At 66.1% G+C, this 224078-nt stretch carries 215 protein-coding genes, 3 tRNA genes and 1 other RNA gene (2 of these 219 cut by a window edge); 103 read left to right on the forward strand and 116 right to left on the reverse strand.

Going from position 1 to position 224078, the window contains the following annotated elements; translation table 11 throughout:
- Positions 1 to 467: the 3' portion of a DUF2244 domain-containing protein gene (locus LX70_RS03840; RefSeq protein WP_342747667.1), read on the forward strand. The gene continues 40 nt to the left of window position 1, outside the view; 467 of the gene's 507 nt are visible here — the last part of the coding sequence; its start codon lies beyond the left edge, outside the window; the stop codon is at positions 465 to 467.
- Here LX70_RS03840 and LX70_RS03845 read toward each other — a convergent pair.
- Positions 464 to 1159: a helix-turn-helix transcriptional regulator gene (locus LX70_RS03845; protein WP_105513174.1), complete on the reverse strand. Its 696-nt coding sequence runs from the start codon at positions 1157 to 1159 to the stop codon at positions 464 to 466. The genes LX70_RS03840 and LX70_RS03845 overlap by 4 nt on opposite strands.
- Positions 1160 to 1223: 64 nt before the next feature.
- On the opposite strand from LX70_RS03845, the gene LX70_RS03850 reads away from it, so the two are divergent.
- Positions 1224 to 1811, forward strand: a complete 588-nt coding sequence (locus LX70_RS03850; RefSeq protein ID WP_105513175.1) for a glutathione S-transferase family protein — start codon at positions 1224 to 1226, stop codon at positions 1809 to 1811.
- 612 nt (positions 1812 to 2423) lie between these two features.
- Complete coding sequence (locus LX70_RS03855; protein ID WP_105513176.1) at positions 2424 to 2813, forward strand: phospholipid-binding protein; 390 nt, start codon at positions 2424 to 2426, stop codon at positions 2811 to 2813.
- Between the two features lie 7 nt (positions 2814 to 2820).
- Here LX70_RS03855 and LX70_RS03860 read toward each other — a convergent pair whose 3' ends face one another.
- Positions 2821 to 3279 (reverse strand): GatB/YqeY domain-containing protein, encoded by a 459-nt coding sequence (locus tag LX70_RS03860; RefSeq protein WP_105513592.1) that lies wholly within the window; start codon positions 3277 to 3279, stop codon positions 2821 to 2823.
- A 182-nt stretch (positions 3280 to 3461) separates the two neighbouring features.
- Here LX70_RS03860 and carA point away from each other — a divergent pair, with 182 nt between their 5' ends.
- Together carA and LX70_RS03870 are read left to right on the forward strand one after the other, a co-directional pair.
- Positions 3462 to 4625, forward strand: coding sequence for a glutamine-hydrolyzing carbamoyl-phosphate synthase small subunit (carA, locus tag LX70_RS03865; protein WP_105513177.1), 1164 nt, complete (start codon positions 3462 to 3464; stop codon positions 4623 to 4625).
- 77 nt (positions 4626 to 4702) lie between these two features.
- Positions 4703 to 6901, forward strand: a complete 2199-nt coding sequence (locus LX70_RS03870) for a glycosyltransferase (protein WP_245884926.1) — start codon at positions 4703 to 4705, stop codon at positions 6899 to 6901.
- On the opposite strand, the gene LX70_RS03875 is transcribed toward LX70_RS03870, so the two are convergent.
- Complete coding sequence (locus LX70_RS03875; RefSeq protein WP_245884927.1) at positions 6854 to 7477, reverse strand: GntR family transcriptional regulator; 624 nt, start codon at positions 7475 to 7477, stop codon at positions 6854 to 6856. The genes LX70_RS03870 and LX70_RS03875 overlap by 48 nt on opposite strands.
- Positions 7478 to 7576: 99 nt before the next feature.
- Between LX70_RS03875 and LX70_RS03880 the strand changes: the two genes are divergently transcribed.
- The 3 genes from LX70_RS03880 (at position 7577) to LX70_RS03885 (ending at position 9949) form a co-directional block, all read left to right on the forward strand.
- Entirely contained in the window at positions 7577 to 8233 is a 657-nt protein-coding gene (locus LX70_RS03880) for a pyrimidine 5'-nucleotidase (RefSeq protein WP_105513179.1), read from the forward strand.
- 179 nt (positions 8234 to 8412) lie between these two features.
- Positions 8413 to 8589, forward strand: a complete 177-nt coding sequence (locus tag LX70_RS20645; protein ID WP_170076107.1) for a hypothetical protein — start codon at positions 8413 to 8415, stop codon at positions 8587 to 8589.
- 160 nt (positions 8590 to 8749) lie between these two features.
- Complete coding sequence (locus LX70_RS03885) at positions 8750 to 9949, forward strand: UbiH/UbiF family hydroxylase (protein ID WP_105513180.1); 1200 nt, start codon at positions 8750 to 8752, stop codon at positions 9947 to 9949.
- Between the two features lie 32 nt (positions 9950 to 9981).
- On the opposite strand, the gene LX70_RS03890 is transcribed toward LX70_RS03885, so the two are convergent.
- From LX70_RS03890 to LX70_RS03900, 3 genes are all read right to left on the reverse strand, one after another.
- A complete protein-coding gene (locus LX70_RS03890; RefSeq protein ID WP_105513181.1) occupies positions 9982 to 11112 on the reverse strand; it encodes an aminotransferase class V-fold PLP-dependent enzyme in 1131 nt (376 codons plus the stop codon).
- A gap of 142 nt (positions 11113 to 11254) precedes the next feature.
- Positions 11255 to 11713 (reverse strand): Lrp/AsnC family transcriptional regulator, encoded by a 459-nt coding sequence (locus LX70_RS03895; RefSeq protein ID WP_105513182.1) that lies wholly within the window; start codon positions 11711 to 11713, stop codon positions 11255 to 11257.
- Positions 11710 to 12168: an Lrp/AsnC family transcriptional regulator gene (locus LX70_RS03900; RefSeq protein WP_105513183.1), complete on the reverse strand. Its 459-nt coding sequence runs from the start codon at positions 12166 to 12168 to the stop codon at positions 11710 to 11712. The genes LX70_RS03895 and LX70_RS03900 overlap by 4 nt, the downstream gene beginning before the upstream one ends.
- Positions 12169 to 12190: 22 nt before the next feature.
- Between LX70_RS03900 and ilvC the strand changes: the two genes are divergently transcribed.
- Together ilvC and LX70_RS03910 are read left to right on the forward strand one after the other, a co-directional pair.
- The gene (gene ilvC / locus LX70_RS03905) at positions 12191 to 13318 is read left to right on the forward strand and encodes a ketol-acid reductoisomerase (protein ID WP_342747668.1); all 1128 of its coding nucleotides are present in this window, start codon (positions 12191 to 12193) and stop codon (positions 13316 to 13318) included.
- 112 nt (positions 13319 to 13430) lie between these two features.
- Positions 13431 to 13802 carry a hypothetical protein gene (locus LX70_RS03910; RefSeq protein ID WP_146111539.1) on the forward strand — a complete coding sequence of 124 codons (372 nt, stop codon included), beginning with the start codon at positions 13431 to 13433 and terminating at the stop codon, positions 13800 to 13802.
- A gap of 119 nt (positions 13803 to 13921) precedes the next feature.
- On the opposite strand, the gene LX70_RS20650 is transcribed toward LX70_RS03910, so the two are convergent.
- Positions 13922 to 14740, reverse strand: a complete 819-nt coding sequence (locus LX70_RS20650; protein WP_170076108.1) for a cytochrome c — start codon at positions 14738 to 14740, stop codon at positions 13922 to 13924.
- A 231-nt stretch (positions 14741 to 14971) separates the two neighbouring features.
- Here LX70_RS20650 and LX70_RS20655 point away from each other — a divergent pair, with 231 nt between their 5' ends.
- Positions 14972 to 15496 (forward strand): helix-turn-helix transcriptional regulator, encoded by a 525-nt coding sequence (locus LX70_RS20655; RefSeq protein ID WP_170076109.1) that lies wholly within the window; start codon positions 14972 to 14974, stop codon positions 15494 to 15496.
- Between the two features lie 36 nt (positions 15497 to 15532).
- On the opposite strand, the gene glmM is transcribed toward LX70_RS20655, so the two are convergent.
- From glmM to LX70_RS03955, 8 genes are all read right to left on the reverse strand, one after another.
- A complete protein-coding gene (gene glmM / locus LX70_RS03920; protein ID WP_105513187.1) occupies positions 15533 to 16879 on the reverse strand; it encodes a phosphoglucosamine mutase in 1347 nt (448 codons plus the stop codon).
- Positions 16876 to 17898: a dihydropteroate synthase gene (folP, locus tag LX70_RS03925; RefSeq protein ID WP_105513188.1), complete on the reverse strand. Its 1023-nt coding sequence runs from the start codon at positions 17896 to 17898 to the stop codon at positions 16876 to 16878. The genes glmM and folP overlap by 4 nt, the downstream gene beginning before the upstream one ends.
- 44 nt (positions 17899 to 17942) lie before the next feature.
- Positions 17943 to 18845 (reverse strand): dihydroneopterin aldolase, encoded by a 903-nt coding sequence (locus tag LX70_RS03930; RefSeq protein WP_105513594.1) that lies wholly within the window; start codon positions 18843 to 18845, stop codon positions 17943 to 17945.
- A 93-nt stretch (positions 18846 to 18938) separates the two neighbouring features.
- The gene (locus LX70_RS03935) at positions 18939 to 19625 is read right to left on the reverse strand and encodes a cell wall hydrolase (RefSeq protein WP_105513189.1); all 687 of its coding nucleotides are present in this window, start codon (positions 19623 to 19625) and stop codon (positions 18939 to 18941) included.
- Positions 19626 to 19819: 194 nt separating this feature from the next.
- A complete protein-coding gene (locus LX70_RS03940) occupies positions 19820 to 22357 on the reverse strand; it encodes a putative PEP-binding protein (protein ID WP_105513190.1) in 2538 nt (845 codons plus the stop codon).
- A 139-nt stretch (positions 22358 to 22496) separates the two neighbouring features.
- Complete coding sequence (gene glyS, locus LX70_RS03945) at positions 22497 to 24875, reverse strand: glycine--tRNA ligase subunit beta (protein ID WP_105513191.1); 2379 nt, start codon at positions 24873 to 24875, stop codon at positions 22497 to 22499.
- The gene (locus tag LX70_RS03950) at positions 24876 to 25349 is read right to left on the reverse strand and encodes a DUF6446 family protein (protein ID WP_105513192.1); all 474 of its coding nucleotides are present in this window, start codon (positions 25347 to 25349) and stop codon (positions 24876 to 24878) included. It abuts the gene before it with no gap.
- The gene (locus LX70_RS03955) at positions 25346 to 26269 is read right to left on the reverse strand and encodes a glycine--tRNA ligase subunit alpha (RefSeq protein ID WP_105513193.1); all 924 of its coding nucleotides are present in this window, start codon (positions 26267 to 26269) and stop codon (positions 25346 to 25348) included. Before LX70_RS03955 ends, LX70_RS03950 begins: the two co-directional genes overlap by 4 nt.
- 154 nt (positions 26270 to 26423) lie before the next feature.
- On the opposite strand from LX70_RS03955, the gene LX70_RS03960 reads away from it, so the two are divergent.
- On the forward strand, positions 26424 to 28193 hold the full coding sequence (locus tag LX70_RS03960) for a serine protease (protein WP_105513194.1): 1770 nt from the start codon (positions 26424 to 26426) through the stop codon (positions 28191 to 28193).
- A 25-nt stretch (positions 28194 to 28218) separates the two neighbouring features.
- Here LX70_RS03960 and LX70_RS03965 read toward each other — a convergent pair whose 3' ends face one another.
- From LX70_RS03965 to LX70_RS03975, 3 genes are read right to left on the reverse strand one after another with little or no spacing between them, the layout of a single operon-like run.
- Positions 28219 to 29667 carry a TrkH family potassium uptake protein gene (locus tag LX70_RS03965; RefSeq protein WP_105513195.1) on the reverse strand — a complete coding sequence of 483 codons (1449 nt, stop codon included), beginning with the start codon at positions 29665 to 29667 and terminating at the stop codon, positions 28219 to 28221.
- A gap of 60 nt (positions 29668 to 29727) precedes the next feature.
- Positions 29728 to 31176, reverse strand: a complete 1449-nt coding sequence (locus tag LX70_RS03970) for a TrkH family potassium uptake protein (protein ID WP_105513196.1) — start codon at positions 31174 to 31176, stop codon at positions 29728 to 29730.
- Between the two features lie 60 nt (positions 31177 to 31236).
- Positions 31237 to 32160, reverse strand: a complete 924-nt coding sequence (locus tag LX70_RS03975) for a hypothetical protein (protein ID WP_105513197.1) — start codon at positions 32158 to 32160, stop codon at positions 31237 to 31239.
- Positions 32161 to 32223: 63 nt separating this feature from the next.
- On the opposite strand from LX70_RS03975, the gene LX70_RS03980 reads away from it, so the two are divergent.
- The 6 genes from LX70_RS03980 to ppk2 all read left to right on the forward strand — a co-directional run bounded on the left by LX70_RS03980 (position 32224) and on the right by ppk2 (position 38329).
- Entirely contained in the window at positions 32224 to 32736 is a 513-nt protein-coding gene (locus LX70_RS03980) for a MarR family winged helix-turn-helix transcriptional regulator (RefSeq protein WP_211301657.1), read from the forward strand.
- Between the two features lie 163 nt (positions 32737 to 32899).
- Positions 32900 to 33295, forward strand: coding sequence for a DUF6524 family protein (locus LX70_RS03985; RefSeq protein WP_105513199.1), 396 nt, complete (start codon positions 32900 to 32902; stop codon positions 33293 to 33295).
- A 73-nt stretch (positions 33296 to 33368) separates the two neighbouring features.
- Positions 33369 to 33734, forward strand: a complete 366-nt coding sequence (gene secG, locus LX70_RS03990) for a preprotein translocase subunit SecG (protein ID WP_105513200.1) — start codon at positions 33369 to 33371, stop codon at positions 33732 to 33734.
- 163 nt (positions 33735 to 33897) lie between these two features.
- Positions 33898 to 35541, forward strand: coding sequence for a CTP synthase (locus LX70_RS03995; protein WP_105513201.1), 1644 nt, complete (start codon positions 33898 to 33900; stop codon positions 35539 to 35541).
- Positions 35542 to 36909: 1368 nt separating this feature from the next.
- Positions 36910 to 37332, forward strand: coding sequence for a CBS domain-containing protein (locus LX70_RS04005; RefSeq protein WP_105513203.1), 423 nt, complete (start codon positions 36910 to 36912; stop codon positions 37330 to 37332).
- 76 nt (positions 37333 to 37408) lie between these two features.
- Positions 37409 to 38329 (forward strand): polyphosphate kinase 2, encoded by a 921-nt coding sequence (ppk2, locus tag LX70_RS04010; RefSeq protein ID WP_105513204.1) that lies wholly within the window; start codon positions 37409 to 37411, stop codon positions 38327 to 38329.
- Here the strand turns inward: ppk2 and LX70_RS04015 are convergent.
- Positions 38278 to 39579 (reverse strand): glycosyltransferase family 87 protein, encoded by a 1302-nt coding sequence (locus tag LX70_RS04015; RefSeq protein ID WP_211301658.1) that lies wholly within the window; start codon positions 39577 to 39579, stop codon positions 38278 to 38280. The genes ppk2 and LX70_RS04015 overlap by 52 nt on opposite strands.
- 226 nt (positions 39580 to 39805) lie before the next feature.
- Between LX70_RS04015 and LX70_RS04020 the strand changes: the two genes are divergently transcribed.
- The 10 genes from LX70_RS04020 to LX70_RS04065 all read left to right on the forward strand — a co-directional run bounded on the left by LX70_RS04020 (position 39806) and on the right by LX70_RS04065 (position 49450).
- Positions 39806 to 40249: a tellurite resistance TerB family protein gene (locus LX70_RS04020; protein WP_105513206.1), complete on the forward strand. Its 444-nt coding sequence runs from the start codon at positions 39806 to 39808 to the stop codon at positions 40247 to 40249.
- Complete coding sequence (locus LX70_RS04025) at positions 40246 to 41013, forward strand: phosphate/phosphite/phosphonate ABC transporter substrate-binding protein (protein ID WP_105513207.1); 768 nt, start codon at positions 40246 to 40248, stop codon at positions 41011 to 41013. Before LX70_RS04020 ends, LX70_RS04025 begins: the two co-directional genes overlap by 4 nt.
- A 95-nt stretch (positions 41014 to 41108) precedes the next feature.
- Positions 41109 to 41900 (forward strand): ABC transporter ATP-binding protein, encoded by a 792-nt coding sequence (locus LX70_RS04030; protein ID WP_425430569.1) that lies wholly within the window; start codon positions 41109 to 41111, stop codon positions 41898 to 41900.
- A 43-nt stretch (positions 41901 to 41943) separates the two neighbouring features.
- Positions 41944 to 42666: a transporter substrate-binding domain-containing protein gene (locus tag LX70_RS04035; protein WP_105513208.1), complete on the forward strand. Its 723-nt coding sequence runs from the start codon at positions 41944 to 41946 to the stop codon at positions 42664 to 42666.
- A gap of 54 nt (positions 42667 to 42720) precedes the next feature.
- Positions 42721 to 43602, forward strand: coding sequence for an ABC transporter permease (locus LX70_RS04040; protein ID WP_105513209.1), 882 nt, complete (start codon positions 42721 to 42723; stop codon positions 43600 to 43602).
- Positions 43599 to 44438, forward strand: coding sequence for an ABC transporter permease (locus LX70_RS04045; RefSeq protein WP_105513210.1), 840 nt, complete (start codon positions 43599 to 43601; stop codon positions 44436 to 44438). Before LX70_RS04040 ends, LX70_RS04045 begins: the two co-directional genes overlap by 4 nt.
- 186 nt (positions 44439 to 44624) lie before the next feature.
- On the forward strand, positions 44625 to 45959 hold the full coding sequence (locus LX70_RS04050; protein WP_105513211.1) for a glutamine synthetase family protein: 1335 nt from the start codon (positions 44625 to 44627) through the stop codon (positions 45957 to 45959).
- Positions 45960 to 46032: 73 nt separating this feature from the next.
- Positions 46033 to 46713 carry a type 1 glutamine amidotransferase gene (locus LX70_RS04055; protein ID WP_105513596.1) on the forward strand — a complete coding sequence of 227 codons (681 nt, stop codon included), beginning with the start codon at positions 46033 to 46035 and terminating at the stop codon, positions 46711 to 46713.
- A 55-nt stretch (positions 46714 to 46768) separates the two neighbouring features.
- Positions 46769 to 48127: a glutamine synthetase family protein gene (locus LX70_RS04060; protein WP_105513212.1), complete on the forward strand. Its 1359-nt coding sequence runs from the start codon at positions 46769 to 46771 to the stop codon at positions 48125 to 48127.
- Positions 48128 to 48247: 120 nt separating this feature from the next.
- Positions 48248 to 49450, forward strand: coding sequence for a DegT/DnrJ/EryC1/StrS family aminotransferase (locus tag LX70_RS04065; protein ID WP_105513213.1), 1203 nt, complete (start codon positions 48248 to 48250; stop codon positions 49448 to 49450).
- Positions 49451 to 49511: 61 nt separating this feature from the next.
- On the opposite strand, the gene phaR is transcribed toward LX70_RS04065, so the two are convergent.
- On the reverse strand, positions 49512 to 50093 hold the full coding sequence (gene phaR, locus LX70_RS04070; protein ID WP_105513214.1) for a polyhydroxyalkanoate synthesis repressor PhaR: 582 nt from the start codon (positions 50091 to 50093) through the stop codon (positions 49512 to 49514).
- Positions 50094 to 50479: 386 nt separating this feature from the next.
- On the opposite strand from phaR, the gene LX70_RS04075 reads away from it, so the two are divergent.
- On the forward strand, positions 50480 to 51286 hold the full coding sequence (locus LX70_RS04075) for a class I SAM-dependent methyltransferase (protein WP_105513215.1): 807 nt from the start codon (positions 50480 to 50482) through the stop codon (positions 51284 to 51286).
- Positions 51287 to 51520: 234 nt separating this feature from the next.
- Here LX70_RS04075 and LX70_RS04080 read toward each other — a convergent pair whose 3' ends face one another.
- The 5 genes from LX70_RS04080 to LX70_RS04100 all read right to left on the reverse strand — a co-directional run bounded on the left by LX70_RS04080 (position 51521) and on the right by LX70_RS04100 (position 57986).
- Positions 51521 to 52480, reverse strand: a complete 960-nt coding sequence (locus LX70_RS04080) for a sensor histidine kinase (protein WP_245884928.1) — start codon at positions 52478 to 52480, stop codon at positions 51521 to 51523.
- The gene (locus LX70_RS04085; RefSeq protein ID WP_105513216.1) at positions 52477 to 53154 is read right to left on the reverse strand and encodes a response regulator transcription factor; all 678 of its coding nucleotides are present in this window, start codon (positions 53152 to 53154) and stop codon (positions 52477 to 52479) included. Before LX70_RS04085 ends, LX70_RS04080 begins: the two co-directional genes overlap by 4 nt.
- Positions 53151 to 54599 carry a DUF4153 domain-containing protein gene (locus tag LX70_RS04090; RefSeq protein ID WP_105513217.1) on the reverse strand — a complete coding sequence of 483 codons (1449 nt, stop codon included), beginning with the start codon at positions 54597 to 54599 and terminating at the stop codon, positions 53151 to 53153. The genes LX70_RS04085 and LX70_RS04090 overlap by 4 nt, the downstream gene beginning before the upstream one ends.
- 1008 nt (positions 54600 to 55607) lie before the next feature.
- Positions 55608 to 56057: a Phasin gene (locus LX70_RS04095; protein ID WP_105513218.1), complete on the reverse strand. Its 450-nt coding sequence runs from the start codon at positions 56055 to 56057 to the stop codon at positions 55608 to 55610.
- A gap of 135 nt (positions 56058 to 56192) precedes the next feature.
- Positions 56193 to 57986 carry a PHA/PHB synthase family protein gene (locus LX70_RS04100; RefSeq protein ID WP_105513219.1) on the reverse strand — a complete coding sequence of 598 codons (1794 nt, stop codon included), beginning with the start codon at positions 57984 to 57986 and terminating at the stop codon, positions 56193 to 56195.
- A gap of 98 nt (positions 57987 to 58084) precedes the next feature.
- Between LX70_RS04100 and phaZ the strand changes: the two genes are divergently transcribed.
- Positions 58085 to 59365 (forward strand): polyhydroxyalkanoate depolymerase, encoded by a 1281-nt coding sequence (gene phaZ / locus LX70_RS04105; RefSeq protein ID WP_105513220.1) that lies wholly within the window; start codon positions 58085 to 58087, stop codon positions 59363 to 59365.
- A 4-nt stretch (positions 59366 to 59369) separates the two neighbouring features.
- Here the strand turns inward: phaZ and LX70_RS04110 are convergent, their stop codons facing one another.
- Together LX70_RS04110 and LX70_RS04115 are read right to left on the reverse strand one after the other, a co-directional pair.
- Positions 59370 to 60350 carry an alpha/beta hydrolase gene (locus LX70_RS04110; RefSeq protein ID WP_146111541.1) on the reverse strand — a complete coding sequence of 327 codons (981 nt, stop codon included), beginning with the start codon at positions 60348 to 60350 and terminating at the stop codon, positions 59370 to 59372.
- Entirely contained in the window at positions 60343 to 61098 is a 756-nt protein-coding gene (locus LX70_RS04115) for an alpha/beta hydrolase (RefSeq protein WP_105513222.1), read from the reverse strand. The genes LX70_RS04110 and LX70_RS04115 overlap by 8 nt, the downstream gene beginning before the upstream one ends.
- 159 nt (positions 61099 to 61257) lie before the next feature.
- On the opposite strand from LX70_RS04115, the gene thrS reads away from it, so the two are divergent.
- The gene (gene thrS / locus LX70_RS04120) at positions 61258 to 63204 is read left to right on the forward strand and encodes a threonine--tRNA ligase (RefSeq protein ID WP_105513223.1); all 1947 of its coding nucleotides are present in this window, start codon (positions 61258 to 61260) and stop codon (positions 63202 to 63204) included.
- A gap of 15 nt (positions 63205 to 63219) precedes the next feature.
- Here thrS and LX70_RS04125 read toward each other — a convergent pair whose 3' ends face one another.
- Both LX70_RS04125 and LX70_RS04130 read right to left on the reverse strand, forming a co-directional pair.
- A complete protein-coding gene (locus LX70_RS04125) occupies positions 63220 to 63858 on the reverse strand; it encodes an NrsF family protein (RefSeq protein WP_105513224.1) in 639 nt (212 codons plus the stop codon).
- On the reverse strand, positions 63855 to 64400 hold the full coding sequence (locus LX70_RS04130) for a sigma-70 family RNA polymerase sigma factor (protein WP_105513225.1): 546 nt from the start codon (positions 64398 to 64400) through the stop codon (positions 63855 to 63857). The genes LX70_RS04125 and LX70_RS04130 overlap by 4 nt, the downstream gene beginning before the upstream one ends.
- A 167-nt stretch (positions 64401 to 64567) precedes the next feature.
- On the opposite strand from LX70_RS04130, the gene LX70_RS04135 reads away from it, so the two are divergent.
- The 5 genes from LX70_RS04135 to LX70_RS04155 all read left to right on the forward strand — a co-directional run bounded on the left by LX70_RS04135 (position 64568) and on the right by LX70_RS04155 (position 67441).
- Positions 64568 to 64864 carry a BufA1 family periplasmic bufferin-type metallophore gene (locus tag LX70_RS04135; RefSeq protein WP_105513226.1) on the forward strand — a complete coding sequence of 99 codons (297 nt, stop codon included), beginning with the start codon at positions 64568 to 64570 and terminating at the stop codon, positions 64862 to 64864.
- Between the two features lie 69 nt (positions 64865 to 64933).
- On the forward strand, positions 64934 to 65788 hold the full coding sequence (bufB, locus tag LX70_RS04140; protein ID WP_105513227.1) for an MNIO family bufferin maturase: 855 nt from the start codon (positions 64934 to 64936) through the stop codon (positions 65786 to 65788).
- Positions 65785 to 66531, forward strand: a complete 747-nt coding sequence (locus LX70_RS04145) for an HvfC/BufC N-terminal domain-containing protein (RefSeq protein WP_105513228.1) — start codon at positions 65785 to 65787, stop codon at positions 66529 to 66531. The genes bufB and LX70_RS04145 overlap by 4 nt, the downstream gene beginning before the upstream one ends.
- Positions 66525 to 67088, forward strand: coding sequence for a DoxX family membrane protein (locus LX70_RS04150; RefSeq protein ID WP_105513229.1), 564 nt, complete (start codon positions 66525 to 66527; stop codon positions 67086 to 67088). Before LX70_RS04145 ends, LX70_RS04150 begins: the two co-directional genes overlap by 7 nt.
- 146 nt (positions 67089 to 67234) lie before the next feature.
- Positions 67235 to 67441: a cold-shock protein gene (locus LX70_RS04155; RefSeq protein ID WP_105513230.1), complete on the forward strand. Its 207-nt coding sequence runs from the start codon at positions 67235 to 67237 to the stop codon at positions 67439 to 67441.
- 46 nt (positions 67442 to 67487) lie between these two features.
- Here the strand turns inward: LX70_RS04155 and LX70_RS04160 are convergent, their stop codons facing one another.
- Positions 67488 to 67826 (reverse strand): ArsC/Spx/MgsR family protein, encoded by a 339-nt coding sequence (locus tag LX70_RS04160; RefSeq protein ID WP_105513231.1) that lies wholly within the window; start codon positions 67824 to 67826, stop codon positions 67488 to 67490.
- Between the two features lie 298 nt (positions 67827 to 68124).
- Here LX70_RS04160 and LX70_RS04165 point away from each other — a divergent pair, with 298 nt between their 5' ends.
- Together LX70_RS04165 and LX70_RS04170 are read left to right on the forward strand one after the other, a co-directional pair.
- Positions 68125 to 68421, forward strand: a complete 297-nt coding sequence (locus LX70_RS04165; protein ID WP_105513232.1) for a hypothetical protein — start codon at positions 68125 to 68127, stop codon at positions 68419 to 68421.
- A 337-nt stretch (positions 68422 to 68758) separates the two neighbouring features.
- On the forward strand, positions 68759 to 69013 hold the full coding sequence (locus LX70_RS04170; protein ID WP_105513233.1) for a hypothetical protein: 255 nt from the start codon (positions 68759 to 68761) through the stop codon (positions 69011 to 69013).
- A gap of 441 nt (positions 69014 to 69454) precedes the next feature.
- Here LX70_RS04170 and LX70_RS20360 read toward each other — a convergent pair whose 3' ends face one another.
- Both LX70_RS20360 and thyX read right to left on the reverse strand, forming a co-directional pair.
- Complete coding sequence (locus LX70_RS20360) at positions 69455 to 70894, reverse strand: hypothetical protein (protein ID WP_146111542.1); 1440 nt, start codon at positions 70892 to 70894, stop codon at positions 69455 to 69457.
- A 1-nt stretch (position 70895) separates the two neighbouring features.
- Positions 70896 to 71801, reverse strand: coding sequence for an FAD-dependent thymidylate synthase (gene thyX / locus LX70_RS04180; protein WP_105513234.1), 906 nt, complete (start codon positions 71799 to 71801; stop codon positions 70896 to 70898).
- Positions 71802 to 71957: 156 nt separating this feature from the next.
- Between thyX and LX70_RS04185 the strand changes: the two genes are divergently transcribed.
- The 4 genes from LX70_RS04185 (at position 71958) to LX70_RS04205 (ending at position 75234) form a co-directional block, all read left to right on the forward strand.
- Positions 71958 to 72386, forward strand: a complete 429-nt coding sequence (locus LX70_RS04185; protein ID WP_105513598.1) for a VOC family protein — start codon at positions 71958 to 71960, stop codon at positions 72384 to 72386.
- A complete protein-coding gene (locus LX70_RS04190) occupies positions 72386 to 73108 on the forward strand; it encodes a DUF1287 domain-containing protein (RefSeq protein ID WP_105513235.1) in 723 nt (240 codons plus the stop codon). Before LX70_RS04185 ends, LX70_RS04190 begins: the two co-directional genes overlap by 1 nt.
- A gap of 58 nt (positions 73109 to 73166) precedes the next feature.
- On the forward strand, positions 73167 to 73877 hold the full coding sequence (locus LX70_RS04195) for a DUF1194 domain-containing protein (RefSeq protein WP_245884931.1): 711 nt from the start codon (positions 73167 to 73169) through the stop codon (positions 73875 to 73877).
- 661 nt (positions 73878 to 74538) lie between these two features.
- Entirely contained in the window at positions 74539 to 75234 is a 696-nt protein-coding gene (locus LX70_RS04205; protein WP_170076111.1) for a glutathione S-transferase family protein, read from the forward strand.
- On the opposite strand, the gene LX70_RS04210 is transcribed toward LX70_RS04205, so the two are convergent.
- From LX70_RS04210 to cuyA, 3 genes are all read right to left on the reverse strand, one after another.
- Entirely contained in the window at positions 75231 to 75755 is a 525-nt protein-coding gene (locus LX70_RS04210) for a GFA family protein (protein ID WP_105513237.1), read from the reverse strand. The two genes, LX70_RS04205 and LX70_RS04210, sit on opposite strands and share 4 nt — an antisense overlap.
- A gap of 197 nt (positions 75756 to 75952) precedes the next feature.
- Positions 75953 to 76951: a hypothetical protein gene (locus tag LX70_RS04215; protein ID WP_105513238.1), complete on the reverse strand. Its 999-nt coding sequence runs from the start codon at positions 76949 to 76951 to the stop codon at positions 75953 to 75955.
- A 30-nt stretch (positions 76952 to 76981) separates the two neighbouring features.
- Positions 76982 to 78013: a D-cysteate sulfo-lyase gene (gene cuyA / locus LX70_RS04220; RefSeq protein WP_105513239.1), complete on the reverse strand. Its 1032-nt coding sequence runs from the start codon at positions 78011 to 78013 to the stop codon at positions 76982 to 76984.
- Between the two features lie 190 nt (positions 78014 to 78203).
- Between cuyA and LX70_RS04225 the strand changes: the two genes are divergently transcribed.
- Positions 78204 to 79589 (forward strand): trypsin-like peptidase domain-containing protein, encoded by a 1386-nt coding sequence (locus tag LX70_RS04225; protein ID WP_105513240.1) that lies wholly within the window; start codon positions 78204 to 78206, stop codon positions 79587 to 79589.
- Positions 79590 to 79759: 170 nt separating this feature from the next.
- A complete protein-coding gene (locus LX70_RS04230) occupies positions 79760 to 81046 on the forward strand; it encodes an O-acetylhomoserine aminocarboxypropyltransferase/cysteine synthase family protein (protein WP_105513241.1) in 1287 nt (428 codons plus the stop codon).
- A gap of 103 nt (positions 81047 to 81149) precedes the next feature.
- On the opposite strand, the gene LX70_RS04235 is transcribed toward LX70_RS04230, so the two are convergent.
- Complete coding sequence (locus LX70_RS04235) at positions 81150 to 81845, reverse strand: SIMPL domain-containing protein (protein ID WP_170076112.1); 696 nt, start codon at positions 81843 to 81845, stop codon at positions 81150 to 81152.
- A gap of 159 nt (positions 81846 to 82004) precedes the next feature.
- Here LX70_RS04235 and LX70_RS04240 point away from each other — a divergent pair, with 159 nt between their 5' ends.
- Entirely contained in the window at positions 82005 to 84860 is a 2856-nt protein-coding gene (locus LX70_RS04240; RefSeq protein WP_105513243.1) for a hypothetical protein, read from the forward strand.
- A gap of 272 nt (positions 84861 to 85132) precedes the next feature.
- Entirely contained in the window at positions 85133 to 87007 is a 1875-nt protein-coding gene (locus LX70_RS04245) for a cation:proton antiporter domain-containing protein (protein ID WP_105513244.1), read from the forward strand.
- A gap of 147 nt (positions 87008 to 87154) precedes the next feature.
- On the opposite strand, the gene LX70_RS04250 is transcribed toward LX70_RS04245, so the two are convergent.
- From LX70_RS04250 to LX70_RS04270, 5 genes are all read right to left on the reverse strand, one after another.
- Positions 87155 to 87664, reverse strand: coding sequence for a CarD family transcriptional regulator (locus LX70_RS04250; protein ID WP_105513245.1), 510 nt, complete (start codon positions 87662 to 87664; stop codon positions 87155 to 87157).
- 328 nt (positions 87665 to 87992) lie between these two features.
- On the reverse strand, positions 87993 to 88331 hold the full coding sequence (gene fdxA, locus LX70_RS04255; RefSeq protein ID WP_105513246.1) for a ferredoxin FdxA: 339 nt from the start codon (positions 88329 to 88331) through the stop codon (positions 87993 to 87995).
- Positions 88332 to 88446: 115 nt separating this feature from the next.
- On the reverse strand, positions 88447 to 88755 hold the full coding sequence (locus LX70_RS04260) for an RNA-binding S4 domain-containing protein (protein ID WP_105513247.1): 309 nt from the start codon (positions 88753 to 88755) through the stop codon (positions 88447 to 88449).
- A gap of 7 nt (positions 88756 to 88762) precedes the next feature.
- The gene (locus LX70_RS04265; protein ID WP_105513248.1) at positions 88763 to 91513 is read right to left on the reverse strand and encodes a helicase-related protein; all 2751 of its coding nucleotides are present in this window, start codon (positions 91511 to 91513) and stop codon (positions 88763 to 88765) included.
- A gap of 9 nt (positions 91514 to 91522) precedes the next feature.
- On the reverse strand, positions 91523 to 91990 hold the full coding sequence (locus tag LX70_RS04270; RefSeq protein ID WP_105513600.1) for a tetratricopeptide repeat protein: 468 nt from the start codon (positions 91988 to 91990) through the stop codon (positions 91523 to 91525).
- Between the two features lie 164 nt (positions 91991 to 92154).
- Between LX70_RS04270 and LX70_RS04275 the strand changes: the two genes are divergently transcribed.
- Both LX70_RS04275 and LX70_RS04280 read left to right on the forward strand, forming a co-directional pair.
- Positions 92155 to 92442 (forward strand): SCP2 sterol-binding domain-containing protein, encoded by a 288-nt coding sequence (locus LX70_RS04275; protein WP_105513249.1) that lies wholly within the window; start codon positions 92155 to 92157, stop codon positions 92440 to 92442.
- Positions 92442 to 93377: an alpha/beta hydrolase gene (locus LX70_RS04280; protein ID WP_105513250.1), complete on the forward strand. Its 936-nt coding sequence runs from the start codon at positions 92442 to 92444 to the stop codon at positions 93375 to 93377. The genes LX70_RS04275 and LX70_RS04280 overlap by 1 nt, the downstream gene beginning before the upstream one ends.
- Before the next feature lie 7 nt (positions 93378 to 93384).
- Here the strand turns inward: LX70_RS04280 and LX70_RS04285 are convergent, their stop codons facing one another.
- The 4 genes from LX70_RS04285 to LX70_RS04300 are packed head-to-tail and all read right to left on the reverse strand — an operon-like array spanning position 93385 to position 97340.
- Positions 93385 to 94110, reverse strand: coding sequence for an Ntn hydrolase family protein (locus LX70_RS04285; protein ID WP_105513251.1), 726 nt, complete (start codon positions 94108 to 94110; stop codon positions 93385 to 93387).
- Between the two features lie 39 nt (positions 94111 to 94149).
- Entirely contained in the window at positions 94150 to 94962 is an 813-nt protein-coding gene (locus tag LX70_RS04290; protein ID WP_105513252.1) for a transglutaminase family protein, read from the reverse strand.
- Complete coding sequence (locus LX70_RS04295) at positions 94959 to 95912, reverse strand: alpha-E domain-containing protein (RefSeq protein WP_105513253.1); 954 nt, start codon at positions 95910 to 95912, stop codon at positions 94959 to 94961. Before LX70_RS04295 ends, LX70_RS04290 begins: the two co-directional genes overlap by 4 nt.
- A gap of 6 nt (positions 95913 to 95918) precedes the next feature.
- Entirely contained in the window at positions 95919 to 97340 is a 1422-nt protein-coding gene (locus LX70_RS04300; protein ID WP_105513254.1) for a circularly permuted type 2 ATP-grasp protein, read from the reverse strand.
- 247 nt (positions 97341 to 97587) lie between these two features.
- Here LX70_RS04300 and LX70_RS04305 point away from each other — a divergent pair, with 247 nt between their 5' ends.
- The 3 genes from LX70_RS04305 (at position 97588) to LX70_RS04315 (ending at position 103809) form a co-directional block, all read left to right on the forward strand.
- Positions 97588 to 99417 carry a M3 family oligoendopeptidase gene (locus LX70_RS04305; protein WP_105513255.1) on the forward strand — a complete coding sequence of 610 codons (1830 nt, stop codon included), beginning with the start codon at positions 97588 to 97590 and terminating at the stop codon, positions 99415 to 99417.
- A gap of 284 nt (positions 99418 to 99701) precedes the next feature.
- Positions 99702 to 102608 (forward strand): Hint domain-containing protein, encoded by a 2907-nt coding sequence (locus LX70_RS04310; RefSeq protein ID WP_105513256.1) that lies wholly within the window; start codon positions 99702 to 99704, stop codon positions 102606 to 102608.
- 22 nt (positions 102609 to 102630) lie between these two features.
- Entirely contained in the window at positions 102631 to 103809 is a 1179-nt protein-coding gene (locus tag LX70_RS04315) for a dipeptidase (protein WP_105513257.1), read from the forward strand.
- Between the two features lie 12 nt (positions 103810 to 103821).
- Here LX70_RS04315 and LX70_RS04320 read toward each other — a convergent pair whose 3' ends face one another.
- The 3 genes from LX70_RS04320 to LX70_RS04330 all read right to left on the reverse strand — a co-directional run bounded on the left by LX70_RS04320 (position 103822) and on the right by LX70_RS04330 (position 107022).
- A complete protein-coding gene (locus LX70_RS04320) occupies positions 103822 to 104805 on the reverse strand; it encodes a Gfo/Idh/MocA family protein (RefSeq protein ID WP_105513258.1) in 984 nt (327 codons plus the stop codon).
- Between the two features lie 110 nt (positions 104806 to 104915).
- Entirely contained in the window at positions 104916 to 105812 is an 897-nt protein-coding gene (gene rpoH / locus LX70_RS04325) for an RNA polymerase sigma factor RpoH (protein WP_105513259.1), read from the reverse strand.
- A gap of 172 nt (positions 105813 to 105984) precedes the next feature.
- Positions 105985 to 107022: an RluA family pseudouridine synthase gene (locus LX70_RS04330; protein ID WP_105513260.1), complete on the reverse strand. Its 1038-nt coding sequence runs from the start codon at positions 107020 to 107022 to the stop codon at positions 105985 to 105987.
- Here LX70_RS04330 and LX70_RS04335 point away from each other — a divergent pair.
- The 6 genes from LX70_RS04335 to LX70_RS04360 all read left to right on the forward strand — a co-directional run bounded on the left by LX70_RS04335 (position 107012) and on the right by LX70_RS04360 (position 111947).
- Complete coding sequence (locus tag LX70_RS04335; protein ID WP_245884932.1) at positions 107012 to 107353, forward strand: DUF6476 family protein; 342 nt, start codon at positions 107012 to 107014, stop codon at positions 107351 to 107353. The genes LX70_RS04330 and LX70_RS04335 overlap by 11 nt on opposite strands.
- Positions 107354 to 107418: 65 nt before the next feature.
- Positions 107419 to 107492: transfer RNA gene (locus LX70_RS04340), tRNA-Cys, on the forward strand.
- A gap of 418 nt (positions 107493 to 107910) precedes the next feature.
- On the forward strand, positions 107911 to 109632 hold the full coding sequence (locus LX70_RS04345; RefSeq protein WP_170076113.1) for a VWA domain-containing protein: 1722 nt from the start codon (positions 107911 to 107913) through the stop codon (positions 109630 to 109632).
- Positions 109632 to 110186 (forward strand): TadE/TadG family type IV pilus assembly protein, encoded by a 555-nt coding sequence (locus LX70_RS04350; RefSeq protein WP_105513262.1) that lies wholly within the window; start codon positions 109632 to 109634, stop codon positions 110184 to 110186. Before LX70_RS04345 ends, LX70_RS04350 begins: the two co-directional genes overlap by 1 nt.
- Before the next feature lie 2 nt (positions 110187 to 110188).
- On the forward strand, positions 110189 to 110851 hold the full coding sequence (locus LX70_RS04355; protein ID WP_105513263.1) for a TadE/TadG family type IV pilus assembly protein: 663 nt from the start codon (positions 110189 to 110191) through the stop codon (positions 110849 to 110851).
- A gap of 184 nt (positions 110852 to 111035) precedes the next feature.
- The gene (locus LX70_RS04360; protein ID WP_105513264.1) at positions 111036 to 111947 is read left to right on the forward strand and encodes a pirin family protein; all 912 of its coding nucleotides are present in this window, start codon (positions 111036 to 111038) and stop codon (positions 111945 to 111947) included.
- Positions 111948 to 112178: 231 nt separating this feature from the next.
- Here LX70_RS04360 and LX70_RS04365 read toward each other — a convergent pair whose 3' ends face one another.
- On the reverse strand, positions 112179 to 112766 hold the full coding sequence (locus LX70_RS04365) for a TetR/AcrR family transcriptional regulator (RefSeq protein WP_105513265.1): 588 nt from the start codon (positions 112764 to 112766) through the stop codon (positions 112179 to 112181).
- A 109-nt stretch (positions 112767 to 112875) separates the two neighbouring features.
- Here LX70_RS04365 and LX70_RS04370 point away from each other — a divergent pair, with 109 nt between their 5' ends.
- The 5 genes from LX70_RS04370 to LX70_RS04390 all read left to right on the forward strand — a co-directional run bounded on the left by LX70_RS04370 (position 112876) and on the right by LX70_RS04390 (position 117600).
- Positions 112876 to 113127 carry a hypothetical protein gene (locus tag LX70_RS04370; protein ID WP_105513266.1) on the forward strand — a complete coding sequence of 84 codons (252 nt, stop codon included), beginning with the start codon at positions 112876 to 112878 and terminating at the stop codon, positions 113125 to 113127.
- 103 nt (positions 113128 to 113230) lie between these two features.
- Entirely contained in the window at positions 113231 to 114517 is a 1287-nt protein-coding gene (locus LX70_RS04375) for a homoserine dehydrogenase (protein WP_105513602.1), read from the forward strand.
- Between the two features lie 84 nt (positions 114518 to 114601).
- Positions 114602 to 115567, forward strand: coding sequence for a class II fructose-bisphosphatase (gene glpX, locus LX70_RS04380; protein WP_105513267.1), 966 nt, complete (start codon positions 114602 to 114604; stop codon positions 115565 to 115567).
- Between the two features lie 134 nt (positions 115568 to 115701).
- Positions 115702 to 117444, forward strand: coding sequence for a single-stranded-DNA-specific exonuclease RecJ (gene recJ / locus LX70_RS04385; protein WP_105513268.1), 1743 nt, complete (start codon positions 115702 to 115704; stop codon positions 117442 to 117444).
- Positions 117445 to 117525: 81 nt separating this feature from the next.
- A tRNA-Glu gene (locus LX70_RS04390) sits at positions 117526 to 117600 on the forward strand.
- A 155-nt stretch (positions 117601 to 117755) separates the two neighbouring features.
- Here LX70_RS04390 and rpmG read toward each other — a convergent pair.
- The 7 genes from rpmG to gatC form a co-directional block, all read right to left on the reverse strand.
- Entirely contained in the window at positions 117756 to 117923 is a 168-nt protein-coding gene (gene rpmG, locus LX70_RS04395; protein ID WP_017928995.1) for a 50S ribosomal protein L33, read from the reverse strand.
- Positions 117924 to 118056: 133 nt separating this feature from the next.
- Positions 118057 to 118755, reverse strand: coding sequence for a DUF533 domain-containing protein (locus tag LX70_RS04400; RefSeq protein WP_105513269.1), 699 nt, complete (start codon positions 118753 to 118755; stop codon positions 118057 to 118059).
- Between the two features lie 104 nt (positions 118756 to 118859).
- An RNA gene (gene rnpB, locus LX70_RS04405) (RNase P RNA component class A) lies at positions 118860 to 119268 on the reverse strand.
- Positions 119269 to 119552: 284 nt separating this feature from the next.
- Entirely contained in the window at positions 119553 to 120173 is a 621-nt protein-coding gene (locus LX70_RS04410; protein WP_245884934.1) for an N-acetylmuramoyl-L-alanine amidase, read from the reverse strand.
- A gap of 64 nt (positions 120174 to 120237) precedes the next feature.
- Entirely contained in the window at positions 120238 to 121041 is an 804-nt protein-coding gene (locus tag LX70_RS04415) for a hypothetical protein (RefSeq protein ID WP_105513271.1), read from the reverse strand.
- A gap of 32 nt (positions 121042 to 121073) precedes the next feature.
- A complete protein-coding gene (gene gatA, locus LX70_RS04420; protein WP_105513272.1) occupies positions 121074 to 122561 on the reverse strand; it encodes an Asp-tRNA(Asn)/Glu-tRNA(Gln) amidotransferase subunit GatA in 1488 nt (495 codons plus the stop codon).
- Positions 122558 to 122845 (reverse strand): Asp-tRNA(Asn)/Glu-tRNA(Gln) amidotransferase subunit GatC, encoded by a 288-nt coding sequence (gatC, locus tag LX70_RS04425; protein ID WP_105513273.1) that lies wholly within the window; start codon positions 122843 to 122845, stop codon positions 122558 to 122560. Before gatC ends, gatA begins: the two co-directional genes overlap by 4 nt.
- A gap of 84 nt (positions 122846 to 122929) precedes the next feature.
- Here gatC and LX70_RS04430 point away from each other — a divergent pair, with 84 nt between their 5' ends.
- Entirely contained in the window at positions 122930 to 123622 is a 693-nt protein-coding gene (locus LX70_RS04430) for a metal-dependent hydrolase (protein WP_105513274.1), read from the forward strand.
- 18 nt (positions 123623 to 123640) lie between these two features.
- Here LX70_RS04430 and LX70_RS04435 read toward each other — a convergent pair whose 3' ends face one another.
- Positions 123641 to 123862 (reverse strand): hypothetical protein, encoded by a 222-nt coding sequence (locus LX70_RS04435; RefSeq protein WP_105513275.1) that lies wholly within the window; start codon positions 123860 to 123862, stop codon positions 123641 to 123643.
- Between the two features lie 379 nt (positions 123863 to 124241).
- Complete coding sequence (locus LX70_RS04440; protein WP_105513603.1) at positions 124242 to 124694, reverse strand: nucleoside deaminase; 453 nt, start codon at positions 124692 to 124694, stop codon at positions 124242 to 124244.
- 101 nt (positions 124695 to 124795) lie between these two features.
- Here LX70_RS04440 and LX70_RS04445 point away from each other — a divergent pair, with 101 nt between their 5' ends.
- From LX70_RS04445 to dtd, 9 genes are all read left to right on the forward strand, one after another.
- Positions 124796 to 126487, forward strand: a complete 1692-nt coding sequence (locus tag LX70_RS04445; RefSeq protein WP_105513276.1) for a pseudouridine synthase — start codon at positions 124796 to 124798, stop codon at positions 126485 to 126487.
- Between the two features lie 196 nt (positions 126488 to 126683).
- The gene (locus LX70_RS04450) at positions 126684 to 127589 is read left to right on the forward strand and encodes a 5-bromo-4-chloroindolyl phosphate hydrolysis family protein (protein ID WP_105513277.1); all 906 of its coding nucleotides are present in this window, start codon (positions 126684 to 126686) and stop codon (positions 127587 to 127589) included.
- Entirely contained in the window at positions 127582 to 128772 is a 1191-nt protein-coding gene (locus tag LX70_RS04455) for a toxic anion resistance protein (protein WP_105513278.1), read from the forward strand. The genes LX70_RS04450 and LX70_RS04455 overlap by 8 nt, the downstream gene beginning before the upstream one ends.
- A gap of 9 nt (positions 128773 to 128781) precedes the next feature.
- Positions 128782 to 129705 (forward strand): DUF2927 domain-containing protein, encoded by a 924-nt coding sequence (locus LX70_RS04460; protein WP_105513279.1) that lies wholly within the window; start codon positions 128782 to 128784, stop codon positions 129703 to 129705.
- On the forward strand, positions 129705 to 130346 hold the full coding sequence (locus LX70_RS04465) for a DUF4241 domain-containing protein (RefSeq protein WP_105513280.1): 642 nt from the start codon (positions 129705 to 129707) through the stop codon (positions 130344 to 130346). Before LX70_RS04460 ends, LX70_RS04465 begins: the two co-directional genes overlap by 1 nt.
- A 35-nt stretch (positions 130347 to 130381) precedes the next feature.
- The gene (locus LX70_RS04470) at positions 130382 to 131506 is read left to right on the forward strand and encodes an SPFH domain-containing protein (protein ID WP_105513281.1); all 1125 of its coding nucleotides are present in this window, start codon (positions 130382 to 130384) and stop codon (positions 131504 to 131506) included.
- Positions 131507 to 131524: 18 nt separating this feature from the next.
- Entirely contained in the window at positions 131525 to 132652 is a 1128-nt protein-coding gene (locus LX70_RS04475; protein WP_105513282.1) for a TFIIB-type zinc finger domain-containing protein, read from the forward strand.
- A gap of 121 nt (positions 132653 to 132773) precedes the next feature.
- Positions 132774 to 133694, forward strand: a complete 921-nt coding sequence (locus LX70_RS04480; protein WP_105513283.1) for a carbohydrate kinase family protein — start codon at positions 132774 to 132776, stop codon at positions 133692 to 133694.
- Complete coding sequence (gene dtd, locus LX70_RS04485) at positions 133691 to 134134, forward strand: D-aminoacyl-tRNA deacylase (RefSeq protein ID WP_105513284.1); 444 nt, start codon at positions 133691 to 133693, stop codon at positions 134132 to 134134. Before LX70_RS04480 ends, dtd begins: the two co-directional genes overlap by 4 nt.
- 65 nt (positions 134135 to 134199) lie before the next feature.
- Here the strand turns inward: dtd and LX70_RS04490 are convergent, their stop codons facing one another.
- Together LX70_RS04490 and LX70_RS04495 are read right to left on the reverse strand one after the other, a co-directional pair.
- Complete coding sequence (locus LX70_RS04490) at positions 134200 to 135114, reverse strand: DMT family transporter (protein ID WP_105513604.1); 915 nt, start codon at positions 135112 to 135114, stop codon at positions 134200 to 134202.
- A 20-nt stretch (positions 135115 to 135134) separates the two neighbouring features.
- A complete protein-coding gene (locus LX70_RS04495) occupies positions 135135 to 135932 on the reverse strand; it encodes a crotonase/enoyl-CoA hydratase family protein (RefSeq protein ID WP_105513285.1) in 798 nt (265 codons plus the stop codon).
- A 168-nt stretch (positions 135933 to 136100) separates the two neighbouring features.
- Here LX70_RS04495 and LX70_RS04500 point away from each other — a divergent pair, with 168 nt between their 5' ends.
- Together LX70_RS04500 and gatB are read left to right on the forward strand one after the other, a co-directional pair.
- Positions 136101 to 136631 (forward strand): hypothetical protein, encoded by a 531-nt coding sequence (locus tag LX70_RS04500; protein ID WP_105513286.1) that lies wholly within the window; start codon positions 136101 to 136103, stop codon positions 136629 to 136631.
- 77 nt (positions 136632 to 136708) lie between these two features.
- Entirely contained in the window at positions 136709 to 138226 is a 1518-nt protein-coding gene (gatB, locus tag LX70_RS04505; protein WP_105513287.1) for an Asp-tRNA(Asn)/Glu-tRNA(Gln) amidotransferase subunit GatB, read from the forward strand.
- Between the two features lie 62 nt (positions 138227 to 138288).
- Here the strand turns inward: gatB and LX70_RS04510 are convergent, their stop codons facing one another.
- Positions 138289 to 138963, reverse strand: a complete 675-nt coding sequence (locus LX70_RS04510; RefSeq protein WP_146111543.1) for a carbohydrate binding domain-containing protein — start codon at positions 138961 to 138963, stop codon at positions 138289 to 138291.
- A 218-nt stretch (positions 138964 to 139181) separates the two neighbouring features.
- Between LX70_RS04510 and LX70_RS04515 the strand changes: the two genes are divergently transcribed.
- Together LX70_RS04515 and LX70_RS20660 are read left to right on the forward strand one after the other, a co-directional pair.
- Positions 139182 to 139601 carry a DUF4177 domain-containing protein gene (locus LX70_RS04515; protein ID WP_105513605.1) on the forward strand — a complete coding sequence of 140 codons (420 nt, stop codon included), beginning with the start codon at positions 139182 to 139184 and terminating at the stop codon, positions 139599 to 139601.
- Between the two features lie 343 nt (positions 139602 to 139944).
- Positions 139945 to 140286 carry a hypothetical protein gene (locus tag LX70_RS20660; RefSeq protein WP_170076114.1) on the forward strand — a complete coding sequence of 114 codons (342 nt, stop codon included), beginning with the start codon at positions 139945 to 139947 and terminating at the stop codon, positions 140284 to 140286.
- A gap of 95 nt (positions 140287 to 140381) precedes the next feature.
- Here LX70_RS20660 and LX70_RS04520 read toward each other — a convergent pair whose 3' ends face one another.
- Positions 140382 to 140639, reverse strand: coding sequence for a BolA family protein (locus tag LX70_RS04520; protein WP_105513289.1), 258 nt, complete (start codon positions 140637 to 140639; stop codon positions 140382 to 140384).
- 82 nt (positions 140640 to 140721) lie between these two features.
- Here LX70_RS04520 and LX70_RS04525 point away from each other — a divergent pair, with 82 nt between their 5' ends.
- Positions 140722 to 141351: a J domain-containing protein gene (locus LX70_RS04525; RefSeq protein WP_105513606.1), complete on the forward strand. Its 630-nt coding sequence runs from the start codon at positions 140722 to 140724 to the stop codon at positions 141349 to 141351.
- 335 nt (positions 141352 to 141686) lie between these two features.
- Here LX70_RS04525 and LX70_RS04530 read toward each other — a convergent pair whose 3' ends face one another.
- From LX70_RS04530 to LX70_RS04540, 3 genes are all read right to left on the reverse strand, one after another.
- Complete coding sequence (locus LX70_RS04530; protein WP_105513290.1) at positions 141687 to 142958, reverse strand: cytochrome-c peroxidase; 1272 nt, start codon at positions 142956 to 142958, stop codon at positions 141687 to 141689.
- 284 nt (positions 142959 to 143242) lie between these two features.
- Entirely contained in the window at positions 143243 to 143710 is a 468-nt protein-coding gene (gene msrB, locus LX70_RS04535; protein ID WP_105513291.1) for a peptide-methionine (R)-S-oxide reductase MsrB, read from the reverse strand.
- Between the two features lie 49 nt (positions 143711 to 143759).
- A complete protein-coding gene (locus LX70_RS04540; protein WP_146111544.1) occupies positions 143760 to 144215 on the reverse strand; it encodes a hypothetical protein in 456 nt (151 codons plus the stop codon).
- A gap of 184 nt (positions 144216 to 144399) precedes the next feature.
- On the opposite strand from LX70_RS04540, the gene cobS reads away from it, so the two are divergent.
- From cobS to LX70_RS04565, 5 genes are all read left to right on the forward strand, one after another.
- Positions 144400 to 145374 carry a cobaltochelatase subunit CobS gene (gene cobS / locus LX70_RS04545; RefSeq protein WP_425430570.1) on the forward strand — a complete coding sequence of 325 codons (975 nt, stop codon included), beginning with the start codon at positions 144400 to 144402 and terminating at the stop codon, positions 145372 to 145374.
- 75 nt (positions 145375 to 145449) lie between these two features.
- Positions 145450 to 145938: an REP-associated tyrosine transposase gene (locus LX70_RS04550; RefSeq protein ID WP_105513294.1), complete on the forward strand. Its 489-nt coding sequence runs from the start codon at positions 145450 to 145452 to the stop codon at positions 145936 to 145938.
- A 130-nt stretch (positions 145939 to 146068) separates the two neighbouring features.
- Positions 146069 to 147940, forward strand: a complete 1872-nt coding sequence (gene cobT / locus LX70_RS04555; RefSeq protein ID WP_105513295.1) for a cobaltochelatase subunit CobT — start codon at positions 146069 to 146071, stop codon at positions 147938 to 147940.
- A gap of 89 nt (positions 147941 to 148029) precedes the next feature.
- The gene (locus LX70_RS04560) at positions 148030 to 149838 is read left to right on the forward strand and encodes an aminopeptidase P family protein (protein WP_105513296.1); all 1809 of its coding nucleotides are present in this window, start codon (positions 148030 to 148032) and stop codon (positions 149836 to 149838) included.
- Positions 149839 to 149897: 59 nt separating this feature from the next.
- Positions 149898 to 150239 (forward strand): DUF427 domain-containing protein, encoded by a 342-nt coding sequence (locus LX70_RS04565; protein ID WP_105513297.1) that lies wholly within the window; start codon positions 149898 to 149900, stop codon positions 150237 to 150239.
- An 18-nt stretch (positions 150240 to 150257) separates the two neighbouring features.
- Here LX70_RS04565 and LX70_RS04570 read toward each other — a convergent pair whose 3' ends face one another.
- Positions 150258 to 152033, reverse strand: a complete 1776-nt coding sequence (locus LX70_RS04570; RefSeq protein WP_105513298.1) for a chloride channel protein — start codon at positions 152031 to 152033, stop codon at positions 150258 to 150260.
- 164 nt (positions 152034 to 152197) lie between these two features.
- On the opposite strand from LX70_RS04570, the gene LX70_RS04575 reads away from it, so the two are divergent.
- From LX70_RS04575 to LX70_RS04585, 3 genes are read left to right on the forward strand one after another with little or no spacing between them, the layout of a single operon-like run.
- Entirely contained in the window at positions 152198 to 152758 is a 561-nt protein-coding gene (locus tag LX70_RS04575) for a hypothetical protein (RefSeq protein WP_146111545.1), read from the forward strand.
- Between the two features lie 3 nt (positions 152759 to 152761).
- Entirely contained in the window at positions 152762 to 154138 is a 1377-nt protein-coding gene (locus tag LX70_RS04580; RefSeq protein WP_105513300.1) for an FAD-binding oxidoreductase, read from the forward strand.
- The gene (locus LX70_RS04585) at positions 154135 to 154524 is read left to right on the forward strand and encodes an SgcJ/EcaC family oxidoreductase (protein ID WP_105513301.1); all 390 of its coding nucleotides are present in this window, start codon (positions 154135 to 154137) and stop codon (positions 154522 to 154524) included. The genes LX70_RS04580 and LX70_RS04585 overlap by 4 nt, the downstream gene beginning before the upstream one ends.
- Before the next feature lie 58 nt (positions 154525 to 154582).
- Here the strand turns inward: LX70_RS04585 and recN are convergent, their stop codons facing one another.
- From recN to LX70_RS04620, 7 genes are all read right to left on the reverse strand, one after another.
- Entirely contained in the window at positions 154583 to 156226 is a 1644-nt protein-coding gene (gene recN, locus LX70_RS04590; protein ID WP_105513302.1) for a DNA repair protein RecN, read from the reverse strand.
- 39 nt (positions 156227 to 156265) lie between these two features.
- Positions 156266 to 157108, reverse strand: coding sequence for an outer membrane protein assembly factor BamD (locus LX70_RS04595; protein WP_105513303.1), 843 nt, complete (start codon positions 157106 to 157108; stop codon positions 156266 to 156268).
- A 136-nt stretch (positions 157109 to 157244) separates the two neighbouring features.
- Positions 157245 to 158165: a UDP-3-O-acyl-N-acetylglucosamine deacetylase gene (gene lpxC / locus LX70_RS04600; RefSeq protein WP_105513304.1), complete on the reverse strand. Its 921-nt coding sequence runs from the start codon at positions 158163 to 158165 to the stop codon at positions 157245 to 157247.
- 215 nt (positions 158166 to 158380) lie between these two features.
- Positions 158381 to 160024 carry a cell division protein FtsZ gene (gene ftsZ / locus LX70_RS04605; protein ID WP_105513305.1) on the reverse strand — a complete coding sequence of 548 codons (1644 nt, stop codon included), beginning with the start codon at positions 160022 to 160024 and terminating at the stop codon, positions 158381 to 158383.
- 170 nt (positions 160025 to 160194) lie between these two features.
- Entirely contained in the window at positions 160195 to 161526 is a 1332-nt protein-coding gene (ftsA, locus tag LX70_RS04610) for a cell division protein FtsA (RefSeq protein WP_105513306.1), read from the reverse strand.
- On the reverse strand, positions 161523 to 162437 hold the full coding sequence (locus tag LX70_RS04615) for a cell division protein FtsQ/DivIB (RefSeq protein ID WP_105513307.1): 915 nt from the start codon (positions 162435 to 162437) through the stop codon (positions 161523 to 161525). The genes ftsA and LX70_RS04615 overlap by 4 nt, the downstream gene beginning before the upstream one ends.
- Positions 162425 to 163348: a D-alanine--D-alanine ligase gene (locus tag LX70_RS04620; protein ID WP_211301659.1), complete on the reverse strand. Its 924-nt coding sequence runs from the start codon at positions 163346 to 163348 to the stop codon at positions 162425 to 162427. Before LX70_RS04620 ends, LX70_RS04615 begins: the two co-directional genes overlap by 13 nt.
- 148 nt (positions 163349 to 163496) lie before the next feature.
- On the opposite strand from LX70_RS04620, the gene LX70_RS04625 reads away from it, so the two are divergent.
- Positions 163497 to 164168 carry a MarC family protein gene (locus LX70_RS04625; protein WP_105513607.1) on the forward strand — a complete coding sequence of 224 codons (672 nt, stop codon included), beginning with the start codon at positions 163497 to 163499 and terminating at the stop codon, positions 164166 to 164168.
- Here the strand turns inward: LX70_RS04625 and murB are convergent, their stop codons facing one another.
- The 9 genes from murB to LX70_RS04670 form a co-directional block, all read right to left on the reverse strand.
- The gene (murB, locus tag LX70_RS04630) at positions 164169 to 165089 is read right to left on the reverse strand and encodes a UDP-N-acetylmuramate dehydrogenase (RefSeq protein ID WP_105513309.1); all 921 of its coding nucleotides are present in this window, start codon (positions 165087 to 165089) and stop codon (positions 164169 to 164171) included.
- 218 nt (positions 165090 to 165307) lie between these two features.
- On the reverse strand, positions 165308 to 166348 hold the full coding sequence (locus LX70_RS04635) for a hypothetical protein (protein ID WP_105513310.1): 1041 nt from the start codon (positions 166346 to 166348) through the stop codon (positions 165308 to 165310).
- Positions 166349 to 166621: 273 nt separating this feature from the next.
- A complete protein-coding gene (locus LX70_RS04640) occupies positions 166622 to 166870 on the reverse strand; it encodes a DUF2484 family protein (RefSeq protein WP_105513311.1) in 249 nt (82 codons plus the stop codon).
- Complete coding sequence (locus LX70_RS04645; protein ID WP_105513312.1) at positions 166867 to 167136, reverse strand: DUF2484 family protein; 270 nt, start codon at positions 167134 to 167136, stop codon at positions 166867 to 166869. The genes LX70_RS04640 and LX70_RS04645 overlap by 4 nt, the downstream gene beginning before the upstream one ends.
- Positions 167133 to 168326 carry an APC family permease gene (locus LX70_RS04650; protein ID WP_105513313.1) on the reverse strand — a complete coding sequence of 398 codons (1194 nt, stop codon included), beginning with the start codon at positions 168324 to 168326 and terminating at the stop codon, positions 167133 to 167135. The genes LX70_RS04645 and LX70_RS04650 overlap by 4 nt, the downstream gene beginning before the upstream one ends.
- 4 nt (positions 168327 to 168330) lie before the next feature.
- Positions 168331 to 169746, reverse strand: coding sequence for a UDP-N-acetylmuramate--L-alanine ligase (gene murC / locus LX70_RS04655; RefSeq protein ID WP_105513314.1), 1416 nt, complete (start codon positions 169744 to 169746; stop codon positions 168331 to 168333).
- Entirely contained in the window at positions 169747 to 170841 is a 1095-nt protein-coding gene (locus LX70_RS04660) for a UDP-N-acetylglucosamine--N-acetylmuramyl-(pentapeptide) pyrophosphoryl-undecaprenol N-acetylglucosamine transferase (RefSeq protein WP_105513315.1), read from the reverse strand. It abuts the gene before it with no gap.
- The gene (locus tag LX70_RS04665) at positions 170842 to 172008 is read right to left on the reverse strand and encodes a peptidoglycan glycosyltransferase FtsW (RefSeq protein WP_105513316.1); all 1167 of its coding nucleotides are present in this window, start codon (positions 172006 to 172008) and stop codon (positions 170842 to 170844) included.
- A gap of 107 nt (positions 172009 to 172115) precedes the next feature.
- Positions 172116 to 172991 carry a helix-turn-helix domain-containing protein gene (locus LX70_RS04670; RefSeq protein ID WP_105513317.1) on the reverse strand — a complete coding sequence of 292 codons (876 nt, stop codon included), beginning with the start codon at positions 172989 to 172991 and terminating at the stop codon, positions 172116 to 172118.
- A 134-nt stretch (positions 172992 to 173125) separates the two neighbouring features.
- On the opposite strand from LX70_RS04670, the gene LX70_RS04675 reads away from it, so the two are divergent.
- Positions 173126 to 173953 carry an N-acyl homoserine lactonase family protein gene (locus tag LX70_RS04675; RefSeq protein ID WP_105513318.1) on the forward strand — a complete coding sequence of 276 codons (828 nt, stop codon included), beginning with the start codon at positions 173126 to 173128 and terminating at the stop codon, positions 173951 to 173953.
- Positions 173954 to 173995: 42 nt separating this feature from the next.
- Here LX70_RS04675 and LX70_RS04680 read toward each other — a convergent pair whose 3' ends face one another.
- The 4 genes from LX70_RS04680 to murD form a co-directional block, all read right to left on the reverse strand.
- Complete coding sequence (locus tag LX70_RS04680; RefSeq protein WP_105513319.1) at positions 173996 to 174394, reverse strand: carboxymuconolactone decarboxylase family protein; 399 nt, start codon at positions 174392 to 174394, stop codon at positions 173996 to 173998.
- The gene (locus tag LX70_RS04685) at positions 174333 to 174758 is read right to left on the reverse strand and encodes a MerR family transcriptional regulator (protein WP_105513320.1); all 426 of its coding nucleotides are present in this window, start codon (positions 174756 to 174758) and stop codon (positions 174333 to 174335) included. The genes LX70_RS04680 and LX70_RS04685 overlap by 62 nt, the downstream gene beginning before the upstream one ends.
- 97 nt (positions 174759 to 174855) lie before the next feature.
- Positions 174856 to 175644 (reverse strand): alpha/beta hydrolase, encoded by a 789-nt coding sequence (locus LX70_RS04690; protein ID WP_105513321.1) that lies wholly within the window; start codon positions 175642 to 175644, stop codon positions 174856 to 174858.
- Positions 175645 to 175729: 85 nt separating this feature from the next.
- Positions 175730 to 177127, reverse strand: a complete 1398-nt coding sequence (gene murD, locus LX70_RS04695) for a UDP-N-acetylmuramoyl-L-alanine--D-glutamate ligase (RefSeq protein WP_105513608.1) — start codon at positions 177125 to 177127, stop codon at positions 175730 to 175732.
- A 170-nt stretch (positions 177128 to 177297) separates the two neighbouring features.
- Here murD and LX70_RS04700 point away from each other — a divergent pair, with 170 nt between their 5' ends.
- Positions 177298 to 177726: an FKBP-type peptidyl-prolyl cis-trans isomerase gene (locus tag LX70_RS04700; RefSeq protein WP_105513322.1), complete on the forward strand. Its 429-nt coding sequence runs from the start codon at positions 177298 to 177300 to the stop codon at positions 177724 to 177726.
- Position 177727: 1 nt separating this feature from the next.
- Here LX70_RS04700 and LX70_RS04705 read toward each other — a convergent pair whose 3' ends face one another.
- From LX70_RS04705 to LX70_RS04750, 10 genes are all read right to left on the reverse strand, one after another.
- On the reverse strand, positions 177728 to 178399 hold the full coding sequence (locus LX70_RS04705) for an SDR family NAD(P)-dependent oxidoreductase (protein ID WP_105513323.1): 672 nt from the start codon (positions 178397 to 178399) through the stop codon (positions 177728 to 177730).
- Positions 178396 to 179058, reverse strand: a complete 663-nt coding sequence (locus LX70_RS04710; protein WP_170076117.1) for a DUF2161 domain-containing phosphodiesterase — start codon at positions 179056 to 179058, stop codon at positions 178396 to 178398. The genes LX70_RS04705 and LX70_RS04710 overlap by 4 nt, the downstream gene beginning before the upstream one ends.
- Complete coding sequence (mraY, locus tag LX70_RS04715) at positions 179058 to 180140, reverse strand: phospho-N-acetylmuramoyl-pentapeptide-transferase (protein WP_105513325.1); 1083 nt, start codon at positions 180138 to 180140, stop codon at positions 179058 to 179060. Before mraY ends, LX70_RS04710 begins: the two co-directional genes overlap by 1 nt.
- Positions 180141 to 181589 carry a UDP-N-acetylmuramoyl-tripeptide--D-alanyl-D-alanine ligase gene (locus LX70_RS04720; RefSeq protein WP_105513326.1) on the reverse strand — a complete coding sequence of 483 codons (1449 nt, stop codon included), beginning with the start codon at positions 181587 to 181589 and terminating at the stop codon, positions 180141 to 180143.
- Complete coding sequence (locus tag LX70_RS04725) at positions 181589 to 183070, reverse strand: UDP-N-acetylmuramoyl-L-alanyl-D-glutamate--2,6-diaminopimelate ligase (RefSeq protein ID WP_105513327.1); 1482 nt, start codon at positions 183068 to 183070, stop codon at positions 181589 to 181591. Before LX70_RS04725 ends, LX70_RS04720 begins: the two co-directional genes overlap by 1 nt.
- A 29-nt stretch (positions 183071 to 183099) precedes the next feature.
- A complete protein-coding gene (locus tag LX70_RS04730) occupies positions 183100 to 184881 on the reverse strand; it encodes a peptidoglycan D,D-transpeptidase FtsI family protein (RefSeq protein WP_105513328.1) in 1782 nt (593 codons plus the stop codon).
- On the reverse strand, positions 184878 to 185237 hold the full coding sequence (gene ftsL, locus LX70_RS04735) for a cell division protein FtsL (RefSeq protein ID WP_105513329.1): 360 nt from the start codon (positions 185235 to 185237) through the stop codon (positions 184878 to 184880). Before ftsL ends, LX70_RS04730 begins: the two co-directional genes overlap by 4 nt.
- Positions 185237 to 186232 (reverse strand): 16S rRNA (cytosine(1402)-N(4))-methyltransferase RsmH, encoded by a 996-nt coding sequence (rsmH, locus tag LX70_RS04740; protein WP_105513330.1) that lies wholly within the window; start codon positions 186230 to 186232, stop codon positions 185237 to 185239. The genes ftsL and rsmH overlap by 1 nt, the downstream gene beginning before the upstream one ends.
- A gap of 3 nt (positions 186233 to 186235) precedes the next feature.
- Positions 186236 to 186739 carry a division/cell wall cluster transcriptional repressor MraZ gene (gene mraZ / locus LX70_RS04745; RefSeq protein ID WP_105513331.1) on the reverse strand — a complete coding sequence of 168 codons (504 nt, stop codon included), beginning with the start codon at positions 186737 to 186739 and terminating at the stop codon, positions 186236 to 186238.
- 665 nt (positions 186740 to 187404) lie between these two features.
- Entirely contained in the window at positions 187405 to 188478 is a 1074-nt protein-coding gene (locus LX70_RS04750; RefSeq protein ID WP_105513332.1) for an Mrp/NBP35 family ATP-binding protein, read from the reverse strand.
- A 245-nt stretch (positions 188479 to 188723) separates the two neighbouring features.
- Here LX70_RS04750 and LX70_RS04755 point away from each other — a divergent pair, with 245 nt between their 5' ends.
- Both LX70_RS04755 and LX70_RS04760 read left to right on the forward strand, forming a co-directional pair.
- On the forward strand, positions 188724 to 188939 hold the full coding sequence (locus LX70_RS04755; protein WP_105513333.1) for a DUF1127 domain-containing protein: 216 nt from the start codon (positions 188724 to 188726) through the stop codon (positions 188937 to 188939).
- A gap of 899 nt (positions 188940 to 189838) precedes the next feature.
- On the forward strand, positions 189839 to 190426 hold the full coding sequence (locus tag LX70_RS04760; protein WP_105513334.1) for a YdeI/OmpD-associated family protein: 588 nt from the start codon (positions 189839 to 189841) through the stop codon (positions 190424 to 190426).
- Between the two features lie 92 nt (positions 190427 to 190518).
- On the opposite strand, the gene LX70_RS04765 is transcribed toward LX70_RS04760, so the two are convergent.
- Positions 190519 to 193239, reverse strand: a complete 2721-nt coding sequence (locus LX70_RS04765; protein WP_105513335.1) for an ATP-dependent helicase — start codon at positions 193237 to 193239, stop codon at positions 190519 to 190521.
- Positions 193240 to 193343: 104 nt separating this feature from the next.
- Between LX70_RS04765 and LX70_RS04770 the strand changes: the two genes are divergently transcribed.
- From LX70_RS04770 to LX70_RS04785, 4 genes are all read left to right on the forward strand, one after another.
- On the forward strand, positions 193344 to 194477 hold the full coding sequence (locus LX70_RS04770; RefSeq protein ID WP_105513336.1) for an alpha-hydroxy acid oxidase: 1134 nt from the start codon (positions 193344 to 193346) through the stop codon (positions 194475 to 194477).
- A 164-nt stretch (positions 194478 to 194641) separates the two neighbouring features.
- Positions 194642 to 198082, forward strand: coding sequence for a pyruvate carboxylase (locus LX70_RS04775; protein WP_105513337.1), 3441 nt, complete (start codon positions 194642 to 194644; stop codon positions 198080 to 198082).
- Positions 198083 to 198085: 3 nt separating this feature from the next.
- Positions 198086 to 198589: a DUF2314 domain-containing protein gene (locus tag LX70_RS04780; protein WP_105513338.1), complete on the forward strand. Its 504-nt coding sequence runs from the start codon at positions 198086 to 198088 to the stop codon at positions 198587 to 198589.
- A 321-nt stretch (positions 198590 to 198910) separates the two neighbouring features.
- On the forward strand, positions 198911 to 199225 hold the full coding sequence (locus LX70_RS04785) for a hypothetical protein (RefSeq protein WP_105513339.1): 315 nt from the start codon (positions 198911 to 198913) through the stop codon (positions 199223 to 199225).
- Between the two features lie 8 nt (positions 199226 to 199233).
- On the opposite strand, the gene LX70_RS04790 is transcribed toward LX70_RS04785, so the two are convergent.
- Positions 199234 to 199839 (reverse strand): Hint domain-containing protein, encoded by a 606-nt coding sequence (locus tag LX70_RS04790; protein ID WP_105513340.1) that lies wholly within the window; start codon positions 199837 to 199839, stop codon positions 199234 to 199236.
- A gap of 408 nt (positions 199840 to 200247) precedes the next feature.
- On the opposite strand from LX70_RS04790, the gene LX70_RS04795 reads away from it, so the two are divergent.
- The 4 genes from LX70_RS04795 to LX70_RS04810 all read left to right on the forward strand — a co-directional run bounded on the left by LX70_RS04795 (position 200248) and on the right by LX70_RS04810 (position 202449).
- Positions 200248 to 200322, forward strand: a tRNA-Gly gene (locus LX70_RS04795).
- Positions 200323 to 200518: 196 nt separating this feature from the next.
- Positions 200519 to 201538, forward strand: a complete 1020-nt coding sequence (locus LX70_RS04800) for a ribose-phosphate pyrophosphokinase (RefSeq protein ID WP_105513341.1) — start codon at positions 200519 to 200521, stop codon at positions 201536 to 201538.
- 48 nt (positions 201539 to 201586) lie between these two features.
- A complete protein-coding gene (locus LX70_RS04805; RefSeq protein ID WP_105513342.1) occupies positions 201587 to 201961 on the forward strand; it encodes a GFA family protein in 375 nt (124 codons plus the stop codon).
- A gap of 101 nt (positions 201962 to 202062) precedes the next feature.
- Complete coding sequence (locus LX70_RS04810; protein ID WP_105513343.1) at positions 202063 to 202449, forward strand: DUF302 domain-containing protein; 387 nt, start codon at positions 202063 to 202065, stop codon at positions 202447 to 202449.
- Between the two features lie 4 nt (positions 202450 to 202453).
- On the opposite strand, the gene LX70_RS04815 is transcribed toward LX70_RS04810, so the two are convergent.
- The 10 genes from LX70_RS04815 to LX70_RS04860 all read right to left on the reverse strand — a co-directional run bounded on the left by LX70_RS04815 (position 202454) and on the right by LX70_RS04860 (position 211168).
- Positions 202454 to 203821, reverse strand: a complete 1368-nt coding sequence (locus LX70_RS04815) for an arylsulfotransferase family protein (protein ID WP_105513344.1) — start codon at positions 203819 to 203821, stop codon at positions 202454 to 202456.
- Positions 203822 to 203907: 86 nt separating this feature from the next.
- Entirely contained in the window at positions 203908 to 204321 is a 414-nt protein-coding gene (locus LX70_RS04820) for a c-type cytochrome (protein ID WP_105513345.1), read from the reverse strand.
- 13 nt (positions 204322 to 204334) lie between these two features.
- On the reverse strand, positions 204335 to 205018 hold the full coding sequence (locus tag LX70_RS04825; RefSeq protein ID WP_105513346.1) for an ABC transporter ATP-binding protein: 684 nt from the start codon (positions 205016 to 205018) through the stop codon (positions 204335 to 204337).
- Positions 205011 to 206297 (reverse strand): ABC transporter permease, encoded by a 1287-nt coding sequence (locus LX70_RS04830; protein WP_105513347.1) that lies wholly within the window; start codon positions 206295 to 206297, stop codon positions 205011 to 205013. The genes LX70_RS04825 and LX70_RS04830 overlap by 8 nt, the downstream gene beginning before the upstream one ends.
- 71 nt (positions 206298 to 206368) lie before the next feature.
- Complete coding sequence (locus LX70_RS04835; RefSeq protein ID WP_105513348.1) at positions 206369 to 207553, reverse strand: PQQ-dependent sugar dehydrogenase; 1185 nt, start codon at positions 207551 to 207553, stop codon at positions 206369 to 206371.
- An 85-nt stretch (positions 207554 to 207638) separates the two neighbouring features.
- Complete coding sequence (locus LX70_RS04840; RefSeq protein ID WP_105513349.1) at positions 207639 to 208130, reverse strand: DUF2937 family protein; 492 nt, start codon at positions 208128 to 208130, stop codon at positions 207639 to 207641.
- Between the two features lie 142 nt (positions 208131 to 208272).
- On the reverse strand, positions 208273 to 209613 hold the full coding sequence (proS, locus tag LX70_RS04845; protein ID WP_105513350.1) for a proline--tRNA ligase: 1341 nt from the start codon (positions 209611 to 209613) through the stop codon (positions 208273 to 208275).
- Positions 209614 to 209694: 81 nt separating this feature from the next.
- Positions 209695 to 210231 (reverse strand): helix-turn-helix transcriptional regulator, encoded by a 537-nt coding sequence (locus LX70_RS04850; protein ID WP_105513351.1) that lies wholly within the window; start codon positions 210229 to 210231, stop codon positions 209695 to 209697.
- 39 nt (positions 210232 to 210270) lie between these two features.
- Positions 210271 to 210903 carry a cytochrome b/b6 domain-containing protein gene (locus tag LX70_RS04855; RefSeq protein ID WP_105513352.1) on the reverse strand — a complete coding sequence of 211 codons (633 nt, stop codon included), beginning with the start codon at positions 210901 to 210903 and terminating at the stop codon, positions 210271 to 210273.
- 1 nt (position 210904) lies between these two features.
- A complete protein-coding gene (locus tag LX70_RS04860) occupies positions 210905 to 211168 on the reverse strand; it encodes a PepSY domain-containing protein (protein ID WP_105513353.1) in 264 nt (87 codons plus the stop codon).
- Between the two features lie 215 nt (positions 211169 to 211383).
- On the opposite strand from LX70_RS04860, the gene LX70_RS04865 reads away from it, so the two are divergent.
- From LX70_RS04865 to LX70_RS04880, 4 genes are read left to right on the forward strand one after another with little or no spacing between them, the layout of a single operon-like run.
- Entirely contained in the window at positions 211384 to 212451 is a 1068-nt protein-coding gene (locus tag LX70_RS04865; RefSeq protein WP_105513354.1) for an AI-2E family transporter, read from the forward strand.
- 1 nt (position 212452) lies between these two features.
- Positions 212453 to 213130: a P-loop NTPase family protein gene (locus tag LX70_RS04870; protein ID WP_105513609.1), complete on the forward strand. Its 678-nt coding sequence runs from the start codon at positions 212453 to 212455 to the stop codon at positions 213128 to 213130.
- A gap of 44 nt (positions 213131 to 213174) precedes the next feature.
- Positions 213175 to 215337 (forward strand): RNA degradosome polyphosphate kinase, encoded by a 2163-nt coding sequence (locus tag LX70_RS04875; RefSeq protein WP_105513355.1) that lies wholly within the window; start codon positions 213175 to 213177, stop codon positions 215335 to 215337.
- A gap of 49 nt (positions 215338 to 215386) precedes the next feature.
- Positions 215387 to 216934: a Ppx/GppA family phosphatase gene (locus LX70_RS04880; protein ID WP_105513356.1), complete on the forward strand. Its 1548-nt coding sequence runs from the start codon at positions 215387 to 215389 to the stop codon at positions 216932 to 216934.
- 7 nt (positions 216935 to 216941) lie between these two features.
- Here the strand turns inward: LX70_RS04880 and LX70_RS04885 are convergent, their stop codons facing one another.
- The 5 genes from LX70_RS04885 to LX70_RS04905 are packed head-to-tail and all read right to left on the reverse strand — an operon-like array spanning position 216942 to position 220172.
- On the reverse strand, positions 216942 to 217289 hold the full coding sequence (locus LX70_RS04885; protein WP_105513357.1) for a hypothetical protein: 348 nt from the start codon (positions 217287 to 217289) through the stop codon (positions 216942 to 216944).
- A gap of 42 nt (positions 217290 to 217331) precedes the next feature.
- Positions 217332 to 218357, reverse strand: a complete 1026-nt coding sequence (locus LX70_RS04890) for an endonuclease/exonuclease/phosphatase family protein (RefSeq protein WP_105513358.1) — start codon at positions 218355 to 218357, stop codon at positions 217332 to 217334.
- Between the two features lie 3 nt (positions 218358 to 218360).
- Entirely contained in the window at positions 218361 to 219044 is a 684-nt protein-coding gene (locus LX70_RS04895) for a molecular chaperone DjiA (protein ID WP_105513359.1), read from the reverse strand.
- A gap of 40 nt (positions 219045 to 219084) precedes the next feature.
- Positions 219085 to 219573, reverse strand: coding sequence for a GNAT family N-acetyltransferase (locus tag LX70_RS04900; RefSeq protein WP_245884936.1), 489 nt, complete (start codon positions 219571 to 219573; stop codon positions 219085 to 219087).
- Positions 219570 to 220172, reverse strand: a complete 603-nt coding sequence (locus LX70_RS04905; protein WP_105513611.1) for a VOC family protein — start codon at positions 220170 to 220172, stop codon at positions 219570 to 219572. Before LX70_RS04905 ends, LX70_RS04900 begins: the two co-directional genes overlap by 4 nt.
- A 121-nt stretch (positions 220173 to 220293) precedes the next feature.
- Here LX70_RS04905 and nhaA point away from each other — a divergent pair, with 121 nt between their 5' ends.
- Positions 220294 to 221499, forward strand: a complete 1206-nt coding sequence (nhaA, locus tag LX70_RS04910) for a Na+/H+ antiporter NhaA (RefSeq protein WP_105513360.1) — start codon at positions 220294 to 220296, stop codon at positions 221497 to 221499.
- A 66-nt stretch (positions 221500 to 221565) separates the two neighbouring features.
- Here nhaA and LX70_RS04915 read toward each other — a convergent pair whose 3' ends face one another.
- From LX70_RS04915 to scpA, 3 genes are all read right to left on the reverse strand, one after another.
- Positions 221566 to 222612: a cytochrome-c peroxidase gene (locus LX70_RS04915; protein ID WP_245884937.1), complete on the reverse strand. Its 1047-nt coding sequence runs from the start codon at positions 222610 to 222612 to the stop codon at positions 221566 to 221568.
- A gap of 122 nt (positions 222613 to 222734) precedes the next feature.
- Complete coding sequence (locus LX70_RS04920) at positions 222735 to 223667, reverse strand: ketopantoate reductase family protein (protein ID WP_105513362.1); 933 nt, start codon at positions 223665 to 223667, stop codon at positions 222735 to 222737.
- 26 nt (positions 223668 to 223693) lie between these two features.
- Positions 223694 to 224078, reverse strand: partial view of a methylmalonyl-CoA mutase gene (scpA, locus tag LX70_RS04925; RefSeq protein ID WP_105513363.1) — the 3' portion only. Its footprint extends 1748 nt past the window's final position; 385 of the gene's 2133 nt are visible here — the last part of the coding sequence; its start codon lies beyond the right edge, outside the window; it ends in the stop codon at positions 223694 to 223696.

Consider the following 224078-nt stretch of genomic DNA (forward strand, 5'->3'; position numbering starts at 1 on the left):
CGGGGACGGAAGGGGAGGCCAGGCTGACGCTCTGGCCCTATCGCTCGCTTCCGGTGAAGGGCTTCGTCACCTTCATCGCAATCACCGCGACGATGCTTCTGGTGCCGCTTCTGGCGCTTCTGGGGACAGTGCTTCTTTGGGGGATCCTGCCCTTCATCCTGATCGCCGTGGGCGGCGTCTGGTGGGCCTTTCACCGCAACTATCGCGACGGCACGCTGACCGAGGTTCTGACCCTGTCCCCCGCCCGCGTCGACCTGCTGCGCCGCGCGCCGGACGGGGCAGAGAAGCACTGGCAGGCCAATCCCTACTGGGTGGCGGTGACACTTTATCCGGCCAAGGGGCCGGTGCCGAATTACCTGACCCTGAAGGGCGACGGGCGCGAGGTGGAGCTTGGCGCCTTCCTGACGCCCGAGGAACGCGCCCGACTGGCGAGTGAGTTGCAGGAACGGCTGGCGCGGCTGCGTTAACCCCGCCCTCGGCGCGACCTCGTCGCCCGGAACTCCCTAACCAACGCAACCCGGCGCGGACGAAAGCTTTCGCCCGTCAGGTCCACCCGGTCGATCTTGTTGACATGGAAGATGCGGAAATCCATCCGCAAACGGCAATGGGCCAGCAGCATCAGCGCATTGTCCGAATAAGACAGGCCCAGCGGCCAGACCACCCGCTCGCTACGGGCGCCCGAAAGGTCGGTATAGCCGATCCGCAGCGCCTCTTCCGCCCAGCAGGCGTCGCGGATCACTGACAGGTCGATCCGCGGCGGCACCCGTTCGACGGGGGCAGAGAAGCTGTGCATGATCGCGTGCAGCGCCTGGCGCGACTGCCGTTCCGGCAGGGTCGCGATGATCCGGGCGAGTGCGGCGCGCCCGGCGCCGACCAGATCCTCCTCCCCGATCCGGCCCAGCGCCTGCACGGCAAGGTGCAGCGCCTCGATCTCAAGCCGCGAGAAGCTTTGCGGCGGCAGCGCCGGGTCCTCGACCAGCCGGTAACCGACCCCGGCCTCGCCGTCGATCAGCGCCCCGCCCGCGCGCAGCGTGGCGATGTCGCGGTAAAGCTGGCGCGGTGAAACGCCGGTTTCCCCGGCCAGCCGCGACGCGGTCACCGGCGCGGGCAGCCGCCGCATCGCATCCATCAGCCGCATCAGCCTGTCGGTTCGCGCCATCCTGTCACTTTCTGTCAGCAGCCCCGGTCTAAACCCATAGCATCCAGACATCAGGAGACAAGACATGCTGACCTTCTATCACGCGCCCAACAGCCGCTCGACCAGCATCAGGCAACTGATCCTTGAGCTTGGGGTCGCCGACAAGGTGAAGACCGTCGAGGTCACGATCCCGCGCCAGGACGGCAGCGGCGCGCGGGACCCGAAGAACCCCCACCCCGAGGGCAAGGTCCCCTATCTGACCGATGGCGAGGACTATGTCCGCGAGCGTGCGGCGATCATCCTCTACCTGACCGACCGCTTCCCCGAGGCGGGGCTGGGCCGCCCGGTGGGCGACGCGCAGCGCGGGCGCTATCTGTCCTGGCTGATCTGGTATCAGGGCGTGTTGGAGCCGGTGACGATCCTGAACTGGGCCAAGCTCGACCACCCGGCGGTGAAGGCGTCGCTGCGCGACTACGACACCGCGCTGCAACGGCTGGACGAGGTGCTGGGCCGCCAACCCTATCTCTTGGGTGACGACTTCAGCGCGGTGGACCTACTCTGCGCTGGCCCCTTCGCCTGGTTCGGTGACCAGATGCCCGCCACGCCCGCGATCCGCGACTGGGTCGCGCGCTGCATGGACCGTCCGGCGGTACGTGAGACGGCGGAGAGGTAGGCGCTAAGGGGCGATGGAGGACCGGAAGGCCGCGGGCTTCGCCGTCCCGGACCTTATCCGGGACCTCTTCCTCGGCTGATGGAGGTCCCGGATCAAGTCCGGGACGCTGCCGCCTCCCCTTCTGCCCGCGCCGCCCCCTGCGAGAAACAGCGGCGCCCGCACCGCCGCGCCACCCTCAGGCCCGGCGATTGCTGACCGCAAAGGAGGAGGAGAACGGAAAGCACCATGCTTTCCCGTCCCGGACCTGATCCGGGACCTCTTCCTCCGGCGGCGGAGGTCCCGGATCAAGTCCGGGACGCTGCCGCCTCCCACCTGCCTCGTCTGCGACCCCGCGAGAAACAGCGGCGCCCCGCGCCGCCGCGCATCGCCGGGCCACCCCCAAGGCCCGGCGATTGGCCAACGCCCCGCGAAACACCGATGGCGGAGGCACCCGGCTGGCATAAAGCGCAATGCAGCAAGGTCGGATCGCCGCGCCGTGGCCCGGCGCCGCGCGACGGGGACGGAGCACACCCCTGGCGCGCTGCCTTCAGGCTCTATCGCCCTACGGGGGTGTCAAATTGACTCACTCTTTCCGAACGTGCAGACTTGCGACTGACGCCAACGGGAGTCCCCATGCGCCACCTTGCTATCATCTCTGCCTTTTGCCTCCTCGCCCTGCCCGCGCAGGCCTTCGATCTGTCTTTCGAATGGGGACCGCTCAAGCTCTGCACCTCGGGCAAGCCCAACACCGTGGCTAGCCCCGCGTTCCGCCTGAAGAATGTGCCCGATGGAACGAAGTTCATCCGCTTCAAGCTGGTGGACAGGAACGTGCGGAGCTACAACCACGGCGGTGGCACTGTGGCCTGGAAGGGCGGCGCGCAAGTGCCCGCCGGGGCTTTCAAATACAAAAGCCCCTGCCCGCCAAACGGCGCGCATAGCTATGAATGGACTGCCACAGCCATGAGCAAGAACAACGGCGGCAAACTGGGCGAGGCGAAAGCCCGCCGCAATTATCCGGAATAGACCGCCCTCAGGCGAGCTTGTCCTTGACCATCGGCCCGACCGCGCCGAAATCCATCTGCCCGGTATATTTCGCCTTGAGCGCGGCCATCACCTTGCCCATGTCGCGGATCGACGTGGCGCCGACCCCGGCAATCGCCTTGGCCACCGCCGCATCGACCTCCTCGCCGGAAAGCTGACGCGGCAGAAAGCCCTCGATCACCTTGATCTCGGCCAGTTCCTTTTCCGCCAGTTCCAGCCGCCCGCCCTCTTCATAGGCGCGCGCGCTTTCCTGACGCTGCTTGACCATGCGGCCGAGGATGGCCAGCACCTCGGCATCGCCGACCGTGCCTTCCTCGCCATCGCCGCGCAGGGCGATTTCCTTGTCCTTGATCGCGGCATTGATCAGCCGCAGGGTCGACAGCCGGTCCTGCTCGCGCGATTTCATCGCGTCCTTGAGCGCCGCGGCGACCTTTTCCTTTACCGTCATCGGATCGATCATCCCCATCATTTCCGAAGCCCCCACCTTATCGTGAACGCGCGCCAAGGACAACTGGGGTGTTTTCGTCTAACCTATTGATTTCGTTGCGTAAGGCAAATCGTGACCAGCCCCTTGACCGCGCCCCCGCGCGCCCGTAGGTTCCGCGGGATTTGAGCATCGGGAGTCGCGCCATGCCCGCCAGCCACCAGCCTTCGGAAAAGCCCACAGCCTGCCTCGCGCTGGCCGATGGAACGCTGTTTTACGGCAAGGGCTTTGGCGCCACCGGCGAAACGGTGGCGGAGCTGTGCTTCAACACCGCGATGACCGGCTATCAGGAAATCATGACCGACCCTTCCTATGCCGGGCAGGTCGTGACCTTCACCTTCCCCCATATCGGCAATACCGGCGTGACCCCGGAAGACGACGAAACCGCCGATCCGGTCGCCGCTGGAATGGTGGTGAAATGGGACCCGACAGAGCCGTCGAACTGGCGCGCGGCCGAGGATCTGGTGGCCTGGCTGGCCCGGCGCGGCCGGATCGGCATCGGCGGCGTCGATACCCGCCGCCTGACCCGCGCCATCCGCCAGCAGGGCGCGCCGCATGTGGCGCTCGCCCATGACCCGGAGGGGAATTTCGACATCGCGGCGCTGGTCGCCAAGGCCCGCGCCTGGTCCGGGCTTGTCGGCCTCGATCTGGCGAAAGAGGTGACCTGCGCGCAAAGCTACCACTGGGACGAAACCCGCTGGGCCTGGCCGGATGGCTATGGCAAGCGGCAGGGCGACGGCTTCAAGGTCGTGGCGCTGGATTACGGCGCGAAACGCAACATCCTGCGCTGCCTCGCCTCGGTCGGCTGCGATGTCACCGTCCTGCGCGCCACCGCGACGGCGGAAGAGGTGCTGGCCCATAACCCCGAAGGCGTGTTCCTGTCGAACGGCCCCGGCGACCCGGCGGCGACGGGCGATTATGCGGTGCCGATGATCAAGGGCGTTCTGGAAAAGGACCTGCCGGTCTTCGGCATCTGCCTGGGCCATCAGATGCTGGCGCTGGCGCTTGGCGCGAAGACGATCAAGATGAACCACGGCCATCACGGCGCCAACCATCCGGTGAAGGATCTTGAGACCGGGAAGGTGGAAATCACCTCGATGAACCATGGCTTCACCGTCGACAGCCAGACCCTGCCGGACGGCGTGAAGGAAACCCATGTCAGCCTCTTCGACGGTTCGAACTGTGGTATCCGGCTGACCGACCGGCCGGTCTTCTCGGTCCAGTACCACCCGGAGGCGAGCCCCGGCCCGCAGGACAGCTACTACCTTTTCGAACGCTTCGCCGAGGCGATGCGCGCGCGCCGCGGCTGAGCGACGGCCTCGCGGGCGTTAAGGACCTGTTAACCCAGATTTCCGAGGCTCGGGGGACCTGAGCCTGAGCCCCGGAAATGTCGCCGCCCCATCTGCGCCTGATCGAGACTGCCGCCGCCCCCGCCATGGGGGCCTTTCGGCCGTCCGGGCGTCCGTTGCCCGCCTATCGCCCCGGCCCGCTCAGCCCCGCCACGCGGCGCCGTCCGCTGGGGCAGATCCTTCTCGATATGGGGGCGGTCACGCCCTACAACCTGCTGCGCGCGCTGGCGCTGCGCGACCGGCAGGACATCCGGCTGGGCGACATCCTTCTGTCGCGCGGCTGGGTGCGTGAGGCCGACCTGACCGCCGCACTTTGCCTGCAATGGCAGGTGCAGGCGGTCGATCCGTTGAAAACGCCGCCCGACCCGCGCCTGGCAGACCGGCTTGGCACCGCCTTCTGCCTGCGCCATGGCGTGATCCCCTGGCGTCGCAGCGGCGGGGCGATGGTGATCCTGACCTCGCGCCCCGACGACTTCGACCGCCTGCGCGGCGAGCTGCCCAAGGGCATCGGCCCGGTGATGATGGCGCTGGCCGCGCCAAGCGACATCGAGCGGGTGCTGATCGCCCAGCACGCGACACCCCTTGCCCGGCGCGCGGAAACCCGCGTCGCGGCCGACGAAAGCTGCCGTGGCCAGAATCACCCCCGCGCGCGGCTCATCGGGGCGGCGGTGCTTGGCGCGCTGCTGGTGGGTATCGCCACCCTGCCCCGCGCGACCGTCGCGCTGCTGACGCTTTGGGCGATCCTGGCGCTGATCGCGAGCATGACGGTCAAGGCGGCCGCCGGACTGGCCGCGATGCGCGCGGCCCGCACCGCGCCACCGCCGCTGCCGCGCCAACTGCCCGTGGTCTCGGTCATGGTGCCGCTCTTTCGCGAAGGCGACATCGTCCCCCGGCTGGTCGAACGGCTGGGCCGGATCGACTATCCCAAGGAACTGCTGGACATCCTTCTGGTGGTCGAGGACGACGATCACGCCACCCATGCGGCCCTTGCCCGGCACAAGCTGCCGCGCTGGATGCGGATGGTCAGGGTGCCGGACGGGCCGGTCAGGACCAAGCCCCGCGCATTGAACTTCGCGCTCGATTTCTGCCGCGGTTCGATCATCGGGGTCTGGGACGCCGAGGATGAACCCGACCCCGGCCAGATCATCGAGGTCGTGCGCCGCTTTGCCGCCGCGCCCGAGGATGTCGCCTGCCTGCAAGGGCAGCTCGATTTCTACAACGCGCGGCACAACTGGCTGACGCGCTGCTTCACCATCGACTATGCCGCCTGGTTCCGCGTCGTGCTGCCGGGTCTTGCGCGGCTGGGCCTGGTGGTGCCGCTGGGCGGGACGACGCTGTTCTTCCGCCGCGCGATCATCGAGAAGCTGGGCGGCTGGGACGCGCATAACGTGACGGAGGATGCCGATCTGGGCCTGCGCCTTGCGCGCCACGGCTACCGCACCGAACTGATCCAGACCGTGACCCGGGAAGAGCCGAACGCCCGCGTCCTGTCATGGCTGAAGCAACGCTCGCGCTGGCAAAAGGGCTATGCCGTCACCTGGGCCACCCATATGCGTGACCCCGCAAAGCTGTGGCGCGATCTGGGGCCGAAACGGTTCTGGGGGGTGCAGGTCCTGTTCCTCGGCTCGCTGACGCAGGCGGTGCTGGCACCGGTCCTGCTGTCCTACTGGCTGGCCGCCTTTGGCCTGCCGCATCCGCTGGCGGGGCTGATCCCGGCCGGGCTGATGGCGGCGGTGGGGATGCTGTTCGTGGCCTCCGAGGCGGTCGACCTGACCATCGGGGTCTGGGCGCTGCGTGGCAAATGCCACCGGCACCTGATCCCCTGGCTGCCGCTCATGCACCTTTACGGGCCGCTGGCGTCGCTGTCGTCCTACAAGGCGCTTTGGGAATGGGTCGGCGCGCCCTTCTACTGGGACAAGACCAGCCACGGCCATGTCGCAGAGGCGGAAGAGCCGGATCCGGCGCCCTCGGTCCTGCTTCTGACCGACCCGGTCTGGCTGCCGCCCGAGGCGGCGGCGCCGGTCCTGTCGCTGCACGGATTGCGCCGGGCGCCCGCCGCGCGGTTCCGCTTTTCCGCCCTGCCCGCCGATGCCATGCCCGATCCGGCCCCCCGGCCCGCGCCGGTCCTGAAACTGGTCCGCAAACCGGAGCGCGAACCCTACGTCCCCGGATCGACCATCGCAAAGGCGTCAAACCGCCCCGGCATCGAGTTTCAGACGAGTTTCGAAGGCTTTTGAGATATGGGCGCGAAGCGCTTCCTGCGCGCGCCCCGCATCCCCGGCGGCGATGGCCTCGACAATCGCCGCATGTTCGGCCAGCGCCGTCTCCCCCCGCCCCTCGGCGGCCAGCGAGGTCGTCGCCAGCAAGGCCATGGAGCGGTGGACGAGGTCAAGCTGCTGCACCAGGAAACGGTTGTGCGAGGCCAGGTGGATCTGCTTGTGAAACCGACGGTTGGCACGGCTGAGCGCGGCGGGGTCGTCCAGATGCGCGCGGTCGGCCGCCACCATGTCCGACAGGACCTTGACCTCCTCCGCCGTCGCATGTTTCGCCGCCAGCCGCGCCGCCAGCGCCTCAAGCTCTGCCCGCACGACGTAAAGCTCGGCCAGCTGGTTGTGGTCAAGCGAGGCCACGATGAGCGAGCGCCCGTCACGCGCCAGCATCGACTGCGTCTCAAGCCGCTGCAACGCCTCGCGCACGGGGGTGCGCGACACGCCGAACCGCTCGGCAAGTTCGGCCTCCACCAGACGGTCGCCGGGGCGGTAGACCCCGCCGTCGATCGCCTCAAGGATCAGCGTATAGGCGTCCTTCTGCATCCGCACCCTTTCCATGGTCCGGCGCGACCCTAGTCGCGCATCGCCCCCCAAGGCAAGCGGCCGTTGCACCGCGCGGGTCCACGCCCTACTGTCGCGACCATGACACGCGCGCCCGACACACCCGGCTTCGGCCATGTGAAGACCTGGGTCTTCGACCTCGACAACACGCTTTACCCGCCCTCCGCCCGGCTCTTCGATCAGATCGAAAAGCGCATGACGGCCTATGTCATGGCGGCGCTGAACGTGCCGCGGGACAAGGCCGACCGCCTGCGCGCGGATTACTGGCGGCTTTACGGCACCACGCTGGCGGGGCTGATGCACGAACATGACCTTGACCCGCATCCCTATCTGATCGACGTCCACGACATCTCTTTCGACGCGCTGGTGCCGGACCCGGCGCTCCACGACGCCATCGCGGCCCTGCCGGGGCGGCGGATCGTCTATACCAACGGCTCGGCCCCCTATGCCGAAAAGGTGCTGGCGGCGCGCGGGCTCAGGGGCGCCATCGACGCGGTCTATGGCGTGGAACATGCGGGCTTTCGCCCCAAGCCCGAACGCGTGGCGTTCGAGACCGTCTTCGCGCGCGAAGGGCTGGCCCCGGAAACGGCGGCGATGTTCGAGGATGACACCCGCAACCTTACCGCACCCCATGCGATGGGGATGCGCACCGTCCATGTCGCCCCCGCACCCGCGCCCGCCCCCCATATCGACCACCATACCGACGACCTGACCGCCTTCCTGCGCGCGCTTCGTTAGAGCGTCTCGCGTTCCTTCGCAGTCACGCGACACGCTCCAACCCTTTGATTTCGCGTGTTCGGGAAGCAGGAAAACCGGTTCCCACTTTTCCTGCAACACGCTCTAAGCCGCGTCAATTCGCCCGGTGGCTGCGGCGGCGCGGCGCGCCTACATCCGGCGCAGCGAACAGGAGAACCCCAATGACGACAAAAACCGGCTTCGGCCGCCTTGGCCCCGTGCTCATCCTCACCCTGATCCTGCTGGCCCTTCTGGTGCTGGCGATAAAGACCTGGGGCCTTGTGGCGCTTGGCCTGACCGCCATCGCGACCGTGCCGGTGGTGTTCCTGATCCTCTTCCTCATCACCATCGGCAAGTAAAGCGCTTCGGGTTTGCGTTGAGAACGTAAGCATCGGAATTCGAACGAAATAGGTTCGAATTCTGAATCCGTGCCAACCCGAAACGCCATAGGACAGCTTGCCGCTTGGACGGCGGGCGCGAAGACCGCTAATCTCTGCCCCGAACCAGACGGAGCGGGTGATGGCTGAGCGTACCGATATTCTGATCTCCGGCGGCGGCGTCGCCGGGCTGACCGCTGCCGCCGCCTTCGGCGCGGCCGGGTTTTCGGTGATCTGCGTCGATCCCGCCCCCCCGGTGACCGAGGCCGGGGCCGAGGGCGCGGACATGCGCACCACCGCCTTCCTGCACCCCTCGCGCCGTGTGCTGGACGACGCGGGTCTCTGGTCACGGCTCGAACCCCACGCCGCCGCGTTGCGCATCATGCGGATCGTCGACGCCGGGGGCGAGGTGGCGGAGCCGCGCGTGGTGAAGGATTTCGACGCCTCCGAGATCGGTGACGAACCTTTCGGCTGGAACTTCCCCAACTGGCTTTTGCGGCGCGAGATGGTGGCGCGGCTGGCCGATCTGCCCAACGTCTCCTTCCGCCCCGGCACCGCGACCAGCGCGGTCCTGACGCGCGAAAGCGAGGCGCGGGTGACACTGTCGGACGGAACCCAGGTCGCCGCGCGGCTGCTGATCGCGGCGGACGGACGCAATAGCCCGGTGCGCGAGGCGCTGGGGATCGGGGTGAAGACCCTGCGCTACGGACAAAAGGCGCTGGCTTTCGCCGTCACCCACCCGATCCCGCATGACAATGTCTCGACCGAGATCCACCGCACGGGTGGCCCCTTCACCTTCGTGCCGCTCCCTGACCGCGACGGCAAACCCTGCTCTGCCATCGTCTGGATGGAGCGGGGGCCGGAAGCGCTGCGGCTGGCCGACCTGCCGGTCGCGGCCTTCGAGGCGGAGATGTTCACCCGCTCTGCCGGGCTATACGGGCCGCTGACCCTGGTCACGCGGCGGTCGGTCTGGCCGATGATCGCCCAGATCGCAGAGCGCTTCGATGGCGAGCGGACCGCCCTTCTGGCCGAGGCCGCGCATGTCGTCCCGCCGATCGGGGCGCAGGGGCTGAACATGTCGCTGGCCGATCTGGCCTGCCTGCTTGATCTGGCCAAGGCCGCGCCCGACCGGCTGGGCGACCGCGCGATGCTGAGCGCCTATCACCGCCGCCGCTGGCCCGAGGTGAAGGCGCGGGTGACGGGCATCGACCTTCTGAACCGGACCTCGATGCTGTCGGCGCAACCCCTGCGCGACCTCCGCGCCAGCGCCCTGAACGCGCTTTATTCGTTCAAGCCGATCCGCGCGACGCTGATGAAAGCGGGCTTGGGCCTTGGCCGGTAGGATGGGCGGAAGGATGGGCAATATTGCCCATCCTACGCCAGCGCGGCGTCCAGCGCGCGGCTGACCCGTGCGACGGTGCCATCGACGTCATAAAGCTTGTCGAGGCCGAAAAGGCCAAGGCGGAAGCTGCGATAGCCCTCGCCCTCCCCCACCTGCAACGGCACACCGGCGGCGATCTGCACGCCCTCGGCCGCGAATTTCTTGCCGGTCTGGATGTCGGGATCGTCGGTAAAGCTGACGACGACCCCCGGCGCGCCGAAACCTTCGGCGGCGACAGAGCGGATACCGCGAGAGGCCAGTTCCGCCCGCACGGCATTGCCAAGCTTCCACTGCGCCTCACGCAGACGTTCGAAGCCGTACTCCTTCGTCTCGACCATCGTGTCGCGGAAGGCCTTGAGCGCGTCCGTCGGCATGGTCGCGTGATAGGCGTGGCCGCCGCCCTCATAGGCCGCCATGATCGCGCGCCATTTCTTCAGGTCCATGGCGAAGCTCGACGACGTCGTCCCCTCCATCCGCTCCAGCGCCGCCTCAGAGAACATCACGAGACCTGCCGAGGGCGAGGCCGACCAGCCCTTTTGCGGGGCGGAGATCAGCACATCGACGCCCACATCCTTCATATCGACCCAGACGCAACCGCTCGCGATGCAGTCCAGCACGAACAGCGCGCCGACGTCATGGGCAGCGCGTGCCAGCGCCTTGAGGTAGTCGTCGGGCAGGATCATGCCAGAGGCGGTTTCGACATGCGGGGCGAAGACCAGATCGGGCTTCTCCGCTGCGATCTTCGCCACGACCTCCTCGATCGGTGCGGGCGCGAAGGCGGCATCGGGCGCGTTGCCGGTGCGGCGGGCAAGCTCGGCCACGGTTTCCCCCGCGAAACCGCCCGCCTCGAATATCTGGGTCCAGCGGTAGGAGAACCAGCCGTTCCGCACGATGACCGCCGTCGCCCCGCCGCCGAACTGGCGCGCGACCGCCTCCATCGCGAAGGTGCCGCCGCCGGGGACGAGGGCAACGGCATCGGCGTTGTAGACCTCTTTCAACATGGCGGAGATGTCGCGCATCACCTGCTGGAACTGCTTGCTCATGTGGTTGAGCGAGCGGTCGGTGAAGACGACCGAGAATTCCTCGAGCCCGTCGGGGTCGATATCAGGCAGCAATGCGGGCATGGGATCCTCCTCTTCCGGTTTCCCCGACGTAGCGCAAGGCGGGGGCGAAGCCAATGCGGAAGCGTGGCGCATAGGGGGGCTGCCCGCCCCCGTCCCCGCTGTCGCGGGGCCTCCCCCGGGAGTATTTGGACAACGAAGAAGATCAGCCCAGAGGTCCGGGGCGGCGTTCCTCGGACATCAGCACATTGGCCTCGACATTGCCGACCCCCGGCAGGGTCATGATCCGGCGGCGCAGGACCCGTTCGAAATCGGCAAGGTCGCGGGCGGTGACGCGAAGGCGGTAGTCGTAAAGGCCAAGGACATGCTGGACCACCTGCACCTCGGGGATGGCGGTGGCGGCACGCTCGAAATCCTCAAGGCTGACGCGGCCCTTGGTGGCGAGTTTCACGCCAAGAAAGACGGTGACGCCGAAGCCCAGCCGGTCGGCGTCAAGGTCGATCCGGCGGCCGGAGAGGATGCCCGCCTCTTCCAGCCGCTTTATGCGCCGCCAGGCGGCGGGTTGCGAAAGCCCCAGCGCCCGGCCCACCGCGCCCGCGCTTTGCGTGGCATCGGCCACCAGCGCGCGCAGGATGGCGCGGTCGGTATCGTCAAGCGCGATCATAGCGGCAGGCTTCCCGACTGCTTGATGGTGGAGACGAGCATCAGGCTTTCGATATCGGCGATATGGGGCAGCGTCAGGATGCGGTCGCGGTAGATGTCCTGATAATGGCCCATGTCGCGGGCGATGACATTCAGGCGAAGATCGACGCGGCCGAGGAAGGTCTGGATCTCGATCACCTCCGGCACGTCACGGGCGGCGGCGAGGAATTCGTCAAAGGCACGCGGATTGGTCTTGTCGAGGGTGAAGCGCAAGGAGACCTCAACCGCCCAACCAAGCTTGCGCCAGTCGATGACGGCGTGCTGGCCCTTCAGGATGCCGGCCTGCGTCAGCTTTTCCAGCCGCCGCCAGCAGGTCGCGGCGGTAACGCCCGCGCGTTGGGCGAGGTCGGCCGTGGCCAGCCCCGGTTCGGCGACAAGCTGGCGAAGGATGCGGCGGTCGGTATCGTCGATCTGCATGAAAATTTCGTGTTATATGTTCATGGCACATGATCTTTCCCAGAAACCCTTATACCTGTCAAATTTTGAACGGGAATTTATCGCCCGCGGCCTATCCTGCCCCCAGCAACAAGCAAAGGAGCGCCCGATGCGCGTCTATTACGATCGCGATTGCGACATCAACCTCATCAAGGACAAGAAGGTCGCCATTCTCGGCTATGGCAGCCAGGGCCACGCCCATGCGCTGAACCTGCGCGATTCGGGCGCCAAGAACGTGGCCATCGCGCTGCGCGAAGGGTCGCCGTCGGCGGCCAAGTGCGAGAAAGAGGGCCTCAAGGTCATGGGCATCGCCGAGGCGGCCGCCTGGTGCGACCTCATCATGTTCACCATGCCGGATGAGCTTCAGGCCGCGACCTACAAGAAATACGTCCACGACAACCTGAAGGAAGGCGCGGCGATCGCGTTTGCCCACGGCCTGAACGTGCATTTCGGCCTGATCGAGCCGAAGCCCGGCGTCGATGTCATCATGATGGCGCCGAAAGGCCCCGGCCACACGGTGCGCGGCGAATACGTCAAGGGTGGCGGTGTTCCCTGCCTCGTTGCCGTCCATCAGGACGCCAGCGGCAAGGCGATGGAACTTGGCCTGTCCTATTGCTCCGCCATCGGCGGCGGCCGGTCGGGCATCATCGAGACCAACTTCCGCCAGGAATGCGAAACCGACCTTTTCGGCGAACAGGCGGTGCTTTGCGGCGGTCTTGTCGAGCTGATCCGCATGGGGTTCGAGACGCTGGTCGAGGCCGGGTATGAGCCCGAGATGGCCTATTTCGAGTGCCTGCATGAGGTGAAGCTGATCGTGGACCTGATCTACGAAGGCGGCATCGCCAACATGAACTACTCCATCTCCAACACGGCCGAATATGGCGAATACGTTTCCGGCCCGCGCATCCTGCCTTATGAGGAGACGAAGGCGCGGATGAAGGCGGTGCTGACCGACATCCAGACCGGCAAGTTCGTGCGTGACTTCATGCAGGAAAACGCCGTCGGCCAGCCGTTCTTCAAGGCCACGCGCCGCCTGAACGACGAACACCAGATCGAGCAGGTGGGCGAAAAGCTGCGCGCAATGATGCCGTGGATTTCCAAGGGCAAGATGGTCGACAAGTCGCGGAACTGATCCCGCGCGCCCAGACGTTCACCGGGGCGGCCGCGCAGGCCGCCCCGACAGCCTATTGACGCCGCCCGGACGCCATGCGACGCCTCGCGCAGTCGTTTTCATGAGGTCAATGATGGTTGGCAAGTTCGTCCTCGGCTTTTCCCTCTCCATGCTCGCCCTGCCCGCCCTTGCGCAGATCAAGCAGGTCGATTTCGCGCGGTTTCCCGAAGGGACCGAATGCGGCGCCTCGGGGGGGGGCGGAAAGGTCAAGGTTCGCAAGAAGCGGAACGAGATTCAGGTCTCGATCAAGGGCGACACAACGGGCGCGACCTTCTTCTGCGTCCTGCCCGACGGGCGAAAGGCAATCGCCATTCTGCCGGAGCTGCCCGCCGGCACCGTGGCCGATCTTCAAACCTGGGCCGACGGCACCGGACAGCTGATCATGAGCGTCAAGGGAAACCTCGTGCTTCAGGACGTTCCGAAGGCGATCCGGTGGAGCAAGTGACCGTTAGACGGCCGCCTGCGCCGCGCTGACGATATCCTCCACGACGCGGGCCGAAGGCCCTCATCCTCGCATTCCGCCATGACGCGGATCGGCGGCCCGCCCCGATTTGCGGCTGCCCCCTATTCGTCCGCCCCGGTCGGCAGGCCCGCGATATAGGCCATCACGCTGACCCGATCCTCGACCGAGAAGGCCCGCAGGTTGATCATGGCCGCGCCCGGATGGGTGTTGGAAATCTTGTTGAAGACTTCATCCGGCAGTTCCGCGGCCTCGGTCCCGACATAATTGTGGCTGTCCCCCTCGCCCCAGTCGAGAGCGCGGCCGTCGAAGCCGTGGCAGGCGGCACAGGTGGTCTGAAAGATCGCGCGGCCGCGATCGACATCGCCGACACCGGGGATCATCTTGCGACTGTCATAGTCGATGAAGGCGCGCATGTCCGTCAGCCCCTCTGACAGGAAGGTCGCAACCCGCAACATCTCTTCGTTCGAGATCATCTCTTCGGTATAGGGATGGTTCTTGTCGCGCAGGATAGGCAGGATGCTTTCCGGCGCCCAGCCACGCATCCCGAGGACGCCCTTGATCCCGGTGAAATGGCTGCCCGAGCGATAAATACCCGCGGCGCCCTGATAATCCCATCCGTGGCACTCCTTGCAGCGCCAGGTCCCCTCACCCGTCTGCTCGCTGTTCGCGGCGGCCGGATAGGCCGGGTTGGTCGCCTCGGGGGCCGGGCGGTCCAGCGCTTCCCACCAGTTGTCGTAGATCCGCCCGCCCGCGGCGATGGTCCAGTCAAGCGACGGCACCTGCGGCGCACCATGGACATATTCCTGCTGCTGCGGACCATGCTCCTGCGGCGCAACCGAGACCTGCGCCGCAGCCGAAAACGGTGCGAAAAGCCCCGCAACCACCAATGTCACCCCCGTGAGGCCGATACCCTTCCCCATCTTTCTCTCCCTCCCTTTCCGGCCATCGACCCCTGTGGCGAACGCCGCCCGCCCGCCGATGGCACAGGCAGCATCAGGCTGGTCCCGGCCAGAAAAGGTGACAACGGCAAAGTTCTGCCTATACTCGGCGGACAACCGCCGTAGCACTTTGGTTGACGCCTCCTGCACAAAGGTTTGAACGCCACAGGGGGTGCCTTTTCCAGATACACAACCTTCGGTAGTGCGATGCCCATGGACCCGACCGATCTGTCCCCCCGATGGCGCCAGATGCGTGCCACCTCGGTCCTGATCCTCGTCTGCGGCTTGATCCTGTGTTTCGATATCGGAGGCGAACTTTATCTGGTCGCGCGATACCCCAACAGCCTCAGCCGGCTGGCCATGCTGCATATCGTGGTCGAATTCCTTGCCACCTTCGGGCTTGGCGTCGCCTTCTCGTCGATCCGGGCCGAAATGCGCCGCAGCCTGGCGCGCAGCCGGATCGACCGGGAACATCTGACAGCGATCCGGGGCGATTTCGACCGCCTCTTGCAAGAACGTTTCCGGGAATGGGACCTGACCCCCGCCGAAAGGGACGTAGCGCTCCTGACGATCCGGGGCATGAAGATCGCGGAAATCGCGCGGATACGCCATGCCCATCATGGAACGGTGAAGTCGCAGCTTTCGACCATCTACCGCAAGTCCGGCGCCGCGACGCGGACGGAATTCGTGGCCCGGTTCATCGACGAATTCCTCGATCACTCCGCCAGCCATGCCTGACACGGCCCGGCGCCCCGCCACAGGCCGGGCGGCGCGTCACAGGGCCGCCGCCTCGACCGCTGCGACGATACCATCGACGGTTTCGCTCAGAAGCCCCGCATCCTCGCATTCCGCCATGACGCGGATCAACGGCTCCGTTCCCGACTTGCGGATCAGGATACGGCCCTGCCCGGCGATCTTCGCCTCTGCATCCGCTATCACTTTTCGAACATTATCGGCGTCAAGTGGCGCCTGCCCGGCCTGATACCTGACATTTTTCAACATCTGCGGCACGGTTTCGAATTGATGGACCAGCTCGGATGCGGGTCGCCCCTCATCCACCAGCGCGGCAAGGAAATGCAACGCGGCCAGAAGGCCGTCGCCGGTCGTGGCATAATCCGTCATCACGATATGGCCCGACTGTTCGCCGCCAAGGTTAAAGCCGCCCTCGCGCATCCTTTCCACCACATAGCGGTCCCCGACCGCCGCGCGTTCAAGGTGCAGGCCGCGCGCATCAAGGAACCGTTCCAGCCCGAGGTTGGACATGACGCTGGCAACCAGCGTGCCTTGCCGCAGCCGCCCCTCCGCCGCCCAGCGCGCGGCGAGCAGCGCCATGATCTGATCGCCATCGGCCACCCGGCCCTTTTCGTCGATGATCATCACCCGGTCGGCATCGCCATCAAGGCAGATGCCCACATCCGCGCCATGGGCCACAACCGTTTCCGCCGCAAGCCGCGTATCGGTCGATCCGCATTTTTCGTTGATATTCAGACCATTGGGCGTGACCCCGACAGGGATGATCTCTGCCCCCAGTTCCCACAACACCTCGGGCGCGGTCTTGTAGGCCGCGCCATTGGCGCAGTCGATCACCACCTTCAGCCCGTCGAACCGCCGCCCGGCGGGAAGGGTCGCCTTCACCCTTTCATTATACCGGAACCGGCCGTCGTCGATCCGCTTGGCGCGGCCGATATTGACGGATTGCGCGGGCTCCACCCCCTCTTCCACCAGCTTCTCGATCTCAAGCTCCGCCTCATCGGACAGCTTGAAGCCATCGGGGCCAAAGAACTTGATGCCGTTGTCATGGTGCGGGTTGTGGCTGGCCGAGATCATCACGCCCACATCGGCGCGCAGTGACGTGGTCAGCATCCCCACGGCGGGCGTCGGCACCGGACCCAGCAGGAAAACATTCATGCCGGTGGAGGTGAAGCCCGCCGTCAGCGCGTTTTCGAACATATAGCCCGACAGCCGCGTGTCCTTGCCGATCACCACCCGATGCGCGGCCGACCCGTCACGGCGGAAATACCGCCCCGCCGCGGCGCCCAGACGCAGCGCCATGTCCGCCGTCATCGGGTGTGTGTTCGCGGTGCCGCGCACGCCGTCGGTTCCGAAAAGCTTCCTGCTCATGCCATCTCTCCCAGCGCCACCGCCTGCCAGAGACGGAGCGCCTGTTTGGCCTCTTCAATATCATGGAGGCGGTGCAACTGCACACCCTGCGCGATGCCCGCCAGCGTCACGGCCAGCGTCCCCGGCACCCGCAGATCGGCCTGCCCCGCCGCAGCGCCGCCGCCCAGCGTGCCGATGAAGCGCTTGCGCGAGATGCCAAGCAGCACCGCGCAGCCGGTCTGATGGAAAAGCGACAGCCCCCGGATCAGGGTCAGGTTATGCTCAACCGTCTTGCCGAAACCGATGCCGGGATCGACGACGATCCGGGCGCGCGGGATGCCCGCCGCCTCGGCCCGCGCGACGCTCGCCTCAAGAAAATCGTAGACGTCGAGCAGGACGTCATCATAGCGCGGGTCGGCCTGCATCGTCGCGGGCGTGCCCTGCGCATGCATCAGGCAGAGCGGCACGCGGGCGTGAACAACTTCATCCGCCAGATGAGGATCGAACGTCAAGGCCGCGACATCGTTGACAAAACGTGCACCACACGCCAGCGCTTCACGCGCCACGGCGGCCTTGCGCGTGTCGATGGAAATCGGCACCCCGACCTTGCCCTCATGCAGTGCGCGGATTACCGGGGCGGTGCGGGCGATCTCTTCCTCGACACTCACATCCGCCGCGCCGGGCCGGGTGCTTTCGCCGCCGATGTCCAGCATGTCGGCCCCGGCGGCGACCATGGCGCGGGCATGGGCCACGGCACGGTCCGGCGCGGCAAAGCGGCCGCCGTCGGAAAAGCTGTCGGGCGTGACGTTCAGCACGCCCATGATCCGCGGCCGGTCAAGCGCGAGGCCCGAGAGCGTCCCGCGCGGCGCGGTCAGGCGGCGCAGCACGGCGGCGGGCAGCGCACTCGCTGGCATCAGCCCGCGCGAGCCGCGCCGGGTCAGGTGTTCGACATGGCTGAACCAGGTCCATCCCCCGGCAAGGGGAAAGGCGCCCTCGGGGCGAAGCGCATCGGTCTGGGCGATCGGTCGGAAGTAATCCATGGCGTCTTTTCACCGTCTTGCCGGGTCTTGGCAAGTCCGCCCGGTCATGCCCTTTCGACCGGCACGCGGCATTCTGCCGGGAGTGTGACAGCCCCGTGAACGATCAGTTTCACCGCCTCAAGGTGTTCGGCCAGCCACAAGGCCAGCGCCAGCCCGTCCTCGGCCGATTTCGGGCCGTCATGCGCATCCAGCACGATCTTCGACGGCGCCCAGACCACCATCTGCCCGTGCCGCATGGCCCAGTCGATCTCTGTCCGGGTGGCGACGACCACGCAGCGGTCATCGCGCGCGGCCAGGCGCCAGGCGTTCTGCTCGATCTCGAGCAGGTCGATGCGGCGCTGGGTGGGCGCATGGCCGGTCACGGCGCGGATCAGGTCGGTCTGGCCGACGGCGATGATGACCGGCGCATCCCCGGCGGCCAGCGCATCGAGATGGGTCGCCAGATCGGCGGTGTCGATGGTCGGGTTGTCGAAATAGGCGATGACGGGCGAGGGCGCGGTCTGGGTCAGGTCCAGATTGGCCATATCGGCGCGCGACCGCACGATCTCAACCCCCAGCGCGCCGGGGCCACGGTCTAGCTTTTCGATCCGCAGGAAGACGCGCAGCGGTTGCGGCTCGGCCAGAATGCGGCGGGCGATGCGTTCGGCGAGCGTTTCAAGAAGGTTCAGCCGCTCTGCCGCAAGCTCGGCCGCGATGGCCTCGGCGATGCGATCATAGGACAGGATCGCATCGACATCGTCGCTGTCGGCCACGGCAGGCTGGGGCAGAAGCTCTACCACGACATTGAAGCGCAGGCGCTGCGGGTGGCCGCGTTCCTGCTGAAAGGCGCCGATATCGGCCAGCGCGATGTGGTCACGCAGGCTGATCCGGTCGGCAACCGGCCCCGATGAGGCCAGCCCCGCGCGTTCCTCGGGATGGGCGAAGGCCCGGCGTATGTCTTCGGTCATGGATGCCCCCGCCGTCTTTGCCCGCATCATAGAGAGAGGCCGCGCTGGCCGAAAGGCCATGCGCGGCATTTAGCGGTCCCGGACCGGCAGGGATCAGTTCATCGCGGACTTGATCGGGGCGCGGTAGAAGATGTGGCGGCCGATCCGCGCGGTCCGCTCAAAACGGCGCGACCAGGCGGGTTTCACGGCCGGGGTATGGAAATAGGTCGCCCCGTCGGTCAGCGAGCGCGGCGCGCCATCCATCAGCGCGCGGGCGATCTTGCCGGCCTCGCTCCAGGCGGCGGGTTCGTGGATACGGTCGGCCCGCCCGTCGCAGGTGTAGGAAAACTGGCACCCGCGCCCGTTCGACTGGTTCACGACACCGCAGATCGTCGAGGGGAAGGTGGCACTTTCGACGCGGTTGAGGATGACCTCCCCCACGGCCGCCTGCCCCACGATGCCTTCGCCGCGCGCCTCGAAATACAGCGCCTGGGCGAGGCACTGGAACTGCTCGCCGCCCTTGGCCGCCGGTTGCGCGGCAAGCCAGGCATCGTCATAGGAGATCGCGGCACCCGCCTTGCCCGCCTTCTTCTTCAGCGCGGGCGGCGTCACCAGCGCCTGCATCCGCGCCGAGGACACAAGACCAAGCGCGTTCTTTTCCTGACCGAGAAGGTCCGTGATCCCCACGCCAATCGCGGCCGTCGGATCGTTGGACTGGCTCACCGTCATATCGGCATGCACGCCTCCGGCGAGGGCGAGAACCGCGAACGCGGCCCCGGTCCAGCACTTCAGCACTGACATCGTTCTTTCCCGAATTACTTCGTCGAGCCACAGCCCCCCAAGGCTTTGACGAGGCGGGCATAGACGAGATGCCCGCCCCCGTCCATACCTGTAACCGAACGGCAACACAATCCGGGCAGATTCGAGCCGAGAAATCAGGGGGAAAGGCCGCCGACAGCCCTGCCTTTCGCCGCGACGGACGTCACAATTCTGCCTTATTTTCCAGCAGATTCATCACGCTCGCGCGGATCGCGCAAGGCAAACTGGGCCGCCGCAAGCCGCGCAACCGGGACGCGAAACGGCGAACAGGACACGTAGTTGAAGCCGGATTGTCGACAGAACGCGATCGATTCAGGATTTCCGCCATGTTCACCACAGACGGAAAGTGTCAGCTTGCTGTTGGTTTTGCGCCCCCGCGCACTGCCGATAAGCAAAAATTCGCCGACACCCTCCTCATCCAGGACGTGGAACGGGTCCTCGGGGAAGACGGATTTCTGAACGTAATCGCCCATGAAGCGACCGGCATCGTCGCGCGATAAACCATAGGTCATCTGCGTCAGGTCGTTCGTACCGAAGGACAGGAACGCCGCGTGTTGCGCGATCTCACCCGCGCGCAGTGCCGCGCGCGGCGTTTCGACCATGACGCCAAGGCGGTAATCGAAGTCGATCCCGGTCGCGGTGTGGACGGCGGCGGCGATGGCATCGACGCTGTTCTTGATGATCTCCACCTCGCGCTTGGCAGAGACGAGGGGCAACATGATCTCCGGCACGATATGGATGCCGCGCCCCTCGGCATCGACTGTCGCCTCGAAGATCGCGCGGGCCTGCATTTCGTAGATCTCGGGCATGGTGATGCCAAGTCGCACACCGCGCATCCCAAGCATCGGGTTGAATTCCGACAGCGCCTCGACCCGGCGCATGACCTCGCTTTGCGGGCGGTCCAGCGCCTCGGCCAGTTCGCGCATCCCCTCGCGGTCCTGCGGCAGGAACTCGTGCAGGGGCGGATCGAAGAGGCGGATGCAAACCGGGAGGCCCGCCATGATGTCGAAAAGCGCGATGAAATCCGCGCGCTGCATCGGCAGAAGCCGGTCGAGCGCGACTTTGCGGTCCTTGGCCGTGTCGGCAAAGATCATCTCGCGCATCACGGTCAGGCGGTCTTCGTCGAAGAACATGTGTTCGGTGCGGCACAGGCCGATGCCCTCGGCCTCGAACATCCGCGCGGTGCGGGCGTCATCGGGCGTGTCGGCATTGGCGCGCACGCCGATGTCGCGGACATTGTCGGCCCAGTGCAAGAGCGTGCGGAACCATTCGTCAAGCGCGGGTTCCAGCATTTCGGCCGCGCCTGCAAGGATCTCTCCGTTCGTGCCATCGACGGTGATCGTGTCACCCTCGCGGAAGGTGCGGCCGTCGCGGGTGGTCAGGCTGCGGTCGCGCGCGTTGATGCGGATTTCCGAGGCGCCGACGATGCAGGGCAGGCCAAGGCCGCGCGCGATCACGGCGGCGTGGCTGGTCATGCCGCCGCGTTCGGTCAGGACGGCGACGGCGGCATGCATGCCGCGAATATCCTCGGGCGCGGTTTCGCGGCGGATCAGGATGCAACGTTCGTCCCGCGCCGCCCCCGCCTGCGCGGCGGCAGAGGTAAAGACGATCCGGCCCGAGGCCGCGCCGGGGCTGGCGGCAATCCCGCGCGCCACCCGGTCGCGCGGCAGGCGCGGGTCGATCTGGTAGTGCAACAGTTCGGAGAGCGCACGCGGCTCAACCCGCAGGATCGCCTCATCCCGGCCGATGATACCGTCCTGCGCCAGCTTCACCGCGACCCGGACCGAGGCGCGGGAGGACCGCTGGACCCGGACCGCGTCGATCACGCGCAGCGCGCCGTTTTCCAGCGCGAATTCGACCTGCATCTCTTCGCGCAGCTTGGTGCGGCAATCGGCGCAGTAGCGTTGCAGGTCGGCAAAGACCCCAGGCGCGGCCTCTTCCAGCGAATGACCGCGCTTGTCCTTCACAAGGTAAAGCGTTTCCTCGGCCTTGCGATTGGCGGGGTTGGTGCCGCGAAAGCGCCCGGTGACCTGCGGCGCGCCGGTCACGCTTTCAATCAGCTGGATGGTCCCCTGCCCCGACAGGCCCGGCCCGAAAGGCTGCGCCATTTCCTGTACGATCAGGCCCAGGGCCGCATCGGCGGGCGCCCCCTTCGCTTGACGCAGAAGCCGGGCGGTCGTCCCTTCCCAGGCGCGCGCCATCGAGCGCAGCACCTCGGCCATCTGCCGGGCGGGCGATTGGGGGAATTCCTCCTCCATCTCGTCCTCATAAGCGGACAGCACCTCGCGCAGCGCCTCCGCCGAGGGTTCGGCGGTGAAAAGATCGGGGTCGAGCCGCGCGACATTGATCGCATAGGACTGCACAAAGCCCAGATACATCGCGTCGGCCATGGCCTGACCATGCGCCTTCGCGATCTCGGCGTGTTTGGCGGCGTTCAGGCCGACGTTCAGCACCGTGGTCGGCCCGCCCCAGTCGGGGTTTTCCGGCGAGGGACGGATGGTGACGAGGCTGCCGTCGAAGATCGCGGCAAGTTTCTCGGTATCCGGCATCTGCCCGGCAGCGATGGCGCGGACGGTTTCGACCGGCAGCGCAACCGTGGGCGGCACCGGCAGGTCCAGGCGGATCAGCCGTTGCAGGCATTTGGCGCGCCAGCCATGGCGCGCGGCGTCCACCGCCGCCGTGGGCGTTATTTCGGTGAAGGCGCTGAAATCCATATGTTTCTGCACTGCGGCAATCCTCTTACGGCCGGCAGAATACGCGCTTCGCGCCACATGTCCAGCGGGACGATTGGCTTAGGCGGCGGGGGCGCTGCCCCCGCACCCCCGGAGTATTTGCGCCACAATGAAAGGGCGATCAGCCTTCGAGTTTCGTCAGGTCGGCCACCGAGAGGCAGATCTGGCGGATGCGGGACAGAAGGTTCAGGCGGTTGCGGCGGACGATTTCGTTGTCACTGTTGACCTGCACCGCTTCGAAGAAGGCGTCGATGGGGGCGCGAAGGGCGGCCATCGCGGTCATGGCCTCAGCGAAGTCCTCGGCCTGCATCGCCGGGGCAATCGCGGCCTCGGCCGTGTCGAGGGCGGCGAAGAGTTGGCGTTCCTCGGCGCCTTCGGCGAATTTCGGATCGGCGCCGTAGCTGTATTCGACACCGTCCTTTTCCTCGGCCTGCGTCAGGATGTTGTTGGCGCGTTTGAAGCCCTGGAGCAGGTTTTCACCGTCGTCGGTTTTCAGGAAGGCGGCGAGCGCCTCGGCCCGTTTGACGAGGAGGGTGAGGTCATCCGCATCAGGTCTTAGTTTAGACTCATAGAGCATCTCCTTGTCGCTCGACGGCAACGATACTGCACCCACATCCAACGCCTCTAACCGAGCGTTCAGCGCGCTCACGGTCTTTCGTTTGTGAGCAGAACTAATTGCCGCAGTCTGAAACAGCGATGCGTCTATGACGTCATGCCTAATGCCTTGGTCGCGCAGGTGGACCTTGAGGCGGTCGTGGAAGAAGGCGAGAAGGTCTCGCACGGAAGCTGGATCAAACTTTGGTTCTATTGGGTTTGTCAACTTGCCGCTTTCGGAAACATCAAAGTGCATAGTTTTGCTGTAAGCTGCATCGAAACAACGGTGACCGGCGACCTCGAATAGCCCTCTGAGCCTAAGCCGCACCCCATTCCCCAGCACCAGCCTAATCACCCCCAGCGCCGCCCTCCGCAGCGCAAACGGGTCCTTGCTCCCCGTCGGCTTCTCGTCGATCGCCCAGAAGCCGGTCAGCGTGTCGATCTTGTCGGCCAGCGCCACGGCGACCGAAACCGGCTCTGTCGGGACCGAGTCGCTTTCCCCTTTCGGGCGCCAGTGGTCGCGGGCGGCGTCGGCGATGGCGCTGACGTCGCGCCCCGGACCTGATCCGGGAGCCCGCCCCGGACCTGATCCGGGGCCTCCCGCCGCGTCATCGAGGCCCCGGTTCGGGGACCGGGGCGGGGTCGTCTTCAGGTATTCCTGCGCATAATAGCGGCCCATCACGCCTTGCAGTTCGGGAAACTCGCCCACCATCTGCGAGCGCAGGTCGGCCTTGGCGATGCGCGCGGCCTCGGCGGCGTCCTCCGCGTCGGCGCCGACCAGCGGCGCGATCTCGCGCGCCAGCGCGGCGATGCGGCCGACGCGGTCGGCCTGGCTCCCCAGCTTGTTGTGGAAGGTGACGGCGTTCAGCCCGTCGAGCCATTCGTCCATGCCCGCCCGTGCCACGCGCAGGTCATTCTCCCAGAAGAACTTGGCATCCGACAGCCGCGCCGACAGCACCTTCTGGTTGCCCTTCAGGATCGTCGCGCCGTGGTCCGCCGTTTCGGTATTGGCGACCGTGATGAAGCCCTCGATCCGGCCGGTTTTCGGGTTGCGGCAGGAAAAGAACTTCTGATGCTCGCGCATGCTGGTTTGCAGCACCTCGGGCGGCAGGCCAAGGAAGGTCTCGTCGATCTTGCCCATCAGGACGACGGGCCATTCGACCAGCCCCGCGACCTCGGTCAGAAGGCCCTTGTCCTCCACCACCTCAAGCCCGGCGGCGAAGGCGGCGTTGGTGGCGTCGTTCCAGATCTGGTCGGCGCGCTCGGCCGGGTCGAGCATGACGAAGGCGCGTTTCAGCTTCGCGGCGTAGTCGTCGAAGGAGGACACCGCGAAGCTGTCGGGCGCAAGGAAGCGGTGGCCGCGCGTGCTGTTCCCGGCGGCGATGCCGTCGATGGTCAGCGGCACGACCTCGGCCCCGTTTTCGTCGGTCAGCAGGCAGAGGATGGAATGAAGCGGTCGCACCCAGCGCAAGCTGCCCGCCCCCCAGCGCATCGACTTGGGCCACGGGAAGGCGCGGATCGTGGTTTCCAGAACCTCGGCCACGATCTCCGCCGCCTCGCGGCCGGGCTTTTCGATCACGGCGAAATAGACCTGGCCCTTCTTGTCGTCGCGCACCTCCAACTGCTCCATCGTCAGGCCGGTCGCGCGCAGGAAGCCCTGCACCGCCTGTTCGGGCGCAGCCGTCGACGGCCCCTTGCGTTCCTCGCGCTGGCTGCGGCTTTCGCCCGTCAGCCCCTCGATCGCCAGCACCAGACGGCGGGGGGTGGACAGCGCATGGGCGCCGGCATAGGTCAGCCCCGCCTCGACCAGCCCGTCGGTGACCAGCTTTTTCAGGTCGTCACGCGCCTTGCCCTGCATCCGGGCGGGGATTTCCTCGGAGAAGAGTTCGATGAGGAGATCGGGCATTTACTTCTCCGCGCTTTCGTTCAGCTGCTGCCAGGCATAGGCGTGGCCGTCGGGATAGACGGCAACCACACGGTCCACACCGGGGGCGATGTTCTTTTCGGACAGGAAGGCGACGGCGGCGCCGGAGGCGAGATCCTCGGTCAGGCGGCCGCTGTCGAAGCAATCGAACCACGAAGGCGCGTTCAGCGGCGTCGGGTCGGGGTAAAGGGCGTAGGTCTCGCTCAGCATCGCCAGCGACATGGGCGTCATGAAACAGCCCCGGAACCGCAGGGGGGAGCTGTCGGCGTCGATGCCGGTGAAGCCGTCGGTCAGCATCGGCTCTTCCGCGCCGGACAGGTCCGTGATGCGGATCGCGGCCGCCGCCGAGGCAGGGGCGATGTCCCGGTAATAGCCGTATTCCTGAAGGTAATAGACGGCCGCACCGGCGAAAAGGGCGGTCAGCACGATGAACCCCACGACATATTTGCCATTCACGCCGCAACCCCGCCGCCGGCTTCGGTGGTCACGAAGGCATCGGCGCATTTCTTGGCCAGCGCCCGGACCCGGCCGATATAGGCCTGCCGCTCGGTGACCGAGATAACGCCCCGCGCATCCAGGAGGTTGAAGAGGTGGGAGGCCTTGATGCACTGGTCATAGGCGGGATGGGCCATGATGATCGCGCGGCCCGCCTTGTCCTTGGCAGGGGCGGCAAGGATGCGTTCGCATTCCGCCTCGGCATCCTCGAAATGCTTCAAGAGCATGTCGGTATCGGCCTGATCGAAGTTCCAGCGGGAATATTCCTGCTCTGTCTGGCGGAAGATGTCGCCATAAGTCAGCGGGATCGGCGATTGCGGATCGTTGAAGGGCATCTGCATGACGTGGTCGATGCCAAGGACATACATGGCAAGGCGTTCGAGACCATAGGTCAGTTCGCCCGAAACCGGGTGGCAGTCATGCCCGCCGACCTGCTGGAAATAGGTGAACTGGCTCACCTCCATGCCGTCGCACCAGACCTCCCAGCCAAGGCCCCAGGCGCCCAGCGTCGGGCTTTCCCAGTCATCCTCGACAAAGCGGATGTCGTGGAGCGAGGCGTCGATGCCGATGGCGGCAAGGCTGCCAAGGTAAAGCGCCTGCAAGTCGGGCGGCGAAGGTTTGATGAGGACCTGATACTGGTAATAGTGCTGCAAGCGGTTCGGGTTCTCGCCATAGCGCCCGTCGGTCGGGCGGCGCGAGGGCTGGACATAGGCCGCCGCCCAGGGCTTTGACCCCAGCGCCCGCAGCGTCGTCGCCGGGTGGAAGGTGCCTGCGCCGACCTCCATGTCATAGGGTTGCAGCACGGCGCAGCCCTTCCCAGCCCAGTAGGTCTGAAGCCGCAGGATGATTTCCTGGAAGGAACGGGGCTGGGTCGTGGTCATGGCGCGCCTTTGGCGTAGGGAAAGCGCGTTCTCAATAGGCAACAGGCCGGACAGGGTCAATCGGCCCCGCGGCGTTTGTGAGGTGACGCCGCCGCCCATCCTGCTAGGGTCTGGCGCGGATTCGCGACGATCGGAAACAGGAAGGCTATTTGACATGCGTTTGACGAGGCTCTGGATTGGAATCGTGCTTTGGCTGGCGGCATCGGCCGCGTCATGGGCACAGCAGAGCTGGGTGCAGATCGAGGCCCGCCCGACATTGTCGGAGGCCGAGGAACGCGCCCGCGCCTATGCCAACGCCTTCCCCAATGTCGCGGGCTTTGCCATGTCGACCGGATGGTATGCCATCGCGCTTGGCCCCTATACGGACACCGAGGCGGCGGTGCAGTTGCAACTGCTGCGCGGCGAGCGGCTGATCCCGTCGGACAGCTATGTGTCCGACGGCGGGCGCTTTGGCCGCCAGTTCTGGCCGGTGGGTGGCGCCGTGACGGCCCCTGCCCCGGCGAGCGGCCCCGTCGTCAGTGTCGAAACGCCGCAGGCGCAAACGCCCGCTGTGACGCTGCCCGCCGTCCTGCCGGACGAGACACCGGCCGAGGCGCGCCGGTCCGAGGCGCTTTTGACCGGCGACGACCGGAAAGAGCTTCAGGAGGCGCTGCAATGGTATGGCCATTACGCCGGCGCCATCGACGGCGCCTTCGGCCCCGGCACACGGCGCAGCATGGCAGAATGGCAGACGGCCGAGGGGCTTGAGCCGACCGGCGTCCTGACCACCGCGCAGCGGGGTCGCCTGCTTTCGGGCTATGAAGGCGAACGCGACGCCATCGGGTTTCAGGCCGTGGCCGAGGATGAGGCGGGGATCGAGATTACCCTGCCCCTGTCCCTTGTCGCCTTCGACCGCTACCAGCCGCCCTTCGTGCAATACAAGGAAAAGGACGGCTCGGGCTACCGCGCGCTCCTGATCTCCCAGCCCGGCGACCAGACCACGCTGTCGGGGCTTTATGACCTGATGCAGACGTTGGAAATCGTGCCGCTGGAGGGGGAGCGTCAGCTGGGCCGCAACTCCTTCGTCCTGACCGGGGCGAATGACCGGATCGGGTCCTATACCGAGGTGGCGCTGAAGGGCGGCTTCGTGAAGGGCTTTACCCTCGTCTGGCCGATGGCGGACGCGGCGCGGGCGGAAAAGGTGCTGGCGGCGATGAAATCGGGCTTCCGGCCCGTGGGCGATCATGCGCTGGATGACAGCCTTGGTCAGCCGATGGCGGTCAGCCGCGCGGACCTTGTCGCGGGGCTGGCGGTGCGCAGGCCGCTGATGTCCCGTTCCGGCTTCTACGTCGATGCCACGGGCCGGGTCGCGACCACGACCGAGGTTCTGAAGGGCTGCGGGCGGCTGACCATCGACGGCGGCATCGCCATGACCGTGGCCGCGCAGGACGACGTCAACGGCGTCGCGATCCTGATGCCGGACACCGCGCTCGCGCCGCTGGGCGTGGCGCAGTTGAAGGCCTCGGCGACCGGCGTCGGCGGGGAGATCGCGGTGGCGGGCTATTCCTACCCCGACACCCTGACCGAGCCGGTCGTGACCTTCGGCACGCTGGCCGACACCAAGGACCTGGACGGCAACACCGCGCGCGAACGGCTCGCCTTGAAGGCGCTTGAGGGCGACGCGGGCGGCCCGGTCCTTGACGCGACGGGCCGGGTGATCGGGATGCTGCTGCCGAAGGTCTCCGATGGCGGCCGCATCCTGCCCGAGGATGTCAGCTTTGCCGCCGACAGCGCCGTGATCCGGTCGGCCATGGGTCCGGCCGAGACGACAGGCGCGACAGCGGGCGAGGCCGAGACCACCACCCCTGCCCCCGGCGCGATGGCCGCCGAGGATCTGGCGCGGCTGGGCCGTGACATGACGGTGCAGGTCTCCTGCTGGGAGTAAGGGGCTGGTCGTGACAGGGGGGCCTTCACGCCCGCCAGAAGCGCGGCAGGAAGATCACCAGCACGACCAGAAGCTCCAACCGCCCCAGCAGCATCGCGAAGGCCAAAATCCATTTCGCGGCGTCGTTCAGCGCCGCGAAATTCCCCGCCGGGCCGATGATGTCGCCCAGCCCCGGCCCGATATTGGCAATCGCCGTCGCCGCGCCCGACAGCGCCGTGACGAAGTCAAGCCCGGTCAGCCCCAGCGCGATGGCGATCAGACCCAGCGTCACGATGAAGACGCCGAAGAACGAGGTGACAGAGTTCAACACCTCGGCCGTCACCGGGCGGCCGTCATAGCGCGGCGTGAAGATGCCGTTGGGGCTGTGGATGCGCCGGATCTGCGCCCGCACGGCCGCGACCATGAGCTGATAGCGAAAGATCTTGACCGAACAGCAGGTCGATCCCGCGCAGCCCCCGATAAGCCCGATGAAGAAAAACAGCACGACCGGGAAGGCGCCCCATAGCTGGTAATCCACGCTGGCATAGCCGGTGCCGGTGATGATCGAGGTCACGTTGAACACCGCCTCGCGGAACGCATGTTCGGCGTGATCGTCATTGGCGATGATCCGGTAGGCGGTGATGACGGCGACCAGCACCGCGATGATCCACAGGAACGCCCGCACCTGAGTGTCGCGGAAAAGCGGCTTGGCGGAGCCGGAGGCGACCTGAACGTAGCGCACGAAAGGCAGGCTCGCCAGCACCATGAAGACCGAGGCGACGTATTCCGGCACCCCCTGAAACGCCCCGAACGAGGCGTCCGAGGTCGAAAACCCGCCCGTCGACAGCGTCGTCAGCGCGTGGTTCGCGGCCTCGAAATTATCCATGCCAACCATCACATAGGCCACGTGGCAGGCGATCGTAAGCCCGACATAGATGGCCGAGATGCGCGCCGCGATCTCTGCCGCGCGGGGCAGGACCTTGCCGCCGGTATCGAAGGCCTCGGACCGGAAGATCTGCATCCCGCCAACGCGCAGTTCCGGCAGGAACACCATCGCCACGACGATGATCCCGACCCCGCCGAACCATTGCAGCATCGACCGCCAGAGAAGCAGCCCTTCGGGCAGGTCCTCAAGCTTCGCAAAGACCGTGGCCCCGGTCGTGGTCATGCCCGACATCGCCTCGAACACCGCGTCGACCACCCGCGCCTCGGTCGCGCCGATGATGAAGGGTACCGCCCCGAAAAGCGGCAGCGCGACCCAGACGGCGGTGGCCAGAAGGAAGGTCTGCTGCACCGTCAGCCGCGCCCGCACCCCGTTGGCGCAGGACAACGCCAGCAACACCCCGGTCCCCCAGGCGATCAGCGCGCTGGTGCCGAAAGATCGCCAGTGGTCGTTGCCATGGTAAAGATCGACGGCCAGCGGGATCAGCATCGTCGCCCCCAGAAAGGCGGCAAGCAATCCGATCACATAGCCGATGGGGCGCAGGTCAAGCATGTGGCAGCGTTCGCCTGCCCCGGCCCGGCTGTCAAGCAGGCCCCGTGCCGCCGCGCCCTCTCAGGCGCGCCAGAACTGCGGCAGGATCAGGATCAGGAAGGCCAGAAGGCCAAGCCGCCCCATGATCATCGTCGCGATCAGCACCCATTTCGCGGCGGCGGGAAAATCGACGAACGTCCCCGTCCGCGCCAGCATGTCGCCAAAGCCGTAGCCGATATTCCCGATCGAGGTCCAGATCGCGAAAAAGGCCGATTGCAGGTCGATCCCCTCGAAGGCGAGCATCACGCTGAGCAGGCCGATGAGAAAGATGTAAGAGGTCACATGCAGGATGATCGGGCTCAGAACCTCCTCCCCCACGGTGCGGCCGTCATAGCGCACAGGCTCGATCCGGTGGGGGGAGTGCAAAAGCCGGATGCGGGAACGGATGGCGGCCAGCGTCACCTGCACCCGAAACACGCTGAGCGCCCCGGAACTGGATGAAGAACAGCCGCCGATCATCCCGACACAGGCCGCCACGACCACCGCGAACGGCCCCCAGTTCGAGATCGAATCGCTGCCGAATCCGGTGCCGGAAAAAACCGAGATCAGGTTGAAGAGCGTGCCGCGAAACACCGCCTCGACCGGCAGGTCGCTGGTGAAGAGGCGATAGACCGTGACCACGGCGACGGCGATGGCGATCCAGAGCAGATAGGCCCGGACCTGCACATCGCGCAACATCGGCCGCGCGCTGCCGGTGGCAAGCTGCATGAAGCGGATATAGGGCAGGCTTCCCAGCACCATGAACAGCGCGCCGGCATATTCCGCGGGCCCCGCATATTTGCCGAAGGAGGCATCGGTGGCCGAAAAGCCGCCCGTGGCGATGGTCGCCATCGCGTTCACGACGGAATCGAGGACCGACATGCCAAGGGCCGAATAGCTCAGCCCGCAGGCGATGGTCAGCCCGACATAGACCGCGAGCAGCCCGCGCGCGATGTCGACGGCGCGCGGCAGCGTCTTGCCCAGCGTGTCAAAGCCCTGCGCGCGAAAAAACTGCATGCCGCCAAGGCGCAGATGCGGCAGGAAGATCATCGCGATGAAGGCGATCCCGAGGCCCCCGAACCAGTTCAGCATCCCGCGCCAGAGGTTCACCCCGGCGGGCAGATCATCAAGCCCCGGAAAGACCGAGGACCCGGTGGTGGTGATGCCCGACACCGCCTCGAAGTAGGCGTCGGTAAAGCCCACGTCGGGCGCGCCGATCAGAAACGGCAAGGCGCCGAAAAGCGGCAGCACGACCCAGACGAAGAAGGTCAGCAGGAAGGCCTGCCGCATCGTCATGGTCCCGACCCCGGCATTGCGGCAGGCCAGCGCCGTCAGCCCGCCGATGAGGGTGGAGAAGAGCGCCGCTTCAAGAAAGGCATGGCCGTTGCCGTCACCCATGGCGAGGTCAAGCGCCATCGGCACCAGCATGGCGATCCCAAGCCCCGTGACGAGGAGGCCGATAACGTAGCCGACAGGGCGAAAGTCGATCATGGCGCGGCGAGTTGGCTTAGCCGGGGGCAGGAAGTCAAGGGCCGGGCGCGCGCGAGGGCCTCAGCCGTGGCGGCGCGCCCACTGAAAGGCGCCCGCCCCGGCGGCGATCAGAAGGGCGGCGGGGACAAAGCCGCCGGGCAGGCCTTCCCCCATCGCGCCGACCGCGATCAGCGTCCCCATCACGGCGGCGACGGCGCCGATCTGGCTCATGTAGACTGGGCCGGCCAGCGCCTGAAGGCGGAACTGCAAGACCATCTGGCCGGCGACGACAAGGGCGGCAAGGATCGCAACCGGCAGCGCGGCGGCAAAGGCGGCGCCCTGTGCCAGCGCGGTCGGCAGCGCGAAAGGCAGGCTCAGGAACCCGCCCGCGATCAGGGTCAGCGCCGCCAGCGGCAGCGCCTCGGCGCCACGCGGCCAAAGCCGGGTGCGGTAGATATTGCCCAGCGCCACCACGACCGGGATCAGGCTGGCCGTCAGCGTCGCCGAAACCGGCGCCCCTGCCCCCGCGACACCCGCCTTGCCAAGCGCCAGTATCAGCCCGCCCGAGAGGCCCGACAGCACCCCCAGCACCGGCAAAAGCCGCAGCCGTTCCATCCGCAAGAGGACCGAGATCAGCCAGGTCAGCAGCATCGGAAACGCGAAGGTGAGCGAGATGAATCCCGCCCCCACCTCGGCCACCGTCAGATAGCCCATGGCCGAGGGCAGCGCCATGAAGACCCCCGCCCCCAGCGCGTAGGGCAGATAGCGCACAGCCCCCCGCATCTGTCCCGTCAGCGCGCCGAACAAGGCCAGCACCCCGCCCGCCCCGGTCAGGACCGCGCTGAGATAAGGTAACATCGGCGCCCCCTGCCCCGCCGCGAGTTTCGACAACAGGACCGACCCGGCCAGAAGCGCCCCGACCGCGATCAGAAGCGCCGGGGCGGCAAGGGACATCCGGGCGGTGACGGGCATCACGCCCGCACCGTTCACATGCGAGATCGTCATTGGAATGGCTCCTGTTCGCGGTTATGATACTCGACAGAAAGTAACTTAATACAAAGTATCTTGATGTCAAGACAAATGGACCGCGCCGGGTTCGCGGTAAGCCAATGGGCGCGCGAGATGCCCGAGGTCGACACCTCGGCGATGGAGATCGTCGGCAGGCTGTCGGAGCTTTGGCTTTCCATCGACCGCGACCATCTGGCACCGATGATGCGGGGCTTCGGGCTTCAGGGGGGGGAGTTCGACGTGATCGCGACGCTGCGCCGCGCCGGGCCGCCCTATGCGCTGACGCCGACGCAGCTTTACGAGGCGGCGATGATGTCCTCGGGCGGGATGACGGCGCGGCTCGACCGGCTTGAGAAATCCGGCCTGATCCGGCGCAGCCCCAACCCCGAGGACCGGCGCGGCACGCTGGTCAGCCTGACCGACAAGGGCCACGCCCTGATCGAAAAGGCCCTGCCCGCCCATGCCGCGAACGAATTGCGCCTGCTGGACGGGCTGACCGCCGACGAACGGACGCAGCTTTCCGCCCTGCTGGCGAAATGGCTGGCGGCGCTGCCCGCGCGGGACGACAGCTAAAGCGTTTCGGGTTTGCGTTGAGAAAGCAAGTATCAGAATTCGAACGAAACAGGTTCAAATTCTGAGTCAGTGTAAACCCGAAATGCTATAAGCGACCGCCAAGCCCCCCTCTGGACAGCCCCCCGTCGCCCGTCTAACCAGAGCCAAACCAAGGGAGCGGCCGATGGGCATTCTTCTGCGCTGGCTAGGCGCCTTCGTGCTGTTGTCGGCGACGTTCAACCCGACGCGCTGGAACTACGTCCACTGGGTCCGGGGCAGCTGGGCCGACCAGATGCCGCTTGCGGTCTTTCTCGGGCTGCTGCTGGGGGTCGGCTACATGGTCTATATCGTCGCCACCCTGCGCTCTATCGGGGCCTTTGGCGTGGTGCTGATCGCGGCGATCTTCGGGGCCGGGATCTGGGTCCTGATCGACTGGGGCGTGCTGTCGCTGACCAACCCGTCGCTGAACCTCTGGCTTGGCATCCTTGTCCTGTCGCTGATCCTCGGGATCGGGCTTTCCTGGTCGATCCTGCGCCAGCGGCTGTCCGGTCAGGCCAGCGTGGACGAGATCGAGGGCTGAAACCGCCCGCTTCCGCCTTGCACTGAAAGACACATCGCCCTAGATAGGCGCGTCAGCAGAACCGAAGGCCACAATGCAGAACGTCGTCCTTTCCGTCCACCTCATCCTCGCCCTGCTCCTGATCGGCGTGGTGCTTCTTCAGCGGTCCGAGGGTGGCGGGCTTCTGGGCGGCGGCGGCGTCATGTCGAACCGGGGCGCAACCAGCGCGCTGCAAAAGGTGACCTGGCTTCTGGCGGTGGCGTTCCTGGCGACCTCGATCACGCTGACGATCCTGGCAGCACGCGATTCCAAAGGTGTCTCGGTCCTGGACAGCACGGCGGGCGCCCCGGCGGACACGGCCCCGGCCCTGCCCACGCTTGACCTTGCCCCCCCGCCGGCCAGCACCGACACCGCGCCCGCAAGCGGCGACGCCCCCATGGCGCCCCCGCCCGCGGAATAGACCGCACCACAAGGTATTTGGCGGCGCATCCCCCGCGCCACAAAGTTTTGCGGTCCGGTTGCGGGTGGGCCACGAATCTGATAGCTCTTTAATCCCGTGATGCCGGGTCCGTTGCGGACCGGCGAATCCATGAAATTTGCAGGCACGCACGGGAGTTCACCGCATGGCACGTTACATCTTCATCACCGGCGGTGTGGTTTCTTCGCTTGGCAAGGGGCTGGCCTCGGCGGCCTTGGGCGCGCTTTTGCAGGCGCGGGGCTATTCGGTACGGCTGCGCAAGCTCGACCCCTATCTGAACGTCGACCCCGGCACGATGTCGCCCTTTGAGCATGGTGAGGTCTTCGTCACCGACGACGGGGCGGAAACCGATCTCGACCTTGGCCATTACGAACGCTTCACCGGGGTCCCGGCGCGCAAGACCGATTCCGTCTCCTCCGGCCGGATCTATTCCAACGTGCTTGAGAAGGAGCGGCGCGGCGATTACCTTGGCAAGACGATCCAGGTCGTTCCCCATGTGACGAACGAGATCAAGGATTTCCTCTCCATCGGCGATACCGAGGTCGATTTCATGCTCTGTGAGATCGGCGGCACCGTCGGCGATATCGAGGGCCTGCCCTTCTTCGAGGCGATCCGCCAGTTCGCGCAGGACCGCCCGCGCGGCCAATGCATCTTCATGCACCTGACGCTTTTGCCCTATATCTCTGCCAGCGGAGAGTTGAAGACCAAGCCGACCCAGCATTCGGTGAAGGAACTACGCTCCATCGGTATCGCGCCGGATGTCCTTGTCTGCCGCTCCGAACACGAAATCCCGGCCAAGGAAATCGCCAAGATCGCGCTGTTCTGCAACGTCCGCCCGGATGCGGTGATCCCGGCCTATGACCTGAGGTCGATCTATGAGGCGCCGCTGGCCTATCACCGCGCGGGGCTGGATCAGGCGGTGCTGGATGCCTTCGGGATTGCCCCTGCGCCGAAGCCCAATCTGGACCGCTGGGAAGACGTGATGGACCGGCTGACCAATGCCGAAGGTCTGGTCCGCGTCGCCATCGTCGGCAAGTACACGCAACTGGAAGACGCCTATAAATCCATCGCCGAGGCGCTGACCCATGGCGGCATGGCCAACCGCGTGAAGGTCAAGGCCGAATGGATCGACGCCGAGATCTTTGAACGCGAGGACCCGGCGCCCTACCTTGAGGGCTATCACGCCATCCTCGTCCCCGGCGGGTTCGGCGAACGCGGCACGGAAGGCAAGATCAAGGCCGCGCAATTCGCCCGCGAAAAGGGGGTGCCGTATCTGGGCATCTGTCTGGGCATGCAGATGGCCGTCATCGAGGCCGCGCGCAACGTCGCCGGCATGACCAAGGCCGGGTCCGAGGAGTTCGACCACGAGAAGGGCGAAAAGCGGTTCGAGCCGGTCGTTTATCACCTGAAGGAATGGGTGCAGGGCAACCACATGGTCGCCCGCAAGGTCGACGACGACAAGGGCGGCACCATGCGGCTTGGCGCCTATACCGCGCATCTGAAGGACGGCTCAAAGGTCGCCGAGGTCTATGGCGCGGCCGAGATCGAGGAACGCCACCGCCACCGCTATGAGGTGGACACCAAGTACCGCGAAAAGCTGGAAAGCTGCGGGCTGGTGTTTTCCGGCATGTCCCCGGACGGCCGCCTGCCCGAGATCGTGGAATGGAAGGACCACCCCTGGTTCATCGGGGTGCAGTATCACCCCGAGTTGAAGTCGAAACCTTTCGCGCCCCATCCGCTATTTGCGGATTTCGTCCGGGCGGCGAAGGAGGTGGAGCGGTTGGTGTGAGGGGGAAGAACGCGCCCATTTACTAGCGCGTGGCCGACCTGAATTTTGCCATCGTTCTCACAGAGTATAGTCGCACGCTAACCCCGTCGTTCAAATGCGGCAAGTATTGAAGAGGAACATCTTGGTCTGGAGAGTTTTCTCAACCATTCTTTTTCTTAGCCTTTGCGCGACGGCAGCAAGCGCTGACGCGATACCTCGCTATGATGTCGAAACTTACTGCCGTGAAGTTTCTGACATCAGCGGTGGTTCCGAAGTCGTCTATGGCGGCTGTTTCGATATGGAGCAGGGGGCTTATAACCGGCGAAAGGCGGCTTGGAACGAGCTGCCGTCCCAAGCGCGAAAGTACTGTGACGAAGTCGCGCGGGTAAGCGGCGGATCATATGTCATTTTAGATGGCTGTTTGGACATGGAGAATGAGGCAGGAAATTCGCGTAAGGAGTTTCAGTATTGATCTTTTCTAGACACTTCCTCGCACTATCTATGATTGCAAGTTGCAGTTCAGCGTTCGCAAATGAGCAGGTAGTAGTGGCCTGCAAGTTCGAGAAACTGCCGTTAATGTTGTTGACGTTTAACGGCGGCATGGGATCAGAAGAAAATACTTTACAGATTGGTGAGCGTACGCCCGTCTTACTTTCGGTTGGCTCCAGCCTCATGGTGGCCACGGTGGACGCCCAAGAGTTTGTTTTCTCACTTAGAATGCCAGCGTCCGTTACCGTGTCTGGGCCGGGGAGTTCAGACAACCGAACGTTCGACGGCGAATGTATTTCCTCGCTTCGACGTTAGAAATATCTTCGGGCGCGGACTCGTGCATCGATCTTGTTTGGACGCATGTTTTCTTGAGATCTGAACCCGACCGCCCTTCCCCGCCCGATTTGCCCTTCGACAAATCGGGCCGCGCCTGCCACCAGCCGCGCCACGGGCGCGGCGTTCTTCGGGACAAAGGTCCACTGGACCTTTGCTGATCCCTCATCACCCCCCGGCAGGCGCGTTCCGCGCGCTCCCGGCCCGCCCGACGCGGGCGGGCGTTCGACCGGGAAACGGTCCACCGGACCGTTTCTGATCCGGCCTCACCCCAGGCAGGCGCGCCCCGATGACAGACGCAAGGCGCAACCCGATAGCCCCTTGCCCTTCGGCTTGCGCCTTCGGGCAATCGGACCGGGGAAAGGTCCACTGGACCTTTCCCTTCCGGTCCTCTGACGCGCGCGGCGGCTGCGGTTCTCCCCCGGCCCGGCCTTTGCAGACCGGGCGTTCGCCGCTTCCATCGCTCCACCGGAGCGATGGATCGGGCCGAGGCCCGACCGCGCCTCACCCCTCTTCCCACCCGACCCCTCCTCGCCTAGATAGTCCTCATAAACCCGCGAGGTCCCCATGCATATCCGCACCATTCGCGACGTCCTCGGCGCCCGCCCCGTCCCTTCCATCGCCCCCGGTGCGACGGTGCGCGATGCGGCCCATACGCTTGACCATTTCGACATCGGCGCGCTTGTCGTGCTGGACGGGGAACGCATCGCGGGGGTGATCTCGGAGCGTGACATCATCCGCCGCTGCGTCGGGCAGGATGCCGATCCGGCACGGGTCCTCGTGGCCGAGGTGATGACGAAACAGCCCCGCACCATTCCCGCCGACCATGGCCTTGCCGAGGCGATCCGCGAGATGGGCGAGGGGCATTTCCGCCACATGCCGGTGACCGAGGGCGACCATTGCATCGGCCTTCTCTCGATCCGCGACATCCCGACCGAATACCGGATGATGTACGAACGCTTCCTTGAAATGCGCGGCAAGGCGGGTTGACGGCCCGGCCTGTCACCTGCCCGTCATCCTGATATGGTCCAAACCACCGATCCCAAGGTCCCGAACGGAGCCCGACATGACCGCCCCCGACGACACGAACCCCACACAGGACTGGCTTGAGGCCGAGCTTGCCGACACGCTCGACGAAGATTACGAGCTTGAGCTTGAGGACGCCGTCCTGTCGCAGGAAATCAAGAAGATCTACAAGACCCACCACCCCGACACGATCGACCGCCGGGTCTATTTCCAAAGCCTGATCCGCCTGCAATCGGAACTCATCAAGCTTCAGGACTGGGTGCAGCATTCCAAGGAGAAGGTCGTCGTCCTGTTCGAGGGCCGCGACAGCGCCGGAAAGGGTGGCGTCATAAAGCGCATCACCCAGCGGCTGAACCCGCGCGTGGCCCGCGTCGTGGCCCTCCCCGCGCCCACGGACCGCGAAAAGACCCAGTGGTATTTTCAGCGCTACGTCCCCCATCTGCCCGCCGGGGGCGAAATCGTGCTGTTCGACCGGAGCTGGTACAACCGCGCGGGTGTCGAACGGGTGATGGGCTTTGCGACCGAGGATGAGGTGCAGGACTTCTTCCATGACGTGCCGGAGTTTGAGCGGATGCTGGTGCGGTCGGGCATCCGGCTGGTGAAATACTGGTTCTCCATCACGGACGAGGAACAGCAGATGCGCTTTCTCATGCGCATCCACGACCCGATGAAACAGTGGAAGCTTTCGCCCATGGACCTGCAATCCCGCGTCCGGTGGGAGCTTTATACAAAGGCCAAGGAAGAGATGATGGCCCAGACCAACATCCCCGAGGCGCCGTGGTACATCGTGCCGGGCAATGACAAGAAGCGGGCGCGGCTGAACTGCATCGACCACCTTCTCAGCCTGATGCCCTATGGTGAGGTCCCGCATGAGGAGATCACGCTGCCCGACCGGGTCTTCAACCCCGCCTATGAGCGCGCGGTGCTGCCGCCGGAGCTGTACGTTCCCGCGAAATACTGACGGGCGGGGGGGCGGCGAAGGCGCAGGTAAAGCGCCGCAAGGACGATAAGCCAGGTGGCGCAGGCGATCCAGGTCGCGTTGGCGGCGGGCCAGGGCAGCGCGCCGACATGCAGGGCGACCGGCAGCAGCGCCGGGACCATGACCGTCAGGACAAGGGGCAGCGCGACACGCGCCGGATATAGCGCGAAAAGCCCCGGCAGCAGCAAGAGCGGCAGCACATAATAGTGCAGCCAGCCAAGCGGCCCGAACAGCGCGATGATGATGGAAAAGGACAAAAGCCCGGCATAGCGGCGGACCTCTCCCGGCTGGCGCCAAAGGACGCGCAGGAAGGCCGCCATCAGGGCAAGCGCCGCCAGCACCACCGCTGGCCCGATCCAGCCGGGGACGTCGCTGTAAAGCATCGCCGACGATCCCGGCGGCATGATGACCCCCACCTCTCGCCCCATCACCAGCGCGACCAGTGCGGAGCGGATCGAGGTATTCACGGGGGCCAGCGTGACGACAGCATTGATCTTGTGCAGAAGTTCGAGAAAGGCGACCGTCATGGCAGGGCCGCAGACAGTCAAGCTCAGCAGGCCAAGCCCGCCTCCGACAACGCCAAAGGCCGCCAGCGCGCGCCAGCGGCGGTCGATAACGAAGACCAGCGCCAGCAGGGCGGGCGACAGCTTGATGGCGGCGGCAAGGGCCAGCGCCGTACCGGCAAGACCCGGCCTGTCGCGCAGAGTGGCGAAGGCCATGACGGTCAGGAAGGCAACCGTGATCGTCGGCTGATTGTGCAGGATCGCGATTGTCGCGTGGATCGTCCAGCTAAGGGTGACAAGCCCGATCAGGCACCAAAGCGACAGCGGCATCGCACGCGGCCGCAACAGCCGCCCGGCGCACCACACCATCGCCGCCAGCATCGGCATCTGGATCAGAAGCACGGCATTGGCGAAACCCTGCGGGCTGACAAGCGTGGTGACAGGCCCCAGAACCGCAAGCCAGAGCGGCGGGTAGAGATAGGGAAAGGTCAGCTTGTCGGCAATGCCGAGGTCATGCATCACCGGCCCCCAGCCCTCCGCGTATGAGGCAGACGCCCCCGGCGCGGCATAGACCAGATCGCCCTGCCCGCTTTGCCACAGATGCCCCGCGACATAGAGCGAGGACAGGTCCTGCGGCCAGGTGTTCCAGCGCGACAGGATCACGAAGACCGCCCAGACGGCAAGCAGCATAGGGGCAATCGCCCTGTCGCGCGCCCTTATCGCCTGCATCAGCCCTTCGATGGCCCCGCCCGTCAAACCCTTACCCCGATCTTTGTTCCGGCGCCGTCCGCTGCCGTGGCCACAGGTTGCGTGAACAATGTGCGGGAAACATGGCCATTTGGCGATGATCTGGGCGCAATCCAGCCTTCGCCACCGCGAGGTCCCACACCGCCGCTCCTGCATTAGTGAAAACGCGGGCCTTTCGGAACCCGGACAGTCTGGATATATCCCTCACATGCTTGGCCGTATCCTGACATCGCTTTTCACCGAACAGCCCGACCGGCTGCCCGAACCCGACGCGCTGCGCGCGCTTGGCGCGCTTCTGGTCCGCCTTGCCCGCGCGGACGAGAACTACACCGAGGAGGAGCGCGCCCGCATCGACCGCATCCTTTCCCGGCGCTATCACCTGTCGCCCTTCGAGGCCGCCAGCGCCCGTGCCGACGCAGAGGAGCTTGAGGCGAACGCGCCCGACACCGTGCGCTTCACCCGCGCACTGAAAGAGGCGGTCCCCTATGAGGACCGGATGAGCCTGATGGAAGCGCTCTGGTCCGTCGCGCTCTCGGACGGCGAACGCGACCCGCGCGAGGATGCGATGATCCGCGTCACCGCCGACCTGCTTGGCATCAATGACCGTGACCGGGCCATTGCCCGGCAGAATGTGGAGAAAAGCGGGGAATGATTGCCACGCTCGCGATGTATGACTGGCCGCAGGTCCGTGCGGAACACGACCGTTTCTGGCAATTGATCCGCACGGCCATGGCCGATGAAGGGATCCCGGCGCCACAGGACCTGACGCGGGACGAAAAGCTTTGGGAGCTTTGGGAAAGCCCCGACCTGCTTCTGGGCCAGACCTGCGGGATGCCCTACCGGACCCGGCTTCATGGCCAGGTGGAGCTTGTCGGAACCCCCGATTACGCCCTGCCCGACGCGCCGCCGGGCCATTACTATTCCGTCTTCGTCACCCGCGCGGATGAACCGGGCGAGGCTGTGGATTTCATCGACCGCACGCTGGCCTTCAACGGGCAGGACAGCCAGTCGGGCTGGGCCGCGCCGCAAAACCAGATGGCGAAGGCGGGGCTGCGCTTCACCCATACCCGCCACACCGGCGCCCATCGCGACAGCGCCCGCGCCGTGGCCGCCGGCAAGGCCGACATCGCCGCCATCGACGCGGTCAGCTGGCGCCTGATCGACGCCTGGCATCCCGAACTGTCCGGCACGCTGCGCGTCATCGGCCATACCGACCCGACGCCGGGGCTGCCGCTTATCACCGCCAGGGGCCGCGACACCGCGCCGCTGGCCCGTGCGGTGGCATCGGCCATCACCGCGCTTGCGGCCGAAGACCGCGCCGCGCTGGGTCTGACCGGCCTTGCCGCGATCCCCGCCAGCGCCTATCTCGCCGTCCCCACACCGCCGCCACCTTCGCAGGATGTGCCGGTCAACTAGCCATTTTGCCGGGGTTTCCGTAACGGAACGCACAAAAAGCGCATTGTAAATTGGCGGAATATCGTCCCTATTCGATCAAACCGGGGATGAAATTCGTGCCAGACCAAACGCAAGAGACCGACGTTTCCGTCATCGAGGTCCGCGATCTGCACAAGGCCTATGGCGAGCTTGAGGTGCTGAAAGGCGTCTCTCTCAGCGCGCGCCGGGGTGAGGTGATATCGCTGATCGGGTCCTCGGGATCGGGGAAATCGACGCTGCTGCGCTGCTGCAACCTGCTTGAGGACAGCCAGCGGGGAGAGATCCTGTTCAAGGGCGAGGCGGTCCACTGGAAGGGCAGCGGGCTGCACCGTCACCCCGCCGACAAGCATCAGGTGATCCGCATCCGCACCAACCTGTCGATGGTGTTCCAGCAGTTCAACCTCTGGTCCCATCTGACGATCCTGCAGAACGTGATGGAAGCGCCGGTGACGGTGCTGCGCCGCGACCGGGAAGAGGTTGAGGCAGCGGCGCGCAAATATCTCGACAAGGTCGGGATCGGCGACAAGTGCGACGTCTACCCGGCGCAGCTTTCGGGCGGCCAGCAGCAGCGCGCCGCCATCGCCCGCGCGCTGTGCATGGAGCCGACGGCGCTTCTCTTCGACGAACCGACCTCCGCCCTCGACCCCGAGCTTGAGCAGGAGGTGGTCAAGGTCATCAAGGCGCTGGCCGAAGAGGGGCGCACGATGATCATCGTCACCCACGACATGCGCCTTGCCGCCGACGTGTCGGATCATGCAATCTTCCTCCACATGGGCCGGATCGAAGAAGAAGGCCCGCCGGATCAGGTCTTTGGCACCCCGAAGACCGAACGGCTGCAACAGTTCCTGAGCGCGACCGTTGCCGCCTGACCCAATCAAAGCAGCTCACTTAAAGAAAGACCGGGAGTATCCAATGAAAAAGCTTTTGACCGCCGCCGCCCTGCTGGCCCTGACCGCGGGCCTTTCCCAGGCCCAGACCATCCGCATGGGGACCGAGGGCGCCTACCCTCCGTACAACTTCATCAACGACGCCGGTGAGGTCGACGGGTTCGAGCGCGAGCTGGGCGATGAGCTGTGCAAGCGCGCCGAACTGACCTGCGAATGGGTCACGAACGAATGGGATTCGATCATCCCCAACCTCGTCTCGGGCAACTACGACACCATCATCGCCGGCATGTCGATCACCGACGAGCGTGACAAGGTCATCGACTTCACCCAGAACTACATCCCGCCCGCGGCCTCGGCCTATGCGGCGCTGTCGGCCGATGCCGACCTGAAAGGCGGCGTCGTGGCGGCGCAGACCGCGACGATCCAGGCGGGCTATGTCGCCGAAAGCGGCGCGACGCTTCTGGAATACCCGACGCCGGACGAAACCGTCGCGGCCGTGCGCAACGGCGAGGCCGACGCAGTCTTCGCCGACAAGGACTTCCTTGCCCCCATCGTCGCGGAATCGGGCGGCGAACTGGTCTGGGCCGGTCAGGACGTGCAGATCGGCGGCGGCATCGGCGTGGGTGTGCGCGAAAGCGATACCGAGCTGAAGGCGACCTTCGACAAGGCGATCCAGTCGATGAAGGATGACGGCTCGCTGAACGCCATGATCAAGAAGTGGTTCGGCGAAGACGCGCTCGTCTTCTGATCCTGACGGGCGGGGCCACAGCGCCCCGCCCTTTCCTTATCCGGCATCCCGTCCATGTTCGCATCCTGCGCCGATCCATCGAGCCTTGAGGGCCTTGGCTGGCTTATGTGCTACCTGACCTCGGGCAAGCACATGCTGTTCTATAGCTCGATCGGCATCGTGCTGCTTTTGCTGCTCATCACCGCGCCCATCGCGCTGGCCTTCGGCTTTGGCGGCGCGGTGGCGGCGCGGTCGCATTTCCTGCCGCTCAGGTGGTTCGGCAAGGCCTATACCTCGATGGTGCGGGGCGTGCCGGACATCATCTTTTTCCTCTTCGTTCCCATCGCCATGGACCAGGGCTTTGAATGGCTGCGCCACAAGGTGAAATGTTCGGACTGGGATCAGCCGGTCTGGCAGGGCAATGACTTTGTCGTCTGCCCGGCGGCCAAGCTGCCGCTGTCCACCAGCCCGCAATGGATCCACGAAACCTACGGCTTTTTCCTGGCCGTGCTGGCCTTCTCCATCGTCTTCGGCGCCTTTGCCGCCAATGTCATCCACGGCGCGATGAACGCGGTGCCGCGGGCGCAGATGGAAACCGCCGAGGCCTACGGGATGAGCCATCGGCAGGCCTTCCGCCGCATCCTTGTGCCGCAAATGTGGATCTACGCGCTGCCGGGCCTCTCGAACCTGTGGATGATCCTCATCAAGGCGACGCCCCTGCTGTTCCTTCTGGGGATCCGCGACATCGTCTACTGGGCGCGGGAACTGGGCGGGTCCAAGACCTCGCATTTCGACTATCCGCATCCTGACTGGCGGCTTTACTACTTCCTCGCGCTGCTGGTCTTCTACCTGCTGATGACCTCGGTGTCCGAACGGGTGCTGAGACGCATCACCGCACGGTTAAGCCACGGTCAGGCGACGCTGGGCGGCGAACAGCAGAGGAAGGCCGCAAGATGAGCTGCTGGGACACGGTGCGGGAGTATGGGCTGCGATCAATCGGGATCGGCGAAAGGCTGCTGCCGCGCACCGATTTCACGCTTTGCGAGCATGTGACGCTGATTGGGTCCGGGATGATCTGGAACCTCTATTTCGGCATCCTCGCGCTTTTCTTCGGCTTCTTCCTCGCCAATGCCGTGGCGCTGGCCAAGGCCAGCGCGAACCCCTGGCTGCGCAAACCGGCGGAGTGGTTCATCTATCTTTTCCGCGGCTCCCCCCTCTTCATCCAGTTCTTCCTGGCTTATGAGACCTTCGTGCTGCTGCCCCGCGCGGGCATCGACATTCCCCTGGGCTTCACCACCATCACGGTGGCGACCTCATGGCTGTCAAAGGCCTGGGCCGGGGCGCTGATCGTTCTCTTCCTCAACACCGCCGCCTATTCGGCAGAGATCTTCTATGGCGCGCTCAGGTCGGTCCCCAAGGGCGATGTCGAGGCGGCCGATGCCTATGGCATGTCCGGCTGGTCGCGCTTTCGCCGGATCATCTGGCCGACGATGATGCGGCTGGCCTGGCCCGCCTATACGAATGAGGCGATCTTTCTCTTCCATGCCACGACGCTGGTCTATTTCTCGGGCTTTCCGGCGTTTCAGCAGCGGGGCGACAGCCTTTATTACGCGACCTATTTCGCCTCGAAGACCTTCAACCCCTTCATCGCCTATCCGGTCGTGGCGTGCTACTTCATCCTGCTGACGCTGATCCTCATCACGCTCTTTGGCGCCGTCAACCGCCGCCTCAACCGGCACCTGCCGCAAGCCTCGCGCAGCAGAATTCGCTTGCGTCCACAGATCATCCGATAGTATCGAATATTTGATCAAATTATTCGGCCGACGGAATCGCTATATTCCGGTCAGTTGGACGGGCGGAATGCCCCTGACAGCCGATATGATCAAACGAAGATGGCCCAAGGGCATGGGCCGGCTCTGCCTGTGGCGCCTCTGGCCGGCCGGGGCGGTTTCGGACCAGCCCCGGCACCAGGTGAGAAAATGAAGAACTGGCTTAGAAAGCACCCGCAGGTGCGTACCATCCGTGTGGCAGCCGCCGACCTCAACGGCCAGCCGCGCGGCAAACGTGTTCCCGTCCGTTTCGCGGACGCGGTGGTGGAGAACGGAACCCGGTTTCCGATGTCCGTCCTCAACCTCGACATCTGGGGCGAGGATATCGAGGACAGCCCCCTTGTCTTCGACAGCGGCGATGCCGATGGCGTGCTGAAACCGACCGAGCGTGGCTTCATGCCGATGCCCTGGCTCGACGCGCCGACCGCGCTTCTGCCGATCTGGATGTTCCGCGAAAACGGCAAGCCCTATGAGGGCGATCCGCGTCACGCGCTGGCCCGTGTCATCGGCCGCTACAAGGCGCGCGGGCTGACGCCGGTCTGCGCGATGGAACTGGAATTCTTCCTGATCGACGACAGCGGGAAAAAGCTTCAGGTGCCGCTCTCGCCGCGGTCTGGCAAGCGGCGCAAGGCGGCAGAGATCATGTCGATCCGCGCGCTGGATGCCTTCGACACCTTCTTTACCGACCTCTATGACGCCTGCGAGGCGATGGATATTCCCGCCGACACGGCAATCTCCGAATCCGGCCTGGGCCAGTTCGAGATCAACCTGATGCACACCGACGACGCGCTGCGCGCCGCCGATGATGCCTGGCTCTTCAAGATGCTGGTCAAGGGTCTGGCCCGCCGCCACGGCTTTGCCGCCAGTTTCATGGCCAAGCCCTATGCCGACTATTCCGGCAATGGGCTGCACACCCATTTCTCGGTCATCGACGCCGACGGCGAAAACGTCTTCGACAATGGCGGGCATGACGGGTCGGAGATGTTGAAACAGGCCGTCGCCGGGTGCCTTGCCGCGATGCATGACAGCACGCTGATCTTCGCGCCCCATGCCAACAGCTACGACCGACTGGTGCCTGAAGCGCACGCCCCGAACGCGATCTGCTGGGCTTATGAAAACCGCACCTCGGCGCTGCGCATCCCCTCGGGCAACCCGCGCGCGCGGCGGATCGAACATCGGGTGGCGGGCGGCGACGTGAACCCCTATCTGCTCTTGGCCGCCATCCTCGGCGCTGCGCTGACCGGGATCGAGGACGGGCTGACGCCCCCTGCCCCGATCACCGGCAATGCCTATGCGCTTGACCTGCCGCTTTTGCCCGACACCTGGGAGGAAGCCATCGGGATCTTCGAGAAAAGCGAGATCATGGCCCGCATCTTCCCCGCCGAGATGATCCGCAACCTTGTCATGACCAAGCGGCAGGAACATCATTACATGGAAGAACTGACCCCCGAGGAGAAGGTGGAGCTTTACCTCGACACCGTCTGACGCCCGACCATGGCGCTTGCGCGGCAATACCGCGCGGCGTTACCCTTCCTGCAACCCGGATCAAGAACCCAACATGCAAATCGGCATCCTCCAGACCGGACAGGCCCCCGACATCCTCAAGGACGCCTCGGGCGACTACCCGGACATGTTCGCGCGGCTTCTGGCCGACCGGGACCTGACCTTCCGCACCTATCTGGTAGAAGAGATGGCGTTCCCGGCCGACATCCACGATTGCGACGGCTGGCTTATCACCGGGTCGCGCCATGGCGCCTATGAGGATCATCCCTTCATCAAGCCGCTGGAGGACTTCATCCGCCGCGCCTATGCCGCCAAGGTGCCGCTGGTCGGCATCTGCTTTGGCCACCAGATCATCGCACAGGCGCTTGGCGGCAAGGTGGAGCGCTATGACGGCGGCTGGTCCGTCGGGCCGACGGAATACGATTTCGACGGTGAGGTGCTGACCATGAATGCCTGGCACCGCGATCAGGTGACGGCGCTGCCCGAAGGGGCGAAGCGGATCGGGACAAATGCGTTTTGCGAGAACGCCGCCCTTGTCTACGGCGACCGCGCGTTCACCGTTCAGGCCCATCCCGAATTTGCCGACAGCTTCGTCGACGGCCTGATGCAGACGCGCGGCAAGGGCGTGGTGCCGGATACGCTGATGGCCGAGGCGGGCAAGCGCCTGGGCAGGCCCAACTCCTCCTCCCTGATCGCCGACCGGATCGCGGATTTCTTCAAGCAGACCCGAACCTGACCGCCCGAACCTGACCGCCCGAAACCGATCCCAGAAACCGAACACAGTGTGATTCATGTCCGACTGGACCGACAAACTTCCCGAAGCCGCGCGCGACTATATCTCAGGCCGCCGCCTGGATGAGGTGGAATGCCTCGTCGCCGACCTTGCGGGCGTCGCCAAGGGCAAGGCGATGCCGGCGTCGAAATTCGCCAAGCAGGCGTTCTTCCACCTGCCGAACTCGATCTTCGCGCAGACTATCACCGGCGATTATGCCGACATGCCCGATGAAAGCGAATTCACCGAGCCCGACATGGTCCTGGTCCCCGATTTCTCCACCGCGACGGCGGTGCCGTGGTCGGCCGATGCCGCGCTTCAGGTGATCCATGACGTGAACGATCAGGCCGGAAACCCGGTCGCCATGGCACCTCGCAACGTCATCAAGCGCCTCGTGCAGCTTTACGCCGATCAGGGCTGGAAACCCATCGTCGCGCCCGAGATGGAATTCTACATCGTCGCCCGCAACCTCGACCCGAACCAGCCGATCATCCCGCCGGTGGGCCGCTCGGGCCGCCGGATGATGGCGAACCAGGCCTATTCCATGTCCGCCGTCGACGAATACGGCCGCGTCATCGACGACATCTATGATTTCGCCGAGGCGCAGGGGTTCGAGATCGACGGCATCGTGCAGGAAGGCGGCGCCGGTCAGGTGGAACTGAACCTCAGCCATGGCGACCCGATCCAGCTTGCCGACGAGGTGTTCTATTTCAAGCGCCTGATCCGCGAGGCAGCCCTGCGTCACGATTGCTTCGCCACCTTCATGGCCAAGCCGATCGAGGGCGAACCGGGCAGCGCGATGCACATTCACCAGTCGGTCGTCGATATCAAGACCGGCCGCAACATCTTTGCCGATGCCAAGGGGCATGAAACCGACGCCTTCATGCATTTCATCGCCGGGATGCAGAACTACCTGCCCGCCGTGGTCGCCCTGATGGCGCCCTATGTGAACAGCTATCGCCGCTATGTCCCCGACTTCGCGGCCCCCATCAACCTTGAATGGGGCCGGGACAACCGCACGACGGGCCTGCGCGTCCCGATCTCGGACCCCGCCGCGCGGCGGCTGGAAAACCGCCTGCCGGGGATGGATTGCAACCCCTATCTGGGCATCGTCGCGACGCTGGTCTGCGGCTATCTCGGGCTGGTTGAGAAAAAGATGCCGCGGCCGGAAAATACCGGCAACGCCTATATCAACGCCGATGAGATACCGACGACGCTGGGCGATGCGCTTGACCTCTTCTCGGAATGCGCGCCGGTGCGCGAGGCGCTGACGCCGGAGTTCTGCGACATCTACGAGGCGGTGAAGCGGAACGAATACAAGGAGTTCCTTCAGGTCATCAGCCCCTGGGAACGCGAACATCTTCTGCTGAACGTCTGACGGCCCGCCCGCGGCGGATTGTCACCGAAAATTCACGGGCCGCCCGCGGGCGGCCTGTGGCCTTTTCTGCCGCCGTAAGGTAAGGAAATCCGAAATCGGCAGTTTCAAAAAGGCAAACCAATGGCCCCTGACACTCTGACGCTTCATCCGGCGAAAACCCCCGATGTCTATCAGGCCGAACCGATCCCCGCCGCCGCGCGCGAGGAAATCGAGCGGCTGCTGCAATCGGGCGACCTGTTCCGCTACACCGCGCCCGAAGGCGCGCCGGTGGCCCGGCTTGAGGCAGAGTTCGCGGCGCATCTGGGCGTGCGCTATGCGCTGGCGGTATCCTCCTGTTCCGCCGCGCTTTTCCTTGCCATCAAGGCGCTCGACCTGCCGCGCGGCGCGCGCGTGCTGATCCCGGCCTTCACCTTCGCCGCCGTCCCCTCCGCCGTCGTCCATGCCGATTGCGTGCCGGTCCTGGTCGAGGTCGGCGAAAGCCTGCGGATCGACCTTGACGATTTCCACGCCAAGCTGGACGGCGCGGATGCGGTCCTCATCAGCCATATGCGCGGTCACACCTCGGACATGGACGCGATCATGGCGGCCTGTGCGGCGAAGGGCATCCCGGTGATCGAGGATGCGGCCCATTCGCTTGGCACCACATGGTCGGGCCGGAACATCGGCACCATCGGCAAGATCGGCTGCTTTTCCTTTCAGTCCTACAAGCTGGTGAACGCGGGCGAAGGCGGCATGTTCGTGACCGACGATCCCGAGCTTGCGGCCCGCGCCATCATCATGTCGGGCGCCTATGAGCATAACTGGAAGAAGCATCCCGGCCTTCAGAACAGCTTCCTTCACTGGCAAAACAAGCTGCCGCTTTACAACATGCGGATGCAGAACCTGTCCGCCGCCGTGATCCGCCCGCAGATCCCCGAGATCGCCGCCCGCGTCGCGGCCGGGCGGCGCGGGCATGACCGGGTGGCGGCGCAACTGATGGAACACCCGTGGTTCGACGTGCCGCCCGCCCTGCCGCAAGAGGTGCGCGCCCCGGATTCGCTGCAATTCCTGCTGCGCGGGTTTGACAGCGACGACAGCGCGCTGGCCTTTCAGGACGCCGCCGGCCGGCATGGCGTGAAGGTGCAGGTCTTCGGCCTGTCGAAAGACAACGCCCGCGCCTACTGGAACTGGCAGTTCCTTGGCGATCTGCCGGACCTGCCGAAGACGCGGGCGATGCTGATGCGGGCCTGCGACCTGCGCATCCCGACCCGGCTGACCGAGGCAGAGCTTGACGCCATCGCCAAGGGGCTGATCGCGGCAGCGGCGGAGGTTCAGGCGGGCTGAGGGAAAGGCCCCGGCTCAAAGGCCGGGGCAGGCTCCCGGCCCGGCGGCCGGGGCGTATCCGCTACATCTTCGACAGCTTGGTCTGCAACTCGGCCAATTGCTTCTTGATCTGGGCGAGGTCGTCGGCCTCCGGCGCCTTACCCTTGCCTTTCGGCTTCGCCTCGGCGCCGTCATCTTCTTCCATCTGCGGCCCGGACGATCCGGCGATCCCGCCCATCATGGAGCGCAGAAACGCCTGCTGCTGACGTTGCAGCGCCTCGAAGCCGGGCATGGAGGCCATCGGGTTCGGGAAGGTCGACAGGTTCTCCATCATCTTCGACTGCCCCTCGCGCAGCATCTCGAAGCTGGCGGCCAGGAATTGCGGCACGACGCTTTGCGCCTGCGTGGTGTAGCTGCGCACAAGATCGGTCAGCACATCGACCGGCAGCACGCTTTCGCCCCGGCTTTCATGTTCGGCGATGATCTGAAGCAGGTATTGCCGCGTCAGGTCGTCGCCCGATTTTAGATCGACGATCGTCACCTCGCGCCCGTCGCGGATAAAGGCGGCGATATCCTCAAGCGTGACATAGTCGCTCGTCTCGGTGTTGTAGAGCCGCCGGCTGGCGTAGCGCTTTATCAGGAGCGGTTTCGCGTCCTCCGCCATGGCTGTTCTCCCTCCGTCAGGTTTCGGCATTGCAGCGAGATTAGGCCGCGATGCAAAAAACACAACAAAAAGAAGTACCGCAACCGGGCCGTGTCATTTTGCCCCGGCCTTCCCGCGGGGGCGTTATGCGGCGTCGGTGGGCGATGTCATGCAGACGGTAGCGGAGCGGCCCGCAGGTGTGGGCTAGAAGTCGCCGTTCGATGGCCTTGCGGGAGAGGGGCGCACCGCGGTGACTTGCCCCGGCACCGGCTGCGGACATTCGTTCATGGCGGAGCGAAGTCCCGCTATGCGGACGAAGCGAACCTTTGTCCTTGTAAATCCAAAGTCCGTTTTAGGATTGTCAGCAAACAAACGACTGTGTTCTCCTCATACTTAGGAGAAGTTTCATGGACTATTCAGCATTTAGAAACGGCGAACGCCATGGATGGTCGACACGCGCGGAACTGTACGGTGACGCTACGGCCCGAGCGACGCTTCAGACCATTCCAAAGCTTCTAGACCACGCAAGGCTTTTCCCCGGTGCAAAGGTGCTTGACGCCGGTTGTGGGCCCGGCTTTGTCGCCGCGAATGCAAAACTCCTTGGCGCTGTCGCCGAAGGCATCGACTTCTCAGAAAGGATGGTTGAGCAAGCGAAAGATCAATTTCCAGACATCAATTTCTCTGTAGCTGACGTAGAAGATTTGCCAGCGCAGGACGAAACGTTTGACGCAGTGCTGAGCAACATCGTTCTGTTTCACGTCACCGACCCGGAAAAGGCGATGTCCGAGGCTCGACGGGTTCTCAAACCGAATGGAAGGTTCGTGTTTAGCCAGTGGCTCGGACCTGACCGTTCGGAGTGCTACCGGCTCTTGTTCGACGTTTTGGAGCGACACGCAGATATGTCACGAGCGGACCCTGCGCCGAACGCATATGAATTGTCCGATGCGACCTACGTTTCTGCGATGATGAGACGCGCAGGGTTTACCGACATCAAATCCGAGATCGTCGAGAATGTTCTGCATGCACCGGGGCCCAGTTTTTTTGACTTCTTCATGAAATTCGGTGTCCGCGTGCCCCTTATTGTGGATCGGCAAGAAGCGGACGTGCAGAACAAAATCCGAAATGAGCTCGACAAGGCGACAGCACCGTATCTCTCAGATGGAGTTTACAAGTTGCCTATGCCCAGTGTCGTCTTTTCGGGTCGAGCGGCTTAATGCGACGGTTGCTATAACAGCCATTGGTGTCATCTGCAGCATCCGGCACCTTGGCCTCATAGCCACCATCCGTCGCGCTGGACCCCGATGGCCGCGTCCGGGCTCAGGACGAGATGGCAAGCCTTCGGGCCGCCGATGAAAAAACGTCTGTTTCGGGCCAAGGCACCGACACCCAAAATCAACGCCCTGGGCGGATGTGGAGGCAAAGACCGTGCGCCCCCGCACCCGTCGCGGTCAGCCGGGAAAGGTGATGCGGAAGGTCGTGCCGCTGGGCGTGGGGGCTATCGCGATCTCGGCCCCTTGCGCTTTGAGAAGCCGGGCGACGATGTAAAGCCCCATGCCGGTGCCGCCACTCTCGCGGCGCGTGGTGAAGAAGGGTTCGAACACATGCGCCCGGTTGCCCGGTGAGATGCCCTTGCCGTCATCCGCGATGGTCAGGCCCTCGGCATCCGCCGTCAGCCGCAGCGCGCGCGCACCATGGGCGGCGGCATTGTCGGCCATGTGGCGCAGGACGATGCCCAGCACGTCCGGCGACAGGGGCAGCGGGCGTTCGGCACCCCCGGCGGTGACCTGCAAGCCGGGGTGGTCGGCGCCAAGCGAGGGCAGAAGATCGGCCAGCCGCCCGCCGCCGCCAAGCGGCACCTCGCGTGCGGCGGCAAGCTCCCTCAACGCCGCAAGCTGGCGCTGCATCTGCTCACCCGCCCCGGCAATCTGACCGACCAGCGCGCGGTTGCCGGGCGACAGCGCCGGGTCATCCTCAAGCAGTTCGGTCGCGGCACGGATGGCGGTGACGGGGGTCTTCAGTTCATGCGTCACATGGTCGGTGAAGCTGCGGATCGTCGCCTCGCGATCGGCCAGCGTTCCGGCCATGTCGATCACGTTCACCGCCATGCGGTGCAGCTCCCGCGTGCCGAAATGGGCGGGTTCCGGCGTCGCGGCATCGGGGGCGGCGCGAACGGCGGCGGCATAGGCGGCAAGGCCGGTGACCGGGCGTTGCAGCAGCCGGACAAGGATCAGCCAGAGCGCCCCGGTCAAAATCCCGATGGCCGCGCCCAGAAGGATCGCCGCCTCGCCAAAGCCGATCACCGGGCCGAGGTAGCGAAAGATGACGAGGCCGATCAGCGACAGGCCCAGCGTGCCGCCCATCGCGCCGCCAAGGACGAACCAGAGAGAGGGGCGCCACCTGCGCGTCATGCGGCGCAGGTCCCCAGCCGGATACCGACGCCGTGGACCGTCTCGATCGCCGTGTCGCAGCCCGCGACCGACAGCTTGGCGCGCAGGTTGCGCAGATGGCTGTCCAGCGTGCGGTCCGACAGCTCCGTCCCCGCGCCCCAGATCTGGGTGATAAGCTGCGCCCGCCCGATGGCGATCCCCGGCCGCCGCATCAGCTGGCCGAGGATGCGCATCTCGGTCGCGGTCAGCGCGACCTCCACCCCCGCCACGCGGCAATGATGCGCGGCGGGGTCAAGCGTCAGCACCCCGTGGTTCAGCGCCGGGGCGGCGGCGGCGCCCCGCGTGCGTTTCAGGACGGCACGGACCCGCGCCACAAGCTCGCGCGGCGAGAAGGGCTTGGTCACATAATCGTCGGCGCCAAGCTCCAGCCCCACCACCCGGTCGATCTCATCATCCCGCGCGGTCAGGAAGATCACCGGCACGTCAGAGCGGGCGCGCAGGCGGCGGCAGACCTCAAGCCCGTCGATTTCGGGCAGGCCGATATCAAGGACGATCAGATCCGGCGCCTCGCGCGCCGCATGGGTCAGGGCGCGCTGGCCGTCGGCGGCGGTGACGACGCTGAACTCCGCACGCTCAAGCGCGATGGTGACCACCTCACGCAGACGCGGATCGTCGTCGACAACAAGGATCTTCATAGCCCGGCCCCGTATCTTTGCGCCTGCAAACTGCGGGATATGCGCCACTTGCGAAAGCCCCAATCGCGCCAGCCATAGGTTTCCGGGATATCGAGGGCGCAGGGAACGTCGGCGTAGACCAGTTCCGCCGCCGCGGTTTCGCCCAGCTCGCAAAGGTAGAAGCTGTCGCGATTGGCGCCTTGCGCCAGGTTATGCGCGGCGATCAGGCTGCCGAAATTGATGAAGGTACAAAGGTAAAGCGTCCCCACCCCCAGCGCCGCCGCCCGCAGGATCAGCCAGCTATTCGCCCGCCGCTGCCGGATCTGCCAGAAGGTCAGCACCAGCCCCGCCGCCACCAGCGCCATCCAGATCGCGGCGTAAAGTCGCAGATAGGTCAGGCCAAAGGCCTCAACGTAAAGCCACAACCGCAAGAGTGCCGAGAGACAAAGCAGCACGTTCTGCCCCAGCCACAGCGCCATCAGAGGCATCAGCGCCGGGCGTTCCTCAAGCCAGGGGCGGGCGGCAAGGGCGAAGGCGCCCGCCAGAAGCGCGGTCGCCAAAAGCGGATAGGCGCCGCGATGGGCGTATTCGGCATGGCTCATCCCGTCCGGGAGGCTCCCCCCGGCCCAGAGGATGGCGAGATCCAGCACCGTCTGCACCCCGAGGACCAGGTTGAAGAGGACCAGCGCAAGGGAGACCGATTGCGGATTGAGGCCCGGCAGCTGGGCGCGCGGGGAACGCGCCTTCTCTGTCAGGACCAGCGGCGCGGGGTCGAGAAGCGGCCAGACGATCAGGCCAAGCCCGGACCACAGAAGCGTGCGGCGCAGGATCACGCCAAGATCGGGCTGAAAGCGCAAAAGCCCGTCGAGCCAGCCGGCAAGGATCGGGTTGGCATCCGCCAGAAGGGTGATCAGGATCAGGACGCCGCCCAGGGGAACGGCCCAGGCCCGCAGCCAGGCGCGCGCCGCGCTGCCCTTGCCGCTTCGGCGCAGCGCGCCCTGCCACGCCGTCCCCAGCGCGCGCGGCCCCGCCGTCGGCACCCGGCCAAGAAGCGCGACCATGGCGGCGGGCATCCCCGCCCCCGGCCCCCGATGCATCCAGACGATCCCGGCCAGCAGCCCCGCCACAAGGAAGAGAAGCGCGAGGAACTGCGCATATTCGACAACCGGCAGCGCCCCGGCGATCACCACAAGTGCGGGACCAAGAAGCGGCGCCCCCGGCCGCCGGAACGCCGCCGCCACGGCAAAGATCGCGACGGCGTAAAGCGCCAGCGACAGGCCCGGCGGGTGGCCGAAGAACAAAAGATCGCCCAGCAACAAAAGCAGCAAGAGCGCCAACCCCCTGCCCCGGCCCGCGCCACCTTCGCCCGCCCCGTCCCCGGCCCGGAGCGTACCGCCCCCGCCCTCATCGGCGCCGAACCACCAGGCGTCCCGCGCCAGCCCGCGCGGCAGGCCGCGAATGACCATAGCTCTCTCCACCGTCCAGTCCCCTTTTGTCTTCCGTTTCCCCATGGATCGCGCAGGGGCCGCGCAGGGTCGGACCAGAAGCCGTGCAGGATTTGTGCAGAGAGGGGGGGCGCCGGGGATGGGGCGGCGCCGGGATGGGCGCGCGCAGGTGGTGAAGGCGGCACCGTCCCGGACTTGATCCGGGACGCTGCCGCCGGAAGAAGAGGTCCCGGAGCAGGTCCGGGACGGCAAGGCACGAGGTCTTCCCGCCCTCCTCCTCCACCGCCGCTGACAAACGCCGCCCCCGGCCGACGACGCGCGGCGGGGGCGTCAGGCGGCAGCGTCCCGGACACGATCCGGGACCTCCACCGCCGGAAGAAGAGGTCCCGGAGCAGGTCCGGGACGGCAAGGCACGAGGTCTTCCCGCCCTCCTCCTCCACCGCCGCTGACAAACGCCGCCCCCGGCCGGCGACGCGCGGCGGCGGCGTCAGGCGGCACCATCCTGGACTTGATCCGGGACCTCCGCCGCAGGAAGAAGAGGTCCCGGAGCAGGTCCGGGACGGCAAGGCACGAGGTCTTCCCGCCCTCCTCCTCCACCGCCGCTGACAAACGCCGCCCCCGGCCGACGACGCGCGGCGGGGGCGTCAGGCGGCAGCGTCCCGGACACGATCCGGGACCTCCACCGCCGGAAGAAGAGGCCCCGGAGCAGGTCCGGGACGGCAAGGCACGAGACCTTCCCGCCCTCTCGTCCACCGCGGTGACAAACGCCGCCCCCGGCCGACGACGCGCGGCGGGGGTGTCAGGCGGCAGCGTCCCGGACTTGATCCGGGACCTCCGCCACCGGAAGAAGAGGTCCGGGACGCCGAAGCACGGGGCCTCCCCGTCCTCCTCCATCACCGTCGCCAGGACGCGACGGGCCACGGTGCGGCGTCGCGCCCCCTCCCCAAAAAGAAAAAGCGGGCGCCGATGGGGCGCCCGCAGTTTGACCGTCCGACAGGGAGGAATGCGGCGGTCTATCTCAGTCGTCGATCACTTCACCGAAGCGGCGGCTTTCTTCGCGGCCGCGGTGGCTTCGGTCGAGGCTTTCTTGACCGCGGCGGTCGCGTCCTCGGAGAAGTCCTTGCCGGCGGCCAGCATCAGCTCAACCGTTTCCATCTGCGCTTTCTTCGCGACTTCGGCGAAGGCGGCGAGGTTTTCGGCGGCCATCTCGGCAGCGGCCGAAGCGAAATCGCTCACCGCCTTGGAGTAGTCGGTCGGCTCTTCACGAACCTTGGCGAGCGAGCCGACCTTGGCGATCGTCTCTTTCGCCCATTTGGACGAGATCTCGTTCGACTTCTCGGCGGCCTCAAGGGCAACCTTGGTCATCTTCTCGCCGAGAACGGCGGAGGTCTTGAAGGTGTCCTGGAACGCTTTCGCGTCGAACGGGAAGGAAGCGGCCATGTCCTGCATGACTTTGCTGAAGTCCTGGGTCTTTTGCATCTCTGGTCTCCTGGTTGGGCCGGATGGCGGCCCGATGAATTTCTGCACTGACATATACATGCTGCACCGCAGCATTTCAAGAGGCTTCGCTGCAATGCAGCAAAAACCTGTAAGGCCAGAAATTCCTGTGCCGGGTCAGACGCTTGGGCGTTCCCTAACGTAAAGTCCGGGGCTTGGCTCCAGTTCGGGGAAGCCCGACTCACCTATCTCGCGCGCCTTCACCATCTTGCCCGCGCGCTGTTCCATCCAGTCCAGCCAGCGCGGCCACCAACTACCCTTGTGAAACTCCGCGGTCGCCAGCCAGGTGTCGGATTTCTCAAGCGGGCCGTCATTGGTGTAATGGCCGTACTTGCCCTTGCTGGGCGGGTTCACGATGCCCGCGATATGACCGGATTCCGAGACGATGAAGGTCTTGTCCTTCGACCCGTATTGCCGGAACCCGCTGAAGCATCCCTTCCACGGCGCGATATGGTCACCCTCGCACGATACCGCGAAAAGCGGCTGCTTGATGTCGGCCATCGACAGCGTTTCGCCAAGGATCGACACCCGCCCCCGCGCCAGCTGGTCGTCCTGGCAGATCCAGCGCAGGTATTCGACCGCCATGCGCGCGGGAAGGTTGGTCCCGTCGCCGTTCCAGAACAGCAGGTCGAAGGCAGGCGGCGCCTCACCCAGCATGTAGTTGCGGATCGCCGGGCCATAGATCAGATCGTTGGAGCGCAGGAAGGAAAAGGTCCGCGCCATGAAATAGCGGTCGAGATAGCCGTCCCGCTCCACCTGCTTTTCGATCCCGTCGACGAAATCGTCGTCGAGGAAAACCGACACCTCGCCCGGATCGGAGAAATCCGTCAGCGTGGTGAAGAAGGTGGCGGACTTGACCGACGTGTCACCGCGCTTGGCCATCACGGCCAAGGTCAGCGTCAGCACCGTCCCGGCGATGCAGTAGCCGACCGCGTTCACCTTCTTCTGCCCGGTGATCTTCTTCACGGCCTCGATCGCCGCCATGAAGCCGTCCTCGACATAGTCGTCCAGCCCGACATCGGCATAGCTGCGGTCGGGGTTCTTCCAGCTTGCGATGAAGAGCGTATAGCCCTGATCGAGGATATAGCGGATCAGGCTGTTGGCGGGTTTCAGGTCGAGAATGTAGAACTTGTTGATCCAGGGCGGGAAGATCACGATCGGCGTTTCATGCACCTTCTCGGTCGTCGGCTTGTACTGGATCAGCTCAAGCATCCGGTTGCGGAACACGACCGAGCCTTCGGTGGCGCCGATGTTCTGGCCAAGCTCGAACGCCTCCGGGTCGGCCAGCGTGGGCAGGAAATCGCCCCGGTTCGCCTCGATGTCGCGGACAAGGTTCTCAAGCCCTTTCACAAGGCTTTCGCCCTCGGTCTCCACCGCGCGCTCCAGCGCGTCGGGGTTGGTGGCAAGGAAATTGGTCGGCGCGACCATGTCCATCATCTGCCGCGCGAAATGCTCCACCCGCTTGCGTTCGTAGGGCTTCAACCCCTCAAGCCCGGCCACGGCGCGGTCCACCGCATCGACGTTGCGCAGATACTGCTGCTTGATGAGGTTGAAATAGGGATGGCTGTCCCAGAGCGGGTTGGAAAAGCGCCGGTCCTTCGGCGAGGGGTCGGGCGGCATGTCCTTGAAACCGCCGCGCATGGATTTCTGGATATCGGCGAAATGGCGCAGCGTCTGGCCCCAATAGGCCGCCTGCTGCTCGATCAGCTTGGCGGGATTATCGGCGGCTTCCTGCCAGAACCCGGCCAGCGCACGGGCGTAAAGCGCGTTGCCCGGCGCCTCCACCGCCGGGTTGGGCGCACGCCGGTGCGAAAGGGCATTGACCAGCCTTTGGGTCAAATCTTCCATCCGCGCGATATTTTCGTTCATTTTGTTCTGTTCAGAAGGGCCATCTTCAACTTCTGTTGCCATCGCCCCATTTCCTCCCTACCTTACTGCATCGCAGCATAGCCTTGCTTTGGCCCTTGGGTAAAGCGGGCTGTGCCTATCGGAAAGCCAGGGGAAACGCGATGAAGAGTATGTTCTCGTATGATCTGATGGAGAGCACGCGCAACACGAATGAGTGGTTGGGCGCCTCGGCCCGCGCGATGGCCTCCTATCCGGTCTGGGGCCTGGTGCCACATCCGATGTTCAAGGTCATGTCGGCCTGGGGCCGCATCACCGAACGCAGCTTCGCCCGCATGGTCATCAAGCCCGACTGGGGCATCCGCACCGTGGTGGGCGAGGATGGCCGCGACCACCTGGTCGAGATCGAGACCCTCGTCACCCGCCCCTTCGGCGACCTGATCCACTTCCGCGTCCTCGGGCGTGAACAAAGCAAGCGCCGCGTCCTACTGGTGGCGCCCATGTCGGGGCATTACTCCACGCTCCTGCGCTCCACCGTGACAAGCCTGCTGCCCGATTGCGACGTCTATGTCACCGACTGGCACAACGCCCGCGACATTCCGGTCAGCGAGGGCAAGTTCGATGTCGAGGATTACACGCTTTACCTGGTGGATTTCATGCGCCACCTCGGTTCCGACATCCATGTCGTCGCCGTGTGCCAGCCCGCGCCGCTGACCCTTGCCGCGACCGCCTACCTCGCCGGTGTCGACCCCGAGGCGCAGCCGCGCTCCCTGACCCTGATCGGCGGCCCGATCGACCCCGACGCCGCACCGACCGAAGTCACCGATTTCGGCCGCCGCCTGACCATGGGGCAGCTTGAACACCTCGCCATCCAGCGGGTGGGCTTCAAATATGCCGGTGCCGGGCGTCTGGTCTATCCGGGCCTTCTGCAACTCGCCTCCTTCATCTCAATGAACATGGACCGCCACGCGCAGGCCTTCTCGGACCAGATCCTGCGCGCCTCGCAGGGGCAGGCCTCGGAACGCGACGCCCATAACCGCTTCTACGACGAATACCTCTCGGTCATGGACATGACGGCAGAGTTCTACCTTTCGACGGTGGAACGGGTGTTCAAGAACCGCGAGATCGCGCAAAACACCTTCACGGTCGAAGGGCGCCATGTCGATATCGGCGCCATCACCGATGTCGCCGTCAAGACCGTCGAGGGCGAAGAGGATGACATCTCTGCCCCCGGCCAGTGCAAGGCCGCGCTCGACCTCTGCACCGGGCTGCCCGAGGCGATGAAGGCAAGCCATCTGGAACCCGGTGCGGGCCATTACGGCATCTTCGCCGGCAAGTCCTGGCGAGAGAATATCCGCCCGCTGGTCCTGCGCTTCATCGACCAGAACAGCGGCGACCGCCCGGCGCGGAAAAAGGCCGCCAAGGCCAAGATCCGCGCCGTCTGAGGGATCACAAACCCCCTGCCCAGTCCAGAACCCGCGCCGCCACCGGCGCGGTCATGGAAGGGCTGAGCGTATCGCCCGCGATGACATGCGAATAGGGATCGTCGCCCGGCCCGACGGTGATCTTCTCCACCGCCACCGGCCCGCCCCAGCCCGCCGCCACCCGCCCCGTTGCGGCGGGTGAGACAACCATGTCGGCGCCGGAATAAAGGAACAGCGCAGGCAGCGTGACGCCGGAATAGTCGACTGCCGCCGCATGGCGCGCCACCACCGCCATCGGGATCAGGGCCACGGTCGGATAGCAGGTGGTCCAGAACATCGCGTGCGCCGCAGTCTCGGGCGTAAAACACCGCTCCCGCCCCGCGACCCAAGGCGCCCAGAGCCGGGCATAGGGCAGGCTCAGCACCGTCCCCAATCCGCCCCGAAGGCCGAAATTCGGGGACACGAAGACGATCCCGTCCATCTGCGCCGCCAGATCCGGCTGCACCGCCGCCTCCGCCGCCAGCGTACCGCCGGTCGATGTCGCGATGACCAGCACCCGTTCCCCCAGCCGCTGGCCGATGGCCAGTGCCTCGGCCACGTCGATCATCCAGTCATTGACGCTTGGCCCGGCAAAACGCGCGCCGCCCAGCCCATGCCCCGCGAAACGCGCGAAATAAAGGTTCGCGCCCAGCCCCTGCGCCACAAGGTCCGGCACCGGCCGGATTTCCTCTGACGTGGCGGAAAAGCCGTGCAGGTAGACCACGGCCCAGCGCGTCCGCGCGCCCGCCGCCCCGGCCCAGACGATCCGCTTCTCCGCGCCCGGCGTGATCCCGCCCACCACCGCCTCGCGCTCGGCAAGATAGGGATCGAGATCGGCGGGCAAGGCGGCGGCGTCGAAAGCGGGGATCAGGTCCAGCGGCTCGCGCGGCCCCCAGAGGACCACCGCCGCCACGGCAACCGCCAGCGCCGCGACAAGCGCAAGAAGGACGCGCAACGCCCTAGCCATGCCGCGCCCGCTCGACCACCTTCTTCACCGAAACCTCGATCAGCTTCAGGCACTCCGGCGTCGAAAACCGGTGATCGGCGCCCTTGACCAGCGTCAGGCGCATATCCCCGCCCTCGGCATGATCCAGAAGCCGCAGGGCCACATCGACCGACACATCGGCATCCGCCGTCCCCTGCAACATCCTGACCGGCATCGGCAGCGACAAGGGCGCGCGCAGCACCAGCCGCCCGCGCCCCTCCTCGATCAGCCGCCTTGTGATGATATAGGGCTCATCCGAATAGTCCGAGGGCAGCGCCACCTGCCCCTCTTCCATCAGCGCCCGGCGCTGGTCGTCGGAAAACCCGCCCCACATCCCGTCCTCGGTGAAATCCGGCGCCGCCGCCACGGTCACCAGACCCGCCACCTTCTCGGGATGCGCCCGCGCCATCAGAAGCGAGATCCAGCCCCCCATCGAAGAGCCGACCAGAACCTGCGGCCCCTCCGTCAGGCCAAGGATTGCCGCCCGCGCGTCCTCGAACCAGTCGCCGATCGCACCGTCGAGGAAATCGCCCGAGGACGACCCATGCCCCGAATAGTCGAACCGCAGGAACGCCCGCCCCGCCGCCTTCGCCCAGGCCTCAAGCGCCAGCGCCTTCGTGCCTTCCTTGTCCGACCGGAACCCGCCCAGAAAGACCACCCCCGGCCCCGCGCCCCCGATCCGGTCATAGGCGATCCGCCGTCCCTCGGGCGTCTCCAGAATGCCGCTCATGATGTCCCCCTTCACTTCTTCGTTGCGACAAATACTCCCGGGGGTCCGGGGGTGGAACCCCCGGCCGTTGACAACGGCGCCCCGATCCCTGAAATACCGCCCAGACATAACCCGCAACCGGGCGTTCCGTGGGCGCCAAACCGACGAGGAGCATGGGCCATGACCCAGATTTCCCTGACATTCCCCGATGGCAACAGCCGTGACTACGCCAAGGGCGTGACGCCCGCCGAGGTGGCGCAATCCATCGCGCCCTCGCTTGCCAAGGCCGCGATCTCGGCCAGTGTCGATGGCAAACACTGGGACCTGCAATGGCCGATCGAGGGTGACGCGCAGATCGCCATCCATACGATGAAGGACGACGCGCAGGCGCTTGAACTCATCCGCCACGACTTCGCCCATGTGATGGCCCGCGCCGTGCAAAAGCTCTGGCCCGAGGTGAAGGTCACCATCGGCCCGGTGATCGAGAACGGCTGGTATTACGACTTCGACCGGGATGAACCCTTCACGCCCGAGGATCTGGGCGCGATCGAAAAGGAAATGAAGGCGATCATCAACGAACGCGACCCGGTCAAGACCGAGGTCTGGGACCGCGCGCGCGCCATCGACCATTATGTCCGCAAGGAAGAACCCTTCAAGGTCGAACTGATCGAGGCGATCCCCGGCGACGAACCCCTGCGCATGTACTGGCACGGTCACTGGCAGGACCTCTGCCGCGGGCCTCACCTGCAACACACCGGCCAGCTTCCCGCCGACGCCTTCAAGCTGATGAGCGTCGCGGGCGCCTATTGGCGCGGCGATCACCGCAACAAGCAGCTCCAGCGCATCTACGGCGTCGCCTTCAAGAACCGCGAGGATCTGAAGGCGCATCTGACCATGCTGGAAGAGGCCGCCAAGCGCGACCACCGCAAGCTGGGCCGGGAGATGGAGCTTTTCCACCTTCAGGAAGAAGCCCCCGGCATGGTCTTCTGGCACCCGAACGGCTGGACGATCTACCGCGCGCTGGAAGATTACATGCGCCGCCGCCTGCGCCGCGCGGGGTATAAGGAGATCAAGACCCCCCAGGTCGTCGACCGCATCCTGTGGGAAAAGTCGGGCCACTGGGAGGCCTACCGCGAGAACATGTTCATCGTCGAGGTGGACGAGGAAGGCGCGAAGGAAAAGCGGACAAACGCGCTCAAACCCATGAACTGCCCCTGCCATGTGCAGGTCTATAATCAGGGCCTCAAATCCTACCGCGACCTGCCGCTGCGTCTGGCCGAATTCGGATCGTGCCACCGCTATGAAAGCTCCGGCTCCATGCACGGGCTGATGCGGGTGCGCGGCTTCACGCAGGACGACGCCCATATCTTCTGCACCGAGGACCAGATCGAGGCCGAATGCGCGGGCTTCATCGGGCTTTTGTCCTCGATCTACCGCGACCTTGGCTTCACCAAGTTCGACGTGAAGCTTTCCACCCGCCCCGACGTTCGGGTGGGGTCGGATGAAATCTGGGACAAGGCCGAGGCGGCGCTGGAAAACGCCGTGCGCAAGGTCACGAACGATTATGAGATCGACCCCGGTGAAGGCGCCTTCTACGGCCCGAAGCTCGACTTCAAGCTGACCGACGCGATCGGGCGCGAATGGCAGTGCGGCACCTTCCAGGCCGACTTCAACCTGCCCGTGCGGCTCGGCGCGGAATATGTCGGCGAGGACGGGGCAAAGCACCGCCCCGTCATGCTCCACCGCGCGATCCTGGGGTCCTTCGAGCGCTTCCTTGGCATCCTGATCGAGAACTACGCGGGCAAGATGCCCTTCTGGCTGGCCCCCCGTCAGGTCGTCGTCGCCTCCATCGTCTCGGATGCCGACGACTATGTGACCGAGGTCACGGCGAAGCTGAACGCGGCGGGCCTCAGGGCCGAGGCCGATACCCGGAACGAAAAGATCAACTACAAGGTCCGCGAGCATTCGCTGGGCAAGGTGCCGGTCATCCTCGCCATCGGCATGAAAGAGGTCGAGGAGCGCACCGTTTCCGTCCGCCGTCTGGGTGAGACGAAGACCGAAACGCTGTCGCTGGAGGAGGCCGTCACCCTGTTCCGGGATGAGGCGACCCCGCCCGACCTTCGCTAAGCCTTCCGGGGGCGTTCACCAGCGCAGGTAACGCCCCCCCGCGACCGCCCCGGCGGCGGTGACGATGCCGATCCCCAGCGAATACCAGACCGCGTAGAAGAGCGGCGAATCCTCATTGCAGAAGGTGGAATAGAGCGCGGTCGCAAAGCCCGCCGCCGCCAGCCCCGCCAGCGCCCCGCAAAGCGCGGGCCGCGTCGGCGCGCCGTCCTTCAGCGCGCGAAAGACCGCGATCAGGATCGGCGCCGCCAGCACCACGATGGCAGGCAGGCAGATCGGGATCGAATGGCCAAGGAAAGCCACCGCGCGCGCGCCGGGTGCCGTGGTGGCGAAGGCGTAGAGGAAGAGCGCAAGCGCCATGGCGGGCCAGAGCCAGAGCGCCCCTATCCCCGCCGGGGCAGGCGTCGTCGGCCGCGCCGACCGCAAGGCCAGCAGCAGCGCCACCGGGCCAAGGAGCAGCGGCAGGATCGTCTTCACCGCGACGATGGGCCGTTGCACAACCTCCAGAAAATCCGGGCGCGGCCCCAGAACCGGCAGGAACAGCGCCAGCGCGATCAGAAAGCCGATGCCAAGTCCGGTCACGGCGCGGCGCTCGACACCGCCCTGCGCGGCGACGGGTTCCCCGGCCAACTGGCTGATCAGATCCTCGGTCTTCATTCCCGTTCCTCTTTCCCGTCGGCCAGCCCGCGCAGCCGCGCCATCGCGCGGTGATAGGCCACGCGCACCGCGCCTTCGGTCATGCCGTAGCGCGCGCCGACCTCCCCCGCGCTTTCCCCTTCGATGCCGATGGCCCGCACGATCCCGGCCGACCGCGTGTCGATCCCCGCCAGCAACTGACCAAGGTCCCGCGCGGCAGAGGGATCGCCCGAACGCTCATCGGCCAATATCTCCGCCAGATCCTCGACCGGGACGGAGGGCCGCCCGCGCCTGCGCCAGGCATCCGCCGCCTTGTAACGCGCGATGGCGTATAGCCAGGGCAGAACCGGCTCACCCTCGCGCCAGGTGTGCCGCTTGCCGTGGATCGCCATCAAAACCTCTTGCACGATGTCCTCGATCTCCGCCGACAGGCCGGGGGAGCGCGCGGCGGCGATACGGCGCAGGACCGGCGTCACTTCGGTCAGGAAGGTCCGATAGGCAGCACCATCCCCGCGGTTCCCGCGGCGAAACAGCTCGGCCCAGCGGGACTCCCGGTTCTCCATTCCCCACTCCATTCGTCTCAGCGCGGTGAATTGTTACACCCCGCCGCCCGATTTGGCATCCGCCATCACCCCTTCGTGAGGGCCGGTAACGCCGCCCCGCCCCCGGACGAAGAGCTTTGTACGGATGCCGCGCTGGCGGCACCGCGTAACATCAAAGGGAGACTTCCATGTCCTATCACGTCAAGACCCTCGCCGTCGCCGGATCGCTCGCCGCCGCTCTGACCGCGCATTTCGCCACCCCGGCGGCCGCCGATGAGGCCAAGGAAAAGTGCTACGGCGTTTCGCTGGCCGGTCAGAACGATTGCGCCGCCGGCCCCGGCACGACCTGCGCCGGCACCTCGAAGGTCGATTATCAGGGCAATTCCTTCAAGCTGGTTCCGGCCGGGACCTGCATGACGATGGAACTGCCGGATGGCCGCATGGGCTCTCTCGAAGCGCTCGACCGCGACCTGCCGCAGGGCTGAACCTGCCGAAACCCTCCCCCGGCGCCACCCGCCGGGGGGATTTTCACCGAAAGCATGAGGGGGCGCAGGATGTTCGACGCCAAGACCAGACCGGACCTGCCCGCGAAACCGGGCGTCGGCTACAAGCCGCAGCATTTCACCGACATTCTGGAAAACCCCGCCCCGGTCGGATGGCTTGAGGTTCATGCCGAGAATTACATGGGCGATGGCGGGCGTCCTCTGGCGCAACTGCGCCACCTTGCCGAACGCTTCCCGATCTCCGTCCACGGGGTCGGCCTCTCCATCGGTGGCGAAGGGCCGCTGGACCCCGATCACCTCGCGCGCCTGAAAAGGCTTTGCGACTGGCTGAACCCGGCAAGCTTTTCCGAACACCTCGCCTGGTCCACCCACGGGGCGGAGTTCCTGAACGACCTTCTGCCCCTGCCCTATACCGACGCGACACTGGCGCGGGTGGTCGGCCATATCGACCGGGTGCAGGACGCGGTGGGGCGGCGGATGCTGCTGGAAAACCCCTCCGTCTATGTCGATTTCACCGAAACGAACCTGGATGAGATCGACTTCCTGACCGAGATCGCCGCGCGTACCGGCTGTGGCCTGCTGCTTGACGTCAACAACGTCTATGTCTCCTGCACCAACCGCAAGACCGGCTGGAACGACTATATCGACCGTTTCCCGCATCACCATGTGGGCGAGATCCATCTGGGCGGGCATGACGCGCAGGCCGACGATACCGGCGCGGCCCTGCTGATCGACGCGCATGGCTCGGAGGTGACCGATCCGGTCTGGGCGCTTTACGACCGCACGATACGCGCCTCGGGCGCGAAACCCACGCTGATCGAATGGGACAATGACGTCCCCGACTGGCCCGTTCTGGCCGCCGAGGCCGCCCGCGCCGCGCAAATCCTGAACCGGGTGGCGGCATGAACCAGTCCGCCTTCCGCGCCGCCCTTCTGGACCCGGACCGGCCCGTCCCGCCCGGCGTGACGGACCCCGAGGGCCGCCCCGCCGGGTCACGCTTCGACGTCTACCGCAACAATGTCACCGCCTCGCTGACCGAGGCGCTGCGGCAGGCCTTCCCGGTGATCCGCAAGCTGGTGGGCGAGGAATTCTTCACCGCCATGGCCATCGCACATGTCCGCGCCCACCCGCCCCGGTCACCGATGCTGATGCTTTATGGCGCCGACATGCCGGGCTTTCTGGCGGCTTTCCCGCCGGTCGCGCATCTGGGCTACCTGCCCGACATCGCGCGGCTGGAACTGGCCCTGCGGGAGGCCTACCACGCCGCCGATGCCGCCCCCGTCCCCGCCGACCGCCTCGCCGCGCTGCCCGAGGCAGATTTCCTTTCGGCCCGGATCAGCTTCGCCCCCGCCATGCGCATTGTGCGATCCAGATGGCCGATCCACGCGATCTGGGCCGCGAATGCGGAAGACGCGCCGATGCCGCGTGAAAGGCGGGCCGAGGACGTGGTGATCCTGCGCCCCGGCTTCGACCCCGCGCCGCAGGTGCTGCCCGACCACGCCGCCGGGTTCCTGAGCCTGCTGCAAGCCGGACACCCCCTGGGCCAGGCGCTTGCCGCCACGCCCGACTTCGACCTGACCGCGACGCTGGGCATCCTGCTGTCCGGCGCCGCCATCACCGACATCGCGCTGGAGACCGCCCCATGCTGACGACCTATGACCGCCTGACCCACCGCCTTTCCGCCGCCGCGCCCGCGGTCCTGCCCACCCTGTCGCGGCTGGTCTTCGCGGGGGTGCTGCTGTTCTACTTCTGGTCCTCGGCGCTGACCAAGCTTGGCCCCGGCCTTTTCGGCTTTTTGCGCCCTTCCGACGGGGCCTATATCCAGATCTTCCCCAAGGCGGTCGAAGCTGCGGGCTATGACTTCGCGCAGCTTGGCCTTTTCCACTGGGCGGTGGTGGTGGCGGGCATGTGGGCAGAGTTCCTGCTGCCGCTTCTGATCGTGCTGGGTCTTCTGACCCGCTTTGCCGCGCTGGGGATGACCGGCTTCGTGGTCGTGCAAAGCCTGACCGACATCTACGGCCACGGCGTCGCGGGCGACGACCTCGGCCATTGGTTCGATGCGGCGTCGGCCTCGCTGATCCTTGACCAGAGGGCGCTTTGGGTCACGCTCCTTCTGACGCTGGTCTTCCTTGGTGCGGGGCCGCTATCGCTGGACCGGGTTCTGGCGCGGTCCCGGCCGCTATCGCCCCCCACGCAACAATCTTGATTTTTTCCAGGAAATTGCGATCATTTCCCTGCGTGACGCAGACTTTCTACCCCGCCTCCCTCGTCATGGGGCAGCCGGAAGACCTGAAGGACTGGCTGCACGGCCTCGGGCAATGATGTCCGGGGAACATGACTTAGGAGGAACGGATGGCCACCGGCACCGTCAAATGGTTCAACACGACGAAGGGTTTCGGCTTCATCGCGCCCGACGATGGCGGCAAGGATGTGTTCGTACACATCTCGGCTGTCGAGCGCGCGGGATTGAAGACGCTCGCCGACAATCAGAAGGTTTCCTATGAGATGCAGTCTGGCCGTGATGGCCGCTCCTCGGCGGGCGACCTGAAACTGCTCTGATCGCAGGCATTTTCGGAAGAACGGCCCGCCCTTGCGGGCCGTTTTTTCATGTCAGAACATCGGCTTGCACGGCCTTGCTCCAGCCAAGCCACAGCTTTTCGCCGCGCGCGATCACCGGGCGTTTCATCAGCGTAGGATGCGCGGCCAGCAGTGCCTCGGGCGGTTTCTCACGTTCGCCCGCATCCAGCCCCCGCCAGGTCGTCGAGGCGCGGTTGACCAGCGCCTCACCGAACGCCGCCAGAAAGCGCGCCCGGTCCTCGGCGGCCAGCGGCTCCGCCCGGACGTCGCGGAACGCCACCGCCTGCCCGGCCGCCTCAAGCGCCTTGCGCGCCTTGCGGCAGGTGTCGCAGGTGCCAAGCCCGTAGAGAATCGTCGTCGCCGCCATTGTCCCCCGCCTTCCTCTCACGCCCCCGAATCCGCGCCCGTCGCCAATGCAGCAAGGGCATTTCGGCAAGAACCTGCCCGCGGGCCTTGGTCGCGCGGCCCCCGTCGGCGGAAATCCGACCATTCCCCGGCAGGATTCCGGTTGCGGCTTTTCTGTCACAGAGCCTGGCCTTGCCCGGCCCCGCCATGGGGGTTATCCCCGAAGATGCCACTGGGGGCAATCGGAACATGCGCGGCGTCAGCCCGCACCGGAGACACGGGGACGGCCTTGCGCCGGGACCGAACGAATGGGGTGTGCCATGACCGTATTTGACGTGTCTGACGAGTTGGTCGAGCGTTTGTCGACCGAGACCGGCCGCCGTTTGTGCGAGAAGGCCCGCAAGGGTCGCAGGCGGGCGTTGCGGCGGATCTCTCACTTCGCGGTGCTGGTCACCTATGACGGGGTCACAACGGAGGAGATCACCTTCGAGACGGCCCCGACGCTCAGCCAGATCGCCGCGCGAACCGGGCAGGATGCCTATATCGTCTCGATCGGCATGAAGCGGCGAAGCCTGCGGGAGCGGTTCGGGCTGAACCTGCCTCTGGCGGCGGAATAGGACTACCGGAATTCCCGACTGTGCAGGGGGGCTACTCGGGCGCAGACTGATGGGCGTGTCGACAGGGGTGGCCTTGCGGTGGCCCCGACGGCGCGGGTTCCCTCCCGGCCCGTCCCGGATGTGACGCTCCCACCTGCCCCGGTTTCGGCCGGGGATTTCTTTGCCGCGACTCAGGGCATTCCCCGGCGTTCCGGCGACAATTCCCGCCTTTCGCCTGCGCTGTTCTCCGCCAACGGGGGAAAGAGCCCGAAAGTGGTTAAGGAATTGCCACAAACTTGCCTTATTTCCCCGCCCGCGCCAGTTTGGCCATGGTAACGACGTGTTAATAGGTACGATCATGGCTCTGGAACCCGGCGACAACGATTTCATCGCGCGCATCCGCCAACGTCATCAGGTGGCCCCCGCCCCGGCCCCGAAACCCAGCCGCACCTTCATCGTGAAGATCACCCGCGACGGCAAGACGACCGAGGACCTGTTCTTCGACCAGGCCCCCAGCATCGGCGCCATCGCCGGGCGCGCCGGCACCGAGGCCTTCGTGCTGTCCATCGACATGGTCCACCACCGCGAGGATGAGAAACTCGCCGCCGAATGAGGGCGTCGGGTTTGCGTAGGGGCCGCTTAGGGTTTCTGTAGCGACAATCGTCGGAACGGCCCGCGCCGGGCTTTGCAAGGGATCGGCAGTGCTGGCAGGCCCCGTGCGTCCGGGACAAGAATTGACGCCCCGCGCGGTGAGGTGCCGTTCGGGGCGGTTTTGTTTCAGATGTGTCGGGGGTGCGTGAAACGCCTGCCCGGCCCAAGGTTACCACCACAGAGGGCAGCGCCCGGCCCGAGGGTGGGCGTGAAGCGCCCGCCCTGGGGGGCGGGTCGGGCGCTGCCCGGTTCGCAGGCGAACCGGGCGGGGGGGGTGCGACATAGGGCGCATGATTTCACGCGCCGGGCAATGTGAATCGGGAAGTGCGGTGCGTGCAAGCACGCACCCTACGTTTGCTGGGCGAGGCGCGATGACTGCGGCGAGGTCGTATACACCTTAAGTTTACTTGAGTTCGCGCAGATCGAGCGCGGCGACGATGTCACGCACAGCGTTCTTTCCTGAACGAAAGTCGCTTGGGGTTTTCGCCAACGTAATCTGGGCAACGCCAAATAAATCACCGGACGGAACAGCCTTTACGTGTGCCCCATCCTCCGAAATCTCAAACCCTAGTCTTTGCAGAATCGGCCGAAGATTGTTCGTCGAGCTTTTGAAATCTTTCCCTGCACTCTTGAGTTCATGGTGTAGAGAAATAGCGCGACGCGAGTCTTCAGTAACCTGCATCAACCTTTCCACGACCTGTCGAGTCCGATCGCCGGCCTCCAACGGTCTCTGCTCCAGCGCAGCAATGGCAAACCGTCTAAGACGATCCGAGAACTCATTTTCGTATAGTTCTTTGCCAATTTGCCGAACCAGGGCAGGAGAAAAAATTCCATCTGAGTATCCAACATCACTCGCACTGTTAGAAATCATATCAATTTTCTGGCGCAAATTTTGAATTATTTCATCCTTTGCAGCGATCTGCGCTTCGAGAGAATCCTTCAAAAGAGAATCGCTATTGCCGTGTGATGTCGAACTGATACTTTTTTGACGCAGACTGCGCGCAAATTCAGCTTGGAGTTCTTGCCAGTCCCATCCAAGAACAGCCTCACGCGTGGAAGATTCTCGGGCAACATAAGATCGTAACGCTCCCTCAAGCTTCCGTACCGTCGAGAATGCGCCACCCAAGTAGAACTTTGATCTGAGTCCTTTTCCTGGAACACAGTACCCTATCGTGCCGCCATACGGATTGAGCCTCTCCGTCAGGGCAGACAAGCTCTCTGAAAAAACTTTGGTAGGCTCAACGATTACATGCGCGAGCCCACCCATGTCATATGCGAGTTTGCTTGCGTCGAGCCAGTAGCCGCCACCCTCGCACTGCGAGAGGTACAAAATAGGCAAATGAGTTTTTGCCTCACCTAGGATCAACTCGGCAGCAAGATTCACGTCCGTTGGTTTGAGTACGATAGGTTGATCTGATATCTCAAACGCATGATCGATCGCACCCCAACCATCTTGGAGCGCAGATTTTATTAAGAATGGCTTCTTCGGCGTCAGAGGCAACGTCCTATGGTCACTTGAAAAGCACTGACCGCGCACTCGAAGAGAAGCATTGGTTCCAGAGTTTGTTAGCACACATTCTGTTCTCCAATTGAGCCCCGCATCATCAAAGAAATCATATCGCGCACCAATGATGAAACCCTTGTCGAAACTAATCCTCTTGAGAACAAACCTTTCGTCTCTGTCACCAGAAAAGATCAGTTCATCGTCGTATGCTTCAATAGACTTTTCATCAATTCTAAGGGTGCTATGCTGCATACCCCTGACCCAAGCGAGGGCCAACGCAACAAAAGACTTTGCTGTAATATTTTCTCGGACCGGAAACTCTGTCGCAAATATTCCCATGCTATCTCCAAACCCCCTCAAACTCCCGCCACTCGCCCTTGCTCATGCCGGAATTCTCCTGCGTCACGCTCTCACCTTTTAGCCGACGCTTCAGCACCTCGATCGCCTTGCCCGACAGCGTCACCCCGCCCAGCCGGTAGTCCTCGAACGCGCCATAGGCCAGCGGGACCCAGTCCCGCACAATCCCACACATCGTCTCGGCATAGGCCCTGATCTCATACTGCGCATGGGCGTCGGCGCGCAGGCGCAGGAAGTGGAAGAGGTTGTGCAGGTCCACCTTCCAGTACCATTGCGTATAGACATTGGCGGGCAGGTTCATGCGGGCCAGTTCGCGGGCAAGGCCCTTCTGGCCCTCCTGGCTCAGCATATCCTCATAATGGTCATAGCTGCGCATGGCGTCGTCGCGCAGGATGTCGAGGACGCGGGCGGCCTCCTCCCCCTCAAGCAACTCCCCCCTTCCCTGGTTGTTCACGGTGGACTGGGCCGCCAGATGCTCCGGCGCGGGGATGTAGAATTCGCGATCCAGGATCGAGTAGCGGGCGGAGTATTCGTTCACATTGGCGGTGCGGTGGCGGATCCACTGGCGGGCGACGAAGACCGGCAGCTTGACGTGGAACTTGACCTCGCACATCTCGAACGGGGTCGAGTGCCAGTGGCGCATGAGGTAGCGGATCAGCCCTTCGTCGTTCTGCACCGCCTTGGTGCCGCGGCCATAGCTGACGCGGGCGGCCTGGGTGATGGCGGCGTCGTCGCCCATGTAGTCGATGACGCGGACAAGCCCGTGATCAAGGACCTCATGCGCGGTGTAGAGGTGCTTTTCCATGCCCTCCGAAGTGGCGCGGAGCGTGCTCCGGCTGGTGGCGCGCGCCTCGGCGATCTCGGCCTGCTGTTCGGGGGTAAGGGTCATGGAAGCCTCCGCGAATACGAATCGAACCCCACTATATCTATGGCGGCAGCGAAGCGCACCCACGACAGGCTGTAGAGAGGTGTTTTTTGTCGCAGCCCTACCGGGCGGCGCGGGGCTTTGCTACTGTTGGCGCGAACATGAAATATGGAGGGTCCGATGGGGATCAGATATCTGCACACGATGGTGCGCGTGAAGGACCTTGACGCCTCGATGGCCTTCTACCGGCTTCTGGGGCTGAAGGAGACACGGCGCTGGGACAATGAAGGCGGGCGCTTCAGCCTGGTCTTCATGGCGCCGCCGGGGCAGCCGGACTGCCCGGTGGAGCTGACCTGGAACTGGGACGGGGATGAGGGGCTGCCCTCGGACAGCCGCCATTTCGGGCATCTGGCCTATGAGGTGGACGACATCTACGCCACCTGCGCGCATTTGCAGGCCAACGGGGTGGTCATCAACCGGCCGCCGCGCGACGGGCATATGGCTTTCGTCCGCTCCCCCGACAACGTGTCGGTCGAACTGTTGCAGAAGGGCGAGGCGCTGGCCCCGGCGGAGCCGTGGGCGAGCATGGCCAACACGGGCCACTGGTGATGCGGGGGGTTCTGCGCCTTGGCCTGACGCTGGGGGTTCTGCTGGCGGCGGGCGTCGCCTCGGCCGCCGCGCTGTCGCCGCGCCATGCCTGGCTGGCCTGGCAGGTGGTCACGGGCGCCGTGGTCCCGCCGCAGGTTCCGGTGTCGGCGACCGAGGTCGCGGCAAAGCCGGAGGCGCTGCGCCTGATCCGCGCGGGTGAGGCGCAGGTGGGCGTGACGCGGCGCTATGACCCGGCCTATGTCGCGCTGGACTTTCCCGGCGGCGATGTGGCGGCGGACCGGGGTGTCTGCACCGATGTGCTGATCCGGGCCATGCGCGCGGGCTGGGACATCGACCTGCAACTGGCGGTCAACCGCGACATGAAGGCCGGTTTCGCGGCCTATCCGAAGACCTGGGGCCTGTCGCGCACCGACCGCAATATCGACCACCGCCGGGTGCCGAACCTGGAAACCCTGCTCAAACGGGTCGGCGCGCAGGTGGCGCTGGATGAAGGGCAACCGGCGGCCTTCCTGCCCGGCGACATCGTCACCTGGCGCCTGCCGGGCAACCTGCCGCATGTGATGATCGTGTCGAACCGGCTCTCAGACGACGGGGTGCCGCTGGTGATCCACAATATCGGCGCCGGCACGCGGGAGGAGGACGCGCTGTTCGACTATCCGCTGACCGCGCATTTCCGCGTCGGACCAAAGGCGATGGCGCGGCTGGAGCGTCTGGGGCGCTGAAAGGCTTCGCGCCGCCCCGCGCTCTGCTATGATCGGGGTCGGGCGGCGCGGAGGCGGCATGGCACGGACGGTCGGATGGCGGATGCTGGCGGGGGCGGCGGCCCTTGGCCTTGCCGCGCCCGCCGGGGCGGCGCCCTGTCGGCTGGCGCTATTGCTGGCGCTGGACGTGTCGGCCTCGGTCGATGCCGAGGAAGACGGGTTGCAGCGCGGCGGCCTCGCATCGGCGCTGATCGCGCCCGAGGTGGCCGAAGCGATGCTGGCCGAAGGGGCCGCGCCGGTCAGCCTTGCGGTCTATGAATGGAGCGGGCGTTTCGCGCAAAGCGTGATCCTGCCCTGGACAGCGATCGAGACGCCCGAGGACCTGACCGCCGCCGCCGAAACCATCGCGACAAGCCGCCGCGACCGTGACGACCTGCCGACCGCGCTTGGCGACGCGGTGGGCTTTGGCGCGACGCAGTTCCGCCTTGGGCCGGATTGCGAGGCCCGCACGCTCGATGTCTCCGGCGACGGGGTGACCAATGACGGCTTCCCGCCCGGCGCCGCCTATCGCGCCTTTCCCTTCGCGGGCATCGTGGTCAACGGCCTTGCGATCCAGGGCGGCGATCAGGATGTTGCCGCCTATTACCGCGAGGCGCTGATCCGGGGTCCCGGCGCCTTCGTCATCGAGGCGGCGGGCTTTGGCGATTATGAACGCGCGATGCGGGAAAAGCTGATCCGGGAACTGTCCGGCCCGATCATCGGCATGTTGCCGGGGCGGCCGAGGGGGTAAGGGCGGATGGCGTGGCGGGATCGGGGGCCGGGCCGGTAGGGCGACGCGGTACCGGGGGCGCAAGAGGCGAAAGCGGCCGCGTCCCGGATCAGGTCCGGGACCTCTTCCTCCGCTGGCGGGGGTCCCGGATCAAGTCCGGGACGGCAAGGCACGAGGCCTTGCTGCCCTCCTCCGCCGTCAGCGAGCGCAGCGCCGGGGGGCAGCTGGGCCAGTGGCCGACCGCGGGGGGCCGCCGGGACGGCCCTTGGGGCCACTTTATCGTGCCGGTGCATCAAAGGTCTGTTTGGGACGCAACGGTGCAAAAGCGGCCGCCCTGTGCGGGCGGTCGGCCGCCGGCGCGGCGGGGCGGGCGCCCCTTGAGTCCGGGCCGGGGGGGATGCACGATCTGAAGTCCGCCGCGTCCCGGACTTGATCCGGGACCTCTTCCTCCGGTGGCGCGGGTCCCGGATCAAGTCCGGGACGCGGTGGCGAAGGCCTTCCCGCTCTCCCCCTCCACGAGTGTCAGCAAGTGCCGGGCCTCCGGGGTAGCCCGGCGATGCGCGGCGGCGCTCATTCGCGCAGGGTGGCAGAGGTCGCCCGCCGCCTGTTTTGCCAGGCAGACATCCCGCGCCCCATCCTCTACTCTGAAAGCCCCTTACCGTTGACATGGGCGACTGCTGCCATGCTTGAACTGGAATACACCGCCGGATCGCCCTACGCGCGCGCCATTCGTATCCTTCTGGACGAGCTTGGATTGGGCTATTCGGGCTCAGAACCGGCAAGCGCGCCGACGAACGCGCAGTTGGGGGCCGACACGCCGACGATGCAGGTCCCGACGCTGCGTGACGGCAATGTCGTGCTTTGGGAAAGTGGCGTGATTGCCGAATATCTTCTGGGAAGGACCGCGAACCGCCCCGATGCCACGCCGCCGCTGGCGAAGGCAGTCTCGCACCCTTCTCGGGAATGGGAGGACAGGTTGCTTTTCGCCACCATCCAGACCCTCGGAACCGCTGTCACCACGATTTCACAACTGACCTGGACCGGCGTCACGATCCCCGCCAACGCGCATCTTCAGCGCTGTGCCAATCGGGCGCAGTTGATCCTGACATGGCTGGAGAGCAGGCTTGAGGACCCGGAACATGGTTTCCTCCCCGGCACCCTGTCCGTGCAGGACATCTTTCTGGCCTGTCATGTCCGGTTCGCCGAGGCCCGGCCGCTCGGTCTGACATTCGACATGGCGAGACACCCGAAGATCGACGCCCTGCTCGGGCGGTTGGACGCAAGGCGCAGCTTCATCGACAATCCGGTCTGGTGGTGGGACCCCGAGGTCGTGGATTACACCGCCGACGGAACGCCGGTCTACGGATCAGGACGCTAGGACCCGCGACCGTCCAGGCGCTGCCTGCTCTGTTCCTTCAGCTCATCCGTCACCAAAGTGTGCGACGCGAACACCTGCGGCACCGACGCGACCCCTTCCGCTTGCCAGTAATGGGCATCGTAAACCTCGAAACCGGCGGGAAGCACCGTCCCCTTCGGCGCGGTGCTGAGGAAGAAGTAGAACGCATTCCCTGCTGTGCGTTCGAACCAGTCCTTTTCGTCGAAGGTTCCCGAATAGACGCCGACGATGGCCGGGAACCGCTCGAATGTCAGATGGGTCTTGGTTCCGCAGCGGGCGCAAAAATGGATGTGTATCCGTTTTCCGCTGCCATCGCTCCTGTGCTGATAGACCGCCGGATCACCGCGCCGCAGGGTGAACTTGTCCTTGTCGAACGTGGTTTCGACAAGATAGGCGCTGCCCGTCGCTCTCTGGCAGAATTCGCAATGGCAGTTGATGATATCGCGCGGCGCCCCCTCGACCGCGTATTCGATCTCATCACAAAGGCAACGTCCCAAGTGCATTGGCCGGTCCTCTCACGTTTCCGGCACCCTATAGCATTTCGGATTTACAACGAATCAGAATTTGAACTTATTCCGTTCAAATTCTGATACTTGCTTTCTCAACGCAAACCCGAAACGCTTTAGCACCAAGCGGCCGCCTTGTCCGCAGGCCCGCTATTGGTGATGCGGGACCGTTGCCAGGCCTTGCTCTGCCCCCCTCAGCGCAGCCACAACCCCGCGCGCCTGATCGTGTTGCGGATCACCTGTTCCTTGCGCGGCAGGTCGTTGCGGTCGAACATGGCGCGGATCTTCTGGCCCTTGCCCTGATAGAGCAGTTTCTTGAAGGGCTCATACTCCTTCATCACCTTCTTGACCGGGTTCGGGGCCAGCGCGCCTTCCATCGCCGCTACCGCCGCGTCGCTTTCGCGGGCGTAAAGCAGGGGCAGCGTCCGGTAATGGCAGGTGACCGCGCCGTCGAGACCGGCCAGCCCCGGACCCGGCCGCCCGCCGCCGAAGGAATGGATCACCAAGGGCAGTGCCACCTGATCAAGCCATGGGTCAAGGCTCTGGCAGACCAGCGTTTCCGGCCCGTCGTCGCGGATCGCCAGCGCATAGTCGAGGAAACGCGCCCCGAACGCCTTGGGAGAGCGGTGAAAGAACCAGCCCGCGTTGAAGTAGAGGTAGCGTTCCCAGTATTCGTCCGGCTGCGACAGATCGAGGCTTGAGGGGTAGTCCAGCCCGAACTTGTCATAAAGCGATGTCCAGATCGCGCCATAACCCGGCCCGTAAAGCTCGATCTCCGGCCATGTCCCCTCGCGCCGCATGGAGGCAGAGGGGCGGTCGAAGTCGAAATCCACCCCGGAGAGCGGGCCGGTAAAGACCGTGTCGGTGTCGAAGAAGACAAAGGGCGCCTCGGGCAGCGCCGCCAACCCTTCGATCTTGTTGCCCTGCGGATAGGCGGCGCCGAAATGGCGGTTTTCGAACGGGACCACGTCCACCTCGAACCGCTTCAGAAGCGCCCTGATCTGCGGCGGCACGGCGGGATCGTTGGGCCAGAGGCGGCTTGGCAGCGGCTCCAGCATCACCAGACGCCCGGTAAAATCGGGGTTGGCGGCGCGGAAGGTGGCGGCGAAGGCCACCGCCTCATAGGCCAGCCGCCCGGACTGACCCACGAAAACGACATTGAAATCGGGCGCTTGCGCCTTCTTGCCCGCCATCACGGCCCCCTTGCTTCCCCGACGCCGCGCTTACGGGCGGCGGGGGGCCGCTGTCCAGCGGTCGGTGAAATCGAAAGCGGAATCGTAACCGAAAAGCCCCGCCGCGCCGCCGGTATGCAGGAAGACGATCCGCTCCCCCTTCCTGAAATGGCCCTTGCGGATCAGGTCGATCATCCCCGCCGCGCCCTTCGAGGAATAGACCGGGTCAAGCAGCAGCCCCTCAAGTTCCGCGAACATGCGGATCGCCTCGATCCCGCCGGGGGTGGGGATGCCATAGCCCTCACCGACATAATCGCAGTTGGCGACCACGTCCTCGCGCCTCACCACCCCCGCGCAGCCCAGCTTTTCGGCCGTGGCAGAGGCGAGGGTGAAGACGTTTTCCTCCTGCTTCGCCTTCGGCGCCCGGACCCCGATGCCCAGAAGCGGGATGCCCGCGTTGATCGCCTTCAGGCCGGTGACAAGGCCCGCCTGCGTTCCCGCCGATCCGGTCGCGTGGATGATGTGATCGACCCGCAGCGCGCGGTCGTTCAGCTGGCCCAGAAGCTCATAGGCGCAATTGACATAGCCCAGCGCCCCGGTGGTGTTCGATCCGCCGCCGGGGATCGTGTAGACCTTGCGCCCCTCGGCGCGGAAACGGTCGGCGACCGCCTCCATCTCGGCGTTCATGTCGCCGCCGCCGGGGCGTTTTTCCGTCGTCGCACCATGAAGATGGTCCAGAAGCACGTTGCCGTTATTGTTGTAATTGGCGTTGTTCGATCCGGTCCGGTCCTCCAGGAGGATATGGCAGGCCATGCCGAGCTTGGCAGCGAAAGCCGCCGTCTGGCGGGCGTGGTTGGACTGGGTGGCGCCTTGCGTCATCACCAGATCGGCGCCCTGCGCCAGGGCCTCGGCCATCAGGAATTCCAGCTTGCGGGTCTTGTTGCCGCCGGTCGACAGCCCGGTGCAGTCGTCGCGCTTGATCCAGATCTCCGGCCCGCCAAGTTCGGCCGACAGCCGGTCAAGCCGTTCCAGCGGCGTCGGCAGATGGGCGAGGAAATGGCGCGGGAAGCGGGCAAGATGCATGGGGTCCTCCGGGTGTTGCCCTTTCTCTATAGGCGCGCCCTGCCCGTGCTGCCAAGCGCGATGCGGGTGGGGCCGGTCGCCGGGGGGGCAGCCACGGGGCCACTCGCGCAGGCGTGACGGAAGGGCATCTTGATTTCCGCCCGCGACCCGGCAAGGATTCGCGCGACGGATTGCCTGGAGACCTCACCCGATGCGCCTTGTCCCCACGCTCGGCCTGCTGGTGGCCCTTGCCCTGCCGGTGGGGGCCCTGGCCGAAACGCAGGTCCCCACGAATGAGGGCGAGGTGCAGTTCAGCTTCGCCCCGGTGGTCAAACGCGCCTCTCCCGCCGTGGTCAGTATATTCACCCGCCGCACCGTGCCGGGCCGCGCCAGCCCCTTCGCGGGCGACCCGTTCTTTTCGCAGCTTTTCGATTTCGGCGCGGCGGCGCCACGGGTGCAGAACGCGCTGGGGTCCGGCGTGATCCTGCGCGAAGACGGGATCGTGCTGTCGAACTACCACGTCACCGGCGATGCGGACGAGATTCGCGTGGTGCTGGCCGACGGGCGCGAATACGACGCCGCCGTGATCCTGGCGGATGAGGCGGCGGACATCGCGGTCCTGCAACTGGACGGGGCAAAGGACCTTCCGGCGCTGATCCTGGCCGATTCCGATCAGGCGGAGGTGGGCGATCTGGTGCTGGCCATCGGCAACCCCTTCGGCGTCGGGCAGACGGTGACCAGCGGCATCGTGTCCGGTCTTGCGCGGGCCGGTGCGGCCATCGGTCGCGGGCGGGGCTATTTCATCCAGACCGACGCGCCCATTAATCCGGGCAACTCCGGCGGCGCGCTGGTGGACATGCGGGGGCAGCTTCTGGGGATCAATACCTCCATCGTCACCCGGTCGGGCGGGTCGAACGGGATCGGCTTTGCCATCCCCGCGAACCTTGTCGCGCGCTATGTCGCGGCGGCCGAGGCCGGCGAAAGCACGCTGACCCGGCCCTGGGCGGGGCTGGCGGCGCAGCCGGTCACCGCCGACATGGCCGAGGCGATGGGCCTGCCCGGCCCGCATGGCGTGGCGCTGACCCATCTGCATCCCGAAAGCCCCTTCGCCATGGCCGGGCTTCAGGTCGGCGATGTGCTGACGGCGCTCGACGGCCAGCCGGTCGACGGGCCGGAGGAGCTGGACTATCGCCTTGCCGTGCATCCGCTGGGCGCGACGGTCCCGGTCGGCTATTGGCGCGACGGGAAACTGGTCGAGGTAGACCTGTTGCTGGCCCCCGCACCCGGCGCCGATACGGAGCCGGTCAGGATCGGGCCGGGCACGATCTTCGAGGGGCTGGCCCTTTCGGACCTGACGCCCGCGCTGATCGACCGGCTGGGTCTGCCCTTGTCCTCCGAAGGGGTCGTCGTGACCGAGGTCGCGGGGCCTGCGCGGCGCACCGGGCTTGAACCCGGCGACATCGTCGTGGCGCTGAACGGCACCCGGCTTGGCAGCGCCGAGGAATTCGCCACGGCCACCGGGACGCAGGCGCGCGACTGGCGCATCGACCTGATCCGGGGCGGGCATGAGGGCATGATCCGCCTTGGCGGGCGCTGATCCGCCGCCTCTCTCCGATTGCCCCCTTTCGGCGCTTGCCCCAAAGCGTTTCGGGTTTGCATTGAGAAATGCAAGTATCGGAATTCGAAAGAAATAAGTTCAAATTCTGATTCAGTGTAAACCCGAAATGCTATAACGTCGCGGCGAATGAGCCCCGAGGGAGAGACTTCATGTCCAAAAGCTACGGTTTCGACACGCTCCAGATCCACGCAGGCGCCCGGCCCGACCCGGCCACCGGCGCGCGGCAGACACCGATCTACCAGACCACGGCCTATGTGTTCCGCGACGCGGACCATGCCGCGGCCCTCTTCAACCTTCAGGAAGTGGGCTATATCTATTCCCGCCTGACCAACCCGACCGTTGCGGTGCTGGGCGAACGGATCGCGACGCTTGAGGGCGGCGTGGGCGCGGTCTGCTGTTCCTCGGGCCATGCGGCGCAGATCATGGCGCTTTTCCCGCTGATGGGACCGGGGCGCAACATCATCGCCTCCACCCGGCTTTACGGCGGCACGATCACCCAGTTCAGCCAGACCATCAAACGCTTTGGCTGGTCGGCGAAATTCGTCGACACGGACGATCTGGATGCGGTCAAGGCCGCCATCGACGACGATACCCGCGCGATCTTCTGCGAAACCATCGCCAATCCGGGCGGCTATGTCAGCGACATCCCGGCCCTGGCCAAGGTTGCCGATGCGGCAGGCATTCCGCTGATCGTCGACAACACCTCGGCCACGCCCTGGCTTTGTCGCCCGATCGAGATGGGGGCGACGCTGGTCGTGCATTCGACGACGAAATACCTGACCGGCAACGGCACCGTGACCGGCGGCGCGATCGTGGATTCGGGCAAGTTCGACTGGTCCGCCAGCGCCAAGTTCCCCTCTCTCTCCGCGCCCGAGCCCGCCTATCACGGGCTGCGCTTCCATGAGACCTTCGGCGCGCTGGCCTTCACCTTCCACGGCATCGCCATCGGGTTGCGCGACCTTGGCATGACGATGAACCCGCAGGGCGCGCATTACACCCTGATGGGGATCGAAACCCTGTCGCTGCGCATGGAACGCCATGTGGCGAACGCGCGGAAAGTGGCGGAGTGGCTGGAAAACGATCCGCGGGTGGAATTCGTGACCTATGCGGGCCTGCCCTCCTCGCCCTATTACGAGCGTGCGCAAAAGATTTGCCCCAAGGGCGCGGGCGCGCTTTTCACCTTCGCGGTCAAGGGCGGCTATGCGGCCTGCGTGAAGCTGGTGGATTCGCTCGATCTGTTCAGCAATGTCGCCAACCTTGGCGATACCCGCTCGCTCATCATCCACTCCGCCTCCACCACGCACCGGCAATTGACCGAGGAACAGCAGATCGCGGCGGGGGCGGCGCCGAACGTGGTGCGGCTGTCCATCGGGATCGAGGATGCCGACGACATCATCGCCGATCTGGATCAGGCGCTGGCCAAGGCGACCGCCTGACGGTGAAGGCCGGGCGGCGATGTTCGTTTCGTCCAAGTCCGGCCCGATGTGAAACGCAAGACCCGGTGCGCCAGAAGCGCACCGGGTTTTTCATGCCGCCCGCTTACTGCGCGATCTCATAGACCACGCTGATCGTCGCGCCGATGCTGATCTCGCCCGAGGCGACCGGGACGCTGCCCGCATCCTTGGCGAAGCGCGCCTCGGCCATCATCATCGGCTGCGGACCGCCGTAATTGCCCTGTTCCGAAATGGTCACGATCCGGCCCAGCGTCACGCCCGCCGCCTCGGCGTAAAGGGCCGCCTTGTGGGCCGCGTCGGCCACCGCGCGGCGGCGTGCCTCATCGGTCGCCTCATCGGGGTTCTGAAGCCCGAACGAAAGGCCGTTCAGCGTATTCGCCCCCTCGGTCACCACGGCGTCAAGCGTCTGGCCCAGAACCGAAAGGTCGCGCAGCCGCACCGTCAGCATGTTCGAGGCGGTATAGCCGCGGACCTGCGGTTCCCGCCCGCTGCTGGAATAGTCGACATTCGGGTGCAGCGACAGGCCGCTGGTCTGGATGTCGCGCCCCTCGATCCCGGCGGCCTTCAGCCGGTCCAAAGCGCCCGAAAGCCCGTCGGAATTGGCCTTCAGCGCGGCGGCTGCGGTGTCGGCCTGGGTCATCACCCCCAGCGACAGCATCGCCATGTCGGGGGCCATTTCCACCTTGCCCTCGCCGGTCACGGCGATGGTGGCAGGCACCGTTTCGGCGGCTGCGGGCAGGGCAAGGACGATGGCCGTGGCCAGGGCGGGGAACATGCGCATGAGAACCTCCTTCGGCATATGTTCACTTTCCTGTCTTTGACGCATCCCGCAAGCCGTTCCTTGGCCCGATCGCCTTTCCATGGGCGAGAATCTGCTTTAGGACGGAAAAGTGCAAAGAGCGGCTTCGTGGGGGGGCCGCGCCCATGCTAGTTGCCCGGAATGAAACCCGTATTCGCACTCGATCTCGATCAGGACTCCGTCACCCTCCTCCGGCGGTCGGCAGAAGGCTGGCTTCGGGTCGGCAAGGTCGATCTTGGCGCCGGAACGGTCGAGGCGGATCTGGCCGCGCTGAAGGCCAGGGCCGAGGCGCTTGAACCCGACGGGTTCGCGACCAAGCTGATCCTGCCGCCTTCGCAGATCCTTTATACCACGGTGGAGGCGCCGGGCGGCGACCGCGCCAGCCGCCGCGCCGCGATTGCCGGGGCGTTGGCGGGGCAAACGCCCTATGCCGTCGAGGACCTCGTCTTCGACTTCACCCGCAGCGGCGCGACCGCGCGCGTCGCCGTCGTCGCGCGTGAGACGCTGGAGGAGGCCGAGGGCTTTGCCGAAACCTACGGCTTCCGCCCGATCTGTTTTGTCGCGGTGCCTGAGGGCGCGGCCTTCGCAGGCGAGCCGTTCTTCGGCCTGACCTCCGTCGCCGGGGCGCATGTGGCGGAAGGCGAAAAGCTCGACCGCGATCAGGACCCCGTGCGGGTGACGGGCGATTACGTTGAAGAGGCCGCGCCCGAGGGGAAAGAGGCCGCGCCGGTTGCCGAGACGGTCGATGAGGCCGCGCCCGAGGGTGAGGCGGACGCAGTTGAGGCGGCGGCAGCGCCCGAGGCGGACGTGGCTGTCGCCGAAGCCGCCCCCACCGAACCGGAAGAGGCCGCCCCGGCCGACGAAGTCGCGGCCCTCACTGATAAGCCTGAGCCAGAGGCCCCCGCCCCAGACCAGCCCGCGCCACCGGCGGAAACGCCTCTGGTCGAAGCCCCCTCGATCCTCACCGACACGGTCCCCGAACCCGCCGAGGATGAAGCCCCCTTCATCGCCGTCGACGACCCCGAACCGCCGGTCGCGCCCGGCCCGCAATCCGTGCTGGCCGCCGGTCTGCCCGACGAAACCGAGGGCGAGCTTCCGCCGTCGTTCCAGACCCGCCGCGCCCCGACCTCCAACTGGCCCGAGGATGAGGAAGACCTGCGCGCCGCCGAAAACCGCCTGCATCTCGCGCCCGACGGGCCGGACGCGGCAACCCCGGCGATCCGGCGGATCGAGGGGGCGTCCGCCATCACCGCGCCCGACCTCGCGGTGCCGGACACCGCCGATATGCCAGAGGATGACGGCAGCTCCGCGAAACGCCGCGCGGGGCGGCTGGGGCGGGCCATCCTCGACACGATCCCCGATGCCGCGCATGGCACGCAGGCGCAACAGAAGCTGCGCCGCGCGACGGAATTGCCGCCGCTGACGGCGATATCCGAACCCGCCCCGGACGCGCCACCCGTCACCACGCCGCTGCGCAATACGACCAGCGCGCCGGGCCGCGCCCCGGCCCCGCCGCGCGCGATGGCCCCCGCCGCCCCGTCAAAGGGACGCGGCCGGATGCTGGCGATGCTGACGGGCGGGCTGGTGTTGGTGATGCTGGCGGTCGGACTTGGCGCGCGCCTGATCGGCGGCGGTGAGGACCCCGCCCCGGTGACAGAGACCGCCGCCCCTGCAACGACGCCGGACGCCGCCGCGGAAGCACCCATCGACGTCGCCGCCCCGCCCTCGGACATGGCCGTGGACGAACCTGACGCCACCGCCCCGCCCCAGGACGTGGTCACGGCCGATCCCGGCCCCCTTCCGGCCGAGGTCACCGCCACCCCGACGATCAGCGCGACCGATGCCGCCATCGCCGACGCGCTGGGACAGCCGGTGCCGGAGACGACAGTCACAGAGACCGCCGAACCCGCGCCGGAACCGGAAATCGCCCCCCCGGCGGCGGTTGCGGTGACCCCGCCCGCCGCCTCACCCGAACCGCAGGCGGATTCGAATGGCGCGCCGCTGATCGCGCAGGCCGCGCCCGGCCCGGATGAGGCAACAGCCCCCCTCGCCCTGCCCGCGTCCACCGGCACCGCCGCCGACCTGCCGCCCGCGCGTCAGCCGGTCCCGCCACCCGCCGGGACCGTGGTCGAATTCGGCCCTGACGGGCTGATCGTGGCCAAGCCCGAAGGCGTCATCACGCCGGGCGGCTTCACGCTCTATTCCGGTCCACCGCCGGTCGTGCCGCCCTTGCGCCCCGGAACCGAGGCGCCCGCCCCCGCTGCGGCCCCCGCCCCGGCGGCGCCCCCGGCAACCGGGAATGACGGCGCGGCCCTGCCTGCCGATCCGGCGACCGACACCGCCGCCGCCACGCCCGCCGACCCGGCAGCGGCCACCGCGACGACCCCGGCCCCCGACCCGGCGGTCATTGGCCGCCGCCCGGCCAGCCGCCCGGACAAGGTCCTCGCCGCCGCGACCGCCGCGCGGCAGAAGGCCGACGCGCTGGCCGATGCCGCCGCCGCCGCCGCCAAGGCAGAGGCCGAACGCCTCGCCTCGGCCACAGCGCAGGCCGTCGCCTCCTCCCGCCGCCCGGTGGGTCGGCCAAGCGATTTCTCCACCACCGTCGCGGCCGCCGTCGCCGCGGCCGTCTCGACCTCTGTCACGACGCCCCCCGCCCCGGCCGTCGCTGTCGCGGCGGCACCGGCCCCGGCCCAGCCGCAAGAGGATGTCGACGAACCCGAACCCGTCTCGGCCATGCCGAACCTGCCGACCTCGGTCACGGTGTCGAAACAGGCGACGGTGAAGAACGCGGTCAACCTTGGCGACATCACCCTGATCGGGGTCTACGGGTCGTCGGCCAACCGCCGGGCGCTGGTGCGGATGCCGACGGGGCGCTTCATCAAGATCAAGGTCGGGGACCGGCTGGACGGTGGCACCGTGGCGGCCATCGGCGACAACTCCGTTTCCTATGTCAAACGCGGCAAGACCATCGTTCTGGCGATGACCAAGAAGGGCTGAGGCCTGCCCCTCGCCCCCGGAGCGGGCAGGCTGCCCGCTTTCACCGCAAACGGCCGGATCGCGCCCTGATGTTGCGGGGTTGAAACATGAAGTTGATGTGCGATCCCGGCGCCGGACAGGTAGGTTGGAACCAGATGCCAGCCCGATCCCTTGTCACAGTGCGGCCACCGTTGCCCCCTATCCTGAACCGCGCGCGAGCCGGGGACAGCGTTCCCGGTGACACGCCCCGCCCCGCAAGTCCTTTCAACCCGGTTTCTTGAAGATTTAAGTCCATGGAAAGTTTCCTGTTTCAGGCCTCCCTCTACCTCATCGCCATGGTGATCGCGGTCCCGGTCGCCTCGCGTCTGGGGCTGGGTTCGGTGCTGGGCTATCTGGTCGCGGGCATCGTGATCGGCCCGATCCTCGGCTTTGCCGGATCGGAGATGGAGGACCTGCAACATTTCGCCGAATTCGGCGTCGTGATGATGCTGTTCCTGATCGGGCTTGAGCTTGAACCGAGGGCGCTCTGGAACATGCGCGACAAGCTGCTGGGGCTGGGTGGCTTGCAGATCGTGGTGACGGCGGTGGTGGTGACCCTGGGCGTGCTGGCCATCGGCTTTGACACCCGGGTGGCGATCACGATGGGGGTGATCCTGTCGCTCTCCTCGACCGCCATCGTGCTGCAAACGCTAAGCGAAAAGCACCTGATGCAGACGGCGGGCGGGCGCAACATCTTTTCTGTCCTCCTGATGCAGGACATCGCGGTGATCCCGATCCTCGCCTTCCTGCCGCTTCTGGCCCTGCCCGGCGCCCGCGCGCTGGCCGAGGCAGAGGCCAAGGGCGACGCGCATATCGCCATGACCATCATCGAAAGCCTGCCGCGCTGGGGGGTGACACTGGTCACGCTGGGCGCGGTCGTGGCGACCGTGCTGGCCGGGCATTACCTGGTCCGCCCGCTTTACGCCTATGTCCACCGCGCGCGGTTGCGCGAGATCAACACCGCGCTGGCGCTGATGATCGTCGTGTCGATCGCCTCGCTGATGCTGATGGTCGGCCTGTCGCCCGCGCTTGGCACCTTCCTTGCGGGCGTGGTGCTGGCGAACTCGGAATTCCGGCATGAGCTGGAAAGCGACATCGCGCCCTTCAAGGGGCTGCTGCTGGGCCTTTTCTTCATCACCGTGGGCGCCGGGATCGACTTTGACCTTCTGTTCTCGCGCCCCTTCGCGATCCTCGGGCTGACCATCGCGCTGATGGCGGCGAAGGGCGGTGTCCTCTACCTTCTCGGCTGGGCCTTCAAGCTGCGCGGGCGGGATCAGTGGCTATTCACGCTTGGCCTTGCGCAGGCGGGGGAATTCGGCTTTGTCCTGACCTCCTTCGCCGCCTCGCAGCGCATCCTGCCGGGGACGGTGGCGCAAAGCCTGCTGCTGGTCATCGCCCTGTCGATGTTCCTGACGCCGCTCTTCTTCATCCTGCACGACTACATCGCCAAGCACATGCGCGAAGACAGCGAGGATGTGGCCGAGGATGAGATCGACGAACAGCAGCCGATCATCATCGCGGGCGTCGGCCGCTTTGGGCAGGTCGTCAACCGCATGGTGACCAGCGCCGGGTTCGAAACGACGGTGCTGGACCACGACCTGAAGGTGATCCAGCTTCTGCGCCGCTTCGGCATGAAAGGCTATGTCGGCGATCCGACCCGGCCTGAGCTTCTGGCGGCGGCGGGGCTGGACAAGGCGCGGGTGCTGGTGGTCTGCCTCGACGACCGCAAGGCCTCGGCCCGGCTGGTGGCCTATGCGCGGCGCCAGCGCGAGGATCTGCACATCATCGCCCGCGCCCGCGACCGCGAGCATGTGTTCGAACTTTTCCGCGCCGGCGCCGACGACATCATCCGCGAATATTTCGACAGCAGCCTGCGGGCGGCGCGCTATGTCCTCGAAAACGTCGGGCTGACGGAATATGAGGCGTCGGAACTGCAAAAGACCTTCTACCACCACGACCGGCAGGCGGTCCGCGATCTGGCCGAACTGTGGAAGCCGGGCGTCTCGGTGGAACAGAACCCTGCCTATGTCGCGCGCGCGAAAGAACTGAACCGCGATCTTGAGGCGGCGCTGCTGACCCGGTTTTCCAAGGTGCGCAAGGAACGCAAGGCACAGGAGGCGGCCGAATAGAGCGTTTCGGGTTTGCGTTGCGAAAGTAAGTATCAGAATTCGAACGAAATAGGTTCGACTTCTGAGTCAGTGTAAACCCGAAATGCCATAGGCAAACAAAAACGGCCCCGCCGAGGGGGCCGTTTCAGCATCCGGTCCGGTGTCGGCTTAGGCCGCGCGCGACAGAAGGACGTCGTCCACCTTCTTCTGCGCCCCGGCCTCATCGACGCCGGACACCGCCGCGACCTCACGGGTCAGACGTTCCAGCGCCGCCTCATAAAGCTGGCGCTCGGAATAGGACTGCTCGCGCTGGTCGTCAGAGCGGTGCAGGTCACGCACGACCTCGGCAATCGCCATCAGGTCGCCGGAGTTGATCTTCTGCTCATACTCCTGCGCCCGGCGCGACCACATCGCGCGCTTGACCTTGGCCTTGCCCTTCAGCGTCTCAAGCGCCTTGGTGATGAGGTCGGGCGACGAAAGCTGCCGCATCCCGATTTCATTCGCCTTGTGGGTCGGAACGCGCAGCGTCATCTTGTCCTTCTCGAAGGAGATCACGAACAGCTCAAGCTTGATGCCCGCGATTTCCTGCTCTTCGACCGCCATGATCCGCCCGACGCCATGCGCGGGATAAACGACGAAGTCGTTGGGGCGGAAGTCGGTCTTCTTGGTCTTGCTCATCGGCGCGTATCCTCGCACTTTCACCTGAGACGGGGCGACAAAATGGACCTGCGTCCGAACGGGCGCTGGTCTGTCAGGTCCATTTTCCGTCAAACACCCCCGCCGCAACCCGGTCAGGTTGCGGATCGACACAGGTATCCTTGTCCAAACATGACAGGAATATAACACTAAACCCGCAAGTTTGGAAGGGCCACGGCGTCGCAGCCCCCGGCGCCGGGACAAATCCGGCACTTAGCGGGGTTTTCATGGCCGCGCGCCCTGCGCCACGGCCCGGTTCGGTCCTCATGGCCCCGAATCACCCCGCCGGGGCGATTCGGCCCTGGGCGACTCAGTCGCCCTCGCCCGGCGCTTCGGAGAAGTATTTCTCGCGCTTGCCGGTCTCACCGTCGCGTTCCTCGGCCTCGGGCAAGGGGTCCTTGCGCTGGGTGATCACCGGCCAGGCCTCGGAATATTTCCGGTTGAACTCCACCCATTCCTCAAGGTTCGGCTCGGTATCCGGGCGGATCGCGTCGGCCGGGCATTCCGGTTCGCAGACGCCGCAGTCAATGCACTCATCGGGGTGGATCACCAGCATGTTCTCGCCCTCGTAGAAGCAGTCCACGGGGCAAACCTCGACACAGTCGGTATATTTGCAGGCGATGCAGTTGTCGGTGACGACGTAGGTCATGGCTCGGGTCCGGCGTTTTGCGATCCCCCGCTACCTATCCCCAAGGGCGGGATCATTCAAGACGGGCCGGGCGGGAAAGTCCGGCGCTGCGGCCGCGCGCCGCCGGGGCGGAACATCATTCGGCTTGCCCGCCCGCCGCCGCGACACTGTCCTGCGACAGCGGCGCAAGATCGTCGTAAAGCGCGCGCGCCTCCTCCGCCGGGCCGCGACGGGTGCCTGGGGCAAGGATGCGGATGGTGCGGATATGTCCACCCTGGGAAAAGACCAGCACATCCCCCGCCCCGACGGCGCGGCCCGGCTTGGCCATCCGCGCCCCGTTCAGCCGCAACCGCCCGCCCGACACGACCCCGGCGGCCAGGCTGCGGGTCTTGAAGAACCGCGCCTGCCAGAGCCATTTGTCGATACGGATGCGATCCTCGGCCAATCCGCCCTCAGATCTTGTCGCGCAGCCCCATCAGCGCGGCGGCAAAGGGGTTGTCGGGGTCGATGCGGTCCTTTTTCGGTGGCCGCGCCTCATGCCCGCGCCCGCCCTTGTCGTCGCGCTTGCCGCCGGGTTTTCCGCCATGCTTGCCCCCCGGCTTGCCGCCGCGCGGCTTGCCTTCGCGCCGCTCGCCACCGCCGCCCGGCGCGCCTTCGGGACGCCGGTTGCGCTGCGGGCGGTCGCCACGCGGGGCGCGGGGTTTGGGCGCCCAGGTGAAGGTATAGAAGACCTCCATCTCCGTCACGGTCTGAAGCGCTGCTTCGTCCTCGGTGATCGGGTTGGCGGCCTGCCCTTCCTCAACCGGCTGGGCCACGGCCTCGGTGCGGACCTTCTCGCGCTCGCCCTTCTCGCCCTTGTAGCCAAGCCCCTCCATGAGGCCCGCGAACTGCTCAAGCGTCATGCCGGTGATCGACAGCATGTCGGGATTGGCCTCGAATCCGGCGCGGCTGTCCTGCGTGCGCAGCAGGTCGGCCAGACGTTCCAGCATGTCGATACGGATCGCCCGCGCGCCCGCCGGATGATAGCCCGACAGCGTGTAATACCCCTTCGGCACGCCCTCGATGTTCGGCACGGTCACAAGGCCCGGCGGCGGGCTTTCGGGGAACTCGTCCAGCCCCTCATGCAGCGACCACAGCACCAGACGCAGCCGCGTCGGCGCCGGTTTCAGCAGCGCGGGCTGGAAGATCGTGTATTGCCCGAAGCGCACGCCATGCTTGCGCAGCGCGCCCCGCATGTCCTGATCCAGCGCCTTGACCTCATCAGCGACGCCGTCGCGCGGCAGGACGCCCATCGCCTCGACCAGACGGAAGGCGAAACCGCGCGCCAGCCCGGTCAGCGTCTCGTCGCGCTGCATGTTCAACAGCGGCTCGAACAGGGTCGCGACCTTGCGGTCGATGAAATGCTGCAAGCGGCGGCGGACCTTTTCGGCCACGTCGAACCCGGCCTCTTCGTCCACGAAGGCCTCGACCTGCGGGCGCATCTGGTCGGCGCCCTTCACCAGCTTGCCGATGGCGGACGATCCCCACATGAGGCCGCCCTGCTCGGTAAAATCAAGCTCGGTATCCGGCGCGTTATAGAAACGGTCGGCGCGCAGATGGAATTCGGGGCGCAGCGCCTCATAGGCGGCCTGCTTCAGCGTCTTCGCCTCATCGGGCGAGGCCGATCCGTCCTGATGGAAGCGGAACCCTTCGAGACGGCCGACGAACTCGCCCTCAACCGTCACTTCGCCCTTGTCGTTCACCTCGGCCACGAGGCCCTCCTTCTGCTTGAGCCGGCGAAGCAGAACAGATGTCCGCCGGTCCACAAATCTCTGCGTCAGGGCGCTGTGCAATGCGTCCGACAGGCGATCTTCTACCGCGCGAGTCTCGCCACGCCAATGACTTTCATCGGCGACCCAGCCGGAACGCTGCGCAACATAAGTCCAGGTACGAATATAGGCGAGGCGCCGGGACAATGCGTCAATGTCGCCCGAGGGTTTGTCGATCCGGCGGATTTGCGCCGCCAGCCAGTCGTCGGGGACATGGCCGGGGTCCTGGAGAAAGCCGAAGATGCGTTGCAGAAGGTTCGCGTGTTCCTGCGCCGAGATACCCTGAAAGTCGGGGATGCGGCAGACGTCCCACAAGAGGCGCAGGTCTTTCGGATGGCGCGCCCGGTCACGGATCGCAGGCAGGTCGGCCAGCATCTTCAGGCCGCGCAAGTCGTCCGCCTCGCGCCCGCGCATCAGCCATTCGTCCCTGGGCGATGCCTCAAGCGAACCGATCAGCCGGTCGAGCGTGCCGAAATCAAGCGCGGAGGAGCGCCAGTTGAGGCGCTGGATCGGGCTGAAGCGGTGATCCTCGATGGCGCGGATAACCTCATCGGGCAAGGCCCCGGCCTCCCCCGTCACGCCGAAGGTGCCGGGCGCCATGTGCCGCCCTGCCCTGCCCGCGATCTGCGCCAGTTCATGCGGGAACAGTTGCCGCATCCGCCAGCCGTCGAATTTCGCCGTGGCGGAAAAGGCGACATGGTTGATGTCGAGGTTCAGACCCATCCCGATGGCATCGGTCGCCACAAGGTAATCGACATCGCCGTTTTGATACATCGCCACCTGGGCGTTGCGGGTGCGGGGGGACAGCGCGCCCATCACGACCGCCGCTCCGCCCTTCTGGCGGCGGATCAGTTCGGCCATCGCATAGACATTTTCAACCGAAAACCCGACGATGGCCGCCCGCGCGGGCATCCGGCTTAGCTTTTTCGAACCTGTATAGCTCAGCTCCGAAAACCTCTCCCGCCGCAGGAACTGGACCTTCGGGACCAGCGCGGCAATCGCGCCGCGCATCGTGTCGGCGCCCAGAAACATGGTTTCCAGCAGCCCGCGCGCGTTCAGAAGCCGGTCGGTGAAGACATGCCCGCGCTCGGGGTCGGCGCAAAGCTGGATCTCATCCACCGCCAGGAAATCGCAGCCGATGTCGGTCGGCATCGCCTCGACGGTGCAGATCCAGTATTGCGCGCGCTCGCCGACGATCCGTTCCTCGCCCGTCACCAGCGCGGCAACAGACGGCCCGCGCGCAGCGACGACGCGGTCATAGACCTCGCGCGCAAGCAGCCGCAAAGGCAGGCCGATGACGCCTGTCCTGTGCGACAGCATGCGTTCGATGGCATGATGGGTCTTGCCGGTATTCGTCGGCCCGAGGACCGCCGTGATCCTCGTCTCGGCCGCCATGGCGCTCTCCTAGATTTCCACGCCCTCGGCGTCTTTCTCCAGACGCTCAAGCGCCTGCCTGACATTGTCCTGATGCGGGTTCAAGGCCAGCGCGGCGCGATAGGCCTTCATCGCGTCCTCGGGCGCGCCCGATTCCTCCAGGATCGTGCCAAGCCCGGTCAGCGCCGCGAAATGATGCGGGTTGAGGTCGAGGACATGGCGCAGATCGGCCAGCGAGGGGCCGTAAAGCCCGGCGCGGTAATAGGCCATGGCGCGGGAATACCAGCCCTCGGCGAAGTCCGGCGCATGGTCTGTCAGCGCGGTCAGGTGTTCGATGGCAGCCGTCGTATCGCCCGCCTCGATCGCCTCGCGCCCGCGCTTCAGGAGAAGGTCCATGGTGGGGGAGCCGGATTTCGACCATTCGCGCAGGATGTCCGATTCCGCCCGGTCCCAATGCGGATTGTCGGGGTCGGCGAGCTGTTCATAAAGACCGTTCATATCCACCGGCGCCGCCTGCCCCGCCACCGGCGCAAGCAGTAACGCTGCGGCAAAAGCCGCGAGAAGTGATGTGAGACGGGTGGCGCTATCAATCATTACGCGGCAGAGTGTAGCGCAATCGCGCCGGAAAGCGAGTGGTCCGGCGGTCACAATCGGAGGAACGAATGAGCGATGTTGTGAATGCGGCCGTTGCCGCGCTTGGCAAGAAGCTGTCCGGCGGCATCCCCGGCACGGCGAAATTCGTCATCGAGGGCGAAGGCGCGCTGATCGTCGACGGCACGGGCGTGCGCGCGGGCGATGACGATGCCGACGTGACGCTGACCGCCGATCGCGAGACGTTCGAAGGGATCCTCTCCGGCGACGTGAACCCCACCGCCGCCTTCATGCAGGGCAAGCTGGCCGTAGACGGCGACATGGGCCTTGCGATGCAACTGGGGGCAGCCCTGTCCTGATGGCCGAGGCGGCACCCTATTTTGCCGAAGTGACCGAGGCGCCGCCGGGCGAATCCTGCGTCTGGCTGCGCGCCTCGGACGGGGTGCGCATCCGCGCCGCCCATTGGCGCGCGGGCGGCAAGGGGACAGTCATCATGTTCCCCGGCCGCACCGAATATATCGAGAAATACGGCCCCGCCGCGCTGGATTTCGCGAAGCGCGGCTATGCCTCGGCCGCGCTCGACTGGCGCGGTCAGGGTATCGCCGACCGGCTGATGGAGGACCGCGCGCCGGGTCATGTGCTGGATTTCGCCGATTACCAGAAGGACGTCGCGGCGCTGCTGGACTGGCTCAGGGCGGAAGACCTGCCGCAGCCCTGGTATCTGGTCGGTCATTCCATGGGCGGCTGCATCGGCCTGCGCGCGATCTATGACGGCATCCCGGTCAAGGCCGCGGCCTTCTCCGCGCCGATGTGGGGCATCAAGATGCAATCGGCGATGCGCCCGCTGGCCTGGACGCTGGGAACACTGGCGCCGCGCGTCGGGATGGGCGGCAAGATGACGCCCACCACCTCGAAGGTCACCTATGTGATGGAGGCGGCCTTCGAAGGCAATCTCCTGACCCGCGACCGCGCGATGTTCGAACTGATGGTACGTCAACTGACCGCGCACCCCGACCTCGCCATCGGCGGGCCGACACTGCAATGGCTGGGTCAAGCGCTTCTTGAGACGCGGGCGCTGATGGCGATGGACCCGCCCGGCCTGCCCTGCCTGACGGTGCTTGGCATCAACGAACGCATCGTCCATATCGAGGCGATCAAGCGGCGCATGGCGACATGGCCGGGGGCGGAATTCGACCTGATCCCCGACGCGGAGCATGAGTTGATGATGGAGGTCCCGGCGGTGCGGAACCGCTTCTTCGACAAGGCGGTGGCGCTGTTCGACGCCAATCGCTGACCGGCCATCAAATCTCGATCGTGGTGAAACTGTCGCGCAGGGCCTGCGACCAGGCCTGGCTCATCGCCAGGAAATCGGCATCCCCCGGCTCGATCCGCCGCGTGGCCCCCATCCGGCATTCATCGGCGCGGATCACCGCCAGATCCAGCGGCATCCCCACCGACAGGTTCGACCGCAGCGTCGAATCCATCGACAGAAGCACCGCCTTCTGCCCGTCCTCCAGCGAGGTTTCGGGCCGCACGATGCGGTCGAGGATCGGCTTGCCGTATTTGTGTTCGCCGATCTGAAGGAAGGGCGTGTCCTCCGTCGCCTCGATGAAATTGCCCTCGGGGTAGACAAGGAACATGCGCATCGTGCCGCCCTTGCGCTGCCCCGCCACGATGAGCGAGGCCGAAGCCCCCTGACGCATCGCGGCCAGCTTGTCATCGACCGTCTGGCGCACGGCCGACAGCGTATCGCCGATCATCTCGGCCACGCGCAGCATCGTCGGCGCCAGCAGGATTGACGTCTCCGCCGTCGCCTCAGGGTCCTCGATCGCCTCGGCCAGCCGCGCCATCGTGGTCTGGGTGATCGACAGGCTGCCCGCGGTCAGGATGGTGACGATGCGCTCCCCCGGTTCCTCGAAGACGAACATCTTGCGATAGGTCGCGATATTGTCGAGACCGGCATTGGTCCGCGTGTCCGACAGAAGAACCATGCCTTCGTTCAGAAGGAGGCCGACGCAGTAAGTCATAGTGGTGTTCCGATCACGATCCCCGCAAGCGTCGCGACACTATTGCTGCCCGGCGGTCACTGCAACCGTCACGTCAAGCGCCTCGGCCCCCGGACCGCTGGCGATGCCCCGGATCGGCGCGGCATCCTGCGCCGAAAAGCCCGATCCGATGCGGATGTATAGATCGTTCGGGCAACAGGCATTGGCGGGGTCGAAGCCGATCCAGCCCAGTTCCCCGACCCATAGCTCGGCCCAGGCATGGGCGGCCTCATGTTCCTTGCCGTCCTGATCGGCCAGCAGATAGCCCGAGACATAGCGCCCCGGAATGTCCAGGCTGCGCGCGGCGGCGATCAGGGCATGGGCGTGGTCCTGACAGACCCCCTCGCCCAGCGCCAGCGCCTCGGCGGCCGAAGTATGCGCGCCGGTCACGCCGGGGCGATAGGCAATGGCGGCGCGCACGGCGTTGGACAGCGCGTGGCAGGTATCCAGCGGGCTTGTCGCCCCGCGCGCGGCCCCGGCGGCCAGATCGGCCAGCGCGGTGTCGATCATCGTCGCGGGCGTCTCGCGCAGGTAGACGAGCGGGTGGACGGTTTCGCGATGCCCGCGCAACATGCCCGCCAGATCGGTGGTGTCCACCGTGCCGGTCGCGGCGACCTCTACCCGGTCGGCCGGGCCGCGCACCGACCAGCTTTCGATCCAGTCGCCCGCCCCGTCGCGAAAGGCGCCGCCGCGTGTACCACCCTCGACCGAAATCTCCCAGGACAGCACCTTCTGCCCGTCGAAGTGCGACGGCGTCAGGCGCAGGCTTTGCACCGCAAGACGCAGCGGCGCGTCGTAACGGTAGACGCTCCGGTGGCTGACCGAGACGATCATCGCATCTCTCCGCTCAGGTAGGTGGCATGGACTATGCCGCCGATCCGGTTCACCTGCCCGATCACGCGGGACAGAAACTCGTGCATCCCTTCCTCGATGATCTCCTCGACCGACAGCCCGCGAAGCGCGTCGCGAAGACCTTCGGCCGCCTCCTGCGCCTCGGTCCGGCGGCCATATGTTTCCTCAAGATGGCCCAGATGACGCTCCACCGCCAGCGCCGAGGCCATCAGGGAGCGGGGGAACTTGGCGTTCAGGATCAGGAAATCGGCGATCTTGGCGGGCGTCACGTCGCCGCCATAGGCCCAGTGAAAGGCGCGGTGCGCCGACATCGCGCGCAAAAGCGTGGTCCACTGGTAATTGTCGAACTCCGACCCGACGAAATCCACCCGTGGCAGAAGGACGTAATACTTCACGTCGATCAGCCGCGCGGTGTTGTCGGCCCGTTCCAGCCCGTAGCCGAGGCCAAGGAAATCGTAGCCGTCATTGCGCAGATGCGTGGTTTCGATGGCCCCGCGCAGAAGCGCCGTCTGGCGCATCGTCCATTCGGTCAGAACGCCCAGCTCAAGCTCGCTGCGCGGCTGGCGCTCCAACTGCCGCAACTCCTGAAAGGCCGAATTCAGCGCGTCCCACATCTGGCTGGTCAGCGCCGTCCGCACGATGCGCCCGTTTTCCCGCGCGCGTTCGAAGCATGAGGCGACCGAGGACGGATTGTCGCGGTCGAAAAACAGATAGCTTTCGATGTTGCGCTGCACCGGGTCGCCGTACTTGTGGCTGAACCCGTCGGCGGTGCCGGACGCCTGCAAAAGCGAATCCCATTCGTTGCGATAGCCATGCCCGACGGACGGCAGAAGCGCGATCCGCGCGCCCACCTCCAGCAGACGGGCCATCATTTCCGCCCGCTCGATATAGCGGCCGATCCAGTAGAGGTTGTCGGCGGTCCTGCTCAGCATGTCTCTTTACTCCGCCAGCACCCAGGTATCCTTGACGCCACCCCCTTGCGAGGAATTGACGACAAGCGAGCCTTCGCGCAGCGCGACGCGGGTCAGGCCGCCCGGCACAAGCTCAATCTTCTCGCCCACCAGACAATAGGGCCGCAGGTCGACATGGCGGGGCGCGATCCCCTCCTCCACGAAGGACGGACAGGTTGACAGCGACAGCGTCGGCTGGGCGATGTAATTGTCGGGGTCCTCCTCGATCCTGGTGCGGAAATAGGCGATCTGGTCCTCGGTCGATTTCGGCCCGACCAGCATCCCGTAGCCGCCCGAGCCATGGACCTCTTTCACGACAAGCTCCCCCAGATGGTCGAGGACGTATTTCAGATCGTCCGCCTTGGCACATTGCCAGGTCGGCACGTTTTGCAGGATCGGCTCTTCGCCAAGGTAAAAGCGGATCATGTCCGGCACGAAGGTATAGACCGCCTTGTCATCGGCCACGCCTGCGCCGGGGGCCGATGCGATGGTGACGCCGCCGGAACGGTAGACATCCATCAGGCCGGGAACGCCCAGCATGGAATCGGGCCGGAAGCAGAGCGGATCGAGATAGGCGTCGTCGATCCGGCGATAGATCACATCGACCTTTTGCGGCCCCTCGGTCGTCCGCATCCAGACGAAACCGCCCTCGACAAAGAGATCGGCCGGTTCGACCAGTTCGACGCCCATCAGGTCGGCAAGGAAGGAATGTTCGTAATAGGCCGAGTTGTAATGCCCCGGCGTCAGGATCACCACGGTCGGGTCGCTCTCGCATTTCGCGGGCGCGACCGAGGCCAGCGTGCGGCGCAGGATCGTGGAATAGGCATCGACCGGCTCGATCCGGTTCTCGCGGAAGAGCGCGGGAAACATCCGCATCATGATCTCACGGTTTTCCAGCATATAGCTGACGCCGGAGGGGGTGCGGCAATTGTCTTCCAGCACGAAGAAATCGTCCGGCCCGGTACGGACAAGGTCGATCCCGACGATATGGCTGTAGACGCCCTTGGGCGGGACAAAGCCGGTGACGGCCTTTTCATACGCCTCATTGCCATAGATCAGCCGGGCGGGAATGCGGCCCGCGCGAATGATCTCTCCCCGGCCGTAGACATCGACGAGGAAGGCGTTCAGCGCCTTGGCCCGCTGCTTGATCCCGCGTTCGAGACGCCGCCATTCGGGTTGCGTGAAGACACGCGGGAACATGTCGAAGGGGATCAGCCGGTCGGGATCGCCACCCTCGCCATAGACCGCGAAGGTGATGCCGATGCGGCGGAACAGCGCCTCCGCCTCGGCCTGCTTCATCTGCCTGAGTTCGGCCGGCATGTGCTGCGTCCAGTCGCCGAGTTTCGCGTAATGCGGCCTGATGCCGTTATCGTCGAACATCTCGTTGAAGAACGCTGGCGCCATACTCATCCCCCAAGTCCTGCACTGATGAAAGACTAGGCAGCCATTTTGGCAATGGAAAGCGCTGGCCGGGGATTTTCGGGGCGGGGCCGCGTCAATGCCCAAAATTTGGGCTGTATGGCGGTTAATTTTTAGGCGGAAACCTCGGCGCCCCCGGCCGCCGCAGAAGGTATTTGGGGCAAGATGAAAGCAGGCCGGGTTGCGCTTGGGGGGCGGCAGCGCCTATCTCTGGCGGATCATTTGAATGAGGTTCCCCATGACGATCCGCCTTCCCCGCCCCGTCCTTGACGCGAACGCCACCGGCGGCGGGGGGCTTGGCAAGCTGCCGGACTGGGATCTGAGCGACCTTTACACCGCCCCCGACGCGCCGGAGCTGAGCCGCGACATGGACTGGCTGGAAGGCGCCTGCGCGTCCTTCGCCGCCGATTACGAGGGCAAGCTGGCGGCGCTGGACGCGGGCGGGATGCTCGACTGCATCCACCGCTTCGAGAAGATCGAAGGCGTCGCGGGGCGGATCATGTCCTATGCGGGGCTGCGCTATTACCAGAACACCATCGACGGCGCGCGGGCAAAGTTCATGTCCGACTGTCAGGACAAGATCACCGGCTTTACCACGCCGCTTGTATTTTTCTCTTTGGAATTCAACCGGATCGAGGATGAAGCTTACACCGCGACCTTCACCGCGAACCCGGCGATCGCGCGCTACAAGCCGGTTTTCGACCGGATGCGGGCGATGAAGCCCCACCAGCTTTCGGATGAGCTGGAGCGCTTCCTGCATGATAATTCCGTCGTCGGCGCGACGGCGTGGAACAAGCTCTTCGACGAGACGATGGCGGGGCTGGAATTCACCGTCGAGGGCGAGGAAGAGCCCATGAACCTTGAAGCCACGCTGAACCTGCTGAGTGAGCCTGAGCGCCCCCGGCGCGCGGCGGCGGCGCAGGCGCTGGCCGATGTTTTCGCAAATAACATCAAGACCTTCGCGCGCGTTCATAACACGCTGGCGAAAGAGAAGGAGGTCGAGGACCGCTGGCGCAAGATGCCCACGCCACAAACCGCGCGCCACCTTGAGAACCATGTGGAGCCCGAGGTGGTCGAGGCGCTGCGCAACGCCGTCGTGGCCGCCTATCCGCGCCTGAGCCATCGTTACTATGCGCTGAAGGCCAAATGGATGGGGCTTGAGCGGCTTCAGGTCTGGGACCGCAACGCGCCGCTGCCGATCGAGGAAAAGAAGACCGTCGCCTGGGAGGACGCGCGCGACACGGTGTTGACGGCTTACGCGAAGTTCGATCCGCAGATGGCTGATATTGCACGGCCTTTCTTCGACAAGGGCTGGATCGACGCGGGCGTGAAGCCGGGCAAGGCGCCCGGCGCCTTCGCCCATCCGACGGTGACGGATGTGCATCCTTACGTGATGCTCAACTACCTCGGCAAACCGCGCGACGTGATGACGCTGGCGCATGAGCTGGGCCATGGCGTCCATCAGGTGCTGGCCGCCCCGCAAGGGGAGATGCTGTCCTCCACCCCCCTCACCCTGGCCGAAACCGCAAGCGTGTTCGGTGAGATGCTGACCTTCCGCAAGCTTCTGTCGCAGGCAAAGGACCAGAACGAGCGCAAAACCCTGCTGGCGGGCAAGGTCGAGGACATGATCAACACGGTCGTGCGCCAGATCGCGTTTTATGACTTCGAATGCAAGCTGCACGCCGCCCGCCGCGCGGGCGAGTTGACGCCCGAGGACATCAACGCGCTGTGGATGAGCGTTCAGGCCGAAAGCCTTGGCCCGGTCTTCGACTTCATGCCGGGCTATGAAACCTTCTGGTCCTACATCCCGCATTTCGTCCACACCCCCTTCTACGTCTACGCCTATGCGTTCGGCGACGGCCTCGTGAATGCGCTTTACGCGGCCTATGAAGAGGGGCTGCCGGATTTCCAGGCGAAGTATTTCGACATGCTGAAGGCGGGCGGATCGAAGCATCACAAGGAGCTTCTGGCGCCCTTCGGCCTCGACGCCTCGGACCCGACATTCTGGGACAAGGGGCTGTCGATGATCGCCGGCATGATCGACGAGCTGGAGGCGATGGAGGGTTAACCCTCTTTTTGTCCCCGCCCTGCAACATCGCAGCCGAAAAACGGCGTATTTCGCGTTTGGCGTGTGCGGCAATCGCAAAATCTGCGCTGCCGCCACGCGAATTGCATGATAAAGCCCGGAATCGGTGCGAGAAGGCATCGAATCAGGTTTGGGCGACGCCCGCCACTCCGGGCGATGTGAGTATGAGTATGACTTTGCGCGACCCCGAAACCAGCGTCGCCGCCGAAATGACGGCGCCGGGCGGGGGTCGGGTGTACCGCGTGTTTACAGGTGGGGGAGCGTAGATGCCCAACACATTCAGCTGGATTTACCTCGGCACCTCGACGACGGTGCTGGACCCGACCGAGGGCAACACGGTCGCCGAAAACGCCTCTGCCCTCGTCGGGCAGACCTACGGATCGACCACCGACCCGCTTTACAACCATGTGACCCAGGTCACGATGAACGACCTTGGCGGCAATGCCACGGCGCTCGACCAGGACAACACCATCTCGAACGACACGTTCACCACCAATATCGGTGCGGGAACACAGACGTTCACCTTCGACGCCACGATCATCTACAACGCCACCATCACCTACGCGAACGGAACCACCGCGACGGTTTCGGCAGTGCTGGCGCAGGATACGGCCGGGCATCTCTTCCTTGCCCCCGATTCCACGGCGACCGCGGCCCCGGACACGGTGGCCTATCAGAACATGCCGATCGTCTCGATCCGGCTGGACAGCATCACCGGCGGCACCACCTCATACGCAGGGATCGCGACGGACCGGATCGTCACCGGCTTTGACGATGGCTGGGTCGAGGGGACGGCGGGCAACGACCTCATCAACTCCACCTATGTCGAGCCGATCGCCAATGGCACCGACAAGATCGACGGCGGCGACGGCATTTCGTCCTCCACCACCTCCTGGCAGGACGACCGGGTGCGCGCCGGGGCGGGCAATGACACGGTGCTGTCGGGGCTTGGCAACGACTATGTCGATGGCGGCACCGGGACGGACAGCATCGACGGCGGCGCCGGGAACGATTCGCTTTATGGCGGCACGGGCGTCTTCAACGACACGATCCTGGGCGGCACCGGCAACGACACGATCGACGGCGGCGACGGCAACGATTCCCTTCTCGGCGGCGACGGGAACGACAGCATCCTGGGCGGCACCGGCGCCGATACGGTCGATGGCGGACTGGGCGCCGATACCATTCTGGGCGGCGCCGGGAACGATTCCCTTTATGGCGGAACCGGGACGTTCAACGACGTGATCGCGGGTGGCGACGGTGCCGACAGGATTGACGGTGGCGACGGGAACGACTGGATTGCCGGAGGCTCTGGCGACGACACCATTCTGGGTGGCACCGGCGACGACTATATCGACGCCGACAACATGCTGGTCAACGGCAGTTTCGAGGCCGGGGTTCCGGCGGGCTCATGGTCGGCGCAGGCGATTGCCGGATGGCACAGCAACTCCTCCGACCTCGTCGAAGTCTGGGGAAGCGGGATAGCCGGCGCATCGCCTTCCGATGGCAGCAACAGCATCGAACTGGACTACGCCGGAGCGGTCGACGCGATCTGGCAGGACGTCGCGACAACTGCGTCGCAATCCTATACTCTCAGCCTCAGCGCCATGGCGCGGTCGGGCTATTCGGGTGAATCCTTCCAGATTTACTGGCAAGGGGCGCTGATCGGAACGGTGACACCGGGAACCGACTGGGCGACCTATACCTTCACCGTCACCGGAAGCGGCGGGCTGGACCGGCTCGAATTCCGCGAGTTGAGCAGCGAGAACAACAGCGCCGGAAACCTCATCGACAACGTGTCGCTGACAACCGGCGTTGGCGGAAACGACACCGTCGACGGCGGGGCGGGGAATGACACGATCCTCGGTGGCGCGGGCAACGACACGCTCAATGGCGGCGATGGCAATGACTCGCTGGTCGGCGGGTCCGGGACAGACAGCATTCTCGGCGGCGTCGGCACCGATACGATTGACGGTGGAACCGGCAACGACACCATCGATGGCGGCGCTGGCGCGGACAGCATCGCCGGCGGCGACGGCGACGACCTCATCAAGCTGACCGGCACGTTCGGCAATGACACGATCATGGGCGGCGAGGCGGGCGAAACGATCGGCGACACGATCGATGCGACCGCCATCAGCGCCAACCAGACCGTGACCTTTACCGGGGGTGAGGCCGGGACGCTGACGGACGGCACCTCCACCGCCACGTTCAGCGAGATCGAGCGTTTCCTTCTCGGGTCGGGCAATGACAGCGTCAACGGCGCCGCCGCGGATCTTTCGATGTATGTCGATGCGGGCGCAGGAAACGACAGCCTGACGGGCGGTTCGGCAGCCGACACGCTGATCGGCGGGCTGGGCAACGACACGTTCGCGGGCGTCGGGATCGGCGATGTGGTGGACGGGTCGGAAGACCCCGGCAATACCGATGTCGACGTGCTTGACCTTTTCGGCTCCGGCTGGACCAAGGCCACCACCGATATCCACTTCAGCGACCTGACGAACGAGAACGGCACCGTCATCTTCTACGACAGTTTCGGCACGATCATCGGGACGATGGACTTCTCGAATATCGAGACGATCGTCCCCTGCTTCACCCCCGGCACGCTGATCGCGACCGACCGGGGCGAGGTGGATGTCGATGACCTGTCCGTCGGCGACCGGGTCCTGACCATGGACCATGGCTATCAGGAGATCCGCTGGATCGGCCGCCGCGATCTTGGCGCGGCAGAGCTTGCGCGCCTGCCAAAGCTGCGCCCGGTGCTGATCGCGAAGGATGCGCTTGGCGACGGGGTCCCCGCGCGCGACCTGCGCGTGTCGCCCCAGCACCGGCTGTTGCTGCGCGGGGCGGCGACGGAACTGTTCATTGGTGAGGCCGAGGCACTTGCCCCGGCGGCACATTTCCTTGGCCAGCCCGGCGTTGCGCGCGACGCGGCGGCGGCGGGGGTGCGCTACATCCACCTGATGTTCGACCGGCATGAGATCGTGCGCTCCAACGGTCTGTGGAGCGAAAGCTTCCAGCCCGGCGCGGCCACGCTATCCTCCATGGACGACGCCGTGCGCGAGGAACTTTTCACCCTTTTTCCGGGGCTTTCCGTGCCGGGCGCCCTGCCCTATCCTGCCGCGCGGTTGACCCTGAAGCGGTATGAGGTGCATCAGATCCTCGCGTCCTGACGGGTATTCGGGAGAAGGATGGATGATGCGGTTGATCCTGCGGCTGATCGGCGCCCTGATCGTGTTCGGGCTTTTGGGGTTCTTCTCCTTCGCGCCGGGCTATGTCGAACGCCAGCAGAACCCGGTGACGGCGCATGATCCCTGGCCGGTCAGCGCGGCGGCAAAGGCGCTGCATGCGCGCCTCATCATCGGGGACTGGCATGCCGACAGCCTGCTTTGGGACCGCGACCTGACGCAGCGATCCGATCGCGGTCAGGTCGACCTGCCCCGGCTGATCGAGGGCAATGTGGCGTTTCAGGTCTTCACCACGGTCACGAAAAGCCCCGCCGGGCTGAACTACACCCAGAACTCCGCCGACGCGCGGGACAATATCACCCTGCTTTACATCGGCCAGCTCCGCCCCTTCCGCAGTTGGCTGGACCTGACCGAACGCGCGCTGGAACAGGCGCGGCAATTGCATCTGGCCGAGGAAAAGGCGCCGGAGATGCTGAAGATCGTGAAGACCCGCGCCGATCTGGACGCGGTTCTGGCGCGCCGCGCGGCGGGGGAGCATGTCGTCGGCGGCATCCTCGGGGCCGAGGGCGGACATGCGCTGAACGGCTATCTCGACAATCTCGACCGGCTTTATGACGCCGGGTTCCGCCTGATGGGGCTGACGCATTTCTTCGATAACGAACTTGGCGCCTCGCTCCACGGGCAGGCGGGCGCGTCGCAGGGGCTGACGGATTTCGGCCGTCTGGTGGTCCGCAAGATGGTCGAGAAGAAGATGATCATCGACCTCGCCCATGCCTCGCCGCAAATGGCGCGCGACGTGCTGGACATGGTCGATGTACCGGTGGTGGTCAGCCATAGCGGCATCTACAGCCAATGCGCGACGAAGCGGAACTTTTCCGACGCTCTGATGAAAGAGATCGCGGCGCGCGGCGGGCTGATCGGCATCGGCTTCTGGGAAGAGGTCACCTGCGACGATACGCCCGCCGGGATCGCCACCTCCATCGCCGCCGCGATCCGGCTCGTGGGGGAGGATCACGTCGCGCTCGGCTCGGACTTCGACGGCGCCGTGCGAACCCGGTTCGACGCCTCGGAACTGGCGGCGCTGACCCAGGCGCTGATGGACAGGGGGCTGACGGAACCGACCATCGCCAAGGTCATGGGCGGCAACATGGTGCGCTTCCTCGGGCAGGCGCTGCCTGCCGAATAACGCCCTGCCCCGTCAGACCGGCTCTTCGCTGGCAAAGACCATGTCGATCATGGCCTGCGTCCCCTTCGCATCCTCAAGGCGCCAGGGATAGGCCACGCCATCGCGCAGGCTGCGGCCGAAGTTCTCCACCTGCCTGACATATTGGCGCAGGTCGGGGAAGCGTTCGACATGGTCGGGCTTGCCAGGGCGCAGCATGTGCAACTGCGCCTCGCCAAAGATCCCGGCGTTGAAGGGCGCGGTCAGGCGGATCAGCCCGCCCTCCCCCTGAAACACCACCTCCTGCCGGGGCGGAAGACGCATCGAGGTCATGGCGTGGAAGGTGAAATCGCCGCCCGCGCCCGCGAACTGCCCGGTGACCTGGGCATAGACATCGACACCGTTTTCCCGGCGGATGCGGGCGCTGAGGCGCGACGGCTCGGCCCCGGTAACGTAGCGGATGCCGCCATAGGTATAGACGCCGATATCGGGGATGGAGCCGCCGCCGGTTTCGGGCCGGTTGCGGATATTGCCGGGATCGGCGCGGTTGTCATAGCTGAAATGCGCGTCGGCATGAAGGATGCGTCCGATCGCGCCCTCCCCGACCAGCGTCTTCGCCCGCTGCCATTGCGGGTGGTGGACGATCATGTAGGCCTCGGTCACCAGCAGGCCCGAGGCATCGCGGGCCGCGATCAGCCCGTCGATCTCATCGGCCTTCAGCGCGATGGGCTTTTCGGTCAGTACATGCTTTCCGGCGGCGATGGCCTTTTGCGTCCATTCGACGTGAAGGTGGTTGGGCAGCGGGATATAGACCGCCTCCACCGCCGGATCGGACAGCAGGGCATCATAGCTGCCATGGACCTGAAGGTCGGGGCAGAACGCCTTGAAATCGTCCGCCTTCTTCGGGTCAGAGGTCGCCAGCGCATAAAGTGTTGCGCCCGCCGCCTCATGGATCGCGCGGGCCATATGTTCACGCGCGAATTTCGACGCGCCCAGAACGCCCCAATTGACCGGCTTCATCGCGCCCCCCTTTCGATGTTTGCGCAATCATAAGGCCGGCGGCGAAGGCCGACAAGCAGAAGGGCCGCGCCCTGCCGGACGCGGCCCCTGCCTTGTCTTTTGCGCCCGCCTCAAGACGGAACGCGCATGCCCTTGTCGCGGGCCAGATCGCGCATGGCGTTTTGCAACTTCTCGAAGGCGCGGACCTCGATCTGGCGGATCCGCTCACGGCTGACCTTGTATTGCTCGGACAGCTGTTCCAGCGTCACCGGATCGTCCACCAGACGGCGCTGGATCAGGATGTCCTTTTCGCGGTCGTTCAGCACGTCCATGGCCTGTTCCAGAAGCTCGCGCCGCACCGAAAGCTCATCGGCGGCCTCGAAATCGCCCGCCTGATCGGCGCCCTCATCCTCAAGCCAGTCCTGCCATTGCGCGGTGCCTTCCCCGTCCGAGCCGATGGTGGCGTTCAGCGAGGCATCGCCACCCGACAGGCGGCGGTTCATGTCGATCACCTCATCCTCGGTCACGTTGAGGTCATGGGCGATCTTCTGCACATGCTCGGGCCGCAGGTCGCCTTCCTCAAGCGCGCCGATGCGGGATTTCGCCTTGCGCAGGTTGAAGAACAGCTTTTTCTGCGCCGAGGTGGTGCCAAGTTTCACAAGGCTCCACGACCGCAGGATATATTCCTGGATCGAGGCCCGGATCCACCACATCGCATAGGTGGCAAGGCGAAAGCCCTTTTCGGGGTCAAAGCGCTTGACCGCCTGCATCAGGCCCACATTGGCCTCGGAAATCACCTCGGCCTGCGGCAGGCCATAGCCGCGATAGCCCATCGCGATCTTCGCCGCCAGCCGCAGGTGCGAGGTGACAAGCCGGTGCGCGGCCGAACTGTCCTCACGGTCCACCCAGCTTTTCGCCAGCATGTATTCCTCTTCCGGTTCCAGAAGGGGAAACTTGCGGATCTCCTGCAAATAACGGTTCAGCCCCTGTTCGGGGCTGGGTGCCGGAAGATTCGTATAGCTCGCCATGTTCTGTTTCCTTCCCTCGGCAGGACCACGGAATGTAGGAATGACCCGCGCCTCCTGCAAGGCCGCTTGTCGGCCCTTAGCAGTCTAACGGTGAAGACGCCGCTAACCGTCGCTGGGTTCGAAATATGTCAGCGCGAACACGGGAATGTCAGCGGCCGTGCGTTCCGGTGGCCTAACGGCTGCGCAGAAGGTCCAGCAAGTCCGCCATATCCGCTGGAAGCGGGCTTTCGAAACGCAGCATCTCCCCCGTGACCGGATGGGCGAAGCCCAGCGTCGCGGCATGCAGCGCCTGGCGCGGAAAGGCGGCGACGGCAGCGGCGGCCCCCGCCCCCAGCGCCGTGGCCGAGGGCTTGCGGCGCCCGCCATAGACCGGATCGCCGACAAGGCCGTGGCCCGCATGGGCCATGTGAACCCGGATCTGATGCGTCCGCCCCGTTTCCAGCCGGCATTCCACCAGCGAAAGCGACGGCGGCGTGCCGAAGCCTTCGAGGACACGGGCGCGGGTGACGGCGTGGCGGCCGCCATGGAAGGTCACCGCCTGTTTCTGCCGGTCGGTCCGGTGGCGGGCCAGCTGGGTGGTGATCTTCAGCACCCCGCCCGCCTCGAAACTGGTCCCCTTCACGCCATGCAGGCGCGGGTCGGCCATGTCCGGCACGCCATGGACGAGCGCCAGATACCGCCGCTCGGCCGTGTGCTTTTCGAACTGGCGGGCAAGCGCATGGTGCGCGCGGTCGGTCTTGGCGACGACCAGCAGGCCGGACGTGTCCTTGTCGATCCGGTGGACGATGCCGGGCCGCTTTTCGCCGCCGATGCCCGACAGGCTGTCGCCCGCGTGATGCAGAAGCGCATTGACCAGCGTCTGCGCGGGCGAGCCGGGCGCGGGGTGGACGACCATCCCCGCGGGCTTGTCGATGACGATCAACTCGCCATCCTCATAGACCACGGTCAGGGGGATGTCCTCGGCCCGCGTCTCCACCTCCGTGGCAGCCGGGACGGCGATCTCATAGACCTCGCCCTCGGCCACGCGGGCCTTGGCGTCGGTGGCGGCCGTGCCGTCATGCAGCACCGCGCCCCCGGCGATCAGCCGCGCGATGCGCGAGCGTGACAGGTTCGCTTCTTCTGGCACATCGCGCGCCAGCGCCTTATCAAGGCGGTCAGGCGGGTTCGGCCCGATCACGATCCTAACGATGGCGCCAGATATGTCCGACATGCCCCCCGCCCCTTCCGGGCCCGAGGCGGAAACCCCGCCACCGCCCGAACTGCGTTTCCTGAAATTCCTGGTCACGGCGCTGGCAGGCACCATGATCCTCGGCCTCATAACCATCGTCGGGCTGCTTGTCACTCGCCTGCCCAAAGCCGCGCCCCCGCGCCCGGCCCTGCCAGAGGGCCTGACGCTGCCGGAAGGGACGGCGGCCGGGGCGGTCACGATGGGGCGCGGCTGGATCGCCGTCGTGGCCGAAGGCGCGGCGGGAGAGGAAATCCTGATCTTCGACGCGAAAACCGGCACCCTGCGCCAGCGCCTGCCGATCACCGCCCCCTGAGCCGCCCCCACCCCGCGCAAACCCGCTTGCAAACCCCGCGCCGTCCCGCTACCAAGCCGCAGATTGGCGGGTTGGCGGAGAGGTTACGCAGCGGATTGCAAATCCGTGTAGACCGGTTCGATTCCGGTACCCGCCTCCATATCCCCGTCCCCCCGCGCCGCTCATCTATATCGCATCGCCAGCTGCGGTGGCGGAATGCCGCCTGCGGCGGGGCGCGCGGGTTGCCAGAGCCCTTCGAAGATGGTCAATCCCGGCGCGGAAATCGGATTGGTAAGGTGTTCCGGGCCGCCGAATCGGCGTTAACCAGCGGGCCGGGCGCCGCGGGTAAGGCAAATTTCGGACAGGATGCGCCTTGGGACTGTTCATCCTGCGTTCACGATCATGGCTATATGGCAGGAATGAACACGACGATCGGTCAATGCCCCCCGAAACCGGGCCTTGCCTCATTTTCGCCTCATGGCCTGCCCAATTTCCGCCGTAAGTGGCCCGCACATAGTCTGCGGCGCCTTGTGTATCCGGCTGTTCCGGGCCGGGCACCGACGTGGAAAGGGTATTCGATGCGTGTGTTTTCGATGACGACTTCGGGGCAAGATCGGGCGGGCCTGCTCGACCGCAGCCTGCAAAAGCTTGAGCGGTTCCGCCGCGAGGAAGAGGGGTCGCTCCTCATCTTCGGGCTGTTCTGCTTTGTCATCATGCTCATGCTCGCCGGTGTCGCGCTTGACCTCATGCGGTTCGAGGAACGCCGGACGGTGCTTCAGAACACCATCGACCGCGCCGCGCTGGCGGCGGCGGACCTTCAGCAGACGCTTCCCCCGAAGGAAGTCGTGAAGGACTATTTCCGCAAGGCCGGGCTGAAGCCGCCGACCGACGACCAGATCACGGTCGTGAACGGCAATAACGGCTCGTCCCGCAAGGTCAGCATCGCGGTGGCGGAAACCGTCCCCACCTGGTTCATGAAGATGGCCGGCGTGTCGTCCCTCTCCGCGCCCGGCATCTCCACCGCCGAGGAAAGCGTCGGCCAGATCGAGATTTCGCTGATCCTCGACGTGTCCGGTTCGATGAACAGCAGCAGCCGTCTGACCAACCTCAAGCCGGCCGCGAAGTCCTTCGTCGACCAGATGTTCGACTCGACCGAGGCCGACAAGATCACCATCTCGATCATCCCCTACGCGACGCAGGTCTCGCTCAGCGACAACCTGATGAGCTATTTCAACGTGACGAACGAACACGCCTCGTCCAACTGCATCGAGTTCGAGCCGTCGAAGGGCGATTTCACGACTACCTCGGTGTCCTTCGGCTTCGGCCTGTTCGACCGCGTCTATCAGCGCAACGGTCACTTCGACCCGTTCTACAAGGCCAGCCCTCCGCGGCTTTTCAATTGCGCGCCGGACGCGGACCGGGAAATCCTGCCCTTCTCCAGCGACCGGGATGAACTCAAGACGTTCATCGATGGCCTTCAGGCCGAAGGCAACACCTCGATCGACCTTGGCATGAAATGGGGCGCGGCGCTGCTTGACCCCTCGATGCAGGGCGTCGTGAACAGCATGGCCGACAAGGGCGATCTGCCCGATACGACGCGCGGCCGCCCCTATGCCTATACCAACGGCCAGGTGATGAAGATCATCGTCCTGATGACCGACGGCGCGAACACGACCGAATACAAGCTGCGTGACGCTTATGACCACAACTTCAGCCAGGTTTGGCGAAACATGTCCTATGCCGACGGATCGAACACCATCAACAGCGATGTCGACCAGTATTCGTTCTACGACCCTAGCAAGAAGAAATGGTATGTACCGGCGCTTGACCAGTGGCTCGACCATGCTTGGGGAAACAGCACCTACACGTCCTGCAGCAAGTGGAGTTGCACCACAAAGAACGAACCCGGATACAACGGCAAAGACGACGCGGCCTTTCCCTTGACCTGGCCCGAGGTGTGGGAGCGGATCTCGATCTACTACCTGTCGGACAACATCATCGCGAAGGCCTATGGCAGCAGCGCGCGGAACAAGTGGCGGCCGGGTTCGACCTCCAACCCCGAAGTGAATACCTACGTCTACAGCGCCAAGGACGACCAGACCCGCGCCCTTTGCGATGCGGCCAAGGCGCAGGACGTGCGGATCTACACCATCGCCTTCGAGGCGCCGTGGCAGGGCCAGCAGCTTCTGTCGCAATGCGCCAGTTCGGATGCCAGCCACTATGAGGTGGAGGGTCTGGACATCGAGGATGCGTTCTCGGGCATCGTGCAGTCGATCAACAAGCTGAGGCTGACGCACTGATGGCCACGCTCATGTCACGCCTCAAGCTGCGCCTGATCCGGGGCGCGCGCGAAGAAGACGGAACGGCGACGATCCCGTTCCTCCTCTTCCTGCCCTTCTTCATGATGCTCGTCATCTCTTCGCTTGAGATGGGGATGCTGATGCTGCGCCACGTCATGCTGGAACGCGGGCTGGACATGGCCGTGCGCGACCTGCGGCTGGGCATCTTCAAGGGCGATTACGATGAGTTCAAGGACCTGGTCTGCAAGAATGCGGCCTTCCTGCCCGACTGCAAGAACGCCATCGTGGTCGAATTGCAGCCGGTGTCGACGACCACCTGGGCGCCGCTGAACTCAGCCGCGATCTGCGTCGACCGGAACGAACCTCTGAAACCGCTGAACAACCCCTTCATCACCGGGGCCGGGGATCAACTGATGCTGGTGCGCGCCTGCGCCATCTTCGACCCGATCGTGCCGACCACGGGGCTTGGACTGCACCTGCCCAAGGACGCCTCCGGCGGCTACTGGCTGGTCACGTCCTCGGCCTTCGTCAACGAACCCGAGCCGGGGACCTGATCATGAATATCCTGACCCAACTCCGCCACAGGACCCAACGCTTCCTGCGCAACGACCGTGGCGCCATGCCGGTCGAGGGGGTTCTCGCCAGCACCTTCCTGATCTGGTGGTATATCGCCTCGTTCCAGTTCTTCGACGCCTTCCGCCAGAAGAACATCGACCAGAAGGGCGCCTATACCGTCGCCGACCTGATCTCACGCGAGACGGACGCGATCAACGCGGATTATGTCGAGGGGCTGAACACCCTTTACGACTTCCTCACCACCTCGCGCCTGCCGACGACGATCCGTGTTACCAGCGTGTTCTGGGACAATGACGAGGCCAAGAACAAGGTCGCCTGGTCCTATGGCACGGGGGAGAAGCCCGGCCTGACGACGACCGACCTTCAGGGCCTCGCGAACCGCATCCCGAACATGGCCATCGGCGACTACACCATCGTGGTGGAAACCTTCACCGCCTATGAGCCGATGTTCAACATCGGTCTGAACGCGCATTGGTTCACCAACTTCATCACCACGCGGCCGCGCTTCACGACCTGCGTCGCCTGGGACAAGGAAGACGGCTCGATCCCGGCCTGCATCTATGACACCGACATCGACCCGAGCGACAATGACAGCGACGACAACACCACCGACACGACGATCGACCCGGACACCTCTACCTGATCCGGGTTCAGTCGGCTGAACGGAATGAGCGCGCGCGCCCCGGACCCTGTTCCGGGGCGTTTTGCGTCTGCGCCCCCCCCTGCGCGGCGCTGAACAGGTCCTGTGCGGCGATGGCGCGGCCCTGTCCCTCCCCCTTGCCCCGCCCGGCGCTATATTGGGCTGAGATCATCAGGAGGAACAAAAGATGTCCATCCGTCCCGTACTCGACGCCCGCCGCGCCCAGCCGACGCTGGAAGGCGCCGGCGTCCATCTTCACCGCGCCTTCGGCTTTCACGACCCGAAGGAGCTTGATCCCTTCCTGCTCTTCGACGATTTCCGCAACGAACGGCCCGAGGATTACCTGCGCGGCTTTCCCTGGCACCCCCATCGCGGCATCGAGACCATCACCTATGTCCTCGCCGGCACCGTCGATCACGGCGACAGCCTTGGCAATGCGGGCAGCCTTGGTGCGGGCGACGTGCAGTGGATGACCGCCGGGTCGGGCATCCTGCATCAGGAGATGCCGAAGGGCAACGCGAAGGGGCAGATGCACGGCTTTCAGCTTTGGGCCAACCTGCCCGCGCATCTGAAGATGACCGCGCCGCGCTATCAGGATGTGAAGGGCGCCGACATCCCGGAAATCATCGACGATGACGGCACCCGCGTGAAGGTCATCATCGGCAGTTTCTGGGGCAGGAGCGGACCCATCGACGGCATCGCCGCAGATCCGCAATACCTCGACATCTTCGTGCCCGCCGGGGTGCGCAAGACTTTCAGGGTCGACACCTATCGCCGCGCCTTCGCCTATGTCTTCGACGGCGACGGCCGCTTTGCCGATGCCAGCCGCCCGCAAGGCGTGTTGCTGGAAAAGGAGGTGATGGGCGAGGAGGTCAATATCCGCGACCTGTCCGGCAACCGGACGCTGATCCGCTTCGGCACCGGGGATGAGGTAACGGTGCAGGCGGGGGAACGGGGGATACGGTTCCTCCTGATCTCCGGCGCGCCGCTCGAGGAACCCGTCGCCTGGCACGGCCCCATCGTGATGAACACGAAGGAAGAGATCCGGCAGGCGATGGCGGACCTGCGCAACGGGACGTTCATCCGCACCGGGCATTGAGGGCGGGGAAGGCCCGGAATCAAGGGGCGTCCGCCCCGCCGGGCCAGCGGCCGACCGCCCGCCCCCCACGCAAATAAGCGGCGCAAGGCGCCGCCGCGCATCGCCGGGCCACCCCCAGGCCCGGCGATTTGGCCGATGCCCCGCGAAACACCGATGTCGGAAGCACCAGGCTGGCATAAACTGCGATGCTGAAAGGTCGGATCGCCGTGCCGTGGCCCGACACTGCGCCCGTCAGGCCGCCACCGACTTGCGCACCATGTCCCAGTAAAGATCCCCGACGGCGGCGCGGCTCAGCCGCCCGCCCTCGCGGTACCAGGTGTTGACGCCGGTCAGCATGGCGATGATCGCCAGCGTCGCGATCTTGGTATCCGGCAGGGCGAACACCCCCGCCCCCTGCCCGTCCCGCAGGATCGTCTCAAGCCGCGTCTCATAGGTCTTGCGCAACGCCTCGATGGCGGCAAAATTCGCCGCCCCCAGATTGCGCAGTTCCATATAGGACAGGAACACCGCGTCGGGCCGTTCGAGGTTGAAGCGGATATGAAAGCGCACGAAACCTTCCAGCCGCGCGACCGGGGCGCCACCGGGATCATCCGCGTCCCAGGCGGCCAGAAGATCGTCCATATGCGCCTTCAGGAGATCGAAAAGCAGCGTCTCCTTGTCGGGCGTGTAAAGGTAAAGCGCCCCCGCCTGCACCCCCACCTCTGCCGCGATCTGGCGCATGGAGACGGCGGCAAAGCCGTGGCGCGCAAAAAGCTTCAGCGCCGCGTCACGAATGCGCGGGCCGGTGATTTCGGAATGCGATCCGGTCTTGCGGGCCATGGCGGCAGATTATCTGAACATGCGTTCAATACAATAGGCAGGCGATGGCGTCTTGCGGGCGGATGCGCGCGCTTGCTACTGTCGCCCTGCCGTTCCGAGGAGACCGAAGATGGGCCGCCTTGCCCTTTGCCTGACCGCCCTGACATCCCTTGCGGCCTGCGCGCCGCCGCCGCCCGCGCTGGTCGGCTCGACCGCGCCCGAGGTGACTTCGGCCCCCTATCCCGCGCTGGCGCCGATCGACGCGCTGCTGGCCTCGGTGCCTGCGGCCCCCGCGGCCGATCCTGCCGCGGCCACGGCGGGCCGTGCCGCAGCCCTGCGCGCCCGCGCCGCCCGGCTGCGCGCGATCCAGCCCGGCACCTGATCCGCCGCGCATTCCGTCGCGTTGCATGCCGCCGCGCAACCGGCTAACACGCGCCAGACCCCGGCGCGCGCCCGCGCCCGATGACTTTTTCGAGGAGAACCCGATGTCCGACCCCTTGCGTCTTGGCGTAGCCGGCCTTGGCACGGTTGGCATCGGCACCGTGAAGATCATCCAGCGCCACGCCGACCTGATCGCGCGGCGTGCCGGGCGCCCGGTGACGATCACCGCCGTTTCCGCCCGCGACCGGACGAAGAACCGCGATGCGGACCTCTCGGGCTTTGCCTGGGAAGAGGATGCCGTGGCGCTGGCCAGACGCGATGACGTCGATGTCTTCGTCGAACTGATGGGCGGCGCCGACGGCGTCGCGCTGGCGGCGACAAAGGCCGCCATCGACACCGGCAAGGACGTGGTCACCGCCAACAAGGCGATGCTCGCGCTGCACGGTCAGGCGCTGGCCGAAGCGGCGGAGGCCAAGGGCCATGTGATCCGCTTCGAGGCCGCCGTCGCGGGCGGCATCCCGGTCGTCAAGGCGCTGACCGAGGGGCTGGCGGGCAATGAGATCCGCCGCGTGATGGGCGTGATGAACGGCACCTGCAACTATATCCTGACGCGGATGGAGGATGCGGGCCTGCCCTATGACACCGTCTTCGAAGAGGCGCGGCAACTGGGCTATCTTGAGGCCGACCCGAACCTCGACGTCGGCGGCATCGACGCGGGCCACAAGCTTAGCCTTCTGGCCTCCATCGCCTTCGGCACCCGCGTCGCCTTTGACGCGGTAGAGCTTGAGGGGATCGGCCGCGTCTCTATCGACGACATCCGCCGCGCCGCCGACATGGGCTATCGCATCAAGCTTCTGGGCGTCGCGCAGATGACCGGCCGCGGACTTGAACAGCGCATGTCGCCCTGCCTTGTCCCCGCCGAGAGCCCGCTGGGCCAGTTGCAGGGCGGCACCAACATGGTGGTGATCGAGGGCGACAGCGTCGGCCAGATCGTCCTCAGGGGCGCGGGCGCGGGCGAAGGCCCGACTGCCAGCGCCGTCATGTCCGACGTGATCGAGATCGCGCGCGGCAGCCGTATCTCCACCTTCGGGCAACCGGCGACGGCGCTGGCCGACCCGGTTCCGGCGCGGGCCACGGCGCCTGCCTCCTACTACCTGCGCATGGGTCTGGCCGACAAGCCGGGCGCGCTGGCCAAGGTGGCGACGGTTCTGGGCGATGAAGGCATCTCCATCGACCGGATGCGGCAATACGGCCATGCCGACACCTCGGCCCCGGTCCTGATCGTGACCCATCGCACCACGCGCGAGGCGGTGGACCACGCCCTTGCCCGCCTGCCCGCGACCGGCGTCGTGATGGGTGAGCCGGTCGCGCTGAGGATCGAGGCGGTCTGAGGTCCGCACTGGTACCGTTAACCCGCTTGCCGCCCGGTGCTGCGCCCGTTATTCCGGCTTCAAGCCGGATTTGAGGAGCCCGTCATGGCCAATACGCAAGAATTTCTCGACCGCATGCTGTCGCTGGGCCTTGCCCGTGTCAGCGAGGCGGCCGCCCATGCCTCTGCCCGCCTGATCGGGCGCGGCGACGAAAAGGCCGCCGATCAGGCCGCCGTCAACGCGATGCGCGACCAGCTCAACCTGCTCGACATCAAGGGTGTCGTCGTCATCGGCGAAGGCGAACGTGACGAGGCGCCGATGCTTTACATCGGCGAACAGGTCGGCAGCGGCAACGGGCCGGAGGTGGACATCGCGCTCGACCCGCTGGAAGGCACGACGCTGACCGCCAAGGACATGCCGAATGCGCTGACCGTGATCGCCATGGCCCCGCGCGGCACCCTTCTGCACGCGCCCGACGTCTATATGGACAAGCTCGCCATCGGCCCCGGCCTGCCGGAAAACGTCGTCAGCCTTGAGATGAACCCGACCGAGCGGATCGAGGCGCTGGCCAGGGCCAAGGGCTGCACGCCGGGCGACCTGACCGTCTGCATTCTTGAACGCCCCCGGCATGAGGAGATGGTGGCCGAGGTCCGCGCGACCGGCGCCGCGATCCGCCTGATTACCGACGGCGACGTGGCCGGCGTGATCCATTGCGCGGAAAGCGAAATCACCGGCATCGACATGTATATGGGGTCCGGCGGGGCGCCGGAGGGCGTGCTGGCGGCCTCGGCCCTGAAATGCATGGGCGGGCAGATGTGGGGCCGTCTGATGTTCCGCAACGATGACGAACGCGGCCGCGCCGCCAAGGCCGGGATCACGGACCTGAACCGCATCTATGCGCGTGACGAGATGGTGACGAGCGACGTCATCTTCGCCGCGACCGGGGTCACCAACGGTTCCATCGTGCGCGGCGTGAAGCGCGAGCCGCATTTCATCGAGACAGAGACGATCCTGATGAGGTCGAAAACCGGCTCGGTGCGGCGGATGATCTACCGCAACCCGATCCGCTGAGGGGCCATGTGGGGGCGCTGCCCGTCGTCCATTGGGCTTGAACCAATGGCGCACCAATGGACAACCCCCCGGAGTATTTAGACAACGAAGAAGCAGGCGCGGAGCGTTGTTGCGGGCCGGAGCGAGGAGCAGCCATGACCGCATTCCTGGGCGTCGAGGCATCGCTGACCGGGCGCCGCTGGACCGGGCCTTCGGTCGAGGCGGAGCGGCTGTCGGAGGCGATGGCGCAGCAGACCGGCTTGCCGCTGCCTCTGGCGCGATTGCTGGCGGCGCGCGGCGTGGCGCCGGAAGAGGCCGGGCGTTTCCTCGACCCCCAGATCCGCGACCTGCTGCCCGACCCGCGCGGGCTGCGCGACATGGAGCGCGCGGCGCGGCGGTTTCTCGACGCGGTCCGGGCGCGCCAGCGGATCGCGGTCTTTGCCGATTACGACGTCGATGGCGGCGCCTCGGCGGCGCTTCTGCTGACCTGGCTGCGGGACATGGGACTGCCCGCCACGCTTTATATCCCCGACCGGATTGATGAGGGCTATGGTCCCAACGCCCCGGCGATGGCCGGGCTGGCGGCAGAGCATGACCTGATCATCTGCGTCGATTGCGGCACGCTTAGCCATGACGCGATCGCGGCAGCCGAGGGGGCGGATGTCCTTGTCCTTGACCACCACCTTGGCGGTGAAACGCTGCCCCCTGCCCTTGCCGTCGTGAACCCCAACCGGCAGGACGAAAGCGGCGATCTGGGCCATCTCTGCGCCGCCGCCGTCGTCTTCCTGATGCTGGTGGAGGCAAACCGGCAGATGCGCGAGGCAGGCGCTTCGGGGCCGGACCTGATGGCGATGCTGGACCTCGTGGCGCTGGCGACCGTGGCCGATGTCGCGCCGCTCGTCGGCGTCAACCGGGCGCTGGTGCGGCAGGGTCTGAAGATCATGGCGCGGCGCGAACGTATCGGGCTGGCCGCGCTGGCCGATGTGGCGCGGCTGGACCGGGCGCCGACGGCCTATCACCTGGGCTATGTCCTCGGGCCGCGCGTCAATGCCGGGGGCCGGATCGGCGCGCCCGACCTTGGCGCGCGGCTGCTGGCGACCGCAGACCCGCATGAGGCGGCGGCACTGGCCGAGCGGCTTGAGGTCCTGAACGCCGAACGGCGCGAGATCGAGAACCGGGTGCGCGACGCGGCCCTTCAGCAGGCCGAGGAACGCGGGCTGGACGCGCCGCTGGTCTGGGCGGCGGGCGAAGGCTGGCACCCCGGCGTCGTCGGCATCGTCGCCGCGCGGCTGAAGGAGGCGACCCACCGCCCCGCCATCGTGATCGGGCTTGACGGCGGCATCGGCAAGGGCTCTGGCCGGTCGGTCGAGGGGGTGGACCTTGGCGCGGCGATCCAGCGGCTTGCCGGTGAGGGGCTGCTTCTGAAGGGCGGCGGGCACCGGATGGCCGCCGGGCTGACGGTCGAGGGCGACAGGATCGAGGCGGCGATGGCGCGGCTGGCCGATCTCCTCGCCCGGCAGGGCGCCGGGGCCGCCGGGCCGCGCGACCTGAGGATCGACACGCTTTTGATGCCGTCCGCCGCGACGCCCGAGCTGCTTGAGCGGATCGAGGCCGCCGGCCCCTTCGGCCAGGCCGCCCCCGCCCCCCGTTTCGCCTTTGCCGGGATGGCGATCACCCAGTGCCGCCGGGTGGGCGAAAACCACCTGAAGATCGGCCTCTCGGACGGCAGCGGCCCGGCGCTGGACGGCATCGCCTTCGGCGCCTTCGACGGCCCGCTGGGGCCGCGCCTGACAGAGCATGGCGGGCGCCGGTTCCACCTTGCCGGGCGGCTGGAACTGAACCACTGGCAGGGCCGGACGCGCGTTCAGCTGCGCCTTGAAGATGCCGCCGAGGCGTAGGGAAAATCGGTGTCGAAAAACTGCAAGAATCCTCTTGCCAGTCCGCTGCGGGTGGCCTAAACACCGCCGCACGCCAAGCGTGGCCCGTTCGTCTATCGGTTAGGACGTCAGGTTTTCAACCTGAAAAGAGGGGTTCGACTCCCCTACGGGCTGCCACTTCTTCCCGCGAATTGCAGATCTGAACACCGCGTTGTTTGGCGCGGCCTTGGCGCATGGCGCGGCAAGCGCATCTTCCGGCCACTAAGGCCCCGCCCCCAAACGAAAAAAGCCGCGCCCGGAGGCGCGGCCCTGTTCCATCGGACAGGCAGATCTTACTTGATCTTGCCTTCCTTGTATTCGACATGCTCGCGCTTGACCGGGTCGTACTTCCGCACGACCATCTTTTCGGTCATGGTGCGGGCGTTCTTCTTGGTCACATAGAAGTGCCCGGTGCCCGCCGTCGAGTTCAGACGGATCTTGATCGTCGTCGGCTTCGCCATTGTCGTTCTCCACTTGCCGGGCGGCCTTGGCCACCCGCGAAATCCTTGAAGCCCGCCTTTTAACCGGGCGCCCTGCGGAGTCAACCGCAAAACCGGTGCCGGGCGCCGAAATTCCGCGCCCGGCGGGGCTTTGTCAGGCCATGCCCTGATCAATCCGCGCGCGGGTCTCGTCGCTCAGGCCCAGGGCGGTGGCAAGCTGGTTCAGATAGGCGTTCTCTTGCGGCGTATCGACCTGGATCGCCATCCGGGCGGAGGCATAGACCTGCGCCTTCATCGCGTCCCCGGTGGCCGAAGCCAGCGCCGAGACATCGACCGGCTTGTCCAGTTCCGCCTCGACAAAGGCGATCTCTTCATCGCTGGCGTCGGTCAGGTGGTCGAGGATCTTCTTGCGTTCCTCGGCGTCGATCTCGCCATCCGCCTTGGCGGCCTGGATCATGGCGCTGATCATCAGGCGGGCGTTTTCCTCCATCATGGCGTTGGCGGGCGTCCCGCCCATCATCGTCCCCATCATGTCGGTCATGGTCTTGCTGCCCGCCGCCGCCGTCGCGGTCATCGCGGAGATGAGGCTGCCAAGACCGGCCTGCCCCGCCTCGGTCGCCTGCGCGGCCTGGGTGCCAAACTTGCCCATCATGTCGCGCACGGCCTCGGCCCCGCCCGGCATGCCCATCTTCTCGGCCATCTGGCCAAGCTGGTCGCCGATGCCGCCCGGCTCACCCGACTTGCGCAGCGCGTCCTGCACGCCGTCCATGCCGCCCATCTTGCGGTATTTGTCAAAGCCCTTGGCGGCGGCGAAACCGATGGCCAGCGTGGCCAGCGTCTTGACGAAACTCATGTCGGACCTCCTGAGATGACATTTTGTCGATCATAGCGCAGGAATTGCATCCTGCATGCGAAGAATGACCTTCGGCCCGCAAAGCTACGGAAACGGGCGGAAATATGCGCGGACGGCCTGTAAGCCGGATTCTGTTCCCCCCGGACCTTGATCCGGGGTTCGATGACCATTCCTCTCGCCCCGCCGTTACCGGCGGGATCAAGCTGCCAACCCGGACCTCTCGGGCTGAAGCGTCCCTGCGGGCGGTCTCTGCGCTTGCGCGCAGACCGGCCCCCGCGCGAGGTCCCTATTTGGCATTGCTCCCGGTGGGGCTTGCCGTGCCGGTCCTGTTGCCAGTCCCGCGGTGGGCTCTTACCCCACCGTTTCACCTTTTCCCCGGACAGGCCGGGGTAGTCTCTTCTCTGTGGCGCTTTCCCTCGGGTTTCCCCGGCCGGGCGTTACCCGGCACCGCAGCTTCATGGAGTCCGGACTTTCCTCGCGCCCCGAAGGACCCGCGGTCATCCGGCCATCCGCGCGAAGGGGGAGTTAGGCGGTCAGACGGGCCACGTCAACCGGCATGGCCTGCCCATTGTATGAATGGTGGCTGTGCGTGACTGCGCCGAGGTTTGAAAAGCCGGGCATTGCCCGACCGCAGGCGGCTGTTCAGCAGCGCTTTATGGTGTGGCCCGCCTCCAACGGCTTCCGGGTTGAGGCGGTGCAATATCGCCCGCCCGCCCGGTCGGGCGATGCCCGGCGGCGCGGACCGCGCCTTGGTTCCGGGCAAGGGGAACGACCGCGAAGGGTTCAGCGGGGCAGGTTCAGGCCACACCGCCAAAGGGAAAGCGGCGGGCGAGGTCCTGGGCCATGGCGCGATCGGTTCCGTCCATGTCCCCCCTATGCCAGGGGCGAAACCTCAACCGAAAGGCCGCAAGAAGCAGATCTTCCTCCAGATCGGGATAGCCGAAACCGCGCGCGAAAGGCCCGAAGGCGGCGGGGTCCTTTGGCGCGCCCCCCTCATCGGGCCACACCGACAGCCCTTGCAGCGCCAGCCGCCGCCAGTCGAAGCGCGGGCCGGGGTCGCCCTTGCGGCCGGGCGCCATGTCGGAATGGCCGATCACGCCTTCGGGCGGGATGGCCCAGCGCGCCATGATGCCGCCAAGCAGACCCTCAAGCGCGGCCATCTGAGGCTCGGGGAAAGGGGCGTCGCCGGGATTGGCCAGTTCGATGCCGATCGAGGCGGAATTGACGTCGGTAACGTCTCCCCAGGCGCCCGCCCCGGCATGCCAGGCGCGCGCGCCCTCATCCACAAGCTGTTCAACCGTCCCGTCCGCGTCGATCAGCCAATGGGCCGAAACCTCGGCCGCCGGATCGCAAAGCCGCGCCCGCGCCTCGGCGCAACTTTGCATCGCGGTGTAGTGGATCACGATCAGGCGCGGCACCGCGCCATCCCGGCGCGGCCCGAAATTCGCTGAAGGGAAGCGGCTGCCGCCCGTCCCGGTCACCCTATTGCTTCGCCTTCTGGAACGGCGTCGGGTCCCAGTAGCAGGCAAATCCGTCGCCATCGGGATCAAGGTTCTTGGAATCGCGCTGCGGCCCGCCGGCACGCAGGAAGGCCTGCTGCGCGGCCTCGGGCGTATCATAGCGCCCGCAGTTCCGCTCAGAGCTGGAAATCGCGATGCGGGAGCGGGGATAGATCGTCTCCCCCTTCCGGTTGGGCGCGTTCAGCGCGTATTGCACCAGATCGACGGCGGCAGAGGCCGCGCCGGTGCGTTCGGGCAGGTCGGTCGGCTGGACCTGCTGATACTGCGCGCGGTTCTGTTCCATCCGCGCCTTGTCAGACGCGATGGTTTCGCGTGAGGCGACGGCGGAGAAGTCGTTTTCGTCCGAAATGCCGGTATGGCTTTGCGCCGGGGCCGCCGCGATCGCGTCCCCGGTCACCGGCGCGACCGGGTTGGCGGGCGCCACATCGGGGATGGAGGGCGACACCGCCTGCCCCATCGCGTTCAAGGGCGCGCCCACCGGCTGGCCCAGTTGGCCCTGCCCGATCCCGGCGGCGGCCAGATCGCCCGCCGTCGGCGCGCCAGAGGCGGTGGCATAGCCCGCGCCCTCCTGCACCGGCGAGGTATAGTTCGCGGGCGGCTGGACCGCCTGCGCCTGCGCGCGGCGCTCGGCGTTCAGCTGCGCCTCGCGCTGCTGGTGGTATTGGTCGTAATCGCCAAAGCCCACGCCGCCCAGCGTGTCGTTCGGCACCGGCGGCTGGCAGGCGGCCAGCGCGGCAAGGCTCAGAACCGGCAGAAACTTACGCATAAAGATCGTCCCCGTTCATTTGGCCGCGCGGATTACCACCATTTCGCCGGTCGCGCCACAAATCCCGCCGCGCGTTCGAGCACATAGGCGTGATTCAGCAACGCCCCCTCTTCCCACGGCCGCCCGATCAGTTGCAGCCCAAGCGGCAGCCCCTGCCGGTCAAGCCCGGTCGGAACCGCAACGCCCGGAAGGCCCGCAAGGTTCACCGTGACGGTGAAAACGTCGTTGAGATACATGGCGATCGGGTCAGCTTCGGCCATCTCGCCCAGACCGAAGGCGGCGGAGGGCGTCGCGGGCGTCAGGATCGCGTCGATGCCGTCGGCGAACACCGTCTCGAAATCGCGCTTGATCAGCGCGCGGACCTTGCGGGCGCGGTTGTAATAGGCGTCGTAGAACCCGGCCGACAGGACATAGGTCCCGATCATGACGCGGCGCTGCACTTCGTGGCCGAAGCCCTCGGCGCGGGTCTTTTCATACATCTCGGTGATGCCGTCGCCCTGCCCCAGCTTGGCGCGGTGGCCATAGCGCACCCCGTCATAGCGGGCGAGGTTCGACGACGCCTCGGCAGGCGCGACGACGTAATAGGCGGGCAGCGCGTATTTGGTGTGGGGCAGCGAAATATCGACGATCTCGGCACCCGCGTCCTTCAGCATCGCGGTGCCGTCGGCCCAGAGTTTCTCGATCTCGTCCGGCATCCCGTCCATGCGGTATTCGCGCGGGATGCCGATCTTCTTGCCGCGAATGTCGCCGGTCAGGGCGGCTTCGAAATCCGGCACCGGAAGGTCGGCAGAGGTCGAATCCTTCGGGTCATGGCCGCACATCGCGCCCAGCATGATCGCCGCGTCGCGCACATCCTTGGTCATCGGCCCGGCCTGATCGAGCGACGAGGCGAACGCCACGATCCCCCAGCGCGAGCAGCGCCCATAGGTCGGCTTGATCCCGGTGATGCCGGTGAAGGCGGCGGGCTGGCGGATCGAGCCGCCGGTATCGGTGCCGGTCGCACCAAGGCAAAGATCGGCGGCCACGGCCGAGGCTGACCCGCCCGAGGACCCGCCCGGCGTCAGCGCCGCGTCGTCATTGCCGCGCCGCCAGGGGTTCACGGCGTTGCCATAGCACGAGGTCTCGTTCGAGGAGCCCATCGCGAATTCGTCCATGTTCAGCTTGCCAAGCATGACCGCGCCCGCATCGACAAGCTGCTGGGATACGGTCGATTCATACTCCGGCTTGAAACCCTTGAGGATGTTCGACGCCGCCTGGCTCGGCACGCCCCTGGTGCAGAAAAGGTCCTTGATCCCGACCGGGATGCCGCACATGGCCGGTGCCTCGCCCGCCTTGATCCGCTGATCCGCCGCCGCAGCGCGGTCCCGCGCGATCTCGGGCGTCTTGTGGACAAAGGCGTTCAGCGCGCCCGCGCCGTCGATGGCACTCAGACAGGCCTCGGTCAGCTCCGCGCTCGTCACCTCGCCCTTGCGCAGCATGTCGCGCGCGGCGGCGATGGTCAGTTCGTTCAGCTTCGTCATTCGACCACCTTCGGCACGGCAAAGAACCCTTCGCGCGCGTCGGGCGCGTTCGACAGGATCTGTTTCTGGATATTGCCGTCGGTCACCACGTCCTTGCGGCGTTTCAGGCGCATCGGCGTGACCGAGGTCATCGGCTCAACGCCCTCCACATCGACCTCGTTCAATTGCTCCATGAAGGCCAGCACCGCCGAAAGCTCCCCCGCCAGCGCGGGCAGGTCCTCTTCCTTCACGGCGATCCGCGCCAGATGCGCGACCTTCCGCGCGGTCGAAATGTCGATGGACATCGGGCTATACTCCGTCCTTTGATCGGGGCAGGGTTTACCCGCGCCACGCCTTGCCCGCAAGGGCGCCGACGACAGGAGGACAAGATGAAGATCACATGGCTCGGCCATTCCGGCTTTCGCATCGAAATCGAACAGGCGGTGCTGCTGATCGACCCCTGGATGACCGGAAATCCTGTTTTTCCCGAGGGCCGCGAGGGGGAGGCCACGGCGGACGCGACCCATATCCTCCTGACCCACGGCCATGGCGATCACACCGGCGATGCCCTGGCCATCGCCAAAGACAAGGGCATTCCCGTCGCCGGGATCTATGACCTGATTTCCTTTTGGGAGGAAGGTGAGGGCATCACCGGCATCGGCTTTAACAAGGGCGGCACGATCGAGGTGAACGGGGCGAAGGTGTCGATGGTGCCGGCCCAGCATTCCTCCTCGCTCGGCGGGCCGAACGGGCCGGTCTATGCGGGGCATGAGGCGGGCTATATGATCGCGGGCGAAGGCCATACGATCTACCTCAGCGGCGACACGACGGTGATGGCCGACATGGGCTGGATGGGCGAATATTACGCCCCCGATATCGGCATCCTGTGCGCGGGCGGGCATTTCACCATGGACATGAAGATGGCGGCCTTTGCGGCGAAGAAATACTTTGCCTTCAAGACCGTGATCCCCTGCCATTACAAGACCTTCCCGATCCTCGCGCAGAATGCGGATGACCTGAAGGCCGGACTGCCCGGCGTGAACGTGATCGAGGCCGGAGTGATGGCCCCGATCACGCTTTAAGACGCAAGGGGGCGGCCCTCACAGCTCCCAATACCTTCGCCCCTGCGTCCGCGGATCAAGCCCGATGTCGCGCCGGATATGGTCGGACAGCTCCGTCTCCCGTATCCGCCGCGCCAGTGCGCGCCGCCCGGCGAGGTGGCGGACCAGCGCCAGCACCACCCGGACGGCGCCGTATTCGGCGACCAGCGCCCGGACGGCCATGGCAGGCCCCGGCAGGTCGCTCCTCAGTTCTGCGTTCATGTCGTCACATCGCCCCGGACCGGACCGGCCAAAGGCGCCCTAATCAGATGAATTGGAATGGCCTGAACCCGGCGCCGGGCCGGTGTCAGAGGTGGTTTTTCTGGAATGGATCGCGCCCGGTCAGCGCCGGTGCGCGGGTCCCTCGGTCGCGGGGCGGATCAGCAGGTAAAGGCTGATCGGTGGGACCAGAGCCACCAGGCCGCGCCAGCACCCGGACGAAGCGTCGAAAGATCATAGATGGTCATCCTGCGCCTCCTTTTCTGCGGGTGTCGGGACGGGCGCAGGAATATCGGGGGAATGACGGGATACAAAGCGCGGAATTGTACCCCCTGCCCGGCGGGGATTGTCTGTGTCGGATGCGACACAATCCCCGCGCCGGTCAGTCGCGGCGCCCGGCAAAGAAATCCTTCAAAAGCCGCGCCGCCGCGTCCGCGCCGATGCCGTCATAGACCTCGGGCGCGTGGTGACATTGCGGATGGGCGAAGACACGCGCGCCATGGGCGACGCCGCCGGATTTCGGGTCTTCCGCGCCATAGTAAAGCCGCCCGATCCGCGCGAAGGAGATGGCCGCGGCGCACATCGGACAGGGTTCCAGCGTGACGTAAAGATCATGCCCCGGCAGCCTTTCCGCCCCCGCCGCCGCACAGGCCGACCGCAGCGCCAGCACCTCGGCATGGGCCGTCGGATCGTTCAACTCCCGCGTCCGGTTGCCCGCGGCGGCAACCACCCGCCCGTCCGGCGCGACGACGACGGCCCCCACCGGCACCTCGCCGCGCGCGCCCGCCGCCCGCGCCTCGGCCAGGGCCGTTTCCATATAGCTGCGAAATCCGATCATCTTTCCGTCATGCCGTGCGTCCGGGGCGCATGCAAGCGCTTCCCTCGGCCCGCGATTGGCGCTAGAAGCGGCGCCTTGCAACAGCCGGGGACCAGACCATGAGTGAAGACCAGCCAAAGGGCGAGCGTATCGCCAAGGTCATGGCCCGTTCCGGTGTCGCCTCGCGCCGCGATGCGGAGAAGATGATCCTTGAGGGCCGGGTTTCCGTGAACGGGGTCAAGGTGGAAAGCCCCGCGCTGGATGTGCTGGACAGTGACAAGGTGACGCTGGACGGCAAGCCCATCGACGCGCCGCAGCCCGCGCGGCTTTGGCTGTATTACAAACCCGTCGGCCTTGTGACCTCGGCCAAGGACGAAAAGGGCCGCCAGACGGTCTTCGACACCATGCCGGAAGGCATGCCCAGGGTGATGAGCGTCGGTCGCCTTGACCTGACCTCCGAAGGGCTTCTCCTGCTGACCAATGACGGCGAGTTGAAGCGCAAGCTGGAACTGCCGACGACCGGCTGGCTGCGCAAGTACCGGGTGCGCGTGAACGGCCGCCCGAATGAGGCGACATTCGACCCGCTGCGCCGGGGCGTGACCATCGAGGGGGAAGAGTTTCAGCCGATGGACATCACGCTTGACAAGCAGCAGGGCGCGAATGCCTGGCTGACGGTCGGGCTGCGCGAGGGCAAGAACCGCGAAATCCGCCGCGCGATGGCCGAGGTCGGGCTGACGGTGAACCGGCTGATCCGGGTCAGCTATGGCCCGTTCCGGCTGAACAAGATGAAGCTGGGCGACGTGGTCGAGGTCAAGCAGCGGGTGCTGCGGGAACAGCTTGGCGCGCAGGATGGCGCGGGCGATGAGGCGGCGGGCGAACGGCGCCCCCGCAAGGGTCCGGGCAAGCCCGCCGGGGGCGCGAAGCCGCGCCGCGAGGGGGCCGGACCGCGCGGCCAGACGGACAAGCCGCGTTTCGCGCGGCGCGACGGCGAAGGCGACGCCCCCCGCCGCAGCGGCCCGGCACGCGACGGCGGCAAACGCTTTGGCGGCAAGCCGGAAGGCGACCGCCCCTGGCGCAAGGACCGCGACGAAGGGGACCGCCCGGCGCGGCGCGGGACGGATGAAGGCCGGGGATTTGGCCGCAAGGACCGCGCTGAGGGGGAGCGTGGGGACCGTCCGGCGCGGAAGTTCTCGCCCAAGGGCGGAGAGGATCGCGGCTACGCCCGCAAGGACCGCGCCGAGGGGGAGCGTGGCGAGCGCCCCGCCCGGCGCTTCGACGACAAGCCCGCTGGCGAACGCGGCTTCGCCCGCAAGGATCGCGCTGAGGGCGAGCGTGGCGAGCGTCCCGCGCGGCGTTTCGACGACAAACCGGCTGGCGAACGCAGCTACGGTCGCAAGCCCAGACCGGAGGGCGAGCGCGGGGACCGCCCGGCGCGGAAGTTCTCGCCCAAAGGCGGAGAGGATCGCGGCTACGCCCGCAAGGATCGCGCTGAGGGCGAGCGCAGCGACCGTCCCGCCCGGCGTTTCGACGACAAGCCCGCCGGTGAACGCGGCTACGCCCGCAAGCCCCGGCCGGAGGGGGAGCGCAGCGACCGTCCCGCGCGGAAGTTTCCGGCCAAAAGCGGAGAGGATCGCGGCTTCGCCCGCAAGGACCGCGCCGAGGGGGATCGCGACAGCCGGCCGAAGCGCCCCGCCGGGCCGCCCAAGGGGCCGCGCCGCGACAGCGGCGCGAAAGGCCCCGGCGGTCCGCGCAAGGGACCGGGCGGCGGCGCCCCCCGTGGCCCGCGCAAGGGGCCGCCGCGCAAGGGATGATCGCCCTGCCCGCGCGGAATTGGCCAGGATCCGCCGAAATTCCCCCTGCGGAAGGTCTTGGCCTTCGCGCGCCGACATGCCAGTCTTTGCCGTGTGATTTTGGGGGCGAGTGAATGACCGATAGCGGCTTGCAGAGGATCGCCTATGTGCTGCTTCTGGGCCTCATGCTTTATGTCGCGGTAACGGGGGGCGTGTGATGGCCGAGCGTTTCCGGGGCCGTTACAGCCCGGACCCCGCCAACCCGTCGGCCCCGTCGACGCGCAGGATACCCAGCGCCGCCGAAGGGCGCACGCGCTGGCTTTTCGTCTTCAGCCTGATCTTCGCGGCCAAGGCGTTCTTTCATGGCCCGGCGGACATGCTGCGCTATCTGGCGGTTTTCGCCATCCTGTTGCTGGCGACATGGCTGACCCGCGAAGGGGTGCGCGCGAAGGCCGCCTATGACGCACGGCGCAGCACCCGCAAACCCGCCTTTCCGCGCAAGATCTTCGGCAGCGTCCTGACCGGGATCGGCCTTGGCCTTGCCGCCGCCTCGACGGGCGCGGCGCTGGTGACGCCGGTCCTGATCGGGCTGGCCGGGGCGGCGCTGCATTTCGCCACCTTCGGCGCCGATCCGATGAAGAACAAGGGCATGGAGGGGATCGACACCTTCCAGCAGGACCGCGTCGCGCGTGTCGTGGCCGAGGGCGAGGGCTATCTGAAGGAGATGCGCGCGGCGGGCGCGGCGCTTGGCGACCGCAGGCTGACCGACCGGATCGACCGTTTCGCCGCCACCGCCCGCACGCTGTTCCGCACGGTCGAGGAAGACCCCCGCGACCTGACCGCCGCGCGCCGCTATCTGGGCGTCTACCTGATGGGGGCGCGTGACGCGACGATCAAGTTCGCCGACCTCTGGCGGCGCGAAAAGGACGACGCCGCGCGGTCGGACTATGAGACGCTGCTTTCCGATCTGGAAACCAACTTCGCCCAGCGCACCCGCGCGCTTTTGTCCGACAATCGCAGCGATCTTGACGTCGAAATCTCGGTCCTCAGGGATCGTCTGAAACGCGAGGGCGTTGTCCTCGATCTGCAATCCCCGCCCGAAAAGGAGCGTTCCGATGTCTGAAGCCACCCGTCAGGAAGCCGCCAAGGCCCTTGCCGCCGTCGAGGAAGTCACCGCCGTCGTCCTGCCCGAACCGGGCAATGAGGTGGTGGCGCTTGACGCCGCCCCTGCCCCGGTTGCCGAAGAAATTCGCCGCCGGATGGCGGAGCTTGACCTGTCCGACACCGGCTCCATCGTCAATTTCGGCTCTGCCGCGCAGGCGGAGTTGCAGCAGATCAGCCAGGCGATGTTGCAGGACGTGCGCAACAAGGATGTCGGCCCGGCGGGCGACAGCCTGCGCAACATCGTCACCACGATCCGGGGCTTTTCGGTATCCGAACTCGACGTGCGGCGGAAACTATCGTGGTGGGAGCGGCTTCTGGGCCGCACCGCGCCCTTCGCGAAATTCCTTGCCCGTTTCGAGGATGTTCAGGGCCAGATCGACAGGATCACCGATGACCTTCTGGGCCATGAACACAAGCTTCTGAAAGACATCAAGTCGCTGGACCTGCTTTATGACAAGACGCTGAATTTCTACGACGAACTGGCGCTTTACATCGCCGCGGGGGAAGAGAAGCTGAAGGAATTGGACGGCAAGACCATCCCGGCCAAGGAAGCCGAGGTGAAGGCCGCGCCGGAACCCGATCAGGTGATGAAGGCGCAGGAATTGCGCGACCTGCGCGCCGCGCGCGACGATCTGGAACGCCGCGTGCATGACCTGAAGCTGACCCGGCAGGTGACGATGCAGTCGCTGCCCTCGATCCGGCTGGTGCAGGAGAATGACAAAAGCCTTGTCACCAAGATCAATTCCACCCTCGTCAACACCGTGCCGCTTTGGGAAACCCAACTGGCGCAGGCGGTGACGATCCAGCGCTCTGCCGAAGCGGCGGGCGCCGTGCGTGAGGCCAATGACCTGACGAACGAACTGCTGACCGCGAACGCCAAGAACCTGCGTCAGGCGAATGAGGTCGTGCGGACGGAAATGGAACGTGGCGTCTTCGATATCGAGGCGGTGAAGACCGCCAATGCCGACCTGATCGCAACCATCGAGGACAGCCTGCGCATCGCCGACGAGGGCAAGCGCAAGCGCGCCGCCGCCGAGGAGGACCTGAAGAAGATGGAAGCCGACCTGCGCGACACGCTCGCCTCGGCCAAAGCGCGCTCCACCGGCAGCGGCGACAGCCTTGGCGGCAGCGTGCGGGGCTGAACACCGATCATGCGCAGCCCCGCCCTTTCGGCCCTGCTCCTTCCGCTCGCCCTTGCCGCCTGCATGGGCGGCGCGCCCGCGCTGCGCCCCCCCGCGCCGCCGCCCCTGCCGGACAACACCGCGCCCTCGGCCGAAATGGCGGCGGGGCGGGCCTATTACGCCAGGATCGAGGCCAACTACCTGGCCCAGGACCGGATGCGCGAGGATGGCGGCGGGCCGGATGCGCCCTTTACCACCCGCGATCTGGTGGACAACTTCCTTGCCATCGCCTTCTTTGACGAGTTCACCGAACAGGGCGGGATGCTGGTCGCGGGCGGGGGGGAAAACCTGCTGCACCGCTGGCAGGGGCCGGTGCGCGTCGGGCTGGTCTTCGGCGCCTCGGTCCCCGAAGCCGACCGCAAGGCCGACCGGGACGAAATCGCCGCCTATGTCCGGCGCCTGTCGCGCATCTCCGGCCTGCCGATGTGGATGAACGACCGCAATCCCAATCACACGGTCTTCATCCTCGGCCCCGAGGAACGGCGCGGCGCCGGGCCACTGATCCGCGCGGTGGCGCCCGAGACCTCGAAAGGCGCGATCCGGTCCGTCGAGGACATGCGGCGCGACATCTATTGCACCGCCTTCACCTTCAATTCCGGCCAAAGCCCGGTCATCGACAGCGCCGTGTCGGTCATCCGGTCGGAACTGACGCCGAAACTGCGCAGCCTCTGCGTGCATGAGGAACTGGCCCAAAGCCTTGGCCTTATCAACGACAGCCCGCGCGCGCGGCCGTCGATTTTCAACGATAACGAAGAATATGCTTTGTTGACGAAACAGGACGAGTTGATGCTGAAGATGCTCTATGACCCCCGCCTGCGCCCCGGCATGACACTGGCCGAGGCACGCCCCGTCGTCGAGGTGATCGCGGCCGAACTGATGGGGGGAGAGGTCTGATGTGGCGCTTTGCCCTTGCGCTTCTGGCAACGCCCGCCTTTGGCGGGGACATCCCCGGTGCCGCCGCCTGGCTGGCGCAGAACACCGCGCCCCCTCTCGAATTGCGCTCTGCCGGAAGCTACACCGTTTCGGGCGGCGCCATCATCGTCGCCGATCCGCTGATCTATGCGCCGCATCCGAACTGGGTCTGGATCAAGGTTCCCGACGGCAAGGCGCGGCTTTACCTGATGATCGACCCCGAGACCGACCGCGTCTCGAAGGCGGCGCTGGTCTTTTCCGATGCCGCCCCGGTCTGCGGCCATGATGAGACGACGGTCGGCGCCAGCACCGGCCTTGCCGCTTTCCTCGACCGGGCCGACGCGGCAGAGCTTGATACGACGGGGAACGAATTCGCCGACACGGGCAAGGATATCTACAACGACTGGTTCCACGAACGGATCAGCCACGCCTCTTTCAGGGGCAAGGTCCTGCCCCTGCCCAAGGGCGGCGAGGTCGCGATGACCACGACCGGCTGGGGTGACGGCGGCTATCCGGTGGCGAGCCTGTCGGACGCGAATGGCAAGATCGTCGCGGTCTATGCCGATTTCATGGGCCGCAATGCCGAAGGCACATGGCTCCTGCCCAAGGAATGCGCCAAATAGGGTCCACCAGCGGGCCGGAACAGAAGGAGTTTCACATGGGTATTCTCGATTTCCTCACCGGCGAGTTCATCGACGTCATCCACTGGACCGACGACACGCATGACACGATGGTCTGGCGGTTCGAGCGTGAGGGCCACGCGATCAAATACGGCGCCAAGCTGACCGTGCGCGAAGGTCAGGCGGCGGTCTTCGTCCACGAAGGCCAGATCGCCGACGTCTTCACCCCCGGTCTCTATATGCTTGAGACCAACAACATGCCGATCCTGACGACGCTTCAGCACTGGGATCACGGCTTCAAGTCGCCCTTCAAGTCGGAGATTTACTTCGTCAACACGACGCGCTTTACCGACCAGAAATGGGGGACCAAGAACCCGATCATGGCGCGCGATCCCGAATTCGGGCCGGTAAGGCTGCGCGCCTATGGCACCTATGTGATGCGGGTCAGCGATCCGGCGAAGTTCATTTCGGAAATCGTTGGAACGGATGGGGAATTTACCGCTGATGAGATCAGCTTCCAGATCCGCAACATCATCGTGCAGGAGTTTTCGCGCGTGATCGCCGGGTCCGGCATTCCGGTCCTCGACATGGCGGCCAACACGCTTGACCTTGGCAAGATTGTCGCCAGGGCGATCACTCCGGCGATCGGGGATTATGGCCTGACGATCCCGGAATTCTACATCGAAAACATCAGCTTGCCCGAGGTTGTTGAGGCAGCGCTGGACAAGCGGACCTCGATGGGGATCGTGGGAGACCTCAACCGCTACATGCAGTTCAACGCCGCCGAGGCGCTGGGGCGTGGCGATGGCGGCGCGGCGGGCGGCGCGATGGGCGCGGGCCTTGGCGCCGGGATCGGCATGGCGATGGGAACGCAGATGGGGCCGTGGGGACAGGTGGCGCAACCTGCCCCCGCGCCCGCCGCCGTCACCCCGCCACCACCGCCCCCGCCGCCGGTGGAAAAAGTCTGGCACATCGCCGAAAATGGCGCGGCGCAGGGACCTTACGGGCGCGGCCATCTGGGCCGGATGGTCGGCGACGGGTCGGTCACGCGCGACACGCTGGTCTGGTCGCAGGGCATGGATGGCTGGAAACCGGCAGGCGAGGTGGCAGAGCTTGCGCAGCTTTTCACCGTCGCCCCGCCGCCCCCGCCGCCAGGGGCCTGATCGCCGGACAGGCCCGCGATGCTGGACGAGACGCAAGATCACCGCTTTCCCTGCCCGCAATGCGGCGCCGACCTGCGCTTTTCGCCGGGCGAGGGAAAGCTGATCTGCGACCATTGCGGCTATAGTGAGCCGCTGACCACACCCCGCGCCGGGACCCGGCCGATCGAGGAGCTTGACCTGCGGCGCGGGCTTGAGGCCGCCCTGCCCGATGCGGAGATGGAGGTCACCCGGACCTCGCGCTGCCCCAATTGCGGCGCGGTGATCGAGTTCGACCCCGCTGTCCATTCCACCGAATGCCCGTTCTGCGCGACCCCGGTCGTGACCGGGACGGGGGAGAACCGGCATATCAAACCCAAGGGCCTCGCCCCCTTCGACATCACCGAACGCGAGGCGCGGGGCGCGATGAACCGCTGGCTCGGCTCCTTGTGGTTCGCGCCCTCGGGGTTGCAGGATTATGCCCGCAAGGGCCGCGCGATGCAGGGGGTCTATGTCCCCTACTGGACCTTCGACGCCGACACCCGGTCACGCTATTCCGGGCGGCGCGGGACGGTCTATTACGAAAGCCAACCGGTGCAGGTCCGCGACCAGCAGGGCCGCGTCAGGACCGAGATGCGGCAGGTCGCCAAGATCCGCTGGACCCCTGTTTCGGGCCGTGTCGCGCGGTTCTTCGACGATGTGCTGATCCTCGCCTCCCGCTCGCTGCCGAAATCGCATACCGACGCGCTGCTGCCCTGGGACCTGACACGGCTTGAGCCCTATCAACCCGAATTCCTCGCAGGTTTCCGGGCCGAGGGCTATACCGTCTCTCTCGAAGAAGGGCTGACCGAGGCGCGCGCCTATATGGACCGGATGATCGAACGCGACGTGCGCTTCGACATCGGCGGCGACCGGCAGGAAATCCACAATATCGACACCGAAGTGTCGGACGTGACCTTCAAGCATATCCTGCTGCCGGTCTGGACCGCCGCCTACAAGTTCCGCGGGCGGAGCTATCGGTTCGTGGTCAACGGCCAGACCGGCAAGGTGCAGGGCGAACGGCCGTGGTCGCCGTGGAAGATCACCGTCGCGGTGATCCTTGGCCTGATCGTGGCGGGGGTGGTTATCTGGCTGTCGCAGAACCCGGAATTCCAGCAGCAGTTCAATTAGGTTCGATGTCGGTGCTACGCCCAAGCCACCCTTGACCGCCCCCCTTCCCCCCCGCCAAGGTGATTGCCGGGACGGGCGGTCTGCGATATGGCATCGGCGTTATCGCTAACGGGAGGGCGAGATGATCCTGAGTTGCGGCGAAGCGCTGATCGACATGCTGCCCCGGCAATCGACCGGGGGAGAGGCCGCCTTTGCGCCCTATGCGGGCGGCGCGGTCTTTAACACCGCCATCGCGCTGGGGCGGCTTGGCGCGCCCTCGGGCTTTCTGTCGGGCCTGTCCACCGATCTTTTCGGCGAAATCCTGACCGACAGCCTGACCGCCTCGAAGGTCGACAGCAGCCTTGCGATCCGCTCCGCCCGGCCCACGACGCTGGCCTTCGTCAAGCTGGTCGACGGGCAGGCAAGCTATGCGTTCTATGACGAGAACACCGCCGGCCGCATGATCCGGCCCGAGGATATGCCCGCCCTGCCGGCCAATGTCGGCACGGTGTTTTTCGGCGGCATCAGCCTTGTCGTCGATCCCTGCGGCAGCGCCTATGAGGCGCTGATGGCGCGGGAGGCCCCCGCCCGCGTCACCATGATCGACCCCAATATCCGCCCCGGCTTCATCACCGACGAAGCGGCCTATCGCGCCCGGATCGCCCGGATGATCGCGCTGGCCGATCTGGTGAAACTGTCGGATGAGGACCTGCACTGGCTTGAGGGCAAGGGTGAGCTTTCCACCCTCGCCGCGAAGGTGCTGGATCAGGGGCCGAAGGTCGTCTTCGTGACCGAAGGCGCAACCGGCGCCCATGCCTTCACCCGCCGCGACGCGGTCTTTGTGCCTGCCCGCAAGGTCACCGTCGCCGATACGGTCGGCGCGGGCGACACTTTCAACGCGGGCGTTCTGGCGGCGCTGCACAGGGCGGGGCTTCTGGACAAGGCGGCGCTGAACGGGATCGGGGCGGCGGCGCTGACGGACGCGCTGACGCTTGGCATCCGCGCCGCCGCCGTCACCGTATCCCGCCCCGGCGCCAACCCGCCCTGGGAGGATGAGCTATGAGGGCGCTGCTGCAACGTGTCAGTTCCGCCCGCGTCAGCGTCGCGGGCCGCGTGACCGGGGAAATCGGCCCCGGCCTTCTGATCCTGATCTGCGCCATGCAGGGCGATACGGAGGCCGAGGCAGACAAGCTTGCCGCCAAGATCGTCAAGCTGCGCATCTTCAAGGATGAGGCCGACAAGATGAACCTCGCGCTGAAGGATACCGGCGGCGCGGCGCTGGTCGTCAGCCAGTTCACGCTGGCCGCCGACACCTCACGCGGGAACCGGCCCGGCTTTTCCCCCGCCGCCCCGCCGGAGGAAGGGGAACGGCTTTATCGCTACTTCTCCGACCGGCTGCGCAGCGAAGGCGTCAGGGTCGAGAATGGCGAATTCGGCGCCGACATGGATGTCGCGCTGGTCAATCAGGGGCCGGTGACGATCTGGCTGGATACCGCCGGGTGACGGCCCGTTGGGCTCCGCCCGTTCGGCGCTGAAAACGCTCCACCGGAGCGTTTTCCGGGCGCGCCTCACCCTTGTGGCGTCATCGACTTTCGCTGCCGGTCGCGCTTCAGGCCAAGCTGATGCTCGCGCCAGATGATCGCGATGCCCGCCGCCATGACCAGCGCCGCACCTTGCAGGACGACCCTGGTCGGCACCTCGGCAAAGACGAAATAGCCCACCAGAAGCGCGAGAATCATCGAGGCATATTCGAACGGCGCCACGACCGAGGCATCGGCAAAGCGGTAGGAAGAGGTCAAAAGCACCTGCCCCACCCCGCCCAGAAGCCCGGCCGCGATCAGCATCGCCGCCGTTCCCGGCGCGGGCCAGACCCAGCCGAAGGGCAGCGTCACCAGCGACACGCAGGTCGAGGTCAGCGAGAAATAAAAGACGATCGCCGTCGTCCGTTCCGCCAGCACCAGCTTGCGCACGAAGACCTGCGCCAGCGCCGAAAAGACCGCGCCGACAAGGACGATGATCGCGCCCAGGGTCTCAACCGTCCCCACCGCGCCCGATTGCAGCGCGGACAGGCGCGGCGACAGGATGATAAGGACGCCGACCATGCCCAGCCCGACGGTCGTGATGCGAAAGGCGCGCACCGCCTCGCCCAGAAACATCGCGGCGAAGATGACGGTCAGAAGCGGCGCGGCATAGCCGATCGCCGTGACCTCGGGCAGCGGCAGAAAGCCCAGCCCGGCGAAACTGCACCCCATCGCCGTCGTCCCCAGCAGGCCACGCCAGAGATGGCCCAAGGGGTTCGATGTGCGCAGCCCGTCGCCAAAGGCATGGGTCGCGTAAAGCCAGACAAGGATCACCGGGATCGCGAAGAACGACCGGAAGAACACCGCCTCACCCGGCGGCACCTCATCCGCCGTTGCCTTGATAAGCGCCGACATCGCCATGAAGAACGTGACCGAGATCAGCTTGAAGCCGATCCCCTTCATGGGCGACTGGGGGGCGCCGCTCACTCTGGCCGGACCCGCGCGGCGGTCTTGTTGGCAAAGGCCTCAAGCCGCCCGCGCGCGTCGGGCTGGGTGTTGACGATCCCGGCCACCACCGCCTCGGCATAGGCGGCATCGAGCGCGGACATGTTCTGCATGTGGCTGATGGCCGAACAGATGGCGAAGTTCGACAGCGGCGTGTTGGCGGCGGCCGCGCGGGCAAGCTCCATCGCCTTGGCCTCGCTATCCTCGACAAGGTATTGGCAGAGGCCGACCGCCATCGCCTCATCCCCCTTGTAGACGCGCCCCGTCAGCATCATGTCGATCATCCGCGCCTTGCCGACCAGATCCGCCACCCGGATCGTCGCGCCACCGCCGGTGAACAACCCGCGCTGGCCTTCGGGCAGGGCGAAATAGGTTGTGGCATCGGCCACCCGGACATGGGCGGAAGAGGCAAGCTCCAACCCGCCGCCAACAACCGCACCCTTCAAGGCGGCGATGACCGGCACCCCGCCATATTCCATCTTGTTGAACGCCTCATGCCAGCGCAGGCAAAGGTGCATGAACTCCGCCGGGCTGCGATCCTCCTTGAAATGCTCCACCAGATCGAGACCGGCGCAGAAATGCGTCCCCTCGCCCCGCAGCACCACCGCGCGCACGCCCGCCTGCGGGATCGCGGTGAAAAGGTCGACCAGCTCCCCCACCGTCTGCGCATCCAGCGCGTTGCGCTTGGCTTCGCGGTTCAGCGTCACCGTCGCGATCCCCAGATCGTCCACGTCGAGAAAAATCTGTGTCAGATCAAGGCTTTCGAGCGATTTCATGCGACCTCTCCCTCCGCTGGTGCGGGGTGAAGATGCCAGAGCGTGCCGGGGATGGAAAGCGGGGTTGCCAAGGACCTGCCCCAACGTCACACTCACGCCGCATTGACGGGCGAGGGTCCCGCAAGATTGCGCCGCATTGAATTTGGTTCGTAGCGTCAAAGGTTGCCCATGCCCTATATCATCGCGTTTCTCGGTCTGGTCGGGGCCGCCTATTTCTGGGCCATGCGCGCCCGCAATGCCGGTCACGTCGCGCAGGACCTGGCGGATATGGCGGGCGACGTGATGGGGGCCGCCCGACGTCTGGGCTTTCGTCGCCGCGCCAATGTCCACCCGGTCGAGTCCATCGAGGAACCCGCCCTTGCCATCGCAGCCCTTGGCACCGCCTTCATGGAGCTTGGCGGCCTGCCCTCGCGCGAACAGCAGGACGCGCTGTCGATGGCCTTGCAGCACCACACCCACCGCAGCGCCAAGGACGCGGAAGAGGCGATGATCCTTGGCCGCTGGCTGGTCACCGAATGCAACGGCCCGGAACCGGCGATCACGCGGCTGTCGCGGCGGCTGGCCAAGCTTGACCGCGCGGGCAGCCTGACGCCCCTGATGGGGGTTCTGAACGACACCGCACTGGCGGCGCGGGGCGGCACGCTCAGCGAGCGGCAGAAAGAGGCGCTGGCCGAGATTGCGCGCGCGCTGAAGGTCTGACGCCGCCCTTCCTTCCGCTTGCCCCGGCCCGCGCCCTCCCTTAAAACGCGGGCGGTACAGCCCGAAGGACCGCGACCATGCTCGACCTGACCTATGAAGCCCCGAAGCCCAAGGTAATCTCCGGCGCCAAGGAAGACTGGGAACTGGTGATCGGGCTTGAGGTTCACGCCCAGGTCGCCTCGAACGCCAAGCTTTTCTCCGGCGCCTCCACCACCTTCGGGGCCGAGCCGAATTCCAACGTCGCCTTCGTCGATGCCGCGATGCCGGGGATGCTGCCGGTCATCAACGAATATTGCGTGGCGCAGGCGGTCAAGACCGGGCTTGGCCTGAAGGCCGGGATCAACCTGCGATCGGCCTTCGACCGCAAGAATTACTTCTACCCCGACCTGCCGCAGGGCTACCAGATTTCCCAGCTTTACCACCCCATCGTGGGCGAGGGCGAGGTGATCGTGGACATGGGGCCGGGTATCGCGCGGCGGGTGCGGATCGAGCGCATCCATATCGAACAGGACGCGGGCAAGTCGATCCACGACCTTGACCCGACCATGTCCTTCGTCGACCTCAACCGCACCGGCGTCGCGCTGATGGAGATCGTGAGCCGCCCCGACATCCGCGGGCCGGAAGAGGCGGCGGCCTATGTCGGCAAGCTGCGCCAGATCATGCGCTACCTCGGCACCTGCGACGGCAACATGCAGAACGGCAACCTGCGCGCCGACGTCAACGTGTCGATCTGCCGGCCGGGCGATTATGAGAAATACCAGGCCACCGGCGATTTCGGCCATCTCGGCACACGCTGCGAGATCAAGAACATGAACTCCATGCGGTTTATCCAGCAGGCCATCGAATACGAGGCCCGCCGCCAGATCGCCATCGTCGAGGATGGCGGCAAGGTGGTGCAGGAGACCCGGCTTTACGACCCCGACAAGGGCGAAACCCGGTCGATGCGGTCCAAGGAAGAGGCGCATGACTATCGCTACTTCCCCTGCCCCGACCTCTTGCCGCTGGAGATCGAGCAGGCTTGGGTCGATGACATCGCCGCGTCGATGCCCGAACTGCCCGACGCCAAGAAGGCGCGGTTCGTCGGTGACTACGGCATGACCGAATACGACGCCAACGTGCTGACCGCCGAGGTGGAGAACGCAGCCTTCTTCGAAGAGGTCGCCAAGGGCCGCGACGGCAAGCAGGCCGCGAACTGGGTTATCAACGAGTTGTTCGGGCGACTGAACAAAGAGGGCCTGACGGTCGAGACGACGCCGGTTTCGGCGGCGCAGCTTGGCGGGATGCTGGACCTGATCGCCAAGGGCGACATCTCTGGCAAGATGGCCAAGGACCTCTTTGAGCTGCTCTGGACCACCGAAAAGGGCGGCGATCCGGCCGAGGTCGCGGCGAAACACGGGATGAAGCAGGTCACCGATACCGGCGCCATCGAGGCGGCGGTGGATGAGGTGATCGCCGCCAACCCGGCGCAGGTCGAAAAGGCCAAGGCCAACCCGAAGCTGGCGGGCTGGTTCGTCGGTCAGGTTCTGAAGGCCACGGGCGGCAAGGCCAACCCGGCGGCCGTCAACGAACTGGTGGCGAAGAAGCTGGGCCTCTGACCCCTGCTGAAGGCGCGAGAAGGGCGGCGCAAGGGCCGCCCTTCTTCCAATCCACCGCCGTTTCAGGCCAGACGCTTGCGCCGCAGCCCGGCCATCAGGCCCAGCGCGCCCAGCAGGCCAAGCCCCGCCGCAGGCAGCGGCACCGGCGTCAGCGCGATATTGTCGATATAGCCGCCGCGCCCGTCGCTGGCCCCCATCGCGCCGACATAGACCTGATAATCGCCCGCAACCTGCACCAGCACATTCAGGCTGATCTGCGACCACTCGCCCCGGCGCGCGCCCATGGTGCCAACCGTCGCCACACCGCTGCCAAGGCCGGTGATGCCAAAGTCGATGCCGTTCGTGGCCGCGTTGTTGGTGTTCGGGCTGTACCAGAGGTTCAGCGTATAGGCCCCGACGGTCAGCGCAACCGTCTGCGTGATGCGGGCATTCCCGATCACGTCGAGGCCGACATAATGTTCGCCGTCCTGGGCGTCGATCTTGTTGTTGGAGCGGTCCGTCTCGACCGCGATGCCGGGGCCAGAGGCCAGCGTCCAGCCGTCCAGCGACCCATAGGCATCCCAACTGCGGCTTCCCGTCGTCAGCGTGTCGAACGTGGCGCCGTTCACCGACCCCGCCGGATTGCCAAGCGGGCCGCTCTCGAACGAGCCGTTGACAAGAAGTGTCGCACCCGACGCCGGAACGGCGGACAGCAGCGCCAGAAGCGCCGCACCGAAGAAACTGAAAGACTTGGCCATGATCTTCACTCCACAACTCACGCGCAGGTCTAAAGGCCAATTGCGGTGGAACCGGGGCGGATCGGCGGCGTTTTGCGTAAACGGGTTTCCCGTTCGTTGACATTCCGCCACGTCAGCATGGCGTTGTCCCCGGCGGGGTTGCCGCAATGGCGCGCGCAGGCTACATGCGGGGCTTGGCGAAGACCGGACCAGACCGCGACCGAAGGGATGCGAGGACGATGCAGCACTACGAGTACAAAGTCATTCCCGCCCCCGATCGCGGCGAGAAGGCCCGCGGCGCCAAGACGCCGGGCGACCGTTTCGCCCAGGCCATGACCTCGGTCCTGAACCGCATGGCGCGCGAGGGCTGGGACTATGTCCGGGCCGAGATGCTGCCCTCCGAGGAACGCAGCGGCCTGACCCGGCGTGTCACGGTCTATCACAACATGCTGGTCTTCCGCCGCCCGGTGGAGGCGGCCGCCGACCGCCCCGCCCCGCCGCGCCAGCTGACGGCCGAGGCGGTCGAGGGCAAGGCGCCACGGCTGGAAAGCCCCGCCGCACCGCCCGCGCCCGAGGCGAAAGCCGAGGCAGCCCCGGAACCTGCCGAAGAGACCCCCGCCGAAACGGTTACCGAGACGGCCGAGACCAAGGCAACCTGACCCCGCCGTCGCGCGGGCGGCAACAGTTCCCCTGCCCCACCCGGATCGTCGCCCGCCCCGGATCAGCGGGCCTTGACGCGCCGCCATGCGCGCCGCCGGGAAACTTACCTTTATAAATCAACATATTGCCGACCCGACCCCCGGCCTTGCGCCACACCCCGGCCCCAGGAAAGCCACAATCGCGCCACAATCTCCTTGCGCCGCGCGCCGCTCTGGCGTGACTGTTATCCGGTACAAAAGTGTTTCGGGTTTTCGTTGAGAACGTAAGTATCAGACTCCGAACGAAACAAGTTCGAATTCCGGTTCAGGGCAAACCCGAAATGCTAAAGGGTGGGGAAAGCTTATGTACGAATACAAATTCATGCCTGCGCCAAAGCAGGTCCGCAAGGGACAGGTGACGCAGAACGACGGCGACGCGCTGACCCGAACGCTCGACAGCGAAATCAGCCTGATCGCCCATGGCGGCTGGGAATTCCTGCGAACGGAAAGGATGCCGGTCAGCGGGCGCTGGCTGTTCCTGCCGGTCCGCCGCCAGCAGGAGTTCATGGTCTTCCGCCGCCCGCTGAGCGAGCCTGAACGCCCGGTGATCCCGGTGATGGCAACCGCACAGGTCGTCCGCCCGCGCCGCATCCAGCCGACCGGCAACGCCGCGACAGCGCGCCCCGGCCCGGTGGCGGTCGCCTGACCGCCTGTAGCATGTCGGGTTTGCACTGACTCAGAATTCGAACTTATTTCGTTCGAATTCTGATACTTGCTTTCTCAACGCAACCCCGAAACGCTCTAGCCGTCGAGGTCCAGCGCCAGCGCGTGAATCCGCCCGACAAGATCGAGGCCAAGGGCGGCATGGACCGCCCGGTGCCGCGCCACCCGGCCCAGCCCGGCCAGCGCGGGCGCGCGCATCAGGATGCTAAAATGGCTCTCTCCGCCGTCGCGATAGCCGGCATGGCCGCGATGGGCCTCGCTTTCATCGGCAATTTCCAGCCGGGTCGGCGCAAAGGCCGCCTCAAGCCGCGACTGCATCTCCTCGGTGATCGTCAAATTTCCGTCTCCCCCTTCAAAGCGCCGGGAAATCCCCTAAACTGTCCTCCCCGAGTCGAAACGACACCGGATGAGGCAGAGCATGACACGACCCGATCCTTTCGGATTCGACATTTCCGCTGCGTCGGACAAGAAGAAACGTACCAAGGGCCGCCGCGGCATGTCCGGCGCCTTCGAAACCTCCAGCCGCGGTTGCGAGCATCCGGGCTGCACCGAGGCCGGTCAATACCGCGCACCGAAATCGCCCGACAACCTCGACGACTACTTCTGGTTCTGCAAGGACCATGTGCGCGAGTACAATCTGAAATGGAACTTCTTCCAGGGTTCCTCCGAGGATGAGTTCGAGAAGTTCATCGACAAGGACCGCGTCTGGGGCCGGGAAACCAAGCCCTTCGGCAAGCGCGGAACCGAGGATCGCGCCTGGGCGCGTCTGGGGGTCGATGACCCGATGGAGATCCTCGGCGCCAATGCGACGCAGAATCCCGGCCGCTCCATCGGCCGCAAGCTGCCGCCGACCGAACGCCGCGCGCTGGATATCCTTGAGGCGAAGGACAGCTGGACCCGGACCGAGATCCGCAAGCAGTACAAGAGCCTGGTGAAGGTCTTGCACCCCGACATGAACGGCGGCGACCGTTCGGACGAGGACCGCCTGCAAGAGGTCGTCTGGGCCTGGGACCAGATCAAGGAAAGCCGCAACTTCCGCGACGGGTAGGATTGGCGGGCGCTGTGTTGCTCCGGGTATGGAGCCGGGCCGGTGAGGGATGCCGCGTCAGAGGGCGGGCGCAGGCGACACCGTCCCGGACCCGATCCGGGACCACTTCCTCCGGTGCGGGAGGTCCCGGATCAGGTCCGGGACGGCAACGCGCGGGCGTTCCCGTTCTCCTTCACCACCGCCGCAGGGCTTTTGAGCAGTCTCAACAGAGGCCGCCTTGCTTCCGGGCGGGCGCAGCGACACCCCCAAAAGCTAAACCCGGGGGGATCGCTCCCCCCGGGTCCGGACTTTCGGTCCTCGGTTTGACGGATTGACCTGGACCGTCCTCCGGTTGCTCACTCGTCGTCGAGTGATTTCAGGAAAGCGACCAGATCGGTTTCTTCCGCCGGGGTCAGCTTGAGGTCCCCCAGCTCATCCCGGTTCATGGTCGCTTCGATTTCGGGCGCGGGCCAGCAGCCCCCGGCCATCGCCTCTGCCTCCGATGCCAGCGGATCGGCGCAGCGCGGCAGGGTGTCCCGCGTGTTGTAGAAATGCACGACCCCTTCCAGCGTCTTGAAATAGCCGTTGTGCATATAGGCCTTGGGGTCGTTCGGGGAGAGGACCTTGGTCAGGTTTCGCAGCGTCGGCACCTGCTGCGCGCCCATCACGCCATCGGCAAGGCTGGCATAGACCGGGTCGGTCTTCAGATAGGCGCCAAGGCCGGGGTCGATATAGTCCGCACCTTGCGGGTTGTCGCGGTTGCGCGGGACGCCAAGGTTGTCATAGGTCCAGTCGGTGAAGACCGCCCGCATCTCGCGCCCCGTCGGCGTCAGGACGTGACAGGCGGCGCAGTTGCCCTTGTCCTCGGCCTCGAAAAGCGCAAGCCCGCGCAACTCCTGCTCCGTCAGCGTGCCGGTCCCCGCGACCCAGGCGTCATAGCGCGAGGAGAAGGGGTTGACCTCGTCGGTCTTTTCGAAAGCCGCGAGCGCGATGGCGATGCGATCGAAGGCGGCGTCGATCCGGGCCGCCAGCACCTCATCCCCGATCTCGATCCTGGCGTCGGGGTCGTCGCATTGCGCCACGATCTCCGCCGGGATGTCGACCATCGCGTCGGCGCCCCAGACATCGGTGAAGGCGACGGGGTAAAGGTCGGGGTCGTCCGGGCTCATCACACGGGCGACTGCGCAGGCGGCATGGGGCAGCCCCATCTCCACCGGGTTCAGAAGCGGGCCTTGCGCCTGATCGGCGGTGGGGGAGCCAAGCTTCTTGCCCGTCGCCCGACCGTCTAGGAAGGCACCGCCGACGATGGTCACGTCGCCCTCGTCGATGATGTGATGCAGGATCGGCGAGAACGTCGCATAGGCAAGCGAGGGCGGCTTGCGGTTGCCGAAGCGGCCGGGGACGGAGCCTTCGACGACCGAACCGCCCGCGTTGAACTCCGCGAACGGACTGCCGAAACCGGCGGCGGGATCGTGGCAGGAGGCGCAGGACTGGTTGCGGTGGGCCGACAGGTTGGTGTCAAAGAAAATCTCCCGGCCCAGCGCCTCAAGCTGGTCCGGGCCGGTCTGCACGGCAAGCACGGGCGCCGCCGCGCCGAGTGCTGCAATGATGCTGATGACCGCCTTCATGGCCTTCGTTCCCTCTTCCGACCTGCCCCGGATCGGATTTCCGATTAAATTTGTCAACTACAATTTTCGACCGCCATTTCTCGCATCACCGGGCCGAAACGGCACAGAATGACTCGTACAACTTTGGTTATATTACAAGAAAACAAACCTAAGTGGCACCAAAACGCGCCTCACTACAAGGAAACTATTTCCCTTTGGAATCAGGATTGTTGCCCGGATAACGCGGAAAACCCCCGTGCGGGACGTCGCACGGGGGTTTTGGACGGGCTTCGGGTCGAATCGGATCAGGCGGGGCGGAACACCATCGCCACGCCGTTCATGCAGTAGCGCTTGCCGGTCGGTTTCGGGCCATCGTCGAAGACATGGCCCAGATGCCCGCCGCAGCGGCGGCAATGCACCTCGGTCCGGCGGCCGAGAAGGCCCCAGTCGGCCTTGGTCGCCACCGCATCCGGCAGGGGCCTCCAGAACGACGGCCAGCCGGTGCCGCTGTCATATTTCGTCGTCGAGGAATAAAGCGCGAGATCACAGCCCGCGCAGTGAAAGGTCCCGTCGCGATGTTCGTCGTTCAGCGGGCTGGTGAAGGCGCGTTCGGTATCTTCCTGCCGCAGCACCCTGTATTGCGCCGGGGACAGAAGCTTGCGCCATTCGGCATCGGTCTTCGTCACCTCAAAGGCTTCGGCGGCGCGGGCCAGCCCAGGCCCAAGGGCCAGAACCGCCACACCACTGGCCAGAAATCCACGTCGTGTCGTCATGGCGTCTTTCCCTTTCAACCTTGGCGCCACTATGGACCATATCCATGTTTCAGGGGGTAAAACCTTCCCCCGTCCCGCTCGCGATCGCGTGAGGAGCCCCACCCCGCAAGCGGCGTGCGGCAAGATGTATCCCGGCAAAGGCGGCGGCCCAGAAAAGCGCCTGCACGGGGCCATTGAACGTCACCATAAGTCCGTAGATCGCCCCGATCATCAGCCCCCCGACTACGCGCACATAGGGATCGGCCAGCGCCACCCCCATCCCGCCAAAGGCCCCGCCTGCCGCCGTGGCCAACAGCGCGCCAAGCACCGCGATGGCCCAGCCAAAGCGCCCGCGCCGCCCGAACCAGCCCGCAAAGATCAGCCCGCCGACCAGCGCCCCGCCCCCGGCGGCGGTCAGCGCCGCGGGATCGTAAAGCCCACCCTGCAGCACCATCTCCACCAGCATCACACCGGTCCCGGTCGCCCCGATCATCGCGGCGACCGCCATTCTTTGCCCAAACCTCATCCGTCCCTCCTGCCGTTTCGTGACAGCCCGGTTCTGCCAGCCCATTCGTGCAGAAATTCCCGAGCTTCCCCGCAGGAGATGCGCGCAAACCGCCCGCTCCCCTTGCACCCCCCCGCATTCTCCGCCATCAAGGCCGGTGTGACGCCCGGCACGGGTTCCGGGCGACCAGACGATGGCGGTCCCAATGCTCGATCAGAACGTGAAACCAACCGAAGAAATCTCCGTCCGGGAGGTTTTTGGCATCGACACCGAGATGAAGGTGAAAGGGTTCGCCGAGCGCACCGACCGCGTGCCTGACATCGACCCGACCTACAAGTTCGACCCCGACACCACGCTCGCCATCCTCGCGGGCTTTGCCTATAACCGCCGGGTGATGATCCAGGGCTATCACGGCACCGGCAAATCGACCCATATCGAACAGGTCGCCGCGCATCTGAACTGGCCCTGCGTGCGCGTCAACCTCGACAGTCATATCAGCCGGATCGACCTGATCGGGAAGGACGCGATCAAGCTGCGCGACGGCAAGCAGGTGACGGAGTTTCACGAAGGCATCCTGCCCTGGGCGCTGCGCAACCCCGTCGCGATTGTCTTCGATGAATACGACGCGGGCCGCGCCGACGTCATGTTCGTGATCCAGCGGGTGCTGGAACATGACGGCAAGCTGACGCTTCTTGACCAGAATGAGATCATCACGCCGAACCCGAACTTCCGCCTGTTCGCGACCGCGAACACGGTTGGCCTTGGCGACACGACCGGGCTCTATCACGGCGTTCAGCAGATCAACCAGGCGCAGATGGACCGCTGGAGCCTGGTGGCGACGCTGAACTACCTGTCCCACGACGCCGAAACCGCGATCGTGCTGGCCAAGAACCCGCATTACAACACCGAGAAGGGCCGCAAGACGATCGCCCAGATGGTGACCGTCGCCGACCTGACGCGCACCGCCTTCATGAACGGCGACCTGTCGACCGTGATGTCGCCCCGGACGGTCATCAACTGGGCCCAGAACGCCGAGATCTTCCGCAACGTGGGCTATGCCTTCCGGCTCACCTTCCTCAACAAATGCGATGAGCTTGAGCGGCAGACGGTGGCCGAGTTCTATCAGCGCTGCTTTGATGAGGAACTGCCGGAAAGTGCGGCGAGCCAGAGTATCCGGTAACGTAGGTTGGGCAATATTGCCCATCCCACGGGATAAATTCACGCCCTGTTAACCACGCGCCGCGACGCTGGCCGCATGACCAGCTATCGCCGCCTGCGCCAGACCGGCGCCACCTACTTCTTTACGCTCTGCCTGCAAAGGCGTGGGGCGACAACGCTCATCGACCATGTCGGCCTCCTCCGCGAGGCCTATCGCCGCACCGTGCAGGAACTGCCCGTGACCTGTCAGGCGATGGTCATTCTGCCCGATCATCTGCATGCGATCTGGACCGAACCGGAAGGGGAGGTGAACTATTCCGAACGCTGGCGGCGCATCAAGGCGCGGTTTTCACACGCCCTCGCCGGGGATTTCCGCCCCTGCGACAGCAAGGTCGGCAAACGCGAGCGCGGCGTCTGGCAACGGCGCTTCTGGGAACACGCCCTGCGCGGCGAGGCGGACTTCGTCTCCGCGATGGAGTATTGCCTGACGAACCCGGTAAAACACGGCCTCGTCGGCGCGCCGGAAGACTGGCCGTATTCAAGCTTCACCCGTAGGATGGGCAATATTGCCCATCCTACATCCTAAAGCGATTCGGGTTTGCGTTGAGAAGGTAACTATCAGAATTCGAACGAAATAAGTTCAAATTCTGATTCAGTATAAACCCGAAATGCTATAGCCCCTTGCAGCGGTCGCGGCACAGTGATTGATTGCCGCAATGACCCGCCCCTCCGACAACCCCGCCGATCCGTTCAAGAAGGCGCTCGCCGAGGCCACCAAGACGATGGCCGACGATCCCGAATTGACGGTGTCCTATTCCGTCGATCCGCCGGGCATGGCGGGCGACACGATGCGCCTGCCGCAGGTCAGCCGCCGCATGACGCGGGATGAGGTGCTGGTGGCGCGCGGCACGGCGGATGCCTTCGCGTTGCGCCACCGCTATCACAACGAAAAGGTCGCGGCGAAATACGCCCCCCAGGGCCAGATGGCGCGCGATCTCTATGAGGCGATGGAGACCGCGCGGTGCGAGGCGGTCGGCGCCCGCGACATGCCCGGCACGCTGGGCAATATCGACGCCAAGATCGGGGCAGAGGCGGAACGGCGCGGCTATGGCGGCATCCGCTCGGCCCAGGACGCACCGCTTGCACAGGCGGCGGGTTACCTCGTCCGCCACCTTGCCACCGGGCGCGACATGCCGGGTGCCGCCAAGAACGTGATGGACCTCTGGCGCCCGTTCATGGAGGAACAGGCGGGCGGCACGCTGGATCATGTGGGCGAGGTGCTGGGCGATCAGGCGGCCTTTGCCCGCCTCGCGCGCCAGGTCATCAAGGACCTCGGCTATGGCGACCAGTTGGGCGACGACCCCGACATGGAGGATGACGACACCCCCGACGACGCCGCATCCGAGGAAGAGGAACAGGATACCGACAGCCAGGACGGGCAGGAGGAGCCGGACGAAAGCGACGCCTCGCCCGAACAGGATCAGGACAGCCAGGACGATCAGTCCGAGGCCCAGGTCTCCATGGAAGAAATGTCGGACATGGAGGAAGGCGATGAGGCGGAACTGCCCGAGGGCGAGGCGCCGCTGGAACCGCCGCCCCCTGCCCCGCATTCCGACGCCGACCCGAATTATACCGTCTACACCACCGATCATGATGAGGAGATCAAGGCCGAGGAGCTTGCCGAACCGGCGGAGCTTGAACGGTTGCGCGCCTATCTCGATCAGCAGCTGGAACCCTTGAAGGGCGCGGTCAGCCGGCTGGCCAACAAGCTTCAGCGCCGCTTGCAGGCGCAGCAGAACCGGTCTTGGGAGTTTGATCTTGAGGAAGGTATCCTCGACGCAGGCCGCCTTGCCCGCGTGGTCGCGAACCCGACCACACCACTGTCCTTCAAGGTGGAGAAGGACACCGAATTCCGCGACACCTGCGTGACGCTTCTGATCGACAATTCCGGCTCGATGCGCGGCCGCCCCATCTCCATCGCCGCGATCTGCGCCGATGTTCTGGCCCGCACGCTGGAACGCTGCCAGGTGAAGGTGGAAATCCTCGGCTTTACCACGCGGGCCTGGAAGGGCGGGCAGGCGCGGGAAACCTGGCTGGCACAGGGGCGCCCGCAGCAGCCCGGCCGCCTGAACGACCTGCGCCACATCATCTACAAATCCGCCGATTCCCCGTGGCGGCGGACGCGGCCGAACCTTGGCCTGATGATGAAGGAAGGCTTGTTGAAGGAAAACATCGACGGCGAGGCGCTGGAATGGGCGCATCGGCGGATGATCGGCCGACCCGAACAGCGCAAGATCCTGATGGTGATCTCCGACGGTGCGCCGGTGGACGATTCCACCCTGTCGGTGAACCCGGCCAATTATCTGGAAAAGCACCTGCGCGACGTGATTGCGATGGTCGAACGCCGCCGCGCCGTGGAACTGATCGCCATCGGCATCGGCCATGACGTGACCCGCTATTACCAGCGCGCCGTGACGATCACCGATGTGGAACAGCTGGCAGGCGCAATGACCGAACAACTGGCGAGCCTGTTCGACAGCGACCCCCGCGCGCGGGCGCGGGTGATGGGGATGAAGCGGGCGAGTTGAGGGCGCTCGCTTGCGCCGCCCCCGCTCTCGGGGCAAGGTAACGCGGACGGACGCCCCTCGGGCGTCCGTTTCGTGAAAGGGCCGCCCCGATGTTCCAGAGTTTCGAAACCACCTCCCGCCCCGAACAGGGGCCGCCACGGCTGGCCGCGCTGCGGGCGGCTTTGGCCAAGGCCGGGTTTGACGGCTTCATCGTGCCGCGCGCCGATGCCCATCAGGGGGAATATGTCGCCCCCGCCGATCAGCGTCTTTCCTGGCTGACCGGGTTCACCGGCTCGGCCGGGTTCTGCATCGTATTGCCCCGGATCGCGGGCGTCTTCATCGACGGGCGCTACCGGACGCAGGTCAAGGCGCAGGTCGACCTTGCCGCCTTCACCCCGGTCAACTGGCCCGAGCTAAAGCCCGCCGTCTGGCTGAAGGAGCATCTGCCGAATGGCGGGCAGGTCGCTTATGACCCCTGGCTGCATACCGCGAAAGAGATTGCCGATCTGGAGGCAGCACTTGAAGATAGTGGCGTAACCCTTTGCGCCGCGCAGAATTTCGTCGATGCGATCTGGGCAGACCGGCCGCCCGCGCCGCTGGGGCCGGTCAGTGTCCAGCCGGACGATCTGGCCGGGGAAAGTGCCGCCGCGAAATGCGCCCGCCTTGCCGCCGATCTGAAAGCCGCCGGGCAAAGCGCCGCGATCATCACGCTGCCCGACTCGATCGCATGGCTTCTCAACATCCGCGGCTCGGATATCGAGCGGAACCCGGTCGTGCAGGCCTTCGCCATCCTGCATGACACGGCCCATGTGACGCTTTTCATCGCGGCAGAGAAGCTTGGCGACGCGGTCCGCGCCCATCTTGGCCCCGATGTCACGATCCGCCCGCCTTCGGCCTTTGCGCCCGCGCTGCGCACTTTGGGCGGCACCGTCCGTGTCGATCCCGCCACCGCGCCGGTGGAGGTGTCGCGGGAACTGGCCGAGGCGGGCCTGGCCATCGCCCCTGGCCCCGATCCCTGCATCCTGCCGAAAGCGTTGAAGAATGCCGCCGAACTGGCAGGCATGCGCGCGGCCCATCTGCGCGACGGGGCGGCGATGGTCGAATTCCTCGCCTGGCTTGATGCGACAGCACCGGGGGGCGGGCTGACGGAGATCGACGTGGTCACGAAGCTGGAAGGCTTCCGCCGCGCCACCAATGCGCTGAAGGAAATCAGCTTCGAGACGATCTGCGGCACCGGCCCGAACGGCGCGGTGATCCATTACCGCGTGACCGAGGACACCAACCGCCCGCTCAGACCCGGAGAGATCGTGGTGATCGATTCCGGCGGCCAGTATCAGGACGGCACGACCGACATCACCCGCACCGTCTCCATCGGTCCGGTGGAGCCTGAGGCGAAGGCCGCCTTCACCCGCGTCTTGCAAGGCATGATCGCCATTTCCCGCCTGCGCTGGCCGCGCGGCCTGACCGGCGCGCATCTCGACGCGCTGGCGCGCTATCCGCTCTGGCTCGCCGGGCAGGATTACGATCACGGCACCGGCCATGGCGTCGGCTGCTATCTGTCGGTCCATGAAGGGCCGCAACGGCTTAGCCGGGCGACGGATGTGGTTCTGGAACCGGGGATGGTGCTTTCCAACGAACCGGGCTACTACCGCGAGGGCGCCTTTGGCATTCGGATCGAGAACCTCGTCGTGGTTCAGGAGGCGCCCGATCTGCCCGGCGGCGATGCCCATCGCAGGATGCTGGAGTGGGAGACGCTGACCTGGGTCCCGATCGACCGGCGGCTGATCGACGCGGACCGCCTGTCCGGCGACGAGCGCGCCTGGATCGACGCCTACCATGCCGGGGTGCGCGACCGCATCGGCCCCCGGCTTTCCGACGCGGCGCGCGACTGGCTGAACGCCGCGACGGCGCCCCTTTGATACGAAACTGACATGACGGGCGGGCATCATGCCCCGCCAAGCCCAGCAAGGAGAGACCCATGGCCGACCATATCCGCATCCGCACCGCCCCCGGAACCTGGGTGGTGCGCGCCGGGGGCGCGATCCTTGCCGAATCGAGCCGGGCGCTGGAACTGACTGAAGGGGACTATCCGCCGGTCATCTACTTCCCGCGTGAGGATATCGCGATGGCCTTCCTTGACCCCAGCGCCACGACCTCCACCTGCCCGCACAAGGGCGCGGCGGAATATTTCTCCATCGCGGCGAAAAGCGGACCGATCACGGACGCAGGCTGGAGCTATCCGTCGCCGAAAGAGGGCGTCGCCCAGATCGCCGGGCATATCGCCTTCTATCCCGACAAGGCGACGATCGAGCGGATCTGACCCCGCCCGACCCTTCGCTCAGCTTCGGTAATCGCGCAGCACGGCGGCGGCGATGGAATCGCGCGTCAGCACGCCGATCACGTTTTCCGGGCGCGGCATGGTCTTGTCCGGCAGGACCAGAAGCGCCGCATGGTCGCGGTCGGCCATGTTGGTCATGGCGTTTTGCAGGAAGCTCGTCTCCTGCACATAGCCGACCGGGTGGATCAGCGGGCCGTGACGCTTGGTCGGGTCCTCGGGGTGGACGCGGACGATGCCCACGACGTTGCGCCCCTCGGTCACCACGGCATATTGCCGCTCTGCGCCCAACTGGGTGTCGACCATGCCACGCTCGCCCAGATCCTCCTTCTCGATCACCGCGACGGCGGGTTCCATCATCTCCTTGATGTGGCGAATGGCGAACATGTGCGACCGGCTTTCACGCGGGATGCGGTGGCCCCGGCGGGTCAGCTTCAGCGTGTAGATGTCATCCGAGGACAGCCGCCGCCGCACCCCGATGGCCACGACGACCGCGATGATGGCGGCGACCGTGATGGTGTAATCGCCCGTCATCTCGAAAAGCATCATGATGGAGGTCAGCGCCGCCCCGGTCGAGGCGCCGACGATCCCCGCCATGCCGATCAGCGCGAAGGTGACGGAATGGAAGCCCAGATGCGGGAACATCAGGTCCAGCGTCGCCCCGAAGGCCCCGCCCAGCGCCGCGCCAAGGAAAAGCGAGGGCGAAAACACCCCGCCCGAGGCCCCGGCCCCAAGGCTGACCGAAGTCGCCAGCATCTTCAGCACGAACAAAAGCAGCAGAAAGCCCGGCGCCGCCAGTTGCCCGGTCAGGATCGCCTCGATCGTCGCATAGCCGACGCCGGCCGTATGATACATGCCGGTCGTCTGCATCAGGACATACATCAGGATACCAAGCGCCAGCATCCCGGCGGCGTTCTTCAGGTAGGGGTTGGCCTTCCAACCGTCAAAGACATCCTCGATCCGGTAAAGGCCACGCACGAAGATCGTGGCGGCAACCCCGGAGACAAGGCCGAAGATCACGTAAAGCGGCAGCATGTCGACCGACAGCGGCACGAACAGTTCCGGCCGTTCATGCGCGGCGACAAGGAAGGCGGGCGCCATGCCGAAGGCCAGCCGCCCGACATAGGTCGCCGTCCCGGTCGCCAAAACCACCGGGATCAGGGTCCGCGCGCTGAATTCCGGCAGCATCAGTTCCACGGCGAACAGCACCGCACCCAGCGGCGTGTTAAACGTGGCGGCGATCCCCGCCCCCGCCCCCGCCGCGACCATGGTGATAACCTGCCAGCTGCGCAGGTTGAACAACTGCCCCAGCACCGACCCGATACCCGAACCGATCTGGATGATCGGCCCTTCGCGCCCGACCGAGGCGCCCGAACCGATGGACATGGCCGAGGCGAGCGACTTGACGATCACCACCTGCGGCCGGATGCGCCCGTTCTTGTAATAGATCGCGTCCATCACCTCTGGCACGCCATGGCCCTTCGCCTCGGGTGCGAAGCGGCGCACCATCCACAGGACAATGGCCCCGCCGACGACCGGGGCGAGGATCACCAAAGGCCCGAAAGGCGCGGGCGGCGTGGCGATATTGGCGTCGTAGAAGGTCGAAAACTCACCAAGGAAAAAGAAGTTGTGGATGATGGAGATCAGGTATCGCAGCGCAATGGCGCCAAGCCCGGTGACGACGCCGATCCCGATGGCGATGAAGGACAGCGTGATGACCGAGGCGCGCCTGTGGTCGGGCGCTGCGTCGGCGGTGTCGGTCGGCAAAGATTCGTTCATGGCACCCGAGCGATGGTTGTGACGGCCGGACGTGACCTGTAAGACTGCGCGCAACCCGGCCGGACACCGGAATGCTCCATCCCTGCTACGCCTTTGCCCGCAAGGATGCAAACCCGACGCCCGGCATCAGGCCCCTTCTTCGGTTCAAGCGGAAAGGACGCGTCATGGCCCAGATCAGCCTCAAGGGCTTTCGCCGCCCCAGCCGGGGGGAATGGATCGCCGCCGGTGCGACACTGGCCGCGACGCTGGTCTATTTCCTTGTCCTCGGCGCGCTCGACCGCCGGGCAGCGCGGTACTTTGAGGAGTTGCGCAGCAGCGACCCCGCCACCTATCTGGTGCAACTGCGCGAGGCGAAAGGGTTTTCCGCCTACCTGCCGGTTTATGGAGAGTTGAACGGCTATGGCGACTACCGCCCGCAACCGCCGGTCTTCCTCGTCGGGCGCTGGACCATGCGGGAAGAGGCGCTGCGCCTGACGCCGGGACAGGCGCCCGAGGTCTGTTCAGACCCCGTCACCTTCGATTTTGGCCTCTTGCTGACCGTCGAATCGGGTGGCGTCGCCCTGCCCGTCCAGTACCGCCTGAATGGCGAAACGGTGGAGATGCGCGCCCGCAATGACGCGGTCTTCCCGATCAAGCTTGTCAGCTACGGCGCGCAGCTTGACCATATCGAGTTCACGCCCCCCGGCCACACCGCGCCGGTCCTCGCCTATCTTTGCGGACGCTGAGCCATGTCGCGCGACGCGGCCCTTGCCGAACTTCAGGCCCTTCTAGGCCCGCGCCTCAGCCGTTCGGCGGGGGATCTCGCCGACCATGGCCGGAACGAAACATGGTTCGCCCCCATGCCCCCCGATGCCGTCGCCTTCCCCGAAACGACGGCGGAGGTCTCGGCGCTGGTCGCGATCTGCGCGCGCCACGGCCTGCCGGTGATCGGCTGGGGGACCGGGACCTCGCTGGAAGGCCACGCGATTGCCCTTCACGGCGGGGTCAGCGCCGATTTCAGCCGCATGAACCGCGTCATCGAGGTGCGCCCCGGCGATCTTCAGGCCGTCGTCCAACCCGGCCTGACGCGCGAGGGGCTGAATACCGAATTGCGCGCGACCGGCCTGATGTTCCCCATCGACCCCGGCGCCAATGCCTCGCTCGGGGGGATGGCCGCCACCCGCGCATCCGGCACCACCGCCGTTCGCTACGGGACGATGCGCGACAATGTCATGGCGCTTGAGGTGGTGCTGGCCGATGGCCGCGTGATCCGCACCGGGTCCGGCGCGCGCAAATCCGCATCCGGCTATGACCTGACCGGGCTTTTCGTCGGATCGGAAGGGACGCTGGGCCTTATCACCGAACTGACGCTGAAACTTCATGGCCAGCCCGAGGCGATCACCGCCGCCGTCTGCGCCTTTGACACGTTCGAGGCGGCGGTGGACACGGTGATGGCGACGATCCAGATGGGCATTCCCATGGCAAGGATCGAGTTCGTGGATGAAACGACGGCGGCCATCTTCAACGCGCAGAACGGCACCCGCCTGCCGGAAAAGCCGCATCTGATGGTGGAATTCCACGGCTCCGCCACCTCCGCCGCCGAGGATGCGCAGCGCTTTGGCGAGGTGGTGGCCGATATGGGCGGGGCGCATTTCGACTGGGCCACGACGGTTGAGGACCGGAACCGCCTGTGGAAGATGCGCCACGGCGCCTATCCGGCCTGTATCGCCTCACGTCCCGGCTGCATGGGCCTTGTCACCGACATTTGCGTCCCCATGTCCCAACTGGCGAAGGCGGTCGCCGAAACCCGCGCCGACATCGCCGCATCGGGCCTGCCCGGCCCGATCCTCGGCCATGTCGGGGACGGCAATTTCCACGCGATCCTCTTGGTGGAACGTGGCAATGACGATGAGTTGAAAACCGCCAAGGCGCTCGCCCGCCGCATGGCGGAACGCGCCCTCGGTCTGGGCGGAACCATGACGGGCGAACATGGGGTGGGCATGGGCAAGAAGGATCTGATGGCAATGGAACATGGTGAGGCCTGGGAGGTCATGGCGCGGATCAAGCGCGCGCTTGACCCCGACGGCATCCTGAACCCCGGCAAACTGGTGGAGGTCGCGCAATGACCGTCGCCGCCCCCGATCACCTGCCCCGCGCCTTCGCCGCCGCCTGGTCGGCGCGCGACGCCCGCCAGATCGCCGACCTCTTCGCCGAGGATGCAGACCTTCTGTCGCTGACCGGCCATTGGGCCGAGGGGCAGAAGGCAATTGCCGAAACCTTCGCGGGCGAACTTGCGGGCGCCTTCCTGCGGGCAAAGCTGGTGACCGGCCGCGTCAAGCACCGCGATCTTGCGCCGGGCGTCGCGCAGGTCATGCAGCGCTTCGTGCTGTCGGGCATCCTGAATGCCGATGGCTCTGACGCGGGCCGCGTTGGCGCAATCCTTTCGGCGGTTCTGGTCGAGGGGCCGCAAGGCTGGGCCATCGCGGCGGCGCAGTTCACCGCCGAGGCGTGAATGTTCGATCTGTGAAGGGTTCGGCGGATTTCCGCCGGGTCCACCGGGCCGGAATGTTCTAATCCGACAGGAGCGCGCGGGCGGCTTCCCGCGCCGCCTCGGTGATGTTCTCACCCGACAGCATCCGCGCCACCTCATCCAGCCGCGCGGTTTCATCCAGCGCGGTGACGGTCGATGTCGTCATGCCGCCCGACACATGCTTTGCCACCCGCCAGTGATGCGCGCCGCGCGCCGCGACCTGCGGCGAATGGGTGACAACCAGGATCTGCGCCCCCTCGGCCAGCCGCGCCAGCCGCCGCCCGACCGCATCCGCCGTCGCCCCTCCGACGCCCCGGTCGATCTCGTCGAAGATCAGCGTCTGCCCCGCCTGCCCGCGCGCCAGACAGACTTTCAGCGCCAGCAGGAACCGCGACAACTCCCCGCCCGAGGCGATCCGGTTCAACGGCCCGGACGGCGCGCCGGGGTTGGTGGCGACGGTGAATTCGACCTGATCGCGCCCCTCCGGCCCGGCCTCCCCCGCGCTCAGCACCGTTTCGAAATGCGCGCGCTCCATCTTCAGGGGCGCAAGTTCGGCGGCGATGGCGGTGTCGAGCCGCCCGGCCGCCTCACGCCGCGTCTCGCTCAGCGCCGTCGCGGCGGCGTCATACCCGGCCTCGGCCTTGTCCACCGCGCCCCGCAGCGTGCCGATATTCGCAGCCCCACCGTCCAGCGCCTGCAAACGGGTGCGCAGATCGTCGGCGAAACCGCCCAGATCGTCGGCCTGCACGCCATGCTTGCGCGCCAGCCCCCGGATCGCGAACAGCCGCTCCTCCACCCTTTCCAACTCATGCGGATCGAAGCTGAGGGTATCGAGCGCGCGTTCCACGCCCTGCGCGGCCTCCCCCAGCTCGGTGATCGCGCGGCCAAGCGCCCCGATCGCCTCGTCCAGCGCGCCTTCGGCCTTGTCCGCCGCCCCGTCAAGCCAGCGCGCCGCGTCGCCCATCAGCCCCTCGGCCCCCTCCGGCCCCAGCGCCTGAAAGGCCCGCGCCACATCCTCGCGGATCCGCGCCGCACCCTGCATCAGGCGGCGCCGCGCGTCCAGCTCCGCCTCCTCCCCCGGCTGCGGGTCAAGCGCGTCCAGTTCCCCCACCGCATGACGCAGGTAGTCCTCCTCTGCCCGCATCTCGGCCAGCGCCGCCTCGGCCGCCGCCAGCGCCTTGCGCGCGCCCTGCGCCGCGCCCCAGGCCGCGCGAACCACGCCCGTATCGGACCCCGCGAAGGCGTCAAGAAGCGCGCGATGCCCGCGCGGGTTCAAAAGCCCGCGGTCGTCATGCTGGCCATGAAGCTCCACCAAAGTATCGGACAACGCGCGCAGCACCTCGCCCGAGGTGCGCCGGTCATTCACCCAGGCGGTCTTGCGGCCATCGGTGCTGTTGACGCGGCGCAGGATCAACTCCTCCCCCGGCTCAAGCCCGGCCTCTTCCAGAACCGCCCGCGCCGGATGGCCCGGCGCCAGATCGAAGACCGCCGTCACCTCGCCCTGCGCGGCACCGGCGCGGACCAGCTCCGCCCGCCCGCGCCAACCCAGCACGAAGCCCAGACAATCAAGAAGGATCGACTTGCCCGCCCCGGTTTCCCCGGTCAGCACGTTCAGACCCGGCTGGAAGGCAAGCTCCAGCCGGTCGATCAGCAACATGTCCCTGATTTCAAGCGCGCGCAGCACCGCCGACCCCGTAGGATGGGCGATCCGCCCATCCCCCGATCACAGCCATTCGCCCTTGACCACCTGACGATAGACCTTGGCCAGCCAGCTGTCGCCCCGGACCTTCATCTCAAGCCCCTGCTTGGTCAGCAGCTTGTAGGCATCCTCATACCAGATCGTGGACTGGAAGTTGTGGCCGAGGATCGCCCCCGCCGTCTGCGCCTCATCCGTGAGGCCAAGCGAGAGGTAGCATTCGATCAGACGGTAAAGCGCCTCGGGCGTCTGGCTTGTCGTCTGGTATTGTTCGACCACCACGCGGAAACGGTTGATCGCGGCGGAATAGAATTCTTTCTTGAGGTAGTAGCGCCCGATCTCCATCTCCTTGCCGGCGAGGTGGTCGAAGGCGAGGTCGAATTTCAGGATCGCCGATTTGGCGTATTCGCTGTCCGGATATTGCTCGATCACCGCGCGCAGCGCCTGAAGCGCCTGAAAGGTCAGGCCCTGATCGCGGCCGACATCGTCGATCTGGTCGTAATAGGACAGCGCCAGAAGATAGCTGGCATAGGCCGCGTCCTCGGACCCCGGATAGGTGTCGAGGTAGCGCTGCGCGGTGGCGCGGCTGTCTTCGTACTTGCGCGCCTTGTGATAGCCATAGGCCTCCATGATCAGCGCGCGCTTGGCCCATTCGGAATAGGGGTAAAGGCGTTCCACCTCGCTGAAATAGCGGATCGCGCCATCAGGCCGCTTGGCATTGGCCAGTTCCGCCTCGCCCAGCTTGTAGATCTGCTCGGCGTCCATGTCCTCAAGGGCGACCTCCTGGGTCCCCTTCCCGGCGCAGCCCGCCAGAACGATGGCCAGCGTCAGCGAGCCGACAAGATTTGCCGTTGATTTGGCCCGACTCATGACCTGCCTACCCCGTCTCTGCTTTCCCTTATCCCCGCCCGAAGAGGGGGTAATTCCCCACGCGCCCCGAACCGGTTCGCCCCGTCCTAGCACAGATAAATAGCCTGCGCAAAACGCCAATCGCGCGCCAGAGGCGTCAGGCGACGGCGGCGATATCGGCCTTGGAAATGCTGCTTCCGGGCAACAGGCGGCGACGCTCCGGTCCGCATTCGACCAGGCCATAGGCCTCGGGCCGGGCGAAGAGCGCGCGCAGCAGGCGATTGGTCATCGCATGGCCCGCGCGATAGCCGGTATAGCGGCCCAGGATCGGCGCCCCGGCCAGCGCCAGATCGCCCAGCGCGTCCAGCATCTTGTGGCGCACGGGTTCGTCCTTGCGCCGCAGCCCGCCCGGCGACAGGACCCGTTCGCCATCGACGACGACGGCGTTTTCATAGGTCCCGCCCAGCGCAAGCCCGTTGTCACGCATGAAATCCACATCGGCCTGACGGCAGAAGGTACGGCAATCCGACAGTTCGCGCAGGAAGGTGCCGTTGGCCATGACAAGGTGCTTGTGCTGATGGCCGATGGCGGCATCGACAAAGTCGATCTCGAAGTCGATCTCAAGCGTTTCGGCCGGTTCCAGCCGGGCAAAGGCGTCGCCTTCACGCACCTCGACCACCTCACGCAGTTCGAAGCAGCGCAGCGGTGCGTCAAGAACGCGCACCCCGCGCGACAGGATACCCGCGACGAAGGGCGCGGAGGACCCGTCGAGGATCGGCACCTCAGGCCCGTCGATCTCCACCAGCGCGTTATGGATGCCGCAACCGGCCAGCGCCGCCATGACGTGTTCGATGGTCGAAACCTCGACGCCCTCGGCATTGGCGATCAGGGTGCAAAGCTTTGCAGAGGGGACCGCGTCCCAGCGCGCCGGGACCATCGGGTCGCGGCCGATCACATCGGTCCGGCGGAACCAGATCCCGTATTCGGCCGAGGCCGGACGAATGGTCATGCGCGCCCGTTGCCCGGAATGAAGCCCGGCGCCAGAGAAGCTGACCGCTGATTTGATCGTCGTCTGCACGTCTGCCTGTAGCCCTTGATGGGCCCCTTTTGTTGCAGACATGACCTAGAGGTCGTTCGAATTTATCTCAACTCACTCTTTGCAACGGAATGTAACAATGATTCGGCGCAGCGGCGGAACCCCGCGCGGGGGCGCGGCGGCGCCACGCAACCCGTTGATACAAAAGGAAAAGGGCCGGATCGCTCCGGCCCCTCATCCTCACCCGTGACCTTGCGTCAGTTTGCCTGACGGCGCAGGAAGGCCGGGATTTCGATCCGCTCCTGGTCTGGATCGGCCTCCTGATCTTCGTCGAAGGACGAGCTGACCTTGGGTTGCGGGCGCACCGCGGGCTGCTGGCGCGGGGCCGGGGCGGCGCCGCCCTCGGCATGACCGGCCATCCGGTTCAGAAGCGTGTTGATGCCAAAGCGCGGCTTTTCCGGCATCCGCGACGGATGCTGGCCACCGGCGGCGGCCTGCTGCTGCGGGCGCGCGGCCATCGGGGCCTGCGGCTGCGGCGCGGCGGCGCGTTGCTGGCCGGGCTGCGGCTGGCGGTTGACGGCGGCCTGAAGCCGGGCCATCGCCTCGGGCGTCGGGGTGCCGGGCGCGCGGGCGCGCGGGGCGACGAAGCTTTCCGCCTCATCCTCGACATGCAGCGTCTCGGGCGCGGGGCGGGCGCTGGTCGGGCGATAGACCGGCGGCGGCAGATCGTCGTCGGCGGCATCGTCATCGAACAGCGTCCGCGGCTCGGCGGCGCGCGGCGCCTCTTCGCGCGGGGCCTCGGCCCGGTCGTCGCGGCCAAGCTGGAAGGCGTTGTCCGGCGCGCGCGCGGGTTCATGCGCGATATGGACCTGTTCCGGCGCGGTCAGCGGCTCGGCCATGCGGCGGCGCGGCGTCGGGACGTCAAGCTGCGACATCGACGCGTCGATACCCGTCGCCACGACCGACACCCGCATATTGCCTTCCATCGCATCGTCGAGCGTGGAGCCGACGATGATATTGGCGTCCGGGTCCACTTCCTCGCGGATGCGGTTCGCGGCCTCGTCCAGTTCGAAGAGCGTAAGGTCCGTGCCGCCGGTGATGTTGATGAGAACGCCCTTGGCGCCCTTCAGGCTGATCTCGTCCAGAAGCGGGTTGGCGATCGCCTTCTCGGCGGCCTGGATCGCGCGATCCTCGCCCGCGGCCTCGCCGGTCCCCATCATGGCCTTGCCCATCTCGTCCATCACCGCGCGGACGTCGGCGAAGTCGAGGTTGATAAGGCCCGGACGCACCATGAGGTCGGTCACGCCCTTGACGCCCTGATAAAGAACGTCGTCGGCCAGCGCGAAGGCTTCGGTGAAGGTGGTCTTTTCGTTGGCGAGACGGAACAGGTTCTGGTTCGGGATGATGATGAGCGTGTCGACGACCTTTTGCAGCGCCTCAAGCCCCTCTTCGGCCTGACGCATCCGCTTGGCGCCCTCGAACTGGAACGGCTTGGTGACGACGCCGACGGTCAGCACGCCCAGCTCCCGCGCGGCCTGCGCGATGATCGGGGCAGCGCCGGTGCCGGTGCCGCCGCCCATCCCGGCGGTGATGAAGCACATATGCGCGCCCGCGAGGTGATCGACGATCTCCTCGATGGTTTCCTCGGCGGCGGCGGACCCGACCGACGGCCGCGCGCCCGCGCCCAGACCCTCGGTCACGCGGACACCCATCTGGATGCGGGCGGGCGCCTGGCTTTGCGCCAGCGCCTGGGCATCGGTATTCGCGACCACGAACTCGACGCCTTCGAGCTGCTTTTCGATCATGTTGTTGACGGCATTGCCGCCAGCCCCGCCGACCCCGAATACCGTGATCCGCGGCTTGAGATCTTCCCGCTCCGTCATCGTCAAATTCAATGCCATATCCTATCCGCCTGTCGTTGCCCCGGTCAAAGCCGGGTCTTGTCCCGCATTTCGGCGATTTTACTGAGGTCTTCGCCTAAGGTCACCCCAAAATCGCCACATTTGCACAAAATATGGTGTTGCAACTCAACTCGTAAGCGGCATCTTGCCGACACATCAAGATCGTGAGATTACCAGTTGTCTTTAAACCATTTCATGGCCCTGCGCAGCGACCGGGCCGGGTAGCGTTCGGCCGGAATCTCGAAATCCCACCACTCGTCTTGCGGGTGTGCGGCGAACAGACACAGACCCACGGTTGAAGAGAACGACGGCCCCGTCGCCGCCTGCGGCAAGCCCTGAACGCGAAGCGGACGGCCGAGTCGCACGTTCTGGCCGAGGATTCGCGCCGCCAGCATGTCCAGACCGGGGATCTGGCTTGCGCCCCCCGTCAGCACGATCTGCTGGCTTGGCAACTGGTCGAACCCGGCCGCGTCGAGGATGGCGCGAACCTCTTCCAGGATCTCCTCCACCCGCGGGCGCATGATGCCGATCAGTTCGGTGCGGCTGACCTTGCGGCGGTCCTTTTCCCAGTCGCCGCAATCGGCGCCGATCTCGATCATCTCACGGTCGTCCATGCCGGTGGCGTGAACCCCGCCATGGATGGTCTTGATCCGCTCGGCCACCGCCATCGGCACCCGAAGCCCCTTGGAGATGTCGGAAGAAACGTGATCGCCGCCCAACCGCACGCTTTCGGAAAAGATCATGTGCTTCTTGAAGAAGATCGACAGCCCCGTCGCGCCGCCGCCCATGTCGATGCAGGCCGCGCCCAGTTCCTGTTCATCCTCCACAAGGCTCGCCAGACCCGAGACATAGGCAGAGGACGCGATCCCCGCGATTTCCAGATCGCAGCGCTTGATGCAGTAAAGCAGGTTCTGCACCGCGCCGGTGTCGATGGTCAGAAGGTGCATGTCGGCAGCAAGCTTGTTGCCCACATGGCCGCGCGGATCGCCAAAGCCCGACCTATGGTCGATGGCGAAATTCACCGGATGGGCGTGCAGCACCTCACGCCCAGGCCCGAAATCGGGGACATCGCAGGACGCCAGCACGCGCGCCACGTCCTGCTCGCTCACCTGCCCTTCCGGCAGCTCGGTTTCCCCCGCCAGCCCGTAGCTGCGCGGCTTGGCGCCGGAAAAGCAGGCGATGACGTGATCGACCCGCGTCTGCGCCATCTTCTGCGCCGCCTGCACGGCGGTGCGGATCGCGCGCTCCGTCTCCTGCATCGCGTCGACCTCGCCGAAGCGCACGCCGCGTGACCGCGTGGTGGCCGCGCCGATGACGCGGAACTGCGACTGCCCGGCAAGGGAGCCAAGGCCATCCTCGCGCATCTCGTCCAGCGGGTCGAATTTCAGCACAAGGCAGGCGATCTTCGACGAGCCGACGTCAAGCACCGCGACAAGGCCCCGCTGAAGCGCGGCCCGCCGCATGTTCCGCATCGCGCGCTGGGATTGGTAGAGGTCGGTCATGGTGCGGAAACCCCGGTCACTTGGCTGGTCAGAAATTCGCTTGCTCCGGCGCCAAGCCGGACCGTCGGACGCGCGGTATTGCGCATGTCGACGACGGTCAGGTCGCGCCCCATCATGTCTTGCGCGCTGTCCAGCGCGATCACCCGTTGCAGCGCGGGGACCGGAGCGTCCTCGGGCAGAAGGATACGCTGCCCCCGGTCCAGCACCACGTCCCAGCGCCGCTCGCCGATCCAGACAAGGCCGCGCACGCGCGGGCCAAGCGGCCCGGTCGCGGCAAAGATCGTCAGCGCCTCGGCCACATGGTCGTCCGCCCCCTGCCCGGCGATCACCGGCAGGTCGGGCCGCGCGGCGCGGTCGATCAGCGTGGCAACCCGGTGGCCGGTCGTGTCCAGCATCTCAAGCCCCGTGGCGCTGCGCCACAGGATCGCGGGCTGGCGTTCGGTCACCCGCACCTCAAGTACGCCGCCCTTGCGGATCACCAGATCCGCATTGGCCACCGCGTCGATCTGTTCAATCGCCGCCCGCATCGCCGGCAGGTCCAGCCGGAAGGACGACACCGGCAGATCGACCGGCATCATCGACCGGATCGCCGCCGCGACCGGGTCCGACGCGCCCTCGACCGACATCATGGCGACCATGAATTCCGGCCGCTCCTCGACGCTGGTGCGCATTTCCTCGTAGCTTTGCACGATGGCGGCGCGCCGGTCGGCATCCGACAGCCAGACGGTGACGCCCGTGAAGGCCAGCACGAAGGGCAGCCCGACCCGCAGGCCAAGCCGGAAACCCGGCGTCAGGCGCAGACGCTCCATCTTGTAGGACAGGCGCGAGGGGGCGGGATCGCGCCGCTCACGGCGGCTTTCCTCGCGGTAGCGCGCCCGCGCCCCGGCATTGGCGCGCCCTAGCGGCCACATGAGGCGTCCTCCACGATCCAGCGGCAAAGCTCCGGGAAGGACATGCCCCCCACCGCCGCCTGTTCAGGCGCGAGAGAGGTCGGCGTCATCCCCGGCTGTGTGTTGATCTCAAGCAGGTAAAGCCCCGCCAGCCCCCGTGTGTCGTCCCAGCGAAAGTCACAGCGGCTCAGCCCCCGGCACCCGACGGCATTATGCGCCTTGACCGAAATCGCCAGACAGGCCGCCGCGATCTCTTCGGGGATCTCGGCCGGGCAGACATGGCGCGACCCGCCCTCGTCGTATTTCGCGTGATAGTCGTACCAGCCCGCGGTCACGATTTCCGTCACGCAAAGCGCCCGGTCGCCCAGCACCGCCACGGTCAGTTCCCGCCCCGGAACATATTCCTCGACGATGACGCTTTCGGGCATCTCGGGGCCGAATTTCGGCGGCGTATTGGCGTCTTTCGTGACGATATAGACCCCGACCGAAGACCCTTCGTTATTGGGCTTCGCGACATAGGGCGGCGGCATCACATGGCGGGCCATCACCTCATCCCGGTCGGCGACGACACTGTCGGCCACCGGCAGACCCGCCGCGCGGAACGCCTCTTTCGCGCGGGTCTTGTCCATGGCCAGCGCCGAGGCAAGGACGCCCGAATGGGTATAGGGCATCCCCATCCATTCCAGCATCCCCTGGACGCAGCCATCCTCACCCCAGCGGCCGTGAAGGGCGTTGAAACAGACATCCGGCTTGATCTGCGACAGGCGCGCGGAAAGGTCGGGGCCGGCATCCAGCTCGACCACCTCAAATCCCGCCTCCCGAAGGGCTGCGGCGCATTCGCGCCCGCTTGACAGCGAAACGTCCCGCTCGGCAGAGCGTCCGCCCATCAGTACCGCCACTTTGGGGGCTGCCCTGCTCGACATACCCGCCACGTCTTGCCTTTCATTCCCGGTTTGACCGGGTTTCTCCGCCTACTCTAACGGCTTCCGGCGAATCGCAAAAGCCCTTTTTCATTCGGAATTTGCGCGACAGCCCGACCTTGCCTATGTGAGGATGGGATCGCGCGAAAGGGATATCGAAATGGTGGACTGGCAGGGCCTGATACGGGAGTTCATCATCCTCTTCGTGGTCATCGACCCGGTGGGGTCGCTGCCGGTCTTTCTCTACGTCACCGCCCATGTCCCGCGCCGCCTGCACGCCCGGCTTGCGATCCGCGCGGTCTTGGTCGCGGCGATCGTGCTGATGGTATTCCTGGCGGGCGGCCAGATCCTTATGGAATCCATCGGGATGCGGCTCGGCTCATTCCAGATCGCGGGCGGGATCATCCTTTTCCTCTTCGCGCTGACGATGATCTTCGGCGAATCCAAGCCGGAGTCAGAGATCGGGCAGGCAGAGCGCGACCATCTCGACGGCGCGGTCTTTCCCCTTGCCATGCCCTCCATCGCCTCGCCCGGCGCGATGCTGGCGGTGGTGATCCTGACCGACAATCACCGCAACTCCATCGCCGATCAGGCGGTGACGGCGGGGCTTCTGCTTCTGGTGCTGGCCTTCACGCTGGGGCTTTTGTTGCTGGCCACGAAGCTGCACAAGCTGATCGGGCGCACCGGGGCCTCGATCATCAGCCGGGTGATGGGGATCATCCTGGCCACGGTCGCGGTGGATTCGGTCGTGGGCGGGCTGACCTCGCTGAACCTTATCGACGTGCCTGCCGCAGCCGACGCGCCGCTGGTCGCGCCCGCGCCAGAGAAGTGATCAGCGCTCGCCGACGCGGATCACTTCCCATTGCAGGTCATGCCCGCTCATCTCCTTCACGCGGGCACGGACCCATTCGCCCAAACCTTCCAGATCGGCGGCGCTCGCCCCGCCGGTGTTGATCAGGAAGTTGGGATGCTTCTCGCTCATCTGCGCACCGCCAAGACGATGCCCGCGCAGCCCCGCCCGGTCGATCAGCGACCAGGCCTTCAGGTCATGCACGTCATCCGCCCGCCCGGTCGAGGAAAAGCCAGCCGGGTTGCGGAAGGTCGACCCGGCGGAACGGTCCTTGACCGGCTGGGTCGCGTCGCGTCTGGCCAGCTGGTCGGCCATCTTCGCCTCAAGCGCCGCCGGATCGCCCGCCGCGCCCTCAAGCACCGCCTCGACGATCACCGCCCCTTCGGGGAGGGTCGAGTGGCGGTAGCCAAAGCCCGCCTCGTCGCGCCCGATCGTGGTGACGGTCCCGTCGCGCAGGACGACCGTCGCCTGAACGAAGTGATCGGCCGTGTAGCTGCCATAGCAGCCCGCGTTCATCCTGACCGCGCCGCCGATGGCACCGGGGATGGTGCGCAGGAACGTGAGGTCCACCCCCGCCTCCGCCGCCCGGCGCGCCACATGGGCATCAAGCGCGGCCGCCCCGGCAGTGACGCGGTCGCCCGCGACCGCGATCCCGTTGAACCCGCGCCCAAGCCGGATCACCACCCCCCTGATGCCGCCATCCCGGACGATCAGGTTCGACCCGACCCCCATCGGAAAGACCGGCACATCGGCGGGAAGGGCGCCGAGGAACGCCGACAGGTCGTCGAGGTCCGCCGGCTGAAACAGCCACTCCGCCGGGCCGCCTACACGCAGCCAGGTGAGGTCGGCCAGGGGGCGCTCCGGCGTCAACGCGCCACGCACGGGGGGAAGGGTCAGGGTCATGGATGGGTGGTTAAGATGGGTGGAACGTGAAGGCAAGCGGACAGTGCGGCAAGGGCAGCGCCCGGCCCCGCCCTTCCGTCAACCGAGCCACCCGACGGACCGCGCCCGACCGGGGCGGGGGCGGAACCGCACCCGCCTGGGGGCGGGCGGGCGCGGTCCGTCGCTTGCGCGACGGGGGATGGAAGGGAGCGGTGGTGACCGAAACCACCCCAGATAAGCTACCCAGATCCGAACATCTGCGCGAATGCCCGCAGTGCGCGCGCCAATTCCTGTACCGCCTCCAGATGCGACACCCATCCGACCAGACCTGCCCCTATCAGAGCTTTCGCGCCGGACGATCCAAGTTCCTCAGCGGCCTTTTTCAGCACGGCATCGCCAAGCGATGCGCAGTAGGCAAGTGACTTCGCCGAAATCGAAAGAAGCACTCGCCCGACCCTGTTGAGCACCGCCGCACGGGGGGCCGCCCGTGCCAGTTCAGCTTCCGCCTCGTTGAGAGCGGCACCAATCTCATTAGCGTGCCGCTCAATCTCGCCGACAGGGTGAAGCAGTTCCGGCGGGTTGTTGTGACCACGGTTCGTCAAGGCAACGATATCGGCCCGAGCCACCGCAAGCTCCTCGTTCAGTCGCGCAACCTCATGCTGTAGCCGGAACTGCTCCTCAATCCGCGCAATCTCCGCCGCGACCGCCTCCGCGCCCTGGTCCCAGACCTCGTCCGGGATGAGGGCGACCTTCTCCTGCAAGTCCCACGGCAATGGCCTGCCCGACACGACCCCGTCCCACCAGCGCAGCCAGAATGACCAAATCTCCGCGCCTTCCTTCATCCAAATTGCGCGCATCTGCTCATCTCTGCGCCCGAACCAATCGGGATGCGGAACCGACCACAATCTCCTCTTGAACGAATCCTCCTCTGCTTCGCTCAGACGCGCATCTTCGCGCACTTGCTCCCAAATCCCGTTGATCCCCCACGCAGATCGCGCCGTGATATCCACGACCTGCGACGCGTTTCCCCTCGCCATGCCTGCAAGATCAAACTCATCATCGCCCGCCAACCTGCTATATTGGTGGACAAGATCCGCAGCATCAGCAGCGCCTCGACACGCCTCAATTGCATGTGCAGCACGGTCATTTCCCGCAGCTTCGGCGGCATGATACAGGGGATCATCGTAGGCTGCACTGATGGGACCAACTGTGTCCTTCTCGGTATCGTCTGACCGGATGGCAACTGTGGAGTTGAGGATAAGCCGGAACATAGGAAGCATTGAAGCGCCTACTTCATTCGCCCACTGCTCCGAAAGTGCGCTACCAAAGACCGGCACTACCCGGCACACTGCCCGGATTGCGACTAAAGCGGCGGCTGTGGGAGGTCTCCCCTCCAACCACTCCCTCAGGCTTTCCCTATCCCGTATGTCATCCGCTCTCACCATCCCCGAACCTTCCCCGAAACCCCGCCTCCGGGCAACCACATCTGTAGCTACAGATCCCCTACACGCCCCCTACGCAAACCCCACCGCCCTCCCGACGCGGCCGAACGCTCAGGCGCGGCGCCGCCGCCGGACGCGCCGCCAGAGATAGATCAGCGGCCAGCGCAGGATGGAGGCGCCGGCGCCAAGGACGATCAGCCCGATCCAGGGGCCGTTCTGCCAGGTCACCCAGCCAAGGATCGGGATGCCGATGGCGATCAGAAGATAGGCCGCGCGCCAGTGCTTGTCGCGCGAGGGCAGCATCGCGATCAGCGTCGCGGTGGTGGCCCAGAGGCAGGCGAGGACAAGCGACCCGTTCATGCGCCATCATCCCCGGACGGCCGCGGCGGGACCCGGCCCATCGCCCGTTTTGCAAGGTATATCAACGGCCTGCGGAACATCGACACAAAAACGGCAAGGATCGCCACCCCGGCCCAGACCCCATAGGTCACCGCCAGCCAGACGATCAGCACCGGCACCATCGCCAGAAGGACGAAGCCCGGCGCGAATTGCCGCCGCATCGGCAAGAGCGCCACGAGGGCGGCGGCAAGGACCCAGAGACAGGACAGGACGACGGGCAGGCTCATCCCGACCGCGCCCAAATCGCCGCCGCGAAGGCGAGGATGCAGCCGAACATGCCGATCCAAGGGACCACGGCGGCCACCACAAAGGGCGCCGCCGGCCGCTTCCTCTTCGCCCCGATCAGCGCCGCGTTGACGATGGCAAAGACCACCAGAAGCGCCAGCGTCGTGATCTCGGCCAGAAGCGCCACCGGCAGCGTGAGCGCGGCGGCTATGACAGCCACCCCGACCACCAGCGTCGCGCGGACTGGCGTGCCGAAGGTCGGGTGCGCGCGGCGGAAGGTCATCAGCGCGGGCGACCACTTGCCAAGACCGAAGATCACGCGCGAGGCCATCACGATCTGCGCAAGGATGCCGTTCAGCGCCGCCGCGACGGCGATGGCGGCAAGAAAGGCGGCACTGGTCCCGGTCCCGGCTTCCCAGACCAGCGCCAGCGGCCGCTCGGAGACGGCGAGCGCCTCACGCGGGACCGCCCGGACGGCGGCAAGCGAAACCAGCGCGTAAAGGACCGCCGTGATCGCCAGCGACCACAGGATCGCGCGCGGCAGATTACGTTCCGGCTGCTTCGACTCCTCGGCCATGTTGACGAGGTCGTCAAAGCCGACAAAGGCGAAGAAGGCAAAGGTCGTCGCGGCGGCGATCCCGGCCCATTCCGGCGCGGGCATCGGCAGGCGCCATGCCTCCACAGGTTCGGCGGCAAAGCCCGCGCCGATCACAAGAAGGAGGCCCGCGACCTCGATCACCGTCAGAAAGGCGGCGAAAGTCAGGCTTTCAAGGACGCCGACGATGGCAACCCCGGTCAGCGCGATGCCAAGCCCGACCACCGCCCAGTCGAAGGGGATGGGTACGATCGAGGTAAGATAACCGACCCCTCCCCGCAGCACTGCCGCGGCGGCGACCGTTCCGGCGAGGACGTTGATCGCGCCCACCAGCATCGCAAGCCAGTGCTGGCCAAGGCCGACCTCGACATAGGAACTGTCGCCCGCCGCTTCGGGGATGCGCGACGCAAGCTCGGCAAAGGACAGCGCCGAGGGCACCGCGACGAGCCCGGCGAGTAGAAAGGCCAGCGGCGCCCAGAGCCCGGCCGCCCCCGCCGCCGCCCCGGTCAGCACATAGATCCCGGCGCCCACCATGACGCCGACGCCATAGGCGATCAGGAGCCCAGGCCCGAGGCGTCGTTTCAGGCCCGCAGCCACCCGCCTATGCCCCCAGCCGCTCCGGCAGCGCGTTGGCCCAGGCCGATATGGTGCCTGCGCCAAGGCAGACCACGATATCTCCGGGCCGCGCCTGTTCCCGGACCAGCCGCCCCAGGTCGGCCTCATCAAGGATCGCGCGCACATGGCGGTGGCCGTGGCGGATCAGGCCGGCCACCAGGTCGTCACGCGAGGCACCGGGGATCGGGTCCTCGCCTGCGGCATAGACCTCGGCGATGGCGACCACGTCGGCCTCATTGAAACAGGTGCAGAAATCCTCGAACAGGTTGGACAGGCGGCTGTAGCGATGCGGCTGGTGGCAGGCGATGACGCGGGCGCCGGGGCGATCCTCCACCGCCTGACGTGCGGCCTTCAGCACCGCTGCGATCTCAACCGGGTGGTGGCCGTAATCGTCGATGATCGTCACGCCGCCCAGAACCTCGCCCACCTTGGTAAAGCGCCGGTTGACGCCGCCGAAATTGGCCAGCGCGTCGCGGATTTCATCCTTCTTCATGCCGAGGTGGCGGGCAACCGCAACGGCGGCCAGCGCGTTCGAGACGTTGTGATCCCCCGGCATCGGCAGGGCGCAGCCCTCGATCACCTGATCCTCGGCCGCCAGCACGATGTCGAAATGCGCCACCCCGCCCTTGTATGTCAGGTTGACCGCCCGCACGTCGGCCTGGGTGTTGAAGCCGAAGGTGACGACCCGGCGGTCGGTGATGCGGCCGACCAGCGCCTGAACCTCCGGGTGATCGGTGCAGCAGACGGCGAGGCCGTAGAAGGGGATGTTGGTGACGAAATCGTAAAACCCCTTGCGCAGGTTCTCGATCGTCCCCCAATGCTCCATATGCTCGGGGTCAATATTGGTCACGATGGCGATGGTCGCGGGCAGGCGGTTGAAGCTGCCGTCGCTTTCATCTGCCTCGACCACCATCCATTCCCCCGCCCCGGCACGGGCGTTCGAGCCATAGGCATGGATGATGCCGCCATTGATGACGGTCGGGTCAAAGCCGCCCTTGTCCAGAAGCGTGGCCACCATCGTCGTCGTGGTGGTCTTGCCATGCGTCCCGGCGATGGCGACGTTCGAACGCAGCCGCATCAGTTCGGCCAGCATCTCGGCCCGCCGCACGACGGGAAGCCCGCGCTTGCGGGCCTCTTCCAGCTCCGGGTTGCCCGGCTTGATGGCAGAGGAGATGACGACGACGCCGACCTCTTCACCGATATTTTCCGCCTTTTGCCCTTCGAAGAAGGTCGCGCCCAGCTTCACCAGCCGGTCGGTGATCTTCGAGGCCTTCGCATCCGACCCCTGCACGCGGTAGCCGAGCGTGATCAGCACCTCAGCGATGCCGGACATGCCGATGCCGCCGATACCGACGAAATGGATGGGGCCAAGCTCTCCGGGCAGTTTGGTGGCGGCGTTCATTCAGGTCTTTCTTTCGGTCAGGGTCAGGACCATCTCGACAAGGCGGTCGGTCGCGTCCGGGTTTCCGTAGCCAAGCGCCGACTGCGCCATGCGCGTCGCCGCCGCCGGATTTTCAAGGATCGCGGCGACATGCCCCGCGAGCGTGGCGACGTCAAGGCGCGATTCCGGGATCAGGACGGCTGCCTCCGCCTCGACCAGACCACGGGCATTGGCGGTCTGATGGTCGCCGGCGGCGGCGGCGAAGGGGATCAGGATCGCGGGCCGCCCGACGATGGAGATATCGGCGACCGAAGAGGCACCGGAGCGCGAGATCACCAGTTGCGCCTCGCTCAGGCGACGGGGGACATCGGCGAAGAAGGGTTCAACCTCGGCGCGGATCCCCGCCTCGGCATAGGCGGCGATGACGCGGCCCTGATCCTCGGCGCGGGCCTGATGGGCGACGCGGACATTGGCGCGAAGCGCCTCGGGCAGCGCGGCCAGCGCGGCGGGGACCACGTCCGACAGGATGCGCGCGCCCTGACTGCCGCCGATGACAAGCACGCTCATCGGGTAATCGCCCGGCGGGATATAGGGCGCGCCCGCGCGTTCCAGGATCGCGGCGCGGACCGGATTGCCGGTGAAGGTGCCGGTGACGCCCTCGGGCAGGTCGGTCGGCCAGGTGCCGCAGGCGATGGCATCGACGCGGGGGGCGAAAAGCCTGTTCACCCGCCCCAGCACGCCGTTCTGTTCGTGGATCATCCGCGGGATGCGCAGGATCGTCGCCGCCGACAGCGCCGGGATCGTCGGGTAACCGCCAAAGCCCACCACCGCCGCCGGACGGTCGCGCCGCATCGCCAGCATCGCGCCCAGCACCCCGCCCGCGATGCGCAACGGCACCAGCGCCTTCGCCGCCAGCCCGCCCCGCGCGAATGTGGCCGAGGCGACCTCTTCCACCGCCACCTCTTTCGGAAAGCCGCCCGCATAGCGCGCGCCCCGCGCGTCGGTCGACAGCTTCACCCGCCAGCCGCCCGCGACCATCATTTCGGCAAGGGCCTGGGCGGGAAACATATGCCCGCCGGTCCCCCCCGCCGCGATCAGGAGAAGCGGGGCCGCCACCTACCTGCCCCGCTTGATAAGGATGTCATGCAGCCGCCCCTGCGGCCGCGACCGCGTCAGCGCCAGCAACATGCCAAGCGCGATCCCGCTGGCGATGACGGACGACCCGCCATAGCTGACGAAAGGCAGCGTCATCCCCTTGGCGGGCAAAAGGCGCACCGCGACGCCCATGTTGATCAACGCCTGAACGCCGAAGGCGCAGGCAAGGCCGGTGCCTGCAAGACGAGTGAAGGGGTCACGCTCCTTCATCAGCCGGAGCAAAGATCGCCCGGTCACAAGGGCATAAAGCGCGATGATGAAGAGGACGAGGATCAGCCCGTATTCCTCGGCCGCGACGGCGATGATGAAATCGGTATGCGCGTCCGGCAGCGACCATTTCACCGTCCCCTCGCCCACGCCGACACCGAAGAAACCGCCCGACTGGATCGCGTCGGTTGCGTAGCCGATCTGGGTCCGGGGATCGACCTCCGAGGCGAGGAAGCCGTCGATCCGCCGCGCGAAATGTTCCGAGGCGTCATAGGCAGCGATTCCCCCCGCCACGACGATGCCGCCGATCACGGTCAATAGCGTGATCGGCGCACCGGCGACGAAATACATCACGCCCCAGGCAAACAGGATCAGGCTCGCCTGCCCGAAATCGGGCTGAAAGGCGAGGAAAAGCACGACGGTGACGGCCAGGAAGAAGGAATAGAGCCGACCGGGAGGGCCGTTGATTTCCTGCGCCGCCGCCATCAGCCAGGCGCAGATGATGACGAAACAGGGCTTGAGGAATTCCGACGGCTGAAAGCTCGCGAAGCCCAGCGAATACCAGCGCACAGCCCCCTTGCCGAAATCGGTGCCAAACACGGGCAGCAAGGCCAATGCCGCGAAGGCGCCGAGAAAGCCGATCACCCCCATCCGCCGCACCATGTCGGGCGACATCATGGAAATCACCAGCATCACCACCATGCCGACGCCGCCGAAGAAGGCCTGACGGGTGACGTAGTGGAAGGGCGGCAGCCCGTTCTTTTCGGCCAGCGGGACCGAGGCCGCGAGGCCAAGCAGAAGTCCCACCCCGAAAAGCACCAGAACGCCCGCCAGCGACCAGCGGTCAATCGTCCGCCACCACCGGGGAAGGACAGGTTCGCCCGCGCGCACGGGGACGGTGCCGAACACCATTTCCGTCATTGGATTACCGCTCTTACTGCCTCGTACATGCCCGTTTGCCGGGTCTGGGGCGAAGTGTAACGCGGATCACGGCGCGGTGCTAGGAAAAGATCGCCTTTGCCGGGGTGCTAAAGCGGGTCCTTGCGCGTCTCGCGGCCGCTTGGCAGCCTGCCATGGGCCGCCCGGTAGCGCCGCGCGAAATGGGAGCGCGAGGCATATCCCGCCGCCCCGGCCGCCTCCCCCGCCGCCGCGCCGCCTTCGATCAGCCGCCGTGCGGCGGCCATGCGCGCCCCGGTCACGATGTCGCGAAAACCGGTCCCCGCCTCAGCCAGCCGCCGCCGCAGGGTCGAGGCGCCCAGCCCCATCTCCCGCGCGGCCTCTGCCACCGTCCAGCCGTGATCGGGCCGGGCCGCAATCCGCCAGGCGAGGTCCTCGGCCAGATCGCGGGTGAAGATATGCCGCGCGGCCGGGTCGGCCTGCATCAGCGCCAGCATCTCGGCCAGCCGCAGCGCCTTGATGTCACCGCGCGCGGGTGTGGCGGCGATGGCCGTCGCGGCATGGGCCACCGCCTCGACCAGATCGCCGGTCAGGCGCAGGGCCAGCGAAGCGGAGCGGCCACGCCCTTGCGGCAAAGTCCCGATGCCGGGCGGCAGGCCCGCAATCTCGAAGATCAGCGATTCATAGACACCGCCTTCCGAGGGGATGTTGACGATGTCCATCCGCACCCCCTTCGGCAGGCTGAACAGCGTCCCCGGCAGAAGGGTTTCGCCCGCATCGCCAATCCACACCTCCTTGCGGCCACGCAGGACGATGCCGATCAGCGGATGGTCAAGCGTCGTGGCCGCGAGCCGTTCGCGTTCAACCGCGCAATAGGTGAAAAGCTGGTCGCCCTGCGGGTGGAAACCGCCCGCGCGGGGCAGCCCAAGGCCGCGCATCTGGCCGAAAAGCCGGTCGAGCAAGGCGCGCCGCAGGGTGTCGGCCTGAAAGTCGGGATGCAGGTTCATGGGCGCAAGCTTACGCCGCGCCACAGGTCCGCGACAGGTCGAAACTGAGCGTTTCGGGCGCAAAGCTGCGCCATTCCGGCCCTTTCCGCCCGCGCCCCCATCCCAGTGTCATCGAACCGAAACAGGAGACTTACATGAAACTGCTTCCCCCCGCCCTGCTGATCGCCGCGCTGTCATCCGGCGCCACGCAGGCCGCCGAGACCGAGCTTTGGCGGCTTGATTGCGGCACCATCGCGGTGAAGGACATGAACGCCTTTTCCGACAATTTCGCCTATCGGCCCGCGCCGAAGACCCTGACGAACAGTTGCTACCTGATCCGTCATGACGGCGATTACCTGCTGTGGGATACCGGCCTGCCGCTGGCGCTTCTGAACGCCCCGACCGACCCGGAGGCGCCGATGTCCGCGACGCTGACGCGCGACCTACCCGCGCAACTGGCGGACATCGGGGTGACGCCGGACCGGATCGGCCGCATCGGCATCAGCCACGGCCATTTCGACCATACCGGCCAGGCGGCGACCTTCCCGCAGGCCACGCTGATGATCGGCCAGCCCGACCTTGCGGCGATGGAGGAAACCCCGCCACCCTTCGGCTTCGATCCCGCGACGCTGAACCATTGGCGCACCGGCAATGGCGCTGTTGAGGTGGTGACCGGCGACCGGGACATCTTCGGCGACGGCAGCGTCACGATGCTGTCCATGCCCGGCCATACCGAGGGGGAAATGGCGCTTCTGGTGCGGCTGGAAAAGACCGGGCCGGTGCTGCTGTCGGGCGACGTCGTGCATTTCCACGAACAGATCGGAGCGAAAAGCGTGCCCGCCTTCAACATGAGCCGCGCCGAAAGCCTTGCCTCCATGGCGCGGCTGGAAGAGGTGGCGGCGAACCTGAACGCGACGCTGGTGATCCAGCATGACGCCGCGGACATCGCGAAACTGCCCGCTTTCCCGCAAAGCGCGAAGTAAGGGCAAGGCCGGGTGCGTTACGGCGCGCCCGGCCGTCCCCGGTCAATCTGCCCGCGCGGCAAAGACCTCCTTCGCGGCGAAAAGACCGTTCAGCGCCGCCGGGAACCCGGCATAGACCGCCATCTGCATCAGGATCTCGGTAATCTCGGTCCGCGACAGGCCGACATTCAGCCCCGCCTCGATATGAACTTTCAACTGCGGCGCGGCGGTTCCCATCGCGGCCAGCGCGGCGATGGTCGCGATTTCCCGGTCACGCAGGGCAAGGCCGGGGCGGGAATAGATGTCGCCAAAGGGAAACTCGAACAGATAGGTCGCGAAATCCGGCGCGATACCGTCCAGCGCGTCAATCACGCTGCGCCCCGCCGCCCCGTCAATGGCGTCAAGCGCCCTCCGCCCGCGGTCCAGCCTGCTTTCCGTCGTGGTGTCGTTCTGTTGCGTCATTTTCTTCGATCCTCTGTTCCGCATCGGCATAGCCGCCGATCTTGCTGTCGAGGACGAGGAGACAGGCCTGAAGCTCGGCCACATGGGCGCGCACCGTTTCGCGATGCGCCTCAAGAAGCGCGCGGCGTTCGGCGCCGGTTGCCGGTCCGCGCTCGCGCAGCGCCGCATAGCGCAGCATCTCGCGGATCGGCATTCCCGTGGTCTTGAGCCGCCGAAGAAACTCGATCCAGATCAGGATCGAGGCGTCGTAGTCGCGCTGCCCGGACCCGTCGCGATCCGCGCGCGGCAAAAGCCCGATCCGCTCATAATACCTGAGCGTATGGGCCGATAATCCGCTGCGCCTGGCGAGTTGTCCGATCTTCATCTGCCTGTCTCCCGTCACGACGCAGGGGACCCTACGGCTTTGAGCGCGCTCGAAGTCAAGGGGCCTGCCGGGCGCAATCGCCCCCGCCCCCGGCCCTTCAGAAGATGCTGAGCGGATCGTCCGCGCGGTCGAAGGCGACGCAGCGTTTGACGGCGACGGCAAGCGGTTCGCGCGCCGACAGGGTCAACTCGCCATGCTTGTTCTCGATGCTTTCGATCAGGACAACCGGATCGCCTGCCTGCTCCGCCAGTCGCCGGATCGAGGAGATCGGCACCCGGTCGTCCAGTTCCGAATGCAGCGCCAGAATGCGCGCGCCGGTGTCGTGGACGAAGGACGGATAGGCGAAGCCGCCGGAGAAGGAAAAGACCGTCGCGATCTCGGGCCGGTCCAGCCCCAGATGCTTTGGCAGATAAAGCGTGTTCAGCGCGGAAATCGCCCCGGCGGAACTGCCGCCCAGAATCATCCGGCCGGACAGGCCATGGTCCTCGGCCGCCCCGGCGATGAAGCGCAGGAAGGCGCAGCAATCCTCGACCACGCCCAGGGGGCGCGGGCCGAAGAAGGTTTCATTCATCTCGATCCCGCCAGAGGTGGCGTCGGCGATCAGCTCCTCAAGCCGCGCCTCGGTGCCGGGGGCGAGGATCGCGGGCGGGCGGGCAAGGCGGTAGTCGATGAAGGCCATCGCATAGCCATGCTCGGCGAAAAGGTTCGCGGCCTTGGCATGCGACGGGTGGCTGCGATTGCCGGTGCGGAACCCGCCCGCATGCATCCAGGTGATAAGGTCGGCAGGCTTCTCCTGCCCCTCGGGCAGGTAAAGGTCCGCGAAAAGTTCCCTGGGGCCACGGCGGGTCGGGTGGGTGGCGTAGGAGAGTGTAATCGGCTCTATCACGCGGGGGCCAATCTCGGTCGTTTGGGATGTGGGCCGCTTATTGCACGGGGCGCGCCGGATCACAACGCGGGGCGGCGCGCGCCCCTTACGGCAACGCCTGCACCAGCGCGGTAAAATCCTCCCCCCGTTTCTCGAAATTCGGGTACTGATCGAACGAGGCCGCCGCCGGGGCCAGCAGCACGACCTCTCCCGCCTCGGCCTCCTCGGCCGCGCGGGCGACGGCGCGTTCCATCGTTTCGCAGATCTCATGCGGGGTCTGGCCCAGTTCCAGCGCGAAATCGCGCGCCGAATGGCCGATGAGATAGGCCTTCACGACCGAATTCAGGTAAGGCACCAGCCCGGCGATGCCGCCATCCTTGCCCAGCCCCCCGGCGATCCAGCGGATCTTCGGGAAGGCCTGAAGCGCCTTGGCGGCGCTGTCAACATTGGTGGCCTTGCTGTCATTGACAAAGCGCACCCCGCCGCGTTCGCCGACCAACTGGCTGCGATGGGGCAGGCCTGCGAAGCTGTGCAGCGCCTTCTCGATCTCTTTCGGGGCAAGGCCCAGCGTCCGCGCGGCAGCATAGGCGGCGCAGGCGTTCTGGTGGTTGTGCGCGCCCGGAAGACCGCCGACCTCACGCAGGTCGATGGCGGCCACCTGCCGCCCCTTGCGCCATTCGGCAAGGAACCCCTTGCGCGCGAAGACCGACCAGCCCTCGCCGTCAAGCTTCTGACCCGAGGAGATGCGGATCACCCGGTCGTCCGCCGCCCCCTCGGCCATCTGGTTGGCGAGGAACCGACCTTCGACCTCATCGACGCCGATCACCGCGCGGTCCGGCCCGCCCTCGGCAAAGAGCCTGCGCTTGGCGGCGAAATATCCGCCCTTGCCGCCATGGCGGTCAAGGTGGTCGGGCGAGAGGTTGGTGAAGACGGCGATGTCGGGCGTGAGCGCGCGGGCAAGCTCTGTCTGGTAGGAGGACAGTTCCAGCACCACCACTTCACCGTCCTGCCCCGGTTCGATGTCCAGCACCCCGCGCCCGATATTGCCCGCCATCTGGGTCGGGCGACCGGCCTCCTTCAGGATGTGGTGGATCAGGGCGGTCGTGGTGGACTTGCCGTTCGATCCGGTGACGGCGACCACCTTCGGCGTGCGCTCCATCTTTTCCCAGTCGGGCGTCGCCCAGGACCGGAAGAACAGCCCGATGTCGTTGTCGACCGGCACGCCCGCCTCCATCGCGCGGGCGATCAGCTTGTTCGGCTCAGGGTAAAGATGCGGGATGCCGGGAGACACGATCAGCGCGGCGACACCATGCCAGGCATCGGACCGCGTCAGATCGGTCAGCGCAAAGCCCTGGGCGGCGGCATTGTCGCGCGCCTCGGGGCTGTCGTCCCAAAGACAGGGCTCGGCCCCGCCCGCCGCAAGCGCGCGCGCGGTGGCAAGGCCCGACCGGCCAAGTCCCAGAACCGCCACCTTCTGACCGGAAAAGCCCTGAACCGGAATCATCTTCACCCCCGCGAATGCGCCCGGACAATGCCCGCTGCGCCCCGGCCCCGCAAGGCCGGGCAAATCGCGGGGTTTACCCTTGGGGGAATGCCCTCTACCCTTGCGCCCACGCGAGTACCCGCGCCAGGCGCGGCCTCAGAATTCACCCCGACATATCCCGAAAGGACGCCATGACCGAAGTCAAATCCGGCGATACCGTGCGTATTCATTATACCGGCACCCTGGCCGACGGCACCACATTCGACAGCTCCCAAGGCCGCGCGCCGCTGGAATTCACCGTCGGCTCGGGCCAGATCATCCCCGGTCTCGACCGTGAATTGCCCGGCATGCAGGTGGGCGAGAAGAAGACCGTGACGATTGCCGCCGACGACGCCTATGGCCAGCGGCAGGACGGCGCGATGCAGGCGATCCCGCGCGACCAGATCCCGGCGGAGATCCCGCTTGAGGTCGGAACCGGGCTTCAGATGCGCACCCCGCAGGGCCAGACGGTCAACGTGACCGTGGCCGAGGTGACGGCCGACACCGTCACGCTTGACGCCAATCACCCGCTTGCGGGCAAGGACCTGACCTTCGATTTCGAGGTGGTGGAGATCGCCTGAGCTACCAGTCGATCGGCCGGCGGTCGCGAAAGAAGCCGCCGGTCGGCCCGTCCTCGGGCAGAAGCGCAAGCCAGAGGGCGGTAGCCGCGCCCTCCTCCGGGCTGCGGGGCGCGCTTGCGCCGCCCATCCGCGTCGCGACCCAGCCCGGACACATCGCGTTGACCTTGACACCCTTCGGCAGGTCGCGCGGCAGCGCCTTGGTCAGCGCGTTCAGCGATGCCTTGGCGACACCATAGGCACCCGGCCCGCCCAAACCGGCGGCAAAGCTGCCCCAGTCGGAAGACAGGTTGACGATCCGGCCCCAGCCGCTGTCCCGCCAATGCGGCAGGTTCAGGCGGATCAGGTCAAGCGGCGCGTTGACCATCACCTGCATCGCCCGGTCGAAATCGCTGTCGGGCGCCAGAAGCGAGGCATGGCCAAGAACGCCCGCATTATTGACGAGGATGTCGACCCCGCCCGCCCGCGTCATGGCGGCGAAATAGCTGTCAGGCTCTTCAAGGTCGAGATGCACCCAGTCGCAGCCAAGCTCCGCCGCTGCCGCCTGCCCCAAAGCGCGGTCACGCGCGCCGATGGTCACCCGGCAGCCCTTGGCGATCAGCCCCGCCGCGATGGCGCGCCCGATGCCGCGATTGGCCCCGGTGACAAGGGCCGTGGGGTGAAGCGGGCGGGTCATCTCGGGGTTTCTCCCGTCGTCGCGGCGGTGCCTTTGGGCGTCAGCGCGTAGATACCGCGATCGACCCTCTCGAACCAGCCGTAGTGGTCGTCGTTGAGTATTCGACCGGCCCGCGCCACCCCGCTTGCCGCCGCGACGTCTGCCGCTTTCGAAGGCCCGTGGGCGCCAAGATGGGCAGCACAGCGCAGCGCCTCCTGCCGGTAGGCGGTCATCCGCACCATCCCGGTGGTGCCGCCGGTATTCGGATCGCCCACACGCCGGTCGAACTCCCGCACCAGACGCCCGGCCTTCACGGCATTACGCCGTGGCGCATAGGGTCCGGGATCGAGATGCGCCTCGACCGCGCCGGGATCGCCGGGCTTCACCGCCAGAAGGCCCAACCCAAGCCGGCGGCAGAGACGGAGAATATCGCGGTAGCGCAGCTTCCAGCCGCGCTCGGACGAGACCGGCACGGCGAGATAGACATGGTCGAACATCGTCTGCCGCGCCACGCCCTGCATGACAAGCGCGAGCGAGAAGGTCAGCTTCATTTCCACCACCACCGGCGGCTCCTCCCCCCGCCGGGCAAGGACGTCGCAATCGCCGATCTCGGCCTTGACGTCATAGCCCTGCGCCTCCAGATGCGCCTTGACGGGCGCGTAGAGGTCGGCCTCGCGCATCACCGCACTTTCAGCGTCGCCAACCCGATCAGCGCGAGGATCAGCGAGATGATCCAGAACCGGATCACGATCTGCGCTTCTCCCCAGCCCTTCTTTTCGAAGTGATGGTGGATCGGCGCCATCAGGAAGACCCGCTTTCCGGTGCGCTTGAAATAGGCGACCTGGATGATGACACTCAGCGCCTCAACCACGAAGAGGCCGCCGACGATGGCCAGGACGATCTCATGCTTGGTCACGACCGCGATGGCGCCCAGCGCGCCGCCCAGCGCCAGCGACCCGGTATCGCCCATGAAGACGGCGGCGGGCGGTGCGTTGTACCACAGGAACCCAAGGCCGCCGCCGATCAGCGCGGCGGTGAAGACAAGGATCTCCCCCGTTCCGGGAACGTAATGCAGGCCGAGATAGTCGGAGAAGTTAATGTTGCCGACGAAATAGGCGATGATCCCGAAGGTGGCCGCCGCGATCATCACCGGCATCACCGCCAGCCCGTCAAGCCCATCGGTCAGGTTCACCGCATTGGCGGCGCCCACGATGACGATCACCGCGAAAGGCACGAAGACAAAGCCGAGGTTGACCAGCACGTTCTTGAAGACCGGCAGCGCAAGCTGGTTGGTCAGTTCCGCCGGATGGACATAAGCCGCCGCCGCCCCGGCGATGGCCGCGATCACAAGGCCGATCAGAAGCCGCACCCGCGAGGATACCCCGCGCGTGTTCTGCTTGGTCACCTTGGCATAGTCGTCGGCAAAGCCGATCAGGCCGAACCCGTAGGTCACGAACAGCACGATCCAGATATAGGGGCTGTCGAGACGCGCCCAGAGAAGCGTGGACACCAGAAGCGCCGAAAGGATCAGCAGTCCGCCCATGGTGGGCGTCCCGGCCTTGGTAAAATGCGTCTCAGGCCCGTCATCGCGGATCGGCTGGCCCTTCTTCTGCTTGCGGCGCAGGAAGTTGATAAGCGGCCTGCCGAAGAAGAAGCCGAAGAGCAGCGCGGTGAAGAACGCCGCGCCCGCGCGGAAGGTGATGTAGCGGAACAGGTTGAAAATGTCCCCGCCCTCGGCGAGGCCCGAAAGCCAGTAAAGCATCTACTCTGTCCCCTGTACGGCGCCGGCGCCCGGTTGTCCCAGTTTCTTCAGCGCGTCAACCACAATGCTGACTTTCGAGCCTTTTGAGCCCTTGATCAGCACGACATCGCCTGCATCGGCGATGTGATGGGCGGCCTCGGCCATTTCCTTCGCCGTCTCGCGCCAGTCGCCGCGCTTGCGGGGGGGCAACGCCTCCCACAGCGCGCGCATTCGCGGGCCGACGCAATGGACGGTGTGGATGGTGGCCATGGCGGGATGGGTGGCGATGGCGGCATGAAGCGCTGCCTCGTCCGGGCCAAGCTCCAGCATGTCGCCCAGAACCGCGACCCGGCGGCCTTCGAGGATGCGGCCGATGCCGTTGCGCGGTTCCGCCGCCGCCAGCACATCCAGCGCGGCGGCCATGGAGGCGGGGTTGGCGTTGAAGGCGTCGTCGATCAGATCGAAGCTCAGCCCCTCATCCACGATGTCGAGATAGATCCTCTCGCGCGCGCCACGCCCGGCCGGGGGCGCCCATTGGCCAAGATCGCAGGCCGCGACCGCCGGATCGACGCCCAGCGCATCGGCCACCGCCAGCACGCCCAGCGCGTTCATCGCGAAATGGCGGCCCGCCGTCTGGACCTTGAAGAGGATCGGTTCCCCCTTGCGGGTGGCGCGCACCACGGTGCGGTCCTGCGCGAGCGTAATCCCGGTCGCGCGGTAGTCGTCGCCCTCGGCCCCGCCGAAGGTCAGGACCGTCGCCCCGGCCTCTTCGGCAGCCGCGCGCAGGATCGGGGTCACGTCGAGACCCGAGGGGACGACCGCGATGCCCTCCGCTTCCAGCCCGCCGAAGATCGCGGCCTTTTCGCGGGCGATCCCCTCGACATTCTCGAACGCCTCAAGATGGGCGGCGGCGACGGTGGTGATCATCGCGACATGCGGGCGGGCAACGGCCGCCAGCGGCGCAATCTCTCCGGGGTGGTTCATGCCGATCTCGATCACCGCATAGTCGGCATCGGCGGGCATCCGCGCCAGCGTGATCGGCACGCCCCAGTGGTTGTTGAAGCTCGCCTCGGCCGCGTGGACCCGGCCCTGCCCGGCCAGCACGGCACGCAGCATTTCCTTGGTCGATGTCTTGCCGACCGATCCGGTGACGGCGACGACCTTTGCCCCGCTCCGCGCCCGGCCCGCGCGGCCAAGGGCGACAAGGCCCTCCAGCACATCGGGAACGATCAGCAGCGGATCACCCTCGGTGCAGCCTTCGGGCATACGCGAAACCAGCGCCCCCGCAGCCCCCTTCCGCAGCGCGTCGGCGACGAAGTCATGGCCGTCGCGCACATCCTTCAACGCGACGAACAAATCACCCGGTTGCAACGTCCGCGTGTCGATGGACAGGCCCGTCGCCTCGAAGGCCCGCGTGACCCGCCCCCCCGTCGCGGCCACCGCGTCGCCTGAGGTCCAGAGCGCCGCCATCAGATCCGCCCCTCAAGGGCCGCCACGGCAACGCTGGCCTGTTCGGCATCGTCGAAAGGATAGACGTCGGAGCCGATGATCTGCCCCGTTTCATGCCCCTTGCCCGCGATCAGAAGCGCATCGCCGGGCAGAAGCGCATCGACGCCGCGCAGGATCGCCTCGGCGCGGTCGCCGATTTCCGTCGCCTCGGGGCAGCCCTTCATCACCTCGGCGCGGATCGCCGCCGGGTCCTCGCTGCGGGGATTGTCGTCGGTCACGATGACGACATCGGCAAAGGCCGCCGCCGCCTCGCCCATCAGCGGGCGTTTCAGCCGGTCGCGGTCGCCGCCCGCACCGAAGACGACGACGATCCGGCCAAGGACATGCGGGCGCAGCGATTGCAGGGCCGAGGCCAGCGCGCCGGGCTTGTGGGAATAGTCGACAAAGACCGTCGCGCCGTTGTCGCGTTTTGCGGCAAGCTCCATCCGCCCGCGCACCGTGGTCAACCCGTGGAGCGTGGCAAAGACCGCCTCCGGCTCCTCCCCCGCCGCGATGGCAAGACCGGCGGCGGCCAGCACGTTTTCGGCCTGAAAGCCGCCGATCAGGGCCAGACGCGCCAGATAGGCACCGCCCTGATAGCTGAAGCGCAGGTCCTGTCCGGTGGCGTCGAAACGCTGGCCGGTGATGCGCAGATCGGCGGCGGCATCGCGGCCCACGGTCAGAAGGGTCTGGCCCCGGTCTTCGGCAATCGCGGCCATCTGGCGGCCGCGCGGTTCATCCACGTTGATGACGGCGGTGCCGTCCTCGGGCAGGACACGGTCGAAAAGCCCCGCCTTGGCGGCGAAATAATCGTCGAAATTGGCGTGGTAATCGAGATGGTCCTGGCTGAAATTCGTAAACGCCGCAGCCGTCAGCTCCACCCCGTCAAGCCGCCCCTGATCAAGCCCGTGCGACGATGCCTCCATCGCCGCATGGGTGATGCCCGCATCGGCCATGTCGCGCAAGAGACGGTGGAGGGTGATGGGTTCCGGCGTGGTATGGGCGAGCGGCGCGGTGAAATCGCCCAGAACCCCCATGGTGCCGAGATTGGCCGCGGGTCGGCCCAGCGCCTGCCAGATCTGGCGTGTGAACGTCGCGACCGAGGTCTTGCCCGAAGTGCCGGTGACCGCCACCATCGTTTCCGGCTGACGCCCGAACCATAGCGCGGCAGCATAGGCCAGCGCCTGACGCGGGTCCTCTGCCAGGACCAGCGCGGCGTCGGAAGCGGCCAGTTCGGCCTTCGCGATCGCCGCCCCCTCGCGGTCGGTCAGGATCGCGGCCGCCTCCATCCGCAGCGCATACTGGATGAATTCGCCGCCATGGACCTTCGACCCCGGCAGCGCCGCGAAAAGATGGCCGGGCTTGACCTGACGGCTGTCGACCGCGAGGCCGGTGATGCGCGCCTCGCGCCCGGACTGGGCGGTCAGCCCCAGCTCCGCCAGCGATTTCGTCTCTGCCGCCATGTCGCGCCCCCCTGGCGCCCCGGCGCCCGTCAATTGCGAACGCGTATTACTTCAGCCTGCGAGAGCTGTTCAAGTTCCGGCCGCAATCCCAGAAGGGGGGCGGCGCGCCGGATGATCTCTGCCCCCACCGGAACGGCGGTCCAGCCCGCCGTGCGGCGCGGCTCGTCGCCCGAGGTTTCCACCGGCTCGTCGAGCGAGACGATCAACACATATTTCGGCGCCGTGGTCGGGAAGACCGAGGCGAAGGTGGCGATCACCTTGTCCTTGTAATAGCCCCCCGTCGGCTTGGCCTTGTCCGCCGTGCCGGTCTTGCCGCCGACGGAATAGCCCTGCACCTCGCCAAAGCTGGCCGTGCCGCGCGACACGACCGCGCGCATCATGTCGAGGATCTCGCGCGACGTGCCTTCGGAGATGACCCGCTCCCCCTCCTGGCGCCGGTCGGTCTTCAGCAGCGTCGGCGTGATCCGCGTCCCGCCATTGGCAATCGTCGCATAGGCGGCGGCAAGATGCAGCGGGCTGGCCGACAGGCCGTGGCCGTAAGAGATGGTCATCGTCGAAATCTCGGACCAGCGCTTGGGCAGCAGCGGGCGGCCCGTCGGCGCCTCGGCCAGTTCGACCGCGGTCGGATCGAAAAGGCCCAGCGATTTCAGGAATTGCTGCTGCCTCTCCCCCCCCAGCATCAGGGCGATATGCGCCGTCCCGATATTGGAGGATTTCACGATCACGTCCGACACGGTCAACTGCTTGCCGTAGTTATGGAAATCACGGATGCGGTACTTGCCCCAGACCATCGGACTTTGGGTATCGACCAGCGTATCGGGGTTCACAAGCCCCAGTTCCAGCGCCTGCGCGACGGCGAAGACCTTGAAGGTCGACCCAAGCTCATACACCCCCTGCACCGCGCGGTTGAACAGCGGGCTGTCGCCGGGATTGCCCTTCAGAAGCGGCGCGGGACGGGTGTTGGGGTCGAAATCGGGCAGCGAGGCCATGGCCACCACCTCACCCGTATGGACATCCATCAGGATGGCGGACGCCGCCTTGGCGTTCATAAGCTTCATGCCGCCGTAAAGCACATCCTCCACCGTCGATTGCACGGTCAAGTCCAGCGACAGTTGCAGCGGGGCGCCACCATTGGCGGGGTCGCGCAGCCAGGTGTCGAAGGTCTTTTCCACCCCCGCCGTCCCCACCACCTCGGCCGACCGCACGCCTTCGCGGCCGAAACTCGCCCCGCCAAGGACGTGCGAGGCGATGGCACCGTTCGGGTAAAGCCGCATCTCACGCGGGCCGAAGAGAAGGCCGGGATCGCCGATCTCATGCACGAGCTGCATCTGCTCGGGGGAGATTTTCTTTTTCACCCACAGAAACTTGCGCTTGCCGGTAAAGTCCTTCTTCAACCGCTCTGCATCCAGGTCGGGAAAGATCGCCGCCAGCTTTTCGGCGGAACCGACAGGGTCGACCATCTGCGGCGGCTGGGCGTAAAGCGAATGGGTGACGAGGTTGGTGGCCAGAATGCGCCCCTCACGGTCGACGATGTCGGCCCGCTGGGCGACGATGGCCGACCCGGACTGGGCGCTGACGGGCTCGGCGGGCTCGCTCGCCGCCAGAAAACCCATCTGCGCCGCGACGACGCCGAAGACCGCAAGAAATGCACCGCAGAGCAAGAGCAACCGCCCTTCGGCCATGGCGCGGGACCGGTCGCGCATCTCTTCATGGCGCTGGCGGATATTCTCACGCTCGATCACATCGGGGTTCTCGCCCTTGGCGCGGGCGGACAGGATACGGGCCAGCGGGCGCAGCGGGATACGGGTCATTGCACGCCCCCTTCGGCAAGCGCGGCCGCGGCCGCGGTTTCGATCGGGTTGGTGATCGGCGGCAGGACGATATCGGGATAGGTGATCGCCGCCACATCGCCGAACTGTTCAGGGTTCAGCGGAAGAAGGCCCAGACGGGGGAAGTTCAGGTCCGCCAGTTCACGCAGCCGGTCGGGGCGGTTCAGATAGGCCCACTCCGCGTTCAGCATGGAAAGCGATTCCTTCAACTGCCTTATCTCGGCCTGAAGCGCCTTGACCTGCGAAATCTCCGCCTGGGTCCGGTAGTTTTCCCGGTAGGCCCAGAAAGCCAGGCCCATGACCGCGACGGCCGAAAGGAAAAGCATCAGGTTACGCATCAGGATCGCCCTCCCAGGGCCGGTTTCGGCAGGCCAAGCGCGGCACGGTCGGCACGCCCGGCGGGTGCGTCGGTGCGGACGCCGACACGCAGTTTCGCGGACCGCGCGCGGGGATTGGCGGCCAGCTCCGCCTCATCCGGGCCGACGGCGCGGCGGGTTTTGAGCGTGAAGGCCGGCGCCTCCTGCACGCGGGCGGGGGCGTAGCGGCTGCCCTGCCCCTCGGCCCCCGAACGGTGTTGGAAAAACCGCTTCACGATCCGGTCTTCAAGCGAATGGAAGGTCACGACGGCCAGTTGCCCACCGGGTTTCAGCGCCCGTTCCGCGGCCTCAAGCCCCTCGGCCAACTGCCCGAATTCGTCATTCACGGCGATACGGATCGCCTGAAAGCTCCGCGTGGCGGGATGACTTTGCCCCGGCTTCGGGCGCGGCAGGCAGCGTTCGATGACCTGCACAAGATCAAGCGTGCGGGCAAAGGGGCGCCCCGCGACGATGGCGCGGGCGATACGGCGCGCGGCGCGTTCCTCGCCATAGTGAAAGAGGACATCGGCAATCTCGGCTTCCGAAGCGGTGTTGACGAAATCCGCCGCCGTCGGCCCGCTATCGGACATGCGCATGTCCAGCGGGCCGTCTTTCTGGAAGGAAAACCCGCGCTCTGCCTGATCCAACTGCATCGACGACACGCCAAGGTCGAGGACGACACCATCCACCGGTTCGCCCGCGAGGGTATCGAGATCGGAAAACGTACCTTCGACCAGCCGCAGCCGGTCGCCATAATCCGCCGCCCAACCCCTTGCCATGCGAAAGACCGTCGGGTCGCGGTCGATCCCGATCACGGTACCGGCCCCGGCAGCCAGCAAGCCGCGCGCATAGCCGCCCGCGCCAAAGGTGCCATCCACCCAGGTGCCGGACACCGGCGCGACCGCCTGAAGAAGCGGCCCGAGCAGGACAGGGATATGGGGGTCGGTCGGGGTTGCGCGGGCAGCGGCGGCAGCCATGGCTTACCCTTTCGGCAGGGCTGGCAGGAGGCTTCTGGGATCGAAGTCCTCGGGGTACTGATCGGCCAGCTTCGCGCTGCGACGGGCGGCCTTGGCGTCATAGGCCTCGGGCGTCCAGATACGGAAATAGTCACCGGCGGAGATAAAGAACGCCTCGCCCTTCAGGCCGATCTTGTCGCGGTATTTCTGCGGGATGGTCAGGCGGCCGTCATCGTCGATCTGCGCCTCGAAGGACTGACCATACATCAGTTCCTCGTTCATCAGACGTTCGGGAGAGCCGCGCTGCATCATGCCGATCTGCTCATCCATCTCGAACACCGCCTCCATCGAGAAGACGTCGAGCCAGTTCTGGCTTTCGGGGCCGTAGACGATGACGATGTTGGGGCGAAGGCCTTCTTTCCAGTCGGGGTCAGAGGCTTCGATGACACGACGGAAGGCGGCCGGAATGGAGACGCGACCTTTCGCGTCTACCTTGAATGTCTCCGAGCCTCTGAACCTGCGTGCCACTGGCCCGCGCTCCCGTCACTGTCCCCTCCCCCCGGAATTTACCGCTGCCTTGCGGACCCGAGACCCTGGAACGACAACGGCGGATCGGGCTGCTGCCACTGCCCGATCCGCCGCCCTCGTTCCCATCTCTGGGTCTGTCCGGCTGCGCATGCCACCTGGGGGGATGTCTGCTCGCTTGCGCGCCGGATCTCTTGGTTCGATGAAAGCGGGTGCCTGTATGAAACCTGACTTGCCTTATGGGTCTTTGCGCCCGTTCGTGCCCGTCCTCATCGGTGAACCCTGTTTGCCATGGGATTTTACGGGAAGCAACAGGAATCCACCCCACCAAGGCACAAGATGGGGCTTCGAGACCCCTTCAGAAACAGCATTTGGGGGCGATTGCGACGCCAAAATTCATAAATGTAGCGGAACGGACGGAGAGATCGCACAATATAAGGGTAAAATCTGGCAAGAAGATAAATTCCCGCAAAATCCCAGAAAATTCCAGATTTCGCCCGGGCGCACGGCCTTCCCCAGCAAAAACCGCCCGGAATCGCGGAAAATCACGCCGACTCACGCCCGATTGATTCGGCGCAAGCGGCGTGATCCCCAGAGTTTCCCATGCCCTCCCAGAGGAGGGGCATCATTCCCATGAAATCCCGAAGCCGGGTGCGTTCAGCGGCGCGTCAGGCCATTCCGCCCGCGATCAGGCGCGCGGCGAGGCGGGCATAGGCCTCGGCCATCGGCCCCTCTCCGGCGGCGACCGGCACGCCGGTGTCGCCCGCCTGCCGGATCTCAAGGCTCAGCGGGACCTCGCCCAGGAAGGGGACGCCCAGCGCCTCGGCCTCGGCCGCGACGCCGCCATGACCGAACAGATGCGCCTCATGCCCGCAATTCGGGCAGACATAGGTGGACATGTTCTCCACCAGGCCAAGGATCGGGGTCTTGAGCTTGCCGAACATGTCGATGGCGCGCCGCGCGTCGATCAGCGCCACGTCCTGCGGCGTCGACACGACGATGGCGCCGGTCATATGGGTGCGCTGACACAGCGTCAGCTGCACATCCCCGGTCCCCGGCGGCAGGTCGACGATCAGCACGTCAAGCTCGCCCCAGAACACCTGTTCAAGCAGTTGTTGCAGCGCGCCCATCAGCATAGGGCCGCGCCAGACGACCGCCTCGCCCTCTTTCAGCATCAACCCGATCGACATCATCACGACGCCATGCGCCTCAAGCGGCAGGATACGCTTGCCGTCGGGCGAACCGGGGCGCTTGTTGACGCCCATCATCCGCGGCTGCGAGGGACCGTATATATCGGCGTCCAGCAACCCGACCCGCCGCCCCTGCCGCGCCAGCGCGACGGCGAGGTTCGAGGACAGGGTGGACTTGCCCACCCCGCCCTTGCCGGAGGCGATGGCGACGATGCGGTCGATGCCGCTGATCTGCTGGGGGCCGGTCTGCGGCGTCGGGTGGCCGCCGATCTTCAGGCTGGGCGGCTCGGCCGGTTTCGGCGCCGGGCCATGCGCAGTCAGCACGGCCGAAACGGAGGTCACCCCCGGCACCGCCTGCGCCGCGGCCTCGGCCGCCTTCAGCACCGGCTCCATCTGCCGCGCGACGGCGGGGTCCGGCACCTCGATGACGAATCGCACCGCGCCATCGGTGACGGACAGGGCGCGCACCAGATCGGCGGAAACCAGATCCTTGCCATCCGGCAGGGCGATCCGCCCAAGGGCCTCAACTATCTTTTCACGCGTCACATCCATCGTACTACCTTTCCCGTTTTGCCCAATTTATGACCATGTCGCCCGACAATGAAGTGGCCACGTGGGAATTGTGACATAATTGTGCAAGTTGCCGTAACGGAACACAAAATTGCCCCCCTCGGCCATGCAATTGCTGCATGGCAGCATTGCTTCGAAGGGCTATTGTGCAATCGCAGCATAAACCTCATGTTAGCCCCAACGGTGACAGACAGGTCGCCAGCTAGACGAAAAGACGAGACGACGAGATGGCTTTTGCAAACGTAACACGCAGCGGTGAGTTCGGGTTTTTCCACGGCCTTGGCGCCCTGGTCGAGAAGTTCCGCGACCAGCGCCGCCGCAACCGGGTCTATCGCCAGACCCTCGCCGAGCTGAAATCGCTCTCCAACCGCGATCTGGCGGATCTGGGCATCGCCCGGTCGATGATCGGCGCGGTCGCGATGGAAGCCGCCTACGGCAAGTAAGGTTTCTCCGGGGCCTCCTCCTCCTCCCTGGCCCCGGAAAAAGCGGCACGCCCTCCTCCCGGAAACGGCCGCACAAGACCGGACCTTCGGGTCCACCAGGACACGGGCAACCTCCCTCCTCCTCCCTGGAGGTCCCGTGCAGAAGAGCGGCGGTCCCCTCCTCCTCCCTGGGACCGCCGCGCCTTCACCCCCCGGCGGTCTGCCGGACGACATTCGGGCCTGAACGGCCCAACGTGATACGACCCCGCCCCTCCTCCTCCCTGGGCGGGACCGTAGTGAAGACGGTGGCAGCTCCTCCTCCTCCCTGAGCTGCCACCGCCCCTTCACATCAAAACGTGAGGTCCCCTCCTCCTCCCTGGGACCAGAGCGTCATGACGGCGGCCCCCTCCTCCTCCCTGGGGCCGCCGTTTTTTTATGAAAAGCGTCAGATAGTTCTGCCTTTTTCGTCCGAGGCATTGCCCGACCGCGGGTGGGCGTAGGGCGGGCTGTTCGGAAGCGCTTTATGGTGCGGCCCACCTCCAACGGCTGTTCGGGTCGGGACGGTGCAATATCGCCCGCCCGGTGGGGCGGTCGGGCGATGCCCGGCGGCGCGGGACGCGCCTTGGTTCCGGGCAGGGGGAGCGACCGCGAAGGGCTCAGTACCACCGTTCGCCGCGCGCTGCCCGAAGGGCAGCTTCGGCGTTGCAAGCGCCATGCGGCCCGTGAGAGGCAAGGTCTTCTGAGAAGAAAGCCAATCCCGGCTCGGCTTTGAGATCGCCGCTCTGTTTTTCAACGACTTTTTCTCGACCGAAACGCAACTCCTTGTGGCGTCTGCCATTTATGCCCCGATGCCGACCCGCGATGGACAGCGGCCGGTTCGCGCCCTACCCTTCCCGCCCGCAGGGCAGACGGAGGCAAAGATGGGACGCGCGAACCCCAAGGCCGAGGTGTTCTATGCAAGGCAGGACAGATGGCGCGCGGAACTGGCCGCCCTGCGCGGGGTCCTGCGTGACAGCGGGTTGTGCGAAGACTTCAAGTGGCGCTCCCCCGTCTATACCCATGACGGCCACAACGTCGCGCTGGTCTGGGGCTTCAAGGACCACGCGGCGCTGGGGTTCTTCAAGGGTGTGCTGCTGGCGGACAAGGCGGGCATCCTTGTCGCGCAAGGTGAAAATTCGCGCAGCACACGGGTGGTGAAGGTCACCAGCGTGGAGGAGGTAAGGCGGCTGGCGCCGACGCTTGCCGATTACCTTGCCGAGGCGATCGGGATCGAGAAGGCCGGGCTGAAGGTCGATCTGCCGAAGGACGACCTGGATTATCCGGCCGAGCTTGTCGACCGGCTGGATGCGGACGATGCGCTCCGCACCGCGTTCGAGGCGCTGACACCGGGGCGGCGGCGCAGTTGGGTGCTGCATGTCTCGCAGGCGAAACAGTCCAAGACGCGCGTCTCACGAATCGACAAGGCGGCGGAAAAGATCTTTGCCGGCAAGGGGTTGAACGACCGTTAAAGCGTTTCGGGTCTACGTTGAGAAAGCAAGCATCAGAATTCGAACGTAATAAGTTCGAATTCTGATTCAGTGCAAACCCGAAATGCTATAACTCAGAACGGGATCTCGTCCGCGATGTCGGCGGCGACGACATATCCCGCCAGGACATGCTTCGTCCCCGCCTTGTCGAACGCCACCTCCAGCTTGTCGCCCTCAAGCGCCTCGACCGTGCCGTAGCCGAACTTCTTGTGGAACACCCGGTCGCCCTCGGTGAAGGACGACACCGCGTCGAGGTCGATCACGACATGACGTGCCTCGCGCGGCTGGCTGACGGGGCGGCTTCCGGCGCGGTCCTGCAACCGCTTCCAGCCGGGTGAGTTGTAGACGTCGGCGCGGGCAGCGCGATCCTCGACCGCCGAGGTGCCGAAGCCCTGACCGGCGGCGCCAAAGCCGCCGCCGTAAAGGCTCGGAGAGCTAATGTCGTCTATGTGCTCGTCAGGAAGTTCTTCGAGAAAACGCGACTTATATTGCGCCTCCCATCGCCCATAGATCCGGCGGTTCGACGCATAGGAGATCGTGCAAAGCTCCTCGGCCCGCGTGATGCCGACATAGGCCAGCCGCCGCTCCTCCTCCAGCCCCTTCAACCCGCTTTCATCCATGGAGCGTTGGGACGGGAACAGCCCGTCCTCCCATCCCGGCAGGAAGACCACCGGAAACTCCAGCCCCTTGGCGGCGTGAAGCGTCATGATGGTGATCTTCTCCTCCGCATCCTCGCTGTCATTGTCCATGATAAGCGAGACATGTTCGAGGAAACCCTGAAGATTATCGAAGGATTCCAGCGCCTTCACGAGTTCTTTCAGGTTCTCCAGCCGCCCCGGCGCCTCGGGCGTCTTGTCGTTCTGCCACATCTCGGTGTAGCCGGAGTCTTCAAGGATCGTCTCGGCGAGGCGGACGTGGTCCCCGTCTAGGAACGATAGCTCCCTTTCAACCAGCCATCGTTTGGATTGATACTGTTCAAGTTCAATAGCAATTGGCTCCGCCAGCGCTCGATCGGCGCCTTCAGGTTCGGGAAATTCATCGAGTTCAGCCGCCAACTGCGCGATCGCTTCATCAAAGACGCCAATCGCTTCTTTGCGCTTCTTAATCTCCAATTCATTCCCGACATTTCGAATAAACCAGTGCCAGCGGTCCACCGCCTCGACAAAGACGCGCAACTGCGCCCCGCCCTTGCCGCCGATCTGACCCGACGCTACGCAGTAGCGCGCGCCTTCCAACAGGTTGACGCCATCCTCCCGCGCCTGACGCTGAATCACCTGCTGTGCCTTGTCGCCCAGCCCGCGCTTGGGGGTGTTGACCACCCGCTCAAACGCCAGATCGTCCTCGGGCGACACGGCGAGGCGGAAATAGGCCATCGCGTCGCGGATCTCCAACCGCTCATAGAATCGCGGGCCGCCGATGACGCGGTAGGGCAGGCCGATGGTCAGGAAACGGTCCTCGAAGGCGCGCATCTGGTGGCTGGCGCGGACGAGGATGGCCATTTCGTCGAGTCCAAAAGTCTGCGGGATCGGGAGATTGGAACGTCCTTCGGGCGTCAAGCTCTCCGCCCGCATGAGATTTACCTGATGAATATCCCCATCGCGATTCTTCGAGACCGTGCCGCCTTTGGCCAAGCGATCTGCTTCCTGTCCGGGCGATACAGACCGAGCGTTCTGCCTGCGTTTGGCGATAGCCGACACGCCGCTGTAGAGCGCTTCAATCTCCTCCCCGATCCAGCGGGCCTCTTCCTCGCCGTCCCAATGGCCGATCAGGCGAATCTTCTCTCCCCCCTTTTCTTCGGTCCAGAGATCCTTGCCCAAACGCTCCGCGTTACCCGAAATCAGCCGCGAGGCGGCGGCGAGGATGTGTTCGGTGGAACGATAGTTCTGTTCCAGCCGGATCACCTTGGCGCCGGGGAAGTCCTTTTCGAACCGCAGGATGTTGCCGACCTCGGCGCCGCGCCAGCCATAGATCGACTGGTCGTCGTCGCCCACGCAGCAGATGTTCTTGTGCCTGCCCGCCAGAAGCCGCAGCCAGAGATACTGGGCGATGTTCGTATCCTGATATTCGTCCACCAGAATATAGCGGAACCAGCGCTGATATTGTTCCAGAACGTCAGGCCGGGTCTGGAAGATGGTCACGACGTGAAGCAGGAGATCGCCGAAATCGCAGGCGTTCAGCGCCAGAAGACGTTGTTGATAGGCCGCGTAAAGTTCGGTTCCCATGTTGTTGAAATGGCTGGCTTCGGCGGCGGGGACCTGCTCCGGCCCCCAGGCGCGGTTCTTCCAACTGTCGATCAACCCGGCCAGTTGCCGCGCGGGCCAGCGTTTTTCGTCGATATTGGCCGCGACGATCAACTGCTTCATCAGCCGGATCTGGTCATCGGTATCGAGAATGGTGAAGTTGGATTTCAGCCCAACCAACTCCGCATGGCGGCGCAGGATTTTCACGCAGAGCGAATGGAAGGTCCCCATCCAGGGCAGGCCTTCCACCGGGCCGCCCATCAGCCGCCCGACCCTTTCCTTCATCTCGCGCGCGGCCTTGTTGGTGAAGGTGACGGCGAGGATCTCATTCGTCCGCGCCCTGCCCTGCCCCAGAAGATGCGCGATCCGCGCCGTCAGCGCGCGGGTCTTGCCGGTCCCGGCCCCCGCCAGCATCAGGACCGGGCCGTCCAGCGCATCCACCGCCTCGCGCTGCGCGGGGTTCAGCCCGTCAAGATAGGGCGCAGGCCGCGCGGCCATGGCGCGGGCGGAAAGGGATGCGCCTTCAAAGGCGTCGGCATCGTCAAAGCTGCTCATGCGCGACAATCTAGACGCATCGTTTCGCGAATAAAAGACAAGTTCACACTCTGTTCCTTCCGTTACGCTGGACTTTCCCGCGCAGGCCAAGAAGAAATGCCGCCATGGACCTGCATTCGCGCTACCCCGCCCTCTCCGACCTGAAAGCCCGCGCAAGGGCGCGGATGCCGTGGTTCGTCTGGGAATACCTCGAAAGCGCCACGGGAACCGAGGCGACGCAGGGCCGGAACCGCGCGAAGCTGGATGAGGTTCTGCTCAGCCCCTCGGTCCTGCATGGCGAATTCACCCCGGACCTGAGCGTGCAGATGTTCGGCCAGACCTATCCCCTGCCCTTCGGCATCTCGCCCGTCGGCATGTCGGGCATCTTCTGGCCCGATGCGGAACGGATGCTGGCGGCGGCGGCCGCGGCGGCGGGCATTCCCTATGGCCTTTCCACCGTCGCCGCCCAGACGCCCGAGGCGGTGGCACCCCATCTGGGCGCGCATGGCTGGTTCCAGATGTACCCCCCGCGCGATCCCGGCATCCGCACCGACATGCTGAAACGCGCGAAGGCGGCGGGGTTTTCCGCGCTGATCCTGACCGTTGACGTGCCGGTCGCCAGCCGCCGGGAACGCCAGACCCGGTCGGGCCTGACCCAGCCGCCGCGCCTGACGCCGCGCCTTCTGGCGCAGGTGATGCAGCGCCCGGCCTGGGCGCTTGGCACCCTGAAACACGGGATGCCCCGGATGCGGCTGATGGACAGCTACGCCGACACGTCGGTGAAGACGTCCTCCACCGCGCATGTGGGCTATCTGCTGCGCACCTCGCCCGACTGGGACTATGTCAAATGGTTGCGCGACGCCTGGGACGGCCCGTTTATCGTCAAGGGCGTGCTGCGCGCCGACGATGCCGCGCGCTTGCAGGACGAAGGCGTGGACGCGATCTGGGTCTCGAACCATGCCGGGCGGCAGTTCGACGCCGCCCCCGCCTCGATCGAGGCTTTGCCCGAGGTGCGCGCCGCCACGACCCTGCCGGTGATCTTCGACAGCGGGATCGAGGGCGGGCTGGACATGCTGCGCGCCGTGGCACTCGGCGCGGATTTCGTGATGATGGGGCGGGCCTGGCACTATGCACTGGCCGCGTTGGGCGAAGCTGGTCCCGCGCATCTGGTCGATATGCTGAGGCTCGACCTGATTTCCAACATGGGCCAGATGGGGACCCGCAGCCTGACCGATGTCCGCGCCCGCCTGATCGGCTGACCCGGTCGTTTTCGGCGGAATTGCTTCGTTCCCGCAGCAGCCTGCGGCACGGGGCGCGGTATCACGGGCAAAATGTTACAGAAACCTTACACTCTGCGGCCCTAAGGCATTGCGCCGCAGCGCAGCATCGCTAATCTTCGCGCCGCGCAATGGGAGAGCCTGGCATGACCGACTTCAAGAAGATCCTAGTGGCCAACCGGGGTGAGATCGCGATCCGCGTGATGCGGGCGGCGACCGAGTTGGGCAAACGGACCGTGGCGGTCTATGCCGAGGAGGACAAGCTGTCGCTTCACCGCTTCAAGGCGGATGAGGCCTACCGGATCGGCGAGGGCATGGGGCCGGTCGCGGCCTATCTGTCGATCCCCGAGATCATCCGGGTGGCGAAGGAATGCGGCGCCGACGCGATCCATCCGGGCTATGGCCTTCTGTCGGAGAACCCCGATTTCGTCGAAGCCTGCGCGGCGAACGGCATCACCTTCATCGGCCCGAAGGCCGAAACGATGCGCGCCCTTGGCGACAAGGCCTCGGCCCGCCGCGTCGCCATTGCCGCCGGTGTGCCGGTGATCCCGGCGACCGAGGTGCTGGGCGATGATTTCGACGCGATCAAGCGCGAGGCCGCGGAAATCGGCTATCCGCTGATGCTCAAGGCCTCATGGGGCGGCGGCGGCCGGGGCATGCGCCCGATCACCAAGCCCGAGGAGCTGGTCGAGAAGGTCCGCGAGGGGCGGCGTGAGGCGGAAGCGGCCTTTGGCAATGGCGAGGGCTATCTGGAAAAGATGATCCTGCGCGCGCGCCATGTCGAGGTGCAGATCCTCGGCGACCAGCACGGGCAGATCTATCACCTCTTTGAACGCGACTGCACCGTCCAGCGCCGCAACCAGAAGGTCGTCGAACGCGCCCCCGCGCCCTATCTGACCGATGCGCAGCGGGCCGAGATCTGCGAGCTTGGCCGCAAGATCTGCGCCCATGTGAATTACGAATGCGCGGGGACGGTCGAGTTCCTGATGGATATGGACTCCGGCCAGTTCTACTTCATCGAGGTCAACCCCCGCGTTCAGGTCGAACATACCGTCACCGAAGAGGTGACCGGCATCGACATCGTGCAGGCCCAGATCAAGATCGCCGAGGGCAAGACCCTGGCCGAGGCGACCGGCGTCGCGCGGCAAGAGGACGTACAGCTTCGCGGCCATGCGATCCAGTGCCGGGTCACGACCGAGGACCCGCAGAACAACTTCATCCCCGATTACGGCCGCATCACCGCCTATCGCTCCGCGACCGGCATGGGCATCCGCCTTGATGGCGGCACGGCCTATGCGGGCGGCGTCATCACCCGCTACTACGACTCGCTTCTGGTCAAGGTCACGGCCTGGGCGCCGACGCCGGAACAGGCGATCAGCCGCATGGACCGGGCGCTGCGCGAATTCCGCGTGCGCGGTGTCAGCACCAACATCGCCTTTGTCGAAAACCTGCTGAAGCACCCGACCTTCCTCGACAACACCTATACGACCAAGTTCATCGACACGACGCCGGATCTTTTCAGCTTCAAAAAGCGCCGCGACCGGGCGACGAAGATCCTGACCTATATCGCCGACATCACGGTGAACGGACACCCGGAGACGGCGGGCCGTGCCCGGCCCCATGCCGAGGCGCGCCCGCCAAAGGCCCCGCGTCCGGCCAAGGCCCCCGCGAAGGGGACCCGCGACCTGCTGGTCGAAAAGGGTCCGCAGGCGGTTGCCGACTGGATGGGGGCGCAGAAAAAGCTTCTGCTGACCGACACGACGATGCGCGACGGGCATCAGTCGCTTCTGGCCACGCGGATGCGCTCGATCGACATGATCAAGGTGGCGCCGGCCTATGCGGCGAACCTCTCCCCGCTTTTCTCCGTCGAATGCTGGGGCGGCGCGACCTTCGACGTCGCCTATCGCTTCTTGCAGGAATGCCCATGGCAGCGTTTGCGCGACCTGCGCGCGGCGATGCCGAACCTGATGACGCAGATGCTGCTGCGCGCCTCGAACGGGGTCGGTTACACCAACTATCCCGACAACGTGGTGCAGGAATTCGTGCGTCAGGCCGCGACCACCGGCATCGACGTCTTCCGCGTTTTCGACAGTCTCAACTGGGTCGAAAACATGCGCGTCGCGATGGATGCGGTGATCGCGAACGACAAGGTCTGCGAGGCGGCGATCTGCTACACGGGCGACATCCTGAACCCGGACCGCGCGAAGTATGACCTGAACTATTACGTCGCGATGGGGAAAGAGCTGAAGGCCGCGGGCGCGCATGTGCTGGGCCTGAAGGACATGGCGGGGCTGCTGAAGCCCGCCGCGGCCCGCGCCCTCTTCAAGGCGCTGAAGGAAGAGGTCGGCCTGCCGATCCACTTCCACACCCATGACACGAGCGGAATCGCAGGCGCCACGATCCTTGCCGCCGCCGATGCCGGAGTTTCGGCCGTGGATGCGGCGATGGATGCCTTCTCGGGCGGGACCTCGCAGCCCTGCCTTGGCTCCATCGTCGAGGCGATGGCGCATACGGAGCGTGACACCGGCCTCGACATCGCCGCCATCCGTGAGATTTCGAACTATTGGGAGGCCGTGCGCCACCAGTATGCGGCCTTCGAAAGCGGGCTCGAAGCCCCGGCGTCGGAGGTCTACCTGCACGAAATGCCGGGCGGGCAGTTCACCAACCTCAAGGCGCAGGCGCGGTCCCTTGGCCTTGAGGAACGCTGGCATGAGGTGGCCCAGACCTATGCCGATGTGAACCGGATGTTCGGCGATATCGTCAAGGTCACGCCCTCCTCGAAGGTCGTGGGCGACATGGCGCTGATGATGGTGGCGCAGGGCCTGACACGGGCGCAGGTAGAGGACCCGGGCATCGACGTGGCCTTCCCCGACTCTGTCGTCGACATGATGCGCGGCAATCTCGGCCAGCCGCCGGGCGGCTTCCCCGAAGGCATCGTCAGGAAGGTCTTGAAGGGCGAGGCGCCCAATACCGAACGCCCCGGCAAGCACCTGACGCCGGTCGATCTTGAGGCGACGCGCGCCGAGGTCTCGGGCGAGCTTGGTGGTTTCAGGATCGACGATGAGGACCTCAACGGCTACCTGATGTATCCCAAGGTCTTCCTCGACTACATGGGTCGGCACCGCAACTATGGCCCGGTCCGCACGCTGCCGACGCCGATCTTCTTCTACGGCATGGAGCCGGGGCAGGAGATCACGGCCGAGATCGACCCCGGCAAGACGCTGGAAATCCGGCTTCAGACCGTGGGCGAGACCGACGATCAGGGTGAGGTGAAGGTCTTCTTCGAACTGAACGGCCAGCCCCGCGTGATCCGGGTGCCGAACCGTCTGGTCAAGGCCGCGACCGCGACCAAGCCCAAGGCGGCCGAGGGCAACCCCAACCATATCGGCGCGCCGATGCCCGGTTCCGTCGCCTCCGTCGCCGTGACGGCGGGGCAGAAGGTCAACGCGGGCGACCTTCTGCTGACCATCGAGGCGATGAAGATGGAAACCGGCATCCATGCCGACCGCCCCGCCACCGTCAAGGCGCTGCATGTCGCGGCGGGCGCACAGATCGACGCAAAGGACCTGTTGATAGAACTGGAATGAGTGATGCGTTTTGCCTGTCTTCTTGCCCTCTCGCTGGCCCTGCCGGGGCTGGCGCGGGCGCAGGACCCCACCATCAATTTCGCCGGCGACGACCCGGTGATGAACCGCGCCATCGAAACGGCGGTTTCCACCCTGCCGGTCTTTCTGGCCCATGCCGGGGCCGGGACAAAGCTTTCGGCGATCGAATATTCGGTCAAGGTCTCGGTGAAGGTGGACCATCCCGAGATGGAGCATGAGATCATCTGGGTCTCTCCCTTCATGCTGTCGCCCGACGGTCAGGGCAAGGGAGAGCTTGCCAACGAACCCGTGGCGCTGCCGGGGATGCAGATCGGCGACACGCTGACCTTCACCCGCGACCAGATCGAGGATTGGGGGTTCGAGGGGCCGGACGGCCACCTTTACGGCCATTACACCACCCGCGTGATGATCCCGCAGCTTGACGCCGAATCCGCCGCCTATATCACCGATCTTCTGTCGAAGGACCCGATGCCCGCCGATTGGCGCTGAGCGGGGGGGGGGAGGCCCATACCTCGCCGTCCCGGACCCCGATCCGGGACCTCCGCCACCGGAAGAAGAGGTCCCGGATCAGGTCCGGGACGCTGCCGCCGTCACCCCCCTCCGGCCCCGCCGGGCCAGCGGCCGACCGCCCGCATGGGCGGCCGCTTCTGCAACGTGGCGCGCTGAACGAACGATGGATGCACCGTCACCATAAAGTGGCAACCTCAACCGTCGCGGCGCCCCCCCGCGGTCGTCCGCCGACCCTGCCCCGTTAGGCCAGCGTTAATCGCCCCCCTCTACCCTGCCTGCGGGGAATGAAGGGGTAGCAAGATGATTCATGACAGACACGCGGCGCTTGAGGTCTTTCTGGTGCAGGACGTGATCCTGACGCTGGGCGGGCTGCGCGGCACGCTGGGCTGGCTCGGCACGGCCGAGGACTGTTCGCCGGTCCAGCGGGCCGAGGCGTTCGCGCGCATCGCCCGCCAGATCGGCGCGGTCGAGGATCGCGCGCGCGCACTTTGGCAGGACATGCGCACACCGCCGCCCGACGATGCCGGGGCGGCGGCGAACCTGTTCCTGCCCGAGGCGGGCGAGGCCGCCCTGCCCGCGCGGGCGATCTTTCGCACCTGCCGGGCCGGGGCGTGAGGCGCGGGTCACGCGGCGCGGGGCAGCTCGTCAAGGCTGAGCGCCCCGCAGCCGATCAGCGCCATCAGGTCACGCCCCCGCGCCAGGTCAAGGACGGGGTGATAGCCCGCATCCGTCCCCTGCCCCGACGGGCAGCCCAGGCAAAGACCGGAGGCGGCAAAGATCACCTCATCCTCGGCCAGGCGCAGCGTGGTGATCCCCATCGGCGCGGGCTGCGCCAGCCGGGTGATGCCACGATACCCCTCCAGCGCCGCGGCGGGCAGAAGGGCTGCCTCGGCCTCAAGCACGGCGGCGACGACCGGCGACTGGATCAACACCTGCTGATCGGGGTCAAGCCAGACCGCGCCGCAATTGTTCAGAACACCCCCCGGTACCCGGATCAGGCTGCGCCCGGCGGGGTGGCGCCGCGCGGTATCGACCGCCAGAAGCGGGCGGAACCCGCCGTCCCAGGTGGCAACGCGCATCCCCGGAACAAGCGCATCGGCCCGGCGCCAGCCGCCCTCGGTCTCGATCAGCGTCGCCCCGGCAACGCCGCCGGGCTGGCGGTTCATGAACCGGGCGAGCAGATCGACAGGCTGGGCGGGTTCGAAATGGCGAATGTCCTGCATGAACATGATGGTGGTCCTTTCTGACGGTGGCCCCTCGGGGCGCGGTGTTGTGGGTGCCGTATCGGCGATGTCCCCAGTCAGCACCGCGAATTCGCCCGGATTTCGACATGGTTGCGTCGAAGATTTGGCACTATCCCGCCACGATCCTTAATCCGCCCTCGCGCCCCGGCTTTGGCGACGTTTTCGCCCCGCCTTCATCCCCGGTTAACCAGGTTTCCAAGCGATTCCATACGCTTGTTCAAGCTTTCACCGCTATTTGGGCGAATCACCCCGGCGCCGGAACACCCCACAAAGGCCCGTTTCCGGCCGCACGCCCCCGCCCAGGGCCAGCACGACAAAGATTCTCACCCCGCCCCGCGATTTTCCTCTTGCAGCCACCCGGCAGAGTTTATAAATCCGCCTCACCCAAAGGATGCGGGCGTAGCTCAGGGGTAGAGCATAACCTTGCCAAGGTTAGGGTCGTGAGTTCGAATCTCATCGCCCGCTCCAATTTTCCCGGACAGGGAACGCTGAAACGGCCGCCGCAAGGCGGCCTTTTGCGTTGCATATCGCGACATTCTCGAAAACCGCGCCCGATAGGACGTTTGCCGGGGTGGCGGGACCCCGGACCCGGTGCTAAGCGAAAGTCACCGTCACGAATCCGTCATCCGGCCCCGCTGGGGACCAGATCTAGAAGGACCCGCACATGGCCAGCATGACCGAACCGAAGCTGATCTCCGGCAATTCCAACCGTCCCTTGGGCAAATCCATCGCGCGCCGCATGTCGATGCACCGGGGCATGAACGTGGGCCTTGTGGATGCGCGGGTCGAACGCTTCAACGATCAGGAGATCTTCGTCGAGGTGTTCGAGAACGTCCGGGGTGAGGATATGTACATCATCCAGTCGACGTCGAACCCGGCGAACGACAACCTGATGGAACTTCTCATCATGACCGACGCGCTGAAACGCTCCTCGGCCAATCGCATCACCGCCGTGATCCCCTATTTCGGCTATGCCCGCCAGGACCGCCGTGCCAAGGCGCGCACGCCGATTTCCGCCAAGCTGGTCGCCAACCTCATCACCGAGGCGGGCGTGGACCGGATCCTGACGCTTGACCTGCACGCGGCGCAGATCCAGGGCTTCTTCGACATTCCGGTGGACAACCTCTATGCCGCGCCGATCTTCGCGCTGGATGTCGAACATCACTTCAAGGGCAAGCTCGACAAGGTCACCGTGATCTCGCCCGACGTCGGCGGCGTGGCCCGCGCGCGCGAACTGGCGCAGCGGATCGGCTGCGGGCTGGCCATCGTCGACAAGCGCCGCGTGAAGGCGGGCGAAGTGGCGGAAATGACCGTGATCGGCGACGTCACCGGGCAGACCTGCATCATCGTCGATGACATCTGCGACACCGCCGGAACGCTCTGCAAGGCGGCCGAGGTGCTGATGGAGGCGGGCGCGGCCGAGGTGCATTCCTACATCACCCACGGCGTCCTGTCCGGCCCTGCGGTTGAGCGGATCACCAAATCTGTGATGAAAAGCCTTGTCATCACCGATTCGATCGAGCCGAGCGAGCATGTGAAATCCGCCAAGAACATCCGCATCGTCCCGACCGCGCCGATGTTCGCGCAGGCGATCATGAACATCTGGTCGGGGACCTCGGTTTCGTCGCTTTTCGATGCCGAGACGCTTGGCCCGATCTATGAGGGCATGTACAGCCGCGACTGACCGCAGCCGTCCCCGCCGCCCGAACGCATAAGCCTTGGGAGGTCCCCGATGCCCAGCACCACCGGCGGATGCCTCTGCGGCGCGGTGCGCCTGACGGCCACCGGCGCGCCTGACCGGGTGGGCCTCTGCCACTGTCTCGACTGCCGCAAGCATCACGGCGCGCTCTTCTTCGCCGCCGCGATCTTTCCCGCCGCCGCCGTGACCGTGACGGGCGAGACGCGCGCCTACAAGGGCCGCCACTTCTGCCCCGCCTGCGGCTCCTCCGTCTTCGCCCGCTGGGGCGATGAAATCGAGGTCCACCTTGGCGCCCTCGACGCGCCCGACGCATTCACCCCGACCTATGAGCTGTGGACGATCCGCCGCGAAAGCTGGCTGCCGCCCTTCCCGCTTGCACAGCGCGTCCCCCGCGACCGGACGCCATAGCTGTCGCTACAGATAAACGACAGGAACCCGACGCAAACCCGAACGTTTGCACCCCGCCCCGCCCGCCCCCATATCAGGGGGACCGGCAAACGGAGGCCCCCATGTCCTACACCATCGACCGCACCCTTTCCGGCGTCAGCTTCGACGAGGCCGACGCCCGCACCCGCGCCGCCCTTCAGGCGCATGGCTTTGGCGTGCTGACCGAAATCGACGTCGCCGCGACGATGAAGAAGAAACTCGATCGCGACATGCCCGGCTACCGCATCCTTGGCGCCTGCAACCCGAACATGGCCTGGGAGGCGATCGGGATGGAACCGAAGATCGGCGCCATGCTGCCCTGCAACGTGATCCTGCGCGAGGTCGAAAACGGCATCGAAGTCAGTGCGATAGACCCCGTCGCCTCGATGATGGCGGTGCAGAACGCGGCCCTTCCCGGCGTCGCCGGACAGGTGCGGGACATGTTGGCGAAAGCAGTCGCCGCGATCTGACCCGTCAGGGGCAGGACCAGTCGGTCACGGTGAAATACGCGGCCGGGAAGGCGCGGGCGCCAGTCATCTCAAGCACACGGTCGTCGTCGAAGCGGTTGATATATTCCCACACCGTATCGCCCTTCGCGTCCACCTGAATGACCCGCCCCGCCTCCGGTTCCGCGATCAGGAACCCGCCGCCAGGCTGCTCTTGCAGATAGCCGCGAAAGACGCTGAGCATATCCCCACCGTAGCGCACCCTGGCGTCGCCAGAGACCGGATCGACGGCAAGGATCTGGCTCGTCCGCGGCTGGCTCAGATCGGTCACGCCGTCGGGGCCGGACTGATAGGAATAGGTGTTGTTGTTGAATACCGCGATGGTCCCGTCCGACACGAACTTCGCGCTGTGCTGGCGCAGCCATGGCCCGGTACCATGCCATTTCACGCGCCAGTCGGTCGGGTCGACGACGAAGACAAGATTGTAATCGCGTACCGAAACAACGAGGTTCCCCGCCGCGAACTCCGGGAAGGCCGGGGCGAGGTCGGACGAAAGTTCGTCGATCATGTTGACGTGCATGAGTTCGTTGTCGGTCAACGATTCATTGGCCATCATTTCCCCGGTCGCGCTCAGCAACGGTTCGAAACCGTTCTCCATCATCAGCTTGAACACCGATTTTCTGGACAGGATGCGCCCATCCTCACCCACATGCAGGATCAGATCGTCCTGGATCGTCCCACGCGCACGCGTCGGGCTGACCAGTGGGCGGTAGGTCGGATTGTTCGCGTCGGCATCGACGTCAAGCCCGCCAACCCAGTAGCCCCCGGCAGCGGCCTTCTCGATCGAGTGATGGGTCCGCTCCGGCAGCGCCCAAAGCCGTTCGCCGCAGCGCGACAGCTTCACCGTACCCTGATATTCAAAGTTGAAGACAACCGACCCGTCCGGTTCGATGTAAGATCCGTGCAGATCCACGTTCCAGTCGGTTTGCGGCGCGCCGGGCTTGTCCGCCCGTTCCGGCAGCAGTTCCGAGAACGCCGCCCGCCATGAGGCCACGGTGCTGCCGTCACGCCGGATCAGGCGCAGGCCCGGATCGCCGTCGAAAAAGCCGGTCAGAAGAACAAGGTCATCAGTGTCCATCAGCGTGTTGACCGTCACCCCTGCACCCGGCTTGCGGGACGGCTGGAGGAAATGTTCCGGCAGCGGGTCGGCGGCCTGCTCCCAGCCCGAGGACAAGACCTCGACCGCATCGCCGGACCATTGCATCAGGAGGGCGGAGGCGGATTTGGGCGAGCCTTTGGCATAGCCAGCCACAAAAATCGCCGCGCCGCCGAACAGCACGCCCACCCCGATCAGAACACGCAGATAATGCTTCTCGTACCAGGACACGAACGGCATCGGCTGACCCTTCCGCCACGGGACCTATCCCGTGAACGTTACCAGCCGATGTTCAAAAATCAACATTTTCGGCGCCAGGGGCCGGGTTAGCGCTGAATTCCGCGCAGATACTCCGCCAGGGCGACCAGGTTCGCGGGCGTTGGCGTTTCCACCCCGTCGCCGGTCGGGACCATGACCAAAGGCCCTTCCTGAAGCGCCACACCCAGTTCCGGCATGACCGAGGCACGGTCGCCGCGCCTTGTATAGCCGTCGATCGCCGACATCACCCGGACCATCGGGAACGTGCCGCCATTGCGTTCGGAGATCCGCGTCAGGTCGGCTGGCGGATGGTCAAGACCCGCCGCCGCCGGGCCGTCGCCGATGCCCGAGGTGCCATGGCAGGACACGCAATACTGGTCGTAAAGCGCGCGTCCGGCGACGCGGCCATCGGGTGCGCAGGCCGCCAGGACCGCAAGGCCGAAGACAGCCGCAACCCCCGGCGCGATCAGGTGTTTCGTCATGACACTTCCCCCTTCAGCCTGCGATCAACCGGCCGTTTTCCAGCCGCAGCACACGGTCCATCCGGCCCGCAATCTCAAGGTTATGCGTCGCGATCAGGGCGGACAAGCCCGTCTCGCGCACAAGCTGCATCAGGACGTGAAAGACCTGATCGGCGGTCGCGGGGTCAAGGTTGCCGGTCGGCTCATCCGCCAGAAGAAGACGCGGCCCGTTGGCCAGCGCCCGGCAGAAAGCCACGCGCTGCTGTTCGCCGCCCGACAGCGCCGCGGGGCGGTGATCGGCCCGCGCGGCAACACCCACCTGCCCCAGCAACGCGCGCGCCCGCGCCTCGGCCGTCGCGCGCCCGACACCCGCCGCAAGCTGCGGCAGGACAACGTTTTCCAGCGCCGTGAATTCCGGCAGAAGGTGGTGAAACTGATAGATGAACCCGACCTCGGTCCGCCGAAGCGCCGTGCGCTCACCATCCGGCAGGCCGGTCGCCTCGCGCCCGGAAATCAGCACCTGCCCCGCATCCGCGCGGTCAAGCAGCCCCGCTATATGGAGAAGCGTGGACTTCCCCGCGCCCGACGGCGCGACAAGGCCCGCGACCTCCCCCGGCGCCAGGGCAAGGTCAAGCGCGTCCAGCACCCGCACCTCGCCCGGCTGGCCCTTCAGATAGACCTTCGCGATCCCGCGCAGTTCCAGCACCGTCTCACTCATAGCGCAGCGCCTCGACCGGGTTCATCCGCGCCGCGCGGCGGGCGGGGAAGATGGTGACAAGGAACGACAGGATCAGCGACAACCCCACCGCGCGCCCGACATCCCAGGCCCGCAGCTCTGCCGGCAGCCGGTAGATGCCCCGGATCGACGGGTCCCAGGCCCCGCCACCGCTGAGCCAGTTGACGCCCGACATGATGGCGTCGATGTTCCAGGCGATCACGCTGCCAAGGGCCACCCCGGCGATGGTCCCGGTGATCCCGGTGAAGGCACCGCAGAGGAAAAAGACCCGCAGGATCGACCCTTCGGTCAGGCCCATCGTGCGCAGGATGCCGATGTCGCGGCCCTTGTTCTTGACCAGCATGATGAGACCCGAGGTGATGTTGAGCGTCGCGATCAGCACCACCAGCGCAAGGATCAGGAACATCACGTCATCCTCGATCGAGAGCGCGCGCAGGAACGCGCCCGAGCGGTCCTTCCAGGTCCAGACATAGCGCCCCTCCCCCGCCGCCTCTTGCAGCGCGGGAACCATCGCGTCGATCTCCTCCGGCCGCTCGACATAGACCTCGATCTGGTCCGCGCCACCCTCGCGGTTGAAGAAGGATTGCGCCTCGGCGAAGGGCATGTAGATCCGCGCGCTGTCCACATCCGCCCGCCCGGCGGAGAAGATATAGACAACCTCATAGACATTGACGCGGGGGCTGACACCAAAGGCGGTCTTGACGCCGTTCGGCTGGATCAGCTTCAGCTTGTCACCGATGCCAAGGCCCAGCGTCCGCGCCATCCCGGCCCCGACCGCGATCCCCTGATCAAAGCGGCCGATGTCGCCCAATGGCTCCGGCGCGCCCTCGAATGTCGGCAGGTCGCGCAGCACCTTGGCCGCGACGCCATGCACCTCGGCCACCGCGGACTGGTTGCCATAGGTCGCCATCGCATAGCCAAGGACACGCGGATTGGCGCGGGTCACCCCCGGCACGGCCAGAAGCTGCGCAGTCAGCGCCTCGTAATCCGTGATTGCGGTCGTGCTGACGCCGTTCTCGTCCAGATAGGAATAGCTGCCGATCTCTGCATGGGCATAGGCGCCGATGACGGTATTGACGAACTCGGTCCGAAACCCGGCCCGCACCGCCAGCGTCACGACAAGCGCCATGACCCCCAGCGTGATGCCGATGAGGCTGATCCAGGTCATCGTGCTGACCCCGCCCTCGGCACGGCGCGCGCGCAGGTAGCGCCAGGCGATCATGAATTCGAAAGGCGCGAAAGGCGCGGGTCGGCTGGCCATCGGGGCTCCGGGTCATCAGGGCGCGCGCAAGGTGGCGAGGGCGGGGGGAAAGGTCAAGGGCAAGAGGGCCCTCAGTCCGGGGTGATCCGCAAAAGCTCCCCCTCCGGCGAATCCGTCACGGCAAGGATCGCGCCGTCGCGGTCGATGGCGATGTCGCGGAACCGGGCGGCGCCGGTGAAATACCGCGCCTCGCCCGTGACCCGTCCCTCCGCCAGCGTCAGCCGCACCAAGCCGCCGGGGTTCAGCGAGGCGGCAAGGATGTCGCCCTGCCAATCGGGCAGCATCGCGCCATCGTAGAAGGCAAAGCCCCCCGGCGCGATGACCGGGTCCCAGAAATAGACCGGCTCTTCCATCCCGTCGCGATGGGCGAGGCCCTCGCCGATGGGGCTGCCGTTGTAATTCTCGCCATAGCTGACGACGGGCCAGCCATAGTTCCGGCCCGGCGCGATCCTGTTCAGTTCATCCCCGCCGCGCGGCCCGTGTTCCAGCGTCCAGAGCACCCCGTCCGGTGCCAGCGCCGCGCCTTGCAGGTTGCGGTGACCCAGCGACCAGACCTGCGCCGCGACCCCGCCCTGCCCCGCGAATGGATTGTCGGACGGCACCGTGCCGTCGGCGTTCAGCCGGATCACCTTGCCGTAGCTTTTCGCCGGGTCCTGCGCGAACTGGCGTTCCCGCGGGGTGAAATGTTCGCCCGTGGTGATGAAGACATGATCGCCGTCCGGCACGACACGCGACCCGTAATGGGCGGCGGTGGGCGATGGCGGGTCCTGCACGAAGACCTCGGTCAACCCGGTCAGCCGGTTATCCGCCCCCAGTGTCGCATAGGCCGCCGCCGTGGCCGACAGGCCACCGCCCAGCGGTTTGGCATAGCTTAGCCAGATGCGGCGGCTTTCGGCGAAGTCAGGCGCCAGCGCCACGTCGAGCAGCCCGCCCTGCCCCTCGGCCAGCACATCCGGCACCCCCGCGACCGGCTCGCCCACCCTGCCATCCGCGCCGACGACACGCAGCGTGCCGCCCCGTTCGGTGACAAGGTAGCCGCCATCGGGCAGCACCGCGACGGCCCAGGGCGTGTCCAGCCCGCGCGCCAGCGTCCGGGCTGTCAGAACCACCCCGTCCTCGGTCTTCGGCGCGCGGGTCTGATCGGCGCGGGCCGGGGCCAGGTGGGGCGTGTTGCGGGCGCCATGGTCCCAACCCTCGGCCGCGGCCGCACCGGCCAGAAGGGAGAGGATGGCGGCGGCTTGAACGGTGCGGGACATCTCGGCTCCTCAATCGCGGGGTCACGTCCCCATTGAACCCGCTCCGGCCCGATTTGGCCCCTCACAGTTGCGTCAGAGGCGCGCGTCAGGCGGGACGGCGCCGGAACGGCCGCAGGATCAGCGCCAGAAGCCCCATGATCGCGGCCCAGCCGCCCGCAAAGCCCACCGCCCCGGTCGTCACCCCCGCCGTGGTGGCCGGGACGGCGGGCTGAAAATCGGACCAGGTGGCGCTTAGAAGCTCAGGATCGTCGAAGCGTTGCGGCAGGAACAGCCGTTCGATCGGCCCGGCCTCGCGCAACAGGGTCAGGTCGGATTGCAACCGGTCATGGCGCGTGAAGGTGGCGCGCATGTCGGCCTGCCTGTAGCCGAGGAATTCGGTCCCGGTCATCGACGCCAGCGCCGCCTCGCGGGTCAGGCCGGACTTGGCGGCAGAGGCATCGAAATCGGCGGTCACGGCGGACAGCGCATCGACCTGCCCAGCGAGCCGCTGAAGGTATTGCTGCGAAAACTCCGGGAATTGCGACAGGGCGAGGCCGCCCGCGACACCACCGGCAAGGGCAAGAAGCCTGACGACCATCAACCTACCTCGGACGCGGTTTCATTGCGCCGAGTGTCCGCTTTTGCCGCGCCCCGCGCAAGGCTGGGCTGGAGCATGTGGCATGAAAAGTGGGAGCCGGTTTTCGTGCTTCCCGAACATGCGACACGCTCTACGCGGCCTTTTACGGATGCTCCGCGTAGATCTTCGCCATGCGGTCGATGGCGGCCTCGGGCGACATCTCCTCGCTCTCGCCCGTGCGGCGGCTGGTCAGTTCGACCTTGTTCGCGGCGATCCCGCGCGGCCCGACGGTGATCCGCCACGGCAGGCCGATCAGGTCGGCGGTCGCGAATTTCGCCCCCGCCCGTTCGTCGCGGTCGTCGTAAAGCGGATCAAGCCCCTTGGCCTTCAGCGCGGCATAGATCGACTCGCAGGCGCTGTCGGTGGACCCGTCGCCCTGCTTGAGGTTGACGATCCCGACAGAGAAAGGCGTCACGCCCTCGGGCCAGATGATGCCCTTGTCGTCGTGATTGGCCTCGATCAGCGCGCCGACCAGACGGCTGACGCCGATGCCGTGGCTGCCCATCTGCACCGGCACGCGGCTGCCATCGGCGGTGACCACCGTCGCGCCCATCGGTTCGGAATACTTGGTGCCGAAGAAGAAGATCTGCCCGACCTCGATCCCGCGCCCGACCTTGCGGCGTCCCTCGGGGATCGCGTCGAACACGGCCGCGTCATGGGTTTCGTCCGTGCGGGCATAGGGCGTCGTGAACTCCGCACAGATCGCGGCGACCTCCTCGCGGTTGTCGTAATCGACCGCGCGGTCGCCCAGCTTCAGCTCGGTCACCGCGCTGTCATAAAAGACCTCGCTTTCGCCGGTCGAGGCGAGGACGAGGAATTCATGCGTGTCGTCGCCGCCGATCGGGCCGCTATCCGCGCGCATCGGGATCGCCGTCAGGCCCATGCGTTCGTAGGTCCGCAGGTAGCTGACCATGTGGCGGTTATAGGCATGCAGCGCGTCTTCGCGCGTCAGGTCGAAATTGTAGCCGTCCTTCATCAGGAACTCGCGCCCGCGCATGACGCCAAAGCGGGGGCGCACCTCGTCGCGGAACTTCCACTGGATGTGGTAAAGCGTCAGCGGCAGGTCCTTGTAGCTGTTCACATGGGACCGGAAGATGTCGGTGATCATCTCCTCATTCGTCGGACCGTAAAGCATGTCGCGCTCATGCCGGTCGCGGATGCGCAGCATTTCCTGCCCGTAATCGTCATAACGGCCGCTCTCACGCCAGAGGTCGGCGGGCTGAAGCGTCGGCATCAGAAGCGGGATATGGCCCGCGCGCTGCTGCTCCTCATGCACGATCTGTTCGATCCGGCGCAGCACCTTGAAACCCATCGGCAGCCAGGAATAGATCCCGGCGGCCTGCTGCTTGATCATGCCCGCGCGCAGCATGTAGCGATGGCTGACGATCTGGGCCTCGGCGGGATTTTCCTTGAGGACGGGGAGGAAGTAGCGGGACAGACGCATCGCGGACTCTCGGGTTGAAGACCTTCCCGCGTTCCTAGCCGCAAGCCCCGCCACAGGCAAGCAGCCCCGCCACGCCGCCCGCTATTCGGCCGCCTGATCGGGCCGCGCCGGGGGCGGGTGGAGGCCGCCCGCCAGCAGGTCCTCGACGAAATAGGCGGCGAACTGGTGACGGCCCGAGGTGCCGGACTTGGCGTAGATCGAGGTCATCTGCGCCCGCACCGTGCCCTGCGCCGCGCCGCGCATCGCCGCGATCTCGGCAATGTCGAAGCCCTTGAGGGCAAGCATCCCGATCTCCCGCTCTGCCGGGCTAAGCCGCCATGCGTCGAACTGCGCGGCGATGATGTCGGACATCGCGCCCGAGGCGACGGCCAGCGCGTCCTCATGGCTGCGAAGCTCCGAATGGGTGCGGCGCAGCTCGATGATCCCGAAGACGCTGCCCAGCGTCAGGCCGACGGCGATCACCGCTTCGGCGACAGTGTGCAGGCCGACCGCGGCACCGGAGAGGTCGGCGGCGGAATCGGTCACGAAAAAGACCGCCGCCGTCGCCTGCACCAGCGTGAAGATGGCAAGCGCGGTCTTGCGCCGCCGTCGCGCCGTGGCTGTATCCTGAGGGTCCATGCCATGCCTCCGGTGGTCTTCCGGGAAGGCATCCCCGGATCAGCGCCGCGTCCCGAAGAGCATAGGGCGGACGATATTGCGCCGCAACACAAGGCTTTCGGCCAGAACCCCGCCAAGGTGGAGAACCGCCAGGACCAGCAGCAGGTTTGCGCCGATCTCGTGCAAATCCTGGACCCAATGGCCGCCCTCCGCCTCTGCACCCGCGCTGCCGGTACTGTCAGCACTGTCATCGACCAGCGCCGACCAGTCGCCCGCCGCGACCGCCTCTTGCTGGCGCGCGACGTCCCAGGGGGTTGCCCCCTTGGTCATCACGATCCCGGTCGCAATCACGATCCCGAGCGAAAGCCAGAGCGCATAGATCATCATCGCGCCCGCCGGGTTATGCGACCGGAACTCCCGCCGGCGGCGCCGCGCGAGGCGGTTGAGGTGGCTCAGCGCGTCGATGGGCCGGGGCGGGAAGGCGGCGAACCGCGCCTCCCACGGGCCGACAAGACCCCAGACCAGCCGGATGGCAAGAAAGGCCATCCCGATCCAGCCCAGCCAGACATGCAGCGCGCCCCCGCCCTTGGTGAACAGCGCGTTGGCGGCCACCGCGCCCGCGATCACCCAATGGCTGACGCGAACGACGGGGTCCCAAAGGGCGGGCGGCGGGCCGACAAGGTCACGCGACATATCAGTCGTTGTCCTTGATATCGGTGACAGCGCCGGTCTTGGGGTCGATATAGACCTCCATGGGCTTGTTGGTGGCGGTGTCGGTGCATTTCGCCTCGATCTTGCCGCCCTCGGCCTCGAAATCGTTCACCGCGCAGCCCGCCGCCTCAAGCGCCGCCTTGGCGTCGTCCGGGTTGGTGCCGACCACATCGCCGACCTGCGGCATCGCAAGCGCCGCCACCGGGGTCAGGGCGAGGAGAGCGGAAAGAAGGATCGAGGGTTTCATGGATCTGCCTTTCAGAAGCGTCACAATGGGAAACGTCGCCGGAACCTGCCGTCCCGGCGCCCTTCACCTGCCCCCTGCCCCGGCCCCCGTCGATTGTCCAAAAGCTTATACCCCCCCGAATAAGCAGGTGCTGACAGCGGGAAATCGCCGAAGGTGCAAGCTTGCATGGCCGCACCGAACCTGCCATCTGATGGGGAAAGGAGAGCCTGACCCGCATGAGCATGCCCGTTCGCCAGCAACTCATCTACTGGGGGATCGCCGCGGCGGTCTTCTTCCTGGTGCTGTGGGGGCTTGGCACCGTGATCCTGCCCTTCCTCGTCGGCGGGGCCATCGCCTATTTCCTCGACCCCGTCGCCGACCGGCTTGAGGGGATGGGGCTTAGCCGCACCGCCGCGACCGCCGTCATCTCGGTCTTTGCGCTGGTGATGTTCGTGGTCCTGTCGCTTTTGATCGTGCCGATGCTGCTGCGCCAGCTTGGCGGGCTGGTGAACGCCGCGCCGGAAATCATCGGCCAGCTTCAGGTCTTCCTGAAAAACCACTTCCCCTCGCTCTTCGACGATCAGAGCGTTTTGCGCGAGACCCTCGCGGGCGTCGGCAAGACGATTCAGTCGAAGGGCGCGGAACTGGCCAGCACGCTGCTGTCCTCGGCGCTGTCGGTCATCAACTTCGTCGTCTTCATCGTCGTCGTGCCGGTGGTGGCCTTCTACCTGCTTCTCGACTGGGACAACATGATCGCGCGCATCGACAAGCTTTTGCCGCGCGAACACCGCGACACGATCCGCCAGCTTGGCCGCGACATCGACCAGGTGCTTGCCGGGTTCGTGCGCGGGCAGGTTCTGGTCTGCCTGATCCTCGGCACATTCTATTCTGTCGCGCTGATGCTGGCGGGGCTGAATTTCGGCCTGATCGTGGGCGCGATCGCGGGGCTTGTGACCTTCATCCCCTATATCGGGGCGCTGACGGGCGGCGCGCTGGCGATCGGGCTGGCGCTGTTCCAGTTCTGGGGCGACTGGTTCCAGATCGGTATCGTCGCGGGCATCTTCGCGCTTGGCCAGTTCCTTGAGGGCAACATCATCACGCCGCGCCTGGTGGGCAAGTCGGTGGGGCTGCACCCGGTCTGGCTGCTTTTTGCCCTGTCGGCCTTCGGCACCGTCTTTGGCTTTGTCGGCATGCTGGTTGCCGTCCCGGTGGCGGCCGCACTTGGCGTCTTCGCCCGCTTCGGCATCGCGCAATACCTCGACAGCCGCCTCTACCGGGGCGATGCGGGCGGAACGGACGGCTGAGATGGTCGCGCAACTGACCTTCGACCTGCCGGTGCGCCCCGCACTGGGGCGTGAGGATTTCTTCGTCTCCCCCGCCAATGCGCTGGCCGTCGCGACGCTGGACCAGCCCGACCTATGGCCCAACGGAAAGCTTCTGCTGATCGGGCCGGAGGGCGCGGGCAAGACCCATCTGGCGATGGTCTTCGCCGCCAGGACCCGCGCGCAGGTGATCGAGGCGGACGATCTTGCCGCCGCCGACCTGCCCGAGGCCGCGGCACTGGTGATCGAGAATGCCGATACCGCGGCGGGCGATCCTGACGCCGAAACCGCGCTTTTCCACCTGCACAACCACATGACCGGACGCGGCGGGCTGCTGCTGCTGACCGCCACGCGCGCGCCCCGCGACTGGGGCCTGACGCTGCCCGATCTGCAAAGCCGGATGGAGGCGACGGCGACCGCCACCCTGCTGCCGCCCGATGACGCGCTTCTGGGCGCGGTGCTGGTCAAGCTGTTCGCCGACCGCCAGCTTCAGGTCGCCCCCGGCTTCATCCGCTGGCTGGTGCGGCGCATCGACCGTTCCTTCGCCACCGCCCGCGCCGTCGTGGCCGCCCTTGACGCCGAAGCACTTGCCACGAAACGCCCGATCAACAGCACCCTTGCCGCCGGGCTTCTCGACAGCGACGGCAAGGTCGCGCCATGATGGGTCAGGCATCCCCGCGCGTGTAAGAGAGTAGCGAGCATCCGATGACACAGGCAGATTTCCTCAAGGCCCCCTTCCCGACCCCGGCATCGCTGCCAAAACTGGACTGGACCGGCCCGCACCGCTTCTTCAACCGTGAACTCAGCTGGCTGGCCTTCAACTGGCGGGTTCTGGATGAGGCGCGCAACCCCCGTGTCCCGCTTCTGGAACGGGTGCGGTTCCTGTCGATCTCGGCCACCAACCTCGATGAATTCTACACCGTCCGCGTCGCGGGCCTGCGCGAGTTGACGCGCGAGGGGACCACCGTCTGTTCCGACGACGGTCTGTCGCCCGCCGAACAGCTCAAGCGCATCGACGCCGATGCGCGCCGCCTGATGCAGGTGCAACAGACCGTCTGGAACAAGCTGAAGCGCGAACTGGAAAGCGCCGGGATCGCACTTCTGACCCGCGCGAAGCTGACGAAACGGGATGAGGAATTCCTGTCCACCTATTTCATGAGCCAGGTCTTCCCGGTCCTTTCGCCCCTTGCCATCGACCCGGCCCACCCCTTCCCGTTCATCCCCAACACCGGCTTCTGCCTTGCGCTGGAACTGGAACGCGGCGACCGGCGGCGGTTGCAGGCGCTTCTGCCGATCCCGCAGCAGATCGCCCGTTTCGTCGCCCTGCCCGGCGGCAAGCGCTTTCTTCCGCTTGAGGAATTGCTGCTTCTCCATCTCGGCTCGCTCTTTCCCGGTTACCGCGACACCGGCCATTGCGCCTTCCGCGTCCTGCGCGACAGCGACATCGAGGTCGAGGATGAGGCCGAAGACCTTGTGCGCGAATTCGAAACCGCGCTGAAACGCCGCCGCCGGGGTCAGGTGATCCGCATGAAGATCACCGCCGGCGCGCCCGAAGGCCTGCGCGCGCTGATCATGGAGGAACTTGGCGTCAGCCCCGATGAGGTGGTTGAGGTCAAGGGCATGGTCGGCGTCGCCGATCTGAAGGAACTGGTGCTGGACAGCCGCCGCGACCTGCAATGGCCCGCCTTCACGCCCCGCGTGCCGGAGCGCGTGCAAGACCATGACGGCGACATGTTCGCGGCGATCCGCAAGAAGGACATGCTGCTGCATCACCCGTATGAGACCTTCGACATGGTCATCCGCTTTCTCAATCAGGCGGCGGCGGACCCGAACGTGCTGGCAATCAAGCAGACGCTTTACCGCACCTCGAATGACAGCCCGATCGTCGCCGCGCTCTGCGACGCCGCCGAAAGCGGCAAGTCGGTGACGGCACTGGTGGAACTGAAGGCGCGCTTTGACGAGGCCGCGAATATCCGCCAGTCGCGGCGGCTGGAACGCGCGGGCGCCCATGTCGTCTACGGCTTCATCAACTACAAGACCCATGCCAAGATCTCGACCGTGGTCCGGCGCGAGGGCGACCAGCTGGTGACCTATACCCATTACGGCACCGGCAACTATCACCCGATCACCGCGCGCATCTATACCGACCTGTCCTTTTTTACCTGCGATCCGGCGCTGGGGCGGGACGCGACCAAGGTCTTCAACTATCTCTCCGGCTATGTGCAGCCCGAGGGGCTGGAAAACCTGTCCATCTCTCCCATCTCGCTCAAACCCCGCCTGCTGGAGCTGATCGCGACCGAGGCCGATCATGCCCGCGCCGGACGCCCGGCGGAAATCTGGGCCAAGATGAATTCGATCATCGAGGCCGACGTGATCGACGCGCTTTATGCCGCCAGCCAGGCCGGGGTGAAGATCAACCTTGTCGTGCGCGGCATCTGCGGCCTGCGCCCCGGCATCAAGGGACTGTCCGAGAATATCCGCGTCAAGTCCATCGTCGGGCGGTTTCTGGAACACAGCCGTATCGTCTGTTTCGGCAACGGCCATGGCCTGCCCTCGAAACATGCGCGCGTCTTCTTTTCCTCGGCCGACTGGATGGGCCGCAACCTGAACCGCCGGGTGGAAACGCTGGTCGAGGCGATGAACCCGACCGTCAAGGCGCAGATCGTCAGCCAGATCATGGCGGCGAACCTTGCCGATGAGGCGCAAAGCTGGGTCCTGCAACCCGACGGGCGCTATATCCGCGATCTGCCCGAGGGGCGCGACGACATCTTCAACTGCCATCGCTTCTTCATGGAATACCCGTCGCTTTCCGGGCGCGGCTCGGCAGGCGCCAAGGACGTTCCAAAGCTTGCCCATTCGATCGAATGAATTGTAGACCGGGGGCGCGCAACGAATCCGTCACGCCCGGAGGTCCCCGATGAACCGTGAAGCCAAACGGGCGATGGATGAGGGCGGACCCTTTGGCCGCCCGCTGTTCGACGACCCTTCCGCACGGGCGCTGGAACGGGTCGGCGTGGTCGATGTCGGGTCGAACTCTGTCCGTCTGGTGGTCTTCGACGGCGCCGCGCGCAGCCCGGCCTATTTCTACAACGAAAAGGTCATGGCAGGCCTTGGTCAGGGGCTGGTCGAAACCGGGCGGCTGAACCCGCAGGGCCGCGAACGCGCGCTTTCGGCGCTGAAGCGCTTTGCTGCGCTCGCCAGGGGCATGGCGCTGCCGACGCTGTCCTGCGTCGCCACCGCCGCCGTGCGCGAGGCCGAGGACGGCCCGGACTTCCAGAAACAGGTCGAAAAGGAAACCGGCCTCAAGCTCTGGGTCATCGACGGCCAGGAAGAGGCGCGGCTGTCGGCGCAGGGTGTGCTGCTGGGCTGGCCCGAGGCCGAAGGGCTGGTCTGCGACATCGGCGGCAACTCGATGGAACTGGCCGAGGTGTCGGGCGGCAAGGTCGGGCGCCGCGTGACCTCCCCCCTTGGCCCGTTCCGGCTGCAACAGGTGAAGGGCGGCAAGAAGGGCGTTCACGATTTCATCGAACGCACCATCGCGGATCTGGCCGAACAGATCGGCACCCACCATGACCGCATCTACCTTGTCGGCGGCTCATGGCGCGCCATCGCCCGGCTGGACATGGAACGGCGCGGCTACCCGATGACGGTCCTGCACGAATACCGCATGGGGCCGCAATCGGTGCTGCAAACGGTGCAGTGGATCGGCAAGTCGAATCTGGATGATCTGCGCGCGAAAACCGGCACCTCGGCCGCGCGGATGGACCTTGTCCCGCTGGCCAGCCAGGTGCTGCGGCAACTGGTCCTGACCTTCCACCCGCAGGAAATCGACGTGTCGTCCTATGGTATCCGCGAGGGGCTGCTTTACGAACAGATGCCCGCGCGGCTGCGCTCCCGCGATCCGCTGATCGAGGCCTGCCGTCATGCCGAACGCACGATGGCGCGCATCCCCGGCTTCGGCAAGAAGCTGTTCGCCTTCATCGAACCCTTGTATCGCAATGTCTCGGACGAACGGCTGCGGCTGATCAAGGCGGCCTGCCTGCTGCATGACACGACCTGGCGCGCCCATCCCGACTACCGGGCCGAGGTCTGTTTCGACAACGCCACGCGCGCTAACCTTGGCGGCCTCAGCCATGCCGAAAGGGTCTTCCTCGGCCTCGCCCTTCTGCACCGCTACAAGAACTCCCGTCAGGGGTCGCGGATGGAGCCGCTGTTTGCGCTTCTGACCGACCAGCAGATCCGCGATGCCGAGGTGCTGGGCAAGGCGATGCGCTTTGGCGCGATGTTCTCGATCAAGTCGCCCGAGGATGCGGGCAAGCTGACCTGGCGGCCGAAGAAGAAAATCCTTGAACTGACGCTGAACCCCGAAGCCGAGGCGCTGTTCGGTGAGGTGGCGCTGGCGCGCTTCACCTCGCTCGCGCAATCGCTGGGGGCCGAGGCGAAGGTGGAGATGGCGAAGCGGTAGGCGCGACCTAAAGCTCTATATCCTCACCCCGGTCGGTCAGGATCTCTGCCGGGGTCTTGCGGCGGATGATGATGTCGCCATTGGGCAGCTTTTCCGGCGGGTGATAGTTCCGCAGATCGCCGATCATCCCGCCCAACTCCCGCAGCGCCGGTTCCATCTCGCGTAGCGCGGCGCCGAAATCCTCCTGCATGTCGCGCATCGCGGGTTCCATCTCTTTCAGCATCGATTCCATGAGGATCCGCGCGCCTTCGCGCAGCAGGCTGAAGCCTTCATCCACCGTGGCGGAATCGTCCTGCGCCAGCGCGGGCGCCGCGACAAGGACAAGAACCGGACCGAGATACCATTTGCGCAACATGCCCCTATCATAGCCGATTCCACCGGCGGCGGACAGGCGAGACTACAGCGGGATGTCGATGCTGACGGGAAAATGATCGGACGCGGTCAGAAGCGCCTCGCGCAGTTCGGGCGTGCGGTAGCAGGCCGGGTCGTCGAACGGATGCCAGATCCGCCATTTCGGCCGCAAGGGCCGCAGGTCGGGCGACACCATGACGTAATCCAGAAGCGCGTTGAAATAGCGCCCGTGTTCGTCAAGGTAGAACCGCGCGCTGACCGGCATCGCGGCCAGCTTCTTGCCGAAGGCCAGCCGCGCGTTCTGGTCGTAAAGCCGCGTCTCACGCGGCTCATCCCAGCCCAGCACGATCTCTACCCCCGACCGGCCAAAGAGCTTTTCGTATTCGTCCAGCCCCGGACCGTCGTTGAAATCGCCCATCACGATCAGGCTGTCACCCGCCGTCAGATGTTCCAGAACCCGCCCGCGCAGCCAGATCGACTGCGCCAGATGCTTGCGGCGGTTCTCGATCGCGATGCGGCGGGCCTGTTCCTCATTCATCGCGCCGTGGGGCGCCTTGGATTTCAGATGCACCCCGATCATCCGAAACGCCTTTCCGGCGGCAGAGCGCGCGGCAATCTCCAGCGGCGGTTTTGAGAAATCGACCGTGTCGAGCGTGCCGTCGATATTCAGGTCGATGCGGAATGTGCTGTCGAAACGCGGCACGGTGCCGTCGGTCTGCACCACCTCGCCCTTCGGGTCATGCTCCACGCTCAGCTTGTCGGGGTCGTAAAGCAGGGCGATTTCCTGCTGCGTGGTGTTGTCGAAGCCGATCAGCGCCTTGCGGGTGCGCAGGCCGAAGCGTTCCGCGAACCGCTCAAGCTGCACCGTGGTCGGATGGCGGGTGCTGTCGTCGGGCGCCTCGATCACCATCACCGCGTCGGCATCCAGCGCGGTGAAGACGATGCCCAGTGCCGTCAGTTGATCGGCCCGCGTGACATTATAGCGCGCCGACCACTCCCCATCCTCCAGAAGCCGCCCGTTGCGGTCGAAGAGATTGGTGAACCATTCGACGTTATAGGTCGCGATCCGCATCGCTCAGGCGGCCTTCTTGCCGTTGATCTCATCCCAGGCGCGGTTGATCGCCGCCATCCGGTTTTCGGCCAGCCGGATCGCCTCTTCCGGTAGCCCACGGGACATCAGCCGGTCGGGGTGGTTGTCGCGCACCGCCTGCCGCCAGGCGGCGCGGACCTGGTCGATGGGCGCGTCATGGGCCACGCCCAGCACGTCATAAGGGTCCGGCACCGCATCGGGGACGAACCGCGCGACGAGCGAACGGAAGCAGGGCGCGCCGATGCCGAAGATACCCGCCACATCACGCAGGAACGCATCCTCATGCGGGTGATAGTCGCCATCGGCCAGCGCGATGTGAAACAGCCCCTCCATCAGGTCGACCAGCACCGGGTCGCCGGGGCCGAACATCGCCGCGATCTTTTCGGCGTATAGATCGAACCCCGCCACGTCCTGCCGCGCAAGGTTGAAGACCCGCGCGGCGTTCCCCTCTTCCTGCGGCGGGATGGTGAAGACCTCGCGAAAGGCCATCACCTCATCCCGCGTCACGGTACCGTCGGCCTTGGCCATCTTGGCGCCCAGCGCGATCACCGCGATGGTAAAGCCGATCGACTTTTCCGGCGGGGTCTTCAGCCGGTCGAAAACGGCCGATAGCCCCTCGCCCTTGGCAAGGGCGGCGAGCGCGTCAGATATGCGGGTCCAGATCGACATCGGGGTCACCTTAGCCGCAGCGCGGCGAAATGTCAGCGCGTCACAAAAACTTCGTCATCAGGATCAGGTCAAGCCAGCGGTCGAACTTGCGCCCGGCCTGCGGGATGCGTCCCGCGGGGACGAAACCGATCCGGTCGTGAAAGGCGATCCCGGCGGTGTTTTCACCCGAAACCCCCGCCACCAGAAGATGCGCGCCACCCTGCCGCGCGTGATCCTCCACCCGCGCCATCAGCGCCCGCCCGATGCCTTTGCCCCAGGCCCCCGGCGCAAGGAGGATCGTGTGTTCCATCGCGTGAACATAGCCGTTCCCGCCGCGAAACTGGCTGTAGGTGGCAAAGCCGGTCAGGCCATCGGTGTCGGCCACGAAGAACTCCCGCCCCGCCGCGCGACGCTCGGCGATCATCGTGCCAAGCGTCTCAACCGTCTTCTCCTCGCTCGAAAAGGTCACCGTCGTGTCGCGGATGATCGGGTTCCAGAGCGCCAGCAGCGCCGGGATGTCACCGGGTGTCGCGGGGCGGATCTGCGTCACAGAAGCCGCTCCCCGCCCGGCGTCGCGATCCGTGCCGCGAGGCCCGGCGGCCCCGCCACCACCGTCACGCGCGGATCGTCCAGCGGCAGCGCGCGGGCCAGCGCGCCCGCCTCCGGGTGGCTGACGGTCAGGGAGACCAACCGGCAGCCCCGGTCGGGCAGCATCGCCGCCGGATGCGCGCCCTGCCACTGGATCAGGCCGGGAAAACCGTCGTCAAAGGGCAGGCAGCCATCCCCCGGCACCGCCATCCGCCAGCGCAGCGCGCCCCGCGCCAGATCGGTCGCCCGCCCCGCGCCTTCCGGCGCCACCGCCAGCGCGGCGTCCAGATCATCGGCCCGCAGCACCCAGTTGGTCAGCCGCGGCGCCCCGGTGAACCGGTCCAGCCGGAACCAGCGCGGATGGCCGGGCGCCGGGCGCGACGGATCGGCGGCGATGACCTCAAGATACTCCCCCTCGCCCAGCCGCAGAAGCCGGTTATGCGTCGCCATCAGGTCGTGCTGACCGCCCGGCTCGGTCGGGACGCCCAGCACCGCCTCGACCCAGGCCCCGCCCTCCCCGAGCGCCCCGGCCGAAATCACCAGATGATCGAACGCCGCCATTTTCGCCTCCATTCCCGCATTTCCCGCGTTTCAGGGCCGAAAACGCCCGACTCGCGGTTGACTTCCCGCACCCTGCCCCCATTTCAGCCCCAATGATAAGGAAAACAATCGGGAATTCGATATGACATTGGGACGTGCCCTCGACCGCTTCTTCCGCCACGATGCCGCCGGGGGGATCGTTTTGATGGCGGCCGCCGTTCTGGCCCTTCTCATCGCCAATTCCAGCCTGTCGGATCTGTACCAATCCGTCCTCGTCAAGAAATTCTCCATCCTTCTGGATGGCGAGGGGCTGTCGAAGGAACTGATCCTGTGGATCAATGACGGCTTGATGGCGATCTTCTTCTTCCTCATCGGGCTTGAGCTGAAGCGCGAGATGATGGAGGGCAAGCTGAAGAACCCGCGCGACGTGATGCTGCCGGGCATGGCGGCGGTGGGCGGCATGGCCGTGCCTGCGCTGATCTTCCTTGTCTTCAACTGGTCGGACCCGATCACCAAGGGCGGCTGGGCCATTCCCGCCGCGACCGACATCGCCTTTGCCGTCGGCGTTCTGGCGCTTCTGGGCAAGCGGGTGCCATCGGCGCTGAAGATCTTCCTTCTGACGCTGGCGATCCTTGATGACCTTGGCGCGATCCTCATCATCGCGCTTTTCTACACCAGCGAATTGCATGTCGATTACCTGTTCCTCGCGCTTGCGCCGCTGGCGGGGCTTTTGTGGCTGAACCTGAAGGGGACGCACCGGATCGCGCCGATCCTGCTTCTGGGGACGATCCTTTGGGTGCTGGTGCTGAAATCCGGCGTCCATGCCACGCTGGCGGGCGTCGTCACCGCCTTCTTCGTGCCGCTGAAGGACCGTTTCGGCAAATCGCCGCTGCATTCGCTGGAGGACGGGCTGTCGCCTTACGTCCTGTTCCTGATCGTGCCGATCTTCGCCTTTGCCAATGCGGGCGTGGTGCTGAAGGGGCTGACCTTCGGCGACCTCTTCGCGCCGCTTCCCCTTGGCATCGCCGCCGGTCTGGTGCTGGGCAAGCAGATCGGCGTCTTCGGTGTGACCTGGCTCTTGGTCAAGGCGGGGGTGGCGCGTCTGCCCCATGCGGTGACCTGGACGCATATCTACGGGCTGGCCTGCCTTGCCGGGATCGGCTTTACCATGTCGCTCTTCATCGGCGGGCTGAGCTTTTCCGATCAGGCCCATATGAACGAGGTGCGCCTTGGCGTGCTGGCAGGCTCCGCCATCTCCGCCCTGATCGGCTATACGGTGCTGCGCCTGTCCGCCCGCCCGGATGAGGATGCGGTGGCCGAGGACCTGAAGACCCCCGCTCTCCACTGACCGGGGCCACGGAAAACCCGGCCGGTGGCACCGGTCGGGTTGATGGGGCGCAAGCGGCGCCCGCGATTATTGCGCGATCACCTCGGCGGTCGGGCGCGGCGTGGTCGCCGTTTCCGGCGGCAGGACCGGCAGCGTGACCTCCGGGACGGTCCCGGTCAGGCTGTCGAGGAAGGCCACGACCTGCGTCGCTTCTTCATCGGTCAGCGCCTCACCCAGCTGCGATTCCGCCATGATCTCCACCGCGACCTTCAGGTCCCAGACCTTGCCGGAGTGGAAGTAGGGTGCCGTCACCGCCACGTTGCGCAAGGGCGAGGCGCGGAAGACATATTCGTCATCCACCGTCTCGGTCACCGCGAAACGGCCCTTGTCGCCTTCGGGCAGCACATCCGCGCCCGGCTTTTCGACAAGGCCGAACGGATAATAGCCATGCCCGCCCACGTTCACGCCCGAATGGCAAGAGGAACAACCCTTGTCCATGAAGACCGCAAGCCCCGCCTTGGCATCGTCCGACAGCGCCGCATCGTCGCCGTTCAGCCAGGCGTCGAAGGGCGCGGGCGTGATCAGCGTCGCCTCGAACGCCTCGATCGCGCGGGCCATGTTGTCGAAGGACACCGGGTCCTGTTCTTCGGGGAAGGCCACGGTGAACCAGTCGACATAGGCGGGCATGGAATTCAGCGTGACGACCACGTTTTCAGGCGTGTTCGCCATCTCCACCCCGGCCTGAACCGGCCCCTTGGCCTGCGCCTTGAGGTCCTCGGCCCGGCCATCCCAGAACTGCGCCTCGTTCAGGACGGAGTTCAGGACGGTGGGCGAGTTGCGCGGCCCCTTCTGCCAGCCATGGCCGACCGAGGTCTCCATGTTGTCGTCGCCGCCGGTGGTCAGGTTGTGGCACGAATAGCAGGAAAACACCCCCGAGGCGGAAATGCGCGGATCGAAGAACAGCGCCTTGCCAAGGTCGATCTTGGCGGGCGTGATCGGGTTTCCGGCGACGGCCGGCACGGTCGAGGGCAATGGCGCGAAGGTTTCCTTCGCGAGGTCTCGCAACTCGTCAGCTTGCGCCATGGTTCCGCCGACAAGGAATGCGGCGGCCAGGCCCAGCATGGCTCTTTGCATGGTCTTCTCCAAAGTTGATACACGTTCCCGCATACAACTTTGGTTATATATTCAGATTCTTGCGATGATCTGGATCAAAAGTTCTAGAATGATTCCAGATCACGCAGCGGCAAATCGCCGCCCTACCGTCCGCGCGGGGCGCCGTTTCGCCAGGGCGACAGGATCGCCGCCACTGCCGTGCTGTTGGGGACCGGCACGCCCAGCTCCCGCCCCATCCGGGCCACCGCGCCACAGATCCGGTCGACCTCGATCGGCTTGCCGTGGTCAAGGTCATGCGCGGTCGAGGCGCGCGCCTCATCCGGCATCTTCGCCGCGAAAGCCATGGTGCGCTCGACCGCGTTCTCCGGCAGCGCGACGCCCTTCGCGCGGGCGACGGCATCGACCTCGGCCACCAGACCGCGGAAGAACGCCATCAACTCGGGGTTGGCCCTGATCTCGCGAAACCGGCAGCGCGCGGCGGCGGTGGTGCCGCTGACCGCGTTGAACAGAAGGAACTTCTGCCACAGGTCCACGGTCACGTCGGCGCAATCGGGCGCATTGATCCCCGCCGCGCGGAACGCCTCGATCACTGCCCTGACGCGCGGGCTGGTCTGCCGCCCCTCGACGTCGCCGATGGTAAAGCTGCTGCCGCCGCCATATTGCGTGACCACGCCCGGCGCGGTGATGTTGGAGAAAATCCGCGCGATCCCGGTCAGGGTGTTGCCCGCGCCAAATGCCGCCGCCAGAAGATCGGGCGCATCGACCCCGTTCTGGAACGGCAGGACAAGCGTGTCGGACTTCGCATGGGGCCGATAGGCGGCGATCACCTCCTCAAGGTCCTGCCCCTTGACCGCGAAGATGGCCAGATCGGCGGGCGGAAGCGCGGCAAGGTCATCGCTGATGGCGGCGGGGTGGACGACCGTCTCGCCCCCGCCCTCGACCAACTTCAGCCCGTCGCGGCGGATCGCCTCAAGATGCGCGCCCCGCGCGAGCAGAAAGACGCGATGCCCCGCCGGGATCAGCTTTGCCGCCAGAAAGCCGCCGATCCCGCCGGCCCCGATCATCAGGATGTCCATGCCTCACCTCCCTGCGCTCGTGTCCCTCAAGCCGCCCGCGCAGCGCGGATCAGGCCAAGGATATCCTTCGCCGCCGCCGGGATATTTGTACCCGGCCCGAAGATCGCCTTGACCCCGGCCTTTTTCAGGAACTCGTAATCCTGCTGCGGAATGACGCCGCCGCAGATCACGATAATGTCCCCCGCGCCCTTGTCCTTCAAGGCCTCGATCAGCTTCGGCGCCAGCGTCTTGTGTCCCGCCGCCTGAGAGGAGATGCCGATGACATGCACGTCATTGTCCACCGCATCCTGCGCCGCCTCTTCCGGCGTCTGGAACAGCGGGCCGACATCGACGTCGAAACCGATATCCGCAAAGGCGGTGGCGATCACCTTGGCGCCCCGGTCATGGCCGTCCTGCCCCATCTTCACCACC

It is taken from the genome of Albidovulum denitrificans (assembly GCF_002973535.1).
Classification (GTDB): Bacteria; Pseudomonadota; Alphaproteobacteria; order Rhodobacterales; family Rhodobacteraceae; genus Albidovulum; species Albidovulum denitrificans.

Excerpts from the sequence above, each read along its gene's own strand:
- LX70_RS04375 (WP_105513602.1), top strand. The coding sequence starts at position 113,231 with ATGTCCGACCCCTTGCGTCTTGGCGTAGCCGGCCTTGGCACGGTTGGC.
- thrS (WP_105513223.1), top strand. The coding sequence starts at position 61,258 with ATGACCCAGATTTCCCTGACATTCCCCGATGGCAACAGCCGTGACTAC.
- LX70_RS03890 (WP_105513181.1), bottom strand. The coding sequence starts at position 11,112 with ATGCCCGCATTGCTGCCTGATATCGACCCCGACGGGCTCGAGGAATTC.
- LX70_RS04830 (WP_105513347.1), bottom strand. The coding sequence starts at position 206,297 with ATGGCCAGCCGACCCGCGCCTTTCGCGCCTTTCGAATTCATGATCGCC.
- LX70_RS04670 (WP_105513317.1), bottom strand. The coding sequence starts at position 172,991 with ATGAACCTGCATCCCGACTTTCAGGCCGACACCCTGCGGCGCGCCTTG.
- LX70_RS04205 (WP_170076111.1), top strand. The coding sequence starts at position 74,539 with ATGCTTGAACTGGAATACACCGCCGGATCGCCCTACGCGCGCGCCATT.
- LX70_RS04625 (WP_105513607.1), top strand. The coding sequence starts at position 163,497 with ATGGTGGACTGGCAGGGCCTGATACGGGAGTTCATCATCCTCTTCGTG.
- LX70_RS04085 (WP_105513216.1), bottom strand. The coding sequence starts at position 53,154 with ATGAAGATCCTTGTTGTCGACGACGATCCGCGTCTGCGTGAGGTGGTC.
- LX70_RS04720 (WP_105513326.1), bottom strand. The coding sequence starts at position 181,589 with ATGGCGGCGCTCTGGACCTCAGGCGACGCGGTGGCCGCGACGGGGGGG.
- rpmG (WP_017928995.1), bottom strand. The coding sequence starts at position 117,923 with ATGGCGAAGCCGACGACGATCAAGATCCGTCTGAACTCGACGGCGGGC.
- LX70_RS04870 (WP_105513609.1), top strand. The coding sequence starts at position 212,453 with ATGGTCGCGCAACTGACCTTCGACCTGCCGGTGCGCCCCGCACTGGGG.
- LX70_RS04035 (WP_105513208.1), top strand. The coding sequence starts at position 41,944 with ATGAAAAAGCTTTTGACCGCCGCCGCCCTGCTGGCCCTGACCGCGGGC.
- ftsZ (WP_105513305.1), bottom strand. The coding sequence starts at position 160,024 with ATGGCATTGAATTTGACGATGACGGAGCGGGAAGATCTCAAGCCGCGG.
- LX70_RS04835 (WP_105513348.1), bottom strand. The coding sequence starts at position 207,553 with ATGTCCCGCACCGTTCAAGCCGCCGCCATCCTCTCCCTTCTGGCCGGT.
- LX70_RS04475 (WP_105513282.1), top strand. The coding sequence starts at position 131,525 with ATGCTGGACGAGACGCAAGATCACCGCTTTCCCTGCCCGCAATGCGGC.
- murC (WP_105513314.1), bottom strand. The coding sequence starts at position 169,746 with ATGAACGCCGCCACCAAACTGCCCGGAGAGCTTGGCCCCATCCATTTC.
- LX70_RS04155 (WP_105513230.1), top strand. The coding sequence starts at position 67,235 with ATGGCCACCGGCACCGTCAAATGGTTCAACACGACGAAGGGTTTCGGC.
- LX70_RS04095 (WP_105513218.1), bottom strand. The coding sequence starts at position 56,057 with ATGCAAAAGACCCAGGACTTCAGCAAAGTCATGCAGGACATGGCCGCT.
- LX70_RS04215 (WP_105513238.1), bottom strand. The coding sequence starts at position 76,951 with ATGGCGGGCAAGAAGGCGCAAGCGCCCGATTTCAATGTCGTTTTCGTG.
- ftsA (WP_105513306.1), bottom strand. The coding sequence starts at position 161,526 with ATGACCGACCTCTACCAATCCCAGCGCGCGATGCGGAACATGCGGCGG.
- gatA (WP_105513272.1), bottom strand. The coding sequence starts at position 122,561 with ATGACGAAGCTGAACGAACTGACCATCGCCGCCGCGCGCGACATGCTG.
- msrB (WP_105513291.1), bottom strand. The coding sequence starts at position 143,710 with ATGACGACACGACGTGGATTTCTGGCCAGTGGTGTGGCGGTTCTGGCC.
- LX70_RS03960 (WP_105513194.1), top strand. The coding sequence starts at position 26,424 with ATGCGTTTGACGAGGCTCTGGATTGGAATCGTGCTTTGGCTGGCGGCA.
- phaR (WP_105513214.1), bottom strand. The coding sequence starts at position 50,093 with ATGGCGGAGGACGCGAAACCGCTCCTGATAAAGCGCTACGCCAGCCGG.
- proS (WP_105513350.1), bottom strand. The coding sequence starts at position 209,613 with ATGCGTCTGTCCCGCTACTTCCTCCCCGTCCTCAAGGAAAATCCCGCC.
- LX70_RS04810 (WP_105513343.1), top strand. The coding sequence starts at position 202,063 with ATGTCCTACACCATCGACCGCACCCTTTCCGGCGTCAGCTTCGACGAG.
- murB (WP_105513309.1), bottom strand. The coding sequence starts at position 165,089 with ATGACCCTGACCCTTCCCCCCGTGCGTGGCGCGTTGACGCCGGAGCGC.
- LX70_RS20655 (WP_170076109.1), top strand. The coding sequence starts at position 14,972 with ATGGACCCGACCGATCTGTCCCCCCGATGGCGCCAGATGCGTGCCACC.
- LX70_RS04640 (WP_105513311.1), bottom strand. The coding sequence starts at position 166,870 with ATGAACGGGTCGCTTGTCCTCGCCTGCCTCTGGGCCACCACCGCGACG.
- LX70_RS04290 (WP_105513252.1), bottom strand. The coding sequence starts at position 94,962 with ATGATCGTCTCGGTCAGCCACCGGAGCGTCTACCGTTACGACGCGCCG.
- LX70_RS04015 (WP_211301658.1), bottom strand. The coding sequence starts at position 39,579 with ATGCAGGCGATAAGGGCGCGCGACAGGGCGATTGCCCCTATGCTGCTT.
- LX70_RS04275 (WP_105513249.1), top strand. The coding sequence starts at position 92,155 with ATGAGCGATGTTGTGAATGCGGCCGTTGCCGCGCTTGGCAAGAAGCTG.
- LX70_RS04490 (WP_105513604.1), bottom strand. The coding sequence starts at position 135,114 with ATGAAGGGGATCGGCTTCAAGCTGATCTCGGTCACGTTCTTCATGGCG.
- LX70_RS03850 (WP_105513175.1), top strand. The coding sequence starts at position 1,224 with ATGCTGACCTTCTATCACGCGCCCAACAGCCGCTCGACCAGCATCAGG.
- LX70_RS20645 (WP_170076107.1), top strand. The coding sequence starts at position 8,413 with ATGACGACAAAAACCGGCTTCGGCCGCCTTGGCCCCGTGCTCATCCTC.
- LX70_RS04065 (WP_105513213.1), top strand. The coding sequence starts at position 48,248 with ATGGCCCCTGACACTCTGACGCTTCATCCGGCGAAAACCCCCGATGTC.
- LX70_RS04160 (WP_105513231.1), bottom strand. The coding sequence starts at position 67,826 with ATGGCGGCGACGACGATTCTCTACGGGCTTGGCACCTGCGACACCTGC.
- LX70_RS03985 (WP_105513199.1), top strand. The coding sequence starts at position 32,900 with ATGGGCATTCTTCTGCGCTGGCTAGGCGCCTTCGTGCTGTTGTCGGCG.
- LX70_RS04305 (WP_105513255.1), top strand. The coding sequence starts at position 97,588 with ATGACGATCCGCCTTCCCCGCCCCGTCCTTGACGCGAACGCCACCGGC.
- LX70_RS04230 (WP_105513241.1), top strand. The coding sequence starts at position 79,760 with ATGTCCAAAAGCTACGGTTTCGACACGCTCCAGATCCACGCAGGCGCC.
- LX70_RS04225 (WP_105513240.1), top strand. The coding sequence starts at position 78,204 with ATGCGCCTTGTCCCCACGCTCGGCCTGCTGGTGGCCCTTGCCCTGCCG.
- LX70_RS04345 (WP_170076113.1), top strand. The coding sequence starts at position 107,911 with ATGCGTGTGTTTTCGATGACGACTTCGGGGCAAGATCGGGCGGGCCTG.
- LX70_RS04130 (WP_105513225.1), bottom strand. The coding sequence starts at position 64,400 with ATGGAGAACCGGGAGTCCCGCTGGGCCGAGCTGTTTCGCCGCGGGAAC.
- LX70_RS04370 (WP_105513266.1), top strand. The coding sequence starts at position 112,876 with ATGGGCCGCCTTGCCCTTTGCCTGACCGCCCTGACATCCCTTGCGGCC.
- LX70_RS04820 (WP_105513345.1), bottom strand. The coding sequence starts at position 204,321 with ATGACGAAACACCTGATCGCGCCGGGGGTTGCGGCTGTCTTCGGCCTT.
- dtd (WP_105513284.1), top strand. The coding sequence starts at position 133,691 with ATGAGGGCGCTGCTGCAACGTGTCAGTTCCGCCCGCGTCAGCGTCGCG.
- LX70_RS04150 (WP_105513229.1), top strand. The coding sequence starts at position 66,525 with ATGCTGACGACCTATGACCGCCTGACCCACCGCCTTTCCGCCGCCGCG.
- LX70_RS04915 (WP_245884937.1), bottom strand. The coding sequence starts at position 222,612 with ATGCAAAGAGCCATGCTGGGCCTGGCCGCCGCATTCCTTGTCGGCGGA.
- LX70_RS04540 (WP_146111544.1), bottom strand. The coding sequence starts at position 144,215 with ATGAGGTTTGGGCAAAGAATGGCGGTCGCCGCGATGATCGGGGCGACC.
- LX70_RS04770 (WP_105513336.1), top strand. The coding sequence starts at position 193,344 with ATGGACCTGCATTCGCGCTACCCCGCCCTCTCCGACCTGAAAGCCCGC.
- LX70_RS04125 (WP_105513224.1), bottom strand. The coding sequence starts at position 63,858 with ATGAAGACCGAGGATCTGATCAGCCAGTTGGCCGGGGAACCCGTCGCC.
- LX70_RS04060 (WP_105513212.1), top strand. The coding sequence starts at position 46,769 with ATGTCCGACTGGACCGACAAACTTCCCGAAGCCGCGCGCGACTATATC.
- secG (WP_105513200.1), top strand. The coding sequence starts at position 33,369 with ATGCAGAACGTCGTCCTTTCCGTCCACCTCATCCTCGCCCTGCTCCTG.
- LX70_RS04785 (WP_105513339.1), top strand. The coding sequence starts at position 198,911 with ATGATTCATGACAGACACGCGGCGCTTGAGGTCTTTCTGGTGCAGGAC.
- LX70_RS04815 (WP_105513344.1), bottom strand. The coding sequence starts at position 203,821 with ATGCCGTTCGTGTCCTGGTACGAGAAGCATTATCTGCGTGTTCTGATC.
- LX70_RS04595 (WP_105513303.1), bottom strand. The coding sequence starts at position 157,108 with ATGAGTCGGGCCAAATCAACGGCAAATCTTGTCGGCTCGCTGACGCTG.
- LX70_RS04185 (WP_105513598.1), top strand. The coding sequence starts at position 71,958 with ATGGGGATCAGATATCTGCACACGATGGTGCGCGTGAAGGACCTTGAC.
- LX70_RS04500 (WP_105513286.1), top strand. The coding sequence starts at position 136,101 with ATGCCCTATATCATCGCGTTTCTCGGTCTGGTCGGGGCCGCCTATTTC.
- LX70_RS04530 (WP_105513290.1), bottom strand. The coding sequence starts at position 142,958 with ATGAAGGCGGTCATCAGCATCATTGCAGCACTCGGCGCGGCGGCGCCC.
- LX70_RS04055 (WP_105513596.1), top strand. The coding sequence starts at position 46,033 with ATGCAAATCGGCATCCTCCAGACCGGACAGGCCCCCGACATCCTCAAG.
- LX70_RS04195 (WP_245884931.1), top strand. The coding sequence starts at position 73,167 with ATGGCACGGACGGTCGGATGGCGGATGCTGGCGGGGGCGGCGGCCCTT.
- murD (WP_105513608.1), bottom strand. The coding sequence starts at position 177,127 with ATGATTCCGGTTCAGGGCTTTTCCGGTCAGAAGGTGGCGGTTCTGGGA.
- LX70_RS04075 (WP_105513215.1), top strand. The coding sequence starts at position 50,480 with ATGGACTATTCAGCATTTAGAAACGGCGAACGCCATGGATGGTCGACA.
- LX70_RS04480 (WP_105513283.1), top strand. The coding sequence starts at position 132,774 with ATGATCCTGAGTTGCGGCGAAGCGCTGATCGACATGCTGCCCCGGCAA.
- LX70_RS03955 (WP_105513193.1), bottom strand. The coding sequence starts at position 26,269 with ATGACCACGACCCAGCCCCGTTCCTTCCAGGAAATCATCCTGCGGCTT.
- LX70_RS04210 (WP_105513237.1), bottom strand. The coding sequence starts at position 75,755 with ATGCACTTGGGACGTTGCCTTTGTGATGAGATCGAATACGCGGTCGAG.
- LX70_RS20660 (WP_170076114.1), top strand. The coding sequence starts at position 139,945 with ATGTACGAATACAAATTCATGCCTGCGCCAAAGCAGGTCCGCAAGGGA.
- LX70_RS04665 (WP_105513316.1), bottom strand. The coding sequence starts at position 172,008 with ATGACGGAAATGGTGTTCGGCACCGTCCCCGTGCGCGCGGGCGAACCT.
- gatC (WP_105513273.1), bottom strand. The coding sequence starts at position 122,845 with ATGTCCATCGACATTTCGACCGCGCGGAAGGTCGCGCATCTGGCGCGG.
- LX70_RS04725 (WP_105513327.1), bottom strand. The coding sequence starts at position 183,070 with ATGGCGGCAGAGACGAAATCGCTGGCGGAGCTGGGGCTGACCGCCCAG.
- LX70_RS04635 (WP_105513310.1), bottom strand. The coding sequence starts at position 166,348 with ATGCTTCCTATGTTCCGGCTTATCCTCAACTCCACAGTTGCCATCCGG.
- cuyA (WP_105513239.1), bottom strand. The coding sequence starts at position 78,013 with ATGCATCTTGCCCGCTTCCCGCGCCATTTCCTCGCCCATCTGCCGACG.
- LX70_RS04050 (WP_105513211.1), top strand. The coding sequence starts at position 44,625 with ATGAAGAACTGGCTTAGAAAGCACCCGCAGGTGCGTACCATCCGTGTG.
- LX70_RS04455 (WP_105513278.1), top strand. The coding sequence starts at position 127,582 with ATGTCTGAAGCCACCCGTCAGGAAGCCGCCAAGGCCCTTGCCGCCGTC.
- gatB (WP_105513287.1), top strand. The coding sequence starts at position 136,709 with ATGCTCGACCTGACCTATGAAGCCCCGAAGCCCAAGGTAATCTCCGGC.
- LX70_RS03880 (WP_105513179.1), top strand. The coding sequence starts at position 7,577 with ATGACACGCGCGCCCGACACACCCGGCTTCGGCCATGTGAAGACCTGG.
- LX70_RS04895 (WP_105513359.1), bottom strand. The coding sequence starts at position 219,044 with ATGTCGATCTGGACCCGCATATCTGACGCGCTCGCCGCCCTTGCCAAG.
- LX70_RS04850 (WP_105513351.1), bottom strand. The coding sequence starts at position 210,231 with ATGGACCCTCAGGATACAGCCACGGCGCGACGGCGGCGCAAGACCGCG.
- LX70_RS03935 (WP_105513189.1), bottom strand. The coding sequence starts at position 19,625 with ATGTCAGTGCTGAAGTGCTGGACCGGGGCCGCGTTCGCGGTTCTCGCC.
- mraY (WP_105513325.1), bottom strand. The coding sequence starts at position 180,140 with ATGCTTTACTGGCTTTCGGGCCTCGCCGAGGGCGGGGACATTTTCAAC.
- LX70_RS04730 (WP_105513328.1), bottom strand. The coding sequence starts at position 184,881 with ATGACCCGTATCCCGCTGCGCCCGCTGGCCCGTATCCTGTCCGCCCGC.
- phaZ (WP_105513220.1), top strand. The coding sequence starts at position 58,085 with ATGAAGAGTATGTTCTCGTATGATCTGATGGAGAGCACGCGCAACACG.
- LX70_RS04755 (WP_105513333.1), top strand. The coding sequence starts at position 188,724 with ATGGCTTTTGCAAACGTAACACGCAGCGGTGAGTTCGGGTTTTTCCAC.
- LX70_RS04145 (WP_105513228.1), top strand. The coding sequence starts at position 65,785 with ATGAACCAGTCCGCCTTCCGCGCCGCCCTTCTGGACCCGGACCGGCCC.
- LX70_RS03965 (WP_105513195.1), bottom strand. The coding sequence starts at position 29,667 with ATGCTTGACCTGCGCCCCATCGGCTATGTGATCGGATTGCTTGCCGCC.
- glyS (WP_105513191.1), bottom strand. The coding sequence starts at position 24,875 with ATGCCCGATCTCCTCATCGAACTCTTCTCCGAGGAAATCCCCGCCCGG.
- LX70_RS04585 (WP_105513301.1), top strand. The coding sequence starts at position 154,135 with ATGACCGTCGCCGCCCCCGATCACCTGCCCCGCGCCTTCGCCGCCGCC.
- LX70_RS04025 (WP_105513207.1), top strand. The coding sequence starts at position 40,246 with ATGATTGCCACGCTCGCGATGTATGACTGGCCGCAGGTCCGTGCGGAA.
- LX70_RS03910 (WP_146111539.1), top strand. The coding sequence starts at position 13,431 with ATGGTTGGCAAGTTCGTCCTCGGCTTTTCCCTCTCCATGCTCGCCCTG.
- fdxA (WP_105513246.1), bottom strand. The coding sequence starts at position 88,331 with ATGACCTACGTCGTCACCGACAACTGCATCGCCTGCAAATATACCGAC.
- LX70_RS04750 (WP_105513332.1), bottom strand. The coding sequence starts at position 188,478 with ATGGATGTGACGCGTGAAAAGATAGTTGAGGCCCTTGGGCGGATCGCC.
- LX70_RS04680 (WP_105513319.1), bottom strand. The coding sequence starts at position 174,394 with ATGACGCAACAGAACGACACCACGACGGAAAGCAGGCTGGACCGCGGG.
- LX70_RS04285 (WP_105513251.1), bottom strand. The coding sequence starts at position 94,110 with ATGACTTACTGCGTCGGCCTCCTTCTGAACGAAGGCATGGTTCTTCTG.
- LX70_RS04445 (WP_105513276.1), top strand. The coding sequence starts at position 124,796 with ATGAGTGAAGACCAGCCAAAGGGCGAGCGTATCGCCAAGGTCATGGCC.
- LX70_RS04300 (WP_105513254.1), bottom strand. The coding sequence starts at position 97,340 with ATGAGTATGGCGCCAGCGTTCTTCAACGAGATGTTCGACGATAACGGC.
- LX70_RS04855 (WP_105513352.1), bottom strand. The coding sequence starts at position 210,903 with ATGTCGCGTGACCTTGTCGGCCCGCCGCCCGCCCTTTGGGACCCCGTC.
- ftsL (WP_105513329.1), bottom strand. The coding sequence starts at position 185,237 with ATGCGTAACCTGATGCTTTTCCTTTCGGCCGTCGCGGTCATGGGCCTG.
- rsmH (WP_105513330.1), bottom strand. The coding sequence starts at position 186,232 with ATGGCTGCCGCCGCTGCCCGCGCAACCCCGACCGACCCCCATATCCCT.
- LX70_RS04090 (WP_105513217.1), bottom strand. The coding sequence starts at position 54,599 with ATGGTCATTCGCGGCCTGCCGCGCGGGCTGGCGCGGGACGCCTGGTGG.
- LX70_RS04565 (WP_105513297.1), top strand. The coding sequence starts at position 149,898 with ATGGCCGACCATATCCGCATCCGCACCGCCCCCGGAACCTGGGTGGTG.
- ilvC (WP_342747668.1), top strand. The coding sequence starts at position 12,191 with ATGGCACATGATCTTTCCCAGAAACCCTTATACCTGTCAAATTTTGAA.
- LX70_RS04245 (WP_105513244.1), top strand. The coding sequence starts at position 85,133 with ATGGAAAGTTTCCTGTTTCAGGCCTCCCTCTACCTCATCGCCATGGTG.
- LX70_RS04685 (WP_105513320.1), bottom strand. The coding sequence starts at position 174,758 with ATGAAGATCGGACAACTCGCCAGGCGCAGCGGATTATCGGCCCATACG.
- LX70_RS04495 (WP_105513285.1), bottom strand. The coding sequence starts at position 135,932 with ATGAAATCGCTCGAAAGCCTTGATCTGACACAGATTTTTCTCGACGTG.
- LX70_RS04320 (WP_105513258.1), bottom strand. The coding sequence starts at position 104,805 with ATGAAGCCGGTCAATTGGGGCGTTCTGGGCGCGTCGAAATTCGCGCGT.
- LX70_RS04110 (WP_146111541.1), bottom strand. The coding sequence starts at position 60,350 with ATGGCTAGGGCGTTGCGCGTCCTTCTTGCGCTTGTCGCGGCGCTGGCG.
- LX70_RS04045 (WP_105513210.1), top strand. The coding sequence starts at position 43,599 with ATGAGCTGCTGGGACACGGTGCGGGAGTATGGGCTGCGATCAATCGGG.
- LX70_RS04875 (WP_105513355.1), top strand. The coding sequence starts at position 213,175 with ATGACACAGGCAGATTTCCTCAAGGCCCCCTTCCCGACCCCGGCATCG.
- LX70_RS04790 (WP_105513340.1), bottom strand. The coding sequence starts at position 199,839 with ATGTTCATGCAGGACATTCGCCATTTCGAACCCGCCCAGCCTGTCGAT.
- glmM (WP_105513187.1), bottom strand. The coding sequence starts at position 16,879 with ATGAGCAGGAAGCTTTTCGGAACCGACGGCGTGCGCGGCACCGCGAAC.
- cobS (WP_425430570.1), top strand. The coding sequence starts at position 144,400 with ATGCTCGATCAGAACGTGAAACCAACCGAAGAAATCTCCGTCCGGGAG.
- LX70_RS04460 (WP_105513279.1), top strand. The coding sequence starts at position 128,782 with ATGCGCAGCCCCGCCCTTTCGGCCCTGCTCCTTCCGCTCGCCCTTGCC.
- LX70_RS03970 (WP_105513196.1), bottom strand. The coding sequence starts at position 31,176 with ATGATCGACTTTCGCCCTGTCGGCTACGTTATCGGCCTCCTCGTCACG.
- LX70_RS04840 (WP_105513349.1), bottom strand. The coding sequence starts at position 208,130 with ATGGTCGTCAGGCTTCTTGCCCTTGCCGGTGGTGTCGCGGGCGGCCTC.
- LX70_RS04805 (WP_105513342.1), top strand. The coding sequence starts at position 201,587 with ATGCCCAGCACCACCGGCGGATGCCTCTGCGGCGCGGTGCGCCTGACG.
- nhaA (WP_105513360.1), top strand. The coding sequence starts at position 220,294 with ATGACATTGGGACGTGCCCTCGACCGCTTCTTCCGCCACGATGCCGCC.
- LX70_RS04250 (WP_105513245.1), bottom strand. The coding sequence starts at position 87,664 with ATGAGCAAGACCAAGAAGACCGACTTCCGCCCCAACGACTTCGTCGTT.
- LX70_RS04020 (WP_105513206.1), top strand. The coding sequence starts at position 39,806 with ATGCTTGGCCGTATCCTGACATCGCTTTTCACCGAACAGCCCGACCGG.
- LX70_RS20650 (WP_170076108.1), bottom strand. The coding sequence starts at position 14,740 with ATGGGGAAGGGTATCGGCCTCACGGGGGTGACATTGGTGGTTGCGGGG.
- LX70_RS03980 (WP_211301657.1), top strand. The coding sequence starts at position 32,224 with ATGTCAAGACAAATGGACCGCGCCGGGTTCGCGGTAAGCCAATGGGCG.
- LX70_RS04265 (WP_105513248.1), bottom strand. The coding sequence starts at position 91,513 with ATGGCGGCCGAGACGAGGATCACGGCGGTCCTCGGGCCGACGAATACC.
- LX70_RS03995 (WP_105513201.1), top strand. The coding sequence starts at position 33,898 with ATGGCACGTTACATCTTCATCACCGGCGGTGTGGTTTCTTCGCTTGGC.
- LX70_RS04615 (WP_105513307.1), bottom strand. The coding sequence starts at position 162,437 with ATGTGGCCGCTAGGGCGCGCCAATGCCGGGGCGCGGGCGCGCTACCGC.
- LX70_RS04115 (WP_105513222.1), bottom strand. The coding sequence starts at position 61,098 with ATGAGCGGCATTCTGGAGACGCCCGAGGGACGGCGGATCGCCTATGAC.
- LX70_RS03870 (WP_245884926.1), top strand. The coding sequence starts at position 4,703 with ATGTCGCCGCCCCATCTGCGCCTGATCGAGACTGCCGCCGCCCCCGCC.
- LX70_RS04400 (WP_105513269.1), bottom strand. The coding sequence starts at position 118,755 with ATGAGTTTCGTCAAGACGCTGGCCACGCTGGCCATCGGTTTCGCCGCC.
- glpX (WP_105513267.1), top strand. The coding sequence starts at position 114,602 with ATGGCCAATACGCAAGAATTTCTCGACCGCATGCTGTCGCTGGGCCTT.
- LX70_RS04430 (WP_105513274.1), top strand. The coding sequence starts at position 122,930 with ATGAAGATCACATGGCTCGGCCATTCCGGCTTTCGCATCGAAATCGAA.
- LX70_RS03930 (WP_105513594.1), bottom strand. The coding sequence starts at position 18,845 with ATGACCGAAGACATACGCCGGGCCTTCGCCCATCCCGAGGAACGCGCG.
- rpoH (WP_105513259.1), bottom strand. The coding sequence starts at position 105,812 with ATGGCGAGCTATACGAATCTTCCGGCACCCAGCCCCGAACAGGGGCTG.
- LX70_RS04270 (WP_105513600.1), bottom strand. The coding sequence starts at position 91,990 with ATGAACGGTCTTTATGAACAGCTCGCCGACCCCGACAATCCGCATTGG.
- LX70_RS04580 (WP_105513300.1), top strand. The coding sequence starts at position 152,762 with ATGTCGCGCGACGCGGCCCTTGCCGAACTTCAGGCCCTTCTAGGCCCG.
- LX70_RS04435 (WP_105513275.1), bottom strand. The coding sequence starts at position 123,862 with ATGAACGCAGAACTGAGGAGCGACCTGCCGGGGCCTGCCATGGCCGTC.
- LX70_RS04450 (WP_105513277.1), top strand. The coding sequence starts at position 126,684 with ATGGCCGAGCGTTTCCGGGGCCGTTACAGCCCGGACCCCGCCAACCCG.
- LX70_RS04335 (WP_245884932.1), top strand. The coding sequence starts at position 107,012 with ATGTCCGACATGCCCCCCGCCCCTTCCGGGCCCGAGGCGGAAACCCCG.
- LX70_RS04465 (WP_105513280.1), top strand. The coding sequence starts at position 129,705 with ATGTGGCGCTTTGCCCTTGCGCTTCTGGCAACGCCCGCCTTTGGCGGG.
- LX70_RS04360 (WP_105513264.1), top strand. The coding sequence starts at position 111,036 with ATGTCCATCCGTCCCGTACTCGACGCCCGCCGCGCCCAGCCGACGCTG.
- LX70_RS03860 (WP_105513592.1), bottom strand. The coding sequence starts at position 3,279 with ATGACGGTAAAGGAAAAGGTCGCCGCGGCGCTCAAGGACGCGATGAAA.
- LX70_RS04825 (WP_105513346.1), bottom strand. The coding sequence starts at position 205,018 with ATGAGTGAGACGGTGCTGGAACTGCGCGGGATCGCGAAGGTCTATCTG.
- thyX (WP_105513234.1), bottom strand. The coding sequence starts at position 71,801 with ATGACCCTTACCCCCGAACAGCAGGCCGAGATCGCCGAGGCGCGCGCC.
- LX70_RS04760 (WP_105513334.1), top strand. The coding sequence starts at position 189,839 with ATGGGACGCGCGAACCCCAAGGCCGAGGTGTTCTATGCAAGGCAGGAC.
- LX70_RS04350 (WP_105513262.1), top strand. The coding sequence starts at position 109,632 with ATGGCCACGCTCATGTCACGCCTCAAGCTGCGCCTGATCCGGGGCGCG.
- LX70_RS03900 (WP_105513183.1), bottom strand. The coding sequence starts at position 12,168 with ATGCAGATCGACGATACCGACCGCCGCATCCTTCGCCAGCTTGTCGCC.
- LX70_RS03845 (WP_105513174.1), bottom strand. The coding sequence starts at position 1,159 with ATGGCGCGAACCGACAGGCTGATGCGGCTGATGGATGCGATGCGGCGG.
- carA (WP_105513177.1), top strand. The coding sequence starts at position 3,462 with ATGCCCGCCAGCCACCAGCCTTCGGAAAAGCCCACAGCCTGCCTCGCG.
- LX70_RS03895 (WP_105513182.1), bottom strand. The coding sequence starts at position 11,713 with ATGATCGCGCTTGACGATACCGACCGCGCCATCCTGCGCGCGCTGGTG.
- LX70_RS04080 (WP_245884928.1), bottom strand. The coding sequence starts at position 52,480 with ATGACGCGCAGGTGGCGCCCCTCTCTCTGGTTCGTCCTTGGCGGCGCG.
- LX70_RS04880 (WP_105513356.1), top strand. The coding sequence starts at position 215,387 with ATGAACCGTGAAGCCAAACGGGCGATGGATGAGGGCGGACCCTTTGGC.
- cobT (WP_105513295.1), top strand. The coding sequence starts at position 146,069 with ATGACCCGCCCCTCCGACAACCCCGCCGATCCGTTCAAGAAGGCGCTC.
- recJ (WP_105513268.1), top strand. The coding sequence starts at position 115,702 with ATGACCGCATTCCTGGGCGTCGAGGCATCGCTGACCGGGCGCCGCTGG.
- LX70_RS04190 (WP_105513235.1), top strand. The coding sequence starts at position 72,386 with ATGCGGGGGGTTCTGCGCCTTGGCCTGACGCTGGGGGTTCTGCTGGCG.
- LX70_RS04165 (WP_105513232.1), top strand. The coding sequence starts at position 68,125 with ATGACCGTATTTGACGTGTCTGACGAGTTGGTCGAGCGTTTGTCGACC.
- LX70_RS04315 (WP_105513257.1), top strand. The coding sequence starts at position 102,631 with ATGATGCGGTTGATCCTGCGGCTGATCGGCGCCCTGATCGTGTTCGGG.
- LX70_RS04515 (WP_105513605.1), top strand. The coding sequence starts at position 139,182 with ATGCAGCACTACGAGTACAAAGTCATTCCCGCCCCCGATCGCGGCGAG.
- LX70_RS04780 (WP_105513338.1), top strand. The coding sequence starts at position 198,086 with ATGCGTTTTGCCTGTCTTCTTGCCCTCTCGCTGGCCCTGCCGGGGCTG.
- folP (WP_105513188.1), bottom strand. The coding sequence starts at position 17,898 with ATGGATTACTTCCGACCGATCGCCCAGACCGATGCGCTTCGCCCCGAG.
- LX70_RS04100 (WP_105513219.1), bottom strand. The coding sequence starts at position 57,986 with ATGGCAACAGAAGTTGAAGATGGCCCTTCTGAACAGAACAAAATGAAC.
- LX70_RS04470 (WP_105513281.1), top strand. The coding sequence starts at position 130,382 with ATGGGTATTCTCGATTTCCTCACCGGCGAGTTCATCGACGTCATCCAC.
- LX70_RS04560 (WP_105513296.1), top strand. The coding sequence starts at position 148,030 with ATGTTCCAGAGTTTCGAAACCACCTCCCGCCCCGAACAGGGGCCGCCA.
- LX70_RS03975 (WP_105513197.1), bottom strand. The coding sequence starts at position 32,160 with ATGACGATCTCGCATGTGAACGGTGCGGGCGTGATGCCCGTCACCGCC.
- LX70_RS04365 (WP_105513265.1), bottom strand. The coding sequence starts at position 112,766 with ATGGCCCGCAAGACCGGATCGCATTCCGAAATCACCGGCCCGCGCATT.
- LX70_RS04675 (WP_105513318.1), top strand. The coding sequence starts at position 173,126 with ATGAAACTGCTTCCCCCCGCCCTGCTGATCGCCGCGCTGTCATCCGGC.
- LX70_RS04295 (WP_105513253.1), bottom strand. The coding sequence starts at position 95,912 with ATGCTGAGCAGGACCGCCGACAACCTCTACTGGATCGGCCGCTATATC.
- LX70_RS04510 (WP_146111543.1), bottom strand. The coding sequence starts at position 138,963 with ATGGCCAAGTCTTTCAGTTTCTTCGGTGCGGCGCTTCTGGCGCTGCTG.
- LX70_RS04280 (WP_105513250.1), top strand. The coding sequence starts at position 92,442 with ATGGCCGAGGCGGCACCCTATTTTGCCGAAGTGACCGAGGCGCCGCCG.
- LX70_RS04645 (WP_105513312.1), bottom strand. The coding sequence starts at position 167,136 with ATGAGCCTGCCCGTCGTCCTGTCCTGTCTCTGGGTCCTTGCCGCCGCC.
- bufB (WP_105513227.1), top strand. The coding sequence starts at position 64,934 with ATGTTCGACGCCAAGACCAGACCGGACCTGCCCGCGAAACCGGGCGTC.
- ppk2 (WP_105513204.1), top strand. The coding sequence starts at position 37,409 with ATGACCGCCCCCGACGACACGAACCCCACACAGGACTGGCTTGAGGCC.
- LX70_RS03940 (WP_105513190.1), bottom strand. The coding sequence starts at position 22,357 with ATGGATTTCAGCGCCTTCACCGAAATAACGCCCACGGCGGCGGTGGAC.
- LX70_RS04765 (WP_105513335.1), bottom strand. The coding sequence starts at position 193,239 with ATGAGCAGCTTTGACGATGCCGACGCCTTTGAAGGCGCATCCCTTTCC.
- LX70_RS04890 (WP_105513358.1), bottom strand. The coding sequence starts at position 218,357 with ATGCGGATCGCGACCTATAACGTCGAATGGTTCACCAATCTCTTCGAC.
- LX70_RS04860 (WP_105513353.1), bottom strand. The coding sequence starts at position 211,168 with ATGAAACCCTCGATCCTTCTTTCCGCTCTCCTCGCCCTGACCCCGGTG.
- LX70_RS20360 (WP_146111542.1), bottom strand. The coding sequence starts at position 70,894 with ATGGGAATATTTGCGACAGAGTTTCCGGTCCGAGAAAATATTACAGCA.
- LX70_RS04170 (WP_105513233.1), top strand. The coding sequence starts at position 68,759 with ATGGCTCTGGAACCCGGCGACAACGATTTCATCGCGCGCATCCGCCAA.
- LX70_RS03855 (WP_105513176.1), top strand. The coding sequence starts at position 2,424 with ATGCGCCACCTTGCTATCATCTCTGCCTTTTGCCTCCTCGCCCTGCCC.
- LX70_RS03875 (WP_245884927.1), bottom strand. The coding sequence starts at position 7,477 with ATGCAGAAGGACGCCTATACGCTGATCCTTGAGGCGATCGACGGCGGG.
- LX70_RS04710 (WP_170076117.1), bottom strand. The coding sequence starts at position 179,058 with ATGCGCGAGGCCGACCTCTACGCGCCCGTCAAGGCGCATCTGGAGGCG.
- LX70_RS04355 (WP_105513263.1), top strand. The coding sequence starts at position 110,189 with ATGAATATCCTGACCCAACTCCGCCACAGGACCCAACGCTTCCTGCGC.
- LX70_RS04885 (WP_105513357.1), bottom strand. The coding sequence starts at position 217,289 with ATGTTGCGCAAATGGTATCTCGGTCCGGTTCTTGTCCTTGTCGCGGCG.
- LX70_RS04235 (WP_170076112.1), bottom strand. The coding sequence starts at position 81,845 with ATGCGCATGTTCCCCGCCCTGGCCACGGCCATCGTCCTTGCCCTGCCC.
- LX70_RS04920 (WP_105513362.1), bottom strand. The coding sequence starts at position 223,667 with ATGGACATCCTGATGATCGGGGCCGGCGGGATCGGCGGCTTTCTGGCG.
- LX70_RS04865 (WP_105513354.1), top strand. The coding sequence starts at position 211,384 with ATGAGCATGCCCGTTCGCCAGCAACTCATCTACTGGGGGATCGCCGCG.
- LX70_RS04570 (WP_105513298.1), bottom strand. The coding sequence starts at position 152,033 with ATGAACGAATCTTTGCCGACCGACACCGCCGACGCAGCGCCCGACCAC.
- LX70_RS04040 (WP_105513209.1), top strand. The coding sequence starts at position 42,721 with ATGTTCGCATCCTGCGCCGATCCATCGAGCCTTGAGGGCCTTGGCTGG.
- LX70_RS04800 (WP_105513341.1), top strand. The coding sequence starts at position 200,519 with ATGGCCAGCATGACCGAACCGAAGCTGATCTCCGGCAATTCCAACCGT.
- LX70_RS04905 (WP_105513611.1), bottom strand. The coding sequence starts at position 220,172 with ATGGCGGCGTTCGATCATCTGGTGATTTCGGCCGGGGCGCTCGGGGAG.
- LX70_RS04330 (WP_105513260.1), bottom strand. The coding sequence starts at position 107,022 with ATGTCGGACATATCTGGCGCCATCGTTAGGATCGTGATCGGGCCGAAC.
- LX70_RS04005 (WP_105513203.1), top strand. The coding sequence starts at position 36,910 with ATGCATATCCGCACCATTCGCGACGTCCTCGGCGCCCGCCCCGTCCCT.
- LX70_RS04525 (WP_105513606.1), top strand. The coding sequence starts at position 140,722 with ATGACACGACCCGATCCTTTCGGATTCGACATTTCCGCTGCGTCGGAC.
- LX70_RS04575 (WP_146111545.1), top strand. The coding sequence starts at position 152,198 with ATGGCCCAGATCAGCCTCAAGGGCTTTCGCCGCCCCAGCCGGGGGGAA.
- LX70_RS04240 (WP_105513243.1), top strand. The coding sequence starts at position 82,005 with ATGAAACCCGTATTCGCACTCGATCTCGATCAGGACTCCGTCACCCTC.
- LX70_RS04775 (WP_105513337.1), top strand. The coding sequence starts at position 194,642 with ATGACCGACTTCAAGAAGATCCTAGTGGCCAACCGGGGTGAGATCGCG.
- LX70_RS04550 (WP_105513294.1), top strand. The coding sequence starts at position 145,450 with ATGACCAGCTATCGCCGCCTGCGCCAGACCGGCGCCACCTACTTCTTT.
- LX70_RS04415 (WP_105513271.1), bottom strand. The coding sequence starts at position 121,041 with ATGCGTAAGTTTCTGCCGGTTCTGAGCCTTGCCGCGCTGGCCGCCTGC.
- LX70_RS04705 (WP_105513323.1), bottom strand. The coding sequence starts at position 178,399 with ATGACCCGCCCGCTTCACCCCACGGCCCTTGTCACCGGGGCCAATCGC.
- LX70_RS04135 (WP_105513226.1), top strand. The coding sequence starts at position 64,568 with ATGTCCTATCACGTCAAGACCCTCGCCGTCGCCGGATCGCTCGCCGCC.
- LX70_RS03885 (WP_105513180.1), top strand. The coding sequence starts at position 8,750 with ATGGCTGAGCGTACCGATATTCTGATCTCCGGCGGCGGCGTCGCCGGG.
- LX70_RS04700 (WP_105513322.1), top strand. The coding sequence starts at position 177,298 with ATGACCGAAGTCAAATCCGGCGATACCGTGCGTATTCATTATACCGGC.
- LX70_RS04310 (WP_105513256.1), top strand. The coding sequence starts at position 99,702 with ATGCCCAACACATTCAGCTGGATTTACCTCGGCACCTCGACGACGGTG.